The organism is Phocaeicola salanitronis DSM 18170, from assembly GCF_000190575.1.
GTDB classification, from domain to species: domain Bacteria; phylum Bacteroidota; class Bacteroidia; order Bacteroidales; family Bacteroidaceae; genus Phocaeicola; species Phocaeicola salanitronis.
In genome coordinates, this window is record NC_015164.1 from 3963447 (window position 1) to 4194132 (window position 230686).

A 230686-nucleotide genomic window follows, 5' to 3' on the forward strand; every position below is an offset into this window, starting at 1 on the left:
CCGCTGGATAAAGTGGAAGACCCTAACGGAAAAGACCTGAACGACAACGGGAACAGCGATTTCTATACCCTTTATACCCGTTTGGGCGTGGACGTGACGGGACCGATGCTGGGCAAGGCAAAGACTTCGGCAAAGGTGGAAGTGGACTTCCGCGGTTCGGGCACAACGTATTCGCTCTTCCGCATCCGCCACGTGTATTTCAATCTTGACTGGGGCAAGTCGGCGTTGCTGGTGGGGCAGACCTGGCATCCGCTCTATGGCGATGTGGCTCCCGAAATACTGAACCTCAACATGGGCGCTCCTTACCAGCCCTTCAGCCGCGCTCCGCAAATCCGGTACCGCTTCACTTCGGAAAACTTCCGCCTGACCGCCGCCGCTATCTGGCAATCGCAATACCTTTCGGTAGGTCCCAGTTCCAACGAGCCGGGCGCTACCGCTACCCGCAAGCACCAGGATTTCATCAAGTGGAGCAGCATCCCCGAGGTGTATGTGGGCGTGGATTACAAGCGGCCGGGCTTGATAGCCGGTGCCGGCGTACATGTCAGCTCCATTACGCCCCGTACCCAGTCGGAAACCGGGAGCGGCACGTATAAGGTGGACGAACGCATCACCGGCATTTCGGGCGAGGCGCATGTGAAATACACGCGTAACAATTGGCTGGTAGCCGCCAAAACCGTATTGGGCACCAACCTGACGCAAGCCAGCACCGTAGGCGGATACGGCATCCGGAGCATCGACCCCGTGACCGGCGAGCAGGAGTATGCGCCGCTCCGCACTTCTACTACGTGGGTGAACGTGGCATACGGCAAGACGTGGCGTCCGGCATTGTTCTTCGGTTACCTGAAAGGCTTGGGGGCTACGGAAGAAGTGCCCTACGGCACGTTAGGCACAGGAACCACCCTCGACCAGCTTTTCACCGGCACCGCCGAACTGACTTATAACCGCCCGCACTGGAAGTTCGGTGCCGAATATTCGGTGTGCAACGCCTGGTACGGCGATGAATTCGATGCGAAAGCCAAGGCGCTTTCTTCGCACACCGTCTTGAACCACCGCTTGGTAGTGACGGCTATTTTCCAGTTTTAAGGGGAAAAGTGTACCCGATTCCATGTCCTTGTACGTTATTGCATGGCAGGAACGGAAGGAGTGTGTTATTTTTGTAGCGGAAATTTAATGTAAAACCATTAGCTATAAAAAGACACATGAAAAAGACAATCATTGCATTAGGCATGCAGCTGCTTTTTGCTTCGGTGGCGTTGGCTTCCAATCCCTACCGGGAAGCGGCACAGCGTTTTGCCGGTTCGGAAATGGCGCGTTTCCCCGAAGCGTGGCAGCTCGACCATGGGAAACGCCTGTTCTTCGGCTATGCGCAGGGCGTAGGATGTTGCGCGATGCTGGAGATGTGGAAAGCTACCGGCGAGCGCAAGTATTACGAGTATGTGGAAGAGTGGGGCGATACCCTTATCGATGCCAACGGAACCATCTGGAAATACGAGATGGCAGATTATAACCTGGATTTCATCAATTCGGGGAAAGTGTTGTTCGACCTGTACCGCGAAACCAAGGACGGGAAGTACAAGAAAGCGATGGACGTGCTGGTACGCCAGCTGAGCCGCCATCCGCGCACGTTGGAAGGGGGCTTCTGGCACAAGCTGGTCTATCCGCATCAGATGTGGCTGGACGGGCTTTACATGGCTTCGCCTTTCTTGGCGCGCTACGGAGCGGAGTTCGGGCGTCCCGACTTGATAGACGATGCCGTGAAGCAGTTCCGCATCTGCCACGAGCACACGTACGATGCCCGGACAGGGCTGTATTATCATGCGTGGGACGAGAGCAAGTCGCAGCGGTGGGCGAATCCCGAGACCGGAACTTCTCCCAATTTCTGGGGACGGAGCATCGGATGGTGGTTCATGGCGCTGGTGGATGTGCTCGATTATATTTCCGAGGACCATTCCGGACGTGCCGAACTGGTTGGATACATTCAGGGCCTTGCCGAAGCGCTCCCCAAGTATCAGGACAAGGACGGGCTTTGGTATCAGGTGATTGACCAGCCCCAGCGTGAAGGCAACTTCCCCGAAGCCTCGGTCACTACGCAATGCATGTATGCATACGCCAAGGCGGTAAACAAAGGGTATATCGCTCCGGAATACCGTGCGGTGGCAGAAAAGGCCTTCCGTGGGCTGAACGCGAAGCTGATGAAGGAAAATGCCGACGGAACCCAGACGCTGACCCGCTGCTGTCAGGTAGGAGGCTTGGGCGGAAAGCCGTACCGCGACGGAAGCTTCGAGTATTACATCGGCGAGAAAATGCGCGATAACGATGCCAAGGCTACGGGCCCTTACATCATGGGGTGTCTGGAGCTGGGCAAGTAAATATTGAACACAGAGGCACAGAGACACGGAGAAATATAGAAAAGTCAAATGTAACGGAGCTATTACGTTATGTCGAGGGTGTATCTGATTATCTAAAAATAATGTCATCCTGAGCAAAGCGAAGGATCTCTTCAGGGCGTATGCCATACGCCCCTACATGGGATGTTTGCGGATATTCAATTTAAATAAAACTCTGTGCCTTCGTGTCTCTGTGTTCCAATCCATTTTTTAACATAAACTTAAAATAAAATCATGAAACTGACCACATTATTAGCGTGCGGCATGGCGGCGTTTCTCGCTTCCTGCCAGCCGACAGAAGAGTATAAATACGAGTCGCTTTATGCGGATTTGCCTTTCGAAATGCCGCGTGTCGAGGCTCCTTCATTTCCCGATAACGAAGTCAATCTGAGCGATTTCGGGGCGGTGGGCGACGGTACACAGCTTTGTACCGAAGCGTTTGCCCGCGCCATCGACGCGCTCTCGCAAAAGGGCGGAGGCCGGCTTACGGTGCCTGCCGGCGTATGGTTTACAGGCCCTATCGTGCTGAAAAGCAACATCAACCTGCATGTCGAAAAGGGAGCGGTCATCCTCTTCTCGCCCGATATCGACCTGTATCCCTTGGTGGAAACGGTGTTCGAAGGGCTGGATACCCGCCGGTGCCAGTCGCCCATTTCGGGACGCAACCTGACCAATGTAGCGATTACCGGACAAGGGGCTATCGACGGCAACGGGCATTTCTGGCGTCCCCTGAAGCGGCAGAAGGTGACCGAGAGCCAATGGAAGGCGGCAACCTCGCGCGGAGGGGTCTACAAGCGCGCCGATTATTGGTTCCCTTACCCCGGAACGCTGAAGGGAGACACCATCAGCAACATGAACGTGCCTCAGAACCTCAAGACGGAAGAAGAATGGCAGAGCATCCGCCCGTTCCTGCGTCCGGTCATGGTGAGCCTGATAGAATGTAAGAACGTATGGCTGGAAGGCGTGATTTTCCAGAACTCTCCGGCATGGAACCTGCATCCGCTGATGTGCGAAAATGTGCTGATAGAGAACGTAGAGGTGCGCAATCCCAGCTATGCGCAAAACGGTGACGGGCTCGACCTGGAGTCATGCCGCAATGCCCTGATAGTCAATTCCACCTTCGATGTGGGCGATGACGGCATCTGCCTCAAGAGCGGGAAGGACGAAGACGGCCGCCGGCGCGCGCGTCCGTGCGAGAACGTCATCGTAGACGGCTGTACGGTCTTCAAGGGGCATGGAGGCTTTGTCGTGGGCAGCGAGATGAGCGGCGGCGTGCGCAACGTTTCGGTCAGCAATTGCCAGTTCCTCGGCACCGATGTCGGGTTGCGCTTCAAGAGCAAGCGCGGGCGCGGCGGTGTGGTAGAGAACATCTGGGTGCGCAACGTGTCGATGATTGACATCGCTACCGAGCCGGTTACGTTCAACTTGTATTACGGAGGCAAGTCGGCGGTCGAAGTGCTCGAAAGCGGCGAGGTAGTTCCCGCAGAAGTGCCTGCCATGCCCGTCGACGAAACCACTCCGTGCTTCCGCAACATCCACATCGAACGCCTGACGTGTGCGGGCGCGCGCCGTGCCATGTATTTCAACGGCATCCCCGAAATGCCCATCGACGGCATTACGCTGAAACACGTCCGTATCCGTGCACGCGAGGACGCTGAGTTCCGCTATTGCAAGAACGTACACCAGGAGGATGTGGAAGTTCAGGTAGTGAAGTAATCGGTTGGTTTCCATAGCGTTTGTGATTTTGGTTCGAAGGCAAAGGTACGTCTTTTTTCCCGTCCGGCAATGGATTTGAAACGGGTGGGTGTGAAAATCTGTTAACGCTATGCGGCGATTGTTTGTATGATGCTGTAAATGAGTTGTATATGAATTATAAAAATGAATATCCACATAGGGTAATTTGAAATGACGTTATCTTACGGGCGGATGCAAGAGGGGTATAGGTTGAAATGACACCCTTCGACACGACATGATTTCAACTCATATCATCTTCCCGATGACCTCGTTTCAACCGAGGTTATCTCGCGGATGAGGGTGTGCCGAAATAAAAATCAATTTTCATTTTGTCATGCTGAGTGCCCATTTCCTGCGGAAAATCCATTCGATTATGACAGGTATTGTCATCCTGAGCGCCAGCGAAGGATCTCATAGACATCCACGTGGATGCATCCGAGATCCTTCGCTTTGCTCAGGATGACATTACTTTTTGATAGTCGTTTTATTTTTGATACACCCTCGTCTCAAAGATAGGGCGTTTTGAAACCACCTTATCTTACAGGCGGATGCAAGAGGGGTATAGGTTGAAACGACACCCCTCGACACGACATGATTTCAACTCATATCATCTTCCCGATGCCCTTAATTCAAGTAAGGTCATCCTGCGGGATAGGGTAGTTTGAAACTACCTCATCTCAGAGACAACCTGCTTTCAAGTCAGGTCGTTGTTGTCTTGCGCTATCATCGTAGAGACGATGTGCACATCGTCTCTACGATGATACGGGTTATTAACTATTGATTATTAATTGATTAAATCTGTGTAATCTGTGGTGATAACAGTGACACTCACCCCACGTTGCCTTGGATTTTGCATACTGTTTTGTCTAACATCTAACAATATAACAATATAACAATAACTTTTTTTCGAAAAAAGCGAATCCACCGGAGAAAGAGTGAATAACAATATATATTTATATATAATATAATATATATTATATATTATATTATATATAAATATATATTAGTTTTTTCTCTCTCTTGTGCGGATTTCTGAAAAGGTTATTGTTATATTGTTATATTGTTAGATGTTAGATTGTTAGATTTGCAGACCGATTTGTGCATATATATGCATAAGCCATTCCGGTTAAGTGCAGGACGGGTAGCATATAGCTGCGCCGCGCCCCGGAAAAGCTTGCATGATTCAAAACTTTTTCGTAACTTTGTAGCGTAACCAAAACCTGATGTTATGGCCGTTTCTACCTTTGTTTTTGCCCTCGTATTTTGCCTCTTGTGTATGTTTTTCCATGACAATGTACGTTATTCCATGTTGATTTTGAGTAAGAAGCCTTATCTTCGCAGCATCAAGATAATCAACGGAAACATTTATTTTAAAAAAGAAAAACGATACATGAAGAAACAGTTACTTTATTCGTTGGCTGCCCTTACGCTGGCAGCATGTAGCGCGGAGAAGCAGGAACCCATCGACCGCCGGGCGTTGGTGGAGCGCAACAATCCGCAAGTGGCGGCGATGGATTCGCTATCGTCGCTCTCGGTGGGGAACGGCGAGTTTGCCTATACCGTAGACGCGACCGGGCTTCAGACTTTCCCCGAAGTGTATAAGAACGGAGTGCCTCTGGGCACACAGAGCCAATGGGGCTGGCACAGCTTTGCCAATACGGGCAACTACAAGCCCGAAGACGCCCAGAAGGAATACGATTTCGGGCGCGGGCACAAGGAGGTGTATGCGTGCCAGTTCAAGGAAGAAGGCCGTCAGAAAGACGCTTCCAACTGGCTTCGCGTCAATCCGCACCGCCTGCATCTGGGCATTGTGGGACTGGAGCTGGACGAGTCGGTTACGCCCGGTCAGGTGAAGGATATCCGTCAGACGCTGGATATGTGGGACGGAGAAATCACCAGCAGCTTTTCGCTGGACGGAACGCCTTACCGGGTACAGACCGTTTGCCATCCTGAACGCGACATGATAGCCGCACGGGTGTCTTCCGCTGCTCCTGCGGGCATCAAGCTCCGTTTCCCTTACCCTACGGGCAAGCATTGCGACGATGCGTGCGACTGGGAAGCGAACGACAAGCATTCGACTACGGTGGTGGAACAAGACGGGCAGAGCGCCGTGCTGAAACGCCAGCTGGACGCCACGACCTATTATGTGACGGTGCGCTGGGAAGGCGATGCTACCCTGAAGGAGAAAGAAAAGAACTATTTCGTCCTGACTCCGGCAGACACGGCTTTTGCCTTTACCTGCCAGTTTACGCCCGAGCCGTCTGACGCGCCTGCCGTGACGTTTGCCCAATCGGAACAGGCTGCATCGGCGTATTGGAACACGTATTGGACGAAAGGCGGGGCGGTGGACTTCTCGCTTTGCACCGATCCGCGCGCCAAGGAACTGGAACGCCGCGTGGTGCTGAGCCAGTACCTGATGGCTATCCAGTGCGCAGGCTCTACGCCTCCGCAGGAAACGGGCCTGACATATAACTCGTGGTTCGGAAAGTTCCATTTGGAAATGATTTGGTGGCATCAGGCGCATTTCGCCTTGTGGGGACACCCCGAAATGATGGGACGCACCTTGGGCTGGTATGAAAAAGCGGAACCCGTAGCCCGCCAGATTGCCGAACGTCAGGGATTCGAAGGCGTGCGCTGGATGAAGATGACCGACCCGAGCGGCATCGAAGCGCCGTCGAACGTGGGAAGCTTCCTCATCTGGCAGCAGCCCCACCTGATTTACCTTGCCGAACTGCTTTACCGTGCCGAGCCGTCGGACTCGATTATTCAGAAATATAACAAGCTGGTACAGGAAACCGCCGAGTTTATGTACTCGTTCGCTACCTACGACAAGGAAAACGACCGCTATATCCTGAAGGGTGCCATTCCGGCTCAGGAAACCTTGCGTGCCGCCGATACGGTAAATCCTCCTTTCGAGCTTTCTTACTGGCATTATGCCATGGGCGTGGCTCAGGAGTGGCGCGAACGTGCCGGCATGGAGCGTGTGCCCGAATGGGACGTGCTGATAGAGAAACTCTCTCCGCTGGCATACAACGAAGACCACCTGTATCTTGCCGCCGAGACCGCTACGGATACGTATAAGGACATCCGTTTCACCTCCGACCACATGGCGGTGCTGGGTGCCGTGGGCATTCTTCCGATGAACAAGCTTATCAATGCCGACTATATGCGCAACACCCTCGACTGGGTATGGGACAACTGGAACTGGAACAAGACCTGGGGCTGGGATTACCCGATGACCGCCATGGACGCGGCACGCCTGGGCGAGCCTGAAAAGGCGGTGGGAGCCTTGCTGATGGACAAGCGCACCAACACGTATCTGGTGAACGGGCACAATTATCAGGACGGACGCCTGCGCGTGTACCTGCCGGGCAATGGCGGCTTGCTTACCGCCGTGGCGATGATGTGTGCAGGCTGGGACGGTTCGGAAGGCGTGAACCCCGGATTCCCGAAAGACGGCACGTGGAACGTGCGTTGGGAAGGCCTGAAGCCGATGCCGTGAGTGTGATTTACGATTTGGCGATTTACTATTTACTATTTTGGTAGAGACGTATAATTCACCACAGAATTCTAAAACTTGTGCAAGTCTTAGAATTCTGTGGTGAAATTAAATGCATACGACTATGAACAAACTGATACTGACAGGAATCATACTGATGGGTTGCCTTTCCGCTTCCGCCCAGAGCAAGCAGGCGAAGAAGATAGGCGACTTTATCGAATCGACCTCGTATAACGACGCGAAACGCGGGGCGGAACGGACGTTGCAATACGTGCCCGAAGGAGACGACTTCGTGAGCGTGAATGGCAAGAACCGCTTTACCCGTGCCCTGTACGGGAGCTGGTCGGCTTTCCGTCTGGAGACCAGTGACCGTCCGGTGTTCGCCGCCTACGAGAAGAAGAACAGCAAGCATATCCGTTTCCGGCTGGTGCATGGAGGCATGTCGCAGGCACTCGATTCGCTGGACTTTTGCGAAGCGCGCTATACGGCAGGGCGGCGCACGTACCGGCTTACAGACCCTGTGTGGGGGAAGGGCGAGCTGCGCATCGGGGCATTGGCTTTGCCCGATGCCGACGGGGCGGTATGGAAATTCGAGGCGGAAGGCATGCCCGCCGGTGCCCTGCTGCAATGCTTTATCTCGGAAATCCGTGCGAAGAAGCTGAACCGCAACGGGGATATGGGTGCCGACCCTCCCGGATGTTTCGAGGCTCCGGAGCATCCCCGGCAACAAAAGATGTATCCGATGAAGCTGGAAGCGGAGACGTATCTCTTGCTGGAAAACCAGGACTTGCGCGTGCTTCCGGTGTCCGAAGGGCGTGCGCTGTACGGCAAGGCAGAGTCGGCACGCAAGGCATTGGCTTCGCGCATCCGCATCTCTACGCCCGACCCTTATTTCAATACCCTGGGCGGAGCCTTGGCGGTGGCGGCGGACGGCATTTGGGACGGGCAGGTATGGCTTCACGGAGCGGTGGGCTGGCGCATGCCCCTGAGCGGGTGGCGCGCTGCTTATACGGGCGATGTGCTGGGCTGGCACGACCGTGCCCGCACGCATTTCGATGCGTATGCCGCAAGTCAGGTGACCGAGGTGCCGAACACGATTCCGCATCCGGCACAAGACTCTGCCTTGCACTTGGCACGCTCGGTGAAACACTGGGGAACGCCTCAATACAGCAACGGATACATCTGCCGCAATCCGCGCCGGAACAACCAGATGCACCATTACGACATGAACCTGTGTTACATGGACGAGCTTCTGTGGCACCTGAACTGGACCGGAGACTTGGCGTATGCCCGCCGGATGTGGCCCGTCATCACCCGTCATCTGGCATGGGAAAAACGGAACTACGACCCCGATAACGACGGATTGTATGACGCGTACGCCTGCATTTGGGCGAGCGATGCCTTGTATTACAACAGCGGTGCCGTGACCCACTCTTCGGCATACAATTACCGGGCGAACAAATGGGCGGCGGAAATCGCGCGCAAGATAGGCGAAGACCCGACACCTTACCAGGAAGAAGCCGCCCGCATCCTGAAGGGGCTGAACGAACGCCTGTGGATGGCGGAGAAAGGACATTGGGCAGAGTTCCAGGACTTTATGGGACACAAACGCCTGCACGAAAGCGCCGGTGTATGGACCATCTACCATGCCATTGACAGCGAGACCGCCGACCCCTTTCAGGCGTATCAGGCAACCCGCTACGTCGATACGCAAATCCCGCACATTCCGGTGAAAGGGAAAGGGCTGGAAGATGAGGGCTATGCTACGATAGCCACCACCAACTGGCTCCCTTATTCGTGGAGCATCAACAACGTGGCTTTTGCCGAAGTGATGCATACGGCGCTGGCTTATTTCCAGTCGGGACGGGGCGATGCGGGATATAAGCTCCTGAAGAGTTCCATCCTTGACGGTATGTACCTGGGCGACAGTCCGGGAAACTTCGGGCAGGTGAGCTTCTACGATGCGGCGCGCGGGGAATGTTACCGTGATTTCGGAGACCCCGTGGGCGTGGCTTCGCGCGTGTTGATACAAGGCTTGTACGGCGTGCTTCCCGACGCGATGAACGGAAGGCTGGTCATCCGTCCGGGCTTCCCCATGGAATGGGAGCATGCCTCGCTGGCTACGCCCGATGTGGAATACGCTTACGAGCGGAACGCGGACACCGACACCTATCGTTTCACCCAGCGTTTCGCTTCGCCGCTGAAACTGGTCTTGCAGGTCAACGCACGCCGGGAGCGGATTGCCTCGGTAAGGGTGAACGGAAAGCCTGCGGAATGGCGTCTGGCTCCTGCCGCTCATGGATATCCCTTGCTGGAGATAGAAGCTCTTCCTTCCGCAGAGGCAGAGGTGGAAATCGCATGGGCAGGAAAGGATATTTGCCGTATCGTGGAAACGGGGCTGACCGTAGCCGGAGATGCGGAAGAAATCACGCTCCCGTCTCCCGAAGGCTTGAAGACGACCGAAATCTACGACCCGCAAGGGCTGTTCGCTTCGTCCGGGCTTCGTCCGGAAGGCTTCTGGGGAAAGCCGAAAGGCTTGAAGGGCGACCATACCTTCTTTATCCGTACCCGTCAGGGAGAGATGGAGTGGTGGCAACCCGTGAATGTGTGTTTCGAGCGTCCGATGGTGAAGAAGAAAGCCGATTTTTCGGAAGTGAATACCGAAGCTTGCCGCACGGTAGACATGAGCGCGGTGCTGAACGATTCGGTTACGTCTATCTTCAAGGAGCAGTATTTCTCGCCCCGTTCGCCTTATACCACGCTTCAGATTCCCGTGCAAGGCATCGGCGAGTGGTGTCATCCCCTGCTGAGTGCCACGATAGACGATTCCGGCTTGCGGAGCCTGATTCGGAACGACCGTTTCCTGACCTCCTTGGGCGTGCCTTTCCGCTTGCCGAAGGAAGGGAAGAACATCGCTTTCACCTCGCTTTGGGACAATTATCCCGATAGCATCGCCGTGCCGTTGGAAGGCAATGCCTCGCATGCTTACCTGCTTCTTGCCGGAAGCACGAACCACATGCAATGCCGCATCGCGAACGGAACCGTCCGTGTGCGTTATGCCGACGGTACGGAAACCTGTGTCACCCTGACCAATCCCGATAACTGGTGCCCCATCGAGCAGGATTTCTATGTGGACGGCTTGGCTTTTGATGTGCCCGGACCCCGTCCGTACCGCCTGCATCTGAAGAGCGGAAAGGTGAGCCGAGACTTGGGCAAGGAGCTGGGAATCAGCGGCGTGTATGGCAGGGAGATAGAAGGAGGTGCAGGCGTCTTGCTGGATATCCCCTTGGACAAGGCGAAGGAACTGGAGTCGCTCACCCTGGAGACCGTGGCGAATGATGTCGTTATCGGCCTGATGGGCGTTACGTTGCAGGAGTGAGCGTTATTTTTATGGAACGCAGAGGCGCAAAAGCGCAGAGTTTATTTTTTTGAATATCCGCAAACATCCCATGTAGGGGCGTATCGCATACGCCCGAATGCATCAACTAACCCATGCGGATGTCTTCGGGGCGTATGCGATACGCCCCTACAAGGCAATTGGGTGGAATGCGGATTTTAAAATTATTTTTTGAGCAAGCAAAGCACAGAGAGTGGCGTTTGGCTCCGTGTCCTTTGCCTTCTCTCTAAATTATTCCTCTGTGTCTTTGCGTCTCTGCGTTCGATTTTTTATAGCTAAATGCATGCCGTTCCCGAAGTTTTTTGTACATTTGCCGCATTATATTATCCGATGCATGAGAAACATGAAAAGAATACTTTCACTTTTTATTATCACAATAGGGATATGTTTCAAGGCATTAGCCGGAGTCGAAGTGCGCTCTTCCCGCCTGACGGTAAGTGACGGGCTGGCGAATAACTCCGTGCGGTGTATCTATCAAGACCGGAAAGGGTTCATTTGGTTCGGGACCCTCGATGGGCTGAACCGGTATGACGGTTCGTCTTTCCTGACTTTTTTGCCCGAACGGGGGAAAGGCATATCGCTTTCCGACCATCGTATGTACCGGCTGAAGGAAGACAAGAACGGCTTTTTATGGATCCGGCATACACCTTCGGTATTCAGTTGTTATGATTTGAAGAAAGGGCAGGTGGTGGATTTTACCGGATGCGGAGAGAACATGTGGTATTATTCACAGATTTATGTTCCGGACAAAGCGGGCGAGGATGTATGGCTTTGGGGAAATCAGGCAGGATGCCGCAGGGTGACGTGCCGCGAGGGTGTGCTTTCTTCCGAATTTTTCCGGAAAGGGAAGGGGCTGGAATCGGATGCGGTGAACCACATCCGGCCCGACGGAAAAGGAGGCGTGTGGATTGCGACTCCCAATGGGCTTTATCACTGGGCGGAAGGAAAACTTGCCGAAACGGCTTCCGGCTTGAATATCCGTTACATTCATGTATATCAGGGAAATGCTTATTTCTTTGCTACAGACGGGACGATGTACACATCGGATGGAGAGGGGCGGGTAAAGCGCTTGGACCAAGCCTCTGTGCGGAGGAAGACGGGTTTTGACGGGTATATCTTTTATCGGGACGAATGGATGGTTTATGCCTCGACGGGGAATTATTGCTTCAATTTCACCCAAGGGCGTTTCGTGAAACCTAATCCGAAGCTGGATGTGCATCATGTGCAGATTATCGAGGATAATAAGCGGGATTTCTGGATTTACAACAATACCGGAACGGTGCGCTATGTGCAGGCGGCGGGCGGAGAAGTGCGCGAGTTCCGGCTGATGTCGGACGAAGACTTGGACTATATCGACGAGGAACGTTATTCGATTGTGCACGATTCGCGCGGCCTGTTGTGGATTGCCACGTACGGAAACGGGCTGTATGTCTATGATTTGCAGAAGGGAGACATGCAGCATTTCACGGTTGGCGAGCGTGGCGGAACGAATAGCGTGATAAGCTCGGACTATTTGTTGTGCCTTATGGAAGACCGGCTGGGGAACATGTGGGTCAGCTCGGAGTTTACCGGTATCGACAAATTGAGCATCATGGACGATGGGGCTTTTTATGTGTATCCCAACGGAGAAGAAAAGATAAACCGCTCGAATACGGTGCGTTCTCTTTCTTGCCTGGACGGGTCGGACCTTTATATCGCTACGCGTACGGGAGATGTGGTCGTGTACGATTCCCGCTTCTTGGTGAAGCATGTCCTGAAGGCGAACACCAATATGTATGCCGTAGAGAAGGATGACGAGGGAAGGGTTTGGTATGGCACGCGGGGAAAAGGTGTCATGGTAGGGGACGAACAATATGCGCATCATTCGGGCGATTCCGCTTCGCTTTCTTCCAATCAGGTTTATAACCTGTATAAGGACAGCCGCGGGCGTATGTGGGTTGCTACCTTGGGAGGCGGCTTGAACTTAGCGGTCCGTGAGGGCGGGACATACCGCTTCCGGAGCTTTTTCCTGGAAGAAGGAGCCAACCGGGTGCGTACCGTGTGCGAGGATGCCGATGGCTGGATGTGGATGGGGACGGACAAAGGCGTGTTCGTGTTTCATCCCGACACGCTCCTGAAAGACCCGGACGCTTATTATAATTATACGTTGGAAAACGGAGACTTGTACAGCAATGAGATACGGAGCATTGTGCGCGATTCGGAAGGGTGCGTTTGGATAGCCGAGACCGGTGCGGGCTTTTCGTATTGCATGCCCGGAGGGGACTATGCGCACCTGAAATTCACGCATTATGGAATGACGGACGGGCTGGTGAACAACATGGTGCAGGATTTTGTGGAGGACCTTCGGGGGGATATGTGGATTTCTACCGAATACGGCATCTCCTGCTTCGACCGTGAGACCAAACTCTTTGAGAATTATTTCTTTTCGACCAATGTATTGGGGAATATCTATACCGAGAATTGCGGAATCCGTTTGCCCGACGGGCGTTTGGCGTTCGGAACCAATTACGGATTGAACATCATCCATCCCGAGTCATTGGTGGCAGATGTGGGGAATAAGAGCGTGGTGACTTTTACCGACTTGAAGCTGGACGGCGTTTCGGTACGTCCGGGCGATGCGCATTCTCCGCTTGAATCGGCATTGCCCTACTTGTCCGAAATCAAGCTTCAATATTATCAGAACTCCTTTGTCATCGATTTTTCTACCTTGGACTATGTCCGCCAGGGTATCCAGCAATTCAGCTATCGGCTGGACGGATATGAGAAAGTATGGAGCAAACCTTCCCCGTTGAGTTTTGCGGCTTACAAGAACCTGCGTCCGGGCACCTACCGCCTGCGTGTGAAAGCCAGCAATTCGTTGGGGGTATGGAGCGAAAAAGAGTCGGTATTGAAGATTACGGTGATGCCTCCGTTTTGGGAAACCGGCTGGGCATACCTGATTTATGTGCTTGTAGCGGGGGGCTTGCTTTACCTGGCGTTCAGTATCTTCTCGAAGATGAATGCCCTGCGGAACCAAATCAAGGTGGAAGAACAGCTGACCGAATACAAGCTGGTGTTCTTCACAAACATTTCGCACGAGTTCCGCACGCCTTTGACCTTGATACAAAATGCTTTGGAGAAAATACACCGTGCCGGGAAGCTCCCGAAGGAAATCGCTTCTTCGGTATCCTTGATGGATAAGAGCACGGGGCGCATGCTGCGTTTGATAAACCAGCTTTTGGAGTTCCGCAAGATGCAGAACAACAAGCTCTCGCTTGCCTTGGAGAAGGCGGATGTGATGGAGTTCCTGCGAGACATCACCTTGTCTTTTAACGATATAATCGAGTCGAAGCAGATGCAGTTCCGCTTTGTCCCATCGGTGAAGAAGTATGAGATGTTTATCGACCGGAGCATGTTGGACAAGATTGTATATAACCTGTTGTCGAACGCCTTTAAATATACGCCTTCCGGGGGGAAGATACTTTTGGCGGCAACGGCGGACGAGGCGGGCAAGAAATTCGTTATCCGTGTGTCGGATACCGGTGTGGGCATCCCGAAAGAAAAGCGGGACGAGTTGTTCAAGCGTTTTGCCAAGAGCCGTTTCTCGGGAAGCAGCATGGGAATCGGGCTGCACCTGACCCGCGAGCTGGTTGCAGCGCTTAAAGGAACCATCGCGTACGAGGAAAATACGGGAGCGGGAGGAGGTTCGGTGTTTATCGTCACATTGCCTTTGGATGCGTCTGTGTACGAAGAAAAGGACTTCCTGATACAAGACAATGTTATCCTCCGTGAAGAAGAACATGCCGAAAAGCAACAGGCGGAATGGCTTTTGCAGGACAAAGAAGAATGGCAGGAGAAAGATGCCGGGCCGTCCGGACCTTTGAATCACCGGAAAGTGCTGGTAATTGAAGACGATACGGACGTGCGCGAGTTCTTGAAGTCGGAATTGGGCAAGTATTTCGAGGTGACGGCTGCATCCGATGGCAAATCGGGGCTGAAAGAAGCGCATGCGAATGATTTCGACTTGATAATCAGCGATGTGATGATGCCCGGACATTCGGGATTCGAAATCACCCGCCAGTTGAAGAATGATTTCGAGACCAGCCATGTGCCCATTATCTTGCTTACGGCATTGGATGCGAACGAAAGCCATTTGGAAGGTATCGATAGCGGGGCAGACGCTTACATCACGAAACCCTTCAGCATGAATCTCCTGCTGGCACGTGCCTTCCGTTTGATAGAGCAACGCGACAGGCTTCGCAAGAAGTTCTCGAATGACCCTTCGGCAAAGCTCAGTCCGGCTTTATGCACCACCGACAGGGATAAGCAATTCACCGAAAGGCTGGCTTTGATTCTCGAAAAGAACATGCAAAACGCTCAATTGTCGGTAGATGAATTAGCGGGCATGATGGGGATAGGCCGCTCCGTCTTCTATCGTAAGGTGCGCGGGATAACAGGTTATTCTCCCAATGAATATCTGCGGATTATCCGCATGAAGAAGGCGGCGGAATTATTGGCACAGTCTGATACGTTCACCATAGCCGAAGTGGCACGGGAAGTAGGTGTGAACGATCCTTTCTATTTCAGTAAATGCTTCAAAGCCCAATTCGGGGTCACTCCTTCCGCCTATCAGAAGAGCGGAGGGATGAAGGATGAAAATGAGGATGAGGAATAGAATGCGGAAGGCCTTGTTGGGGATGCGCCAAAATGGAATGACTTGAAAGAAATTAGAAAAAGCCGGAGTATGTTTCCGTGCTTGCCAATTTTTCCGTATTTTTGCAACGAAATTGGATATTTATTTACAACTAAATTAAAATAAAACAAAATGGGTGGTTTTTTCGGGACAGTCTCTAAGGCTGAATGTGTAACCGATTTATTTTATGGAACGGATTATAATTCGCACTTGGGAACCAAACGGGCAGGAATGGCTACGTATGACGAGAACTCCGGTTTCGCACGTTCCATTCACAGCATTGAAAATTCGTATTTCCGCACTAAATTCGAAGCAGAGTTATCTAAGTTTAAGGGGAAATCAGGCATTGGCGTGATAAGTGATACAGACCCTCAGCCGATTATGATTAATTCTCATTTGGGGCGGTTCGCGATTATGACCGTGGCGAAAATCAATAATCTTGCTGAACTGGAAAAGGAACTTTTGGATGCGAACATGCACTTTGCCGAAATGAGCATGGGCAAAACAAATCAGACGGAGTTGGTGGCTTTGTTGATTGTGCAGGGAAAGGATTTTGTAGAAGGAATCGAAAATGTGTACAATAAGATAAAAGGGTCGTGCTCGATGCTGATTCTGACCGAAAACGGTATCATTGCGGCTCGTGACAAGTGGGGGCGTACACCGATTATTGTCGGGAAAAAGGAAGGGGCATACGCCGTGACGAGCGAATCGAGCAGCTTGCCGAACTTGGATTTTGAAATAGACCATTATGTAGGTCCGGGCGAAATTATCCGTTTGCATGCCGATGGCTGGGAACAGCTTCGGAAGCCGAACGAAGAAATGCAAATCTGTTCTTTCTTATGGGTTTATTATGGCTTTCCCGTATCGTGCTATGAAGGGCGTAACGTAGAAGAAGTGCGTTTTATTAGTGGATATGAAATGGGGAAAACCGATGATTCGCAAGTGGATTGTGCATGCGGTATCCCCGATTCGGGTGTAGGAATGGCATTGGGGTATGCCGAAGGGAAAGGCGTTCCTTATCATCGGGGCATTACGAAGTATACCCCGACATGGCCCCGTAGCTTTACGCCCAGCAATCAGGAAATGCGTTCGTTGGTGGCTAAGATGAAACTGATTCCTAACCGGGCAATGTTGCAGGGAAAGCGTATCTTGTTCTGTGATGATTCGATTGTGCGCGGAACCCAGTTGCGTGATAATGTGAAAATCCTTTATGATTATGGAGCGAAAGAAGTGCACATGCGTATTGCTTGCCCTCCGTTGATTTACGGATGTCCGTTTATCGGCTTTACCGCTTCCAAGAGCGACATGGAATTGATAACCCGCCGTATTATCAAGGAAATAGAAGGGGATGAGAATGCCAAACTGGAAAAATACGCTACGACAGGTTCGCCCGAATACAATGCGTTGGTAGACCGGATTCGTGCGCGTTTCGGACTGACTTCCTTAAAGTTTAATCCGCTGGAAACTTTGGTGAAGGCGATAGGTTTGCCTAAATGCAAGATTTGTACGCATTGCTTTGATGGGTCAAGCCGCTTTTAATAGTTAATAATTAATAGTTAATAATTAATATTGAGTGGCGAATAACGGTATGCATTGCCATTCCCTATTAATTATTAACTATTAATTGTTAACCAGTCAAAACGCTTCGGTCATATTGAAATAGAAGAGGTTTTGCCGGTTGATAAAGTTGCGGCCGAAATCCAAACGGACATTCATGCGGGGCTGCACTTCAATGCGCAAGCCCAATCCGGCATTGGGAAGCACACCTTCTATTTTCCCCGGATTCGGACCCATAAAGCCTGCGCCTCCCCATGCAACGAACCCCAAATGGTGGACAATCCGCTTCAGCCAGTTGCTTCGGTCGGTGTTGAACATTTGCCGGTATTCTACCAAAGCCACATGCGAAGACTTGTCACGGTATTGTCCCATGTAATATCCTCGCAGGTCAAACGGGGTTCCGCTCAACACATATTTATTTAAAGGTATGTTTTTCCCGAATACATTCTTGGTCTGTACCGTCCAGGCAAGCACTTTCCGTTTTCCTACCGATTTATACTGGCGGTAATCCACTTCGAAACGATAAAAATTATCGTCTCCTCCCAACCATTTTTGATACATGATGCCGCGGAAGTCTACGTATAATCCTTTATACGGATTGGCAGGAATATCCCGTGTGTCGTAGGTAAGCAAAAAACCGAGTCCCGAACTGAAGTTCTTGTATCCGTTTTCGTCTCCTCCGGCTTTTTTATAATCTTCCTGCTCTACCAGATATTTGGCTGGACTTGAGATTTTATCGTAGTTCAAGTCGATTTGCGGACCGGCAAACCAGTTGCTCTCTCCGATGCGGAACAGAAACCAGGGGTTTATTTGAATGCCGCTATACCGGTATTGGCTGGTGCTGTCGCTCCGTTCATAATTTTTGTTGGTCGAATAGCCTACGCCGTAAAAGTTTTCTTGTGTATTCTTGTAAGAGAATTGTCCGAAGATACGGAACTTGTCATTCTTGAAAAACAGCTGGGGCTTGACCATGATGTTCAGTCCGCCTTTAAAGATAAATGCCATGGCAAAAGGAAGGACCGAGCGTCTCATGGTCGTATCTTTCGGGTTCATGCGGAAGGTCATCAGCGCGCTTCCTCCTACCAGGAATCCAAAATCAGGGCTGAAACTGGGACCTCCCAATATGTTGTAATGGAAGTTCCGTTTGGCTATTTTCTGGCGCCGAAGTTCTTTGTCTGTCAAGGTTTTCGATGACAACGTATCAGCCGTAGGGCTTACGGTATTCGGCTCTTGGGCAAATCCGGAGCATGCAATGATACACAGGATGCAACATATTATCAGTCTCTTCATATCAGAATTGTAATTGAATGCAAATGTATAAAAAGTCAAGCATATAAGTGCTTAAAAACCTAAAAAATCACTTGATATTTGGTGAAATGCCGGCAATTTCATATCTTTACTTGATTTAATTTTTAACTTAAAAACATTATGACAGTAATAGAACGCTTTTTGAAGTATGTTTCTTTTGATACACAATCTGATGAGACAACGGGGACTACTCCAAGTACTCCTAAGCAGATGGTGTTTGCCAGATATTTGCAGTCGGAATTGGAGGAATTGGGACTGGAAGACATTTCGTTAGATGAAAACGGATATCTGTTCGCTACGCTTCCTTCCAATGTAGGCAGGGAGATTCCTACCATTGGTTTCATCGCCCACATGGATACCAGTCCCGATATGTCGGGGAAAGATGTAAAGCCGCGCATCGTGGCAGATTACCAGGGACAAGATATCGTGTTGTGCGAAGAGGAAGGCATCGTGCTTTCTCCAAAACAATTTCCTGAATTGTCGGATCATATCGGTGAGGATTTGATTGTGACCGACGGGCATACGCTTCTGGGTGCGGACGATAAGGCTGGTATCGCCGAAATCGTAGGAGCGATGGCTTACCTGAAAGCGCATCCGGAAATCGAACACGGAAACATCCGCATTGGATTCAATCCGGATGAAGAAATCGGCTTGGGGGCTCATAAATTCGATGTGGAGAAATTCGGATGCAAATGGGCTTACACGATGGACGGAGGTGAGGTAGGCGAGCTGGAATTTGAGAATTTCAATGCGGCTGCGGCCAAAATTGAGGTGAAGGGGCTGAACGTGCATCCGGGATATGCCAAAGGTAAGATGGTAAATGCGCTGCTGGTGGCAAACGAATTCATAGGCATGCTTCCTGCCGATGAAACTCCGGCTACGACCGAAGGATACGAAGGCTTTTTCCATCTGATTGGGATGGAGGGAGATGTCGAACATGCTATGCTTTCGTATATTGTCCGTGACCATGACCGCGGAAAGTTCGAAGCCCGTAAGGCTTTCATGCTGGAGTGTGCCGGCAAGCTGAACGGAAAATACGGTCAAGGAAGGGTAGACGTACAGATAAAGGACCAGTATTATAACATGCGCCAGCAGGTAGAGCCGCTGATGCATATCATCGACCTTGCTTTTGCCGCCATGAAAGAAGCCGGTGTAGAACCGAAGGTAAAAGCCATTCGCGGCGGGACGGACGGAGCGCAGTTGTCTTTCAAAGGGTTGCCATGCCCGAATATCTTTGCCGGAGGATTGAATTTCCACGGACGCTATGAGTTTGTGCCCATACAGTCTATCGAGAAAGCGATGAAAGTGGTGGTGAAAATAGCCGAACTTACCGCTAAGCGATACTGATTTTTTTACCACAGATTGCACCGGTTTTCATTTTCAACGATTCATTAATCTGTGTAATCTGTGGTGAACCGAAGCATTATACAAAACCTTAAAATAAAGCACTGATGAAAACAACTCCATTTACCGGGAAGCACATCGCTCTCGGAGCGAAAATGCATGAATTTGCGGGCTATAACATGCCTATCGAATATTCCGGAATTATTGATGAACACCTTACGGTGTGTCACGGTGTGGGAGTCTTTGACGTATCCCACATGGGCGAGTTTTGGGTAAAAGGCCCTCATGCCCTTGACTTTATCCAGCAAGTCACTTCAAACAATGCGGCGGTTCTTACGCCGGGAAAGGTGCAATACACTTGTTTCCCGAACGAGACGGGAGGCATTGTAGACGATTTGCTGGTCTATGGTTACGAGCCGGAAAAATACCTGTTAGTGGTTAATGCAGCCAATATCGAGAAAGACTGGAACTGGTGTGTGTCTCACAATGCGGTGGGGGCGGAACTGGAAAACGCTTCCGACCGTATGGCGCAATTGGCGGTGCAGGGACCTAAAGCATTGCCGGCTCTTCAGAAACTGACTTCATTGGATTTGTCCGAAATACCTTATTATCATTTCTGCGTGGGAGAGTTTGCAGGTGTGCCGGAAGTCATTGTCTCCAATACCGGCTATACCGGTGCAGGAGGTTTCGAACTTTATTTCTATCCCGAAGATGCCGACCGCATTTGGAATGCCGTTTTCGAGGCAGGTGCCGAGTTCGGTATCAAGCCTATCGGTTTGGGGGCTCGTGATACGTTAAGGCTGGAAATGGGATTCTGCCTGTACGGAAATGATATTGATGATACCACTTCGCCTATCGAAGCAGGACTGGGATGGATTACGAAGTTTGTCGAAGGAAAGAACTTTACCAACCGTGCGGCACTGGAAAAGCAGAAAGCCGAAGGCGTAAGCCGCAAGCTGGTAGGGTTCGAGATGATAGACCGGGGGATTCCACGTCAAGGTTATAAACTGGTTGATGCCGAAGGAAACGAAATCGGGCATGTCACTTCCGGCACCATGTCGCCCACCCGTAAGATTGGAATTGGTTTGGGGTATGTACAGACGGCGTTTGCCAAGCCGGGTACCGAAATTTATTTGGACAATCGGGGGCGGAAGCTGAAAGCCCAAGTGGTAAAACCGCCTTTCCGTAAGTAGCAGGCAGTTTTTTGTCACGCAAGCATGCGTTTTGATGAACATAAGTGAGTGGGCCGTTTCACATAAGTGAGTCGGGCGACTTACATAAGTGAGTCAGCCTTTTCACTTATGTTCGTTTGCGGGGGCTTTTAGTCAGTTTTGCGCAAGCCGGTATTCGTTGGGAGCGAAGCCGGTTATTTTTTTGAAGATGAAATTGAATTGCTGGACGGTAGGAAATCCCAGCCACGAAGCGACGTATGCAGCCGTCTCGCCTTTTTCCAACAACATCTTTTTAGCAAGTTCCAGACGTTTGAACTGGAAGTATTCATTGAGGGTCTTCCCGGTTTCGAACCGGAGCAGGTCATCGAAATAAGCGGCAGACAGCTTCAGGCATCCGGCGCAATATTCCGAAGTGGGGAATATTCCGTTCTTCAGGTTTCCCGAATCGATGCACTTCTGAAGCAGCTTGTCCGTTTGTTGTATCAGCGCTTTGTTCTTGTTCTCGCGTGTGATGAACTGGCGTTCGTAGAAGCGCGTGCAATAATCCAATAACAATTCGATGTAGTGCGAAATAAGTGTATGGCTGTACCGGTCAATCGGATGGTGCAGTTCTTCATCCATATCGTGCAGGCAGTCGGTGATTTTATTTTTCTCGCGCAAAGACAGGTGCAGGGATTCCTCTTTGCGGTAATGGAAAAAGGTGTATTTCCGGATGCTCTGTTCCAGCGTTGTCCCATGCAGTAAGTCCGGATGAAAGGCTAAAAGCCAGCCTTGTTGGGGCAGTACCCGGTGTTTGTCGATATCAAATGCATGTTGGGGCGGCAGGAATACCATGGTAGCGTTTGAAAAGTCGTAGTATTTGCGTCCGCAACAATTGCAGTCTTCCGTTTCGTTTTCTATCAGTAGGATGGTGTAGAAATCAAAACGGATGCTGTGTTCTTCCACGTTCGTGTTATCCAGACGGATTACGCTGGCTTGGGGATGCAAGGTCTTACATCCCAGGCAACAGTTGCATTGGTGTACCGTTTTGATGTCCAGTGTTTCTTTCATTGCTAATCTGTACTTGGCTTTTATCGTGTGGCAAAGGTAAGGCTTTGCCTGTACTTCTTCAATACCCATATTACAGAGAGATGTAGACATTTTACTTTTATCCGTAATTTGGGTAATGTTGTTAATCGATTTTGGTGTATCTTTGCACCCGGAATAAATTGCATCCTATGAATTTTGGTAAGAACGATTTGCTTGTATTAATCCGTGAAGGTCGTCCGATGACGTTGCGCCAGCAATTGCTGCTGACAGTACAGTTGAGTATTCCGGCAATGGTGGCACAGTTGTCTTCCATCGTGATGCAATACATCGATGCGGCTATGGTGGGCAGTCTAGGGGCGAACGCTTCGGCTTCCATCGGCTTGGTATCCACTACCACATGGCTGTTCAGCGGTTTGTGCAGTGCGGCTTCCACGGGTTTTGCCGTTCAGGTGGCGCATTGCATCGGAGGGGGGAAGTTTGACGAGGCCCGTCAGGTTTTGCGCCAGTCCATTGTGCTGGTATTGATGTTCAGCCTGCTTTTGGCGGGCGTAGGCATCGGCATCAGCGGTGTCTTGCCTCAGTGGCTGGGAGGTGCTGAGGCTATCAACCGGGATGCTTCGGTTTATTTTATGATTTATGCTTCTTTTTTGCCGATGATGCAATTGTGTTTCTTGGCGGGAGGCATGCTTCGTTGCAGTGGGAATATGCGTGTGCCCAGTATGCTGAATGTCCTGATGTGTTTGTTGGACGTTGTTTTCAATTTCTTTCTTATTTTCCCTTCCCGTTCCTTTTCTTTATTCGGCATGGATGTGTTTGTGCCCGGCGCCGGTTGGGGAGTTGCCGGTGCGGCTGTAGGTACGGGGTTGGCAGAGCTGGTTGTAGCCGGTCTGATGCTCTGGTATTTGGCGTTCCGTTCGAAAGAGCTGGGATTCATGCATGAGAAAGGGCATTTCCGTCCTACATCGGTTGTGTTGCGGAAAGCGGTTCACATCGGCGGTCCGATGGGGATAGAACATGCCGTGATTTGCGGGGCGCAGATTCTGACCACGGTTATAGTGGCTCCGTTGGGTGTTTTTGCCATAGCTGCCAATTCATTTGCCATTACTGCAGAGAGCCTTTGCTATATGCCCGGATACGGCATTGCCGATGCGGCTACGACATTGGTGGGGCAGAGCATGGGAGCCGGAAGAAAAGATTTGACCCGCCGTTTTGCCCGTATTACGGTAGGGATGGGGATGGCGGTCATGGGCGTCATGGGAGTCATTATGTATATAGCCGCTCCTTTGATTATCGGTACGATGACTCCCGATGCCGAGGTATTGGAGTTAGGCGTTCAGGCATTGCGTATCGAGGCCTTTGCCGAACCGATGTTTGCGGCGGCGATTGTGGCTTACGGTGTGTTCGTAGGGGCGGGGAATACGGTCATTCCTTGCCTGATGAATTTCTTCAGCATTTGGGCGGTGCGCCTGACCTTGGCTGCCTGGCTGGCTCCGTCAATGGGGCTGAACGGAGTGTGGCTTGCGATGTGCATCGAATTATGTTTCCGCGGTATCATCTTCTTGATTCGTCTGGAGCGGGGCAAGTGGATGAAAATCTAAAACCTGTACCCCAATCCCAGCATCAGGTTATTCGGATCCTTGAACTTGCTTAGCTGGTATCCCGTATGCAGGAACAGGCGGGGAGTTACGAATGTCTTCAGTGCCAATATCTGGTAAAAACCTTCCGTGTCTTCTCCTTTATAGAAAAGGTTGTGTCCGATGCCGAAGTTGATACTGAAGATAGGCATGGTCAATTCGGCGCGTACCGAAACGCCTACGGCAAATTGTTCGCGGAACGGAGGGCGGTAGAATTTTTTTTCGTTTACTGTGTAATCTGTTCCGGCAAGGTGGTTTTTCAGATTGGCGCTTTCATCGTATTGGGCATCCAAAGAAAGTCCGGCGCGGAAATACTTGTTTATCCGGTAGAGCGGATTGAAGTTTAATCCCACTACGCCGAATGTGCCGGGAATCAAGTATTTTTCATCGGGCCAGATGATGCCTCTGCGCCGGGTCGCCCCGTATACGATAAGGTCGTAACTGAAAGGAGAGCCTTCTATTGCGCTTTTTCCAATGTGGGAAGACTTCTTTTTTGACTCTTCTGCGCCGAATGTCCGCACCAGTCCGATGCGTCCTCCTGCCGTGTTTACTCCTGCATTGGGATAATTGCTGTTTCCGTTCGAGTAATGCGTAGCCTCGATTCCGGCTATAAGCGTCCATTGTGAGGCGATTTGCCAGTTCAGGTAGATGTTGGCGTTCATGTAGGCATTGATTTTCGAGCCTATCACGTTATTGTAAGGATTGGTCGTTTCATTGAATTTCTTCCAGCCGAACGATGCGCCGAAGTTCCATTCGTAATTTAAAGTCAGCCGGGGAGAGAACCGGGCTATTTGCGAGCCTTGGAATACATAGACACTGATGGGGTTCCCTAATTCTGAAGCATTGAAAAACGAAGTATACGAAATGCCGACGCCCTGATAAGCGTGTGGGTAAAGCTGTCCCCAGTGCGAGTCGGGACTGAAGCGGAAAGCGTATTTCAAATGTGCGGAAAGTACGCTTCGCATGGGTTTCCCTTGTGCGTTTTCGCCTTCAAAAAAACTTTTTGTGGGAAGTATATAACCGGGACGGATATCGAAACCGATTTGATGACGTATCGGTTTATGGGTAAGTGTGTCCGGTTCGGCATGACTGGAAAGTGTCCAGTTCATGCAAAACAGGATTATGGCGGTTCGTATGATGTGCATAACGCTATTCTTTGATGGTTTCTTGTATGATTTTATAATCAGTCTGACGGGGAGCACGGCTATAAAAAGTGCCACTGAATAACCGTTCTTTTCCAGTCTTTGGGTTGATGGCATAAAGGTTGTAAAAGACGCCTACCTTGTCATACGTGATTTGTGTATAGACGTCTTGGGTGCAATGAGGAGGAATTTCAATCCATTCCATTAGATTGGAATAGCTTAATGGAAGGTTTTGATATTCTTCCGAGTAGGTCACTTTTTGTTGGCTGAGCGTTAAAGGAGGCACTTCGTTCGGATGGTAACAAGGTATTTCTACCTGCGTGTCCGGTGCTAATATTTGCGCAGGCCATAGGCTTTCGAACCAGACCTGGTTGTATCGGTTTTGGAACACATGTATTCCCCATCGGGTAGGAACATTGGAGACATTATAAAAACTGCCGTAACCGTGTTTTTTTTCAATGGTTTCGTGTGAAAAATCTGAAAGTTGGTATTCTATTCGGCTTAACTGATAGCGGGTAGCAGGTGTAATGTGTATTTTTATGAGTTGCGTGGTAAAGCTGTTGCTTATTGTCAAGGTGAGTGAAATGGAATCCTTGTATGCGTTTTCGCATGTCTTGATGTAAAGTTTGTTGTATTGGTCTCTGGTGATTTCAACACTCAGCAGGAAATCATCATATAGACATTTGCCCAATCCTTCCCAATGAGGCTGTTCGTCTACCTTTACCGGATGTCCGATTACGTCGTATATCGTCCACGTGTAGGGCTGATAGCTTGAGAAATATCCTCCGCTGACATCCCAGTCTCCTGAAGCGAATTGTATGGTAATAGAATCTCCGTCACCATTCAGTGTATATTCGGTGGCGGCAGGGGCAAATTCTTCCACGAAGATATCGCCATTACATTGGCAGAATAGGGTGCATAAAAGGAAAGATAATGTAATAAAAATGCTAAGCCTCATGTTTATTTCGTTTTCAAATGTACCTCCAAAGGTAATTTAATCTGCTTAAATAGGCAAGTATTTCTTAATTTATTCCGTTGCAATCTATTTGTGTTTCATATAAGCTCTCAAAAGGTATGATTGCTTGCCTTTCGAATGCAATATATCTTCATCGGCAGTTTCAGTGCACTGAAACTATAGTTTCACTATATCTAAACTGCTGAAACAATATATCTTCGTTTAGGAGAAAAAGAAGCCGATAGAGCATTACCTTGAAATAGTGCGCACGGCTTCATATACAATAATGAAAAATATGCCGGGTTGGGCTTGAATTTCAGAAGATAGTCAGGAATCAATTCGAGGGCTGGAAAATCAGGAGTAGCCATAGCAGCTTCGTCTCTATGGTTGAAACGGATGGAACAGTGAGGAGCCGAGTCAGAGCGAGGAGTTCTGATGACGGCTTTTCTTTTTTCTCTTTATTTTATTCATCTATACGGCGCAGTTTTTCCTGATTCTTCTTATCATAGGCTTCTCCTCTTGGCAACAGATACTCGAACATCACCACATCATTTTCAATATGGACATGGAAAGTGAAGAACGCCCGGTAACTGCCGATGCGTATGCGATAAACGAAATCATAGCCGACCAGCTTCTTGCAATCAGTTATTTCATCAATACATCGGGCTTCTATGACTCCCTGTATGGCATTCCTGACAGAATCAAGTACTTTGCCGGATAATTTTCTGACTGCCTGAACAAATGCCTTTGAATATTCTACCTTCATTTCCTTTCAATACCCAGCCAGTTTTCAAAATCCTGTTTTTCTTTTTCCCCGACCCTTACATGCCCGTCAGGTTCATTTTTTGAAAGCCACCGGTATGCATCATTGTCATCCATACCGGCTAGCATATCCTCTACGTCTTTCGCAAGAAGTCCCTCAATGTATCTTTTTAAATTGGTGCCTTGCATGGCTGCTTTTACAGACAGATACCGGAAAATATCTTCTGGTATGTCTATTATTTTTCTTCTAGTAGCTTTAACCGTAGTATCCATAATATTCGTTTCGTTTTTCGCAAAGGTATATAAAGTATATGATATATACAACTTTCTGGTGGTGAGATTGTGATTCTAAACATTTCAAAACAACGCCACAAATCCCTCTTCCCGAACAAAAAAAATAGGAACTAAGCTTTTACGCTTAATTCCTATAACTTGTTAATCTCTAAAAGATTATCAGCGGAGAAACAGGGATTCGAACCCTGGGAACAGTTACCCGTTCACCGCATTTCGAGTGCGGCCCGATCGACCACTCCGGCATCTCTCCAAGAATGACTAAAGCGCTTCTTGAAAAATCAAAAAGCGCTTTACATTGCGGAGAGAGAGGGTAATGAACCTTTACCCTAACTCTCTGTATATTACGCTTTTGCGTTACACCGTATTGGCGTTTTGTAGCAATCTTGTAGCACAGCATTGAATGCTTCCTGAAGTCCATCTGACGACCTCTATCGTCACTTCTTTCGGGTACAAAAGTAGTTATTTTCGAACTAATCTCCAAATGTTTGAAAATAAATTTTTTAGGATTATTTCTGCTACACTTTTAGTGCATGGTGCAAGCCCCTTATATAAGGAGGCTTGCACCATGCACTAAGGGTGAATAAGGGAACCATTGGATGTTGTCTATATCGCTTTAACTAGCATTAAGAATTATACAGGATCCTCGTCATCCAGTGGATTCCGACAGATTGGTTCAAAATGGTTTTGTGCGTCAAAGCAAGAAGCTGCTGTGCCTGGAAACTCTTCTATAAGGGCTTTCCGTACCTCATCATGTCCTTTAAATACAGTAAACCATATAGACCAGCAACCATGCCCCTTGACTAAATCGACAATCGTATAAACATCAATTGATCCAGCTATATATTTTTCCAGATATATGTTTGCCAAGTTCCATTTTTCCAACCTTATCCTCCATCGATAGTCTTTCGCACTTGAATCTTTCGGTCCTTTATTTAGTCCCACAAGCTCAAGCAACGCACGGGCATTGTTCGCTGATTTTCCGCTTAAAGAAGGATTAACTTCTACCACGCCTCCTGCTTTATAGCAAAGGCTCAGAAAAGTGTTGTTGAGGTGTGGCAAGTGGCAACTTCCATACACAACGTTTTTTGTGTCTTTGTTGTCTGCTCCGTTGCAAGTTGGACAGGAAAGCAAGAAATTACTCCATGCGGTTTCAAGATGGGCATAGATATAGTTGCCATCAGCATCTTTGTATTTTTTAGGTTGGATATGTTCAACCTGCAAGTCCCGTTCATCGTCATAAGCTTTTTCGCAATAAGAACATATCGTTCCCAAGTTCATGCATAAAGGGTGCTTTGCATCTTTATAATTGGGATAATTATCATTGATGCGTGGCTCATTCTCAGGATTCCATTTCTCAACAGGCCTCATAACACATTCCTTTCTGCTCTAAGAAGTGCCACATAAGCCGGGTCGTCAGAAAACAGGCTTTCTATCTCATCCAACTCTTTCTTGACCTTTAGAGCATCTGGCGTGTCTGCCTTTTCTTCCTTCACAAGCCGGTAGTATTCTTCCGCTTTTTCTACCATTTCATTGTATTTGGCACTTCTGACAGTATCCATATTCATCTCGTTTATAACGATCTCCTCAATACTCCGTTTGTTCGGGTCATCAATACCCTTTACCCCGTCCAAAGTAATTACATTCTGGCTTTTCACACTTTGCACGATAAACGGCGAGTGAGTAGTCACAATAAACTGCATCATTGGAAATGCGGTCTGCAAATCCAAGAGGATGTGCTTTTGCCAATGAGGATGTAAATACAAGTCCACCTCGTCTATCAAGACAATTCCCGGTGTCTTTTTTACCGCGTCTACACCTAAAAAACCATTGAGTTCAATACACCGATAGGCGATTTCTGCGACGATGTTTATCATCGACTTAAAACCGTCGCTCATCATGTCATACGTGAGCCAGTAGGGTTGTGGATCTTTTGCCATCTGTATTTCGGCAGTAAACTCATTGTTTTTCCGGTCAATCTCAATTACTTTTAATGCAGGTATGGCATCAGATAACGCATTCAGAAAGGCAATGTCAGACCCTGCAAATTCACGCCCTTTATCCAGTTCCTTATCAAATCTATAAATCCAGTCAAATGCACTTTTGAAGTCCACTTTTTCATCCAACACACATTTATATGCCTTTTCTTCCCTCGAAGCACGTGCTTTTGTTTTTTCTGCCCCATTATAGTTGTTCTCAAGACGGGAAGCACCGAATGATATCATTAACGGTAATACCGATGTTGTTTTTGTTATGTCAGCATCACGTCGTTTCTGTTCCATATTAGCCACCATATCTTTCAATTCCCCAGCATTTTTACGAGAATTTTTGGGACCAAGTCTAAGCCATTTGATGTCCTTTTCTTGGCAGGAGTATTCCTTTGATGTGAAATTGTAGTTTCCATCAATGAAGCAAGCATTTACTTCAAAAACTGGTTTCGCCTGCTGTTTTTGAAAACTTTTAGTCAATTCACTGTATTTCCTTACGACATCGCTATCTTTCGTGTTTCTGGCACAGCCGGTGACGAGAGTCAACTCTTGCAAAAAAGCGCCCAATGCTATTTGCACGGCATGAAGTAACGTGGTCTTACCTGTTGTATTATTTCCTAAAACAACATTCATTCTTGAATCAAAAATGAAAGATCGTTCTGTAAAACCACGAAAGTTCCTTATTGTTATGTCCTTTATCCTCATATTATGAATTTTGTATGATGATTACTTTTTCTGCCCTTGAAGGAATATTGGAGACTAATAAATCCTTAACGTCTACTTGTAGCACTTCAGCTATTCTCATGAGCATCTCCAAAGATGGTTGGGATTTATTCGTACACCATTTACTAACTGTTGTAGGGTCTTTGCCGAGCATTACGGCCAACCATTTAGCAGTACGTTTTTTTTCCGCAAGCACTACTTTTAATCTGTTTATATCTTTATCTACCATAGGATGTTGTGGATTATTATGCAAAGGTATAAAAATATATGTAACTTTGGCATAAGATATAGTAATTTTGCTGATAAATTAGCGTTTTAGTCCATTATTATGAAAGAGGAAATTAACTACAATAAAAATTATTCATCATCTGTATGAATAAGAATCCATGCAACATCCCATTCATATTCATGCAGCTGGTTCTCACTTGTATTTATTATCTTCCTACATATATATTAAACTTGCACCTGTTGAAAGGTTTGGTGCGTACTCTGCAAATGTTTGCATATTGTGCAATACAACCAATTGCAGGTGCCACTAAATTTGTAAAATATGGACAATATCGGTGCAAAACTGAAAAGGAAACGTGAAGAAAAGAACTATTCGCAAGAGTATGTGGCTGAACAACTGGATGTTTCGCCTTCGACTGTATCCAGGGTTGAGAGCGATGCAGGCAATGTAAAACTATGCATTATAGAAAAGTATTGCAAAGTGTTGGAGATGTCCATTGCTGAATTATTTGCAGGAGATGCAAGCCCCACAGCCTACACTTATTCTGTGACTATTCAGATAGGTGTACAACGCATTGAAGAGCTACAAAAATTGGAAAAAGTTCTAGTTTCCATGCAAAAGAAATAATAAAAACTTATAAATATGGAAGTTATCACAATTGACAGTGCAGCCTTTCTGAAATTGAAAGAGCAATTGGATAGAATAGAAAGCTATATTGAGCGAACAGTGGAGTTGAACAAGGATATTGACGATGCTTTGGAAATGAGCAGCAAAGATGTAATGGAGGTCTTGCGAATATCAGAATCCACCCTGTACAGGTGGCGGAAAAACGGGTTGGTAAAGTATCACTACGCTAATTCGGGTGATGTGAGATATTACTACAAATCTCTTTTCGTCGCCATAAAATGTTACCAAGTCAAGGTTCCAGCTACGCCTAAAGAAGAAGCCTTGAAAAGGCTCATGGAGTTTAAAGACAATGTGATTCTGAACGGCTATGTCACTAAAGATAAAACGAAATGATAAGCAAAGACGAGATACTTGAGAGGACTAACCGAGGGTTGGATGTATTCAAATACTATTTAGGAATGCCCTTCAAGCCCGGAAAAAACTTTAGGAATCCCCTATATGAAGATAAAAACGCTTCGTGTAACATCTATTTTGACAAGCATTCGATGATGTTTAAGATGAAAGACTTTGGCAATGAAGGCTATTCCGGAGATTGTTTTTGGTTTGTGGCTACATTGAAAGGGATGAATCTAAAGACGGACTTTGTAAGTATAATTAATCTGATAGCAAAAGACCTTCATCTGGATGTTGTTACAGATTCAAAACAATCCCTTCATCCGATAAGGCGTAATAAAGAAGCCACGATACAAATCATTGAGGTGGACGTCCCAATATATGAAATTGTAGAGAAGACCTTCACATGTTCCGAATTGGAATATTGGCAACAATACGGCATTACTAAAGTTGTTTTGGACACTTTTCATGTATCATCGGTCAATGTATTCAAAAGCGTGAACAGGAATAACGAACCTTTCAAAATCAAAAGTTCCGAAATAGACCCAGTTTTTGCATATAAGGGATTAGGGTACGTCAAGATATACCGCCCAATGAACAAGAAATACCGTTTCCTATATGGCGGAGAAATGCCAGATACCTATTGCTTTGGCTTTGAACAATTGCCCAATAAAGGTGACATCGTTTTTATTACGGGTGGTGAGAAAGATGTAATGTCTTTGTATGCGAAGGGATTCCATGCTTTGTGCTTCAATAGTGAAACAGCTACAATACCTATACAAATCATAGAAATGTTAGAGAGAAAGTTCAGGCATATCATATTCTTGTATGATTCTGACGAAACGGGTAAAAGAGAATCTTTGCGACAATGCTCAACATTATCAGGGCATAATGTCATAAGGATCGAACTGCCTTTACCCGGAACTAAAAAGGAGAAAGACATTTCAGATTTTTTCGCATCCGGCAAAACTAAATCAGACCTCCAGGCATTAATAACGGGTGCGCTTGAAAAATATTATTCAAATACACTCATGCTAATAAAATCATGTGAAATGGATTATAACAATCCCCCGCAAAATTCAAAAACTGTAGTCTCAGTCAACAATGTTCCACTTGGTACCTATGACAATCTATTATGCGTTACGGGTGGAGAAGGTACAGGCAAAAGCAATTTTATTTCAGCGATCATTGCAGGAACCCTGATAGAGGTAGACGAATATTCTGAGATTGACACATTGGGACTTGACATCACTCCGAATTTCAAGCACAAAGCAATCCTGCATTATGACACGGAACAATCAGAATACCAGCTATATAAGAATATGACAAAAACCTTGAAAAGAAGTGGTTTGTCCCATATGCCCGACAGTTATCATTCATTCTATCTTGCCTCTCTTTCCAGAAAAGAACGGTTGAATATAATAAGGGATAGTATGGATTTGTATTACCATAGGTTCGGTGGTATCCACCTTGTGGTCATTGATGGCATAGCTGATCTGATTCGTTCTGCAAACGACGAAGCTGAGAGCGTCGCCATTGTAGACGAGCTTTATCGTTTAGCAGGCATCTACCGCACCTGTATTATCTGTGTGTTGCATTTTGTACCGAACGGGATCAAATTACGAGGGCATATCGGATCGGAACTCCAACGTAAGGCGGCTGCAATTATTTCCATAGAGAAAGATGATAATCCTGTTTATTCGGTAGTGAAGGCTATAAAAGTACGTGATGGAAGCCCACTGGATGTTCCTTTGTTGCAGTTCTCGTGGGATACGGATAAAGACATGCACATTTTTGCAGGAGAAAAACCCGTTGAAGATAAGGAGCGTCGTAAACGAAACGATTTAATCAATGTTGCCAAAGAAATATTCTACACAAGAAAATCCCTGTCATACAGTGAATTATCAGAATTGTTGTGTGAGATGTTGGATGTCAAAGAGCGTACATCAAAAAATTATATTCAATACATGAAATCTAATGGAATAATCAGCCAAAATACGTACAATAATTATATTGCAGGTAAACTCTGTAATATTTAAGAATTTGAAATTATGGGACAAAGCAAAAGTCATACAAATTCACCAAATTGTTCTTCTTGTTTCTTAAGATTATGTGCCATACAGTCACAGATAGACAGGTTAGAACGGATGCTTTCTTATTCAAAGGAAACCTTAAACTTTAAGGAAGCCTGCCTTTATACAGGGCTTTCAAGCAGTCAATTATATAAACTGTTGAATGGAAAAGAAGTTCCTCATTATAAGCCCCATGGAAAGTTGATATTCTTTAACCGAAAAGAGCTCGACAGTTGGTTGTGCAGTAACAAAAGAAGCATTGAATTAGCGATGGAAATCTAAAATTAAACAGAAATGCCTATCATAAAGCGGATGAACATTAAATTGATCCGACAAATTCCAATTGTGGATTTTTTATTGGCAATAGGGATTTATCCGGTCAAGGTAACATCATGTTACGCATGGTACTACGCACCATACCGAGAGGACGAAGATCTGTCCTTCAAAGTAAACAAGAACCGCAATATATGGTATGACTTCGCAACAGCCAAGAGCGGCGACATTATCGACCTTGCGGTATTGGTGTACCGCACCCACAACATTCCTAAAATATTAAAAATGATTGAGCAGGCTGATCCTGCTGCACCTCTCAGGATACGGACATTCGTTCCGCATCCGCAACAATCAGCTCCTGATAGGACGCAACTGAAAGCAACCGTATTCCAAAACCTGCGGTTGGAATTGTTGGAATCCTTACCATTGCTTTCCTACCTTTCCAAACGAGGAATAGATATGGAAATAGCCAGTCAAGAATGTTGGGAAGCGCATTACACCTGCCATGGAAATAGTTACTATGCCATTGCATTCCCCAACGAGGCGGGTGGCTATGAGATACGCAATCCCTATTATAAGGGGTGCATTGCTCCGAAAGCGGTGTCATTCATTTCCCAAGGACAAACAGACTGCGTATGCCTGTTCGAAGGGTTCATGGACTATTTGTCCTTTCTGACCTTGCGGAAACGGGAACGGTTGTCCGTACCCTGTTATGGCGCAGACCTGTTGGTGTTGAACTTGGCAAACAACTTGCCCAAGGCATTGTCACGGCTGAAAGCCTACAAGCACATCTATTGCTATCTCGACAATGACGATGCCGGACGGCGTGTGGTGGACATGCTACGGGAAATCAAAGGCGATGCCGTGCATGACATGATGGAAACCTACCCGCTCTACAAAGACCTCAATGACATCCTTGTTGGTAAGAAAAAGATGCCGTAATAATACGGATTTGCTTATTACAGAGTCTGCAATTCCTTATTTATACGAATTTGAATGAAAATATTTCGCAAGAATCACAAAGAATTGCCTTGGAATATTTGGCAGTTCGGGATGGATGCAGTATTTTTGCATGGTAAATATCGTCAAATTCATAATAAAGGCGAATATGGCAACAAAAATACAGCAAATATTGGAATCGCATCCAAATAGTTCATTGTTTTTCGGGAATTGGCTCACGAAACAGGGACTTAACTCCAAGGAGCAACATTCGTACATGAAGAGGGGTTGGCTCACTCGTATATCCAAAGGCGTTTATGCTTTGAAAGGCAAATCGCCCACATTGCTGCAAACGGTGGCGGCTTACAATTCGCAACTTGGTAAACAGTGCATCGTGGGCGCTTATACCGCTTTGGAATTAAGGGGGTATTCACATTATCTTTCCCTCGGCAAGCCTAAAGCCTACCTGTTTACCGACAAGGAAAACAAACTGCCCTTATGGATTGTTCAAGGGAAATGGGACATGGCTGTCAAGTACATGACAACCTCTTTCCTTGGAACAGACTTGAAGGCAGTCGAACCAATGGTTGTTGAAAGTAACAGTTTGCTCGTTTCTTCCCCTGAAAGGGCATTCTTGGAATGTCTTCATCTGCCAGATGCAGCTTCCTCCTTGCTGGATATGTATTACATCATGGAGAGTCTGACCACGCTTCGCCCAAAACTGGTGCAATCGTTGCTTGAATCATGCACTTCGCAAAAGGTAAAACGACTGTTTGTCTATATGGCAGAAAAAGCGGCCCACCCTTGGTTCAAGGCTCTAAAACTTGATTCTGTAACATTTGGCACGTCACGATATATGATAGTGCCCACTGGAAAATACATCGCTAAATATAATATGACCATACCCAAAGAACTTGCTGAATATGAATAGAAACAACGCCAATACACAGATATACGCTCAGAAAGTGGAACTTCTGTTGCGACTGATGCCAATTGTAATGGAAGAGGGCGTATTTGCCGTGCATGGTGGCACTGCCATCAACCTATTTCTTAAGAACTTACCTCGCTATTCGGTTGATATAGACCTGACATATACTCCATTAGCAGACAGAAACCAAAGTTTGGAAGACATCAACCTGCACTTGAAATCCATCAAAGAGAAAGCTGAAAAGGCTTTCAAAGGGATGCATATCGTGCCTAAGTACGACATCTGCAAACTACTTTGTGAATACCGGGGCAAACAAGTCAAGGTGGAGGTGAACCAGACCAAGAGAGGTCTTGTCGGTGGTGAGGCATTAACCATGCCACTGAGCGACAAGGCACAAGAGGAGTTCGGACTCTATTGTGAGGCTGACATAGTTCCACTGACACAGCTATACGGCGGGAAGATTGCGGCGGCTCTTTCCCGGCAACATCCCCGTGACCTGTTTGATGTGAAATATATGGATTTGCCGATGGCAGATTGCAGGGAAGGACTTATCTTTAACTTGCTTGGCAGCGACCGTCCTATCCATGAATCGTTTTCCCCGCGGCTTATAGACCAACGTGAGGCAATGGTAAACCAATTTGATGGCATGACGGACATTCCTTTCACATACGAGGAATTTGAGGGAACAAGGACTAAACTGATAACCGAAGTCAACCGGTTGATTACTGATGATGACAAGAGATTTTTGGTCAGTTTCGAACTTGGCGAACCGAAATGGAATGGGTATGAGTTTGAATACTTCAAAGATTACCCGTCTGTTAAATGGAAACTTGTTAATCTTGCTAAGTTGGCAAAACAGAATCCCCAAAAATTGAAAGACGAAGCGGCAAAGCTTGAAGCCTTCTTGTTGTAGAGTAGTTTATCAGCAAGCTGCTTATAACAGGTTAGACAAATAATAAAAGGTATAAGCAAGCTTTGGCTTGCCAATTATCGCAAGGAAGGACAACCGCCCTATCACATCGGGGAACGGCTGTCCTTCCTTGTTTTCAGTCCTTATGCCGGTTTACGCCACCTGACTTTCCAGCCGTAGACATCGGCAACGTAGGGATAGAGAGAATGTGTGAGCTTGCGGAAGCCTTTCTCGTCAATCTCAAGGTTGTAGATTTTGTCGGCTATCCGTTCGGCATCCTCCCGGCTTTTCGCCACCCGGTAAAGCACATAGTTCGTGCCGTCGTGGTGCGCCATGCGGCTGCGGATATTGTAGCCGTCACCATACCATTCCACGTCAAAACAGGATGAACGCAGTATGTCGGCGACGTTGCTGCCCAAGATTTTATAGCCCTGTCTGCGTCCGCGCCACAAGCCCAAGTCGCCAAACGCAATGATAACGCCGTCCACTTCTTTATTCAAGTTGAGCCGCTCGTCACTGAGCCAGCCGTTGACCACATCCTCCCATTCCTCATCCGTAACCACATAGCTGTCATCCTCCAAGAACTCGCGTTGGCAGTCTTGGTAATACTCCCGTGCCTCGTCGTCCATAAAGCTGTCGTTTGACCAAATAATCTGTTTCATCGTTTTGATAATTTAATGTTAGACTTCTTCTTCCTTCCCTGCCGTCGGGCTTTTACCCGTCCAAAGGGACTTGTTTTTACGTGCAAGAGCCAAGGCGGAAAGGAGGGAACGAATGCAAGGAGGAAGCTGGCCGCCCTCCCGGAACTGCGCCTTGCAGCTTCCCGACCGCCTTACCTTCGCACAGGAAAAACAACATCCGTGGACGGCTAATACGCTTCGTTGCCCATAGAAAATTTACTTCGTTGGTCAGGCAAGTATAACTGAACAGGCGTAGTAAGTATAACTGTCTTTAGCAAGGTTGTCAAAGTATGATTGAAAGTATGATTTCTCCGCGCGAAGAAAAATCAAGTTAAAACAGCACAGTATTTCAGTCTGAGGTTTCGCAAGACGGCTTTTCCATTATTCTTTTGCAGGCAAAACGAGATTGTAAACCTATAAACCAGACAAAGCAATGAGTCCATTTATGATATTTGCCTTCGTGCTGACAATAGCCTACGCTATTTATTATGCGGTGGTCATTGCCAAGGACTTGCAGGGCAAAAAAGGACGCACCAACTCTACCGAGGAGGTGTTTGACTTGGAAGGCATGGAGGAAGAGGAATCCGTGCAAGTCAGCGAATCAGGTGACAGCTTCCATGTGGGCAGTTCAGGAGATACGTCGGCCGACCCGATAAAAAGTGAGGAAGAAAATGCTGCCGGGCAGCCGACCGAAGAGCCACGGAGTGCAGCCGAAGAAAAAGCGGACCGCATCCAGTCGGCCCTGTATGAAGCCGAGATAACGAGCGAGAACGGCGTGACCGCTCCCGAACTCCACGAATTGTTGGAGGGCAGGCGGGAGACCCTGTTCAAAACCCCCATGAAGATAACAAGAAATGAGTTGTAAGATGCGCAGGTGGACAGGCTTGTTGTTTGGCGTGTGCACGGCTTTGCCAGCCTCGGCCAAATGCGGTGGCGTGGATTATAGCTGGGGTGCTGACGCATTGGCTCTTATGCATGATTACGTGGTGACCATGATGCTGTATGTGCTCTACCTGCTCTACGCCATTGCCGCCATCGTCGCCATCTATGCCAGCCTGCAAATCTACATCAAAATGAATACGAGGGAGGAAGGCATCACGAGGGAGATAATGATGGTAGTCGGTGCTTGCCTGTTCATCATCGGCGCATCCATCGTGTTCCCGGCGTTCTTCGGCTACCGGGTATGACAGGAAGAAACGAGACAATTCACATAGTGTTTAATTTTTAAGGTAAAAAGAATGTTTAAAGGAAAAATCAGAAAGTGGATGAAGGGACTTTGCCCTTCCGGGAGATTGAAAATGCTCTCTCTCATGCTGCTGGCAGGCACCACAGCAGCACTCGCCCAGAACGCCGCCGGCGACTATACGGCGGGCACCACCGCCCTCGGCACGGTGACGACCGAAATCGCCAAGTACGTGCCTTACGTGGTGAAGCTGTGTTACGCCATCGCCGGTGTCGTGGCCATCGTGGGAGCCATCAGCGTGTACATCAAGATGAACAACGAGGAGCAGGACGTCAAGAAGTCCATCATGATGATCGTGGGAGCTTGTATTTTCCTTGTGGCTGCGGCACAGGCACTCCCGTTGTTCTTCGGCATCACCAGCTAAGCCATGCCCGGAATGCACGGTGACACCCGTCCTTTGGAATACCCCATGTTCAAGGGGCTGCAACGGCCTCTTGAATTCATGGGGATTCAGGGAAGGTACATCTACTGGGCGGCAGGGGCCATCGGTGGTGCCATTGTCGGCTTCATCGTGGCTTACTGCCTCTCCGGTTTCCTTGCCGGGCTGATAGTCTTGGTGGCCGCACTTGGTTGCGGAGCGGCACTCATCCTGCTCAAACAGCGCAAGGGACTTCACAGCAAGAAGAACGACAAAGGTGTGTTTGTCTATGCCCGCTCCAAAGGGCTGTAAACGCCCATGCCAAGATTAAAGCGGCCTTGATGCGGGATATGATATTACTCCATAAAAACAGCAAATACGGAAATGATTAAAGAACCATACAAAACAACGAACGGATGCAAGTCTTTCTAATGATATGTATCGGGCTGCTGCTCGCCTCCTGCGGCGGAGAGAGGCAACCCAAGCCCACGGTTGCCGCCATCGAATCGGGCGAGAAAACACGCATGGAGTGGCAAAAAGCACGCAAACCAATTAAAGTCTGCATTGAGGGTATGGAGGCAACAACCCCTGCATGGCCCCACCTTGGCGTATATATGGACGTAAGCACTGCCATACCCGAAGAAAGGCAGGCATTAGCAGGAGCGATGTTCACCCGGAAGGGAGACGTGTATGTGTCGGCAAACCGTCATGCACTCACTTCCGACACGACGGCGACCGTCAGCGTTTGCTATCCTTTCCGAAAAGGACTAGGGACAAACGATACTCTCCGCCTGATCGCCCCGTTCGATGAAAACCTTTATGGAGTGGAAACCCGCCGCATCATCGGGACTACCATCCAACCGACATTCAGGCTGCAAAGTTCCATGGCATTGCTACGCATCGTCTGTGAGGGCGATGACCTGCGTGACCGGTTGGACGGCATCAACCTCATCGGGGATGACATCTATACTGAAGGTGGCTATCAGCCTTACACAGGCAGATGGCTCGATAAAAAAGCCAACGGCAGCCTACAAGCAGGAAGTACGGACTGCCTGCTGAACAACGGCAGGAAGCATGACCTTTACCTGATTCCGACCGAAACCGCCTGCTCCGTTACTATCATCATCCGCATCAACGGCAAAGACCATGTGTTGCGTACCATGTTGCCACCCTTAACGGCAGGAAGCATGACGCACCTCTCCATCCGCAAAGGCAACGAGGGCGTAGCCATCAACAGCAGTTGGGTGGAGCCGGAGCGTAGCCTGGCATATAAATTCCGGATGATGCCGGTTGATTCCGTGCAAACGGGGCATTACCTGCAAAGGGACGGGACGATACAGGCGAAGCGTGACACTCTTTCCATGGCCGTGGTCATGGAAACGGACGGCAAGCACGGCAAGGCGGTTGCCTTATCTGATTGTCCGGGATCGTTCGTATTCTCCGGAAACGGCGTTTCAAGCGGCAGGCGATTCCCGACCATTGACGGGAAACGAAAAGAAGGCATTATCAATCCGACCACCGGCATCGGCGAGGATGACAAGGTCATCTACAAGCCAGGAATGCCCTATTCGAGCGATTGCGCCTTGGGCTATACTGATGGGGCAACCCTCACGCAAGGACTGGTGGAAGCCGATGGACAAACCAAGCGAAATTCTCCTTTGGGCAGGCGAACCATGCTGCAAGAGACGGCACGGCATCCCGGCGGTTATGTGCCCTCACTCGGTGAATTGGCCAAGCTCTATTACCTGCTGGAATGTGCCAAGCCCTCCACGCTGAAAGGCCTGATACCCCCCTTGCAAGGCGAATACCTCACTTGCTCCGAAAGCGGCAAGGAGACCTTCTATCTGATGGACTTCTCCCACGGCATCGTGACCGGAAGGTTATCTAAGCGGTATACCCAGGCGAAACTACGACTTTTCTACCTATTCTAAAATGAAGAAGCCCCCATGACACTATACGTATTATTGACATTCACGGCACTTTTGGCGGGCATGGCCATCTCCGTCCGGGCATTCGGCACGGGCTGCAAGCGCAAACGTATGTTCCGGGAAATCTATTTCTCCATTGAGGACGTAGACGGCATCGGCATTCTCTACACCAAGACCGGGGAATACTCCGCCATCCTGCGCATCGAAAATCCGGTGCAGAAGTTCTCCGCTGACATCGACAGCTACTATGAATATACCCGTTTATTCACCGCCCTTGCCCAGACACTCGGCGAGGGCTATGCCCTGCACAAGCAGGACATCTTCACGAGGCAGGGCTTCGAGGAAACAGGCAACGGCAGACACGAGTTCCTGAGCGAATCCTATTTCCGCTATTTCAAAGACAGACAGTACACCGACAACCGCACCTACCTGACCGTGACGCAGGAGAACCGTAAGGGCAACCTGTTCTCCTATGATGACAAACGGTGGAAGGACTTCCTGGTGAAGATACGCAAGGTGAAAGACCAGTTGCGCGACGCAGGCATCCGTACCCAGTTCCTGGACAAGGCAGAAGCAAGTACTTACGTTGACCACTACTTCACGATGGACTTCTCAGACAAGCCCGTGGCGATGGACAGCTTCAAGGCGGGCGAGGAATGCGTGGAGATGGGCGGCAGGAAATGCAAGGTGTTTTCCATCGTCGATGTGGACAGCGCAGGATTGCCCTCGCTGGTACGCCCGTTCACCAACATCGAGGTAAACAACACCGAGATGCCCGTGGACTTGGTGTCGATGATAGACAGCATACCCGATGCACGGACGGTGGTTTACAACCAGATGATTTTCATGCCCGGCCAGAAAAAGGAGCTTGCCGCACTGGAAAAGAAGAAGAACCGCCATGCCAGCATCTCCAATCCATCGAACCTGATGGCCGTGGATGACATCAAGCGGGTGCAAGACACCGTAGCGAGGGAAAGCAAGCAACTGGTCTATATGCATTATAACCTCATGGTGTGCTGTGACAAGGGGATCGACCTGCAGAAGCCCACCAACTACTTGGAGAACAGCTTCGGCAGGCTCGGCATCCACATCAGCAAGCGGGCGTACAACCAGCTGGAACTGTTCGTCAATTCGTTCCCCGGCAACTGCTACGGCATGAGCGTGGACTACGACCGTTTCCTGACCCTCGGCGATGCAGCCGCCTGCCTGATGTACAAGGAACACATCCAGCACAGCGAGGACACCCCGCTGAAGATATACTACACAGACCGGCAAGGCGTGCCCGTGGCCATCGACATTACTGGCAAGGAAGGGCGCAATAAGCTGACAGACAACTCCAACTTCTTTTGTCTGGGGCCAAGCGGAAGCGGCAAGTCGTTCCATATCAATAGCGTGGTGCGCCAGCTTGCCGAGCAAAACACCGACGTAGTGATGGTCGATACGGGTAACTCCTACGAGGGCTTATGCGAGTACCTGAACGGCAAGTACATCAGTTATACGGAGGAGAAGCCGATTACCATGAACCCGTTCCGCATCAACCGCCAAGAGCTGAATGTGGAGAAGACCGGCTTCCTGAAAAACCTTGTGCTGCTGATATGGAAAGGTTCCCAGGGTACGGTCAGTAAGACCGAGGACAGGCTCATCGACCAGGTGATTACCGAATACTACGACGTTTATTTCAACGGTTTTGACGGCTTTACCCCTCCCCAACGGGAAGACCTGCGCAAGAGCCTGCTGGTGGACGACCGCAACAATGCCCGTGGCGGCAGGGAAACGGAAGAGGAACGGCAGGCCCGCATCGAAAGGGAGATTGACGAGATAGAACGCCGCCGCAAGGAGCTGAAGGTGGAGGGCCTTTCGTTCAACACGTTTTACGAATACTCCGTGCAACGCATCCCCGACATCTGCCACGAGAACAACCTTGCGGGCATCGACCTCTCCACCTACCGTTACATGATGAAGGACTTTTACCGGGGCGGCAACCACGACAAAACGCTAAATGAGGAAATGGACGGCACCCTGTTCGATGAAACTTTCATCGTCTTCGAAATCGATGCGATAAAAGATGACCCGTTGCTTTTCCCCATCGTGACACTGATTATCATGGACGTGTTCCTGCAGAAGATGCGCCTGAAAAAGAACCGCAAAGTCTTGGTGATTGAGGAAGCGTGGAAAGCCATCGCCTCTCCGCTGATGGCCGAGTACATCAAGTTCATGTACAAGACCGCCCGCAAGTTCTGGGCAAGCGTTGGCGTGGTGACGCAGGAGATACAGGACATCATCGGGTCGGAAATCGTGAAGGAGGCCATCATCAACAACTCCGATGTGGTGATGCTGCTCGACCAAAGCAAGTTCCGGGAGCGGTTCGACGGCATTAAGGCGATACTCGGCCTGACCGATGTGGAGTGCAAGAAGATATTCACCATCAACCGCTTGGAAAACAAGGAGGGGCGCTCGTTCTTCCGGGAGGTGTTCATACGTCGTGGCACGGCCAGCGAGGTGTACGGCGTGGAAGAACCGAGGGAATGCTACATGACCTACACTACGGAGCGGGCTGAAAAGGAAGCCCTGAAACTTTACAAGCGGGAATTGGGATGCAGCCATCAGGAGGCCATTGAAGCCTATTGCCGTGATTGGCAACTTTCGGGCATCGACAAGTCCTTGGCGTTCGCCCAGGAGGTGAACAAGGCAGGCCGTGTGCTGCATCTGGAACGGAACCGTCGGAAAACCATTCAGTAATCACACAATAATCATCTACAAATAATCGACATTATGGAAGCAGAAAAATTCATCCACGACTTTTGGAAGGCCAACGAAATCAGCAACTTCTCGAAAGAGGCCACCGTGTTGTTCTTCTACCTCATTTATGTGTGGGAGAACGAGAAGAAACCTGACGTGTTCTATGTGCATCCTGCCAGCCTGCTGTGCAAAGTAAGGGGATTCAGCGTAAAGGGAGTGTTGACTGCCAGTGAGGAATTGCAGGAACGCGGCTACATCACCTACAAAGCCCCCGACCAGCAATGGTGTTCCGGGGAGTATTCGCTTTGCCTTGACCGGGACATGAAAACAGGGAAGAATGAAAATCCGGGCAACAACCCGAACAATACAAACATCAAGCCCTGATAATCTATGAAAAGACTTCTTGTCCTATTGGTATGCGCCTGTGCTTCCGTCCTTTTGGCGGAAGCACAGTACGTGCGTGTCAACTACGACAAGAAGACCGTGGCGGCGATGGCGGCAGCCTATGCCACGGAAACGGCCACGGAAGCCTATTATACCGAGCAGGTGAAGGACATACTCGACAAATACAACGCGGCGGAAGTGGCCGCGGCGGGTATCTTCCTGTCAAAATACCTCGACCGTAAGGCATTGACGGAACTGGGCATCTGGAGCGACGGGACAGAGAACTACTATTACCGCCGCATCTATAACCTCGTAAGTGCGAAGATTATGCCGAAAATCTGGACGGTGGCAGGCCAGATGCTCCATTCCCCGCAGACAGCCCTGTATTGGGGCAGTTACCTGATGAAAGTCTGCGCCGAGGTAAAGGCCCTCTGTATGCAATTTGAATCGGTGGTGACGAACGGCACATTGTCGTTCCGGGACGTAGTGTTCCTGGAAATCGCCCCGCAGTTTGCCCCATTGTTCAAACTGTCGGAAAGCGGCGGCATCAACTGGGATGCCTTCTTCGACGATCTGGGCAATATCCGGCACAATTTCACCAAGGAAAACCTGAAAACGGACATTGACAACCTGTATAACATGGGGGTGGGACTGGCTCAGGCCGGGGCGGACAATTTTTCGGATGCCATTCTGGGCGGGAGCAGTTTTCATGACCTGCTGAACGGGAAGATAAGCGACATTGCACGAGTGGCCGGGAATGCTTACGACCTGTACGGACAAATGGAACATTCCGTGGGCAATACGCTGCTCTCGATGGTCGGAGGACCGGAGGGAGTGGCCAACCTGTTCCAGACCGGCAACTACAACCTGACTTCGTGGATAAGCGACTACCTGAAAGAAGCGGCCGGGCAATACTACACCCAACGGTGGTACATTTACCGCAGGGATGCCGGCACGGAAACCCTGTGCGACTACACGCCGCCCACGGACGACAACAGCATAATTTACGGCGGAGAGTGGACGCGCTTCAACACTTCCGATGCCGGATTCTATCCTAACAACGCACAGACCGAGCAGATACTCAGCAATTCGGAACGGTATGCCGGCTGGTCGAGGGCGCAGGTGGAGCAGATGAACCGGGCGAATGACGGCTATACCTACGGCATCAGCTATTATCGCTCCGCTTACAACATCAACCGGGGCAGCAAACTGATACAGAAGGCATACGCTTACAGCATAAAAGTAACCAGAAGCTGGAACCACGAGGAAGTGGTGTATGAAGACGTGTTCGATTCCTACAAGATGGATTTGAATACCTTCAAGGCGCAACTTAACGCCCGATTGTCGGAGTTCAACGACAACGAGGAGGGCCATGTGTATGTTATCGGCTACGATGCCAAGCACTATTACCAGGCCACGGACGAAGCTAGGCTACAAGGTTGCGAGAGCGTGATCGTCAGCGTGACCTGCCATGACGGGGTGACATTGGGCAGCGGAAGCACCCAATACAAGTGCCGCACCTGCGGCGGTAGTCTGAACAGCCACTCCAAGAACTGCGCCATGCAGACTACCGTGTCCGGGGATGACGAACTGGATTTGTCCGGTCTGGACGAACTGGAAAACGAATACAATGCGGAAGCGGCGGCCTTGCAGTCGCAGATAGATGCCTTGGAAGCCGAGAACGCCGAGTTGGTGAAACAAATCGCATCGGCCACGGTGGAAGAAGCAGCCTCCTTGCGGCAACAGTACAACCGCAACAAAGATGAAATCACCCGGCTGGAATCCGACCTGTCCTCTATCCGGAAGAAGCAGGAGGAGCTGGCGCAAGCCAAGGAGGAAGCGGCGGCAGAGAACGACGTGCCTACGGACGACTATTACCGCATCCCGGCCATCATGCAGGAGTGCAAGAACGCTTATAGCCTGACGTGGCAGGGTGACGGCTGGTGGAGCGGCTACAGTTACCTGCGGGAAGCCACCGCCCCGAACATTAACGGAACCATCACCTTCAAGGCAACCCTTTCCATTGCCCGCAAGCCCAAGTATTTCCTCGGCATCAAGATACACCGTGCCATCATGCAGATAAACTGGGAACTGACGGCGGAGTATTCGGACACGGAAGTGGTGGACATCATCGAACTTGACCCTGCCATGAGCGAGTCAGAAAAGGCGACATTGGTCAATGGCCGCCTGTCGGAGATTGCCCGGCAATACCCTTCGTGCGAAATCACCACGGAATATGTGAAATCGGAACCGGTGGAGGAAGACACGACCACGGACACCTACCACCTGCTGTGGGCATCCGACCGGCTGGAAATCGCCCGTCAGGTGGAAGCCCGGCTGACAAACATCTACGCCGACCTCGTTGCCTTGGAGAAGATGATGAACTACAAGCTCGGCATCATTGACGTGCTGAAGGACGTCGCGCCTTTTGTCAACGAGGAGCGGGGACGCAGGCTTACTCTGGTGGAGGAATGCCGACGCAGATGGTTGCGTGGCGCGGCGAACAGCCTGCACTCGGTGGATTACAACGGGAAATACGAGGAAACGGATGAAAATAGGGAGGAAACGGAATGAAGCTGGCTATAAGAAATATCAGGCATATCATCCTTCTGATGATGGTGACGGCGTTTTCGTTGGAGATGTCGGCACAATGGAACTTTGACATCGTTTCAGTGGAAGCCTATATAAATGACCACAAACAACAGCGAAGCCTGTTACTGGCCCGTTCGACACTGGAACTGAGCAACCAACTCCTGCACGAATACAGCAGCGAAGCGGCGGTGAACTTCAAGGAACTGAACGTGGATTTGGACAAGTACACAAGGGCTTTTGATGTCATTGACATCCTCTACCAGTCGCTGCGTACCTCGCTCAACGTATATTCCACCTACAATAGCGTGAGCGACCGAGTCGGGGACTACAAGGATTTACTAAATGACTATTATACAAAAGTGGTGGAGCGGAACAGGATGGAACTGCATGACACACTGATTATCGGCATCAGCCTAAGGTGCGTGGAAAGGATTGCGGAAGACGGCAAGCAACTCTACCGCTCAATGAGCGACTTGGTATTGTATGCCACCGGTGCGGCGGCTTGCTCCACCTCGGACTTGCTGCTGGTATTGGAAAGCATCAACCAAGGACTGGACAACATCGAGCGGCATTTGAACAAAGCCTACTTTGAAACATGGCGGTATATCCAACTCCGCATGGGGTATTGGAAAGAAAGCATTTATCTGGCCAAGGACAAGTCGCAGATAGCGAACGAGGCTTTCCGGCGGTGGAGGGATTCCGGGCTGAATCCGTATAACCGATGAAAGGGAATGGAGGCATGGAAACGAAAACAAGATGCGAGAAACCAAATACGAGAAAATTGAAATGAAACGAGCGGTATATATAATAATAGGTATTGGGGCGGCTATGTTCGGCCTTGCACCCAAGGCACTTGCCCAAAGCGTAACCTACAACCACGATGCTGCCAAGATAAACCAGATAACGGTGGCTGAAATCGGGTCGGGAGGATTGACACCGACATTTTATTACCAACTGCTGCATAACTCCTATCAAAAGAGCGCGGCGGCAAAGAACAAATTGGGCTTCCGCACGGCGGCGGGTATCAACCTGTACAACCAGGTTGACGATGCCGAGGCATTGGATTCCGCCATGACCCAACGTGCCCGGATTGAGGCGTTGAACGTGGCCGACCGAAGCGGCGGTGCATTGGACATGGCCTGGTTGACCGAGGGCGAAAAGGTCAATGCTGCCTTGGAGAACTTCGAGCGGAATATACGGCGGATTACGGAAGCCGGGGGCAGCAGTCGTGAGCGGGAGCTTTGGGAGGATTGCTACCGGATGTACCAATGTGCAGTCAAGGCGATGCAGAATGCCTATATGCCCAATTCGGAGCGCAAGAAACAGTACCTCCGCATCCATGCTGACATTATCCGCAAGGATGAAACCTTGGTGCGCTACTTGGTGCGGTTGGCCAGCTCCACCAAAGTCGCCGAACTGTTGGAGGCTTCGGCAACCATAGAAGACCGCCGGACGCAAATAGCTATGGCGGCAATGAACCGATGGCGGGAGGCCGGCTGGCGGGCAAAGGGGAATTAAACCGATGGCAGGGATAAGAAGATTCAATAACCAATACATATAAGACAATGAGCAAGGATAACGCGATTCAGGTGTTTAGCCACCCACAGTTCGGGAGCATCAACACCGTAGAAACGGAGAATGGGAAAGTGTTGTTCAAAGGAAACGATGTGGCAAGGGCATTGGGGTATTCAGATGCCCCACAAGCTGTCCGAATGCATTGCAAGGGGGTTGTTGTTTTAACAACCCCCTCTGAAAACCAGTATGGTACGGTGGTTATGTTGCCCACCAAGTACATTCCGGAAGCGGATGTTTACCGCTTGGTGATGCGTAGCAAACTGCCCGAAGCGGAGAAGTTTCAGGATTGGGTATGCGAGGAAGTATTGCCGAGCATCCGCAAGCACGGGGGCTATCTGACCGATGCCGCCTTGCAACGGGTCGTGACCGAGCCGGACTTCCTGATAGGTTTGGCCAATGCCATCAAGGAGGAACGGAAGAACCGCCTGGAAGTGGAAGCCAAGTATGAGGAGCAAAAGCAGTTGATTGGCAAACAACAGGAGCAGATAGAGGAACTGGGCAAGCGGACAAGCTACGTGGAACTCGTGCTGCAATGTAAAGGACTACTTGACATTACACAAATTGCGCAAGACTATGGAATGTCGGGGAGAAAGATGAATGCCATCCTGCACGAGAAAGGCATCCAGTACAAGGACAACAAGCAATGGATTTTGTATGCCGCCTACAAGGACAAGGGCTATGTGCATAGCGCCACACTTTCCTTGGAGAGCGGCAAATCGGTGATGCGCACCCAATGGACGCAGAAAGGACGGATGTTCATTTATGAAAAACTGAAAGCGGACGGCATCCTGCCGGTGATGGAACGGGAGCAATCCCCAATAGATAACGAAATGACAGCATAGCGACATGGGCGACGATATACTTTCGGATTTCGGCATCCACCTCTTGGAAGAGGAGATTGACGATGTGATATTCCAGACCAACGAATTCCTGACAGATGCCACCTTTACGGGGGCTCAGGGACCCTTTTGGTGGATCTTGCAGATGTGCATGGCATTGGCTGCCCTGTTCGCCATCATCATGGCGGCGGGCATGGCGTACAAGATGATGGTGAAGAAAGAACCATTGGACGTGATGAAACTGTTCAAGCCGTTGGCGGTGGCGGTCATCATGTCGTGGTGGTATCCGCCCGCCGACACGGGTATTACCAACAGCGGGAGCAGTTGGTGCGTATTGGACTTCCTGTCCTATATCCCCAATGCCATCGGCTCGTACACACACGACCTCTACCAAGCGGAAGCCTTGCAGATTACGGACAAATTCGAGGAAGTGCAGCAACTCATTTATGTGCGTGATACCATGTACACCAGCCTTCAGGCACAAGCCGACATTGCCCGTTCGGGCACGATGGACCCGGCGTTGGTGGAATCAACTATGGAACAGACCGGTGTCGAAGAAGTGACGGAAATGGAGAAAGATGCCAGCCGCCTGTGGTTCACCTCCTTGGTGAGCGGGGCGACCGTCTGTCTGGATAAAATCGTGATGGTCATCGCCTTGATTGTATATAGAATCGGTTGGTGGGCGACAATCTATTGTCAGCAAATATTACTTGGAATGCTGACGATATTCGGCCCGATACAATGGGCTTTCAGCCTGCTACCCAAATGGGAAGGGGCTTGGGCGAAATGGATGACAAGGTACTTAACGGTACATTTTTATGGCGCAATGTTGTACTTTGTGGGCTTCTATGTACTGCTTCTGTTTGACATCGTGTTATGCATTCAGGTGGAGAACCTGACGGCGATAACCGCCAGCGAGACAACGATGGCGGCATACTTGCAAAACTCGTTCTTCTCGGCGGGCTACCTGATGGCGGCCAGCATCGTGGCATTGAAATGCCTGAACCTTGTACCAGACCTTGCGGCATGGATGATACCGGAGGGTGACACGGCATTCAGCACGAGAAACTTCGGTGAGGGCGTGGCGCAACAGGCGAAAATGTCGGCCACCGGGGCTATGCACTCGTTGATGAGATAAAAGAAGAATAATGAACGACGATTATAACTGTTAAGATTATGGTCATAAAAAACTTAGAGAACAAAATCAAACTGGTGGGGATTGTCTGTGTGGCGGTCATCGTGGGATGCGTGGTCATCAGTTTGTCGAGCATTTGGACGGCAAGGGGCATGGTAGCAGATGCACAGCAGAAAATCTATGTGCTGGACGGCAATGTGCCGATACTGGTGCAGCGCACCTCAATGGAAGAAACGCTCGATGTAGAAGCCCGCAGCCATGTCGAAATGTTCCACCACTACTTCTTCACCCTTGCACCGGACGACAAGTATATCCAGTACACGATGGAGAAGGCGATGTATTTAGTGGATGAAACGGGATTGGCCCAGTACAACACTTTGAAGGAAAAAGGATTCTACAACAACATCATGGGTACGAGTGCCGTGTTCAGCATTTTCTGCGACAGCATCAAATTCGATAAGGAAAAGATGGAGTTTACCTATTATGGACGGCAGCGCATTGAGCGGCGCACCAGCATCCTGATGCGTGAATTGGTGACAGCCGGACAACTGAAACGTGTGCCCCGGACGGACAACAACCCGCATGGGCTGCTGATTGTGAATTGGCGTACCTTGCTCAACAAAGACATTGAGCAACGGGCGAAGAACAACTACTAACCAATTGACAATTAACAATTGATAATTCAAATTCAAAAACATAACGATTATGGGATGGAAGAAACTGATTTTCGGGGAGAAGATGCCTGACAAGGATGACCCGAAGTATGAGAAACGGTATAAGAAGGAAGTGGAGGCAGGACGGAAAGCCGCACGTTTCCTGCGGATAGACAAGATGGCAGGGTGTGCGCAACGCTTTGCCTGCAAGCATCCGAAGTGGTTTCTCGGTATCGTGTTCGGCATCGTATTGGGATGCCTGGCACTTAATGTGTATCGCATGGTATCGGTATGCATATTACCGGACAATGGCAGGCACGTCACGGCCACCGAACGGCAGGAGATTCTTTTGAAACAAAAACAACCTATGAACCATGATGACGGACAGGATTAACTTCAGACAACCCAAGTACGTGTTGCCGGCCATCCTCTACCCTTTGTTGCTGGTGACGGGGTATTTAGTGTTTGACATATTCGACACGGAGGTAGCAGAATCGCCCACTTCCCTACAAACCACCGAGTACCTGAACCCGGAATTGCCGGAGGCGCAGATGCGTGATGACGGTATCGGAGGCAAGTATGAGAGCATGGTTAAGTCCTACGGCCGGATACAGGACTATTCCGCTGTAGAAAACATTGAACGGAACAACAATGAAACAGAGAAAGAAGATTACGATTCCCGCTATACCGATGAAGACCTTGCCCTGCTCGATTCGGAAGCAGCCGCAAGGTCGGAGGAACTGGAACGTTTGCGTGAGATGCAGGAACGCCTGCGGCAAAGCGCCGAAAGAGGCGAAGCGATGGTGGCGGACACCACCGGGGTGCAACCGTTGAGCGAAGAAGAACGCCTAGCGCGAAGCGAGCAACGGCGCAAGGAGGCCTTGGCGGAGTTGGACAAGGCACTGGCAGAAGCCAGAAAGCAAGGGCAAAAAGGATTGCAGGACGTGGACAGCACGGACACGGAGAACCTCGCCCCCACTGGCAGTGTCGCCATAGGCGGCAAGGTGGAAATCAACGAAAATGCCGTGAACGAGCTTGCCGAGAATGCCGAGAACGAGCAAGTGGTAAAAAAAGTGAAGACCTCTTCGGACTACTTCAACACCTTGGCCGAAAACGAACCGGGCCCCCGCTTGATAAAGGCCATCATCGACGAGGACATCAAGGCGGTGGAAGGCTCGCGGGTGCGCTTGCGTCTGTTGGACGATGTGGAGATAGACGGCAAGGTGGTGTCCAAAGGATCGTACCTCTATGCCACGATGAGCGGCTTCGGCAGCCAGCGCGTGAAAGGGAGCATCAAGAGCTTGCTGGTGGAGGACGAATTGGTGAAGGTGAACCTCTCGCTTTACGACACGGATGGGTTGGAGGGGCTTTATGTACCCGGTAGTTCCTTCAGGGAAACCACGCAGGATGTGGCATCCAACGCCCTCGGCAGCACGATGAGCATTAACAACGGAAATACCGGGAACACCTTTGCCCAATGGGGAATGCAGGCCATACAGAACGCCTACCAGCGCACGAGCAACGCCTTGTCAAAGGCCGTGCGCAAGAACAAGGCGAAGCTGAAATACGGCACGTTCGTCTATCTGGTGAACGGCAGGGAAAAAAGGAACTGACAATATGCAATGTAAACAACAATCATCATGACAATGAAACTGACAATAAGAGGAATTCTGGCCGTTGCAGTCCTGTTTGCCGGAAGCACGACCAAGGCACAACAGACCTACAATGAAATGGAACAACTGACGGTGAACGAACAGGTGACGACTGTCATCACCGCCACCGAACCCATCCGCTTCGTGGATATTTCCACGGACAAGATAGCGGGTGACCAACCGATAAACAACACCATACGCCTGAAACCCAAGGAAGCGGGACATGGGGACGGCGAGGTACTTGCCATCGTCACCATCGTGACGGAACGCTATCGCACGCAATACGCTCTGCTTTACACGACCCGCTTGCAGGAAGCCGTGACGGATAAGGAGGTACAACCCATCGAAATGACAGCATACCATAACCCGGCAGTTTCGCTTTCCACCGAGGATATGTACCGCTTTGCCCGTCAGGTGTGGTTGTCGCCTGCCCGTTACCGTAACGTGAGCCACAGGCAACACCGTATGACCATGCGCCTGAACAATATCTATGCCGTGGGCGACTACTTCTTTCTCGACTTCTCGATAGATAACCACACGAACATCCGTTTTGATATTGATGAAATCCGCGTAAAACTGGCCGACAAGAAGGTGTCGAAAGCCACCAACTCGCAGGTTATTGAGCTGGTGCCGGAAATGGAGTTGGAACAGCGGACATCGTTTCTGCACGGCTACCGTAATGTGCTGGTCATTAAGAAGATGACCTTTCCCAACGATAAGGTACTGACCATAGAGGTGAGCGAGAAGCAGATTTCGGGGCGTACCATCGCCTTGAACATCGACTATGAGGACGTGCTTTGCGCGGACAGTTTTAATGAGGCTTTATTACAGGAGGAGTAAGGAAATGAAGAATGTAGAATTAATAATGAAGAATTTGACTGTGCCAAAGGGGTTGGTCATACTGGCATTCATGTTGGTAGCCACTTTGCCGGGTTTTGCCGATGACCGGCAAGGACGCATCCAAATCGGTACTGGCCTGCTGTATGAGAGAGGGTTGGACTGGACGGTGGGTTATGAGTTTGAAACAAACTACCATCATGCGTGGGAGTTCTTCGGGAATGTCTATCTGAAATGGGACAAATGTGAGGATTGTGGCCATGTTTGCCCCGAATCGTTTTGGAACCACTACAACACATGGGGCGTGGGCGCGGCCTACAAACCTTGCGTGTTCCGTAGCCGTAACCACCACGGCAACTTGCGCTTGGGCGGGTCACTGGGTTCGGACAGGGACAAGGTGCTGGGCGGCATCCATGTGGGGTACGAACACAGCTATGCGTTGCGCAAGGGCTGGAAGCTGTTTTGGCAGGCCAAGTGCGATCTGATGATAAAAGGGGAAGATTTGTTTCGGACAGGCATTGTCATCGGCGTGAAGATACCGACAAAATGAAGAATTAAGAATGAAGAATCTGGCACGTGAAGCAGACAAATTTTACGGAATATATAATTAAGGTATGAAAGGAAAGATGAACAAGATAGGAAAAGCGTGGGCGGCAGTAGTGCTAATGCTGGTTGCCGTCCTTGTGGGCTGTGACGGGCATCACGACCCGTTGGACACCTCGATGAAAGTAGGACATATACTTTGCACGGACGGCAAGACACGAAGCTACGAAGATTATGCGGCTTCCGGCAAGGAAGCCATAGCCGTGGTGTTCCATGTGAACCACGATGAAGAAATAAATGGCACAGGCTATGCGGTCTATCTGCATGACCTTACCCCGGAAGCCTTTGCCGACAGTTTGGGCATTGCGCAAGGAACGTCTGCCGACTTGACGGCTTACGATGGAAACGAGAATACCTTTGCCTTGTATGACACAGACGATGTTTCTTCGCCTATGGCCATGCAGGTGTTTGATATGTGGCGGTACGGGCAGAGTGCCTACGTACCTTCGGTGGCGCAGATGCGGTTGCTCTATGCCGCCAAGGAGTTTGTAAATCCCTACATAGAGGCTTGCGGCGGCGACCCGCTGCCGAACGAAGCCGATGGATGTTGGTATTGGACGAGTACCGAAGTGGAGGGGCAGGAAACCGCCAAAGCTTGGCTGTTCTCGATGGGGAGCGGTGCCATACAGGAAACGCCCAAACTGCAAGGGCACAAGGTGAGGGCGATAGTCACTCTGTATAATGAAGAATGATGAATGAATAATTAAGAATTAAGGAAAGTACGAGATGGAAGAAAGCAAGGAACTGCAAGGCGCTTACAAGATATTCCGGACGGTGGTGTACGTGTCCGTCCTGCTGGAGTTTTTCATGTATGCGTTCAACCCGGCTGTGTTCGACTATTGGAACGGCATCGTGTGTGACGTGCACGACCGCATGAAGACGTGGCTCATCTACCATGACGGCAACCTTGTGTACAGCAAGATTGCCACCTTCCTGCTTATCTGCATCACCTGCGTGGGTACGAGGAACAAGAAACACTTGGAGTTCGATGCACGGAGGCAGGTGCTTTACCCGCTGGTGTCGGGCATTGGGCTGTTGGTGCTTGCGGTGTGGCTGTTCGGGTATGAAATGGATGTCCGCCTTTACTCCATGCGCCTAAACGTCATCCTCTACATGGCGGCATCGGTGGTCGGTACGATACTGGTTCACGTGGCATTGGACAACATCTCCAAATACCTGAAGGAAGGTTTGCTGAAAGACCGCTTCAACCTGGAGAACGAGAGCTTCGAACAATGCACGGAGTTAGTGGAGAACAAATACTCGGTCAATGTGCCCATGCGTTACTATTACAAAGGCAAGTTCCGCAAGGGATGGGTGAACATCAGCAATCCGTTTAGGGGAACTTGGGTGGTCGGCACTCCGGGTAGCGGAAAGACCTTTTCCATCATCGAGCCGTTCATCCGGCAACATTCCGCAAAAGGCTTTGCCTTAGTAGTTTACGATTATAAGTTCCCTACATTGGCGACCAAGCTGTACTACCATTACAAAAAGAACCAGAAGCTGGGCAAACTGCCCAAAGGATGCAAATTCAATATTATCAACTTTGTGAATGTGGAATACAGTCGCAGGGTGAACCCGATACAGGCGAAGTACATCCCCAACCTTGCCGCTGCCAGCGAAACGGCGGAAACATTGCTGGAGTCTTTGCAGAAAGGCAAGAAAGAAGGTGGCGGAGGTAGCGACCAGTTCTTCCAGACCTCGGCAGTGAACTTCTTGGCCGCCTGCATCTACTTCTTCGTGAACTACGAACGGGAGCCTTACGACAAGGACGGGAACAAACTGTATGCGGAGAAAGTGCAGGACAAGGAGACCAAGTTCTGGAAACCTACGGGCGTGGTGCGCGACCGCAAGGGCGGTAATATTGTGGAGCCTGCCTATTGGTTGGGTAAATACTCGGATATGCCGCACATCCTGTCGTTCCTGAACGAGAGCTACCAGACCATCTTCGAGGTATTACAGACCGACAACGAGGTGGCACCGCTGCTTGGCCCGTTCCAGACGGCATTCCAGAACAAGGCTATGGAACAGTTGGAAGGCATGATCGGTACGCTGCGTGTCTATACTTCCCGACTTGCCACCAAGGAATCGTACTGGATATTCCACAAGGACGGCGATGATTTCGATTTGAAGGTGAGTGACCCGAAGAATCCCAGCTACCTGCTGATAGCCAACGACCCGGAGATGGAGAGCATCATCGGGGCGTTGAACGCCCTGATACTGAACAGACTTGTGACACGTGTAAATACAGGGCAGGGAAAGAACATCCCCGTAAGTATCATCGTGGACGAGCTGCCCACGCTGTATTTTCACAAGATAGACCGACTTATCGGAACGGCACGAAGCAACAAAGTGAGCGTGGCATTGGGCTTTCAGGAACTGCCGCAGTTGGAAGCCGACTACGGGAAAGTAGGTATGCAGAAGATTATCACCATAGTGGGTAACGTGGTTTCAGGCTCCGCCCGCTCTAAAGAAACGCTTGAATGGCTGAGCAACGACATCTTTGGCAAGGTGGTACAGCTGAAACGTGGCGTGACCATCGACCGCGACAAGACCAGCATCAACCTGAACGAGAACATGGACAATCTCGTGCCGGCCTCGAAGATAAGCGACCTGCCTACGGGATGGATATGCGGACAGGTAGCCCGTGATTTCGTGAAGACCAAAACCGGACGGGGCGGCAGCATGAATATACAGGAAGCCGAAGAGTTCAAGACTTCGAAATTTTTCTGCAAGACAGATTTCGACATGGAAGAGATTAAGAAAGAGGAAGACGGGTATGTGCCGCTTCCCAAGTTCTATACTTTTCCATCGAAAGAAGAAAGGGAACGCATCCTGTACCGGAATTTTGTGAAAGTAGGTCAGGACGTGAAGGAAATGATAAAGGACGTGGTAAACAAGAAAGGGGCAAGATGAGATTGGTTTTATGTGTTTTATCCCTGCTGTTCCTGTTTTCACTCAACTTGACAGCGCAAGCCTCTGACAAAGGGAAGCGGCTGAGGATATACGAATTGCCACCGTTCGAGCGTGCCATATTTTGCACCAAGCATTACGAGGGTTGGCATGGAAGCCGTAAGCATCTGCCTTACATAGGATACGGGCACAAATTGTTGCCCGGTGAACGGCTGACCCATAAGATAAGCCGCGCACAGGGCGACAGCCTGCTCCGTGCCGATATGCGGAAGCTGTGCCGTATGTTCCGCCGCTTCGGTCGTGACTCGACACTGCTTGCCTGCCTTGCCTATCAGGTAGGCCCGTACCGTCTGTTGGGAAACGAGAAACTTCCCAAAAGCAGACTGATACGCAAGCTGGAACGCGGCAACAGGGACATCCATAAGGAATATGTGTCCTTTCGGAAATGGAAAGGCAGGATTATCCCAAGCATAGAAAGGCGCAGACGGGTGGAACTCGCCCTGTTGTTTGAGCCATGACAAGTAGAAAAAGACTAAACCATCTGCAAACAATACGGCACGGAATGACGGAGTTTTTCAATGGTTACACTGTGTATTTTCAGTTTAATAACAAACTAAAAATCAGAAATTATGGCAACATTCAAACTGAAATTCCGCCCTTCCACCGCTGAAGGCAAGCCTGGCACTATGTATTTCCAAGTGACTCACCGCAGAAGCACGAGAACAGTTTACACCGATTACCGAGTCATGCCCGAAGAATGGGACGGGCGGACTTCGTTCATCCGCATCACCGGCACACCGGAACGGCGGGCGGAACTGCAACTGATTGCCTCCAAACTGCGGTGGGACTGCAAGCAAATCACCTCGCTGATCACGGAAAAGGAACTGGCAATGCTGGAATACACGGCGGACGACATCGTGTCGGCATTCCGGCTCCTGCCGCCGTGCCAGACGTGGTTCGGCTTCATCCACGGCATGACGGCGAAAAAGCTCCGTGTCGGCAGGCTGGGAACCGCCAAGACCTACCGCGACGCCCTGTCGAGCTTCTCCCAGTTCCGCGACGGGGAGGACATGACCGTCGACGCACTGGACGCGGAGACCATGAACCAGTACGAGGCATGGCTGAAAGGACGGGGCGTGAAACGCAACTCCTCGTCGTGCTACCTGCGCACCTTGCGCACTCTCTACCGCAAGGCGGTCGAAACCGGACTGACAACCGACAAGCATATTTTCCGCCACGTGTTCACAGGGTTCGCCAAGACCGCCAAACGAGCCATACCGTTAAGTTCACTGCGTGCCATCAGGCAGCTTCAGTTGTCCGAAGGCTCTGCCATTGCCTTCGCACGGGACCTCTTCATGCTGATTGTCTACCTTCAGGGCATCTCGTTTGTGGACCTTGCCTATTTGAAGAAAGACGACATCCGAAACGGGCAGCTGCACTACAGCCGCAAGAAGACCGGACAGGAGCTGACCGTCTGTTGGGAATCCGTCATGCAGGACATTGTGGACAACTACATCCACCTGACGAAAGGCAGTCCGTATCTCTTACCCATTATCACTAAAACGGACGGCACGGAACGGCGGCAATACGAGCGGATGGAACATAAGGTGAACTATTACCTCAAGAAAATCGGCACGATGGTCGGGTTACAGGCATCCCTGACGACATATACGGGGAGGCATACCTGGGCCAGCATCCTGCGGGACATGGGCACCAGCCTGTCCGTCATCAGCAAAGGCTTGGGGCATGAAAGTCTGAAGACCACACAAATCTATCTTTCCTCCATCGACATGGAGGGCGTGGTGAAAGCCAACCGAAAAATGATAGGAAAAATTTTTCGTAAATAATAACCGGAAATGTTCGACAAATTTCACACCTGTATAATATGAAACGGCGGATTTTTGCAACTGACTGATTATCAATGTGTATTTTTGTGTGGAATCCCATTTTAGTCGAACAAATGCAGCTTTTGTTCGACTAAAATTCCGAATCTTTAAAATTTTCTGCCTATAAAATGGCTCTGTATTAAATCTTTTTATTACCTTTGCAACGTATCCGCCGTTTCATATTATACAGCAATAGTAAAGCGGTGGGTATAGAAGAGACTTAATTGATTGAAAACTAAATACTTGTGATATGGAAGTAAAAATGTTAAAGCGCATTGCGCTTTGTTCTTCTCGTCACATAACAACGGCAGGCCATTGTTGCTGAGTTTTTACTCCAGAATGCTGCCGCTAAACCTAAAGAATGCTGTAAACAACGCCTGAAAAACGTCTTGAAAATGTTTGAAAAGCGTGGTGATTCAAATTCGGAGAGGTATCAGTTAGCCGTCATGCGATTGCCATGGGGGTAGCGTAAAGAACGCTTTTTCGTGAATGAAGAATGAAGAGTGAAGAATTAAGAGTTCACCATGCGGCATGACAACATAACGATGCTTCATAACTTAGCTCAAAACATCTTTTGCTCGTTATAACAGCGAAACAGTCATCATTCTTCAATCTTCATTGGCTTACGCCGAACGTTGTTTCATTATTCTTCATTCATCATTCTTAATTTATCTCACAGTGCCTGACAAACTCAACAGTGTAGATTACCATTGGTTTCTTGTCTGCACCAAACCCGGACATGAACCGGAGTTGTGCTTGCTCATCGAGCGCGAAAAGGGCAAGATACGGAACATACTGGAGGTCTATTGCCCTACGCATACCAAGGTCTATGTGCGCCGTGGTGACAATGAACAGCAACAGCCCTTTTTCAACGGCTACGTGTTCGTGCTTGCCACCCAAGATGCATTGGTAGAGTTTCTCCGTGACAACAATTCCGACGCTTATATTTGGTACAACCGGAAGTGCACACCGGACGAGAAAGCCACAGTCTGCACCATCCCCGAATCGCAGATGCGTGCATTCCGTGACTACAACGAGAACTATGCCGACAAGGTGATTGTGTTGGAACGGCCTTACACCGACTATGCGGTTAACGCGAAAACGGACGAGCCGAACGAAATCGTGCGTGTGGTTGACGGTCCGCTTGCCGGATGTGAAGGCTACATTTGCCGCTTCCACAAGAAAAAAGGACTGGTATTCCGCGTTCAGGGCTTGATACCGGGCAGCTGGCTGACCGTCACTTACCCCAATGTATCCGACCTCCACGTTGTCCGACTACACAATGCCGAGGGCGACCGTTTGTCCATAGGCACGGAGAAAGGACGCGCCGTTGACCTGCTTACCGGCATCCTGCAAGGCTGCGGTTACGGAGAACGCACACAGTCCCTGTTTTATGAACTGATGGAGCGTCTTGCCGCCGACCTGTCGTTGGAGGCTCTTTGCAAGTATTTCCAGAAGCAAGGGGAAAAGGCATTGGCAGACCGTCTTGCCAAACTGACTACCAAAGAGGCAGAACTTCTGATAAACCTTGCCCGCTATGAGCATGACACGCCCGGATATGTGAAGGAAAACTGGCCAAGCCTCATTTTCCGCCCGCTCCTTACGCCGACATCGGGAATAATCATAGAAAAAGACAAGGGTGAAGTGGAGTTGCAACATAAGGATTACACGGAAATCATCCGCAGGGTGGACATCACCGAAGAGGTCTATTACCCCAGCAGGCAGGAGGACGGGAAAGTCACCACTGCCTATTATGCCCACATCGGCATGAGGAAGGAAAAGGACGACCTCGTTTTCTTCGCCAACTGGGACGATTTTCTTCGCGAATATTTCCTGACGGCAGGAAAAGCCAACGAGAAGTTGGTTTCCGGTAAGGTGCAGAAAGTCCGTAACGAGATTACACTTAAGGAAACGGAAAAGCTCATTGAGTCTTTCCGCAACTATGCGCCTACATTATATAAGGTATTGACGGATGCGGATTCTGCCGTAAAAGCCGTGCAGGACTTTAAGGTCGGTGAAGATACGTTGAATGTCTTTACCATCCGGTCTTCAGCACAGGAAAAGGATGCGGCAAAGGACAAGCTGATACAGACCTGCGTCCGCATCTGCAAGGAAATCAACACCACCAACCACCTTGCCGTATGGCGCAGGTACCTGCGGACGGTATGGCTGCACAATTGAAGTTGACAAGGTATCAGTTGACAAGGCAACAAGGTTCTGAATAGTTTCACTAATGGCATCTAAAACCTTGTTAACTAGTCAACGAGTCAACTTGTTACCTAAACCTTAAATCCGCAACTCCATTCCCGAAGTGCTACCTACATAAAGAGAAATGGACTTTTGATTCGTAAGATAACCATTAAGTCCTCGCGTCCGTTTCAATGCGCATACCATCCCCTTACCCCATAAAGCGACTTGAGGCAATACGCAATCAGTGGCCATCAAGTGATGTAAATCATCCGGAAGAAGTTTTGAAGGCTTCTGCATATGCATGGTTGTCGGTGTAGATATTCAGCACACATTGCCTTGCGGTCTTAATCCACTTGGCAGGTACTGAAATGAATTTGAAGACAAACGTCTTGATACGGCTGGTTTCCTTGAGCCCGAACTTCTTCACTTCAATCCTTTGCATGATGGCCTTGTAGAAATTGCGTATCAGTGCCGTCAGGAGCAGGAACACGGTATTTTCCGCCATGAAGGATTTAGGCAGTCTGTCCCATCCAAACCCATTGTTCATGTCATCAAAGACGCGTTCCTTGCCACCGCGCATGTTATAGAACTCCACGATGTCCCTCATGGATGATTCGTAATCGTTGGTCAGGATGCAGCGGTATGTATATTCCCCCTCCCACAGGTCCGGTCCACTGCCCATGCGTCTCTGTCTCTGGATTACCAGGCGATACGGTTTGCCCTTCCACTTCTCAACGAGAATGGAGTTCAACTCAAACACGATGCCGTTTATCTCTTCCTTCTTCCACCCTCTGAGCGCGAAGATGTCATCATAGAGCGAGCAGCAGCGGTTGGCGCGTATGTAGAATGTCCTGCAATGCTTCCTGACCTCATCCACAATGTCTTCAGAGCATGAGCCGCAGTCGGCCCTGAAGCGTTTGACTGTCAGCTTCTTCTCTTCAAGTCTCTCCAAAATCCTCTTTAGCGTGTCCTTCTGGTGAAAGCGTACATTGGTGTTGCCGTCGCTGTTCTCTATGCCGACAATCATGTCGCCGATAACGGCCACACCGGACCTGTAACCAAGAAATTTCTTGTACGTGGGCTTTGCATCGTACTTCTCCGCCTCAATGAACTGGTGGTCAAAGTCAACGTCATACTCCCCGCCCTCTTTCAACTGCCCTGTGGACAACAGGCAATTCAGGAGCAATGTGTTGAGTGTGTCTGCCGTATTGAAATCATAGGACTTTCCGGCATCAGACGTGTATGAGATGTTTTCCCGGGTCAGTTCGTTTATTGCCCTAAGGATGGTGTCGGCGCTACAGGTGCGGAGTGTGGGGTGAAGGGAAAGATGACTCATTAAGTGGGCGGTGACATCCTCAACGCAAGAACCGCCGCAGAAGTAAACGCATAGGAGGGAGCGGATGATTTCGCTGTATTGATAACCATAGAGTTTGCATCTCAACCCAAGTGTTGAGTCAATTGTAGAGGAGAGAAGGGAGGTAAATTGCTCCATGATTGGAAATATGCCTCCAAAAGGAGTGAGTCTTTCGGATTTTATTGCTACCTTTGCCATGCCTGTTGCGGTTTTCTTTGTCTTTGGATTCGCAACACTAAGGTAAGTGAAAACGCTGACATGGCAAAAACCTGGGCAACAAAATGTTGCTCAGGAACTTATAAAAATAATTATCAATTATGTTGCGGAATTAAGGCTAAAATAAAATGCTTACATTTATCCAATTCTCCTCCCGTTGGAAGCAGCTCCATCACCCCACCATGAACGTGGATGGTGACGTGGCTTTCTTTTATCAGCTGTACGTCAGACTGTATCATCTTATCGGACAGGAAGCGAAGTGTTTCGACAATCATAAAATATTTCACTTTCTGCTCTATATAGAGAATACCGTTGCCGTCGGGATTGACGGCGTTTATGAATACAGGTACCGCTGCGTAGGCGATGTGGACAGCCGCTGGTGCGACGGATTTGACATGAGTGCCAATGCAGATTCTGAAGTCCACAACCTCGTGGGCAGAGCCGTGGCGGACGCAAAATATAGCGCCCTTCGGCAATGGATGGTCGAAAGCGTGCTGTCAGGTGATTTCTCCCGTTTGAGTGAAATGCTGGCATGGTTTGTGCGCGAGGACAAAATCCTGCAGCAGGTCTTTCCCGACCTGCGTTGCCGCAAGGCGATGTTCATGCAGCTCGTTGGAAATAAACAAACTGCCAAGAATATGCTGTGGGCAGATCTTGCTTTCAACTGGCATGACAAGCGCGGCGACTCTTTGGCAAATACCATAGCCAAACAGTTCCGCTATGAAGCATCTTTTGTAGAGGGAAAGGAAAAGACTTTGCTGAAGGAAGCGGCAGAAATACTCGATGCTATCCGTTCCGAACGACTGGATACTTATACGGTCATTGAAATGAAAGACGAACGCACGTTTACCTTGCTCCACAGGGACGGACGTATGTTCAGTGACGTGATTTTTCCGCAGCCGATGCCTGAGAATGCACAAGGCTGTCATATTGCCGTCCAACTCGTCACATACAATAATATAACATACATAAGCGGTTCAGCAGTCCGGCTTGATAAAGAAGCCCTGCCTACATGGAACGGCGAAACCAACTGGAACGACATCGTGCAGAAAGAGCAGGATGCGGCGAAGCTCACATCCTTCACCACCACGTTCGGCAAGCGGATGTGCTTATATGATGACCTTTACACCGTTCCGGAAGATCCGGAGGAAGCCTATTACGCCGATATGGGCATCCATTTCGACGAGCCGAACATTTTTGATTTTCTCAGAGGTCGGCCGAACGGCAGGGTAATCTATTTTGGCAGTTGACAGACAGACAAAATATAAAAAATGGATAACAACAGACAGAAGAATGTACAGACGGTAGCTGTTCACGTTGACAGCCAAAATGTAACTGGTTTTGGTTTTGTCGCCTATACCAATTCTCGCGTTGAGAAGCTGCGGGACGAGGGGCGTTATGATGCGGCAATAAAACTGAAAAAGTATCTCAGGAAGTTCCTCAACTATTTAGGCAAGAACGAAGTGCCTTTCAAGGACATCGATGCCCTGCTGATGCGCAACTACCACACCTGGCTGAAGAACCAAGAGTTAGGACGCAACACCATTTCCCTCTATATCCGGAATTTGAAGCGTGTCTATAAACTTGCCGTAAATGACGGACTTGCTGCTGACTGCAACCCTTTCGAGGGCCTGGACGTAAGCTACCGCGTCAAGAAATACAGATACGGCCTGACGCTCGATGAAGTGAAACGTCTGCGTGACCTTGACCTGAGCGGTGAATCAGAGATGACCGTCTTCGCCCGCGACATCTTCCTGTTCACGGTTTATACCAAGGGCATGAGGAGCGACGACATCTTCCGCCTGACAAGCAAGAATATCAAGAACGGACAGCTCACTTACCGCCAGCACGTCACCGGCAAGGAAATCTCCCTTCCCTGGGAGCTGGCGATGCAGGAGATTGCCGACCGCTACAAGCGGAAAGGCTCGACCCTCCTCTTCCCCGTCATCACGGCAAAATCCCCACACGAGCAATGGATACAGTATGACGGTATTCTGCACCGTATTAATTACAACCTGAAGAAATTGGGCGAAAAGATAGGACTCGGTTATCCGCTGAACCTCACCGTCGCAAGGCATTCGTGGGAAAGTATGACCAAGAGCGTAAGCATAAGCGACCTGTTGTAACCATGCTGCACTTCCTACCCGGTTGAAATAAGAAGATTACAGTCTCTATGCTAAAGGACATTCCACAAACTCTGACATGCCCTGTATGCAGGTCGCAGATTCCTTTCACCCTCAGCGGACTGCTGCTTGGCGAACGATTCACCTGTCCCGGATGCCCGGCTATCGTATCATTGTCTACGGAAAGCCGGCAGGCGGTACAATCCGTTACGGATGAATTCGACCGCATTTTACATCATCAGACATTTATGGAAAATGATTTGCCCTCAGTAGCTCAAAAATTTACCGGTCTTCCTTGGAAAGAACTCATCGGCAGTTCCTTAAACGCAACTGAAAATGCTGAAGCAGCCTTGGCTATGTATATGACCCGCTTCTTGAAAGAGCATGGCCTTAAAGATGCTTTTGAATCCATCCTGATAGAGATGAGACTTGAGCATCCTCATGTTGAAGCCTCGGATGCGGATAGAACATCGGAAGACAAGAGTTCCGATACCTCATTCAGCCTCCCCCTGTCGGCTGTTATTCCATTCGGCTCATTAGGGATTGAAACACGACCCTTTTCAAAATGAAACAAGATTCACAAAAAGAGATGCGCAAGGAGATGTTCGACCGGATAGAAGCCGAATTGCAGAAAACCTGCAAGCCGGAAAAACGGATGTTTGCCTTGCATCCTGACGAAGACCATATCATCGTTTCTCACGCCTTGTTCCTGATGACGAGCAAGCCGTTGGCGACCAAATTGCCAAGTTTGAAAGGTCTTTACATGTTGCGCAAGTTGGAGGAAGAGATGCTGACGGCATACCTGACCGAATCAGACGAGTTTCCCGAACTTCTGCGTTATTGCAACCTCCTATACGATATGTTTCCCTACGAACTGGCAGCTGCGGAACGCAATGCGGCCATTGCATCCAAAGTCAGGAAGCTGCAGGTAATCGGAATGGTTGCCGCAGGATATGGTGGCGACATGGACGACGACACTGTGGATGACATCCTTGATGACATGGACTTTGACCGCAACAGCAAGGTGTGCAGCCACGTGATTGAACGAATGATGCCACAACTGAACCAGATGGTGGAACGGGAGAAGATATATTAGAAAGTATGATTAATGATGGCAGCTTTCACGGCTCAGCCGTTTTTAGCAACGTTTACCGGTAAAAACAGTGTCGGCTGTCATCATTTCCATATATAGGATTAGAATTGATAAAAATGATTTCAAAATCCATTCTGTTTTGTCAAAAAATGGCGCAAATCAAGACTCTTGGATAAATGGCAAAGTATTCAATAATAATTCATCAAGTATCCTTGAATATTTAGACAAGCATCCTTACTTCATGAGAATCAATAAAAACTATACAATATGCCATCTGAAAAAATGAGATGCATTCGTCAGCGCATATCGGACAAGCCACGTACCGACATCGAACCGACTCCGCTGAAAGCGGAAATCGAAGCTGTATTCAGCAAACGTAACATAGACGAAGACTGCGATACCATAGCAAGACTGCTTGCTACTTATCGGGAAGCGGTTCGTGAATCGGTTAGTCAAGGTAATTATGCTGAAGCCGTCACCATCCTGCTTGAAGTCCTTGAAAGCCTTGCATACCACTTCGTGAAAGATGAGCATTACAACTATTTCAATGATATGTATTCACCCGATTATGTCTGCCAAGGCATGATGGAGGCAATTATCAATGCTATCAAAGGCAGAAATCTTCCAGCAAAAGATTTGCAGCGGTTGAGAGATGACTTGGAGAAGTTGAAGCATACAGAGGCATACGAGGATTACGGCGTACCGTATGCTTTGAATATGTGGGAAAAGTTTGAAAGACAATCAAAATAATCATTATGGACAAGAATATCAAAATAGCCGTAGCCGGAACCGGTTACGTAGGACTTAGTATAGCAACTCTTTTGAGCCAACACCATCAGGTGACTGCTGTAGACGTAATACCCGAAAAGGTTGATTTAATCAACCAACGCAAATCACCCATCCAAGATGACTACATCGAAAAATATCTGTCGGAAAAAGACCTAAATCTCACCGCTACCTTAGACGGAGCAAAGGCATACAGCGATGCGGACTTTGTGGTTATCGCCGCACCGACCAACTACGACCCGGTAAAGAACTATTTCGATACCAGCCATGTCGAGGAAGTCATCGAACTGGTGAAGAGCGTCAACCCGCATGCCATCATGGTCATCAAGAGTACCATCCCCGTAGGTTACACCGAAAGCATTCGCAAGAAGCTGGATACGGAGAACGTAATCTTCTCCCCAGAGTTCCTGCGTGAAAGTAAGGCGTTATATGACAACCTCTATCCCAGCCGCATCATCGTAGGCAGACCCGAAGGAGATACTCGCTTGGATGAAGCCGCCCATATATTTGCAGCACTCTTGCAAGAAGGAGCTATCAAGGAAAATATTGATACTTTGTTTATGGGGCTGACCGAAGCCGAAGCGGTGAAACTCTTCGCCAATACTTATTTGGCCTTGCGTGTCTCTTATTTCAATGAACTGGATACCTATGCCGAAATGAAGGGTTTGGACACGCAAGCCATCATCAATGGTGTCTGCCTTGATACACGCATCGGTACGCATTACAACAACCCCTCGTTTGGTTACGGTGGCTATTGCTTGCCCAAAGACACGAAACAGCTTCTTGCCAATTACGCCGATGTTCCTGAGAACCTGATTCAGGCGATTGTAGAAAGTAACCGAACAAGGAAAGACTTTATTGCCGACCGTGTGCTTCACAAAGCTGGTTACTATGATTATTACAACCGTGGCGATTTCAATCCATCAGAAGAAAAGAAATGTGTCATAGGCGTTTACCGACTTACAATGAAGTCGAACAGCGATAACTTCCGCCAGTCTTCTATTCAAGGCGTAATGAAGCGGGTAAAGGCGAAAGGTGCAGAGGTGATTATCTACGAACCGACACTGGAGGATGGCAGCACTTTCTTTGGCAGCAAGGTAGTGAATGATTTAAACGCTTTCAAAGCACAAAGCCAAGCTATTATCGCGAACAGATATGACGCTTGCTTGGATGATGTGAAAAAAAAAGTGTATACACGGGATATTTTTAGAAGGGACTGAAATGCATAATAATCAGGGTAATAAACATTCCAAAGAGTGATAAATATGAGAAATAATAACTTTTTATGTGGAAATTTGTATGCAAAGTCATAGGGACTCTCTTTTCAATTCTACTATGGTACCTTCAAGAAGTACCACAAGAATCGCAATCATATTTTGACAAAATTCTAAGAAACTATAAATATGAAGTTGCATTAATAGCATTGGTAATCGTATTATCTACTATTTTTGTTAATGACTTTATTGCCTATTGTAAAAGACAAAATGCCGTACAAAAATGGTCTAATAGCTTTCTTAAGCATATCGTTAAAGAGCATCTTGGAGGAAGAAATTTCCAAACTCGTATAAGTATATTGAGACCTCGTAAAGGGTATGAAATAATAATGCCATATTTGTTTGTATATCCTATAAAAGCGTTGTTCTTAGAGCAGCATCGGATTTGCAACAAAGCATATTGTAAAAACATACCATACAAATTGTTTTGCGATTATTTAACCGTTTATGCACGTTATGGGTATTCAGATAAGATGACATCCTATACGCATTTTCTAATAACAAATAGAGATGAAAACAATGGTCTTGCTGTAAAATGTTACAAGGAAGAAAAGGATAGTGAAGTATGTACTGTTTCTATCTCAAACGAGAAACTACCTGAACATTATGTATCGGCGAACAAAAGAATAAAAAAATATATGTCTGAATCATATATAGATAAAAAATACTACAGTACGATGCTTGGAATGAATACAATAGCAAATAATCTTTATGCTGTTCCCATATTTCTTGAAGACCAAAAAATATGGGGTGTGATGATGATTGACAATGATTCGCAAGAACAGATTTCTTATAAAGAATTATTAGAACAGCATATTGCCAGCTATCAGAAAATATTCAGTTATACTTTAAAAATTTTGAAATAATATGTGCAAGATTCGGATTGTAATAGAACGAGATGCAACGATCATTCAAGACAATATTATGGATATCGAAACTACGTTAGGTGTAGTTGAACGTCCTACATACATAGAGAAGAAATCAAGTAATGGAACATATGAGATTATATTTCATTACTCTGGAAGTACTGAACGATACATACCAATCCAATACAATGATATTTTAGTTGAATATGGTAATGTATCAGGACGTATAAAAAGAGTGGAAACAAGAAGAAATGAACTGTTTGAAACAGATATATATAATTTGCAACAGATTGTGGTCACAGAAAACACTTCATCACTTCGCTTTTCATCAAACTTTAAAGAAGGCCTTATATTAGCAGATAGGATTCTAAACATAAAATAGTGGATGATGCCCTCTTCTTCAAGCATTTAGAGAGTATTACGAATCATGTTTAGGAATACTTTAACAACAGCAAGTATATTATCATAGATGAATATTTGCACTATTTGAATTTTCGCATATACTTATATAATAAAAAGATGGTTAACGATTATAAGAGTCCCAATATGTATGTTGAAAATAAAAGACTGCCATACATTGATATGTGTAAAGGGCTTCTTATTATTATGGTAATGATTGGCCACATGCAGAATGTATGTAAGGAATTGGGTGTTCAAAATGATGTCTTTATCAATATAGATCATTTGGAATGGTTTTGGGGACCGTTTTTCATGCCTGCTTTTTTTGTTATAACAGGCTTTTGTAGCAACTTCAATAAACCCTATCGTAAATTTCTTATTTCCAATATAAAAGGTATCTTAATTCCTTCATTTACTCTTGGAGTTATAGCAAGCTGGATAGGTTTGTTATATGCTTCAGACCTATCTATAGGCTCATTTTTTCACTGGGGTATAAGACGATTCTTAATAAGTGGCGGATATTGGTTCTTGGCAGCTTTGTTTCTTTCGAAATTATCATACTATTGGATAAATAAAATAAGCAATAGATATGCTATTAGTATAATTCTTATAATTATGCATATTATTGGCTATTTTCTATTTACCAACTCAATATGCTATAATATATGGTATTTTCAACATGCTATGATGCTCACATTATACTTATATGTAGGTCAATCCTTAAAGGAACTTCAGATAAGCATAAAAGATAAGACATTATTATTTAGTTGGGTAGCATTTATTGCCTTAGTTGGCGTTGTCTTGCTTTTGGGATATGAATCTCCACATATAGCGCACAATGTAACTATAAATAATGTTCTTCTAATTCCTCATCTGATATTTTCAGTTTGGGGAGCATACATGATAATACAAACAACCAAGCGTCTTAAGGAAAATCGGTTGTTAATCTATTTAGGTCAGAACAGCCTAATTTATTATTGCATTCATATTAAATTTTTGTATTTCTACATAATCATATATAGAGATATTCTGAATGAGTTTTCTTTTCTTTATTGGTTTCTTACAATAGTGTCTGTAATATTATCATGCACTATTGTATCCAAATTATTGAATACCAAATATCTGAAGATAATATTGGGAAAGTTCTAATATTATTTGGATGTGTATTTTACTTTCTACTGATTGGATAATAGACTACTATGGCCACTACAGTTAACAACAAACGCATTGCCAAGAATACCATATTATTATACTTTCGCACTCTGCTAATAATGGCAATAACACTATATACCAGCCGTGTTATTCTCAACGCACTTGGTGTGAAAGACTATGGAATTTATAATGTCGTTGGTGGCGTGGTCGCTATGTTTTCCTTACTTTCCGGGTCGTTGTCAAATGCTATCAGCCGTTATATTACATTTGAATTAGGGAGAGGAGACACAGAAAGGCTAAAAATTATATTTTCAACCAGTGTCAATATACAAGCAGGATTGTCTCTGTTGATAATGTTGCTAGGCGTTGTAGGTGGCGGGTGGTTCTTAAACACCCACATGAGCATTCCTTCTGATAGATTGGTTGCTGCCAACTGGGTGCTATACTGCTCCTTACTAATGTTTTGCATAAATTTAATAAGCATACCATATAACGCTTGTATCATAGCCCATGAACGTATGACAGCATTCGCCTATGTGAGTATACTAGAAGCATCTTTAAAGCTGTTGGTTTGCTATATTATAGTCATTTCACCCTTTGATAAATTAATCTCGTATGCAGTTTTGCTTGTTATTGTAGCGTTCGTTATCCGATTAGTGTATGGACTATATTGCAACAGACACTTTGCAGAATGCCATTACAAATTCGTTCATGATAAAGCCTTGCTTAAACAAATGGGAAGTTTTGCCGGGTGGCAGTTTTTGACTCACACTTCGTGGTTATTCAATACGCAAGGAGTGAATATTCTTATCAATCTCTATTTTGGAGTGGCCTTAAATGCAGCAAGAGGCATTGCGACACAAGTAGATGCTGCAGTTCAGCAATTTGTGAGTAACTTCATGACAGCCATCAATCCTCAAATTACCAAATGCTATGCCATAGGGGATATTGATAATATGTTCAAGCTGGTTTGTCGAGGGGCAAAATTCTCGTACTATCTCTTATTATTCTTTGCATTACCTATAATGTTAGAAACTGATTACATATTAACATTATGGTTGAAAAACGTTCCTGATCATACTGTGCTGTTTTTGCGGTTAACCATTATAGGTTCTATGCTTAATATACTAGGCAACTCATTGCTGACCGCTTGTATGGCAACAGGAAACATTAAGAAATATACAATATGGGTATCAAGTGTAGGAGTACTTGTTTTCCCACTCACGATTTTGGCTTATGAATGTGGTTCTCCTGTTGAAAGCACTTATGTCATCTTTATCTTAGTCTACATAGCTGTACTTTTAGTAAAAATACTCATGTCAAAAAAACTTTTGAATTTCCCTCCAGTGTTATTCATCCGTGAAGTTTTATTGAAGATAATAATCATCACTCCTTTTGCCGTTATTTTGCCTTACTTGGTAATTGTATTGATGCCTGAAGAATCTTTCGAGCGTTTAATCATTACGGCACTAACGTGTCTATTCTCGATAAGCTGTGTTATTTATCTTTTGGGGCTTTCAAATAGCGAGCGCACATTAATTAAAGAAAAAGCAATATTAAAGTATAGAAGATTTTTACATAAATAGCAATATGCATACAAAAGGAACTATCAAACGTATCATTTCATTCCTATTGCATGGCGAAAGGCCGCCAATATATGCCCAAATCAGTTATTTAGAACCTAATAACCGATTGAAAGGTAAAAAGATTATAGTTACTGGAGCAAATCGTGGCCTGGGCTATTCCATGGCGAAGAAGTTCACAGAGGAAGGAGCAGATGTACTAATCACAGGGCGAAATGAAGAAAGCCTTAAAAAATCGGCAGAACAGATAGGTTGTAGCTATATTGTTCTTGATGTTACCCACATTAAATTTATCAAACCATTTTTTGAAAAAGCCTATCAAATGTTAGGCGACATCACATGCTTGGTTTGCAATGCTGGCATTTCTTTACATGAAAAGGATTTCTTTCAGATAACAGAAGATTCTTTCGATTGTCAAATTGATACAAACCTGAAAGCAAACGTATTCATTGCACAAGAATTCATGCGCCTTAAATTGTCACAAGAAAAAGCGGGTAACATTCTTTTCATATCGTCAGAAGTTGGAGAACTGGCAGATAACCGTCCATACGGATGGACAAAAGGAGCTTTGAATAGCTTTGTAAAAGGAATTGCATCCAATTTCATAGAAAAAGGTATCCGTATTAATGCAATCTCACCAGGTGTTACATGTTCCAACATGACAGGTCTTAATCCTAACGAAGATTTATTCGTGCAAACTAATAAAACGAAAAGAGCTTATTTGCCTGAAGAAGTTGCTGAAATAGCAACCTTTATGCTTTCGGATTGTTCCAATTGCCTTTCGGGACAAATTATTGTTTGCAACAATGGCAAAACTATAAATACACGATTTTAACCTATTAAACGGACAAGTGAATGAAAACATTTTATACAGATGATAAAACAACACAGATTGTATTGTCTTTATTAAAAGCTCACGGAATACGTAAAATCATCGTATCACCTGGTACTACGAATGTAGCCTTGGTTGGTAGTATGCAACAAGATGAATTCTTTGATATGTATTCAGCAGTTGATGAGCGTTCCGCAGCATATATGGCTTGTGGATTAGCCTATGAATCTGGAGAACCAGTTGTTATTACCTGCACAGAGGCGACTGCATCACGCAACTATTTTCCGGGTCTTACAGAGGCTTATTATCGCAAACTTCCAATATTGGCCATAACAGGCACTCATGGAAGCAAAAATGTAGGTCATTTAAAGCCTCAGTCCATTGACAGATCGGTTGCTCCCAATGATACAATACGGATGAGTATAGATCTAGGCAAGTGTCAAGAACCCACGGATGAATGGTATGTGAATGTAAAGGTAAACGAAGCCATTTTGGAGCTCACACGTGATGGTGGTGGTCCTGTGCATATCAACTTGCCTTTTTCATGTAATACTTACAATACAAAACAATTGCCCAATGTCCGTGTTATAAAACGGTTTAAAAGGACTGATAATCTGCCGCCTTTCCCATGTGGAAGAATCGCAATTTTCATAGGTTCGCATAAAATGATGAATACGAAAGAAGTTGAATTGATAGATTCATTTTGCGACCATCACAATGCAGCTGTATTGTGTGATAAAACAAGTGGCTATTATGGGAGATATCGAATCGATTATTCATTGATTGCGGCTCAACAATCTTACAATTCCCCGACTGCCAATGTTGATTTATTGATTCATATCGGAGAAGTGTCAGGAGATACATACACCCAAGGGAAGTTAAAGGCAAAGGAAACATGGCGTGTGTCTGATGATGGTTTAATCAAAGACACCTTTCATACGCTGAAGTATGTCTTTTCTATGGAAGAAACAGAATTCTTCAATTTCTATCAAAAGAATAGTGCGACTGAATCAAAAGAGTACTTCAACGAATGTAAAGAGGAATATGAATATATCTATGGTAAGCAACCTGAAATTCCATATTCCAACATTTGGGTCGCTAAGATGTTGTGTGATAAGATACCCGAAGGTTCTTATCTTCATCTAAGCATATTCAACAGTCTACGTTCATGGAACTTTATTAAAATTACGAAACCAGTGTACACTATTTGTAATGTTGGTGGATTCGGCATAGACGGTCCGATGTCTACAGCCATAGGTGCAACACTTGCTCATCCTGATATCCTACATTTTTTAATAATAGGTGATTTGGCTTTTTTCTATGACTTGAACTCTTTAGGGAATCGACATGTCAATAGTAACTTGCGTATATTATTGATTAACAATGGTCGTGGCACTGAGTTCCGAAAAAAAGATCATGCTTGCGCTGTATTTGGAGATGATGCAGATGCATTTATGGCCGCCGCTGGACATTTTGGTTGTCAGTCGAAAACATTGGTTAGAGATTATGTACAAAATCTTGGTTTTGATTATATGCAAGCATCATCGAAAGAGGAATTTTTAAACCTTTATAAAGGGTTCACTTCTCTACAAAAGACAGATAAACCCATTGTCTTTGAAGCTTTCACAGATTATCGTGATGAGACAACTGCGGTTGATGCTTATCGGCACATTGTAAAAGATAGTATTACTGATCTTACAAACAAGGTAAAGCATAAGTTAAAATCCATTTTAAGTTAAGACATGAAAATAGGAATTCTCACATACCATCGCAGTCACAATTATGGCGCATTGCTGCAAGCAATAGCTACACGAATTTTCCTTGAGCAAATGGGACATGAAGTGTATTATGTAGACTATTGGCCCAAATACCATCGACGTATGTATGCCCTGATTAATTGGAGAAATATTTTTTCTTGGCATATAAATAGGGCTTACAAATATATAACGCAGATTTTGATGAAAACTTTTCAAAATAGGAAATTGCGGATTAATAATATGGAGAATTTCATCGCAAAGTATATACAACCTCATTGCCTTTCATGTCAAGAAGAATTTGATGTTGTGGTATACGGAAGCGATCAAATTTGGAGAAAACAACCTGGCTTGTTAACCTATAATCCTATGTATTTTGGAGCAAACAAGATCCGTTGTAAAAAGCATGTCTCATTTTCTGCCAGTATGGGCCTGTTACCACAAAATCCGAAAGAGAATGAGATTATAAGAACTTTAGTTTCCCATCTGAATAAAATCTCTGTAAGGGAGATGGATTTAAAAAATTATCTGAGTAGATTAGGCTTTACTGATGTGTCGGTGACTTTAGACCCAACGTTATTGCTTTCACATAAGCAATGGGATAAGATATTGGATATAGAGAAAAAGGATTCTGCAGATGATAATTATATCCTCTACTATAATCTAATGCCTAATTCCTTTGATATTGAAGAAGTTAGAAATTTCGCAAAATCACAACATTGCACTCTAAGAGTTTTATACGGAGTACCTATCCAACAAGAAACTTATGAAGAAATTAGCACAGTAGCACCAGATGACTTTGTAGCACTTATTCGGAATGCGCAATTTGTTTTTACTTCTTCGTTTCATGGGTTGATGTTTTCCATTATCTACAACAAACCATTTTGGGCTTCTTTTTCAAAAAATGAAGGTCGAGCTAAGTCCATTTTGGAACAACTGGGAATAAGCGAGCGTCTGCTTCCTCCCATGAGCCAAATACCTCGCACTTGTCATCTTATTGATTACCTTAATGTTATGGAACGATTAAATCTGCTTCAGCAGGAAAGTATCGCTTATTTAGGTGATGCATTAAATAATGATTGTTAACTATTATGAAGAAAGAGGTTGTTGCATATTGGTTGTTTGCACTTGGTATTTTCTTGTTAGTTCTAAAATCTATGGGGGCATATTTTCTTTGGAATGTCAGCATTGGCCCCTTGTCTTTACTTGTGACCTTGATAGGTTTGGTTTATGCCAAAACGCAGAAACAGCTGTATAATTCGAGACATTTTATATATGCGTTTTTATTCCTTATACTATATAGCATTTGGGACAGAGATATTATGTCTCAGATAAACATTGGCAATATTATGCCCTGTATCCCAATTTTATTAGTACTGATGATGCCAACAAAAGATAAAAGGACTTTGCTTTCTTTTTGTTCTTGTGGATTAGCATTCATTTCGGGCATTTCACTTATAGCTTTTATTTTATTGTTCTTTACAGAATTGCCCAATGTGGGAATTATTTCCGATGAAACTGCTGAAAATTACTCATATACGAACTACATTATTCTATTAAAAGGAGCTTTCTATGACATTCGCTTTAACGCCATATTTAGAGAGCCTGGACATTTAGCAATGATAGCAAGCTACTTTTTATTTGCCAATCGTTATGATATGAAGAAATGGTATAACATTGTGCTGTTGATTGTCATCGGTTTTACTTTGTCTTTGGCAGGCTATGTGTTGACGATAGTAGGCTATATGTTCAATTTGCTTTTAGCTGGCAGATTAACAACAGTATTCAAGAAACTGATTCCATACGTTATAGTAATGGTTATAGCCATGTTAGGTATTATGAGTTATAATCGCGGGCACAATTTTGTGAACGAATTAATCATCGCTCGCCTTGAATACGATGAAGATAAAGGTGTACAGGGGAATAACAGGGTAAATGACTATACGGATACTTATTTTAAAAATATAATAAGTGATGGTTCATTCATTATTGGAACTGGACGTGATAAACAATCCCACCTTGCTTCTATTGGCAAAGTTACAGGATCTGGATATAAAATACATATCATAGCAAGAGGGTTAATAGGAACATTTTTCATTTTCATGTTTTACTATGTATTGGCAAAGAACGCTCCTTATCGGCGATTCGCATTCTTAATGCTTTTACTGTATTGCCTATCCTTTTGGCAAAGAGCTTATCCAAGTTGGCCTGCATGGATTATTCCATTTATAACTTCCATTTATATTTACAGACCTCAAGCTATGCTGCGTCAACAAAAACATAATACGATTGAACGAGAATGTTTAGTGTAATTATTCTCTTTTGGCATAAAAATCACGTGTATAAAAATTTAGGTGCAAAAAATCTCATATGACATGAAAAAAATATTGTACATAGTACATAGTTCCAAGATGGGAGGTGCAACTATTTCTTTTCTAAATATGGTATGTGGCATGAAAATGGCAGGTTATGAACCTGTTATCGTTTATCCAGATTATAACGAGACGTTTATTAGCATACTTAAGCAGAATGATTTGGAACATATCAGAATGGATTTAACGCCTCTTATTTTAAATACAAGTTCATTAAAAAATAAGATTTTGTATTTCTATCATTTCGCCACTCTCACAATTCGATTAAAGAAAACTACAAAGTCATTTGAAAGATTGGTTCGTAAAGTAAAACCAGACCTCATACATACTAATACAGGAATCATTCACGAAGGTTTCTTTGCTGCAAAAAAATTGGGAATACCCCATGTTTGGCATTTACGTGAATATCAAGATCTGGACTTTGGATGGACAATCTACCCATCTAAAAAGAAATTTATCAATGCGTTATCAGCAAGTAATGTGATTGCCATTTCCCATGGAATATTTAACCATTTCAAGTTATCCACTGCTAAAGATAGGGTTATATACAATGGAATATTATCCAAAACTGAAATAACATATAACCCCAAAAAACAAAAATATTTCCTATGTGCAAGCAGAGTGGTTGCATCCAAAGGACATGAAGACGTTGTAAAAGCATTTGCTTCTTTCAGTAAATACCACCCTGATTATCGCTTGGTTATACTTGGTGATGGTCATAAAAAATTTATTGACCACTTGCATAAATTAGCTGAAAAATTGGGATGCAAGGAGCTTATAAAGTTTGAAGGCTATAAAACCGTACCTGAAACTGTAAAATGTATGCAGAATGCCAAAGCATTGATTGTGGCATCCAAATTTGAAGGATTTGGCCGAATGACGGCAGAGGCTGCTTTTGCTGGATGTTTTGTTTTAGGACGTGACACAGGAGGTACAAAAGAAATTATTGAACACACAAACGGTATTTTATTTCATGATACAAACGGGTTGATTCGTGCTATGAATGATGTGTGTTCTCTGAATGAGGACACATATTCTCAACGTGTCATACAAGGACAATGTTTTGCTGTAGATAATTACTCTATAGAAAAAAATATACAGAAAATTATTCAATATTATTCCTTTCTTCTTGATAGAATAGTCTAATTGTAATACAATATATTATGAGTCATGTAATATGTTATTCTCTATTTAAGTTGCTTCACCCATTTAGTCAAATAATATCTCGTGTAATAGATCATTTGTACTCTCTTATAGTTACGAGTTCGCTTAGGCATATAGGGAAGAATAGTTTTATCCGTTATAAAATGAGGCTGCTAAAAGGGGCGAGGTACATTACTGTCGGTCATAATTCACACTTTGGTGTACAAGCAGAACTAACGGCTTGGGATACGTTCGGCGATGACAGATTTACCCCAAGCATTGAAATCGGTGATAATGTCAGTATAGGAAGCTATTGTCATATTACGGCAATAAACCGGATCGTGATAGGAAATGGCGTGTTGACAGGTCGATGGGTAACAATCACAGATAACTCTCACGGGGAAACAGACAAGGAAACACTGGATGTGCTCCCGGTAAAACGTCCTTTAAAAAGCAAAGGGCCTGTAATCATTGAAGACAATGTTTGGATAGGTGATAAAGCGACAATTTTACCTGGAGTCACGATTGGCAGAGGAAGCGTCATTGGAGCTAATGCCGTTGTTTCAAAAGATGTACCGTCCTATTCGATTGCAGTAGGTAATCCGATTCGAATCATTAATAATCACACAGTATAATTATAATACATAATGAAAGCAAGAGTAATCGCATATTACTTGCCCCAGTATCACCCCATACCGGAGAATGACAAATATTGGGGCAAAGGGTTCACGGAGTGGAGAAATGTAGGAAAAGCCAAACCATTGTTCCGAGGACATAGCCAGCCTCGGGTGCCGGCAGACTTGGGATATTACGACCTTCGTTTGCCGGAAATAAGAGAAGAGCAAGCCAAATTAGCGAAGGAAGCGGGAATAGAAGGATTCTGCTACTGGCACTATTGGTTTGGCAACGGCAAGCAACTGCTGGAAATGCCTTTCAATGAAGTGTTGCGCACAGGTAAGCCTGATTTCCCCTTCTGCTTGGGGTGGGCGAACCATCACTGGACAAACAGGACCTGGACTGTCGGCGGGACTTTTCAAAAGGATTCCATGATTATGGAACAAACCTATCCGGGAATGGAAGAACACAAGATGCATTTCTATGCCTTACTCCCTGCCTTCAAAGACCGCCGCTATATCACGGTAGACGGCAAATTGTTGTTCGTTGTTTTCCGTCCCCTTGACATACCTGATAGCAAGGAATTTACAAAGCTGTGGAATGAACTGGCTGTAAAGGAGGGTTTGAACGGTTTCCATTTCGTTGGGGTGGAATCGAGTCTGGGCTTGTTTTCCAACAGCTCTAATAACGGGAAAAAGATGATGTATGACGGAAAGAACACGACAAAGGTTTTGTTCCAACGTGTGCTTGATGCCGGTTATGACGGTATCAATTCACGCGGAATGAATCTGGCACATATCCGCTACGACTCCATGCTGAAGTATTACATCAAGAAAGGTCTGAAGAAATTCTTTAAATGGCAGGGAGTTATCAAGTATGATTTTGAGAAAGTCAGCAAACTGCTCTTCGCGGAGGAAGACAAGTGGAACAATGTATATCCAACCCTTATACCAAATTGGGACCGTACTCCCCGGAATGGCAAGAACGCGATTGTCTGGTACCACAACAATCCGGAATTCTTTAAACAGGAAGTGGAGATTGCCCTTGATGTGATTAAGGATAAACCCATGGAGCATAAAATTCTATTCCTGATGTCGTGGAACGAATGGGGAGAAGGCAATTATATGGAACCAGACATTGAATTTGGAAAGGGATATATTCATGCTTTACGTGAAGCGATTGAAGAATAAACATTATGTCTGAAAACAAAACAATCAGCTATTGGCTTATTTTAGCCTTGCCTTGGATCATTGCCCCTTTCATACACGGGCAAAAAACTATATCAGACAAAACAGTAAGCATAAGCCAACTATACTCCCGTAAAATTGTAGCGGAAAGTGAGTATGTAATCCCTGGCCATATTCTTGTTACAGATGGCAAGTTATATAGCAATCCTCCTAATTACTTGTCTACTGATTTTATAAGCGTTGCCGATTGTGATATCATAAAATGTTATTTGCCTCCTAGCAAAGGCGGTGGAGTGGCATTTTATGATGAGGGTAAACGCTTTATTTCAGGTATAAACACTGAACAAGGTGGGGTAATTAAAGTGAAAATACCTGATGCTACTTCGTTTGTCAGATTAAGCAAAAGAACAGATTTGGCAGGATTAAGATATGGAGCAAGATTGTACTCCTCAATAAATAGAACAAAACATGCTTTATTGGTAGAAAGCCATGAAATCACGCAGAGATTAAATGCAAATCTATTCTCAGAATTGACACCCAATTTCTTTCCCGTATTTGTACCTAGTGATTCTGTTTGTAGCAAAATGGGAATCAAAGGAATCAATGCAACAGGCAAAAATAGGAATGAAAGTCAACCATTTTTCAGAATACCTATCCATCTCAAGACCAGACATGGAACCATATTGGTCGCTTGTAATTCTATTCTTGAACAAAATGGTGTGAGAAATTATTCAGTTGTGATTGCCCGAAGCGAGAATGGTGGTCAAACATTCAATAAACGACTGATTTGCAAAGGTACAAATCTGAGTATGATTTACGATAAACAGTACGATCGCATTTTCTTTCTTCATGGCTTGAACTATTCGGTCTCTACGGATGATTGGCAGACATGGAGTGATTTTAAGCCGATGAACATCAAAAAACCACAAGGTTGGGAGAAGTTCTACGCCTCACCCACAGTAGGTATCCAGCTTGAAAACGGCATTTTGGCGGCTCCTTATATCTTGATGAATGGTTTAGGAAAGGATATATCAAAAAATGCGAATGCGGTTGTGTACTCGGCTGACTTTGGAAAGACATGGAAAGTTACAGCAGTAACCCCAGATACAATCATTGCCAATGAAACGACTATTGCAGAGTATGCCCCCAATCAAATTATGATTAATGCACGTGGAGGCACTGAAGTTCAGTGGGGAAGTCCCAATCCAGGACGGCGCGTTTTTGTACCTGTTACCCCCTTACAAAGCGAGAGAAAAGACTGGCATATAAATGAATGGAAGTTACATGAATCAGATAAACAATTGATTGAACCGATTTGCAACGCTTCCTTCATAGCTTGTCAATATGATAAATACCGTTTCGGACTGTTTTGTAATCCGCATACCACTGGAAAAGAGCGGAAGAATTTAATGCTGCAAGTATCCTCAGATTTTACACATTGGACTAAAGTGGGCTTGCTTACTCCATTCAACAGAGTAGTATACGGTTATTGTAGTTTGAATTATCAGAACGGTCAGCTGTCGTTTGTCTATGAGGATAAGGAATGCGGTATTATATATGCAGATCTAACACCTTTCATGGATGAGATTCTTACTAAAATGATTGCAAATAAAATGCTTTACAAGCAAGATTAAAATCCATACAGAACATGATAAAAATTTTTTTAAAGAAATGTAGGACTATGTTTTTTACATTTCTTGCCAAACTGCAATTAAAACAATACGGTAGAAGCTTGACGGTCAATCATTATTGTCGATTCGCAGGGAACGTAAGTGTCGGAGATAATTGTCATTTTAATGGAATGAAAATAGGGGGAGGTAATGTGTTGATACACAACAACTTACATAGTGGTGAAGAGGTGCTGATATTAGCACAAAGCCATAATTACAACGGTAATGAACTTCCATACGATAGTACATATATAATAAAGAATGTGGTTATTGATGACAATGTGTGGATTGGAAGTCGCGTGCTTATCATTGGTAATGTACACATAGGTGAAGGTGCTATTATCGGTGCTGGAAGCATAGTGACAAAAGATGTTCCTCCCTTAGCTATCTATGCAGGAGGAAGAATCATAAAATATAGGGATAAAGAAAAATACGAAACACTTAAATCTTTAAAAAAATTTCATTGAAATGAAAGCTCCAAAAATTATTGCGGAAATCGGTTGCAATCACAAGGGTGATATGGCAATCGCTAAAGAGATGATTATGACTGCCGCCACTTATTGTAAAGTGGATGTAGTTAAGTTTCAGAAACGTTGCAATAAAGAACTGTTGACTCCTGAAGAGTACAATGCTCCGCATCCTCATCCGGAAAATTCATACGGTAAGACATATGGCGAGCACCGGGAATTCTTGGAGTTCAATCTTGACCAGCACCGCCAGTTGCAGGAATGGTGTAATGAGTTCGGCGTGGAATATTCTACATCCGTTTGGGACATCACTTCGGCCAAGGAAATCTGTACCCTGCATCCGAACCTGATAAAAATTCCTTCTGCCTGTAACTTGAACAAAGGCTTGTTGGAATACCTGTGCGATAATTTCGGCGGTGAAATCCATTTGTCTTTTGGCATGACTACCCGTGATGAAGAAGAACAGATTATCCAGTTCTTCGAATCCAAAAGTCGTAACAAGGATTTGGTTATTTATGATTGTACATCAGGTTATCCTGTGCCTTTTGAAGACATTTGTCTGCTTGAAATCACCCGTTTGCGTGAACTGTATGCAGACAGAGTGAAAGCCATCGGTTTTTCCGGACATCATTTGGGTATAGCCGTAGATAGTGCTGCTGTAGCTCTTGGTGCGGAATGGGTAGAACGGCACTATACCCTTGACCGTACTTGGAAAGGGACAGACCATGCTGCATCCTTGGAACCCGATGGTGTGCGCAAGTTGGCTCGTGACTGTCGTGCCGTGGCAAAGGCCTTGGCATACAAGAAAGAGGATATCCTCGACATCGAGAAAGTACAAAGAAACAAATTGAAGAAAAATCAAGTGAAATGGTAATCGCATTCATTCCAGTAAGGGGCGGTAGCAAGTCTATCCCCCTTAAAAATATTAAGCCGTTCTGTGGCAAGCCTTTGGTGTGCTGGAACATTGAGGCATTGGAGTACTGTCCAGAGGTGGATGAAGTTATTGTTGCCACTGATTCTGACAAAATAGAAGAGACGGTGGCGGCACAAGCATACAAGAAGACAAAGGTCTACCGACGTTCTGCAGAGAACGCTTGTGACACGGCAAGCACGGAAAGCGTAATGTTAGAGTATATCCACTACGCACAACTTCCGAGTGATGATATCTTTATGCTGGTGCAAGCTACCTCCCCATTGACTGAAACAGTTCACTTTATGGAAGCACTTACTATGTATGGCAAAGGGGAATATGATTCTATTTTGACTTGTGTACGTAATTACCGTTTCTTTTGGAATGAAGACGGTACAAGCATGAATTACGATTATATGAACCGTCCCCGCAGACAGAACTTCTCAGGAATGTTGATGGAGAACGGTGCCTTCTATATAAATAAGGTAGGGAATATCCTTGAATCGGGCAATCGTTTAAGCGGACATATCGGCATTTACGAGATGCCTGAATATACGGCAACAGAGATAGACGAGCCGGACGACTGGATTGTATTGGAGAACCTGATGCACAAGCACGTATTGGCAAAACGCAAAGAAACAAGAAAATCCATCAAGCTTTTCTTATGCGATGTAGATGGTACGCTGACAGACGGTGGCATGTATTACTCTGAAAACGGTGACGAACTAAAAAAATTCAACACCCGTGACGGCATGGGCTTTCAGTTGCTCCGTGAAGCTGGTATAAAAACCGGCATTATCACATCAGAAGATACTAAAATTGTGGAAAACCGTGCCAAGAAACTGAATGTGGATTTTCTCTATCAAGGAAAAAGAGATGGCGGCAAGTTGGCGGTCGCTAAAAAGATATGCGAACGGCTTGGCATCACGCTGGACGAGGTGGCTTATATCGGTGATGACATGAATTGCGTGGATTTGTTGAAAGCTGTTGGCATGAAGGCTTGTCCAGCTGATGCTTGTGAGGAAGTGAAAGCGATTGCTGGTATTCGAGTGATGACCTATAACGGTGGAAATGGATGTGTGAGAGAATTTATAAACTACCTGCTATGAAAATTGCTTTTACGGTATATAATTTAGCTTTTATATCCAATTGGATAAAGAAATTAATGCCTTATTGGAAGAATTGCGAGATTGTGATTTTCCATATTGCAAGCTTACAAAAACAAAAGCTACCTGCCATTGAAGGAATTAAGTGCTATGATGTCAGTTTTTGTTCTTATTCTGAAATAATAGATATTATAGAAGATGAAAAAATTGATCTATGGATAAGTCTTAATTTCAGATCCTTGTTTGAATTGTTGTTTCAAAGAATATGCGCTTTACAAGGTATCGAAAGTATATATTTGGAACATGGATTTTTTTCACAAAACACACTTCATTTTAAAACTCAAAAAGCCCAAAGACACATTTGGGAAACAATTAATCGCCAATTGAATTTTTGGCGGAAATATGTAGGATTGCTATACAACACAAACAAGAAATCACAGGAATGGCGAGTGTTGCAACATGTCTATTTTAAAAATGATTTCAATTTATCGCCGTTTGACCATTATTTCATCTATAGTCAACGTGAATATAAATTGTTATCCAATATCTTTTCCTTGGACGAAAACAATACTGCGTTGGTAGGCTATCCCATATTTTCAAGCGAAAAAGACAAAGAAGCGGCCTCAGCCGGATTAACAATGAATGGGGAAGCACTGTACGTGCATCAACCTTTTATTTTGGACGGATATGCTACGATTACCTATGAGCAAGAAAGGGAGTATTTGTTGGATTTAGAAAAACAGCTATTAAACAAATACAAACGATTAATAGTCCTTTTACATCCACGAGAGAACTTATCCGCATACAAAAAACGATTTGCAGATACTCAAATTACTATTATACAATCACCTAACAACTATTCTTGCTTTACTGATAAATCTCTTATCATAGGACATTATAGCACAGCATTGCTGTATGCACTTTATTTTGAAAAGCCTACTATCATATTGGACTATCCTACAGTAAAAAACGACCCAATTTTCCAGGAATGCTTTCCAAGAGTCGAAAGTATAGAAGATGTATGCTCAAGTGATTATGATATAGATATAAGTAAGAAAATCCCTTTTGCAGGGAAAGAGAATACATACGAGCATATAGCACAGGAGATTATTAAAATATGTGGAGAGTAATACCATGAATAGGATAATGAGTAACAAGAAGTCTAAAGTCTGCCTCGTCAGTTCCTGCGGCGGACATTTTATGGAACTGATGCAACTGCTTCCATTAGTACAAGGCAGGCGATATTACATCGTGACAGAGAAGAATGTCGCATCAACCGGAGCGTTAAAGAAGCATCCACATCATTATTTGGTACAGCAAGAACGTGGAGGAATTAGTTTCATTTTTAAGTTCGGATGGAACATTCTCCTTTCATTCATTTATTTTGTAATGGAAAGGCCGACTACAATAATCACCACGGGGGCCGGTGCGTCTTATCCTACCTGCTTGTTCGCACGGTTGTTCAAACGACGGATTATCTATGTGGAGAGCTTTGCCAAATTAGACAGCGAATCCGTTACTGGCAAAATGGTATATCCGTTTGCCGACTATTTCTTCGTGCAATGGCCGGAAATGAAGAAAGTCTATCCGAAAGCCATTTATGGCGGAAGCGTTTATTGATGGTTTATACAAGTAGCTTCCTGATAAAGCCACTTTCGTTCTTTGACTTATTTGAATTATGGACAGGATTAAGTTGTTTGTCCCATTGGGAACACAGAAGTTCCCTTTCGGGCGTATCATCACAGCCTTGAACCTGTTGGTTGACCAAGGCAAATATCAAGCTGACGAGATAGTGATGCAATCCGCACTTTACCCCGTGAAACCGAAGTTTACGCATTTCGGGCTGATTCCCCACGAGGATTTCGACTGTTACATGCAAGAAGCTGAGGTGGTGGTTACTCATAGTGGCGTAAACTCCATCATATCTTGTATGGAAATGGGCAAACCGTTGGTCGTTTGTCCTCGGCTACATGAATATAATGAGCATGTGGACAACCATCAAATGGAAATCGCCACGCTGATGCGCGACAAGTATGACGTGTTGATTTGTACGGACATGAAAGACTTGCCGGAATTGATTGAGAAGGCAAAGACACACAAGTACAAGCCTTGGGTCAGTCACAGGGAAGAGTTATTGGAAGCTATACGTGAGTTAATTGTTTGATTGCATACTTTTCGTTGATATTCGTTGTTTTTATATTTAATGATTAAGAGAATTAATTGGATACATAGACAAATGCATGGAAGACTTGATGAAGTTTGAAACCAACTCATTATATGATGTAGAAAGCTTCTGCGCCGATAATGAAAGCCGCCTCCCGTTGCATAAGCGTTTCCCGGATTTACATTGGAATGTGTATATGCCTGAAGGGAAAAAGGACAAATAAGCGGTACGAACGGTGGGGATATTGAGGAATCAATACGTATCAGAGATAAATCTTACAGCCAAAATTCAAAGTTTATGAACGGAGAACATATTAACAGGGATGCAGGCAATGACATCGTAATCGTGTTGAATGACAGCACATACGCCCATGCTTTTGGAGAGGGGAACAGAATACACCAGCATGAATATGAAAGAGCCATCCGGCTGATTGACGGCCAAATAACAATGTTCGCGGCTTACAGCGCAAAGGCATCCGTCTTACACGACAGATTCCATAATACCATTTCCGTATTCGGCGGCCGGGGAACAGGAAAGACATCGTTCCTGCATTCCATACTTGACCACTATGACCAACTGAATGTTACCGGAAAGTCAATAGAAGTATTGGGAATAATCGATCCGACAATCCTTGAGGAAAAGGGCCATATCTTCCTTTACATTGTTTCCTTAATCAATAAGCGGGTTTGCAAGGTTCTTGATGCCAAAGGATGTTCCCCGACTTCCGAGGCATTCATGGTACGCAAAGATTGGGAAACAGCATTGTCAAAATTGGCACAAGGCCTCCCCTCGTTGGATGCTGTTGGTTCGGACTACAGGAACGCCAGTTGGCAGGATGATGATTTCATCATGGAAAAAGGACTGGAACAGGTTGATGCCGCCTTGAACTTGGAATTATCATTCCACCGGCTCGTTGATAAAGCGTTGCACATCCTTGGAAAGGATTATTTCATGCTTGCTTTTGATGACATAGACGTTGACATGAAAAAAGGATGGCCAATTCTGGAATGCATCCGTAAGTACCTTACCACGCCCAGGATTATAACCTTGCTGTCAGGAAACTTGAGATTTTACAGCAATAATATAAGGATCCAGCAATGGAGGCAACTGGATTTATTGATAAAATACGAGGCAGATGGCGGTTCGGATAAATTTATGATGGGAAAATTCAATGCCCAAGTGAATGAAATAGAGGGGCAATACCTAATTAAAGTGCTAAAAGCTGAAAACCGCATCCATCTCCATTCCCTGCACGAAGCCATCCAGACTTACAACAGACGGTATTTCGTCAAGTACACAGAAGGGACGGAAAGAATTTTTGCATTGGAAGATAAATATACAGACTTACTGAACAGACGGGGTATCGAAAATGTTTCCTCTGTAGAAATCTTCTTGAAATATATGTTGGGGCTTTCCCTGCGGACACAAATAAACATATTGCGGAACGACATACACGAAAGCACCGGTGAAGCACACGGTATAGCAAGCGTGGACACATTCCTGTCGAGGATGTATGCTGCCAAGATTGACATAGACCTGATGATCAACAATCCATGGATGTGTAATATACCCATACTGGACTACTTGGTACGTTATAATATATTAAACAATTCATACTTGTTGCTTCCGACCGATGACAACGAAGGCATTAATGCCTGTGTAACGGGGCTTACATTCCTTTTCATGGAAAAACAACGTTGCGTACCCTATTTGATTTTTGACTATATGCTACGCATCGGATATGTGCGGAATGTTTTATTGGCGAGCAACAGCAATGATATCCTTTCTGGTATGTGCAGCTACGCAGGAGCATTCCAAGATGTCTCACTGAAGAATTTTGTCGGTATGTCCATGGGATACCTCGCTTCCCACAAAGAATATTATGACATGAAAGAGCATGCCTTGGTCTATGGCCTATCTGCATATGCAAGGGAGGGACACAGGGAAGACCTTGTACGCATAGATGACGCTTTTAGTGCAGACGGGGTCACAGCCGCACAAAAGACAATCGGCTTCATCCCTCTTTGCGCCCTGAAATATTCAGGAAAAAATGAAAGCAGGCTGTATTACTCCATATTCAACTTGCTGGCTGCCATCGGACAAGTTTTAAAAGTCGCCTCCGGCAGAGATACAATCCGGACAGAGCTTGACAAGATGCAGTTGCTGCGGTATTACTCCATACTTGATAGCAACGCCAAGGCTTCCGGATTGGAAGATGTATTTAATTTCTCTGAGAATAATGGGGATGATGGAGATGATAATTCCATGGATAATCTTGTTTCCTCTTTGGAAGCCTGGGCTCATAGATTTGAAGGCCAAACAATTCCACCATACGCTTTAGGTCGCATCGTAAGTCGTCTATATTCGACCACGTCCCAAATTAGGGCGAGAAACCTGGGGGCTAAAATGTATCAATACACGGTAACATTGCTTAATGCCTGCCTGATAGAAGAGGCCTTGGAGCTGCAAGGCGAACACGATGTTCCCAGGCTCAACAATTCAAATGCCACAAACAGTGACAGGATTTTCTTGAACAACCTTGGGAAAATTTCCGATGCCGGACTCGGTGACAGAATATGGTTTACCAAATGGTTGGCTGAATGCCCACTTATCCAAGCCTTCTTTGATGCTAATTTTTGGGAAAGAAACAGAACCTGCATTATAGAGCGGAATGGACATTTTGAAGAAATATCCGTATACGAAATATTGGACAGGGTAGGAACAAGGCCGCAAAGGACAATACAAACACGGTAAGCACCGCTGTAGGCTAACAGGAAAAACACGATTACCATGAATGCACAATCATTCATAAAGCATTTGATGACAGACAGCAAATCGTTGTACAAATACTTCGTGGAGGCGCAACCCGTTTCCCTTGAGGATGTGAAGATGAGCCTTATGCTTGCGGAACGCGAGTCAGATGTCCATGTCCCGGATCACCATTATAGATTAGGGGTGGAAAAAACATTTGAGAATATAAGCCATCTGGGCGAATTGTTCACGGTCGGATTGTCTGAAATGGCCGACGAATATCTGTCATGGGAAAATAATACGGTTTATGTCAATGCCGAAAGGCAAAACCAATGGCAACTGCTTCTTCCTTATATGCCACCATTGATCATGGTTTCAGCAAGAATATGGAAAGAACGCCCGCCATGCGGTATGTCCACTGTTGAATATATTTCAAACTACATTATTCCCAATTTGCGCTTCACGGCCATACCATCGCCCCATATACGGCAGTTGGAAGAGCTGAGGGAAAGGGAGCATGGCCTATGCGACCTGCACATGCACTTGAACGGAACGTTGGAAACCGATACAACATGGCAGGATTTCCTGCTGCACCCCGACAGGGTATATATGGAATTGAAAGTGGCAGCCGACACGGGAAAAGTGAAGGAACAATACCTACAGTTGTCGCCTTATATCAAGCCACTGGCCTTCCGCAGGCTGCTGCAAGTGGCACGTGTCTTGAGGTCGGTGCTATGTGAGAGCTTGGTGTCAGGTGAACATGGCATAGGCGAAGAATTGACGTTGAGTGTTCTGCTGAAACAGTTGTCCATTGCCGACAAAAAGGAGCCGGATTCACACCACCCAATGGCCTATTTAGTTGGGAAAGACTGTAATCCTATATGTATGGAAGCCATGCTATATGTGATGGTGCTTGAACACCTTTGCCGCAACAATGCCGATGACTATACGGCTTCTCTGTTCCACTATTACTTGCTTATTTTAGGGCATACCAACAAGATGCTTGTACAGCAACCTGACAGTTTCGGGTTCGAGGAATTCCAGAAGTACACCATGAACGGGTTCCGTGAACACAGCGAGAAAGAATACAGGCGGAGATTTCTACAGATAGCAGGTAACAAATTGGGAAACATACGCTTGCTTGAAGGGCGGTTCTCCCCCAAGGACTCATTGCTGAAATCTGAAGGCCTGATAGACCGGATCACTATAGGCTGGAGAGAGCTTGGCAGGCAGCGGCAGAACCAAGGTCTTGGCGACGGCATAAAACTGGAACTTAAATTGGTTGCCCACCTTATCAAGCGGCCGGACACAAAACCGGACGAATATGTACGGCACAAATGGTTGCGGAGAGAAATCATGCACAAGGCAACCATCTTGGCACAACTAAAGAAGAGGAATGACAATTACTCTAAAATGCTTGTCGGTATAGACGCTGCGGCAAGCGAGTTTGATGCCCCACCCGAAGTGTTCGCACCGGCATACAGGTATCTTCGCGAACATGGATACAAACACTTCACGTACCATGCCGGGGAGGATTTCTTTCACGTATTGAGCGGTTTGAGAGCCATTTACGAAGCCATTATATTCCTGGACCTAAAACGCGGCGACAGGATAGGCCATGCCTCCGCCACAGGCATACCCATTGAATTGTGGCGTGACAACATAGGAGAAAAGATGCTCATCAGGCAGGGTGAGTATCTTGACGATTTACTATTTGCATACCACCTGATAGAACATTCTAACAATCAACATTTAAACAACCGCCTTCCCTATCTTGAATTGACGATAAACAATTTCTCTTATGAGGTATATGGTGAACATATCCCACTGAGGTTGTTAATTGAGTCTTGGCTATATCGGTATAAAAATCCTGAAGCGGATTACAATGGTACATCCGTAAAATCCTACCGGGATATTCCGCTGAAATATTTTCTCTTCTACCATTGGAAAGAGACAAGGGATAGATATGATAAAATCATCGAAATAGAAACATTCGGGGCTTTCGCGAAAGATGAACTTGTTGAACTTCAATTAATGCTGCTGGAATATATGTTCCACCATGAAATTGTAATTGAAACATTGCCGACAAGTAATGTGGTTATCGGCGTACATAGGGATTACACGACTTACCATTTGTATAATTGGTTGGAATGGAGGAAGCAAGGGAAACTTGTTCCACCTATCGTGGTTGGTACAGACGATGCAGGAATATTCGCCACGAATATTTACAACGAATATTGCAACATTTATTGCCAATTTGTGTATGCAAAAAGAATGAGCACAAAAGAGGCCATTGCATATATAGAAGAATTGCATCATAATTCCCGCTTATATGCTTTCGTCACGGAATGATTATACTGGTATTAAAACCTGGAATACCCCGTTCTTTTCTTCTATGAAAAACTATTCCTGCATTCTCCGCGATTACCAAACGGGCACCATGCAACGTGTCCTTGACGCATGGCGTCAACACCCGTTCGTGATGGTACAGATGCCCACCGGCACTGGCAAAACACACCTGCTGGCCTCCCTCGTGAATGAAGAATTAAGAACGAAGAATGAAGAATCATGTGTTTGGATTGTCGCTCATCGTCGTGAACTTGTAGAGCAAATAGAAACGACCGTCGCACGATACAGCATATCCAAAGAGTATGGAAAGGTGAAAGTGTTGTCCATACAATGGCTGTCAAGGCATTGGGAGGACGTGGATGATGAAAGGCCGAGCCTGATTGTGATAGACGAAGCCCATCATGCATTGGCGAAAACCTACCAGGAACTGTGGCTACGCTATCCTGAAGCGAAGAAATTAGGTATGACCGCCACGCCTTGCCGACTGAACCGCAAGGGGTTCACGGACTTGTTTGACACGCTCATCACATCGGACAGCATAGCGGACTTCATCCGTCAAGGGTGGCTTTCGCCTTTTGATTATGTATCCATACGTCCAGACAGTGAAGACCAAAAGCTAATAGACGGTTTGGAAAAACGTGGGGCGGACGGAGATTTCCAAGTAAAGGAGATGGATACCGTGCTGAACAAACGGCCAAGCATCGAGAGACTGTATGAAAGCGTAAGACAATACGCCGACGGAAAGAAAGGCATAATCTATGCAATAAGTATCAGCCACGCACGGAATATCGCGGAATATTACAAGGGACACGGAATGAACGCCGTCGCCATAGACAGCAAGACACCTGCAAAAGAGCGAAAACGACTTGTAGAGGATTTCCGGCAAGGCGGAATACAGGTACTGGTCAACGTGGATGTGTTCAGCGAGGGGTTCGATTGCCCGGACGTGGAGTTCGTGCAATTGGCACGCCCTACCCTCTCGCTTTCCAAGTACCTGCAGCAGGTGGGACGCGGACTACGAAAAACGGTGGGAAAGGAAAGCTGCATGATTATCGACAACGTGGGGCTTTACCGCCTGTTCGGCCTGCCGACTGCCTATCGTGACTGGCAGGCGATGTTCGAAGGACGGCTGGCCGGAAAAGGCTATCCCGCCGCAAACGCAAGAAATGTTTCCTATATGGCTGCCGGACAAGTGAAAGACGAGACATTGAATGCGGACGGCTTGCTGGAGACGATTGTATCGCACGGACAGTTGATGGATTACCTGCAAAACGGTTCTTCCCTGTTTGATAATAACGCTTCGCAAGCGGAAACTCTGACACCATATAAAGACCGTCAAAGCGGGCTTTGGGGATTGAAAATGGGACAGACTATCACCGCCAAAGCGCAATACCGCACCGTATTTGACGTGAAAGACAATTGTGCTGCCGTGAGGTTCGAAGACAACCGGGTCGGCATCACGGATGGGAACGGGAACATACGGATGAAGCTCAACCGGTATCGGTACATGAAATTCCTGCCGGACGACATTGTTGCCGTGACGGACAATACCGGACATACATTTTACATTGATTTGAAAACAGCCAAACTGTATAACGGGAAACCGGAAGTGCTGAAATACGGGAGGATTGAGATGCTGAGGGTCGGAATGGTGTATTATAGCCGCACCAAGAATGTCTATAAGAGTCCGTTGGGAATAAACAGTTTTGACTTGGTGCCACGTGGCTTCTATTTGCGGATTTATACCAGTCTGACCGACAACTGTAAGTTCAGACACATAGACAGCGAGGATGCTTTCCTTCATCAGGATTGTGTGTGCATCCTGGCGAATGACGAAGAAGAATACTATGGATTCTGCGGCGAACTTGCAGACGGCAGCATCGTGATTACGGACGGAAAGGGAAATTACCACCATGCCATGGACGGCAAGGAGAAGCAATACATCGCCTGCGAGCACCCAAAAACACAAGACGAGGATTTTGATGTGGCGGTGTCACGACTGAAAGCGGAAGCCGAGGCGAGAGCCGCTAAGATGAAAGCGGACCATCAACGGGAAAAAGAAAAGAAACAGCAGATGCGACTGGCTAAAATACAAGATGCCGTTCCGTTCCAATCGGGATTGAAATGGGGGTTGAGAGCAGGCAGCCGCGTCATCGTGCCGCCCATTTACCGTAGCATACAGAACCCCGTGGGCAACTATTGTGTCGTGGAAACCAATCCCCGTCAATGGGGCATCATCAGGCTGGATGGCAAGGTGGTGGTAGAGGCACGGTACACGAATGTGGAGATAAGCAATGGCGGGACAGCCCGGTTGACCGTCTTCCCTGGCATAACAAAGACGGTGAATTTAAAATAGTCCTGAAGTTTGCCTGTTGTTTTTTGCGGACTTGTAGTGGATGCCATTCCCTATTCCTTATCATGAAGGAATGAGGAATGGCATTTTTTTCGAAATATCTTTAAGAAAAGTGGCAAAATACAAGCAGGATTTTTTGCATAAATGGAAAGATTGTTTAACTTAGTAGTCTAATAATCAAAGGTATGGAGTACATTGTATTACTGGCTTTTGCCTATATTCTTTTGAAATTGTGCGGGAAAATGCTAAGGCATTTCCTATCGCCGGAGACAACCGCTTTCTGGTTGGTTGTCATCGGGTTGTGCCTGTTCGGGTTGGAATGGGTCGGATTGTTGTTGATAGCGTGGCGGTACATTGTGATACCGATTGGAATATATTATGAGAGGCATCCGGGGCGCAGGTATAACAGGAAAAGCAATGTAAATTCAATTATCAACCGGGCGGTCATGTGGCTGATACCCGTGTTCTGGCCATCCCTGATAGCAAGGATGTTCTTGTCGGGAAAGACCTATAAGCCGGGGATGAATGAATATGACTACGAGCAGTTCTTAAAAGGAAATGGAAAGTAAGCTCAGCCGATTGCCAGACGTGCCAATGCTTCTTCACGGGTTTCCTTAATCAACTGAAGCAAGATGGCCGGGTCAATGTGCTTCTTGCCGTATTTGGCGGTGATGTGCAAGTGCGGACCGGTACTACGCCCCGTGTTGCCACTGATAGCCACTACTTCTCCTGGTAAGACCTGTGCGCCTTTCTTTGCCAATGTCTTTGAAAGATGGCAATAGCTGACAGTGTAGTCACCGTGACGGAGGACAATGTAATTGCCAGAACGCTTATCAGAAGATACTTTTATGACCTCGCCAGGCATCATGGCATAGACCTCCTCGCTGTTTGCCCGCAAGTCCAACCCTTTGTGGTTGCTACGTTTGCCTGTAAAAGGATCTTTGCGCCTTCCAAAAGGTGAAGTGACTATGATTTTCTTCAAAGGGTAAGACACGCTCATATAACAGCCTATCCAATGGCTCCGCATTTCATCTGGCTGTTTCCCTGCAATCGAAGTAAAGGAAACAAGTTTGTCTGCTTCTCCATCTCCGGGGAGGCATTTTGTTTCTGTAGGCTCGGCCACTCCCTGCATTTTGTACAGTGGCTTGCTATATGCAATGGTATGGAACTGTGCTTGTAAGGACAAGCAACAGAATGATAAAGTGAGTAATAGCCATGACTTTTTCATGGCACAAAAGTAATATGTAGATGCGTATAAAGGGAAGAATTGCAATGAGAATGGTCATATTATAAGATTTTATAGGGAATCAGACCTACGAATCAGATTTAGAGTGTCTATAAAGTCAAGGCTGACCGAGGAAGTGCAACCCGACTATGTGGTGTTGACGTTACCCATCGGCAAGCCCCATCAAGAAAGCCCCATCAAGAAGGACTTGATGAGAGCGTTAATATTGGATTTCTGCAAAGAGCCCAAAAACTTTTTGGAAATAATGAATTTGCTCAATTTGAAAGACAGGGTAAACTTCAAGCGAGTGTATATTTCTCCCTTGATTGCGGAAGGTTTGCTGTCAATGACAGACCCCGACAGCCCAACCAGCAGAAACCAAATGTATGTGGCAACCAAGACTGAAAAGTCCTAATTGCACCTATAAACATAACCACTTATACCCGAATGGGGCTTCCCAAGGCACGTTCATGCCGGGAAGCCCCATTCTTCGTTTTGAGTATGATTGATAGTATGATTTTTCTCTTCAGCTATAAATAACCCAAAATCTGAGCATTTTTCTTCCCGGCTTTTACTTTGCTTCATTCTACCGCCTTACATTTGTCCAAGTGTAACAACTATAATTTGGACGAATGAACAGATACAAATTCTCGGAAGAGGAAGTACCCTACGGTACTCTCGAACAATTCGGGCTGACAAGGGAGATGGTTGGTGACCTGCCGGTGGATGTACTGCAAGCCATCCTTTCAGGCCGCCGCTCACCCGTTTTGCCCATCCGTGCGGATGATTCGGAAGGCAACACCATCCATGCAAGAACTCGCTTCTCGTTGGTGCGGCGTGAGGACGGCACAGCCGACGTGCTGTTTTACCCAGTACTGGTAGAAAGCCGCCTAGAGCGGTTCAGTGATGAACAAAAACAACGCCTGTTGGAAGGAAAGGCGGTCATCGCACCGATGCATGGCGACAATGCTACCCCTGTACAGGCATTCCACCAGATAGATTCCGGCACGAAGCAAATCCTTTCCGTTCCCACACCCGTCATCGGACGCAACCTGCAAATCATAGCTGATGAATTCCATCTTTCTACAGCGGAAATCAACTGCCTGCAAGTGGGTGAACCGCTAACCGTGGCTGAGGGCGACGACCTGATGACCATCGGCATTGACCTGAACGAGCCGACCGGCATCTTGGTATGTGTGGGTGACGGCGTACAATGGAAACAGGAAGCGAAACGCGAGTGGGACAAGTATAACTTCGGCTGTTTCGGCTGCTGGGTGGCAGACGGCGAAGGCGGACTTGACTATGTGCATGAGGACGACTACACCGAAGAAATGTGGAACGAGTTGAAGCGGAGCAGCCAGCGCAGGATGCAGAACGCCAACACTCCCAAAATGTAAGGCATCATGGCAAAGGAAGAATACTATCCGGAAGAGACCCTCGTGGAAAAGGTGCAAAGCGGTGAGTACGGTTGGAAAGACTATGTATGGTACCATTCGAGGGAGTGGAGAACAGAATACGAAAAGTACTGCCGCCTGCGTGACCTGCCAATGGACGACGACACCGCCTTGCGCTTCCTCGACATGAAGCAGGAGGAGATGGAAACGGCACTCGCCTACGGCGATGCCTGATGAGCATATAACCGCATGACAACAATATGAAATGAGCATACGAAAGAACACTAACCCACGCCCTTTGGAACTGCCGCCGGAGATGCGAGACCTGCTGGCCCGCAACGGCATGAGGGGGCATATAGCAGGAAGCAGCGAGGGTTTTGTCCTGATTGTGCAGGGACATGATTCCCCGTTGCTTTCCTATCCCATCACCGAAAAACAGCTGCAAGCACTGACCGACTGGGGTACGAATTACGCAAACCGAAAGTGCTATAACACCTTCGCAAGTATTGTGGCGGCGGACTTCGACCTGCCCAGGGATTTCGTACACGCACGGAATGCCAACGGACGGGTGGCCATGGGCTTACACGGCTACCGTATCGGCGCTGGTGAATACGGACGATCAGGTTGGGCGCATCCCATGTACCGCCACCCATGGGGAGCGTGTTTTCTCGGCTGGACACCCCGGCAGCAGGACGGCTTCCACCTGCGGCGCATAGGCGGCAACCTCTATTTTCCCGGCGCACCGATAGTGCCTAACCGCCCCGACGGACGCATGAAACCCGGAGAACTGCAAAGCGGCGGTTATGGTTTCTACTACAAGGGGCAACCCACCACGACAGTAGCCGGACAGGATGTGTTGGAGGAACTGGAAACGGTCATCACACCTTTGCAACCCAGGCCACGACCCACCGAACCGGCCAAGCCTTACCACACGCTCATCACTTCCCCCGTCTATTTCACCAACGAGAAATGGCAGGAATGCTTAGCGAGCCACGGCATACTCATAGATTCCGAGCGCAAGACGCTGACCATACAGTCTTCCTCCGTCTCTGCCGATTTGCAGTATGACCTGAAAGACGAGGAATTGGCAGCTTTGACTAACAACTCTGCACAGGATGTGCCGGTGGAAAAACGGCTGGAAATCATTAATGGCATCATCAAGGAGGATTTTTCCGCACCTATCACAATGGACATGTTGAATAGTGACAAGATGATTGCCATCGAACTGCATCCGGCGGTCAAGGAAGACTTGGACCGCCAGCTTTCCCAAGTGGGGCAAATAGAGCAAGGCGGGCAAGGGCAATATGTCAATGAAGGCCTGTCCGTAGAGCCTGAAGAAAGGGTACTGCACAAGGGAACGGTGGTGATGGACGGTAACGACCTCGCCTACATCAACCCGGACAAGGGCTGGTTCCGAGAGGGCCGGCATGGACGGGAGGTGACCGTGGACGAGATACGGGTAGAACCCACCGAAACTGAGGGCAAGTACCGCATGACCGCCGTCATAGACGGCGAAGCAGTGAGCCACGAAATCACCCAAAAGCAATATGACAAGTTCATGGCCATTGATGACTACCACCGCCTAAAACTGTTTTCCAAGATATTCGGGGAAGTGGACATGAAGTCGAGGGACAACGTGCCGTTGGGAACGAAAATCGGGGCGGCTTTGTTGGCGGGCGTAGCCGTCATGGGCGAACTGGGCCGTGGACCACGCCCCGACATTTACCTGGAAAAGCATGGCCCTCCACCGCCTCACCGGTGTTACTTCAAGCCCGGAGTGGACACCCCTATGGACGTGGCGGCACGCAATTATGAAGCAGCCGTGAACACGGAACGGATGCAGCATGAAATGAGACATGGAATGTGATTCAACGAAGAGCGAAAAATTAAGAATGAAGAATTGAGAACCAATCATGGCTGAACTGACCTACGAGGATTACAAGAGGCGGCTGAGCATCCAGGAGTTGCTGGTGGACGCGGGCTATCGGCTGAACCGCCGTGACGGCCTGCGCTATCCGTCGTATGTGCGCATTGACAGCGATGGGCGGCGTGTGCGAGGAGACAAGTTCATCGTCACGGCCAACGGCTTCTGTTGTTTCCAGCCGCCCGAACGCAAGAATTACAATGTCATTTCCTTCATCAAGGAACATCCCCACTTCTTTGCCGAATACACTCCGGGGATGTCCGCCGACCGGTTGGTCAACCTCGTATGCCGCCGTCTGTTGAACGAGCCGCAAGAAATCCGTGAAACAAGGATATTCAACCCAAACAAGAATGGCAAACCGTTTGACATGGATGAATACGACCTGCAAGCCTTCCGCATGGACGATTGGGAGAGCCAGAAAAAGTTCTATCCCTATTTCAAGAACCGGGGCATTGACCTTGACACCCAACGCGCCTTTTGCAGTCATTTCTTCCTTGCCTCCAAGCACCGGACGGACGGCAAGGTATTTACCAACCTCGCTTTTCCATTGTCACTGCCCGCATGGCCGGGCAAACAGATTGTCGGCTTGGAAGAACGCAGCCGCCCCAATGCCGAGGGTAAGACCGCTTATAAAGGCATGGCGGCAGGGAGCAACGCCACCAAGGGAATGTGGATAGCCCAGCTGAACAGCCACCGCAGTGATGTCGGTTTCAACGTCCCGTTGTCAGGTGTGAAAGACGTGTACTGGTTTGAGAGTGCCTTCGATGCGATGGCGTTCTACCAAATCGAAAAGAAGGAAACTGTGGCATACGCCGACTTGGGCAATGCCGTGTTCGTTTCCACGGGAGGCACGCCGAGCATCAGGCAGTTTGCCGGGATGCTGGAACAGACCCCTGATGCCAACCACCACCTCTGCTTCGACCGCGACCAGGCGGGACAGCTCTATGCCGTGAACTTCGCCTTGCAGATGAACGGACGGGTATTCAACTCACACATGACGAAGAAAGACACCTTGGTGGTGACTGACCTAACCGGGAAATACGGGAGGACGGAACTGGACGTTCGCACATTTGACTTTGAAGCTATTTGCAAGGAACTTGGCTTGGAGAAAGGACGCATTGACTACCGCCCACCCAGCGAGGGCTACAAGGACTGGAACGACCAACTTATGGGCAAACGGATGGATGAGGATAAGGAACAAGAAAATACGGAAGAACGACAAACCCGATTCAGACGATGACACAAACTACTTCACAACCGCCATTTACGCGACCCGACACCCTGCAACTGCGGCCACGGACGTTGCAGTTTTTTATCGACAACCTGCCGTTGCTGACGCTCGACCTGTGCGGTTACGCTTGTGCCGGGATGGACAGAATGCTGTTCAAGGGATTGTTGCTTTGGTTGTCAGTGGCCATGTCGTTGGTCTTGGCTTACCGTTTTATCTACCTCAAACGCATGATTTACCGCATTACGGACGAACAACTGATATACGAGCACGGGGTGATTACCCGGAGCAGCGATTATGTGGAACTATACCGGGTGGTGGATTTCGCCGAGCGGAGCAACCTGCTGCAACAGCTTTGCGGACTGAAAACCGTGAGCGTCCATTCGGGCGACCGCACCACGCCCCGGCTTGACATCATCGGCATGGACATGAACAATGACCTGGTGTCTGTCATCCGTGGACGGGTAGAATTGAACAAACGAAGAAAAGGAATCTATGAAATCACGAACCGTTAAGATACCGACTATTGTATTTGCCTTGTGCTTCAGTATCAGTGTACAAGCGCAATACGTGCAGACCAATCCTTTGGAATGGCTGGCCCTGGCGGAAGGCAACGAGGCCATCAACGGCCAGATACAAGACCAGATAGAGGGGCAGACCAAGACGGCGGTCTTGCAAAACACCATAGCCGCCGAGTTCAACCGTATCCACGAATGGGAGCGGAAGTACAGCGATTACCTGCAGACGGTGGAAGGTTATGCCTCCTCCTTGAAAGCAGCCACCACCCTGTATGAGGACGGGGTGCGCATCTTCATCACCCTCGGTAAGCTGCGCAAGGCCGTTACCAGTAATCCGCAGGGCATTGTCGCCACGATGAGTATGAACAACCTCTACATTGAAACGGCTACGGAATTGGTTTCAGTTTATACGCTGCTCAGGAATGCCGTGGCCACAGGAGGCCTGCAGAATATGCTGACCGGGGCGGAACGGAGCGAAACCCTCTGGGCTTTGTCCGACAGGTTGGACGCTTTCAGCAAGAAACTGCACTTGTTGCATCTGAGCATACGCTACTATACGATGACCGATGTATGGAACAATGTTACCGCCGGGATGATAGACAGGAGCAACGGGGAAGTTGCCCATGCCGCCTTGGACAGATGGCGAAGGGCGGCAAGGACTATCCAATGAAGAATGAAAAATGATGAATGAAGAATTAAGAATGGCAGGGATAATGAGACACATCGTGATAATGGGCTTGCTGCTTGTTTGCTCGTTGCAATTAAAGGCACAAATCGACCCGACCCTGGCCGGGATGGTGTACCTCTATACCGAAAAGGCGGAAGACCAGTTGAAAGCACAGGAGCGGGCGATGCTGATGCAGACCACCGGGCATATCTGGACACGGGAGGAAGTGGAAGGCACGACGGACATCCAACGGAAGTTCAACGACTACCTCGATTCTTTCCGCGACATCATCAGCTATGCGGCACAGATATACGGCTTCTACCACGAGGTAGGCAAACTGGCCGAAAATATGGGGAGCCTGAACGACCAATTGCGCAGCCATGCGGGAAACGCCATTGCTGTGGCACTCACCCCGAACCGCAACCGCATCTACCAAGAGCTGATATTGGGCAGCGTGGAAATCGTGAACGACATCCGGCAAGTATGCCTGAGTGACACCAAGATGACCGAGAAGCAACGGATAGAATTGGTGTTCGGCATCCGGCCGAAGCTGAAAGCGATGAACCGGAAACTGCGCCATTTGACATTGGCGGTGAAATACACCTCGCTGGCCGATGTGTGGGCGACCATCGATGAAGGGGCAAGGCCGCAGAAAGCGGACAAGGCGGAAATAGCCCGTGCCGCCATGCGCAGATGGAGAAGAAACGGAGATTTATAAACGGATGGAAACAACTACAAAATAAGTACTAGGATATGGCAGGATGGGCAAGAATACTGGGTTTTGGCAAAAAACTGGTCAACAACTCTGCCACCCGCTCATTAGGCGGTGCGGTAGTGCATCCCCAACGCACCCTAGCCGGATTAGGCCATGCCACCAAAACGGCTGTTGTCGGAGGCGGCATGGGCTACCTTGCGTGGGAGAATATCGTGAACGACAAGCCGGTGGTGCGCACCGTGGCCGACGTGCTGGTCGGCGAGGAAAATGTGGACAAAGGAGTGGAAATGGCCGGACAAGCCGCCGACCGTGTGGAACAGGCTGTTGAACAAGCCGGTGAAGCCCTGCAAGGCGTAAAGGAGGGCGTTTCCACCATGAACCGGACATGGGGAGGCATCGGAACATTCTTAGGCAACCTGACCGGTGGGAACAGCTTGGATATGTTCGGCAATTTCTTCTCCAACTTGGGGAAAGGAAACGTGTCGGGCTTGGGAATGCTCGGCTTGGTGGCTTCCGCCTTGTTGGTGTTCGGACGTTTCGGCTGGTTAGGCAAGATCGGCGGCCTCCTGCTAGGCATGATGCTGATTGGCAACAACTCCAAGGTGGAACGGATGCAACCAGCAACACAAAACCCGGAAGAAGCGCAGGAACGGCAGGGAGGAAGGAGAAGATAAATTAAGAATTAGAAATGGAGAATTGAATTGGCAATGACAGGAAATATGAGTTATACGCAAGAGATGAACCTCGCATCGCGAAGCGGCTATTGCATGCCGTTCGAGGAACGCGACGGGGAAGTGAGGCTGGCCTTGGGTTACGGAGAACAGACCCATCCCAAGACCGGCGGGAAATTCTTCCATCACGGTGTGGATTTCGCCACGAACCGCTACCTGTTGGCAGCTGTGGCAGACGGTATCGTGAGCGGTATCGGGAGCAACTCCACGCACGGGTTGTCCTTGACGACACGCTACGGCAAGTACGAAGTGACATACGCCCACTTGGCAAGGGCGATGGCCCCATTCGGAGCCAAGGTGAAAGCCGGCAACATTCTGGCCATCAGCGGAAACCTCTTACATATGGAGGTAAGGTACGACGGTGAGGAAATCAATCCCATAGACTTCCTGACCATGCTGTACGGCAACCTGAAAATGATGCGGCAACAAGGACATACCGGGATGCCCGATTTTGAGACCATCGAAATGGACATCCCCACAGACTATGACGATGACCAGGATGAGGTGGAGGAACTGATGCTGCGCTTCTACCCGGACTACCTGTCGGAAATAGGACGCGGGTTGTACCGTGTGCCGGAGTATACCGCCCAATCGCTGCGTAACATCTTCTCACTCTCGGCCGTCCGTAACTATTTCTACGAGGTGATACCCTCATTGGCCAACCCGCTCGGCATCGGCACACGCGCCATGCCCATCGCCGCCAAGGTGCAGAACCTGCTGATAAGCGACTTCCTGAACTATTTGGCGTTCCGTCACGGGGTGTTCCTCTCCACCTTGGGTGAAAACGGTAAAAAAAAGACTTGACGAAGCGGTAGCCGCCATCGGCGTTACCGACCCGCTGGCGGATTTAGAGATTGACGTGCGCAGTTTCGACATACCCAGATTAGTGACCGTCTATCCCGACCGCGCCAGACTGAGGTGGTGGACGAAGGCCTGGTTCAACAACAAAGAGGACGGGGAAGCCTCGGTGGAAATCAACCGGCAGACGGCGGTGGGCTTCATTCGCGATGAGATAGCCAAGGACGCGATGCTGGAGAAATACTACCCTAAGCAGATGGAGGCCTGCCGCCACGCAATAGAACAGACAAGAGAACAACTGATGAAACAACTGAACATCACATGAGCAATGGAATACGACATGACGGACGGTTCGCCGAGGTGGAATACTGCCTGCAAAGCTACTTCGACACTCATATGGTGGCTGTCATGCAGGACGTAAAGGACTACATCGGAAAGAAAAAGGCGGAGGAGACAAGCGAATACGCCATGAGTCCAGCAGGACTACTGGGCAGTCTTGCAAACGGAACCACAGGAATGCCCGACAACACGCTCCGACACCTGCGGCTCACGGGAGAATGGAACAGCAAGACCGCCGAGGATTATGTGGAGATGTGCAGGGAAAGGATTGCCGGAAACGAGGACATCGCCTCCGACCTTACCCTGCTTGCCGGGGAATGGCGCAATGCGGTCGTGACCGAGATAGGCAGGGAACGGTATGACAGCCTCTCTGCCCGATTAGGGGGCGACCTGGCTTTCGCCTATGTGGACTACCGCATGGAACAGTTGATGATAGACCACATGGTGGCCGAGCGGATGCCCAAGTCGTCGGTGGAATACGTGCTGCGCAAGGGTATGGAGGGCAGCCTGTTCGGTTTCGCCGACTCCCTGATGAAATCTCCCCTACAACAGGAAATCGACGCAAGAAGCGAAGCCGCCTATAAGCCGTCCAAAGGAGAAAGGGCAGCCGGACATGGCGTTTCCCTCGTGGCGGATGCCGCAGCCACGGGCGGCATCTCCTCATGGACAGCACTGGCGGGGACTTTGGGGCTGGAAGCTGTTTCCTACGGTGTGGAACGGTATATCGACGGCGATGAAGAAGGAGGCGTAAAAGTACCGACCGTGGAAGAGTGCATCAGCCGTGGCGTGTTCGGTGCGGAAGGCAACGTGTTCACGGGCTTCCGCCAAAAAGGGAAGCAAATCGTTTCCTACGAGAATGACTATGTGCTTTCCGTCAACAGCCGGCTGGTAAAGCCCATGGGCATCCTCACGGAAAAACCGTTATGGGCGGATTATTCGGAACAATACAAACTACCCCATATGGATCTGAAATCATTTATCCCGGAAAACAAGCGCGATGACGAACGCTACAAGGACGTGCCAATGATTGTCGCGCCTGGGCATGAGGAGGAATACCTCCGGACCTTGGTCGAACAGGAAGAAGCGCAGAAGAAGAAAACGGAAGCCGTGCAATCGGAAAGCGAAGGACAACACACTGGACAACAACCGCAACAGGAACAAACACCGGAAAGCGGCCAGAACGAAAACCAGCAACAGACCAATGAGAGCGGTTGGGATTCTTTTCTGAGGACATTCGGGTTGGACGGGCTGGACGGCGTGGGCAAGAACCTCGGCTATGTGGTTTCCATGCTCCCCGATGTGCTGATAGGCTTGTTCACCGGTCATACGAAATCTTTCGGGGTAAAGGACAGTCTGTTGCCCGTCGCTTCCATATTGCTGGGCATGTTCGTCCGTAATCCCTTGCTGAAAATGGTATTGATAGGCATGGGCGGCTTGAACCTGCTCAACAAGGCCGGGCAAGAAGCTCTTGACAAGCAAGAAGAAACACCTGCCAGACAGCTATACAAGCCTTATCCCGATGAACAACTGAACGCAAGGCTCGCCAATCCCGTGCTTCAAGGCGACCACCTCTTTATGGAAATCGACGGTGTGCCGTGCAGCGTCCTGTTGCCACACAATGCCGCCGAAGCCTGCCGGGAGGGGGCATTGCCGATCAATACCCTTGCCAATGCCGTGCTGGCCAAGCATGAGCAAACCAAGCGGATAGCCCAAGGGAACTTTCGTGCCTCGGAGCAGGCATTGGAGGAAGGCAGGGAAAGGACATTTGGTATCAAGTAACAACATTATCTGAAAAAAATGAGCAAGAATAAAAGTCCTCAAGAGAAAGCCGCAGTGGAAAGGGAAAAGGAACTGCTGTCAGGCGCATTAAACGGAGCGGCAAGCAGCGGCGGCTACTGGCTGAACGCTTCGGGCAGGACGGCTCCCATGTTTTACCCGAAAGGCCCTGAAGTTAGTCCGTTCAACGCTCTCATACTCGCTATGCACACCGACCGTGGAGGTTACAAGACCGCCCGTTATTTCTCGTTCAACGAGGCCAAGAAATACGGACAAGCGGTGCTGCAAGGTGAAAAAGGTGTGCCCTTCCATTGGTACAAATGGGAGAAGTATGTTAACCGCAACGACCCGAACGACACGATGTCGAGGGAGGATTACCTCCGGATGGACAAGGAAGAGCGGAAACAATACAAAGGAGTGCGCAACCGGGAGATACGCATCCTGTTCAACGTGGACCAGACCACGCTACCCGATTCCAATCCCGAAACCTACCGTGCCCTGCTGGAGAGCTATGGCGGCATCAACGACCGGGGCAACCTCAAGGCGGAAGAGCGGCAGTTGCGGAACGCCGTCAACCATTTCGTGGCGCAGGTCAAGGAAAACCTCGTACCTATCCGCAAGGACAGCACAGGCATACCCCGTTACGACACCGCCAAGGATGCCGTCTATATGCCAGACCAAAAGCATTTTGCCTCTTACCCCGACTATGTGCAGGAATTGGTGCGCCAAGTGGCAAGTGCCACCGGGCATCAGCAACGTCTTGCCCGTGAAGGCATGGTGATGCAAGGCGGCAAGGCACCTTCGGAAGATGCCGTGAAATATGAACGACTGGTGGCTGAACTCGCCGCTGGCGTGAAGATGACGGAGTTCGGTCTGCCGGCCAAGATGTCAGCGGAGAACCTGCCTTTGGTGGAATACTGGACGAAGGAACTGCACGAGAACCCCATATTGCTGGAAGCCATCGAAACGGACATGAACAATGCCGTGGAGGTGATGCGCAAGGCGGAGCGTGGCGAGAAGATAGAATACGCGGCCTTGCGGGATCACAAACGCACCACCGAACTGCGCGAGAAACAGAAGCCGCAAGTAGATTCAAGGGAGAGCGCCATCCTGCTCGACATCATCCGTAAGGGAGGCATGGGCGTGGACAGCCGCAATTTCGCCTCTCCCGCCGAGAAACAGGGCTTCATGGAAAAGTTTAGTCTGGGCTTTTATGACAAAAAGGTGGAAGAAGCATTGTCGAGGGTACATGACGAAGACCCCGAAGTGGTGGAAATCGCCTTTACCGAAGCCGCCAATTACGGCACCAAGATGGCGGAGTCCTGCAAGGAGTACATTCCTGCCGAGTGGAATACCAAGGGCAGCTATGCGGTGTCTGACAGCTTGGAAGGGATACCCGACCGCTCCACCAAGGAGATGGTCATCGTGCGCGACAAGCAGACGGGCCTCGTGGATGTCGTGCTGCCTGGCGGGGCGTTGGAAGGTGGCCATGTGGTCTTGCCCGACGGTGACAAACGTCCGTACAGCCTGACACCGGACGAGGTGATGAGTGCCCAAGAACGGTCGGAACGCGGGGCAAAGGCGGTGACGAACAACCTGCCCGGCTTCTCCAAGCCACGCATCGAGAGTGCCTTGCGGGCGCAAGGCGCTGCATTCGTCCGTTTCTTTAACAAGGACGGCTTACTGGGTTTCCGTCCCGATGACAGCTACTTTGAGGGCAAGGAGGTAACTACGGCCAAATTAGAGGGCAAGGAACTGCGGACACTTTCGCACATCGACGTGTCCGAGGCGGTGAAAAACGCGACCACCGTGCAGTTCGACCGCATACAGATGCTGCGTGACGATGACGGGCGGTGGGCGTTGTACCTTAAACCACAGGGAGAGGCGTCATTCAGCGTCTATCCCGACAAGGAGGATGTCAACCGTTTCTTCACCACCATCAAGCAAGGGCAACAGGAAGCGTCCGCAGAAGTCCGCCGCAGCTTGGCCAATAAATACTACGCCTTGGCGCAGAATAAGCCGGAACTGAAAACGGACTTGTTCGCTGGTCACATCGAGAATGCCGACCTGTCAAGGATTAAAAGAGTGAATATTTTCCGCACCAAGGACGAGCGCATCCTCTGCGCCCCGGTCATTGACGGCGTGGAGAAGGTCCAGCCGAGGCTGGTGACGCCCCAACAGTGGCAACGGATGTGGGCGGCGGAGGATATGGCCGAATACAAAACTAATCTGGCAGGCATGCTCTTTGCCGATGTGTTGCAACAGGCAAACGCGCAAATCCAGTCACAGGAATCCAAACAAGGAGAACAAACCAACATGGCATCTGAGGCCACCGCCAAAGGACACTCTTTCACCCCGTCCATGCAGGAACAGTTCGGCCAACTTAAATCCAAACACCCCGATGCTTTGCTGCTGTTCCGGACCGGCGACAACTATGTGGCCTACAAGGAGGATGCACAGACCGCCTCACGGATATTGGAACTTGATGTGGAACAGGGAGATAAGGCGGATACCATTTCATTCCCCTTCATGGATTTGGACACCCATCTTCCCAAACTTATCCGTGCAGGACAACGGGTAGCAATTTGTGACCAATTGGAAGAATCCAAGCAAACGGTAAGCCATGAGAATGAGGCACGTGTGGGGCGTGGGAGATAACAGGGATTATTGACAATCAAAAGATTCAAATATGGGTAAAAGCAAGAACGAAATATATGCGGAGCAATACGCCAAATGTGCGATGGAGCAGATGCGCCGCTACGGAATACCGGCCTCCGTGACACTGGCGCAGGGCATATTGGAAAGCAGCAACGGCGAAAGCACTTTGGCAAAGAAAGAGAACAACCATTTCGGCATCAAGGCCACGCAAAGCTGGTTGGACGGTGGCGGCAGGTATGGCTTGTATACAGATGACAAACCCAATGAGAAGTTTTGCAGCTATGACAGCGTGGCCGATTCCTACGAACACCATTCCCGTTTCCTGGTAGAGAACAAACGGTATGCCGGATGTTTCAAGTTGCAAGCCGATGACTACAAGGGCTGGGCGAAAGGGTTGGAACAGGCGGGATATGCCACGGGAGGCAACTACGCTGCCTCTCTCATTGGCATCATCGAGCGGAACGGGCTTGACAAGTACGACCGCATGGTAATGGAAGAGATGCAAGCACAAGGCCGGACACCTGGCGAGGACATGGAAAGCCACCTTACCGAAGAGGGCAAAGGTTATGCCTTTCCATTGGAACGTTTGGAGTTTCTGTTGGTGACTGCGCCGTTCGGCGGACAACGCAGCATCACCCTGCAAACAGACCATGAAGCCGTTTTGGCCACGGAAGACAATGGCAAGGTGGTGTCGGTGGACAGCGGTAAATCACTGACGGTAGAGTATGCACGGACAGACGGCACCACCTATCAGGTCAGCTACCAAGACTTGGCAAACACGAATGCCAAAGTGGGCGATACGGTAAACGCCGGACAGCAGGTAGGCGTGTCGGGGGACAACCTTCAATTCGGTGTGGTGCAAATCTCCACGGACGGCAGCAGGCGTAATATCGATCCTGCAGCATACTTGGCCGATGTCGCCCAAAAGGGGAACATCAACCTGCAACTGATGTATGAAGGCAAGGACTTGATGGAAAAATACAAGGCTGCTGATGGTGCGGCCGTCAACACAACCCTGTCACCGGAAGAATGGATGAAAAAGTTGCTTTCCTCGGAGGACAGCGGTGCACGTCTTGGCTACGGCACTGATCCCGTAGTGGAGATGGCCATTACGATGTTCACTTCGCTCATGGCATTGGCCATGCAGATTGACAACAAGGATGAACAGATGAAAGTGGCCACCGAAGCGGCCTTGGGCAAGCGCATCGACCTTTCGGCATTGCTGGCCGCCTGCAAGGAATGCGTGTTGGAGATACAGGACGGCGGCCGCCCCATCTTGCATATGGACAATGGCAACGGAATCTTCTCGCACGAACTGACCGCATCGGAGATGAACCGCCTTTCCCTTGTCCTTTCCGATACGGGTACCACGGCAGAGCAGAAACGCATCCAAGTGGCGGCGATAGTGAACAGCATTGCCCTTTCCGGCCAAGTGGCACGGAACTATGAGCAGGGAATGGAACAACACAATGGTCAAGGCGAGAACCTGCAAATCAGATAAAAGACAGAATAGCGAAATAACGAATACATCACCAATAAAGGATAACAATTATGATCAAATGCAATGTGACAATCAACGGCACGGTCAGCCGGGCGGCGACGGTGCGGACCAACAGCGAGGGACAATCGTTTATCTGCTTTACCGTCAAGGCAACCATTCCCGCCAAGTCGGGTGCGGGCAAGCAAGTGGAAATCTCCGTATCAATGGACGGAGAAGAAACAGATACCACCTCGTATGCCGTGGGTGCAAGGGTGGAAATGCAGGGTACGCTTACTTTCCGTAAGCGTAGCGACAACCTATACTTGAATTTCCATGCCGAAGCAGTGGATTTTGCCCCTGTATCCGACAAGGACAGCATAACGGGCGACATTGAATTTCGCGGCACCATCGGCAAGCAGGTGGAGGAAAAGACCGACAAGAAAGGCGGCAAGTATCTTGTATTCTCGGCTTTCAGCACCGAGAAAGACGAAGAAGCCTTCGCTTTCACTTGGGTGCGTTTCATCCGTTTCTCTGCAGAGCGGGGGACTTTCCTTGCACCTAAGACGGGTATAACAGCCAAGGGCAAGCTAGAATTGTCAGCCTACCTTGACAAGCTCAACATCGCTTGCCGGGTGGAAGAGTTGGCTGAATGGGTAAAAAAGGATAATAACTATCAAACCCAGGTATAAACATGTCAAAGAGGAATGATTATCACAGGGATGGCCCGTCAGCCGAAGATCGGGCGTTGGAGCGTTTCACGGAACTGATGATAGAGAAGATCTCCACCCTGCAAAAGGACTGGTCGAAGCCTTGGTTTACGGCTGGCATGATGAAATGGCCGAAGAACCTTTCGGGCAGGGAGTACAACGGGATGAACGCTCTGATGTTGGCATTGGAATGTGAGAAAAGGGGGTATGAGCTTCCCGTGTTCTGCACCTTCGATGCGGCCTTGTCGCTCAATTACAGCAAGAAGAAGGACGGCTCGCGGCAGCCTTTGCTGGATGAAAACGGAGAGAAGCTGTCGTTGGTGTCCGTGCAGAAAGGCGAGAGATCCTTCCCGGTTTTTATCACCACCTTTACCGTGGTGGACAAGGAAACGAAAGAGAAAATCAAGTATGAGGACTATAAAAGGCTGTCCGATGAAGAAAAACAGCGATATTCGGTTTATCCGAAGATGAACGTATATAACGTGTTCAATGTGGACCAGACCAACCTCCGCGAGGCTCGTCCCGAACTGTACGAGAAGATTCGGTCTGCCAATGAACTGAAACCGCCCGTAAAATTGGACGGCGAGTCATTCTCCTTCGCCCCGTTGGACGAGATGGTGGACAAAGGACTGTGGGTATGTCCTATCCGCCCCATGCATCAGGACAGGGCGTATTACAGCATCAGCAAGGACGAAATTGTCATTCCTGAAAAGGCGCAGTTCGTGAACGGGGAATCCTATTACGGCACCATGCTGCATGAGATGACCCATAGTTCCGGACATGAGAGCCGGTTGAACCGCTTGAAACCCGCTGCATTCGGGTCGGAGGAATACGCAAGGGAGGAATTGGTGGCCGAGCTGGGTAGTGCGCTGTTGGCTTCACGTTATGGTATGGCAAAGCAGGTAAAAGAGGAGTCGGCGGCTTACCTGAAGTCGTGGCTGGGCAGCCTAAAAGAGTCGCCGGAGTTCCTGAGAACGACCTTGTTCGATGTAAAAAGGGCGACCTCGATGATTTCGCAGCAGATTGAGGCCGTACAGGAGCGCATCGAAGCCAAGCCGGACATCATGGATGTGGACGGCGACGGGAACACACAAGAAGTGGCTCATGAGGAACGAGAGCTTGTGGGTACGGTGGCGGAGGAATATGTGCCATACCGCCGGGGACGCTAAGATAACTACACTATTTATTATATAAATACCCGTTGGCGGAATTATAACCAATATGCACTTTATCTGTCGGTCCATTGTACGGCTTTGCGGGCGGATATCTCCTCTTTTGTCCAGAGATATCTCCGTCCTTGTCCGAAGATATCTCTGTCTTGGCCCGAAGATATCTCCGCCCGTGGGTTTCATGCCCCAATTAATTCCGCCAACAGGTTTATATAAATGGTATTATATAATGGTGAAATACAGCACCGTATTTCAAAATCTTGCCGCTGAATATCTCTTCACGGGAAGATGTTCTCTTTGTCATTCGATTTTTAACTTATAGAGAATGGCATTGCGGACTTCAATCAGACTGCTTTTCGATATAAAACCGCGTTAACTACAGAAAGATGGAGATGCATTTCATGTTTTATTGTATCTTTGCAGCTATAATGTTTATGAGTTTTTTTTAAGTAAGAATGAGTTTGGTAGTTCATAATATAATGAATAATTATATTTGCACGTTGTTTGACAATATTTTATCGATATATAAGTTTTGATTACTTCATTATGAATAACATTATTATACCTCAAAGGTTTCGCTTGATGTGCAATAATCTTTATGAAAACTATGATTGTATTGTAAAGTATGATACCGATATAGAAAATAAACATTTTATAGGAAATAAGGAAAATCGATCTTGCCGGTTCTGTAACCGAAACCAAAGAGAAACAAAATTCCGTAAAGAGGCTCATGCAATATCAAATTTAATTGGAAACAATCGTTTATTCTCTTATTACGAATGCGATGAATGTAATGGAGTTCTTTTTACTCAATTTGAAAGCCACTTTTCTAATTATATGAGATTAAGACATTGTGTATCTCAAATACATGGGAAAAATGGGATTCCTTCCTACAAAAATAGGGTTGAAGACTTTTCTCGAATTGATATAAAAGATATGATTTCTGTTGCACAAAAAGAAGATGAAGATGCAATCGTAAATTTTGATAGGGAACGTCACATTATTCATTTTTCAGGGAAACGTACTTATAAACCATCTATGGTTTATAAGTGCCTGCTCAAAATGGCTTTAACAATTATTCCAGAAGAAGAATTGCCAAATGTCCAAAATGCAATGGATTATTTAATGGGACGGAAAAAATATATGTGTAAACTGCCTGTTTTATATAGGCAATATGGGGGAATACATCCTTTTGGCAAACCCATATGCTTTTTATATAAACGAAAAGAAAAGCGAATAAAAGAGAATGTCCCGCAATATCTATTTATGATAGCATATGGAAACTTTGTTTTTCAGCTATATATACCATTTTGCGATAACGATAAATTCTTACAAGGAAAGGATTGTAACTTTATTTTTATCCCTACGCCTGAAGATATAACACAAATACCAATTAAAGAATTACTTGACTTATCCTCAGATGACAGAGTTGAAAAAGAAGAATATGGTATTGATTTTTCTTTTGGGAGTTATGAGGAAAAAGATTTAACAATTAACATAAATGACAAATGAAACTTATATCAAAACAAGAATACGATGAACTCATGAAGTTTATGCAACCTAAACTGAGGAGTTTATGGAATCACGAAAATAATGAAAGAAAAAAACAAGGTAAAGAACCTCTTAATGTATTTCAATTTGGCTTTTCAATCATGGATATTGATCATTACTACATAGATGATAACTATGATTTTTATTTGGTTTTTAACAGTACCTTTTTGAACTTGATTTATTCTAAAATTCAGAAAGCAATGGAAAAATTTCCAGAGAAATTTGGCACAGGAAACGCAAATGATGTTATTGATGCAATTTATGCTATAAGTGCATTTGACAAACTCGGAGATAAAGATGAATATGTGAGGTTCCTAATAGATCATCCTTGTTGTTATATTGTTTACCGTAAGAATAACGAATTTGAAGAGGATATTTTAAGAATAGATATACTTCGCCTAATTAAAAAGAATAAGGAAGATCCAACAAAGTCTGATTTTATAGGAGGCTTAATGCATACATTAAAACACTTTTCTATTGATGATAAAAATTTGTCAACAGGAACATATGTGCATAATGTGTTTGATATACATTATATAGTGTATTTAATAGCAATGGCGTTTAGGTTAAAAACAGGGGAACGTTGTACATATAAAGCAATACAAGAACTTTCAAATGCCATAATGCTTGCTTCATTTTATAAAGAAGAAGTGTCCGGAATATATTTTTTGAATAGTTACTACAAGAAACAATCTATTGTTAAAGAAGCGAAGTAAGTCTATACTCATTTGTTTTAAAAATAGATAATAGAGATATTTCAAGTTATTCGCACTAAAATTTCTCTATTGCTTGAAACATCAAAAGACTGTCCGTTGAAACCCAGACGTAAAAGCCAGCATAAGACCTCCGTCTTAGTCATGGTAAAGAGAAGCTTTTTAGACATTTCTTCCGGAAAGAAACTGAATACCCTTAAAGCTGTGAAACTGACTTTCTTGTTCGCCCCGTTTGATGAGATGGTGGATAAAGGGCTGTGGGTATGCCCCATCCGTCCCATGCACCAAGACCGGGCGTATTACAGCATCAGCCAAGACGAGATTGTCATTCCTGAAAAGGCGCAGTTTGTGGACGGGGAATCCTATTACGGCACCATGCTGCATGAGATGACCCACAGCTCCGGGCATGAGAGCCGGTTGAACCGTTTGAAACCCGCCGTTTTCGGGTCGGAGGAATATGCAAGGGAGGAATTGGTGGCCGAGCTGGGCAGTGCGCTGTTGGCTTCACGCTATGGCATGGCGAAGCAGGTAAAAGAGGAATCGGCGGCTTACTTGAAGTCGTGGCTGGGCAGCCTAAAAGAGTCACCGGAGTTCCTGAAAACGACCTTGTTCGATGTAAAAAGGGCGACTTCGATGATTTCGCAGCAGATTGATGCCGTACAGGAGCGCATCGAGGCCAAGCCGGACATCATGGATGTGGACGGCGACGGGAACACGCTGGAGGTGGCGCATGAGGACAGGGAACTGGTGGGTGCAGCGTCGGATGACTATGTGCCATACCGCCGGGGACGGTAGAACAGGTTAGTTGATAGGGAAACGTGCCAATGTTTGGCATGAACAATTAATGAGGAGCAGCCAGCCGTGGAAACCAAAATTCCACGGCTGACTGTTCAATGGCTATAATATGCCAAACCTCTCTACAATTACAACGGTGATAATTCCGTGGGAAATACCTCCACTTCCGAATAGTTGGAAGCGATTAAAATGATGCTGTCCTCTTCAATCTCTTCTGGAGCGGAGATAACCTTATACTCTCCATCTGATAAACCTCCATCCGGGTCATGCCAGTAAACAGCGGCACCATACTTGATAAAATCGAATTTGTCCATATTTACTCCTTCTTAATTAATTTCTGTTTAGACCACTCGGTAATGATGCAGGTAACAATATCCCTCGTTGTCGCCTGTATGCCACTGCTCATTGAGGGCTTCCACGTCTGCTTCCGACTCGATGTTGCACCCGCTTATTTCTGCTATCCATTGCAGGGCTTCTTCTATGCGGTTAAAATACTCCACTATGAATTCGCCGTCGGGAACATTCATGTCCGCGATGTAACGCTCCTTGAAATAACGCCCATCGCCATCATTTGTCAGGTATTCCGCCATCATCGGCTCTTCCGAACGGTAGTAGTAGGTCAGTGACGGAAATACCTTGCAGATGAAGTCATATGTTTCGATGCAGGGATCCCATGCGGTTTCGGTTTCTATGCGCAAGGTATTCCCATGACACTTCAAGGAATACCATGTGCCACGGCAATAGGTTTCTTTCCATTGGCCGCCCAAGGCTTCGACAAGGCAACCCAGCCAGTTTGAGCCAAAGTCATTTGCTACCAATGGAGTTTTGCGCCTTTCCAACTTTTTCATCGTTTGGTAAAGGGTCTTGATTTCTTGCTTGTCACCCTCGAATACGAGGGCTGTGTTACACCAATTAGGCATGATTGTAAATGATTTTAGTTATACATTATGTTTGGATGGGGTACAGGGCGTTAGGAACACCCTATACCTTTTGTCGTTCACTCAGGCAACATCATCGGCATCAGCAGAGCCAAGTGTTCCGACTGCACATCGCCTGAAACGGGTTCGATGATGGCGGCACGGCAGGCTTCGCTCATGCGGAAACGCACTTCGGCTGTATCCATGTTCTCCAGTATCATCTTGAGGTTCTCTGCGTGGAAAGCGATACGGACTTCATCGCCTTGGTAAGTACAGAACACGGTTTCTTCGGCCGATGTAGCATTGTCAAAATCATGCCCTGTGAGGAGCAAGGCCATGCCCGAAAAGGACAACACAAGCTGGCGGCTCGTCCTTTCCGCGAATACGCCTACGCGACGGATGGCAGACAACAGGGCTTGGCGGTCGATGGTAGCTTCCTTGTTGCTGTTGGTGGGAACAATGGCATTGTAGTTGGGGTATGTTCCCTCTATCAGCCGTGTGCTGAAACTGTCCGTGTCGGTCTTGAACACAATGTTCCGCCCGTTGTATTCCACTTCCACGCTACCCTCCTTTTTATGCAACAACAACTTGACAATCTTTGCTGCCTTAGCCGACAAGACGAAACGGCAATCGTCCGCATTTCCTGCCAAGGGATAGGTGTTGCGCACCAACTTATGCCCATCGGATGCGGCACACTCCAACTTACCATCGGAAATAGTGTAGTTTATCCCTGTCATCACGGGGCGCAAGGCATCGTAAGAAACGGCAAAGAGCGATTGGTCAATGGAATTGCACAATGTGGCTGCGTCCATATCGAAACGAATATCACACTCGTTTTGCATCATGGGATATTCATCGCTGCCAAACCCTGCCATGCCGTAATGCCCGTTCAAATAGTGGATGGTCACACTTTTGTCCTTATCGTCAATGGTAAAGGTAATCGGTTGTTCGGGCAGGTTCCTCACAGCGTCCAACAAGGTGGATGCCGTGATGCACACTTTGCCTGCTCCCTCCTGTCCTGTGATATCCAGCGAGCCGTGCCATACACATTCCAGGTCGGAGGCGGTCACTTCCAGCGGTGCGTCCTCTTTCACTTCCAGCAAGAACGTGGAAAGGATGGGCAGTGCCGGTTTGTTGTTCATTACTTTGGCCATTGTAGCCAGTTTGTTTGCCATTGCGGTTGATGATACTGTAAATTTCATAATGAGAATGTTTTTGTTTCCCCTGCTTTCGGGCTGTTTGTCCTTGCCCAGAGGAAGTTATTTTTCGGTGCAGGATGAGCCGTCCGCCTATGACGCAAACTTTTTGGCAGGAATACGCTTTGGACAAAGGAGAAAGGAAGATTCCTGTCATCGGGAACAACCGCTTAGTCCGGCCTTTGTCCCAAAAGTTTTCGGCATCAACAGCGGGCGACTGAACTTCGCACCCGAAAATACGCCCGGCGGCAAGGGTATGGCGCGAGTGGTAAAAAGTCTGTATAATCGGATGACTGTCTGTATATAAAAGGATGGCAAAGTGGAAGTGTTGATTTGACATTTTCTTGAAAACCCGTTCCACAAAATATCGGTTTTATTATTATTGCAGTCATTTATGCAGGCAAATAAGAGTATATGGAACGGTTTATCATCATAGTGTTGCTCATTCTGATACTGTCACTTACATGGTATTGGAGAAGAAAGCTGGGTGAAGCCTATTGTGCCGCCGCCCAATATGAGCCTACTTTGGAACTGCGCAGGGAGTTCGGCCGCAAGGCTGTGTTGGCGGGCAATCAGGAAGCGAGGTAGATTTTCCCCATCACCGTTGCGAGGTTTGCTGCCGACCATCAGCCACCCCAAAGTGTTCAAAAGGAAGAAAATCCCATGTGTATTCACGGACTATTACTTCCAGTCAAGGTACAACCCATACCTAAGCGAAGCACAAAAACAGTTCTGCCAATCCATTTTGGATTTCAAGGACGGCAAGCATGATGGCATCCGTTTCCTTGTGGCCGGAATAGAGAGATTGAAACCCCAACCAGGTACCATTGTCATGTTCATGCCGTGCAGTACACAGCGCAAATATTGGAGGCGGTTCAAAACGATGGTGGACTATGTACATGACGAATATCCGGAACTTGTGTGCGGCATATCGTATGTCCGTTACACGGGCGACAGGGAGAGTTTGCACCTGCAAAAGGACAGAGGAAATGCTACATTGGAGAAAAATTATTTCTTCAAAGAGGACTTGGCGGGCAAGGAGGTATTAGTGGTGGATGACATCCTTACAACAGGGAATAGCCTGCAAGATTTCAGAAAGGAAGTGGAAGCGGACGGTGGCAAGGTGGTAGGTGCCATTTTTGCCGCCGAGACATTCAAAATGCCCAATGCTTTCTGGTGTTATTTGGAAGCGTTAGGCTGGTCGGAAGATGATGCGGGGAAATATGAATCCAAGCCCGAAGATACCGTTGTGGATTATCCATACCAACGTCGTAAATGGGGTGTCTATGATGAAGAACCGGAAGACATTGATTGGATGCCCGACAGGACGATTATTCATGGGAACAGCATGATAAACTTGTGGTATGGCAAAAGAAAAGGGAAGAATGTAGTGGTAAAAAAGGAAATCTTGCCGTTGGATCCTGAGAGCGATGAACCTTGCAGCGACAACTTGTCTGAATTTGACTTGCGGATATAAGACTGGCCGGCTTTCACAAGCCAGCCAACCCCTAAGAATCCTTGGTTCAAACCAATGAAATAAGTTATTTCAAGCCATTCTTATATTATGAACAACAAGCACCTAATCTGTCGTGTCCGATGATGGTAACAGCAACCTTACACAAACATTGCGGTTGGCTTCTACGGGATTGTAATCGTTAATGCCACCGACTGAAACTGTTTCTATCTTATCGGCATCCACGCCACGTCTTCGCAACTCTCCGGCCATGTATGCGGCACGCCTTTGCGACAAGCTATTGTTGATGGAGTCATTGCCGGTGGCACTGTCTGCCGCACCGATGATTTGGATGCGCAACCCGTGCTTCTTGACAATCCGGGCGATACCGTCCAGGTTGACCAACTGCGAATTGTCGGTAAGCCTGTCGGTGTCCAGCACGAAGAAAAAATAAATGGGCGGGCCGATATATCTGCCGTCCACAAGAAAGGATGAAACAATGGAATCATTGCCTTGGAAGGAGCCGCCACTTCTATAAATGGGATCCATGTCGTATGCCATATAAACGGTGTCTTTACTGTGGATAAAAGCGGTATCGCCTTTATGCTTGTCCTTGTTCGCTTGGGCATCGCGCAGCCTTGCACGAAGCGAGTTCAACCCGCTGTAATTATTCTTAGGATAGCCGATTGACAATCCTTTGCCTTCAACTTCATCTTTCATCGAAGAAAACCTGTCCGCATACTTGTCAAGCAGCCCTTCCAACTTCAAAATCTTCTCCAATTCGGCAATGATGCGGGTGATATTACTGCTCTTCTGCCAGAGCCGGTCATTCTCATTGCGCAAGCTGCGGGCATAGCCGGTCAACCGCTCGTTACGCTCGATGTAAGGGGCGGCATCAACCACACGTTTCCAACCTTTCTTGCCGATAGTATAGGAGAATCCGGCGGTCAGGGATAGCAGACGGTCGCCCCACTTGTTACCTGCGCCCATGCCGTCAAAGTCCTTGAAGGTGGTGGCACAGCCAAGTTCAGCCGTGAGGTGCAGGCGGTCGGTCAAGCGGTATCGTCCTTGTACCCCGTAAGAAACGGCAAAGGGATGGCGGCCTAATTTGTCATTGTGCAGGATGCCCAAGCCAACGTAGGGAGCCAAGTCCCAGCGGAAATCCTCTTTGGTACGTGAGAAGCCCGACAACACGTTCCACATCAAGTCGGCATGAAGATGTTGGAAGTCTCTTGATTCAAGTTGTGCGTCCTTGAACTGCAAGCCTTGGAAGGCGATTCGTGTGCCGATGGCCGGTGTGAACCACTTGCCCACGGAGACGGACAATGCTGGCTTTGTTCGGTCAAAGATGTCACCACAACCAAGCGGTGAACCGACGAATGCCGACACGCCGCCGGACGCGTTCACGAACCAGTTGCCACGCCAAGGGGAAACTTCCACGGCATTCTCCAAATAGGCCGGCTCCAACGGTTGTAACAATTCCTCCCACTGCGGAAGGATCTCCCATCGGATGGTGTCCGTCATGGGAACATTGTACGCCCTTGCCATGAGTGGCAGGGACAATACAGATAGCAATAAAAATCTCCTTATCATATTTATCTGTGTATTTGTTTTCTGTTTGCAAAAGAAATGATTCGCTGCGTCTGCAAAGAGGCCGAAAGCCTCTTTCAACTCGTGCTTAACAAGAATTTCGGTAGCGGCAATTTATCATACTGTCAATCATACTGTAAGGCATAGGAAATAGGCTATTGAAAATCACTTGCCTTGTCATTTCCGGCGGACGCTTTTGCCACCTTTGGGCTTCATCATCCGGCTTGCCTGTATCAGGCAGCGTCTTGCCCAGGCCCGGTCGTCCTCGTCCTCTTTCCGTCCCCAAGGCAGGTCATTGTCACCACCTCCACCGCCGTGGCTTTCGGCAAATGTCGTGGCCAAGTCCACATAGTTCGCAAAGAGGTAGATGGCACATTTGAAGATGTCCTCGCCACGTTCGGCCACATCTTTCAGCAGCGTGCCGTCGAACAGGTTTTGTCCTTCGTCGTCCAATGCCGGAAGCAATGACTTGAACTCGTTCAGTATGTCGCCCAACAGCGCATCGGCCAGCCGGTAGCGCACCTGATGTTCCAAGTCGTAGGTCGCAGCTTTGAGGTCTCGCCGGTATTCAACCGCACGTTCACGTGTTTCTTCCTCTATCTGTCTAAGTTCGGAAAGTTGTCTGTTCGCTTCTTCCAATTTGCCGCGTTTGTCGGTGAGATTGTCAAGCACTTTCTGCAAGTCAAGGTCGAGTTTGCTTATCTTCTTGCGCAATTCCTCCGAATCGCCACGGCCCGCGTTCAATTTTTCCGCAAGGGCTTCAATCTCGGCAATCATCTGCTTCTTTTTCTCCTCTAAGTTGACGGTCATCGTGCCCAGTCCTTTCACCCGTTTCTCGGCAAAACGGATGTCGGCAAGCAACTCGCCGAGCAACTTCCTGTTGTTCTCAACCTGTTCCTCCAGGGTTGTACATTCCTCGCTCAATGCACGGCGGTATTCCTCAGTGGTCCGGTGTTTCGCACCGCTTAAGGCGATGCTCGTGCCTCGTTTCATACCCCACTTCTCGTTCACCTTGGCAAACTCGTCATGAAGCGCGAAGAAACGCTTCTTGGAATCATAAATCTTCCCTCCGAAAACCTTGTTGAACGAGATTTTATTTCGTTCATCCACCGGTATCACGGTGCAATGCACATGTGGGTTCAGTTCATCGAGGTGTACATAGAAGCCGATGACGTTTTCCTCGCCCCAGTGTTCACACGCAAACCTGTACACATCCATTGCCCAACGCTCTATGTCCTTGTTACGCCGGATAAGCGAGTTGTCAGCCCCGTGCGTGAAGTTCACTCTTTGGTTGCCAAAAGCTATCTCGTGCATTCTTTCCCTTGAGCCGCCAAAGATGATGTTCGCTACGGTACGGTACTGCGGTTCGCACAATTTTGCGTTCGGGTCAGTTATGCCACGTTCCCGCAGATTGTCCGCCATGCGCCCGGTGATAGTCCTCGACTTATCGACCGGCTGGATAATGCCGCCTTTCACAATCTCGAAATTGAGGTGTTCGCGGCTTCGATCATAGTTGCCATGCTTTGTTGCCCAGTCCCAACCCTTTTCCGTCCAGTTACGCTGGTGTTCGTCGCTTTGGCCTACACTCATGCCCTTTCCGGGTCTTATATCCAATACCTGTTTGATGTCATTAGCCATAATTCAGTCCTCTTTTTTCAGCTTGCTGCCGCCCTGGCGGTTCCTGCATTTTGCCCTTTCCGGGCAAAGTGCGTATTAGGCTACGCAGGCAGAGCCTGTCTTCGTGGGCAAGCCCTGTCGTCAGGGTCGGAGGTCAAGACCTCCGTTAATACCCATCCCGTCTGTCGGGATACCATGCACTTGGTTTGACGAAACTCAGCGCGGGGGAAGCAAGACGTTTAAACTTGGTTATCTGTTCCACCTGTGGACTTGGTTCCCTCGTGCGGTTTAAGTCCGTTATGGGGCTTTTCTTGCGTTATAAAAGGAAGATAATACTGCAGAATGATGTCGGCGGTTTCATCGCCGCTACAAGTGGCTTGCGCTTTCAGTGGGGTCTCAGCCTCAATGAGCCGCAGTCCGGCAAGCGTCAGCCGCTGAAGGAAACACGCAAGGTCTTTGCCGCATTCTTCCAAGAACAGCCGTTCAAGGGCTTCATTCACCCGTGTGTTGGCTGGAATGATGCCTGTGCGTTGGAGGATGGTATGGGCTATCAGCTTATGCAGACGTTCGCCTGTGGATGCTTGCCGGTCGGAGCGTTTGCCTGTCGGTTCGGTTACGAACAGCTTATCAGTTTCGGTTATGAAGTGTACAAGCATTTCCACCCATTCTTCAATGGTGAGGTATCCACACAGCCAGCGGTTCAAGAGCAGTTCCTCCTCCGACAACAAAGGGGTATTTATGTGTCCGTCTTCTGGCAATACACAAGTCATCGAGAGGATGAAATACCCACTGCGTCCTGTAACCTTGGCGACTTCCGATAATTCCAATTCGGTGAGGAATTTGCGCACCGTGTTACGATGCCAGTTCCAATGCTTGGCAAGCCCGCTGACCGTCAATGCCACCTGCCCTTGTGACAAAGGCTTGGCGATGGCAGGGAACTCTTTCTTGTCCTTGATGGAGAGGTCTATCAAGTTGCGGAACGCCGCCAGTTTCGAGTGCTTCTCGTTCGATTCGGGATTGAGGTATGCAAGCAATCCGCTGTCAATTAGGATGCGGCATCTTGCAGCTTTTTCTTCTTTCATTCTTGGGGCTGTTTTAAGCGTTATTCTGTTCAATTGAGTAAAAATGGAATGGCAGGGGAAGGACTTACATGTAAGTAATAATTCCGACAGCCTAAGTTCCTTATGACCATTTATAATAGGTGTCTACAATGCTATGAGGAAACTCCAAATAGTCATCCAACGTGTCAGGAAATGTGTTACGAGCCACCTGCGAGGGATAAAACACGGTGCCGAATACGACTGTGGCCAACGTAATGCCAAGAGGTAGCATATGCGGTACGAAGAGCAGGATTACCGTCGCCATTGCCGTCCAGAAAAGGCGATGCTTCTGTTGCAGGAAGTCAAACGCCCGTACCGCGTTTTTGTGGGAATACAGGACCAAACAGGTAATGGATGACAAGGCCAGTTCATAGACATTCCCAAAGACATTCAGATGGTAGAAGTGGAACACCATGAGTGTGGCGAGCATTCCCAGCGTATAGCATCTGCGGAAGCTGCGCCTCCAAGCCATGCGCAAATAAAACTGGAGCATGGCAGGGCGTTTGCTCTTGTATAAAAACGGCACGGCGGCATATGCAAGGATGTAAAGCATATAAAGGATTGGAATAATCATTGTCTTGTGGTTTGAGGGTTACAGTTCAAGTTCCAAGTTGATGAGTTTGTGCGAGGCGAGGCGGATGATGTCCTCTGCATCCTGCATGGATAGCGTTCCCAAGCGACACCGTTCCTTGAAGCCCGGCCGCCGTTTGAGCGAGTTCACCGCACGGTCAAGACGGTATTCTGGAATATCCCACACATGCCCTTTGGGGTATGCGCCATGTGCCGCCCGTGCCACTAGGGAAAGCACCCTGCAACGGATGGGGTGCAGTCCTCCGCCGGAGTGCAGCATGAAGTTGCACTCACGGTCTGTATCCAGCACGTCCACCCAAGTGCGGCATTCATGGATGGTGGCGGCGAGTTGACTGTACAGGACTTCCTTCATAAGCAGATGAAGTCTTTGAGCAGTTCCTCTTCCGTGACGGCGTACAGGAGTTTGCCGCCTTTCATTACCCTTGTAAGTTCCTCGCGGAGTTCGCTGCCCATCACCTCCAATGAATCGTAGAGGGTCACATAGAGCGTGTCGCACTCCATGCGGTCATCGGCTTGCGCGTTCAACTTGTGCATGTGGCCGAAGCGGGGATTGGAGTAAGCACAGCACCGCTGGCCGAACGGGGTGTCTTTGCTCGGCACATGGTGGTAAAGGAGTTCCAGCTCCATCTGGTCCTCCAGCTCGTCGATAAGTTCCTCGATGGGATAAACTTTGGGCAGGCGGAAAGTGAGCAAGGCGTAATCCTCGTACACCTCCGCCCCTTGGAAAAGGCTTTGTGAAACCAACGCCGGCATCTCCAAGGATGCAAGCGTGATGAACCGGTCGATTTGTTCTTTTTGCATATGGTCGTTTGATGATTTGATTAATTTCGGTTTATGGGTGACAGTCTTATTGGCATCCCAAAATGAATGTTTCCATCAGGAGCGTGGGCAATTCTTCCGCTTCCAAAGGAAAGTCAATGCCTTTCAGTTTGGCCAAAGCCGATGGCATCCGTTCTGCCAGTTTCTCCATTGTGTGCAACTGTTCCTCGTCCATGAGCGCATAGGCGAAGCTGTCGAATGAAATCCACGGTTGCAGGATCATCCAGAGATAAGCGGCGGCTTGCCCGTTGTCCGTGATACGCAAGCGTGACAAGCCGTCCACACAAGCCTCGGCGTTCTGTATAAGCCGCCTGTTATTGCGCATCGCCAACAGGATGACCACCTCGGTTTTTCCGAACACAGGCTGCTCTTTGCCGGCAAGGGCGATGATGCCGCGTATGACTTTCCCGGTGTTTCGGGTAATGCCGTCCAATGGCGTATTCCCGGAGCTGAGTGAAGGTAGGTGAAGCAGGAACGAGCGGAACGCCACATCTTCTTGCCGGAGGAAGTCAATGGCATCTTCCTTGGTTCGGAGGCTATTGGCAAGCGTGCTTTCCAATAGCCTCTCATACTTACGGATTACCTCTTTGCCGCTGCCTTTATAAGCAGGGATTGCGCTTGCCTTGCGGTAGAACAGATGGACGGAACCGGCCAGCCTTTGTGACAGGGAGTCCACTTCCACATCGTTCAAACCGCGTACCACGGAGAGGTAATCGGCAAAGCTCCTTTTTTGGCTGTTTATCAAGAGTGCCATTTGCACGGCGATGGAGTCGCCAAGGGCGATATGGTTGCTGTTGGCATGGGCGTGTCTGTTGTTTGCCGTGTCACTTGACAGGGCGAATGACACGGCGGCATCCAGCTTTCTCCATTCTTTGGTCAACGAAATAATTTCGTCCGTGTCGGCATTTCTTTTGCCTTTGAGCGATTGGAAGAAATCGTTATAAGCGGCCATCGCTTCCTCTGCCGTGGTGCGGGCATCTTTATGGGAAGGATGACATCCTAAGAGAAGTGCCGCCATCAAGAGCAGGCAAACGATGCTTACAGTATGATTTTTTAGGGTTGGTAAAGAATGGCAAATGCCATCTGAAATATGCGGCTGTTTCACTTGCCACTTGATCAACCGTCCTTTTGATTCTGTCTGTTCCATTGGAGTAAATTTGTTATTGACGGCGCAAAATTATAGCAAGGGATTAACAATGCGCATATGGGCATTGTGTTGTTATTTATTCTTATGAAATCATACTTGGAATATGATTTTACTAATTGTTTGTCAGTCTGTTAGTGGATAATAAATGACACAAAAAAGAATTATTTGGGTCAAAGGATATAAAAGGGTGTTTGGTCGATGAAGCAAGCCGGAAAGAACTGTCGGCAAGGGTGACAGCTTGTGCAGGGGATCTGCTGTACAAGGCGACAGTTCCGTGTATAGAAGTTAGTAGCCGCAAGTGTAAGTTTCCTATGAAATCCACCGTTTTTTCCGAAAAAAAAATCATACTTTTGCAGCCGTAACACTAATCAGATCAATTCAATGGCTATAATAGGCTATTTGCCGTATCTTCCCAAGTATGCGGAGGGAGCGGCTGACAGGAAATGGATGGAGGACTTCGGTTGTGACCGCATCGTGGAGGAAAAGCCCGAAGAAGGAACATACCGTATGGGATGGGACACACTTCTGGCGAGCATCGGCAAGGGTGACACACTGGTCGTTTCCAAACTCGCACACGCCGTCAAGGGCGCAAGGCAGTTATCATTCTTTCTGGAGTTTTGCAGGATAAAATCAGTCCGGCTGGTTGCCCTGCATGACGGCATCGATTCGGGCAATGAACTGTTCCCTGAAACCCAAACATCGGACTTGCTAAGAGTGATTGCCCAGTTGCCCGAAGAGGCTAACGCCGTACGCAAGATGACATCCCAACCGGGGCGGTGGACGAAAGGGACAAAGGTGCTTTCGCAAGCCGCTTACGGGCGTGTGGAACGGAATAAACGGGTGGTGAACATGTATAAGAGCGGCTACACCATTGATGATATTTGGAAGACCAGCGGCTTCCGTAGCCGCAGTTCCGTGTTCCGTGTATTGAAGGATGCGGGAGTGGAACTGAAACGAAAAAAGAGATAAAGACTTTAGCAAAATCATAGTAAAATCATAGTAAAACATAGTAGCATGGAAGATTTAAACATAAATAGAACTGGTATTGTAATTCTACAATGGTTACGAAATGAGGATCCTCAATTAGGAGAAGAATTGTACTTTCAAATTAGAAACAAGGAAACACAGTTTGATAATTTCTTTGTTACATTTTACAAGGCGACAAATCAGAAAGAGTTCACAGATTCTTTACAAAAGATGATTGATACTTTGGAAGAAGGGACTATTTTTACTTTGCACATAGTAGCACATGGATATGAAGATGGGTTAGGAACTGATTTATCAACCTCAATAAAGTGGAAAGAGCTTTTTTATTACACTAGACAACTCAATATAAAAATGCATAATACATTATTGATTGTTTTATCTTCGTGCGTTGGTGGTGGAATACTTTCTTATATAGATCCTACGCAACGCGCTCCTTATATGGCTTTTATAGGTAACACAAGAGATGTTTTGATTAAAGATGCGAGAAAAGGATTCCCATTATTCTATGAAGGTTATCGCTCACCTTTAGACTTTGTAAAAGGGTTAAAAGCATTAAATGAATCTATTGATTTTTCTGAAGAATTAGAACCTGGTAAAAGAAAAACTGAATTTTTCATAATGTCTGCAGCACAATCTTTTGATGAGATATTCAATCCCGATAGAGACCCTATTTTTTTTGCTAAGGTTGTATCAAAAATAATGCCTCCAAATCAAATTATACCGCAAGAACAGCGAATACAAAAGGCAAAAGAATTATTTAAGAAAGAAGGCGAAAAGTTACGTCCATATTTTACTTTTACAGATTGATTTTTCAGATAATGATATACTAAAACTAATAAATTGTATATTAAAAAAAGACAGATGGGCATGGTTTACTTGAAATCCCATGCCCAAACTACTCCTTGGTACATCAATCAAGCGCTCTGCCTTTTCCGCGCCAAGGCGTTTCGGATGGTATCATTCAGCCGCATCAGCCAAATGTGGCTACCGCATGGAAGTTGCTGTTCGTCCAGGACAAAGGGCAGGGAGTGGTCTCTCACTTGCACTTTCAGTCGTTCTCCGTCAAGGTTAAGCCCAGTTACCGTTCCGCAACGAGTGCGTCCGTCTTCGTCCGTCCAGCCCATGCGGACATCAATCCCCATTGGCACGGATTGGAGTCGGTTCTCCTGCATTGTTTGCCTGACGGCTTGCAGGGCGTTTCGCTTCATGCCGTCAAGGACAGTCCCGATGGATTGGGGCATGGATGTTCTTGTTATCATAAGCTGTCCGTTTATGAAAAACATTCCTTCAAAAGAAACCGTCGGTATTCGGCTTCGTCCTTGCCCCGCTCGACGGCTTCATCGATGACACAGCCAAGTTCGTCAAAATACACTTCCTCGCCGATGCACTCCGTGCCGGCATAGTTCTGCAAATACACTTCGTAGTAGTCAAGTGCGTTGTAGGCGATGATGACATTGCCACGGAACAGCCGTCCGTTCACAGGAAATTTGAGGGCAGCCATGCTCTTGTATTCCGTTGCCACGAAATTTCCGATGCCCCATGAACGAATGACATTCAGCGAGGTCATGCCCACCAGTTGGTCTTTGATGGTATTCGCCATCTGTAATACAAAATCTTTATCCATATTCAATTCTATTATGATTAGTCAAAATTTTCTTCTTCCTCGATGATTACGCTGACATTCCTTTTGCCATAGATGCGCTGAAATACTTGCACTATGACATCAAACAGCCTGTCGCTTTCCGTGTACCCTATGTCCAGCTCCTTCGTCCAATAGTCGAAGCTGAAATCAGCCGTTTCGCCCGAATAGCGGTCTGTCGTGTTGTAAACCGTGACGTCCACATAATCGGTCGTGCCGCTTTGCAGGCTTACCAAATGCCCATAGTAACAGAATTCCATGTTGTTGGAGGGGCTGGTGGTAATTTTCTCCACCAGCCTGTGAATGTAATTGTACCGTTTCCTATTCATAGCGGCATCATTTCGTCAATTCCTACTGTAAATCCATAGCCGTCCTCCGTGCGGAACTCATACAGCCGTTCAAGGTCGTGCAACACTTCGCCTTTGCCGAAATTCTCCATTGCTCCCTCTATCTCCACATTCATGGCGGCTTTCGCACGTTCAAGGGTGGCATACAAGGCATGGCAATCCGACACGCAGTCATTTTGCTCAATCAAGGTGTAAACCAGATACACTGCGTTCTTTTCCATAGTCCAATGTTTTAGATGTGTGGGATATAATGTCCGTTCTCTTCCAAGTAAGCCACGATGTCTTTCGCTTCCTCATGCGATGCACGGTTGCGGTCATCATACCGCCTTTTGTCATCGGCCATCACTACAAGGCACTCTTTCAACAGCTTATAGAGGTTTTGCTGCAAGGTCGGGTGCATCAGTGGGATGGAAGCGGCAAAGACCGCATAGTCAAAGCCGTAGTCATTCAAAGCATTTTCCACCTGCATGGCAAGGCGGTACTCTTTCGTTTCTCTGAGGTTGTCAATCTTCTTCATGTCCATAGATATTTAAGTGAAACTTTTCCCTTTCATTGGCTCCTTTCCCCGAAGCCTGTTTGGGATTTACGGATGCTTAGTCCGGGTATCGGCCATGCTTCACCTGACGCTTTTTCTTGCTGAATACGCTCCGCAGGAGGAAGATTCCGCAAGAAATTCACTTCAAAGCGTGGCAGGTCAAGCGTGATGCCCGACATTTGCAGCCGAAAAACCTAACGGTGAAGGGCAAAGGCGGAATGCCATGCAGACAGGTATAAAAGGAGTAATGGCTGACTATGAGAGGATAAGGGAATTAGGCAAGTATAACAGGGATAAAACCGGGTAAAGCAAGTGCTATAAGTGGTCAACGCTATAAGTGGAACCGGGCTGGGTAGTCCATGCAGGGAAGCCGTGAGCCGACTTTCCCACATGGATTTCCCTTATTAGAACCATTCGGGATTATCCCTCTTTAACTCCTCTACCAGCTCTTTGTCGGGCAAGGCAAGGGTACGCTCATCGGTGAAGAAGAAAATCTCATCGTAGATGTCCGATGCTTCCTCATTGGCAAAGCCTTCGTTTTCGTCCTCGAAACTGCCGGGCTGCAAAGCGTCAAGCAGGGCTGTGCTGCCTATAATCATATACTCGCCTTGGTTGTCTTCCACCATGCGGCATGGGTACTTCACACCGCCAAATTCAATTTTTGTTGTAATCATGCGTTTGTATTGTTAAATGGTGTTTGTATAAGTTGGTTATATCCAATTTCATGCGCTCCGCCCTGCGGCAAGTGTAGAACGTGCCGCCTTTCGGCTCGCCATTGTAGTAGGCAATGATGCGGTTGGCTCGCTCAAGCATATAGTCGTTGCGTCTGAGAAAACAGCCGTCAAAGTAAGTCTCGCTCAAGCATACCACGTTATCTGCCTTGCCGAGAATGGAGCTATACCGCTCTTTGTCCGTAGGGTTGAACTTGCAGGATTGCCCACGGAAGGGGATTACAGCTGTCAGCCGAATATCGGGATAGTTGGCTTTCATCGCCAGCAGTGTTTCAGCCGCAAGCATGTCAAAGCCTGCCGCCATGCCGCAAAGGAAGTGGCGGATGCCCGAATGATAGCAAGCCGTGATAGCCCCTTCAAGATTGGTTTTCAACCGCTGCCTGTCGCTGTAGCGGATAAAGCGGTGTCCTGTGAACGCTGCCGCCTTTGTAATGTCTGTCCGTATCATCATCTTACCTTGTAGAATGTCTTTGCCAAGAACAAACCGCCCAACACGTTTGCGCCACACGCTTCCAAGTTGTCGGCTGTGGTGGCGTAGGATATGCCTTTGGTGATGATGTCGTCAAAAAGCAACACATCTTTGCCCTTGAAGAAATCAGTGTCATAGTCTGCCATTTGTGTCGTCCGTGCCTCGGTTTCGTCTCTTCGGTGTTCGTGGACTGCCAACCGCCCTGCCGACACTTGCATATGTGGATAGCCGTTGATGGCATGGGTGAGTTCGCACACCCTTTCCGAAAAACGCTTGTAGCGCAGTTCGTTCTTTTCTGCCGTGGACGCTGGCACACACGAAAACACGATGCTTGTAATCCGACTGCCGAAAAGTTCTTGCAAGTGTCTGGCAGTCATTTGGGCTACTTGCTCGTATGCCCGTCCGTCCTTGAAATCCCAAATGGTCTGCCGGTCAGCCTTTTGCTGCTCACCCACGTTCTTGATGCGTACAGGATAGTATTTCATCAGCCACACCATTATTTTGTTCGCCTGTCCTATTATGTTTTTGTCCATCGCCATTAATTTTGAGGGTTTAACTTCTTTCCCTGTCTTCGGCTTCCTTACAAGCCTGCATCGGGGTTATTTTTCTGCCCCGTCAATGGGCAAAGGACAACCGGCAAATCCGGTGGTGGAAATACGCTTTAAGTGCAGCGGAAAGGAAGATTTCCACCAACCACCCGTGGCGGCTTGCCGTATTTGCAAGGATTGGACACGGCCTGTTAGCTTTGCAGGAAAATAACCCGAAGCAGGTGCAGGGACGGACGGAATAGAATCAGACTGGTACAAGTGGAGGAGTAACAAAGTACAAATGGTTATGCAGAAAGTCAGATTACATATAAAAGTTAAAATGACGGTTTTGAAAATAGAAAATCACTTCTTATATGTCAGTATATCGAATTTAATCCTTATTTTTGCAGTAAAATTACAAAATCAAATACAAGATGATACTTAAAATCGAATTGGAGAATTTCTTTTCCATCAAAGACAGGATAAGAATTGATTTTAGGGCGGCAAACATCAATACTGCGCTTGCCCGGAATCTGTCTTACAATGTCATGTCATGGAATGGAGTTCCTGTGCTTAAGAGCATCGGACTTTTTGGACCGAATGCATCGGGCAAGTCGAACATCCTGAAAGCCATCACGTTCTGCTGTAAAATGATTCTTGAGTCTCATTTGCATAATGAGGGTGTGACCTTCAATTTTGAGCCGTTCAAGTTTGAAGGGTTTGGAAACAAGCCTAGCCGGTTCCTTATTGACTTTGTTTGTGAGAATGTGGAATACGAATATTCCTTTGAACTCACACGAGATAGGATTGTACGTGAGAGCCTGTACCATTATCCTGTAGGCAGACGTGCGAAAGTGTTTGTGCGTGAAGCAGACGGGAAGTACAGTTTTGGCACCGGCATTATAGCCAAGCCGATGGATGTCGCACTTAACACAAGCGACAAAAACCTCTTTCTAAGCCGTGCCAGTTCCATGAACAGGGATGTGCCCCAAAAGCTCTACAGGTATTTCATGAACCAGTTTCTGCTCGGTCTTGTAAACGTGAACGATTTAATAGTGCTTGACAGCTTCAAAACGTACAAGAAGGTAATCCTCAAAGCACTTGAAATATGCGATACCGACATAACGGACATAGAAGTCCGTAAAGAACAAATACCGGCTCCCGTACTTCCTATGCCTGGTCAGACGGAATTGTCTTTCAAGTTAGTGGATGTACTTCGTTTCAAGACGGTTCATCGTAACCAAAGTGATGTAATGTTTGACTTGGATATGGAGGAGTCCAACGGCACGAGGAAATTATTCCAAATCCTTATCCGCCTACTCGATGTGGTCAAGAACAAGAAGAGCATCATGATGGACGAGTTTGACACGGGGCTTCACACCCGTTTAGCCGATTTCATACTTGACCTGATACACGCCTCTTCCAATAACCAGTTATTGTTCACTTCGCACAACACAAACTTGATAGATGTCAAAAGATTGAGGCGCGACCAGATAGTATTTGTAAACAAGTCGGAACAAGGGGCTACTTGCGTATATTCCTTGTATGATTTCAAGGATTTCCGAGAAAACATGGATGCGGAAAAAGGGTACATACAAGGCCGTTTTGATGCTGTGCCTTATGTTGATTCCTCTGTTGAGAGCATCAGGCAGATATTGGAGGGCTGATTATGGGGAGTAAAAGAGAGAAAGCCTTGTCAAGGCAAATGCGGAAAGTCATCCTTGTTATCTGCGAGGGAGAGACAGAGGAGAATTATGTGACGCTGCTCAGAAAATGGTACAAGTCGCCCATAAGAGTTATATCCCGTGTCGAGGGAAGCAAGATAACACCGTCCCTTGTCGAAAATAGAACTCGGGAACTTAAGATCTCTCCGCATGACAATGTACAGACATATCTGATGTATGACATGGATGTGGAAGCTATCAATGCAAAATTGCGAGAGTGCAAGGCTGAGTTGTTGTTAAGCAACCCATGCTTTGAGCTTTGGTTGTTGCTGCATTCGAAAGACCATAAGTCGGCGATTAATGCAGATTCTGTCATCAAGGAGTTGAAAAACAGTACATCTGTCTGGAAAAATTACAATAAGGCCTCTTTTTCTGATACGCAAAAGGCATTCTTGAAAGACAAGACCGAGATAGCTATGGAAAGGGCAATGCGCCTGAAAGAATTTGAAAATCCTTCGACAGAAGTATACAAGCTGATAATCAAATTGATAGATTCTAAAAAAGAAAGCTAAAACTGGACTATCACAGTATTCTGGCTTGGGTGGGTCAAACAATCCCTGCCAGGCAGACAAAAGAGGACGCTTGTTGGCCGGGAACAGGCACACGAGGTTGTTTCAGCAGGGCTGAAGTTCCCGTGTGCTAGCCAAGGACAACGTGCGGCCGTCTGCCCCTCCTTGCGTTGGTCTGCCAAGGGACAGACGTGCGCAAGGACAGGCCTCCGCTGATTATTCGGGTTGGGGAAGCCGGGGGAGATAGTATAAAAGGCTGATTTCGCAAGCCCGTATAAAAGGTAGGGGAAAAATACAAATGGTGGGAACCACAGGATAAGGTGGCGACTGTACACCTATTATGTAATAAGAAAGGGCAGCTTGTCTGCCCGACAGCTTGAACTGCAAACTAAGTTTTTGCTTTAGCAAACAGAAAAATCCCCTTCCGTGTTTCCCAACAAGGCAGGGGAAAGGGTGTCAAATATGAATGATGGCTATGCCGCCGGTACTGTCATAGGCTCGGTGCCGGGTGTCGGCACGGTTGGGCGTTCCGCTTCTTCAAGGGTGCGGTTGATGCGCTCCTGCAACTCCTTGCATTCCTGTTTGAGCCGTTTCAGTTCTTCTTCCTTGCTCCAACGCCGTGCCATCACTTGTTGCAAGGCGATAATTTCCCCCTCCAAATGTTTCTGCCGCTCGGCTTGTCGTTCCATCAGCTTGGGTATGTTTTCCAAAGTGGCCTGTGGAAATACCGCAGCCGCCGCAAAACTCGGTGGCAATGAGCCGGACATTCCACACTTATATTTCAAGCCGCTCTTGCCCTCCACAAAGAAAATGTTGCGGTCAAAGCTGCCGTCAAGACGGTACTCGCTGCTCACCAACAACCGTAAGCCGTTGTAGCTACCGATGGGGGTAAAGCCGCCACGGTGTTTCCTTGAAATTGAGTGCAAGGCTCGTCCTGCTTCTTCGGCTGTCAGTTGGGCATTGCCGTTTATCTCAATGTTGCGATCCTCCTTACGGGTGTTGAAATGCTCCCAATCTTCTGTCATGCGCCCGATGTTGCACTTGCAGTTGTCAATCTCTTGACGGTTGCCCTCCGCCTTACGTTCCGCACGGTAACGTTCCTTGTTGAAAGCCGCCTGCTCTTTTTCCAACTGTATAATCTTGTTGTCGAGCTTCGCTTTGTCTAAAAGGTCGGTATTGCCCGAAAGGATGGCCACGAACTCGGCGAAATTCATGCCGGTGTCCTCGTCCATGCCGTCCTCGTCTATGCGGCGCACAGCGATAGTGCCGTTGTTGATTTGGTTGATGAAAAGTTGCTTGTTGCGTAAGAGGTTGAACTTGTAGGCATCCAAGGTCTTTTCCGTGCCGTAGATGATGATGTCAACCACGTTGCCGCCCCACAGCTTCACGGTGTTGCCTTTGCGCACCGCCCGACCGTTGCGTTGTTCCAAGTCGGCAGGGCGCCAGGGAATCTCCAAATGATGCACCGCCACCGCCCGTTGCTGGGCGTTGACACCTGTTCCCAACATGGAAGTTGACCCGAACAATACACGAATAGTGCCGTTGTTCATGCCCTCAAAAATCTTCTTCCTCGCCTTTTCGGTCTTGGCGGTCTGGATGAATTGGATTTCAGAGGCAGGTACGCCCATCGCCACCAGCTTGTCCTTGATGTCTTGGCAAACATTCCACTCATTAGGCTTGTAAGTGGAAAGGTCGCTGAAAACGAACTGTGTACCACGGTGAGCGTTCGATTTCACATAATACTCATAGATGGTCTGTGCGCAGCGTGAGGCTTTGTTTGTAGGGTCATCGCTGAACTGGTCACTCAACAGACGCATATCCAACGCCATCTTCCTTGCCACGTTGGTAGCAATCAGCATCTTTGCCTTGTCCATGTGTTCGGGCGCAGGGGCTTCCAAGCCCAAATCCGACCATTCACCGCTGTTGGCAAAACGTACCAACCGTTCTATCATCACCTCCTGTTCCATGGTCGGTTTGTCCGAAAGGAAACGCACGTTCTTGTCGGGGATATCAAGATTTATCATTTCTGCCGTGCGGTAATCCGTGATTTCACGCAGGAAAGCCGCCAATTCCGGCACTTTGATGTAGGTGCGGAAACGCTCTTTGCGTTTGATAGAACCTGTCACGTTCAACTCGTAGTCAGTCGTTTTCTTAGTAAATATAGCAGCCCATGCGTCAAAGCAGCTCACACGCTGCTTGGCAAGCTCTTTCGGGCGCAGGTACTTGAAAAGCACGTACAATTCGGTCAAAGCATTTACGACCACCGTACCCGACAGGAATGTAGCCCCCAAGTCCTTGCCTGTGCGTTCCTGTATGTCACGGATGGCAATCAGCAGGTTCATAGCACGCTGTGAACCTTGGTTGTTGCCGATGCCCGCAACCCTCGTGTGGCGTGTCTGGAACATCAAGTTCTTGAAGTAGTGGCATTCATCTACAAATATGTGGTCTATGCCCATCGTATGAAAGTCTATACCTCCGTCTTTCTTATCCTCAATGCGTGTTTTCAACGACAGGAGGTTTGCCGACAGGTTCTCTTGCCGCTTCTCCAACGCTTTCTGCATACGGCGGTTGCGCCACCCCATGCCGCTTTCTTCCAGCACCTGCAAGGAGCGTTCCACATCGTCAAGTTCCTGTTGCATGATGCCGAACATTGTTTCTTCCGACTGCAGTATCTTTGCGAACTGGTCATGCGTCAGAATGATGCAGTCCCAATTATTGTTCTTGATTTTGCTGAAAAGTTCCTCACGGTTGGCAGGAGTGAAGTCCTCCTTGCCGGGATAGAGCAACTTTGCCGATGGGTAAGCCTTGCGGAAACAGTCGGCTATTTCATGCACGTTGGCTTTCAGCCCTATTATCAAAGGCTTCTGTACCAACCCCAAGCGTTTCATTTCGTATGCCGCCACGCACATCACCATTGTTTTACCTGCGCCTACCTCATGCCAGCACACACCGCCGCCATTCTGCTTAATCATCCAGATGGCGTCTTTCTGCGAGGGGTATAAGTCATCGTAAGGGAACTGTGCAAAGGAAAGGCGGGGGAATGTTTGCGCCGAACCGTCATAGGACGGACGCACATAACAGTTGAAACGCTCGTTGTAGAGCCTTACCAACTCGTCACGGACAGCGATAGGCTGGCTGTCAAGCCAAGCGTTGAACTTGCCCCTTATCTCCTGTATCTTGGTTGCCACCTCCTGCATGGCTTCTTCATCGGGTACTTTCACCCATTCACCGCCACGCATCACCTCTTTTTTTATTTCGGGTATGGTGTCATGCAGGGCATGGGCAAACAGTTTCTCGCCTGTGTAACCGTGCGAGGCATAGATGTTGTATGCGGCAGGGGAATATCCATGTAAGGAAATAACATAGGTGTCGTTCACGTCAAAGTACACCACATCGACCTTGACATCAAACAGGTATTCGGCAAAGTCGGCATAGACTTCTGTCGGAATCCACCGCTCGCCCATGTTGAAGTCAAGCTCCTCATAAGGTATCAGTTCGGGCGTGACCTCTTCCAACGCCCTTACCGTTTTTTCAGTCCAAGCCCTTGCCTGTCCTGCAAGGCTATGGATATATCCGGCGAACGCTTTGCATTTCTCTACCACGTTACCTGCAAGTATGCGCCCCTTTTCTTCCCATGCGCTGGTTTCGGGGTTGTAGAACATTTCGCCCTCCAACGCCTCTATCACCTCGCTCTCGCTGCATCCTGTCGATTGCGCAAGGTAAACCATATCCACCCTGCCGTAATAGTTCAAGCTGCTTGCCAACGCTTCCATCGGGGCAAGGCGTACCGATGTGTCTATTTTCTTGAAAGCAACAGGCTCGCGCATGATGTCGGCTTTCACCACCTCGCCATGCGCTTGCATTTCGATGGAATACACCTCAAAGCCCAAGCTGTCAAGCGTCATCATTTCTTTGTTGCCGTCCGTGTGGAAATTGCCCCACTTGGTCACAAACGCATCGTATGCCTTGTTCAGCCGTTCACGGAGCAAGGGTTGTTCTTCCCTTGTTTCCGCTTCGCTTTCCGACAACTCGAAGTAAGCCTTTCGCACGGGAAAATAGTCCTTTGCCCGTTCCATGTCCGCACCGTTGACTTTTATAGGACTGAACCATGCGGCCATTTCGGAAAAACGGTCGGTTCTTCTGCTTTGTATGGTGCCAAGCTGCCCCTCGAACAGCACCAACGCACCGTCTTTCATCCAACCGGGCATTTCGTCCGTGTAGGGTCGTTTGCCTGTGTTTGGCTTGTACTGTACCGCTGCCGTGGCTTCCCCGAAAAGGTCAAAGAGGGATAGCATCGCTTCCTGCTGCGGCTGCGCTTGCTTTTGCCCACCAAACAGGGAGGGCTTGAAATAGTGGGTGAAATTGGCTCTCAATATCTCGGCAAGCCGTTGGTGTATGGCTTCTTCTGTGCCGTTCCACTCGTACTTGCGCATCAACTTGCCGAATTGGTTTGTGCCGATGGCCGTACCTGTGGACAACGTGCTTTGCGGCAAAGAGAAGGCCTTGTTTGCGTGTTCTGTTTCCAGCCCCTGCGATGTGCGCTCCCTGCACGTTTCCAAGAACAGGCGTTCCCTTGTGGTGAGGTTTTGCTTGTGGCTGTCCTTTTGCAAGATGATAAGGTCGCTGCCTACCTCGATGCCGCCGGTCTGCATGAAAAGCGTGTCGGGCAAGCGCAGGGCGGTGATGATATGGGCGTGATGCACCAGATATTCACGCACAAAGCGATTGGATGGGCTGTCAGCCACGCCCCTTGACGTGATGAAAGCCAGCAAGCCGCCCTCATTTAACAGTTCCATTGCCTTGATGAAGAAATAGTTGTGAATGGCCTTAAGGGATTGTTTGTAAGGCGTTCCCCTGCGTTCAAAGTCCGCATCGAACACGTTTATCGTGCCGAAAGGTATGTTGGACGCTATCACATCGAACGTGTCGTATTCCAACTCCTGCGCCTTTATGGTTTCAAAGCCGCCAATGACCGCTTTTGTATCAGGTTGCAAGGCTGAAAGCACAAGCCCTGTCGCCAAGTCCTTTTCAAACGCTACCTTGTAAGTGTCGGGCATGGAAACTGGCAGAAAGCCGCCAATTCCTGCGGACGGTTCAAGAAAGGATTTCATTAACAAACCGTTGGCTTGGAACGTGGCTCGTATTTGGTCGGTCACCGCCTCTATGAGAAATTTCGGGGTATAGAAAGCGGTGAGGACGGATGCCTTTATGCTATCCACAAGCTCCCTGTATAGTGTTTCGTCGTCTTGTGCTATGGCTTGCAATACGCACACAAGATGGTCTAAAGTCTGTTTCATCTTGTCGGACATGGGGGCATTTGTTCCTAAATCCAATACTTCCTTGATGCCCCCAAATCCCGAATACAGGGAGAGGGTTTCACGTTCGGCTGCTGTCGCCGTCCTTTTCTCGTTCCGCACCCGATAGGCTGTTTCGATAGCTACTGTGTTCGCCGCCAATGCTTGCAATTTGTTGTAGTTCATATTCTTCATATTTGACAGATTTTGTTCTTTCCCCTGCTATCGGCCATATTTCGATGGCTCTTGTAGGTTATTTTTCTGCCTCCGGAATGGGGCGGAATGGCTTTTCGGCAAATCAGACGGCAGAAATACGCTTGGAGTGAAGCCCCAAGGAAGATTTCTGCCAAGGCCGGTTTGCAACGGCAAGCCACGCCACATTTATTTTGCAGCAAAATAACCTGCGGGGCATCGAATGGCAGGATGACAAAAAAATGAAAAGGTAGAAAAGGAGACATACCGCTCTAAAACAGTAGAGGCAAAGCAAAATATAAGTGGGCTATAACAGGTGGTACGGCTTGTCCGAAAGAAACGGACGGTCTGCCGGGCAAACAGATAGGGGAATTTGCCTGTTCCCAGTCAGCGGACTTGTACGCCGACTGGGATATGGGCGTGTTCCCGTTTGCCCATACCGCAAGCCGCGCCGCCGTTCACAGCGGCATGGCTAAGGCACAGACCGTTATTCCTATGATGATAAGGCAAGCCGTGGGCATCGAAGATGGATATAAGAGGAGTGAAAACTTTATAACAGGGATATAACAGGAGAACGGCGGGGAACAAGGTGGCGACAAGGCACACCGGGTATTTCCCGATATGCCTTGCCTCATGGCGATTAAGCACTTATCCGTTGCCTAATCAGGTTCATGTTGCTGTTCACAAGGTCAATGATACGGTCGTGGTATTCCGTGTTTTGGTTGCACACGCCACGGCTTTGTACCACGCATAATTTTTTCAAGTCAACCTCCACTGTCTCAATGCGCTTATTGCCGATGGTGGCAGACAATATCAGAGAGTTCTCCTTGCGGTAGTATGCGTTGGCATATACACAATGGTGCATCAGCGTACCCTCTTCCGCTATCTCGGCAACGCTCTCCAACACTCTGACGTTCAGCATCCCGTCCGTAATGACTATGCCGAAGAACTTGCCTTTCTGCAACAGGTAGTCTTTCTCGTATTGGGCGGCTTCCTTTCGGCGCAATACCAGGCGTTCACGTTCCTCCTTGCGGTTGCGTTGCTCCACCAATTTGTCGTGTTCCGCTTTCAAGTCGGCAGGGCAGACATATTTCGGGCTGTGGGTGTCCTTGCCCATTCGCCTAAGCAGGTCGATGGTATCGCACCACATTGAGCCGTCAGTAATGGTATATCCATTCCGCAGGCAGATTTTCACAGACGGCCAGTAATCATCCAGACGAGTTGATGAGTGCAGGCAATAGCGCAACAGGTCATATTGTCCGGCTTTCAGTAGAGTTTCAACTTTCGGGTCGGTCAGCAATGCCGGTATGAGTTTTGCCGGTTCAATGTCTTGCAGGTCGCTGCGGAAACCATTTCTTTTCAAGGTGTCAATGACGCTGTATCTCGGACAGGTGTCAAAAGTGGCAATATGGCGGTACACTCCGTTATCTCCCCGAATGGTCATCGGTGAAGCGAAAGAAAAGGTGTCCAAGTACCGCCCCAATATGCGCTGAATGGCTACAAGGGTCTGTTTGCCATCGGCATTCCACCAATACTGCCCGATTTCCAAAGCGTATGGGGCAGCCCTGCAACCTTTCTCCATTTCAACCACCAACAGGAACATACGCAGGGTTTGGTATTCACCGCATTTTTCAAGCAGGGTAAAATATGCCTTTTGCTGTATTTTGCGGACAAGGGTATTTTTCACCTCCAACTTTGCGTGGCACTTGGGGCAGACGCAATGGTCGGTTGCTTTCCGCATTACCCACTGATGCCCACAGTCCATACAGGTAGTCCGGCCTTTAGGCAGTCGGTGTGCAAAGTGACTGACGCATTCACGGAACGCCCACGAAAGTTGCGCCTTGGTCAAAGGGCGGAGCTTGCCGCTTTGGACAAGCACCGCTTTCTCGAATTTGTTGCGTGGTTTCATGTTCAAAAGCCGAATAAGTTAGGTTCTGTTTGTTTGGTCTCCTGCGGTTTTGCCGCCTGCTTGCTCTTGCGTTGCTGCATCTTGCGCAATTCCTCGGCTTGGTATTGGCTGATAGCCCTCTGCCGTGCCTCGGCTTTCTCTTCCTCGGTGAGTTCGATATGTCTGTTGACTATCACGCCGCAGTTGACTGGCTTGCCGATTTCGATGTCATCTTCATCAAAGTAATGGCAAGCGAGCGAATACACGTCATCGTCAGCCATGCCTACACAGCCCTCATTAGCAAGTGCCTTGATTTGGTTGAGTATGAATGTCACACAATTGTCCAAGCTCTTGTTCTCCTTAGCATAAGCCACGGCAAAGAGTTCGTCCGTTTTGGCTCTTTCGTCCAAATAGCTCTTGATGGCCTGTTTGAAATGTTCAGTTCCTTTCATAGTTGTCATTGTTTGGTGGGTTGGATATAAAAGATGTCGCAGTCCACTACCTCTGTCGGCAAGCCGAAAGCAGGGCAAGGTGAAAAATAGGGTTGCAGGTTGCATTCACTGTCCATGACGGGCGAAACTACTTGTACGCCCATGTCCTTGTACCAGCGGTCGATGGTTTGTAGTTCTTCCTCTGTCAGTCCGCTTGCATCTCCATTGACAAGGTAGCACAGGCTCCATGTCGGTATCTTTTCGATTGTCTTTTCCATATGGGTATGCTTTGGGGTTAATTAATCTCTATCTCGTCAGGATAAACCACTATCTCCGCTCCGCTACTCACTTGGACGATATAACCATTGTCGGTCTGTCCGACAATGGTTGCCGAGCGGTAGCCTTTCCATGGGGTCAACAGCCAGCAATGCTTGCCGTAGTCCTCGAAATCTTCTCTGTTGTCGTAATCGTACATATTGGTGTATGTTTTTGATGTCATACTTTCCCCTGTCATCGGTTCTTCTTGCCGTGACCGATTTTGGGTTTTATCGATGCGGCTACTCGGCTATCGGGAAAGCCTCATGCGGCGGCTTTTCTTGCCAATTACGCTCCGCAAGGAGGAAGAATTTGCAAGAAATCCACTTCAAGCCGCCGCCATCAGGCGCGATGGCCGACCTTTGCATCAGTAAAACTAAACGGTGACGGCTGGAGGGCGGGATAAGGAATAGCCGGTATAACAAAGCGGGTAATGGTAGAATAGATAGTTAATCATTTTCAAAAGGAGCAAGGCTTCACGTGCATTGAGCACGAAAAAAGCGGCCGAAGCCGCTCTTTTCGACGAGGGAATCGGTCTATGCCGCCTCCTTCTGTTTCTTGGCGCGAGTCTTAGGTTGGGGCTTCTCGGCCTTTTCCGGCTTCTCCACTGCCTCGTAGAACTTCTTGGCCACGAACTTGATGCAGTTCTGCTTCACACCGTTCTTGTCGGTCCACTCTTCGGGCTTCAAATAGCCCTCTATGGTGAGTAGCGTACCCTTTTTCAGCAACTCGAACGATGCGCTGCCGCTCTTGCGCCAGGCTTCCACGTTGATGAAGGCGGACACGCGATTGGTGGCGTTGTCCTTGGTTTCCTTGCGGCCGATTGTCATCGGGAAACGGGCTACATCGTTGTTGGTGAACGTGCGGATTTCAGCGTCCTTTGCTACAAAACCTGTGATGATGAAAGAATTTTCTACTTGCTTCATGACTGTAAGTTTTTAGAAGTTGAACAATTAATTTTTACGGATGCAAGAAGATATTGCAGGCATAGGGTAGCACCAAGGGAGGCACGCAAATACGCAACATTTTATGTGAAGCGGAAAATGTCGGAAGATTTTCGTGACACGCCATTGGTCAGAACGTCAGTGTCCCGTAACGCCATCGGCGAGCTGCATTATATCTTTGCATCATGGAAAAATATTGTGGCTTCGATAAACGACGGCCATGTAAGAAGCAACACGGAAATTCAGCCACAGGTTGTGATGAAGGATGCTAATAATCCGCCTGCCAAAAGAAAAAAGCCCGTTCCGATGGCTCTGCAACGGGTCAAGTATGAAACGGCGATTCCAACCACCTCTTTCATTATGGAAGCCGTAAGGGCGGACGCGATACCGATATTGCCAGAAAAAGGCCGCTCTACCATTGGAGAGGAGATGCCTGAAGATAAGACTGACGGATAGGGAATGTGGACAGAACAGCTGTCGGTGTGCCGGTTCCGAGGCAACGGAAGAAATTAAGGAAAGCCGGCTATCAACCTAAACCCAAGATACGATGAAAGAATGGCGCACGACTGCCATCGGGAAAGAGCATCGGTCGCCTTTGGCGAAATGTAAGCCAATAAAAGGCGTAAAAGTGTGGAAACTCATAAAATAAGGACGGACAAGCGCATAAAAATGGTATTTTTGCAAAACGAATGGTAATGCAACAAGAGAACAGGAAATGGAAGATTCACATAAAACAGTCGTCAATGAATCCGGAGTAGAAAAGGAGGACGGGGTAAGGCTCATCCTCTATTCGGCCGACCTGAGCAGCGAGCTGCTGTTGGACTTTGCCGATGGTGGCATCCGTGCAGGATTCCCATCCCCTGCACAAGACTACACGACGGAGAGCATCGACCTGAACCGCGAGTTGGTTCGCCATCCCGCCACTACGTTCTATGCCCGTGCCGTAGGTGATTCGATGAAGGACTGTGGCATCGACAACGGCGACTTGTTGGTGATAGACAAGGCCATCGATCCGCAGGAGGGTGACATCGTGGTGGCCTACATTGATGGGGAATTTACATTGAAGCGGGTAAAGTTCGATGTCAAGGGTGATTGCCTTTGGCTGATGCCCGCCAACAAGGACTATCCGCCTATCAAGGTGACGGAAGAAAATAATTTCATCGTGTGGGGAGTATTGACCTACAACATCAAACGCCAATATCGGAGGAAGTGAATCATGTTCGGTCTAGTGGATTGCAACAACTTCTATTGTTCGTGTGAACGGGTCTTCAATCCGGGATTGCGCACACAGCCAGTGGTGGTGCTGTCTAACAATGACGGTTGCATCATTGCCCGCAGCAACGAGGCAAAGGCGTTGGGCATAGAAATGGGTACGCCTTTTTACCAAGCAAAAGAATTGCTGGAGCGTGAAAAGGTTGCCGTGTTCAGTTCCAATTACACACTTTATGGTGACATGAGCCGCAGGGTGATGATGCTGCTTTCGGAATTCACGCCCGAATTGATGCAATATTCCATCGATGAAGCTTTCATCGACCTTACAGGCATGGGCGGTGGAGAAGCATTGCGTGAGTACGGCAAACGCATCGTGCGTACCATTGGCAAGGGTACAGGAATCCCGGTAACGCTTGGCATAGCTCCGACCAAGACCTTGGCAAAAGTGGCAAGCAGGTATGGAAAGAAATACAAAGGTTACGGGGGTGTCTGCCTGATTGACACCGAAGAAAAGCGCATCAAGGCATTGCAAGGTTTCGACATCGCCGATGTGTGGGGCATTGGCAGACGCTCTGCCAAGAAGTTGGAATACCATGGAGTCAAAAACGCATGGGATTTCACGCAGTGGAGTGAAAGCCGGGTAAGACGGTTGCTTACCGTCACAGGTGTGAGGACATGGAAGGAACTCCGTGGCGAAAGTTGCATAAACATCAGCGAACTGCCCGAAAAGCAGAGCATCTGTACCAGCCGCAGTTTTCCCGACAAAGGTTTGTCTGAGTTGGAAGTGGTGGAAGAAGCAGTAGCCAACTTTGCCGCTTCATGTGTCCGCAAGTTGCGTGAGCAAAAGAGTCGTTGCTGCCAACTGACCGTATTCGCTTATACCAGCCGTTTCCGCAACGATGTGCCAAACCATATTATCAACCGCACAGTTACATTGCCCATGCCCACCAACGACCAATTGGAGTTGGTAGCCGCAGCAGTCCAAGCACTCCGTACCGAATGGCGTGAGAATGGAAGATACCACTACAAGAAAGCCGGTGTCATCGTGTGGGACATTAGTCCAAACACTGCCGTCCAAACTGTCCTCTTTGACTCCATAGACCGTGCCAAACAAGCTCGCCTTTCAGCGGCTATCGATGCCATCAACCAACGGAATGGTTTTAATACCGTAAAAGTGGCAAGCCAAGGCACAGACAAACGTTGGCACTTGAAATGCGAACACAAGTCAGCCCAATACTCCACAAACCTTAACGAAGTCATCAAAGTCAAAGTCTGAACAGTATTCTATTGCCTTCAAAAAAGAAAGGCTGGTGCAACTGGCAAAGTGGTTTACTCCTTTCCTTGTTCTATATATACAAGATGTCATTAAACTTAATTTCTAAAACTATTATTATTCATTACCAAAGAGATGTTGCAAGAGGTTTACTTCGTTCCTTGTAGTATATACAAGAAAATTTAAACCTACTTTTTAAATTCCTGCTTGCGCAATCAAGTCCGGGTAGGGCTTTTAGGCAAATCAGTCAACAAGTACTCACCGACAACAGCCATAACTTTTCTTTTGGAAGGAAAAAACAAATTGAATCCACTACTTTTGTACACTTGATAGGTCAACTCTCTTCTGACGACACGCAATTGCCTTGACATACTATTTGATTCCATTATCTGGAAGGATGTCGTCATGCGTCACAATATGCAGAACACGACTGACGCAGTTCACCGTCATTTTTCCACTCCTTTGCGAGCTTTACTCTTTCGATTCATGAATTTTCCTTTCCATAATATTGATTTTTAATAATTCTCTTCACATATGTTATCAAGTTCCCTGATTATACATGATACACTTTTTCCAGTCAGACATTCAATGTCATACAGCAAATCCACCAAAAAGTGATATGCCTTACTTCCGGCTTCCGTAAATTCTCCCGTACTGTCGAATACCTCACCGACACATCCAATTCCTTGTAGCAATTCTTCCAATGTCTTCATCCGTTTTTGAATTTAAGTTTACTTTCCCTCTGTTCGACGTCCTTCAATCGGAAGCCGCTTCGGTTTTTCGGTGCAGTAAAAGGTTGCCGAAAAAGCCATTCCCGATGTTTTTTCCGGTAAATTACTCTTGCAATGCAAGGAAGAATTTGCCGGAAATGCACTTCAAAACGGAGGGAACAGGCGTGGCAACCTATATTCGCACAAGATAAAACCTCTGGCGGTGACGGTATGGAGGCTGCAACATGGAATGTTCGGACTGATATAAAGGGCAAGAGGCTTGAGAAGCAAGGTCTATAGAAAGGGTTGGTAAGCATATATATAAGGATAACGGCAGACTTCAAGCCGACATTTCTTTGTAACTTACAACCGGTAAAATAGGAACAACCCGACACAAAATATCATGCAGGACGGATTGCTCCGCCCTGCATCAGAACTGAATTAGTCATAACTTAATTTGTTTGATGTTGTAAAATTACTCTTTTTATATTAACAGTCAGATTAAATCTTGACTAATTCAGATAATTATTGTTTAGTCTGATGTTAAATGTGTAGCTGCATCATTGAAACAATCTAGTTTCTCAGATAAATTCATCATGTCATGCTCTATCTTTTTATTGGTGATGCGGGCATAAATTTGTGTTGTTTTTATATTTGCATGACCTAACATCTTTGATACTGATTCTACGGGCACCCCTTTGCTGAGCATCATTGTGGCGAACGTGTGTCTTGCGAGGTGATAGGTCAACCGTTTTTTTATTCCACATAAATCCGCGATTTCTTTCAAATACGCATTCATCTTCTGATTAGAAAGAATGGGCAGTAATTTCCCGTCTTTTGTTTTGCCTTTGTACTTGTTGATAATCATTAAAGGAATGTCCAGCAATAAAATATTGCTTTCGACATGGGTTTTCTGCCTCCTTGTCATTATCCATTTCTTCCCGTCAAGAGTTACAATGTTGTCTTGGGTCAGATTTGCCACATCTATGTATGCAAGCCCACAGAAACACGAAAATATGAATATATCACGGACGGATTCCAAACGTGGAGTGGAAAACTCTTTTTCCATGATTCTTGTAATTTCATCGTCTGTGAGGAAACCCCTGTCAACAGATTCGAGATGGAAACGATGCTGGGCGAATGGATCGTGCGTCAATACGCCGCACTTTTGTGCAAATATGACTACGGTCTTAAAAAACTTCAATGTCTTGGTTGCACTATTGGGCTTAAGACTGACCACTGTGCGCAGGTAAATATCAAAGTCATGAATGATTACATGGGTCAATTCAGACGGCATTATATCCTTGCGACCATATTTCAGTTTCAAGAAATTCTCAAAGTGTTTTCCAGCCGCAGAATATTTGTGATATGTGGCCAGCGTTTTCCCTTTACCAACTTGAGCCTTGATGTCCTCAAGATACTTGCCGTAGAAATCGAGGAAAGTTGTACATTCCTTGTTCTTGCCAAGATAAATGCTCTTTATCTTATCAAGGGTAAGATCCTTGTCAAACTGGTGCTTTAGGAAGATATTCCGCAAATCTGATGAAATGTTGTCAATTTGGGCATTGGTGTTCAAGACCTCGGAAGTACGTCCTTTAAGGCGATTTGTTTCGTTTGACCATTTTGTCTTGTCAACGTTGATTCCTGCAGACCCGACAGTAAGCATTTTCCCATTAAGATAAATCCGTATCATCAACGGTGATTTACCTTCCTTGTTCACGTAATTTGTGCGTATATAATACGACACCTTAAAAATAAGTCTCATAATAACACGTTATTTGTGTAGCACTTTGGCCACAAAGTTAAACATAAATATCTGTTATTAAGCGACTTACAAGGCGTCAATATGGGCTTCAAAAGTACGTCTCTGCTACATTTTTTTGGCGGTTGGTCTTCCTGTAGCAGGAAATGTAGCAGGAAATGACCGAAATGTGACTGCCAACCGATGCATTTATACCGTCAAGATTTGGCGTATATACATGAAAAAAGCACCGTAATCGCTTGATTTACGGTGCTTTATAAGCTTTTCGACCCCTTATTTGAATGTCTCCGTTCGGAGCCTTGGCGGAGAGACAGGGATTCGAACCCCGGGTACCTCGCGGTACAACGGTTTTCAAGACCGCCGCAATCGACCACTCTGCCACCTCTCCAAACTTCTTTGTCAAGTGCTTTTGTTTTTCAAAAGCGCTGCAAAGGTACGCATTATTTTTGAATATGCAAGCGTTCGGGCAAAAAAAGTTCGTAGAAGAGGAAAATTCGCTAATATTTGCCTATCTTTGCCGCGGTATTATTTAATAAAAAGGAGAAAATGAATAAGTCAATTATTACGGTAGTAGGAAAAGATTCGGTCGGCATTATCGCAAAGGTATGCTCGTATCTGGCAGAGAACAATATTAATATATTGGATATATCGCAGACTATTGTCCAGGAATATTTCAATATGATGATGATTGTGGACATGGCACGCATCGAAAAGCCGTTCGAACAAATATCAAAGGAGTTGGCAGAAGTAGGGAACGGAATAGGCGTTCAGGTAAAATGCCAGCGTGAAGAGATTTTCGACAAAATGCACCGGATTTAAAAAGAAGTTAGCTTATGATCAATATATCAGAGGTTCTTGAAACCAACAAGATGATCGAGAAAGAGAATCTGGATGTGCGTACCATTACGATGGGAATCAGCTTGCTGGAATGTGCTGATAGCAATCTGGAGGTGCTTTGCCGGAATATTTATGAAAAGATAACCCGCCTTGCCAAGGACTTGGTGAAGACAGGAGAGGATATTTCGCAGGAGTATGGAATTCCTATTGTAAACAAGCGCATTTCGATTACGCCGGTTTCGTTGGTAGGAGGCGCGGCTTGCCAGACCCCCGATGATTATGTTAAGATTGCTCAGGTTTTGGACCGTGCGGCGGAGGAGTTGGGCGTGAATTTTATAGGAGGCTATTCGGCTATCGTGTCGAAAGGCATGACCCGGAGCGATGAATTGCTGATTCGTTCTATTCCGAAAGCGATGGCTTGTACGGAACGGATTTGCAGTTCGGTGAATGTTGGCTCTACGAAGACGGGCATCAATATGGATGCGGTGCGCCTGTTGGGAGACATTATCAAGGATACGGCACGTATGACCGCCAGCCGGGACTCGTTAGGGTGTGCCAAGCTGGTAGTGTTGTGTAATGCGCCGGATGATAATCCGTTTATGGCAGGTGCTTTTCACGGTGTTTCAGAAGACGATGCGATTATTAATGTCGGCGTAAGCGGTCCGGGTGTCGTGAAGTATGCGCTTGAACAGATTCGGGATGCCGACTTTGAAGTTTTGTGTGAAACGATTAAGCGGACGGCGTTCAAGATTACCCGTGTGGGTCAACTGGTGGCGCAAGAGGCTTCGCGCAGATTGGGCGTGCCGTTTGGGATTATCGATTTGTCTTTGGCCCCTACACCGGCTATCGGGGATAGTGTGGCAGATATTTTGAAAGAAATCGGTTTGGAGCATCCCGGCGCACCGGGTACTACGGCTGCTTTGGCATTACTGAACGATCAGGTGAAAAAAGGTGGCGTAATGGCTTCTTCGTATGTCGGCGGGCTGAGCGGTGCTTTTATACCTGTAAGTGAAGACCAGGGAATGATTGATGCGGTAGAAGCCGGGGCTTTGACCATTGAGAAGCTGGAAGCGATGACTTGTGTATGTTCGGTCGGCCTGGATATGATAGCCATTCCGGGTGATACTTCGGCGGCTACGATTGCCGGCATCATTGCGGACGAATCGGCTATCGGAATGGTGAACCAGAAGACTACGGCGGTACGTATTATTCCGGTAGAAGGAAAGCATGTCGGAGATACGGTCGAGTTCGGAGGCTTGTTGGGATATGCGCCGATTATGCCGGTCAACCGCTTCAGTTGTGAGGCATTTGTAAACCGCGGCGGACGTATTCCGGCTCCGATACATAGCTTTAAGAATTAATTGCGGCTATGGCGGATTTCTTAGACGGACTGAATGAAAGTCAGCGTGAGGCGGTATTGTATGTCGACGGCCCTTCGCTTGTGATAGCGGGCGCAGGGTCGGGGAAGACGCGTGTGCTGACTTATAAAATCGCTTATTTGTTAGACCAGGGCTATGAGCCTTGGTCTATTCTTGCCTTGACCTTTACGAATAAGGCGGCACGGGAGATGAAGGAGCGCATAGCCGGACAGGTCGGGGCAGACCGGGCACGTTACTTATGGATGGGGACATTCCATTCCATTTTCTCACGTATCTTGCGGTTCGAAGCAGGGGCGTTGGGCTTTTCTTCTGATTTTACAATATATGATGCGGCAGATTCCAAGAGCCTGATAAAATCGATTATTAAGGAAATGCATCTGGACGATAAGGTTTATCGTCCGGGAGCGGTTCAAAGCCGTATCAGCAATGCCAAGAACCATTTGATATTGCCCGAAGCGTATGCGGCTAATGCCGAATTGTATCAAAGTGACTTAGAGGCGAAAATGCCTTCCTTGCGGGATATTTACGCTCGTTATTGGGAACGGTGCAGGCAGAGTGACGCAATGGATTTCGATGATTTGCTGGTATATACGTATCTGCTTTTCGAAAGATTCCCTGAGGTGCGCGAGAAGTACGCTTCCCGGTTCCGTTTTGTATTGGTGGACGAGTATCAGGATACGAATTTTGCCCAACACCGCATCGTGTGGCAATTGACCGAGAAGAGCCGCAGGGTGTGTGTGGTGGGGGATGACGCACAAAGCATCTACTCGTTCCGCGGAGCCAATATTGATAATATTCTCAAGTTTACGGAAGAATATAAAGAGGCGCGTCTTTTTAAACTGGAGCAGAACTACCGTTCTACACAAACCATTGTGAATGCGGCCAATAGCCTGATAGCCAAGAATAGCGAACAGATTCGGAAAGAGGTTTTCTCGGAGAAAGCCAAAGGGGAACCGATACCGGTCTTCAATGCATACAGCGATGTGGAAGAAGGCGATATTGTTGCCAATCAAATCGTGAAATTGGCTGCTGGAGGTGCATACGGATATGATGACTTCGCGATTTTGTACCGCACGAATGCCCAAAGCCGTATCTTTGAGGAAGCCTTGCGCAAGCGGGGGCTTCCGTACCGCATTTACGGAGGACTTTCGTTTTACCAGCGGAAAGAAATCAAGGATATTGTAGCTTATTTCCGGCTGGTGGTGAATCCCAATGACGAGGAAGCGTTCAAGCGGATAATCAATTTCCCTGCCCGGGGGATTGGCGATACGACTTTAAACAAAATCATTGATGCCGCCACACGGGCGAATGTAAGTCTTTGGACGGTATTGAACGAACCGCTTGCCTATGGTTTGTCGCTGGCGAAAAATACTTGTGCCAAGTTGCAGGGGTTCCGCGACCTGATAGCGGGTTTTGCGGAAGATGCTGTTCGGAAGAATGCTTACGAAGTGGGGCAGGACATTGTGCGCCGGTCGGGGATTATTGCAGAGATTTATCGGGATCGTACGCCGGAGAACTTGAGCCGTCAGGAAAACGTGGAAGAGTTGATTAACGGCATGCATGATTTCTGTGCCAGCCGTGAAGAAGAAGGAAACGAGCGGGTTTCGCTTTCCGATTATTTGTCCGAGATTTCATTGCTTACCGATTTGGATAGCGAAGAAGGGGAGGGGGCGCGGATTACGCTCATGACCATCCATTCGGCGAAAGGGCTGGAGTTCAAGAATGTGTTTGTGGTGGGGCTGGAAGAGAACCTGTTTCCCAGTCCTATGGCGTCCGGTTCTTACCGCCAGCTGGAAGAAGAGCGGCGTCTGTTTTATGTGGCGGTTACCCGTGCCGAAGAACATTGTTTCCTTTCGTTCGCCAAGTCACGGTTTAAATACGGAAAAATGGAATTCTGCAGTCCCAGCCGTTTCTTGCGGGACATTGATGCTTGCTATTTGAAATTGCCTTTGGACGGGGGCGTTCCCGCAAGCCCGAAGCGGGTGATGTCTGATGCTCCGCGTTTCGCAAAGCCCGAACCGCCTCGTGTATTGCGTAAGGTATCTCTTTCTCCAGCTCCGGAAGGAATGCCTTCTTCTAAGCCGGGAGCGGCGGTTGAAGTAGGGCAGACCATCGAGCACGAGCGTTTTGGCATCGGCGAGATTATCAAAGTGGAAGGAACGGGCGATAATTGCAAGGCAACGGTTCAGTTCCGTCATGCCGGAACCAAGCAGCTCCTGCTGAAGTTTGCGAGGTTTAAAGTTGTTTCATAAGGTGAAAGAAAATGCATAGATTATGTTGGATATAACGAAAGTTCCTTCTCCATGTTATGTTATGGAAGAAGATTTGCTCAGGAAGAACCTGAGCCTGATAAAATCGGTTGCGGAACGGGCAGGGGTGGAAATCATCCTTGCTTTCAAGGCGTTTGCCCTATGGAAGTCGTTTCCGATATTCCGCGAATACATTCGCCATACGACGGCAAGTTCGGTATACGAGGCACGGCTTGCTTTCGAAGAGTTCGGGAGCAAGGCACATACTTATTCGCCTGCTTATACCGATGGGAATTTTGCTGATTTCCTGAAATATAGCAGCCACATCACGTTTAATTCGCTATCGCAATACGGACGGTTTTATCCGAAAGTGAAGGCAAGTTCCGAACCGGTGTCTTGTGGCATACGCATCAATCCGGAATATTCGGAAGTGGAGGTGGAATTGTATAACCCTTGTGCGCCGGGCACACGTTTCGGGGTGACGGCAGATTTGTTGCCCGACCGTTTGCCCGAAGGGATTGAAGGCTTTCATTGCCATTGCCATTGCGAGTCAAGTTCGTACGAACTGGAACGTACATTAAAGCATATCGAAGAAAAATTTGCCTGTTGGTTCCCTCAATTGAAATGGCTGAACCTGGGAGGCGGGCATCTGATGACCCGTAAGGATTATGATGTGGAGCATCTGATAGGCTTATTGCAAGGGTTGAAGGTGCGTTACCCTCATTTGCAAATCATTTTAGAGCCAGGCTCAGCCTTTGCCTGGCAGACCGGCCCGCTGGTGGCTTCGGTGGTCGATGTAGTAGAAAGCCGTGGCATCCGTACCGCGGTTCTCGATGTAAGCTTTACCTGCCACATGCCCGATTGCCTGGAAATGCCTTACCAGCCTGCGGTGCGCGGGGCGGAGTCGCTTCCGGCAGAGGCGGTTAAGACGGCACGTCCCGATGAGCATGTTTACCGGTTGGGCGGAAACAGTTGCCTGAGCGGGGATTACATGGGAAGCTGGAAGTTCGGTCATGCGTTGCAGGTGGGCGAGCGGATTGTGTTCGAAGACATGATTCATTATACCATGGTAAAGACGAACATGTTCAACGGCATCCATCATCCTTCCATCGCCTTGTGTCATAGCAACGGTGAGCTGGAAGTATATCGCACTTTCCATTACGAGGATTACCGTGACCGGATGTGTTGACATCTGGAGAGGTTCCTAAATGCAACAGGCTTCGATGGCTGACGCAACAGGCTGCGTTGGGCATCGAAGCCTGTTGCGTTAGCCATCGAGACTATATGCGTTTGCACTTGTATATAGCTGGCATTGGCGCAGATAGCGTAAAAAGGCGGAATTTTTTCCAAAAAAAGTTCCGTGATTGTTTGGGGTTTTGAGAAAAAGCATTACCTTTGCAACCGCAAAATCAAAAAAAGTTTTGCCGTTCTTTGAATGCTTGTTGCGGAAATAGCTCAGTTGGTAGAGCACAACCTTGCCAAGGTTGGGGTCGCGAGTTCGAGTCTCGTTTTCCGCTCCATGATAATGCCCAGGTGGCGGAATGGTAGACGCGCACGTTTCAGGTGCGTGTGTCGAGAGGCATGCAGGTTCGAGTCCTGTTCTGGGCACGTTCTTTTTAAGTTTGTTTATCGGAGAGATGGCGGAATTGGTAGACGCGCTACTTTGAGGGGGTAGTGACATTATGTCGTGGGAGTTCGAGTCTCCTTCTCTTCACCCGTTGATGCGGAAATAGCTCAGTTGGTAGAGCACAACCTTGCCAAGGTTGGGGTCGCGAGTTCGAGTCTCGTTTTCCGCTCCATGATAATGCCCAGGTGGCGGAATGGTAGACGCGCACGTTTCAGGTGCGTGTGTCGAGAGGCATGCAGGTTCGAGTCCTGTTCTGGGCACATCATTGCGGAAATAGCTCAGTTGGTAGAGCACAACCTTGCCAAGGTTGGGGTCGCGAGTTCGAGTCTCGTTTTCCGCTCACGTTAGTTATTTTGGGTTTCATTGCGGCAATAGCTCAGTTGGTAGAGCACGACCTTGCCAAGGTCGGGGTCGCGAGTTCGAGTCTCGTTTGCCGCTCGTAAAGAGAGAGATTGGTTCTGCCAGTCTCTCTCTTTCGTTTTTCATGCTTTCTTCCAAAAAGCGTTCTGTTTTTTTGGTTGCTAACCATAGCCTGTATATATTTGCACCACCATATTAAACATCTGAACGAAATGAAAACGTATGACATTTATTTCTCGGACCAAAGTTCGAGCGACAACAAGGGATTTTCTATCAAAACCGAAGAGAAAGCCATCCACATGGCAGAAGACATACTCGCCAAAGGCGGGAGCTACATCGAAGAATATGCCGGAGGTACCATATCGGTAATCGACTCGGAAGGAGTAACCGTATGGAGCAAACCCATACCGAAAGCATAACTCAAGAACTCAAAAACTCAAGAACTCAAAAACTCAAGAACTCAAAAACTTAAGAACTCAAAAACTTAAAAACTCAAAACTCAATATCTATGTTCTCAGGAATAGTAGAAGAATGTGCCAAAGTAGTCAAGATAGTCAAAGAACAGGAAAACCTGCATCTGACCTTGACGTGTTCGTTTGTAAATGAACTGAAAATAGACCAAAGCGTGTCGCACAACGGTGTGTGCCTCACCGTGGTTCACATCGAAAACAATACGTACACCGTTACCGCCATGAAAGAAACCATCGAACGCTCGAATATCGGGCTGCTGAAAGAAGGCGATGAAGTGAACGTAGAACGGAGCATGCTGATGAACGGCAGGCTGGACGGACATATCGTGCAGGGACATGTAGACCAGATTGCTGTATGCACGGCTATTGACGATGCCGACGGAAGCTGGTATTTCACGTTCAAGTATGATTTCCAACCCGAAATGGCGAAACGCGGATACTTTACCGTAGACAAAGGCTCGGTAACCGTCAACGGGGTGAGCCTGACCGTATGTAACCCGACGCAAGACTCGTTCCAAGTAGCGATTATCCCTTATACCTTCGAACATACTAATTTCCACACGCTGCACATAGGAAGCGTGGTAAATCTGGAGTTTGACATCATCGGCAAATACCTGAGCCGCATGATGCAGCTGGTGGGATAAAACACATAGAAACACGAACATAACATTAACACTTAAAATTGAAAACATGAGAAAAACATTTGCATTGGGATTATTGGGCATCTCTCTTCTTGCCGGGAACGCCCAGACATTCAAAGAGTGGCAAGACCCGGAAATAAACGCCATCAACCGTGCGCCGATGCATACCGACTATTTCGCATACGAGTCGGCAGAAGCTATCGGAAATGGGAAAATGCAATCGCAGAACTATATGAGCCTGGATGGCACCTGGAAATTCTTTTGGGTGGCAAATGCCGACCAGCGCCCTACTGATTTCTGGAAAACCGGATACAACGACAAGGGATGGGATGACATACAAGTACCCGGCGTATGGGAACTGAACGGATACGGAGACCCCATCTATGTAAACACCGGCTTTGCCTGGCGGAACCAATACGAAAGCAATCCTCCCTACGTACCCACCGAAAAGAACCATGTAGGCTCTTACCGCCGGGAAATCACCGTTCCGGCTTCGTGGAGAGGGAAAGACATTATCGCACACTTCGGTGCCGTCAGCTCAAACATGTACCTTTGGGTGAACGGGAAATTCGTAGGATATAGCGAGGACAGCAAGCTGGAAGCCGAGTTCGACCTGACCTCTTACCTGAAACCGGGGCAGAAAAACGTAATCGCGTTCCAGGTATTCCGCTGGTGCGACGGGTCGTACCTGGAAGACCAGGACTTCTTCCGCTACACCGGAGTGGCACGCCACTGCTATCTGTATGCGCGCAACAAGAAACGCATCGAAGACATCCGCGTCACCCCCGATCTGGATGCCGAATACAAAAACGGTACACTTGCCGTTGATGTACAGCTGAAAGGAAGTGGCAACGTGCTGCTGACCCTGAAAGACGCCGAAGGAAAGGAAGTGGCTTCGGCTTCGACCAAAGGGGAAACGGTAACGATGAGCGTTGAAAACCCACACAAGTGGACCGCCGAGACTCCTTACCTTTATACGCTCTATGCACAGATGGAAGGTGCTTCGGGTGCTGAAGTGATTCCGGTAAACGTAGGTTTCCGCAAAATCGAACTGAAGAACGCACAGATACTGGTCAATGGCCAGCCGGTATTGTTTAAAGGTGCCAACCGTCACGAAATGGATCCCGATGGCGGTTACTATGTATCGCGCGAACGTATGCTTCAAGACGTATTGCGCATGAAAGAGCTTAACATCAATGCCGTACGTACCTGCCACTATCCCGATGATGCATATTGGTATGAATTGTGCGACCGCTACGGACTCTATATGGTAGCCGAAGCCAACATCGAATCGCATGGTATGGGATACGGTGACAAGACATTGGCAAAAAACGCTTCGTATGCCAAAGCGCACATGGAACGCAACCAGCGCAACGTGCAACGCTCGTTCAACCATCCCAGCATCATCTTCTGGTCGCTCGGGAACGAAGCCGGATACGGACCCAACTTCGAAGCTGCCTACGACTGGGTGAAGGCAGAAGACCCCAGCCGTGCCGTGCAGTACGAACAAGCCCGCCAAGACGGAAAGACCGACATCTTCTGCCCGATGTATTACGACTACAAGGGATGTATCGCCTATTGCGAAGACAACAGCAAGCAGAAACCGCTCATCCAGTGCGAATATGCACACGCCATGGGCAACTCGGAAGGTGGATTCAAGGAATACTGGGACCTGGTACGCAAATATCCCAAATACCAGGGCGGATTTATCTGGGACTTTGTAGACCAGTCGTGCCGCTGGACCGGAAAGAACGGACGGACTATCTATGCCTACGGAGGTGACTTCAACCGCTTTGATGCCAGCGACATCAACTTCTGCGACAATGGTCTGATAAGCCCCGACCGTGTGCCCAACCCGCATGCCTACGAAGTGCGCTACTTCTATCAGGACATTTGGACCACCCTTGCCGATGCACAAAAAGGCATTGTAAAGGTGTATAACGAATACTTCTTCCGCGACCTTTCGGCATACCGCATGGAATGGGAATTGCTTCACGACGGACGTATTGTACGCACAGGCTCAGTAGAAAGCCTCAGCATAGCTCCTCACCAGACTAAAGACGTGACACTGGATTATGGCACCATCGGTACCGAAGGCGAATGGTTGCTGAACGTGAAATACGTATTGAAAAACGCCGAAGGCATGTTGCCCGCCGGTCATACCGTAGCCTACGACCAGCTGACTCTGAAAGCCTACGAAGCACCGGCACTGGAGTTTGCCAATGTAAAAGAAAGCAACCAGGACATCATCGTGCCGGAAATCGATGCTACCAACAGCAATTACCTGGTAGTGAAAGGCGAAAACTTCGATATCGAATTCAACAAATACACCGGCTACCTCACCGTCTATGAAGTAGAAGGCGTAAGCTATCTCGAACCGGGCACCGCACTGGCACCCAACTTCTGGCGTGCACCGACCGACAACGATTTCGGAGCCGGACTGCAACAGAAATATGTGGCATGGAAGGACCCCGGCATCCGCCTCACCTCGCTGAAGAGTGAAATGGAAAACGACATGGTGAAGGTCAGTGCCGACTATGAACTGAAAGCCGTTTCGGCGACTCTCTCGCTCACTTACCTCATCAATAACAAGGGTGCGGTAAAAGTGGTACAGGCAATGAAAGCCGACCCGAACGCGAAGGTATCAGACATGTTCCGCTTCGGCATGAACCTGATGATGCCCCGCCAGTTCGAAACCATTTCGTTCTATGGCCGCGGCCCGTGGGAGAACTATTCCGACCGCAACCACTCTACGCCGCTGGGTGTATACCGCCAGCAGGTAGACGACCAGTATTATCCGTACATCCGTCCGCAGGAAAGCGGAAACAAGACCGATCTCCGCTGGTGGCAGGTCATCAACAAAGCGGGCAACGGACTGATGTTCGTATCCGAAGCTCCCTTCTCGGCATCGGCTCTGCCCTACCGCATCGAAGACCTTGATGAAGGCTGGGTGAAAATCCAACGCCACTCAGGCGAACTGGACAAAGCCGGCATGACCAGCCTGTGTATCGACAAGGCGCAGATGGGTTTGGGATGTGTCAACAGCTGGGGTGCCCTCCCGCTGGAGAAAAACCGCCTGCCCTACGGCGATTATGAATTTACCTTCATCATGTCACCCTGCTGGCATCAGGTGAAGTAAGCATTTTCTGAACGGTTTGTTCATAAACACACAAAACCGATTATAACTCATCTAAACAAAAGGGGGTTATAATCGGTTTTTTGTTTGCTTATCTCACACACGTCTTAAAAGCAAAAGACCTTTTTTCTACTAAATAGTTCATTGATAGCTAAAATTCTCTTATTCTAATTCATAAAAAATATTAATGCTAATTTATTGAAGAGAAGACGGAATTTTGTTTATCCTTTTATTTATCAGCAACAAACATAAGAACAGATGATTCAAGTAAGACCCAGAAGTGTGAATATATGTTTAATTTGACTCGCTGATTAAATTCCTTTTTCGTATTATCAATTTATAAAAGAAATTTTCAAGTATGAATACTTTCAACGACATTCAACTCAAGCAACAAATTTGGGCAAAACAGAAAGGGCTTACCAGAGAAACTCAATTTGCCGGAACAGAACACGAAACTTATCTTTTGGCAAACCCTCATCAAAATCTCTTTATGCCTTTATCTGAAACGAACGCAAATCTTTTCGGACAAAAAGAGCTAAAGGAAATGAAAGAACTTTGTTCAACGTCCGCTATCTGTCTCAATTTGTTCCAATATTGGCAAGGAAAAGATATTTATCTATTACTGAATGCTCTTCGTCTTCCCTCGAAAAAGAGTTCAAATTATTCTATGGAGGATGAAAACCCATCAACTTGTCCTATCAAATTGAAAGAGAAATTTCAATTTGATGAAAGAAAGCGGATTTACCCGCATCCCGTCACGGTGGATGTATTCATACATGCCGGATTTGATTTCATTATCGAAACTCAATTTGCCGCACCATATAAATCTCCCCATTCAAATTTGGCAAAATGGTATATCGACCAGCCATCTTTTTGGAAAGAGCTTCCTCATTTGTTCGAATTGGCAAAAGAAATATCTTCATCTAATCAACGGTTCTATTATCTGGACGTGGCACGGCTGATAACAGAAATCATTGCATTGAAGAAGACTTATGAAGAATCAGACCGTTATTCAAATGAGACGATTCGTCGCAGATTTTGCCTGATATATCTTTGGTACGATGTTTTAGGTGAAGACGGAATCAAGCACAAAAATGAAATTGAAGAATTTGCTAAAATAGCCGAAAAAGATTTCATTAACTTCAGGCAAATCTCTATCCAGAAATTGATAACCAAGCTGGCTAAAGATTTCTACAAAGGCAATGAAGCATATTGTGACTACCTGATTGAAAGATATTTATAGTAAAAAAATAACATAAAAATGGAAAACTACTTTTTAATCATTGTAACATGCCTAATCATTATTTCAAGTTGTACATTAAGCAGAATCCAATCAATAGCAGAAATAGATTTCTTTCTTGCCATTTCATCTGTTCCGTAGCGAAAATGTTTTTTTTGCCAAACTTTACTATCTTTGTTTTGGTGGTAGATACATCCTATGTAGGAACTAACAATTATATTGCCTTTGTATCAAAAATGTAACCGGAAAGTCTGAGAACAGAAATGAAGAGACATTTATATTAATATGTTTAACCTTTATAAATGATTGGATTATGGAACATAAAGAACACATTGAAGCGATTATTAAGCGTACTTTTAAAATCATCAAAGAAGTGTATGATTATCAACAAGAAAAGTTTGAGGGACCAAAAATTTCTTCTGATAAGTTGAGTCGTATAATATTCCCCCAAAAGCGTCAAGAAGATAATGATAACAAACAATCACAAGGGTCAGTGAACAAGAGTTAAAATTAATCTTTATAGAGCAGCTAAATTTAGAAATTAGCAAAATTAGCAAAGGAAATTGGAATGTATATTATTCTGTTGAAACCCCAACTGAGGATATATATCGTTTCTCTGATGTTGAAGAACCTTTATATGGAAAAGAGATAGAAGAAATAAATAGAGAAAGGGAACGTAATGGAATGCCATTACTAGCAGGACAATCTGCAAATTTCGATTTTGTCATTCATGATAACAACTTTAGACGTATTGCTTTGATTGAATTCAAAGCTAATAATGCAGATGAGTATGATCATGCAAAGGATTTTAAGAAATTAAATAATCAAGAAGAAGGAGATGATAGCGTATTAAGATACTTTATTGAGATTGTTAAAAATGCTAATGATAGAACATATTCAAGTCTCCATGGTAAGATAGAAGGGAATGAAGATATTTTCCGTTGCTGCTCTTTAAGCGATGGAAATATTACAGAAAAAGTTATTTCTGCTCCCATAAAAAAATAATATCTTTCTATGCATGCAGACTTTCCGCACATCTCTGCTATACTTTTACAACAAACTTTGTAAAGTATAGCAGGGAATGTACGAAAAGTGAAAACTACAATTCTACCACTTTATGAAAATAACTATCCACCGCGGTGCACACCAGATAGGAGGATGCATCACCGAAATCAAAAGCGGCAACGCCAAAATACTCATCGACTTGGGTGCCAATTTGCCCGATAGTGAGGAAAAAGAACTGGATGCGTCCGATGTAGCCCGACTTACGAATGATGCAGACGCCATATTTTATACCCATTATCATGGTGATCATGTGGGATTGTTCCCCCTTGTGCCCGAAAACATTCCTCAATACATTGGCAAGGGAGCGCAAGAAGTGATGTTGTGCAAATACCGTGCACTCAACAAGCATCAAGACCGTAGCAAGGAGCTTATCGCCATCGAGCGTTTCCACCTTTATACGCCCAATGTCCCCATTGACATCAAAGGACAGATTCGGGTTACTCCTTATTATGTTTCCCATTCGGCTTTCGATGCTTATATGTTCAAAATAGAAGCGGAAGGGAAAACCATTCTCCACACCGGAGACTTCCGCCGCCATGGCTATTTGGGAAAGGAGCTTTTCAAAGTATTGTGTACTTATATAAACAATGTAGATTTTCTCATAATCGAAGGAACCATGCTGGGAAGAAAAGAAGAAAAGGTGGTTCGGGAAAATGACATCAAGCTGAATACGGTTTCCTTGCTCAAGAAACATAAATATGTGTTTGCTCTTTGCTCGTCTACGGACATAGATCGTTTGGCTTCATTTCACCAGGCATGCAAAGAGACCCATAGAAATTTCTTGTGTGACCCATACCAGAAATCTGTTCTTGACATTTTTTCCCGATACATGAGACATGGGCTTTTCCATTTCGATAATGCATTCGTGATGTACAGGCAGCAGGTTGCGAATCCGAAGGTGATGGCAAAATTACGTAATGAAGGTTTTCTGATGCCTGTACGTGTAAGTCAGATGGAATTTATCAAGAATTTGCTGGCAATATACAACGATGAGCCTGCTTATCTTATTTATTCCCTATGGCAAGGATATTACAATGGTACGGAGAAACAAGTGAACCCGAAAATAGTGGAGCTTCGCAGCCTGTTCCCCGGCCATATCTTGGATGGGGTTTACGACGGATTTCATACCAGCGGACATGCCGATGTGGAGACACTGGAAGAAGCATGCCGCATCCTCCGTCCCCGTCTGGGCATTATCCCGATTCACAAAGAAGCCCTGTCCAGCTACAAGGCGTTGGACATAGCCAAAGAGTTTCCCGTTATCGAATCATCGGAACAGATTGAAGATGTAACCGTTTCCATTCTTTAAAGCGAAAGACTGATGTTTGGGTTTGAAATCAAAGGTCTTAAAGTTGTAGCCTTATCCGATACGCATGCACGGCATCGGACTCTATCCGTCCCTGCTTGTGACGTATTGGTTCATGCCGGGGATGCTTGCAATTTTGGGAATAAAGAACAGCTGAAAGACTTTTTCGACTGGTATCAAGCGCAACCTGCACGATACAAGATTTTTGTGGCAGGGAATCACGATACGCTTTTCGAAACGGCAAATCAAGAATTGGAAAATATGATACCGAAGTCAGTCATCTATTTGGAAAACAATCTGATTGAGATTGAAGGTGTGACATTTGCCTCTATCGCCGCAAGGCCGAAGCTGAAATGCTTTATCGAATACGAACCGATAGATGTGCTTGTTACGCATGGAGCACCGTTCGGCATACAGGATGAAGAAGGAAAAGGATGTAAGGATTTAGCAAAACAAATTCTATTAATTGAACCGCAATATGCCTTGTTCGGACATTGCCACAAAGGGAATAAATCTCCTTTACGGATTGGGAAAACGATTTATGTAAACGTAACTTTATAACACAATATCATCGGATTAAATGAATGTATTTATACTGGAACAAATTACATTGGAAGATTTGAATTATCCTGTACGTGAAACAAGGACTTCCACTTGGGGTATCTATTCTTCTCTTGACAAGGCATACGAAGCATTACAAACTTTGGTGGCAGAAGAAAACAAGAAGTATACATTGGGATATATCGTCACAGAAACAAGATTGGATAATTGGGCGATGCTGGAAGTATCGATTCACACATATACAAGAACGGGCGAGTTGAACGATGAGCAAATTATATCAGATGAAGAACACCCGGACTGTGATAAGCCTTTTTATGGCCGTCCCAAAGAGAAGATACGCTTCAAACCAGGAGATATTGTAGAAGTCTGGCAATGTGGTACAAGCGAATTACATATTGTTTGTGCGCTGCCTTGGACTCCTCAAGAAGTAGAAAAAAGGAATAAGCGATTGGTGGAGGAATATGGGGAAGGACATGAACTGAGATTGGATTCTATCGATGACTGCTATTTAGTTTATTCTTTGGGAATAGGTGACACGCACGGTCATTCGCAAGCGGCGTATCTATTTGCTCCTACCCAAAAAGTTCCGGCGAAAATAAGACTTAAATTACAAGCCAAACTGATAGAAGAGAATTTTACAGCCGGACACAATCTTCAAATGTCTGAACTGCCATTTGCCAAAGACCCGAAAGTGCTTAACGAGGTATTGAACATTTGGGAAAAAGTCGCTAAAACAAAAGATTATGATGAAATAAATTGTCTGCTCATCAGAGACAAAGCCGATTGGATAAAATCACAATTGGATTTTTCTCCCAAACAGGCTCAGCGGTTTGACCGTTTTTATACAAAGTGTAAAAAGCTGTTGAAAGAGAAAAGGAAAGAGGAAGTATATTAACAACAAAATCTACTAATACAATGGGAGTATTTGAACTGAATAGAATCTGTTTGGAAACGTTGCGCTATCCTTCACGTAAAGTACGGGTGACTGAATTGGGGTTGTATTCCACATTCGAGAATGCTTATGAGAAATTGCAAGAACTTGTTGTCGAATCGAAAAAGGAGAAAGAAGAATGTGAAAAGGAAGGTGATAAGGATTATGCCTATGCATTTACTTTTGGATATAGCATCCATGAAAAACAATTGGACATCCTATATGGAGATACCATTTCTGTCCGCACTTACACACGCGACGGGACATTGAATGATGAATGCATTTGGAAGGATGAAAAGGGTACAGACCTGCTTCCTTTTTATGGTCGCCCAAAAGAAAAGATTCGGTTCAAGGCAGGAGATATTGTGGAAGTGTTTATGTATGGAAATGTCGAATTGAGCATTATTTCCTCACTCCCTTGGACTCCTCAAGAGATAGAAAAACGGAATAAAAAGTTGGAAGAGAAGCATGGAAAAGGATATACACTCACTTTGGATTCCACAGACGATTGCTATCTGGCTCATTCATTAGGCTTGGGCAATACGCATTTCCATCCCTCGTGTACGGATATATTTGCTCCACTCAAAAAAATTCCAGCTACGATAAGGCGTAAGTTACAAGCTAAATTATTAGAAGAAAGTTTTACGTTCGGATATAGTCTTCAGATTTCCGAACTGCCTTTTTCTAAAGATGCGAAGGTGCTTGACGAATTATTAAACGGCTGGGACAAATTTATCGAAGCAAAATATTATACAGGAATGGAATGCTTGGTTGACTATGGAAACCCGGACAACATCAAAGCACAGTTGGATTTCTCAAAAGAACAATCCCAACGCTTTGAACACTTTTTTGACGTGTGCGTACGTTTGGTAAATGAGAAACGAAAAAATGTATAACTGCATCAACCTGTTGATAGTATGCAGGAACTTTGTTGAATAAAAAATATTGATAATTTTAGAAGCTGTTTTGAATTTATCGTGCGATGATTTGGGATGAGTTTTTGAGGCATTTTCGCTTCTGTGATGAGGAAGATAGCGGGCTATCTGACGAAGAACAGGAGCGAAAAGGACCAAAAAATCGCCCAAAGCACACACGAAAACGGATACATCAAGCCAAGAAAAACTTTTTGGAGAAATTCAAAACAGCTTCTAAAAAGCTTCGACTTATGGATAATGTAACATTGGCAAAAATATACGATAAAATAGAAAAGGAACACCTTTCTTTCAAGGAATTATCACAAAGTCTCAATATGGATTTGGAAGACATATTCGAGGGAATGGCAGACATCGTGAATAAAGAAATTGTTTTGCATGTCGATTATTTGATGGACGATGAAATGTGCTTGTCTGAAGACTACAAGGATGCACTGCAATTTATAAAAGAAAGATCGAACGACAACATAGAAATCCAAAGCAATTATTTTTCCGACAGAATAGAAGATTCGAACGACGAATTTGGGGATATGATAGAGGGCTTTAACACGTATTGTGAGGAAAACATACATGGACTTATAGCTGCCAGTTTCCGCGATTCACATGTTTCATTGGAAGACATGGTGAAATGTTATGAAGGACGATTTACAAGAGAGGAAATCATAGCGCTTGTAAAAAAAGCGGTAGTGGAGAATCATATCAAAACAGATGTAACGCATCTCATCCCTAATGCTGAAAATGAAGAGGAAAGGGAAGAGCTTCTATTCATTCAAAACCTGTCCGACCAAATTGAAAAGCCGGTCGTAGATAAGGTGGAATATGTTCCGATTGGACAAAAATTGGCATCCGGGAGGCTTCAAGGTATCTGTGGCAGCTATGCTGAATATATTGACCCTATGTATATGGATGAGGTTATTAAGTGCATGCGTTTCCAGAAAATAGAAAACATCTGCGAAGCATACGACATAAAATATGAGCCAGGTATCAGCGGAGAAGAAATATGTGCGGGCATTTATCTATATCTGCTTAGCCAAGACTACAGGCAGATACAAAATATCAAGTTCTTTGCTTCACCTTATGTTGCGCTTGAATTTTACATGAAAAGCATACAACCTAATAATGATATAACTGTTTTCTACGACATTGGGATTTTTGATGATTAAAAAAAGAATGCCGTACTCCGGCTACAAATCCTTCACCAGAATGCGCCCGCTTTGGTACAGGTACGCCTGCTTTGCCTCAATCAGGGCATGCCACGAAGCCGAATAGTCCTCCTTGTCTATCTTGAAGTTTTCGGCGCCGGCACTGTCCAGCCGCTCTATCAGCACACCTACGGTCAGGCGGTTGATGTCCATTCCGGGCAAATAACGGATGTTTCCTTCTTTATCGTCATCAGAAGTTTCGTAAACCAGACGGACATCGGTCAGCTCGTAGAGGATATTTTTTGTCAGCCGGATGGGAATCTTATGCTCTTTGCTCAGCTCTTCTGCCGTATAGGGCTGCTGCTCGTGCTCGAACCGCTTGCAGATAGCGGAGAGCACGATGGCACAGAAGAAATCGTGGTAGCGCCGGCTGATATGCGCCGTTTCTTTCCCGAAGCTGAACGAAGAAAGGTTCTGGCTGACGTAGCTCATCTCGGCACCGAACAGGCAGATGGTCCACGACACCTGTGTCCATAACAGGAACATCGGGATGGCGGCAAAGCTTCCGTAGATGGCATTGTAGTTCGAAATCCATATCTGGCTGTTGACGTAGAAATACTGGAAAGCCTGAAAGGCACTACCTGCCAGTATCCCCGGAAACCAGGCATGGCTTAGCTTCACTTTCGTGTTGGGCATGAACACGTATAGCGCGATGAACATCCCCCACGTTAAGGCATACGGGACGAGACGCACCAGGAACTTCAGCATCGGTCCCAGCAGAAGGAAGGTTTCCAAATCCTTCACGTACGTGGTCATCACGATGGTCAGACCGCTGGAGATAACAATGAGCAACGGAAGCAGTAGCAGCATCGAAAAATAATCGGTTATCTGGCGGAACACCGTGCGGGGACGCTTTACCTGCCAGATGGCGTTGAAACTGCGCTCGATGTTGTCTATCAGCATCAGGATGGTAAACAGCAACATAATCAAGCCCACGCCGATGAAGATGCCGCTCTGCGCGTGTTGCAGGTAAGAATTGACCCACGAAAACACCAGCTCGCTCTGCTGGCTCATCACACCGCTTTTGATTTGCTGTTCCATCAATGCATCGAAACCGAAGCCGCGGGCAATGGCGAACAGCAGGGCAAGGATGGGGATGATAGACAGCAATGTGCTATACGTCAGTGCCGAAGCACGCACCGGAATGCGGTCGTTCAAGAACTGCTCTATCGAAAGGTAAATGATTTTCACACACGAATACAGGCGCTTCCTCACTGGAGTTACCTCATCTTCGGTGATTCTCCAGATGCCGTCTGTCAAGAATTGAAGCCAATATTGCAGTCTCATAGTCATTAAATTAAGAATGAAGAACTTTTTAAATGAAGAATGAAGAAACAGCATTCGGCGTAAGCCAATGCCATGCGGACGAAGTCAAATTCTTCATTCTTAATTTAAAAAAAGCAGCCGGCCTGTAAGCCGGGTTCTGTTCCTTATATAATATAAGGTGTCTGTCATTTATCTACGCCCTTTGTCACCAAAAGGCTCTAGCGGTCTACCCTCCGACGTGGGGCGAGCAACCCTCGTTAATGCCGGTTTACACGACCTTACAACTCCTAAGATGCACAGCCCGCGTGTCACCACGCGGCTGGTAGGCTCTTACCCTACCTTCTCACCCTTACCTCTCCGGGTAGGAGCGGCGGTTATTTTCTTCTGCATTACTCTACCCTCGCGGATAGCTTTCTGTTAGGAAGTAGGATGCTCTGCGTTGCCCGGACTTTCCTCTTGTGCCGAAACACCAGCGACAGACCGTCCGACTGCTTTCTGACTGCAAAGGTACGCAATAAATGCATACCTCCTGCCATTTTTACGAGAAATATCTTTTGCGACTGCAAAAGTGACTGATAATGAATGCAAATTTGTCAGTTATCCCCGTTAAGCGCGGTTAAGGAGCTGTCTTGCTTTGTTAAAAGAGAGAAAAAAGAACACACAAGGAGTACAACCGCATAATATTTGTTCTACTTTAGCAGATGAAATGTTAAAGCAATAACGAAATTAACAATTTAAACCAGTTATAGATATGAAAAAGACAACTAAGTTCGCATTAGGAGCAGTCGCACTGATTGCTGTAAGCGCAGGAGTGGCAGGAGTGACTTCGTATGCCATCCTCCAGTCTAAAGATACAAAGAACGCTTCTTTCTACGAAGAGTTCCAAACGGCTACTCCAGCCAAATATGCTGCATTCGATACATCGAAAATGCAGCCCGTCGACCTGACACAAGCAGCCGAAAGTTCACTGAACTCTGTAGTACACATCATGGCTATCCAGCGGAGTAAGACGAAGGTAATACAGACCCAACCGGATATTTTCGATTTCTTCTTCGGTGACGGCCGCGGACGCCAGCAGCAGGTCCAGACTCCCGAACAAAAGGGTTTCGGTTCGGGCGTTATTATCTCGAAAGACGGATACATCGTGACGAACAATCACGTGATTGATGATGCCGACGAGATTTCGGTCAAGCTGCACGACGGACGGGAAATGAAAGGACGGGTTATCGGTACCGATGCTACTACCGACCTGGCTTTGGTGAAGATAGAAGGCGATGATTTTCCTGCCATTCCGGTAGGCGACTCGGATGCCTTGAAGGTAGGCGAATGGGTGCTTGCCGTAGGTAATCCCTTCAATTTGGGCTCTACCGTAACGGCGGGTGTCGTAAGTGCCAAGGCACGTGGATTAGGTGCCAATCAGGTAGAATCATTCATTCAGACCGATGCCGCCATCAACCAAGGAAACAGTGGTGGTGCACTGGTGAATGCAAAAGGCGAGTTAGTGGGTATCAACGCCATGCTGGTTTCTCCCACCGGAGCTTATTCGGGCTACGGCTTCGCCATACCTACCAGCATCATGACCAAGGTGGTGACCGACCTGAAGCAATACGGAACCGTACAGCGTGCTTTGTTGGGCATCGGAGGACGCGATATGGGTAGAGAAGAATTTCCGGAAGAAATCCGTAAGGAGCAGAAAGAACTGGGCATCGGATATGGTGTACAAGTTGTAGAAGTACAAGAAGAAGGCTCGGCTGCCGGCATCTTGAAAGTAAACGATGTCATCATTGCCATAGATGGTGAGAAGGTAGAAACCATGGCTTCTTTGCAAGGCATCCTTGCCAAGAAACGTCCGGGAGACAAGGTGAAAGTGAAAGTATTCCGCGACAAGAAAGACCAGGAATTCACCATCACTCTGAAGAATGCTCAAGGTAATACGAAAGTAGTGAAGAAAGCCGACATGGAACTGCTGGGAGCAGCCTTCCGCGAAGTGCCTGCCGAACTGAAACGCCAGCTCAACTTAGGATATGGTGTACAGGTAACAGGTGTAAGCGACGGACGTATGGCAGACAGCGGTATCCGCAAAGGATTCATCATTCTGAAAGCCAACGGCAAACAACTTCGTACCGTACAGGATTTGGAAGACGTGATGAAAGCGGCTTCCCAGTCGCCCGACCAGGTATTGTTCATGACCGGTGTCTATCCGTCGGGCAAGCGCGCCAACTATGCCGTAGACTTGGCACAAAATTAACAATATAAATAGTAGTTTTCATAGGATAAAAAGGTAAAAGTAGATTGCATTTACACATTAGTTAAGAGGCGGTTTCGTTTAAAAGCGGAATCGCCTTTTTTCTTTATATACGTCCTGATGGCGGAAACCCTATAGCCTGAAATAAGGAAACTTATCGGAGAGGACAGGTGAGAGGTAGCCGGAAGCGGTCTGGAAATCCGCATGAAGTTGTTTGTTTCGCTTGTTGCATATAGCTGCATGCCGTGTAAGATTAATAATCTTACAGCCGGAAGATTATTAATCTTACAGCGTGAAGGTTATTAATCTTACAAGCGATGCAGCTATATGCGTTGACGCACAGAGATAGGTCATGCCGGTTATGCAGCTTGCTGCAATCGGTTTTACAGGTAGGTTTTAGACTCTGCTCGGATTTTATACTTTTCGCGGCATTAATTTGCGCATTTTGTGGATGTTATCATAGTAGTAGAGATGATGTGCGCATCGTCTCTACAGAAACGGTGCGAGATGTACAGGAAATGCACAAATCCATACTGTGCATGGGGTATGATAATCTTGTTTTATTGTGCTGCTTGTAACTTGTCCATATTGGTCCGTGCGATGGAGATAAACTCCTTTATCATCGGATTTTCCTTGAATGAGGCGGGAGCGTTGTCGATGATTTCTTCCATTACGGGAGTAAGGACTGGATAGGGCATGCCGTAGCACATGATAATGAAGATTTCCGGTCCTAACACGTTTTCGTAATTGGTTTGGATAAAGCTTTTGGCAAGGCTGTCCAGTTGAACCGCCACGTCCTGGCGTTGCTTCTCGATTTCTTTTTGCACCTCATCAGGGTTTTTCCCATCCAAAATCATACGTGCTTCCAGATGTTCCACCTCATCGGCACGGTCGCTTAACGAATTGCGTTGGATAATAAACTGGTTGAAACTATCGTTCAGCGGCGTTCCTTTGATGGTAAACCCTGCATTGTTGATGTTGATGTCAATTTTGCCTTCCTCGATTACTAAAGGCATGATGCAATTATCGTCCATAAAAAGGGAAGCTACAACGGTCGAGTCGACTTTCCCTTCCATTTTGAACAATCCGTGTATGACTTCTGCCGAATCGATGTTGACCAGTTTGTCGCCCGAAGGAACTTTGATGAAAAGCATTTTCCCGTCGAGGCTTGACACCGAGGATACGCCTTCTATCTTATATTTCTTTCCGCAGGAGGTACAGAAAATCGCACAGAAGAATAAGAATAAATACAACTTATACATGCACAAAAGCCTTTTAGAATTCACGGGGCAAAGGTATAATGTTTCGGTTTTTCGTGGAAATAAATTATCAAAAATTAAACTTAATAGGGGATTATTACAAGACCTTTGTGGACTGGCCGGGAGTGCATCCTTTCGTGCAAGCAGTGTTTCGGTTATAGTAGAACAGAATTGGTTTGCGAAAAAATCGAACGCGGAGACGCAAAGACGCGGAGCCAAACGCTACTCTCTGTGCTCTTTGCTCTCTCAAAAAAATAATTTGAATATCCGCAAACATCCCATGTAGGGGCGTATCGCATACGCCCGAATGCATCAACTAACCCATGCGGATGTCTTCGGGGCGTATGCGATACGCCCCTACAAGGCAATTGGGTGGAATGCGGATATTAAAAAAATAAACATTGCGCTTCCGCGTCTCTGCGTTCCATTCTATTTCCCGCAATTCAAAACAGTTTCTGAATAAAGCGAATTTTCCATATTTTTGCTTATCTTTGTCGCTCGCTAATGAATTGAGTCGAATATTAATGGAATACTAAAAATGAAAAAACTGAAACTTTGGGCGCTTGCGCTGGTTTGCGCACTGTTTGCGCCCGTGAAAGCAGATGAAGGAATGTGGCTCCTCCAGCTGATGCAGGAGCAGAACCTTGCCGACCGTATGAAGGCGCAAGGTTTGAAGATAGGCGTGGATGATATTTATAGTCCGAATCATGTGGCTTTGAAAGATGCCGTAGGTATTTTCGGGCGCGGATGTACGGGTGAAATCATTTCGCCCGACGGGCTGATTTTGACCAATCACCATTGCGGATACGATGCCATTCAGCAACACAGTTCGGTAGAACATGATTACCTGACAGATGGCTTTTGGGCAAAGAGCCGTTCGGAAGAGCTTCCCACTCCGGGGTTGACTTTCAAGTTTGTGGAACGTATTGTAGACGTAACCGAGCAGGTAAATGAAGACATTAAGGAAGGAAAGGTGACGGAACTTAATTCATTCGGCTCTGAATACTTGAAGAAGCTGGCGGATGAGGCGTTGAAGAAGAGCGACCTGAAAGGAAAACCGGGCATCTCAACTCTGGCATTGCCTTTCTATCAGGGGAATAAGTTCTATCTGTTCTTCATCAAGACTTATAGCGATGTGCGTATGGTGGCAGCTCCTCCTTCGTCTATCGGTAAGTTCGGAGGTGAAACGGATAACTGGATGTGGCCCCGCCATACGGGCGACTTCTCGATGTTCCGTATCTATGCCGACAAGAACGGGGACCCTGCGCCTTATAGTGCCGAAAATGTGCCTTTAAAGGTAAAGAAGCATCTTGCCATCTCGTTGAGAGGATTGCAGGAAGGCGACTATGCCATGATTATGGGATTTCCCGGAAGCACCAGCCGCTATCTGACCCAAAGCGAGGTGAAGCTCCGCATGGACGGAACCAATACACCGCGCATTCAGGTGCGCGAGGCACGTCAGGAAGTGTTGCGCAAGGAAATGGCAGCAAGTGATAAGGTACGTATCCAGTATGCCAGCAAGTTTGCTTCTTCCAGCAACTATTGGAAAAATTCGATTGGAATGAATAAGGCTATCGTCGACAACCGTGTGTTGGAAACCAAGGCAGAGCAGGAAGCCAACTTCGCTAAGTTTGCCAAGGAAAAGAACAATGCCGATTATGCTTCGGTAGTAGGAAAAATCGATGAGTATGTGACTCGGGTGACTCCGCTTGCCAAACAGCTGACTTATTTCACCGAGACTTTCCGTTCTGGTATCGAGTTTGGCGCTACTTACCTGATTTTCGATAACCTGAAAACTGCACTCGAAAAGAATAAGAAGAAAGACATTGAAAAAGCGCTCGAACAACTGAAAGAAGGATATGCCAACGTGCACAATAAGGATTATGACCACGAGGTAGACCGCAAGGTAGCTAAGGTCCTGATTCCGCTTTATGCAAAGAGCGTTCCGGCAGATGCGCTTCCCGCTTTCTATGAAACGATTAAGACGAAATTCAACGGTGATTACAATGCTTATATTGACGCGTTGTATGATACCAGCATTTTCTCGAATCAGAAGAACTTTGATGCGTTCGTGGCTAATCCGACACTGGAAGCCATCAATACGGACTTGGCTGTCCAGTATTCGACCGCCAAGAACGAGATGATGAAAAAATTGTATGAAGCATACGACAAGGCGTGTGGTGATATCGACTTGTTGCACAAAACTTATGTGCGCGGCTTGTGCGAGATGTACGCTCCTACGCCGAAAGCTCCGGATGCCAACTTCACCATTCGTCTGACTTACGGTAATGTGAAATCGTATGACCCGAAGGATGGCGTACATTATAAATATTATACTACGTTGAAGGGTGTAATGGAGAAAGAAGACCCCAATAATCCGGAATTTGTTGTACCGGCGAAGCTGAAAGAACTTTACGCTACGAAAAATTACGGACGCTATGCTTTGCCCAACGGGGAGATGCCGACTTGTTTCCTGACTACAAACGACATTACGGGCGGTAACTCCGGTTCACCGGTAATGAACGGTAACGGTGAGTTGATTGGCGCTGCATTCGACGGCAACTGGGAGTCGCTTTCGGGTGACATCAATTTCGATAACAACCTTCAGCGTTGCATTGCTGTAGATATCCGCTATGTGTTGTTTATCGTGGAGAAATTGGGCGGATGCAAGAACCTGATTGATGAAATGACGATTGTAGAATAAGTGATATATTTTAGATGAAACGCAGATTAACGCAGATTTCCGCGGATTGATAAAGAATTAAAATAATCTGCGTAAATCTGCGTTAATCTGCGTTTTTCAATGAATAAGCATTATGAGAAAATCCCTATTGATAACATTCTTTTCCGCTTGCTTCCTGGCTTCTCATGCCGATGAAGGCATGTGGATGCTGACCGACCTGAAGAAACAGAATGCGGCGGTGATGCAAGATTTGGGACTGGACATCAGCATTGATAAGGTGTATTGTCCTGAGGGCATCAGCCTGAAAGATGCGGTGGTTCACTTTGGCGGAGGCTGTACGGGCGAAGTAGTATCGGCGGAAGGGCTGGTGCTTACCAATCACCATTGCGGGTACAGTTATATCCAGCAACACAGTTCTGTAGAACACGATTACCTGACCGATGGCTTTTGGGCGAAGACATACGCCGAAGAGCTTCCTTGCGAAGGGCTGACCGTGACTTTTATCGACCGCATCCTTGATGTGACCGATTATGTATTGGAACAATTAAAGAAAGACGAAGACCCCGAAGGACTGAATTATCTTTCGCCTTCCTATCTGGAGAAAGTGGCGGTTCGGTTTGCCAAGAAAGAAAAGATAAAGACCGATGACTTTACGGTACTCGAACTGAAACCGTTTTATGGTGCCAATAAGTATTATCTGTTCGTCAAGACCGTTTATAAGGACATCCGTATGGTGGGTGCTCCTCCTTCGTCTATCGGAAAGTTTGGTGCTGATACCGATAATTGGATGTGGCCACGCCATTGCGGAGACTTTTCTATTTTCCGTATTTATGCCTCGAAAGATGGGAAGCCGGCTTTGTATTCTTCCGAGAATGTGCCTCTGAAGGTGAAGAAGCATCTGACTATCAATGCCGGCGGCATCAAGGAAGGTGACTTCACGTTTGTGATGGGATTTCCCGGACGCAATTGGCGTTACATGATTAGCGATGAGGTGGAAGAGCGTATGAGTACCACGAACTTTATGCGCGATACCGTGCGGGGCGTGCGGCTTCGGGTATTGGGCGAAGAAATGGCAAAGGATGCCAAGACCCGCATCCAGTATGCGGCTAAGTATGCTTCGTCTGCCAACTATTGGAAGAACGCCATTGGCATGAACGAAGGGCTGGTGCGCCTCAAAGTGCTCGACCGCAAGAAAGCAGAGCAAGAGCGTTTGCTGGCATACGGGCGTGAGACGGGAAACGATGCCTATCAGCAAGCCTACGGTGCCATTAAGCAGATTGTAGCCAAACGTCATGATGCCGTTTATCACCAGCAAGCCATTTATGAGGCGTTGATGTTGGGAACGGAATTTTCGAAAGTGCCTGATACAGACGGTTTGTTGAATGCTTTGGAGAATGGAAAGAAGAAAGAGATAGACGAAGCGGTATCTGCCTTGCGGGCAGAGGGAGCGAAGTTCTTCAATAAGGATTACAGTCCCGAAGTGGACCGGAAAGTATCGAAGCAATTGATTGCCCTTTATGCGCGGTTGGTTCCTGCGGCACAACATATCGGTATCTTTGAGGTGGTAAACGAACGGTTCGGAGGGAATACCGATGCCTTTGTAGATGCTTGTTTCGATAGTTCAATCTTCAGCACTCCCGAAGCATTGGAAGCATTCCTGGCGCATCCCGGTGCGGATAAGTTGAAGAATGACCTGATGGTGCAATATGCCCGTTCGGTAAAGGAAGGTTATCGGAAGGCAGGCGAGGAGATGAAAGCCGAAACCAATGCCTATAACCGTGCGCACAAGACGTGGGTGGCAGGTATGCTGGCGTTGAAGCAAAAGGAAGGGAAAGCTATCTATCCGGATGCCAACTCTACGTTGCGCCTGACGTACGGCAAGATAGGCTCGTATGAACCTGCGGATGGAGAAGAGTATCTGTATTACACCACGCTGAAAGGGGTGATGGAAAAAGAAGATCCGGACAATCCTGAATTTATTGTGCCCGATAAGCTGAAGGAATTATATCGCACGAAAGATTTCGGTCCGTATGCAATGTCCGACGGACGTATGCCGGTTTGCTTTGTGACGGCTACCGATAATACCGGAGGCAATTCAGGTTCACCGGTGTTCAATGCTCAAGGCGAACTGATAGGTATCGGTTTCGACCGGAACTATGAAGGGCTGACGGGGGATATCGCTTATAACCCGCAGCTTCAGCGCGCCGCTTGTGTGGACATCCGCTACGTGTTGTTCATCATCGACAAGTATGCGGGCATCCAAAGGCTGATAGATGAAATGACAATCAAATAATGAGTGTTTATGTGCACAGGAGGCAGACACAGAGGGGATAGGACATGGGCTGCTGTATGGATTCTTGCCTCTCTGTGTCTTCTTTTCTGCGACGTATTTTAAAGGTTCTTTGAAAAAAAGTCCTGATTTCTTTTGTATATTCGAAGAAAGCCGTATCTTTGCATCGCTTTTCAGAAAATGAGGCACGCCGAAATAACTCAGTTGGTAGAGTAACTCATTCGTAATGAGTAAGTCGCGGGTTCGAGTCCCGCTTTCGGCTCACGGATTCACAAATCGTGGGTCTTTTTTTATATCCGAACAAAAGAAGAATCATGTGTAGTTTATACTTCGACATAAAGACATTAATTCATAAAAAAAATACCTGAACTTACCGATTCGGTAATTCAGGTATTTTTTTTATCTTAACGGCGACTAAACGAAAACGAGCAATATGGAACCACTTAAACACGAATGCGGAGTAGCGATGATACGGTTGCTTAAACCGTTGGAATATTATCAAGAGAAATACGGAACATGGATGTATGGGCTCAACAAGTTGTATCTGTTGATGGAAAAGCAGCACAACCGCGGGCAGGAAGGTGCCGGACTGGCGTGTGTAAAGCTTCAGGCAAATCCGGGAGAGGAATACATGTTCCGTGAAAGAGGGTTAGGGTCGGGAGCGATTACCGAAATATTCGGAACGGTGCACGGTTATTTCAAAGAGCTTACTCCCGAACAGATGGCAGATGCGGAATATGCCAAGCAATGCCTGCCTTTTGCCGGCGAGCTTTATATGGGGCATCTGCGTTACTCTACCACAGGCAAAAGTGGCATTTCGTATGTGCATCCCTTTTTGCGGCGCAATAATTGGCGGGCAAAGAACCTTGCCTTGTGCGGCAATTTCAACTTGACGAATGTCGATGAGATATTTGCCGACATTACAGCCGCGGGTCAGCATCCGCGCAAGTATGCCGATACGTATATCATGCTGGAACAGGTGGGGCACCGGCTCGACCGCGAAGTGGAACGCCTTTATAATGAATGTAAGGCGGAAGGGCTGGAAGGAATGGACATTACGCATACGATTGAAGACCGTATTGACATTACCAATGTGTTGAAGACTTCTACTCCGAAGTGGGATGGAGGATATGTGATATGCGGGCTGACGGGAAGCGGTGAAGCGTTTGCCGTGCGTGACCCGTGGGGCATCCGTCCGGGATTCTGGTATATGGACGATGAGATTATGGTACTTGCATCCGAGCGGCCGGTCATTCAGACGGTACTGAATGTGCCTGCAGACAGCATCAACGAACTTTTGCCCGGGCAGGCTATCTGGGTGAACAAGAAGGGGCAGATGCGTCTGGAGCAAATCAATGAGCCGAAGAAGAAGAAGGCTTGTTCGTTCGAACGCATTTACTTCAGCCGGGGAAGCGATATGGATATCTACCGCGAACGGAAACTCTTGGGGCAGAAACTGGTGGATCCGATTCTGAAAGTAATCGATTACGATGTGGTGCATACCGTATTTTCTTTTATTCCGAATACGGCGGAGGTGGCATTCTATGGCATGTTGGAAGGCTTCGACAATTACCTGAACCAGCTCAAGGTGCAGCGCATCGAGGCATTGGGGCATAAGCCCAGCCATACGGAACTGGAACAAATCCTGTCGCAACGCATCCGGAGCGAAAAGGTAGCTATCAAGGATATCAAGTTGCGTACATTTATCGCCGAAGGCAATACGCGGAACGACCTTGCCGCCCATGTATATGATGTAACGTATGGAAGTCTGGTCCCCTATGCCGATAACCTGGTGATAATCGATGATAGCATCGTGCGGGGAACTACGCTGAAGCAGAGCATTATTAGTATTCTCGACCGTTTGCATCCGAAAAAGATTGTCATTGTGTCATCTTCGCCCCAAGTGCGTTATCCCGACTATTACGGCATTGATATGGCAAGTATGGAGCAGTTCATTGCTTTCCGTGCCGCTATTGCCTTGTTGGAGGACAGGGGGATGCGTCGCGTCATCGAAGATGCATACCGTAAGTCGAAAGAGCAAGTGGGCTTGCCTAAAGAAGAGATGGTGAATTATGTGAAAGAAATCTATGCACCATTTACCGATGAGGAAATCTCACGCAAGATGGTGGAACTTCTTACCCCTGTGGGCACACAGGCAAAAGTGGAAATCGTTTACCAGACGCTCGATGGCTTGCACGAGGCTTGTCCCGACCATGAAGGAGACTGGTACTTCAGCGGTGACTATCCTACTCCAGGGGGCGTGAAACTGGTCAACAAGGCATTTATTGATTACATTGAACAAATATACCAATTTTAACTCCTATATATAATAAGGTATGAGAAGATTTTTCTTGGCTTCGGTTGCAGCTTTGGCTCTTGCCGGAGGACATGCGCAAAATGTGCAGAAAGGCGATTACGGGTATCTGTATTGCCACATGAGCGGACGCGGGGAATGGACGGCATACGCCTTGAGCCGCGACGGACTGAACTATCACGACCTGTTGGACGGAGGTCCCGTGTATGATGTGCAGAAGCTTTCGCCTATTGAGGGAGGCGCGCGCGATGCTTTTATCTGCCGCACTTCGGACGGGAAAGGTTATCTGATGGTTACTACTGACATGTGTGTCGGAAAGAGCAAGCAATGGTTTAACTATGGCATCAACCTGCTCCGTAGCGATGATTTGATTCATTGGACTTCTACTACCTTCGACTTCCGCAAGGGACCGGATATTTTCTGCGATCCCGATTCACCGGATGTGTATAAGGATTATGCCGGCATCAAGCGGGTATGGGCACCTCAAATCTTTTGGGACCCTGCTTATGTATGGCCCGACGGAACCAAAGGAGGATACATGATTTATTATTCCTTGCTCAATCCTGCCGAGGACCAATACGACCGGGTATTTTATTCGTACGCCGATGCTTCGTTCACCCGATTGACCAAGCCTCGTGTGCTGGTCGACTGGGGTTATGCTACCATTGATGCTGACATCAACTATGTGCCTGCCGACGGGCTTTACCACATGCTTATCAAGAAAGAGGGAGGCACGCCGGGCATCTTTGCCGCTACTTCTGACAAACTGACCGGACCTTATAAGATAAAGGATGAAAACGATTATGTGAAGTTCGAGGGCAACAAGAAGTGCGAAGGCTGCTCGGCATTCCAGCTGGTGGGCGATTCTACGTGGCGCGTTGCTTATATCGAATATTCATCCAATCCCAAGCGGTACCGCATTTGCCAGGCAGATGAATACCTTCAGAATTTCCATTCGCCCGTTACCCTTGAAGGTGTAGCCCATCCTCAGCACGGTTCGTTTATGCGGCTTACGAAAGAGGAATACGAACGCCTTCAGAAATGGTCGGATGAACAAATGAAAAAGTGATATGGAAGAGAAAAACAAATCGAAATTTGATGCCGGATATGGTTTGGCAGTAGGGCTGATGCTGGGAGTGACAATCGGTGTTTGCCTTGATAACATAGCCTTATGGATGCCCTTAGGCTTACTCGTTGGCATCACTATTGATTTCGGTTTGAAAGGAAAGAAAGATAATAAAAAGCAATGAGTGAACAAAAGGACAAAAATTATCTTTGGCTTGTATTTATAGCTTTAGGTATGGGTATTGCGATAATAGCGGATAATTTGCTGATAGGCCTTTGTTTAGTTGCTATAGGAATTTATCTTTATACTAAGAAACTGTTTTGAATTTATCGTGCGCTGATTTGGGATGAGTTTTTGAGGCATTTCCGCTTGTGTGATGAGGAAGATAGCGGGCTATCTGACGAAGAACAGAAGCGGAAAGGACCAAAAAATCGCCCAAAGCACACACGAAAAACGGATACATCAAGACGAGAAAAACTTTTTGGAGAAATTCAAAACAGTTTCTAAGAATAAGAAAAAAACACAAAACAATAAAGACGAATTAGATTAGAATGAGAAACGTGACGTTAATCCTTGACGACGGGAGCCGGTTTCACGGCAAGTCGTTCGGTTATGAGAAGCCGGTAGCGGGTGAAGTGGTGTTTAATACGGCGATGACCGGATATCCGGAAAGCCTGACAGACCCTTCGTATGCAGGTCAGTTGATGACGTTGACTTATCCGCTGGTAGGAAACTACGGGGTGCCTCCGTTCACATTCGAGGCGAACGGTTTGCCTACTTTTATGGAGAGTGAAAAAATACATGCTGAGGCGATTATCGTGAGTGATTATAGCGAGCGGTATAGCCACTGGAATGCTGTGGAGAGCTTGGCAGACTGGTTGAAGCGTGAGCAGATTCCCGGTATCACAGGCATTGACACACGCGAACTTACGAAGGTGTTGCGTGAGCACGGTGTGATGATGGGAAAGATTGTGTTCGATGATGAACCGGACAACGTTCCCGAAGCGCAATACGCCGGAGTGAACTATGTGGATAAAGTATCGTGTAAGGAAGTGATTCGCTATAACGAGGGTAACGGGCGCAAGAAGGTAGTGTTGGTGGATTGTGGGGTGAAGTCCAATATCGTCCGTTGTCTGCTCAAGCGCGGTGTGGAGGTTATCCGTGTGCCTTGGGATTACGACTTTAACGGACTGGACTTTGACGGGCTTTTTATTTCCAACGGACCGGGCGACCCTGATACGTGCGATGCGGCTGTGCAGAACATCCGCAAAGCGATGCAGAACGAAAAACTTCCCATTTTCGGTATCTGTATGGGGAATCAGTTGCTTTCGAAGGCAGGAGGTGCAAAAATATATAAGTTAAAGTACGGTCATCGGAGCCATAACCAGCCGGTACGTATGGTAGGGACGGAGCGTTGTTTCATCACTTCGCAGAATCACGGATATGCGGTGGACAATAATACCTTGGGAGCCGATTGGGAACCGCTTTTCATCAACATGAACGATGGCTCGAACGAAGGAATCCGCCACAAATGCAATCCTTGGTTCTCGGCTCAGTTTCATCCGGAAGCAGCCAGCGGGCCTACAGATACGGAATTCCTTTTCGATGAGTTCGTGAAACTGCTCTGAGATTTAGGATAAAACGCGGATTAACGCAGATTTCCGCGGATTATTTTAATAAAAAATTTAATCTGCGTGAATCTGCGCTAATCTGCGTTTCAAAAAAGGAATAAGAACTAACTACTAATTATAGAAATATCAATGAAAGATAACATAAAGAAAGTATTGTTGCTGGGTTCCGGCGCATTGAAGATCGGTGAAGCTGGCGAATTTGATTATTCCGGTTCGCAGGCACTGAAGGCTCTTAAGGAAGAAGGTATCGAAACGGTGCTTATCAATCCCAATATCGCTACGGTGCAGACTTCGGAAGGTGTGGCTGATAAGATTTATTTCCTTCCTGTCACTCCTTATTTTGTGGAGAAAGTCATCGATAAGGAACGTCCGGATGGGGTGTTGCTCTCGTTTGGCGGACAAACGGCATTGAATTGCGGTGTCGCTCTCTATCAGGGAGGGGTGTTCGAGAAATACGGCGTGCAGGTATTGGGTACTCCCGTACAGGCCATTATGGATACGGAAGACCGCGAACTCTTTGTGAAGAAGCTGGATGAAATCAACGTGAAGACTATCAAGAGCGAGGCTTGCGAGAATATTGAGCAGGCACGCCAGGCGGCACGCGACTTGGGCTATCCGGTTATTATCCGTGCAGCATACGCCTTGGGAGGTCTTGGTTCAGGCTTTTGCGATAACGAAGAAGAACTGAATGTGCTGGCGGAAAAAGCATTTTCCTTCTCTCCGCAGGTTTTGGTGGAAAAGAGCCTGAAAGGATGGAAAGAAGTGGAATACGAGGTAGTGCGTGACCGGTTCGACAATTGCATCACGGTCTGCAATATGGAAAACTTCGACCCGCTGGGCATTCATACGGGTGAAAGTATCGTCATTGCTCCGAGCCAGACGCTGACCAACAGTGAATACCATAAGCTGCGCGAGCTTGCCATCCGTATCATCCGTCACATCGGTATCGTGGGCGAATGTAATGTGCAATATGCTTTCGACCCTGAATCGGAAGACTATCGTGTGATTGAGGTAAATGCCCGTCTGAGCCGTTCCTCTGCACTGGCATCGAAGGCAACAGGGTATCCGCTGGCATTTGTAGCTGCCAAGTTGGGATTGGGCTATGGACTGTTCGACCTGAAGAACTCAGTGACCAAGACCACATCGGCATTTTTCGAACCTGCACTCGACTATGTGGTATGTAAGATTCCGCGCTGGGACTTGGGCAAGTTCCACGGTGTAGACCGCGAGTTAGGCTCTTCGATGAAGTCGGTAGGCGAGGTTATGGCTATCGGACGTACGTTTGAGGAAGCGATTCAGAAAGGCCTTCGTATGATAGGGCAGGGCATGCACGGTTTTGTAGAAAACAAAGAACTGGTCATTGCCGATATCGACAAGGCATTGCGCGAACCTACCGACAAGCGTATCTTTGTTATTTCGAAGGCGATGCGTGCCGGTTATACCGTTGACCAAATCCACGACCTGACCAAGATAGACAAATGGTTCCTTTACAAACTGGAGAACATTATGCAGACTTCCAAAGAACTGCACGAATGGGGGAACAATCATATACAGCTTTCCGAACTTCCGAAAGAATTGCTTTATAAAGCCAAACGTCAGGGATTTTCCGATTTTCAGGTGGCACGTGCCATCGGTTATCAAGGTGAGATGGAAGACGGCATTCTTGCCGTGCGTGCGTACCGTAAAGCCATCGGTGTACTTCCGGTCGTAAAACAGATTGATACCCTTGCCGCTGAATATCCTGCACAGACCAACTATCTGTATCTGACGTATAGCGGTGTGGCAAACGATGTGCATTACTTGGGCGACCACAAGAGTATTGTGGTGCTTGGTTCGGGAGCTTACCGTATCGGTTCATCGGTGGAATTTGACTGGTGCGGCGTGCAGGCATTGAATACCATCCGCAAGGAAGGGTATCGTTCGGTAATGATTAACTATAATCCCGAAACGGTTTCTACCGACTATGATATGTGCGATCGTCTCTATTTCGACGAACTGACATTTGAACGCGTAATGGATATCCTCGACTTGGAAAATCCGCATGGAGTCATTGTTTCGACTGGCGGTCAGATTCCAAACAATCTTGCCATGCGCCTCGATGCACAAAAGGTGAACATTCTGGGAACATCCGCCAAGAGTATCGACAATGCTGAAGACCGCGATAAGTTCTCGGCTATGCTCGACCGCATCGGTGTAGACCAGCCCGAATGGAGCGCATTGACTTCGATGGATGATATCAACGCCTTTATTCAGAAAGTCGGTTTCCCGGTATTGGTACGTCCGTCGTATGTACTTTCAGGAGCAGCTATGAATGTTTGTTCCAACCAGGATGAGCTGGAACGTTTCTTGCAGCTTGCCGCCAATGTATCGAAAAAACATCCGGTAGTAGTGAGCCAGTTCATCGAACATGCCAAAGAAGTGGAAATGGACGCCGTGGCTCAGAACGGTGAGATTATCGTTTATGCCATCTCCGAGCATATCGAGTTTGCCGGTGTACATTCGGGAGATGCTACTATTCAGTTCCCTCCCCAAAAACTGTATGTGGAGACAGTGCGCCGTATCAAGCGCATTTCCCGTCAGATAGCCAAGGAACTGAACATTTCCGGACCGTTCAATATCCAGTTCCTTGCCCGCGACAATGACATTAAGGTGATTGAGTGTAACCTCCGTGCTTCCCGTTCGTTCCCGTTCGTGAGCAAGGTGCTCAAGATAAACTTCATTGAACTTGCCACTAAGGTGATGCTCGGGCTTCCGGTAGAGAAACCCGAAAAGAACCTCTTCGAACTGGATTATGTAGGCATTAAGGCGAGCCAGTTCTCGTTTAACCGCTTGCAGAAAGCCGACCCTGTATTGGGCGTGGATATGGCATCTACGGGCGAAGTCGGTTGTTTGGGTGATGATACTTCATGCGCCATCCTGAAAGCGATGCTTTCGGTGGGATATCGTATCCCCGAAAAGAATATTCTGCTTTCTACGGGTAGCACCAAGCAGAAGGTGGATATGCTTCAGGCATCGCGTGCATTGAAGGCGAAAGGCTATAATCTCTATGCTACTGGCGGTACTTCGAAGTTCCTCACCGAGAACGGCATTGAGAATACCCGTGTGTACTGGCCCAGCGAAGAAGGACATCTGCAGGCACTTGAGATGCTTCACAAGAAAGAAATCGATATGGTGGTGAACATTCCGCGTGACTTGTCGGTAGGCGAACTTACCAATGGTTACAAGATTCGTCGTGCGGCTATTGACTTGAATATCCCGTTGATAACAAATGCCCGTCTGGCAAGTGCGTTTATCAATGCATTTTGCTCGATGAGCATTGATGACATTGCCATCAAGAGTTGGGACGAATATAAATAAATGAAGAATGAAGAGTGAAGAATGAAGAATTAGCAGACATCCGCTAAATTCTTCATTCTTCATTCTTTATTTTACAAAGTTACTCCCGTTTTGAAAATAGCGATTTCGCGATAGTTTTTCTTTTCATTGTTGACCCATTCGCCGCTGGCTACCCGGATTACATAATCGGTAAAGCGTTTACAGGTTACTTCCATGGGTTCGTTTTCTACAATCACTCCCGCATTGAAATCAATCCATCCCGGTTTATGAGCTGCCAGATTTGAATTTGTTGAAATCTTCATGGTAGGTACATACGTGCCGAAAGGCGTTCCGCGTCCTGTTGTGAACAATACGATATGGCATCCGCAAGATGCAAGAGCCGTAGCTGCCACCAGGTCATTTCCCGGAGCGGAAAGCAGGTTTAAGCCTTTGGTTTGCAGGCGTTCGCCATAGGGCATAACTCCTGATACGTAGCTTTTTCCGCATTTCTGAGTACATCCCAATGCCTTTTCTTCCAGTGTAGAAATACCTCCGGCTTTGTTTCCCGGTGAAGGATTTTCGCCTACCGGTTCGCCGTGCGAGAGGAAATAATCCTTAAAGTCGTTGATTAAATGTACGGTTTGGTTGAATAATTCCGGCGTTTTGCAACGGTTCATCAAGATGGTTTCCGCTCCGAACATTTCGGGTACTTCGGTCAGTACAGAAGTGCCGCCTTGTGCTATCAGGTAATCAGAGAACATACCCAGCAGCGGGTTGGCGGTAATTCCGGAGAATCCGTCCGAACCTCCGCATTTCAGACCTACGCGCAATTCCGACAAAGGAATGTCTTCGCGTACGTCTTGCTTGCATTTGGCATACAGGTCGCGCAGGATTTTCATGCCTTCTTCGAATTCATCGTCTACTTTTTGTGCGACCATGAATTTGATGCGCTCTTCATCGTAGGCACCTATGAATTCACGGAAGATGTCGGGCTGGTTGTTTTCGCATCCCAATCCTACGACCAATACTGCTCCTGCATTGGGATGGAGCACCATGTCGCGCAGGATTTTCTTTGTATTCTCATGGTCTTCGCCCAGCTGCGAACATCCGTAGTTGTGGGGGAAGGCTACGATGGCATCAATGCCCTCTTCTTTTGTTTCCTTACGCAAAGCTTCGGCAAGCTGGTTGACAATGCCGTTTACGCAACCCACGGTCGGGATAATCCATATTTCGTTACGGATTCCTACATCGCCGTTTTTGCGGCGGTATCCTTTAAAGGTCCGGTTTTCGTGCGGAATGTCCAGCGATACTTCTATCGGGCTGTAGGTGTAATCCAGTAATCCGGCAAGGTTGGTTTTGATTTCTTTTTCGCAAATCCAGCTTCCTTGCGGTACGGGCTTGATGGCATGTCCGATAGGATAACCGTATTTAATGATGTTCTCCCCTTCGTTAAAGTCTTTCAATGTAACTTTGTGTCCGGCAGGGATATCTGTTTTCAAGGTAATGTTCTGACCGTCCACTTGGATGGTCTCTCCCGCTTTCAGTGGGGTAATTGCAACGGCAACATTGTCTGCCGGGTTGATTTTCAGGTAAGTTGTTTCCATACGTTATGTGTTAGTTATTATTAAAAAATATTTTTGCGTTTAATGATTGTCTTTCCGGTGTGCGCTCAGGTAGAAGTCAATGTTTTCTATGCTTAGCAAATTGATGGGCATGTAGTTGCATGCTTTTATCTCTTTTTTCAGTATCAGGTGATTGCAGAGGCTTTCGATGCTGCTATACCCTTGCAGGGTTGGCTGTTGGGCAATGATGAAGTCGATGCTTCCTTTCCGCAGGCAGTCGACATTGCGTTGCAGCAAGTCGTATCCCATTAAGTGGAAATCTTTTTTCCCGTGTCTTTCCATGTATTCGCCGATGGCATAGGCTTTTGAGTTAAAGGTGATTCCGTACTGGATGCCCGGATATTTCTTGAAAAAATTGTCCAATATCGTTTCATCCTCATCGGGGAGTTTGGCATACAGGTTTACGGTGAACATGTTCAGGTTCGGGCGATGCTCTTTCATATACGTGTAAAAACCTTCTTCGCGGTGCAATTGTTGGTTTGAGCCTAATCTGCCTTCGCTGATTTGCCGGAAGATGACCAGTTCTGTTGCGCCTTGCATCAACATGCTCATCATCCGTGCGGCGAAATACCCGCTTTGTTCGGCATGTTGTCCGTAAAAACATAGAGGATTTAGTTTCGGAATATTCGAGTCTATAAATATATAAGGTATGCCATGCGTCCGGAGTTCGGATATGAAGCTTTCTGTTTCCGATTCGATGGTGGGGGAAATAATCAGTCCGTCCGGCGATTGTTCCAGTAGCTTTTTGCCTGATTTCAGAAAATCTCCTAAAGTGTATTGGTCGTAATAGGCGAGGGCAAGCGATATGTTGAAGTCTGAAAAATCTTTGATGGCTTGTTTCATGCCGTTTTCTACGTAAGACCAATATTCACCTTCCGAATGTTGTGGCAAAAGGCAGGCAAAGACGTATTTCTTGTTCGAAGCTAACGCGCTTGCATACATGTTGGGCTGGTAATCAAGCTTCTTCAGGATTTTTTCTACTTTCTCCCTGCTTTTTTCAGATACTCCGCTGCGCCCGTGCAATACACGGTCAACGGTTCCTACCGATACTCCCGCTAATTGGGCTATATCTTTAATTCGGATTCGTTCTTCTGGTTTATCCATGTCTTTATACCTAAAAATATGTTGAAAAAGAGGATTCGCTGCGTGCAACGAAAAAATATCGATACAAATATATCACTTTTTTTGGTATTTAAAAAATAAATCGTACCTTTGTGTGCGTACACAATGAGGATATTTTTTAGTTGTGTGCTTGGCAAAGGATAAGAACTTGATTTTAATCAAACTTAGTATAAATAGTATAAAAATTATTAGCAATGGGAAAAATTGTTACGTTAGGCGAGATTATGTTGAGACTGTCTACTCCGGGAAACACCCGTTTCGTACAGTCTGATAATTTTGATGTTGTCTACGGCGGTGGCGAAGCGAATGTAGCTGTCAGCTGTGCCAACTATGGTCATGATGCATATTTTGTGACTAAATTGCCTAAGCATGAAATCGGACAATGTGCCCTCAACGCTTTGCGCAAATATGGCGTAAAGACCGACTACATTGCTCGTGGCGGTGACCGTCTGGGTATTTATTATCTTGAAACAGGTGCTTCTATGCGCCCGAGTAAAGTGATTTACGACCGTGCACACTCAGCTATCGCTGAAGCTGAGCCTTCTGACTTCGACTTTGATGCTATCATGGAAGGTGCTGACTGGTTCCACTGGTCGGGCATCACGCCGGCTATTTCCGATAAAGCTGCAGAACTGACCAAATTGGCTTGCGAGGCTGCCAAGCGTCACGGAGTAACGGTATCTGTAGACTTGAACTTCCGTAAGAAATTGTGGACCAAGGAAAAAGCCCAGTCTATCATGCGCCCGTTGATGCAATACGTGGATGTTTGCATCGGAAACGAAGAAGATGCGGAACTCTGCCTGGGATTCAAGCCCGATGCTGATGTAGAAGGCGGAAAGACCGATGCAGAAGGTTACAAAGGCATTTTCACTGCCATGGCGAAAGAATTCGGATTCAAGTATGTTATCTCTACCTTGCGTGAATCGTTCTCGGCTACTCACAATGGCTGGAAAGCTATGATTTATAACGGTGAAGAGTTCTATACATCGAAGCGTTACGATATCAACCCCATTATCGACCGTGTAGGTGGCGGCGACTCGTTCTCAGGCGGTATCATCCACGGTCTGCTGACGAAGCCGAACCAAGGCGAAGCATTGGAATTTGCCGTAGCTGCTTCTGCATTGAAACATACCATCAACGGTGACTTCAACCTTGTTTCGGTAGAAGAGGTAGAAGCACTGGCTGGCGGTGATGCAAGCGGTCGTGTACAACGATAAAATCCTTTTATTCACCACAGATTACACAGATTATTTTATTTTGAACCAATAAATCTGTGTAATCTGTGGTGAGAATATCATAAACTTAAAACTTTAAATTGTGGCAAAATTTGATAAGATAGCTGTGTTGAACAAAATCGGTTCAACCGGCATGGTGCCTGTGTTCTACCATAAAGACGCAGAAGTGGCAAAGAAAGTGGTTAAGGCTTGCTATGATGGCGGCGTGCGTGCTTTCGAGTTTACAAACCGTGGTGACTTCGCTCACGAGGTATTTGCCGAAGTAGTGAAGTTCGCCGCTAAGGAATGTCCTGAAATGGCGTTGGGCGTAGGCTCTGTAGTAGACCCTGCTACGGCTGCACTCTATATCCAGTTGGGAGCCAACTTCGTGGTAGGTCCGTTGTTCAATCCCGAAATCGCTAAGGTATGCAACCGCCGTTTGGTAGCTTATACGCCGGGATGCGGAAGCGTATCCGAAGTAGGCTTCGCGCAAGAAGTGGGATGCGACTTGTGCAAGATATTCCCGGGCGATGTATTAGGTCCGAAATTGGTAAAAGGCATGTTGGCTCCGATGCCTTGGTCGAAACTGATGGTGACCGGCGGTGTAGAGCCTACTCAAGAAAACCTGACCGCTTGGATTAAGGCAGGCGTATTCTGCGTAGGTATGGGCTCGAAGCTGTTCCCGAAAGACAAGGTAGCGGCTGAGGACTGGGCATACATTACCGACAAGTGTAAAGAAGCATTAGGCTATATTGCCGAAGCTCGTAAATAAAGAAAGATTCGGAACGAAAGTTCATTTTGTTTAAAGGTGTATAAAGTGAGAGGCATCGCAGGCATGCAAAAGCATGTTTTGCGATGCTTTCTTTTTATGTTTGCAATAGTAGAGGGAATATACAAATCTATACCATGCATGGTATAGCTAAATGCGGACATCATTATTGGTTTTATTTAATTTGTCCAAATCCCATTTCGCAACATTGTTTTCAATGTATTCGGCAATATGGTTCATCTCATCGGTGTTTCTGATGATGCGCTCATGAAAACGGGATTGCCATGCAAAAGGGATGTTGTTTTGGCGGGAATAACAGGTCATAGCACGTTTAAATCCTCCGATAACAACAGATAATGCCCCACGCTTATGTGAGAAACTGTTTTGAATTTCTCCAAAAAGTTTTTCTCGTCTTGATGTATCCGTTTTCGTGTGTGCTTTGGGCGATTTTTTGGTCCTTTCCGCTTCTGTTCTTCGTCAGATAGCCCGCTATCTTCCTCATCACACAAGCGGAAATGCCTCAAAAACTCATCCCAAATCATCGCACGATAAATTCAAAACAGTTTCTGATATTTCTCGCATTCTATTGTCAACAGTTTCTGTTTTCCAACGTGCTTGTTGTGATGGTCGTGGTTGTAGAGACGATGTGCACATCGTCTCTACTGTTTCCTCACCATTTCTATACCGTTTCGCATTCAATTCACATATAGTATGCGTATTCACAAAGGTAATGATAAATCTTAAGAAGCGGTAGAACATGAGTCGTAAAATCATATCTTTTATGCCTCTTCATAGAGGTTATTCATTGCTCTATGTTCCTGCAGCTTGTTGCTAATGCAATGAATCAAGGCTGATAATCTGTTCGCGGTAGCCTGAGTTTTATATTCCACGGGCTGGAATGTACATTCCATTGGCTGGAATATACGTTCTACGGCATGGAATATACGTTCCAGCCCGTGGAACATAAAACCTAATAGGCTGGAATGATAATGTATACTATGTGCGGTATGGATTTGTGTATTCTTCCGAACATTTTGCATACGGGCATTTCGCACCGTTTCTGTAGAGACGATGTGCACATCGTCTTTACTATGTAGTATACACAAAATGTACAAATGTAAATGCCGCACACAGTATAAACAGGCTGTAAAGATAATGCAAGGGCGGTTTTATCGGAAAGGCTGGCGGTTGCCACTCCGGCATGTGTGCAGAAGCAGCTTATATCTGCATGGTAATATATTCATAAAGTGACATTTGTGCGGGCAGGTCGATGTTCAGTCGTGTGCGCAGGCGCAGGGTTTTGGTGCGTACCGAAGAGGGGTTGATGCCCAGCAGCGATGCCTCGTCGTTGGTGTCGAATCCGAACATGTAGAGGCAGCAGTATGCCCACTCCGATTCGCTCAGGTCGGGGCAGCAGTCGATGACGTACCTCCGCAGGTCGGGATATATTTTTTGCGCTTGTTGCTTGATTTGTTCCCATAGCTCTTCGCTAATGAGCGTCCGGGTGTTTTGCGGCTTCCTCTGCTTTGCCAGCTGGTGCAGTTTCTTATATGCAGGCGAGCTTTCCAGCATGTTTTCCCGCAGGGTGCGGTAGCGTGCGGTCAGCGTTTCCATTTCTTCGCGCATCCGTTCCAGTTCCTTTTCCTCTTCTTCCGAATGTTTCAGCAAGGCGTTTTTCCGTTCCATCTCGATGGAAAGCTCCAGCAGGCGGTTGCGTGTATCGCGTATGTCCGCTTGTTGCAGCAGGAGTTTCTTTTCCGTCCGCTTGCGGTAGCCGAAGTATGCCCACAGCATGGCTAACACCACTATCAGGCATACGGCGCAAGCCAGCAGATAGCCCGTTTGCCTGAGCCGAAGCTCGGCATTCTCGGTCATCAGCTTTTGGTGCTTGTAGCGGTTTTCTATTTCGAGTATTTTCGATTCGTTGGAGGAGATGAAAAAAGAATCTTTCAGAAGTGAATATTCTTCTAGGTGCTTTAAGGCATCAGCATAGTTCTCTTGTTGTTTGCAGAGTAGATACTTTGTTTTATTAATTAGAAGTAAACTTTGGGCAGAATGTTGTGGAATCTTGTTCAAAAGTGCCTCTGCCTTATTGTAAGATTGCATTTGGAAATATAAGTCTATCAATGCCCAATAATCCGATATCGAATCTTGGCTTATAGCCAATGCTTGATGAAAATAGGATTCTGCTTTTTCATATTTGTGTTTCATAGCGTAAATGTTTCCATATGCGTTTAATAAAGAGGCATATACATTTTTATCATTTAATGTTTTCCCTATTGAGTCTGCTTTTTGGAGGTATGTTAAAGCTTTTGATAATGAATCCATGTAAGCATAGTTTCTGCAAATGTCTCTTAGTGCACAGACATAACTTCTTTGGTTTTGGGCTTTTTTAAACAAGAGCGCAGCTTCCTTTCTTTTTTTTAGTGACTCTGAAGCAAATTCGTTAATTGAATACAAGTCTGCTGTATACGAACACACATATCCCATTAGTTGATAATCATTGTTTTCTTCTGCTTTCTGATATACGTGAGTATACGTATCCATTGCTTTGTTTGTTTCTCCTTCAGCTGCATATGCCATGCCTAAATAGAATTCGGACTTCAATGCTTTTTCTTTCTTTTTATATTTTCGATACAAATTGAATGTCATTTCCATGTCTGTGGATGATGGTAAGGGAACATTTGCAGCTCGGTGTGATAATTCAGCTTTTAGCAAATACCAATGTGCTAAACTTTCGGCATTCAGTGTATCTGTGTTTATTGTAGATAATAAGGAATAGGCACTGTCTGGTTGTGATTGCATTAGGCCTTCTATTTTATTTAATATAGTAGGGCTTGTCGGATGGTTATTGCATCCACCTAAAATGGTTGCAATAATCAAGACAAAAAATGTAGCTTGTTTCTTCATAACTCTGTCTTTATAGTTGCTTGCAAATTTAGAAATTATTCCTTTTTCGATGGAAGATGAAATGTTGAATAATTGCTCGTGTATACGTCAAAGTCTATAAGTTGTTGAAAATCAAGTGTGGCTTGAGTACGCTGAATCTATGTGATTTGATCAAAACTACAAAAGATAAGCGTAATTTTGCAATACTATCCGAAGTGGATAAATGAAAGTTGGATAGCTTAAATGAGTACGCCTATGGTTAATATTCGTAAAAATAGTATGAACTTTAAGTTGATTCTGTTCATACTGTTGTATATCCTTTCAATTAAAGATATGTTAGAACGTGGTTCTATCTTTTCTGAAAGGATTGTTCCTACAATTGTAGATTTCATTACATTTCTTGCCGGTGGATTCATTGTGTATTATAACAAGTTTTGGAAACAAGTTGTTAAAAGTAAACGCGGAAATCTTGTATTGGCTCTTTGTCTCCTTTTGTGTTGCATTGTGTATGTGGCTATTTATGTGAAAACATTGCTATTCAACAATATTTTTCAATCCGTTATGGGATAAATGAACGTTTATTTGATTGTTAAATTCTAAACATTTTAAATTATGAAAACTTTTATGTCTAAGACTTGTATTTGCTTGTTCGTTTTTCTTTCCGCTTTCCTGTCCGGTTGTGATGATCATGACGATGTGAAGCTTGCTTCGTTGGCAGATGTCTTATATCAAGCGGTATGGAATGCCACAGAAACAGTATATAATGAAGATGGAAGTATAGCTTTGCAGGATACTTATATTTTTCAGTTCCTTTCTGAATCTCGAGGTGAAATAGTCGAAAGAGATGATTCAGGAAATCTCGCTTGGACATCAGAATTTGATTATGAAATTCATGACAATATAGTAACCTTTAAAGGGGGGTGGGTCGGACAATGGTTAGTGGTGGAATACACTCAAGACAAGGTTGTCTTGCAATCGTACCAGCCTAAAAGATATGTATTGATTGTACAAAAGTACGAATAAAAAGTGATAAACAGAAAAATGTAGCAAAGTTATTGGCAGATAGGCGTTTTAGGAAGATGGCTTGAAAAAATGAAAGACAGAAAAAGCAATGAAAAAGCCAAGTTAGGACATCGCAGCGTTACCAATTCGTGACCATGCTCAAAACAGGTTATGATGAGGTTGGAAGAATATAGAAAATACTAACTTCCAGTGAGTTACTAACAACTCACGCAAGAAAATGAGGCGTGAACGAGAATTGCAGTATTCCTCAATGATTTGCGTAGCGACGAAGGATTCTTCACGAACTAAATTTGAAACCAAAAAAATTTTAGAACGATGAAGAGTGCTTTGTCAGCAGGCGACATCAGGTCATTTGCGTCGGAGAAAGGAGATTCCGACAGCATCCTTGCCGTCCTTTTCCCGGACGGCAAGGCCATCGGTCAGCCCTATACACGCAACCGCACGGACATCAGGATGGTTCGTGTGTTCAGCGAGGACGAAGCCTACGGCATTTTCAGGCGTCTGTGCGGGAAAGAGTATATTTTTCCGGTGAGTGACGGAAAGTATCATTACCATGCGTGCCTGCTTGCCAAACCATATACCGGTTATCTGCTTTACAGTTTTCATGTGAAGCCCGACACTTATGAGGTCGGTGTCATTTATGTGCATTCACCCGAACTTCGTAAACTCGGTATAAAGGAGCTTCATTTAGTAAAAGCCATAAAAATAAAGAAATAATCCATTGTTCTTTGACATACATATGAAAAATAAGGGGGTTAGATGATAAAAAGCTCTGATTAGAGGCCTAATACGAACGGATTTTTGTAAATTCGCAAAATTTTTAGAAATCCGAAATGATAATACAAGGTCCTGAAATATATTATGCGGCATCCTGCCTGATACTGGTCGTTACGTCACTGTTTTGTGCGTTGGTGCGTTATTTCCACATGTGCCGTCCGTTTGACGAGGAAGAAACCTATTTTTATCCGGCCCGCAAGCTCGTCACAATTATCTATGCCTGTTTTGCCTTGCCTGTGGTATGGCTTTTCCGCATGGACAGCCCGGACGCATACTTCTTTATGCGTGTTTTTCTTATGCTGCTGTTGCCCGGTGCGGGCGTGTTGTCGTTCCGCCGGTTTTTCTTCAGCAAGACAAGACACCGCAGACTGATATTTGTATTGTCCGGTATCATTCCTCTTGTCATTATACTGGTCTGTTGGATATACGGCTGGATTGGCGGAGATACCCTCTACCGCCATCGTGATATGCTTCTTCTCCTTATCGGAGGATATTCCCTGCTGCTTACAGCCATGCTGTTGCATACCACAAGCTGGCTGTTGCGCCAGATTCGCCTACACATGCAGGAAGAATATTCCAACAGTGAAGATTTTCCGGTACGTTTTGCCGGTTTTGTCGTATTCATGCCGGTGCTGTATCAGGGAGCTGCATGGTGGCTGTTTATCACCGGCGACCATGATTACAACATGTGGTTCCAACTGGCCATTTCAGTCATGCACGTCGTTCTTTTGATACGGATATTGCATCCGCAACGAAAAGAATATCGGGAGGTGATGGAAGAAGCGGAAGAACTCATAGCGGAAAAAATAGAAACGGTACTGTCCGACCGGGAAAGCGGCAGCAGCCTGCTGTCTGTTGATGCCATGAATGAACTGGAAGCCAAAATACGTGTGGCATTGACCGAGGACAGGCTTTACCTGAATCCGAACCTGAAAATCGGCGAACTGGCAGATGCGGTAAAGAGCAACCGGAAATATGTATCCATTGTCATGAAAGAACGTTTCGGTTCCTTTTATAAGGAACTGAACCGGCTCAGGATTGAGGCCGCTGTCCGATACCGGGAAGAACACCCTTCGGCAAGCCGTGAAGAAATTGCTACACATTGCGGTTTTTCCAATGTAAGGACTTACAGCCGAAACCTGAAATCCGGGATGCAGGACAAGAACACAGAAGGACAATTTAAGGAAATTCCCTGAATTGTCCCTCATTATGAGCATTTTTCCTTGAATTGTCCTTCAAATTTTCTAAGATTGTCCTCTCACTTTCCGTTAAAATCCGCTAACTTTGCAAACGGAATTTAATAATTGAATGACAATGTATTTTGATTTACAGCACATTTCAGGAAATATGGCAATCTGTTCAGGCAACATTCCGTTGTCCGCTGCATCGTGCATATACCTATATTCAAAAAAGTGTGTTGCAAATTTGGAAATGTGTGAGATTTGTGTAAACACACACACACACACACACACACATTGCGACCGGCGTATCTTCGCGCGTTAATATACTTATTATCATCAATACATGCAAGGGTGGAAACTCCTTTTTACGGGAGCTTTCCGCCCTTTTTCGTATCCGTATGTCACGTTTACCCCATTAAAAATTCCCTAAATAACATAATTACTATACAATGAAAAAAAGGAACTACTTAAAGACAATCAGACATTACCTCTATGCATTCCTGCTCATACTGTTGCCGCTATGGACTGCCTGCGGGAACGATGACCCGGTCACTCCCGAGGAGACTGTACCCGAGCCGGAACCGGAACCGGAGCCCGAGCCTGAGCCGGAACCGGAGCCAGAACCGGAGCCAGAACCTGAGCCGCAACCCGCACCCACGGCCGGCTGTCTGGTCTTCACTCCTCTCTGGGAACAGACGGCAGGCACCGCAGACCTGCCTGCGGACTTTGTACTGAACCTGGCCGGAAAGGCGCTCACCGTTCCTGCCGGAACTCCCTGTCTCTACCCGGACACTCTGACCGCGGGTGAATACCACATAACGGCATGGAACATCCCCGAAGCCGTCACCGTGACGTCCGACGGACTCGCCACCCTGGAACTGGATGAGGCGGGACAGCTGCTGTCAATGCCGGAACGGCTGTGGACGGCAGACACCCTCTACTGTGTGACGGCAGGCGACACTACGGACGTGACACTGCGCATGCACGAACGGACCCGCACCTTGCGCATCAGCCTGACGCTGGATGAAGCGGTGGAAATCAAGGAACAAGGCGACATCACCCTGACGGGTATGACGGGGGCTGTCCTCCTGCCAGAAGGCACACCGACGGGCGAAGCGGTGACCGCCGTCTTCCAGGTGAAACAGCTCACCCGCTCACGGGCAGAGAAGATTCAGGGGCTGGAACTGTTCCTGTGTTCGCTGGGAGCCTTTCCGAAAGCCGGGAATACCCTGTCCTTCCGCCTGGAACTGACAGACGGAAGGACTGTGACGTTCAGTCTGGACGTGACGGACAAACTGGCCGACCTGAGTGCAGGAAGCACCCTGCAAATGGAAGGAACCATAGAGATTCCTGACCCTGAACCTACTCCTCCGCCATACTGGCCGGAACCCGACCCCGACCCGGAACTGACGGTGGGTGACATCACCATCACCGACTGGGCTCCGCTCGAAGGCGACTATGGCGGTAACATATTTTTTCCGGATGTGTAAACCGCTGTGCTGACTATATATTTATAACTGATTAAAAAAGCAAACGTATGAATATAAAGAATCTATTATTGGCAACAACCGCTATCCTGTTGGCTGCGTGCAGCACCGACAGCGATGTACTGCCACCGCAAGACCTTGGACAGATAAGGGTAACGGCATCCGTGGGAGCCATGACCCGTGTGGCCCATAGCGGCAACTCGACCACCTTCGAGACGAATGACCGCATCAGTGTCTATGCCTGGTTAGGAGCCGACAACGACATGCAGCGGCTTGTGGTGGACAACTCCATCAATACATTAGGCGGCGACGGCACATGGACCGCCGAGCCGCAGATGCTTTGGGCCGACAATACGTCCGACCACTATTTCCTCGGCATCTATCCCGAGCGCAACAGAACTACCGATTACAAGGCCGACCCCTATACGCTGGACTTCAATAACCAGACCGCGAGCGACCTGCTGGTGGCGAGGACCACGGCCAAGCCCACCGGTTCTGCCGTGAAACTGGAATTTGAGCATGTAATGGCCAAGCTCGTGGTAAACCTTTCGTTCCGCAACGAGTGGACAATCGCTCCCGAAGTGGTTTCGGTAACGGCAACCGCATGCACCGAAGCCACCGTGAATTATTTAGAGAATCCTGTCGAGGTAACCCCGGCCACCGGTCAAAACCTTGTGGTGATTCCCTTCACGGGCACATCCGCCAGCTTTGCCGGCATCATGATTCCCGGGCAGAGCGGGTTCCGCACCATCAACGTCACGCTGGAGAACGGCAAGGTATATACCTATACCCACCCTTCAGGCATAGACCTGCAACCGGGCAGATATACTACGGTGAACCTTGTGCTGGGACGCGACAACATCAAACTGGACGATGCGGGCATCAGCGTGTCCGACTGGGAAAACGGTACTGCCATTGATGGCGGTGAAGCGACCGAAGCCTACTCATACGATTCCAATACCAAAACCATCACCATTTACAGCGGTGAAGGACTGAAGGTAGCGGCAGATGTGGTGAACAGCGGTGATACCGACCTCAACATCACCCTCGACAACGACATCGACCTGACGGGCATCGAATGGACGCCGATAGGAACTGAAAGCCGACCATACACCGGCACCTTCGATGGCAACAACTATACCATCACGGCTTGCTACTGGGAAAACAATCAGGGACAAGGCATCGGCGACAATCAGGGCAGCACCACCATCGAAACCACCAAGGTGAACGGCACTGACGTTACCTGGCAGACGGCAGTTGCCGCCATGAACACCGCCTTGCAGAGCGCAGGCTCAGGTTGGCACTACGAACTCAACGGAGCGCTGCCGACATTGGAGTAATAATAAACCGCCGGAGCGGGATTCCGGTTCCATCCGAAAAAGGAATCTTTGAAAGATAAATAATTAACAACTTAACAGAAAATAGTTCAAATGAAAAAAGCAAACATTTTGGCAACAGCAGCGCTGGCCACCCTTTTGGCAGCCTGCTCCAACGACAGCGACGTGCTCAACACGCCCGATTATGCCGACACGCCTATCGGACTGAATGTGAACGTAGGCCCGATGGCCACCCGTGCCGGTTATGACAACGATAACCTGACCGGAAGCAGTTTCGGACTTTACCTGACAACGGAAGGCACGAACGACGACAGCCGCTACAACTGCACGAACTTGGAAGTGATATATAACAATGGCTGGACGTTTAAGTACGGAGAACAACTCCTGTGGAAAAGCAATGATGCAAAAGTAACCTATAACGCTTATATGCCCAGAACACATGTGTACAATGAGGATTCTTATACCTTTACGGTGCAGACCGACCAGCGCAATGAGAACAACGTCAAGGCTTCCGACCTGCTTTGGACCGGAGGACGACAGGACGCCACAGCCGGAAAGGCACTCGACATCAACTTCAAACATGCGCTGTCCAAGCTGAACGTGACACTGACAAAAGGCTCTGAACTTGAAGACGGAGTGACCTTCACATCGGTAAAGCTCTCCAACTGCGCCACGAAAATTGTCGTTAACCTGCTCGAAGGAACAATCGTTAAGACTACCAACAGCGGACAGACCATCACCCTGTATGCTACAACCGAAAACAAGCAATACGAGTGCATCCTCGTACCGCAGACCTTCGCTCAGAGCCTGAAGGTGGAAATTACCGACAACAACGGAAAGATATATACATTCACATCCAACAAAGACCTTACGTTTGCCAGTGGTGAAGAATACACGCTGAATCTTACCGTAGGCCGCGACAAAGTGACGACGGGCACCATTTCTGCCGACCCATGGGGTAGCGAACAGCAAGGCGGCGATTTAGTAACAGAATAAAAGTAAACAACGTTCATAAACATGACAAGAATGAAAATAGCAAAATATATTCCGGCTGCCGCCCTCGCACTGGTGTTGGCAGGCTGCCAAAGTGAAGATGATTTCATCTCTTCCGACTATGCCAACGACCCGATGGCTGTACACATCCGTGCAGGCATCGAGGCTCTGCAGACCCGTGTGAACACGACAGGAACAGGCAACGCATGGGAAACAGGCGACCTGATTTCGGTAGCCAATACCTCGACAGGTGCGGTAACAGGCAAGGACAAGGCGGTTTACAAATACAACGGCGGCACATGGGTGCCTGAAGGAACAGACTACATAGTCTGGTCTGACGATGTCGAAAACACCTTTGAAGCCTATTATCCCGTCGTGGAAGGGAAAACAGACTCCTACGAACAGTTTGAGCTTCCGACCTACCAGAACAGCAGCGATCCTGACGATGACAACTACATAGGCCGTGCGGACTATATGACGGCGGCAGCGTCACAAAGTAAGAGCGACGCGCTGAACCTGACATTCAAGCACCACCTGACCAAGGTTACCGTGAAGATAAGCGGTTACGGCAACCAGTACGCCACACAGAAACCTGTATTCCAGGCTCCTACATTCACGGTACCTACCACAAAGACTCCAGTTTCTGGAAAGACACTGACCGTTGCCAATAGTGGAACGACAGTAACCGGACTATTCAGCGAGGACGCTTCAACAGAAGCCAAACACAGCTTCACCGCCGTCCTGCTGCCGGGCAAGTATACTACTAATGATACGTTTGTCAAGCTGAACATGGAAGGCGGCACTTCGCTTACCGTCAAGGCCAATGTACAACAACTGACTACCGGTTTGGAATCGGGCAAAGCCTATACCTTCAACGTGACCGTAGGTAAGAATGGTGCCACCATCTACAGCGTTACGGTTGGCGACTGGGGTACCGGCGGCTGGACGGAAAGCGGCACGGCAGACACAGCCCTTTCATTCAGCATCCAGACTTCGACGGACGGACTGGCAACTGAGAGCGATGGATATATCCTCGCCGATTGACATACAATAAAATTCAGATCATAAAATAATAAACGGAATAACAAAATGAAGACGAGAAACAAACTATATGATAAGAGCCGGCTGCGCCTCCTTTGTCTGCTGACAGCGTTGCTCGGCTTATTCGGTGCCGGACAGACATGGGCAGGCAATCCCACCACCCTCACCGTGGGCGGCACCAATGCACTTAACGGCGGCTACTGGCTGACCAACGCCGACGGCACCCTGACCCCCGACGGGGCAAGCGCAGACAACTACAATGTCTACTACGACGGCAACGGCACCCTGACCCTGAAGGACGCCACCATCAACGGCACGGCTACCACCGATCATGTCGGCGCGGGCATCTACGCCGAGGGCGACCTGACCATCGTGCTGGAGGGCAGCAGCACCGTCAAGGGCGTTGTGGATCCATACGGCGAATCCCAGAGCATCCGTGTGTCTGGGAATCTGACCATCCAAGGCGGCGGCAGCCTGACCGCGCAGGGGGCTGAGACAAGCTCAGGCTCCAATTATGGCATCTCTGTCGTTGGATCATTCACCCAGCAAAGTGGCAGCGTCACCGCCATCAGCGGCACGAGCAAAAACTATTATTCGGAAGGTCTCTATGTATTCGATGGCACGGTTACGGTGGAGGGCGGGACGCTGACCGCCACCGGCGGTAACGCCGGTAGTAGTTACGGTAGTTCCGGCATCTCTACGAATGGGACTGTCACCGTGAACGATGCCATCGTGACCGCCACCGGCGGTAACGCCGGTAGTAGTTACGGCATCTCTACGAATGGGACTGTCACCGTGAGCGACGCCACCGTGACCGCCACCAGCGGGTCTGCTGGGTATGCAAGTTATGGCCTTTATATTGAGTCCTCTTCCCCTTCTGTGACCCTATCCGGCAGCAGTTCCCTCACCGCCCGGAGCGGAACAGCGACGAACACGGCGGGCGGCATCTACTTCGAGAACCTCTTTGGCAGCACGAGGTCCGTAACCGTCGGGGAGAATTCCACCCTGCTGACCAACAGTGTGATATTTAGGGATTCGTCTTTCAATGAAAATCCGCTGGCCCCCACCGGCGACGGCAGCTGGCTGATCTACGGGCAGAGCGACCAGACCAGCGCCGTGGGCGGCAACTATACCCTGGAAGAGAACCTCACCATTGAAAACGGGAACACCTTCACCATCCCGGCGGGCAGCACCCTGACGATTCCGGAAGATAAGACTTTGACTGCCGATGCCAACCAGTTGGTTGTAAACGGAGAACTGGTATTGGAAGGTACGTTCGAAAATGCAAATGAATTGACAGGAACAGGAAATCTTGTTTTGGGCGAAATAACGCTGACTGACGATGAGGGTATTGGCGCGTATGAAGATTACCACCTCAAGTTGAAAAGCAAAAAGGTTACTTATACCCGTGCCCTGCCAGTTAACTCCCAATATGGAACCATCTGTCTGCCGTTCGTTCCTACTTCTGTAACTGCCGATCAGGTTACTTACTATCAGGTTTTGGAGTTGGGAAGCAACGAGATTACCCTCGTAGAAACCGATTTTGAAGCCGGCAAGCCGCTGTTCTATCAAACATCCGGTACAGGCAGCATCACCTTCAGCGCCGAAAGTGCCGCAGGCGTGGAACTGGTAACCACCCCTGCGACAGACAGCTTCATGGTAGGTACGATGAGTGTGTATAAACCCACCGCGGGCTACTTCCTGAAGAACGGCAACTTCTATCCGATAACCGATGGAGTCCAAGTAAAGGTGAAGTCTTTCCGTGCGTATGTGAAGGGGCAGAATGATGCTTCGCAAGCAAGCGTCATGTCTGTCAATGTGGCAAGACCGTAACAAAGTATTAAGAACTCCCATTCCGGGCGGGAGCATTTGTGCCCGGTAACATCATACAGACACCGCAGCCCGCTACCGTAAGGTAAGCGGGCTGCATTTTCATAGGAGAAACTATAAACAAAATGAGGTAACCCGCATGAAACAGAAAACAATAGCAACCAGGTATGTGACACAATCGTCTATGTTCTTGGCTGGGTTGCGGTAGCTTTTGGCGAATAGTTCATCTTCCGCTGCTCTCTGCTCCAAAAACATCTGTATGGTTCGTTTGAAATGGTCTGTTCCTTTCATAATCTCAAATTTTAGTCGGGTTGTCGTTCAAATAAAGTATCTCGCAATCTTCCACTTCTGTGGGAAGTCCGAAAAGGGGGTAATGGGTGAAATAAGGCTGTGCGTTCCCTTCTTCATCTGTGAGGGGTGAAACATCTTGTACTTGCCATTGCTTCATCCATCTGTCTATTGTCTGAACTTCATCGTCTGTGAGTGCGGTTGCATCGCCATTGATGATGTAGGCTAAACTCCATGTGGGTATCTTTTCCGTTGTCCTGTTCATATCCGTTCCTTTATGTGGTCAGACAATCTCTTGTAAAATCTCCGTGTGGTATTGTGGGGGGCATTCCACCAAAAGAAAACCGATAAAATCCTTTCTCGCTTCCTTGTTGAGTTCGTGGTATAGCCTTCTTAGGGTTGAATGGTTGCCGTTGATGTAGGTTTCCACCATATACTCAAAGATGTTGTCCACCTCGTAAAATCTGCATTGCTGCGCTGCTGTCTTGCTGTATCGTTTCATAATGTTATGCTTTTGGGAGTTAATTCAAAGTGTCAGTAGCCATAGGAAAAAGCCGAAAATGGCAATGAGGAATATGATGAATACCATTACATTGATAACCATTCGGAATACTCCACAGACTATTTCTCTGATGATGTACCAAAGGATATTGACTATCCAAAGGAAACAGCGCAACAGAAATGCGAATACTGCAAGTCCAACGGATTGCGCTGTCTGTCTTATGTTCATTGCTGCTGTCATTTTGGGTGTCGTTTGTCAAGTTCTACAATTCTGTCAATTCTTCCGTACAATATCTTGCGGAGTGCCGTCTTGTCCATAGCCTTGTATTCTCTCCATTGTCCGTACTGGCTTACAAGGAATGTCCTCAGTATGTCGGAGAAGTCAAACCGCCATCCTTGCAATGGTATCGCACTTTTGAAATAGGTATTGCCGTTTACCTTTTCGGTTATCCAATTCTTTTCCTCTCTGTTCAGCACCTCGCCATTATTCACTTTCATACGAAGTCTGTAAACCTTGCACTCATGTAGGCTTTCCAATGTCGGAACTTCCCACTTCACGAATTTTGTTGCTACTGCTGCTTCCATATCCATTTGTTTTTATTTTTAATGCGGATTCAAGAGCTGAGGGAGTTGAGTTTCCAACCTTATATGCCTCCCGTTTATCCGACATTTTTTTTAATGCGTCTTTCTGTCGCTTCGGTCGTTTTCGTTTCGGGTGCTTCAAAAAAGGTAGGGAGTGGGTAGAGCAAGGGTTTTCAAAGAAAAAATACTACCCGCAGGGCTGGAGATTTTTTCTAAAAACCATTGAGCATCCCAATCCCGGATTTACCTTTGCACCCAGAACGGGAACGATCCACCTGATGCGACTGCCTGAAAGACCATCAAAATGGAGGTAAACGGATGTGAAGGCATATTGGATATGAAATGTTCCGGGAAAAGAAAGAAAGGAAATGTCAAAAAAAAGGATGCGGCGAAAACGTGAAATCGGCAAACATTCCAAGAAAGTATGTTGCAACCGTGTGGCTAAACCTGTTTAGTTATGCGGTTGCAATTTTCTTTCCGGTTTGCCGTCATGGGTAATGGCACTTTTCATTTATGGAAGGTGTGGTTACCCATGACTTCCGTTTTCGATTAGAGGAACCGACAAAAAAAGAAAATCAACAGGTGACAGCCGTAAAAGCACCGCTTGTGGCATCAGCAAAAAAAAGAAAGGGGCCTTGCATCATCAGTCTGAACATGGTTCAGGCGTGACGCAAAGCCCTTTTCTATGCTTATGCAATAGTAGGAACATGGTCGTCAATTTATTGATGATGATGTTCCTACGAATAAATTCGCTTTTACGGAAAAACTTGTCTGTGGAGCTTAAAAAGCTGGATTTTTATTTCAATATATGCCATTAAAGTGCTACTTTTGCATACGAAGAGTTCTTTGAAGGTTACGCAACGCGCAGAAGAATAAAACAGCAGATAACTAACAAATTCGTAACCTATTACTACTATGAGTTGGTAACTGCAACTCATTTTCAATCACTTAGACCTTTTTCGTAATTTCAAAATACAAAGGTTTATGAAAAGAATGTTTTTTATGCTGTTATTGATATTAGAAACAATGACATCAGTTTTTGCGCAAGAAAATGCCCGTCAATGGAATGCGGGTGTAACTTTGGGATATGGAACAGATGTTTCAAAAGGGTTTGTAGGAGTGCGTGCGATGTATCACATTAAGCCTGCCTTTTCGCTGGCGGCCGGATTTAATTATTATTTTAAACGGACGCTCGACACAAAGCCGTTTGAGGTGGAAGGAAAATATTGGGACATTAATCTGGATTTTCATTGGAATGCTTTTCGGGGAAATGCTTATAAGCTTTATCCGTTAATCGGGCTTACTTACTTGCATACGAAAGCCTCGGTGGCTGGTTTTAGCATCTCCGATGGAGAAGCAGGCTTGAATTTGGGCTTAGGTGGGCAATGGGACTTTGCCGAGCGGTGGGGAGCAGCAGCCGAAGCTAAATATCAAGCATACACTGGAGGCGGGCAATTTGTGCCGTCGGTCTCATTGATGTATCGTTTTTAACGATGAACTTAAAGAAATGCAGAGCTGTAGAAGCACAAAGTTCTTATTTTTTGAATATCCGTAAACATCCCATGTGGGGGCGTATCGCATACGCTTGAAAAACATATGCGTGAATAAGTTGATGCATTTGGGCGTATGCGATACGCCCCTACAGTTCATTGGGTGAAATGTGGAATTCAATAAATATTTTTCTCTTTTCGTGCAGTATTCGGGGGCGTCTTGCGTTTATAGGTTGATGATAAAAACAAGAATGCGTATTAGTTTCGGAATGTGTGTTTCGTTTTGAATCAATCTCTCCACGTTCTGAATGAATAAAAATAGGTATGATTCTTTGGGGGAGGAACCGAATCGTTAAAATGAAATGTGTATGAAAAAGTTTGTATTGACCGTATTGTTCGGTATGATTGCTTTAGCGGGTTTTTCACAACTGCGTTGGGATATCCGGGGCGGCATGAACTTGAGCAGCCTGACTCACGATGATAATGCGGATGCATTGGTCGGCTTCAATGCAGGAGTAGGGCTGGACTATGCCTTTACCGACCGGTGGTCTTTGAAGTCGGGCGTGATGTTCTCTTCTAAAGGTTATAAACATGGGGAGTTTAAGGCTCGCCCTATTTACCTGGAGTTTCCGGTGATGGGTGCAATTAAGATGCCGGTTACGGAGCGTGTGAAATTTGTAGTCAATGCGGGACTTTATTTTGCCGCCGGGCTTGTTGGGCAGTATGATGTGAGCTGGGTCACCGGTCTTGAAGATTCGAAACCGGATATACCAACCGATAAAGAACTCATTTTTGATAATGGCATTTTTCGCCGTTTTGATGTAGGCGTACAATATGGGGTAGGAGTGGAACTGGCGGATCATTACTTGATTCACCTGACCGGGCAGAACGGATTTATCACTCCGTATGATGAAGGTTATGATAGAGGCAGGTCAAAGAATATGAATTTCATGATCGGCGTAGGCTATATTTTCTGATGCAATAGTTCTATTGCTGTTTCCAGACTGGTAGGAAATAAACGTGAAGCCCCATAGTGCGTTCGAACGTACTGTGGGGCTTCGGTGCCAAATAAAGATTAATAAATCAAGCAATGGAAAACGAGCTGATGCGTTTGGCTATGTCTTGCAGGGCACGGTTGAACGTTGCTTTCTGTTCCTCGTTGAGCGTGTACTGACGTCCGCCTACCTTGTTTCCGTTAATGCGCTGGTAAAGCCATGATGCAGACTTGCCGAAATAATGTTTGGCAATGTAACTCATGGGGATGAGTTGGTAGGTATCTTCATTGATTTGTTGGCGAAGGATGGTGATGTCTTGCTCGATTTCATCCATTCCGCTGTTCCACCATGCCTGAGCAAAGTTTTTTTCTTCTTCGGTTAGTTCACGGTTGTTGAGTTCTGCCGTCAATGCGTCCAGCTTTTCACGTTCTGCTGGGTTGTCGGTACCCATTAAGGGCTTCATTTCTTTCAGAATGTCTTTTATTGTTCTCATATCTTGTCTGTTTTTAGGGCAGTTCTCTGTCGGAAATGCCTGTGTTGTTTCATTTCTTTTGCTTCAATAGCTTGACGAGGTCGTCCAGCATCAGGTTTACTTGCCGCTCTTGTTCTTCTGGACTGATACCCAATGCCGGGGCTATCCGCACATAATCGGCAATCAATCGTTTCTTCTTTTCAATTTCTTTTTTTAGTTCCTCTTGATTCATTGCATATTTCTTTTGATATCACAAAGGTATATAATAAATGTATTATACGCAAGGCTTGCTATAACTTTTTCCTTATCTTTGGTTCTTGATAAAAATATTTTCACTTCTCGTGCAGTATTTGGGGAAATCTTGCATTTATAGATTGAAAAACAAAAAGAACAATCCGTTTATGGAACTACCTTAGCGAATAAGAAATTTCACTAAGTTCTAACTTTTGTTGCGTATCGAAGGAGCTGTCTCACGAAAAGCGGGGACGGCTCCTTTTTTTGCATGTATGTTCATAAGAACATTGTCAGGAGCGGGATGGTTATAACCGAAAGCAAGGTGGTGATGAAGGTTCCTTCCGCCATGATGACTTCCCCTTTCCCATACTGGATGCAGAACAGAGTGCCGTAGGAAGCTACGGGCATTGCTGCCAATACCACGTTGATGTTGGCGATGGTTTCCTCTATCCGGCACAGGCGCGAGAGGTATAATATCAGGAGGGGAACCAGCATCAGGCGGAGGGCAGACATGAGGTAGATAGCCGTATTGCTGAACATGCGCCAGATAGGGACCTGGGCAATGGAAGAGCCTACGATGAGCAGGGCGGCGGGCACGGTGATGTTTCCCAAGAGGACGAAAGGCGTGCTGAGCACTTTGGGAGGTATCCAGCCGGTCACTACAATCAGGATGGAAAGGTAAGACGCAATCATCGCCGGACAATAGAGTGTGCGCCAATCGAAGCGTACCTTGCCTTCTCCTCCCGAAACGAAGAGGGTGCCGAACACGAATATCAGCAAGGTGCTGGGGAAATTGAGGATGCAGGCATAAAACACTGCATTGGCTCCGAAGATAGAAGCTACGATAGGGTAGCCGATAAAGCCTACATTGCCGAAAGCCAGCATGAAACTATAGATACCCCGGTCGGCAGCCTTTACGGGCAGGAGCCGTGGAAGCAGGAAAGCTCCGCCGATAAGAACGATATAGGTAGCGAATCCCACGATGAGCAAGGGCAGGATAAAGCCTTTGTCGGGAAGCGTGTCGCCCATTACGGAAGACAGAATCAGGCTGGGGCACGTTACGTTAATCACCAGAACAGATAGCTTGCGGTCGAAATCCGCGTCCATCATTTTCTTTTTGCTCAGGAAGTAGCCGATGATTACGATGATGAACAGAATAACCATCTGCGTCACAATTGCGTTCATAGATTTGTGTTGTTTTAAAAAAACTGTGCAAAGATAGCAATAATCGGGCTTAGGTGTTACGTGAACGGATGATATTTTAGGATAAGTAATTGCTTGATGATTCCTTATGGATAAGATAAAGGTTTATCACAGGGGCGTTGCAAATATTGGTTTTATTGTCTGCAATCAAAAAGAATTTCAAAGAAATCTTTTTTCGTAAGACCTAAATTCCTTAATGTGTTCTTGACGATGAATTCAGGAACAGGGCTGATGTGGGTTTGTAAGATGATCGGTCGGGTTAAGTCTTTTCGCACCCACTTTTCATGCCCTCCCTCTGTTGAGATTTTCTTGCATCCGGATTTCTTAAGAAATTCGCGGAACTCGTTTAACGGGATATTGCTTAATTTTTGTGTATTCATGCAAAAGAAGGGATGGACAGATTTTCCATATATTTTGAATATTCTTTATTCTCTATCAGATTTTTGAAGTCCGGATTCTTTTTCATCATTGCAACTGTATCAGGAGATTTGAATTTGTGTTGTTTTATGTTTTCTACTTTCCATCCGTGCTTTTGTAAATCTTCCGTTAATGTGTGTTCGTGGATGCAATAATCTAAGTATTGGCGCACTACTTCCCCGAAAGATTGTTTGGCTTCCTGCTCGTTTTCGCCATAACCGGAAATGTCGAGTGCAGGGCAATAAGCAATATAGATTCCCTCTTCAGTGAAAATATATACACCTAAAACCAAATTAATACATGATTCTCCCGTATTGTAGGCTGCTTTGAATGAATGAGTGGGCATAAACATCTGTTTTAAATTTGTAGCAAAGATAGTGATTTGCATTGAAAACGCCATTGCTTTCCGAAACAAATTAACGCTTGTTTATGTGAATATTAGCTGAAAAGTTTTTTGCTTATTCTTTTTTCTTATAAATTTGCAGCCTAAATTCGGGGAGGGTATTCCCGATAGGAAAAGACGAAAAAGCTAAATGCATTCTATATATGAGTAAGAAATTTACCGAATATTCACAACTGAACCTTTCTGACATCAATAAGGAAGTGCTGAAGAAATGGGACGAGAACGACGTGTTCTCCCGCAGTATGACAGAACGTGAAGGGCATCCTTCTTTTGTATTCTATGAAGGGCCTCCTTCGGCAAACGGTATGCCGGGCATCCACCACGTAATGGCACGTACGATTAAGGATACTTTCTGCCGTTATAAGACGATGAAAGGTTTTCAGGTAAAGCGCAAGGCTGGCTGGGATACGCACGGGCTTCCGGTGGAACTGGGTGTAGAGAAAGCGTTGGGCATTACGAAGGAAGACATCGGCAAGACCATTTCGGTGGCTGAATACAATCAGCATTGCCGCACGGACGTGATGAAGTTCACCAAGGAATGGACCGACCTGACCCACAAGATGGGCTATTGGGTAGACTTGGATAATCCGTATATTACGTATGACAACCGCTACATCGAAACCTTGTGGTGGCTTTTGCAACAACTTTATAAGAAAGGCTTGCTCTACAAAGGATATACCATCCAGCCTTATTCTCCCGCGGCAGGCACGGGACTTAGCTCGCACGAACTGAACCAGCCGGGATGTTATCGGGACGTGAAAGACTTGACCGTAGTAGGGCAGTTCAAGATAAAGAACCCGAAACCCGAAATGGCTGAGTGGGGAACTCCTTATTTCTTGGCTTGGACCACGACTCCGTGGACGTTGCCTTCGAATACTGCGCTCTGCGTAGGCCCGAAGATAGATTATGTAGCCGTACAGACTTACAATCCTTATACTTCTGAAAAGATAACGGTAGTGTTGGCAAAGGCTTTGCTTTACACGCACTTCAACAAGAAGGCGGAAGGCATGGCATTGGAAGACTATAAGCCAGGCGATAAGTTAGTGCCGTTCAAAGTGGTAGGCGAATATAAAGGGCCGGACTTGGTAGGCATGGAATACGAACAACTCTTCCCGTGGGTGAAACCTGTAGAATTGGACGAAGACGGAAACTGGCGCGACGCTTCTGCCAAAGCCTTCCGTGTCATTCCGGGTGATTATGTGACCGTAGAAGACGGTACGGGTATCGTACACATCGCTCCTACCTTCGGTGCAGACGATGCTTTCGTGGCAAAAGCCGCCGGCATCCCTTCGCTCTTCATGATTAACAAGAAAGGCGAGACACGCCCGATGGTTGACCTGACCGGAAAATTCTACCTGCTGGATGAACTGGACGAAAAGTTTGTTGCCGAATGTGTGAATACCGATATATATAAGGAGTATCAAGGCAGATGGGTGAAGAACGCATACGACCCTGCCTTCACCGTCGATGGCAAATATGATGAGAAGGCTGCGCAAGCGGCTGAGTCACTCGATGTATATATCTGCATGAAGATGAAGCAAGCGAATCAGGCATTCAAGATGGAAAAGCACGTGCACAACTATCCGCACTGCTGGCGTACCGACAAGCCGGTGCTCTATTATCCGCTCGATAGCTGGTTTATCCGCTCTACGGCATGCAAGGAACGGATGATAGAACTGAACAAGACCATCAACTGGAAACCTGAATCGACCGGAACAGGACGTTTCGGCAAATGGCTGGAGAACCTGAACGACTGGAACTTGAGCCGTTCGCGTTATTGGGGAACTCCGCTTCCTATCTGGCGCGATGAAGACGGTGCGGAAATCTGCATCGGTTCGGTGGAAGAATTGTATAATGAAATTGAGAAATCGGTTGAGGCTGGCTTTATGACGGAAAATCCGTATAAGAAGTTGGGCTTCGTGCCGGGCAAATATACGAAAGAGAATTACAATAAGATAGACCTGCACCGTCCTTACGTAGACGACATCATCCTGGTTTCGCCCGCAGGTAAACCGATGAAGCGTGAAGCGGACTTGATTGATGTTTGGTTCGATTCGGGTTCGATGCCCTACGCGCAATTGCATTATCCGTTTGAGAATAAAGAACTGATAGATAGCGGTTCGTATTATCCGGCTGATTTCATTGCCGAAGGTGTAGACCAGACTCGTGGTTGGTTCTTTACGTTGCACGCCATTGCCACAATGGTATTCGATAGCGTAGCATATAAGAATGTGATTTCGAACGGCTTGGTATTGGATAAGAACGGAAACAAGATGTCGAAGCGTTTGGGCAATGCGGTAGACCCGTTCAGCACCATCGAGAAGTTCGGTTCCGACCCCTTGCGCTGGTACATGATTACGAACTCGGCTCCGTGGGATAACCTGAAGTTTGATACGGACGGAGTGGACGAAGTGCGCCGCAAGTTCTTCGGCACCTTATATAATACTTATTCGTTCTTTGCTCTTTATGCCAATGTAGACGGCTTTACCTATGCCGAGAAAGAAGTGCCGGTATCAGAACGTCCGGAAATCGACCGCTGGATTCTGTCTTTGCTCAATTCGTTGATAAAAGATGTAGATGCTTGCTTCAATGATTACGAACCTACAAAGGCAGGACGCTTGATAACGGATTTCGTAAACGATAACCTGAGCAACTGGTATGTGCGCCTGAACCGGAAACGTTTCTGGGGAAGCGCGATGTCGCAAGACAAATTGTCGGCTTACCAGACCTTATACACTTGTCTGGAAACGGTGGCGAAACTGATGGCTCCGATTGCACCGTTCTATGCCGACCGCCTGTATATGGACCTGATAAAGGTGACGGAGCGTGACCATGTGGTATCGGTACACTTGGCAAACTTCCCCGTAGCGGATGAAAGCCTGATAGACAAGGAACTGGAAGCGCGTATGCAGATGGCGCAGGATGTGACTTCGATGGTACTGGCTTTGCGCCGCAAGGTGAATATCAAGGTGCGCCAACCGCTTCAATGCATCATGGTTCCCGTAGTGGATGAGGAACAGAAACGTCACATCGAGGCAGTGAAGGATTTGATTTTAAGTGAGGTGAATGTGAAAGAGCTTCAGTTTGTAGAAGAAGCCGGTGTGCTGGTGAAGAAGGTGAAATGTGACTTCAAGAAGCTGGGACCGAAGTTCGGTAAGCAGATGAAAGCCGTATCGGCAGCTGTGGCAGAATTGTCGCAGGAAGCCATTGCCGAACTGGAACGGAACGGCAAATACAATCTTCAGCTGGCAGACGGCGAGGCACTCATCGAAGCCACTGATGTGGAAATCTACAGCGAAGATATCCCCGGCTGGCTGGTTGCAAACGAAGGCAAGCTGACCGTAGCGCTTGAGGTGACCATCACTGAATCCTTGCGCCGGGAAGGTATAGCACGTGAACTGGTGAACCGTATTCAGAACATCCGTAAAAACAGTGGTTTTGAGATAACCGACAAGATTCATTTGGTATTGTCAAAAAATCCGAATACAGATGATGCGGTAAAAGAATATAATACGTATATTTGCAACCAAGTGTTGGCAAACTCATTGGAACTGTCTGATGAGGTGCCGGGTGGTGTTGAACTGAACTTTGATGATTTCACGTTGTATGTGAAAGTGTCGAAACTCTAATTATTAACTTTAAAATACTTAACATTATGGCTGAAAAGACAAGATACTCTGACGCAGAACTCGAGGAATTCCGCGCTATTATCATGGAGAAACTTCAGCTCGCCGAGCGCGACTATGAAAAATTGAAAAGCAGTATCATGAATACGGACGGCAACGATACGGACGATACTTCGCCCACCTATAAGGTGCTGGAGGAAGGTGCCAACACGTTGTCGAAAGAAGAGACAACCCGCCTGGCAGCCCGTCAGCTGAAGTTCATCCAGAACTTGCGTGCCGCATTGGTACGTATCGAAAACAAGACGTACGGCATTTGTCGCGAGACGGGGAAGCTGATTCCGAAAGAAAGGTTGCGTGCCGTGCCTCATGCCACGCTGAGCATTGAGGCAAAGCAGCACGGAGTAAAATAAATGGTTGAGTCGGCAAGGTATCGGTTGACAAGGTGACAAGGTTTTAAGATAGAAAGATAAAATGTCTGAAAGAACCTTGTCAGCTTGTCAACTCGTTACTTGTCACCTATAATATAGTGGATAGATGAAGAAGATTCTGACGCAAGGGCGTCTGGCGGCTTTAATTGTTGTATTGGTATTAGTCATCGATCAGGTAATCAAGATTTGTGTAAAGACAGGCATGTACTTGCACGAGCATATCCGTATCACCGATTGGTTTTACATCTTTTTTACGGAGAATAACGGGATGGCTTTCGGTATGGAATTCCTTCCCAAGATTTTCCTGACTTTATTCCGGATTGTGGCGGTATGCTTTATCACGTGGTATCTGTATAAGCTGACCCATAGGGAGGAGAAACTGAAGACAGGCTATGTCGTATGCCTGGCATTCATCCTTGCGGGAGCGTTGGGAAACATTATTGATTGTGTTTTCTACGGTGAAGTGTTCAGTGCAAGCACTTCCTATTCGGTTGCCCAATGGGTTCCGATGGGTGAGGGGTATGCCGATTGGCTGCATGGGAAAGTGGTCGATATGTTTTATTTCCCGATTATTGATACCTATTGGCCCGAGTGGATGCCCTTTTGTGGAGGCGAACATTTCATATTCTTTAGTCCTATATTCAATTTTGCCGATGCCTCCATCAGTTGTGGCATGATTGCCCTGTTGATTTTCTATAGCCATACCTTGGGGCTGGAGTTTCAGAAAAAAGAAGAAGTAAAGCAAAAGTAAGTCATGAAGAGGAAAGCGTTGTATACAGTGATTGCCTTAGGGCTTTTGTCCGCGTGCGGAAAGAAGATTCCCGATGATATCATCCAGCCGGATGCAATGGAAAGCTTGTTGTATGATTATCATTTGGCTTCTACCATGAGTGCTTCGCTTCCTTATAACGAGACGTACAAGAAAGACGCTTATTTGGATTATGTTTTCCAAAAGCATCAGGTGACCGAGGCCGAGTTTGACTCGTCGATGGTATGGTATACCCGCCATACCGAGGAATTGGCTACGATTTACAAGAATCTGAAAGAACGCTTGGGGCGTGAGGAGAAACAGATGAAGGAACAGGTGGCAAGGCGGGATAATCAGATTGATGTATCTATGTCGGGCGATACGGTTGATGTATGGCAGGACCGTACGCTGTATTGGCTTTCCGCTTCTTCATTGACCAACAAGCTTGTATTCGACTTAAAAACCGATACGACGTTTAAGCCTCAGGATGCGATGGAACTTCAGGCTGATTTCCATTTTATACCTTCGAAAGCGGCATCAGGGCAAGCGGTTATGGCACTCAATTTTTATTTTGATAATGACAGCGTACAAGGTTTGACCCGCATTGTAACCCGTTCGGGTAAGCAACGTTTGTATCTGCGTCCGGATTCGTCGTTTACCATTCAAAGCATTAGCGGATTTATTTATTATTCGAACGAAAAGCATCCGGATGTATCTTTGTTGATTGATGATATTCATCTCACCCGTTATCATAATCAGGGGAAACCGGAAGAGTCTTCCGGTACGGAAAAAGCGGTAAAGGATACCGTGGATTCGGATGGGCAGGTTCAAAAGCCGATAGAGAAAGAAAATGTAAGGACTATCGACAGCAAGCAAATGCAGCCCATGCGGAAAATGGAGAACCGGAAATGAGACGGATAGCGGCGCATCGTATTTATCTTTTGCCTCAGGCGGAATGGGTATCCGCATCGGTAATCGAGTTGGACGAAACCGGAGAAGTTATCCGTGTATTGCCTTTAGCTGAAGAAACGGCGCATACCGAATGGCTGTCGGGGGTGCTTATCGTATCTCCTTTCCCGCTTATACGGGAGTGTCGGGAAGATTTTCAGGCTTTCTTGCACCGCATTACGCGGCAAGCCGGGGCGTATGAAGCCGGCGCTTCATGCCGTGCTTACCGCGTTTTATCCTCTTCTTCTGAATTCAGCGCATACGATTGCGGTAGCTATCGCTACATTCAATGATTCACTGGTGGATCTTCCTTGCGGGTAATTGGGAATGAACAGGCGATGTGTGATGCATTGGGCTATCGGGGTGCTGATGCCATTCCCTTCGTTTCCCATGATGATAATGCCATGATTTTCTAAGTTTTCTCCGTATATATCTTTCCCGTTTAGGAATGTTCCGAACAACGGTATATCCTGAGCAGAGGCGGACCGGATAAATTCCGGCAGGTTGCAATAATGGAATTGTACCCGTGCGATGGCGCCCATGGTGGCTTGCACTGTTTTGGGGTTATAGATGTCGGCAGTACCTTGGGAACAAAATACGTGTTCAATGCCAAACCAATCGGCTATTCGGGCAATGGTGCCCACATTTCCGGGGTCTTGTACATCGTCCAACGCCAGGCATAGCGAGTGTGCAGCGGTGTTTATATTCCACTCATATACGGGTTGCTCGAAGACAGCCAGTACTTCTTGCGGGTTTTTCTGGAGGCTGATGCGTGTAAGCTCTTCTTCGCTTACTTCGAAAATTTCTTCGGCATGCAAATGCGGATGCCGGTCAAGCCAGGCTTTTGTTCCCGCGACGATCCGGCAAGGAAAATGTCCCAACAGTTCTTCTACCAGTTTGTAGCCTTCCGCAAGAAAAGCTTGTTCTTCTTTCCGGTTCTTTTTCAACTCCAGTGAATGGATGTATTTTATCTTGTTTTTACTGAGCATGTCGGTTTTCTTCTAAAAATACCAAATATTCTGAGCAAAGCTAAGAAGATATTTTCAATAATTGCCTATCTTTGTCGAATAAATTTGCATTGTCTTCCTTTAATATGAACAAACCGCTTGCGATATTAATTCTGTTGGCTTTTCTCGTCTTGATGTTGGCTGGATGTTCGGTCAGCAAATTCATTCCGGAGGGAAGTTATTTGTTGGACAATGTGAAGATAGAATCGGATAATAAGGAAATCAAGCCTTCTCAAATGAATCTGTATGTACGTCAGAAATCCAATGCCAAATGGTTTAGTCTGGTAAAGCTTCCCATGTATATTTATGGTGCATCGGGGCTGGACTCAACCAAGTGGATTAACCGTTTTTGGCGTAAGATTGGTGAGGCTCCGGTGATTTACGACCCTGTTTTAGCCGAGGAAACCCGGAGCGAAATGGAGAAGGCGGTGCAGAATATGGGATATATGGGGGCATCAGTCGGCTTGCAGGAGGTGTCGGACGGAAACCGCATGAAGGTGTATTATACGGTCCGTTCAGGCGAACCGTATGTGGTAGAACGCTTGGCGTATGATATCTCGGATGCGAAAATAGCTGATTATTTGGCTAAAGATCCGGTACGTGCTGGTTTGTACGAAGGCATGCGGTTTGATGTGAATGTGCTTGATGCCGAACGTCAGCGTATTACCCAGTACCTGCAGAATCAGGGATATTACCGTTTCAATAAAGATTTCATCACTTATCAGGCAGATACGATGCTGAATACGCATAAGGTAGATTTGACCTTGAAGCTCCTTCCATACCGGCGCACAAAGGAAGACTTGCCCCAACCGCACCGCCAATATACGCTTCGGAATGTAAATTATGTATTGGATGCTGATTTCTCTGAGTTGTCCGAAGATGCCTTGCGCGGGCTGGATTCGATAAGTTCCGGCGGTACAGGCGTGTTTTATAAAGGAAAGCCTTTTTTACGTCCCAAAGTGTTGACTGATTGTAATTATTTGATTCCCGGAAATTTATATCGTAATCGGAATGTGCAGAACACTTATTCTGCATTGGGGCGTTTGTCTATCTTAAAATATTCGAATATCCGGTTTAATGAGGTGGCATTGCCGGGCGATTCCACCCGGCTGGATGCTTACATTTTTCTTTCGAAGAACAAGAATAAGGCTTTATCGTTCGAGATAGAGGGTACCAATTCTGCCGGAGACCTGGGGGCGGCGGCATCCGTCTCTTTTACCCATCGCAATCTGTTCAAAGGCTCGGAGGCTTTTACTCTTGAGCTTCGAGGGGCATACGAGGCGGTAAGCGGACTGGAAGGGTATGCCAACAGCCATTACATGGAATACGGTATAGAGAGCAGCTTGAACTTTCCGGAGTTCATGTTCCCGTTTTTGTCTTCTGATTTCAAGCGGCGTATTCGGGCTACTTCTGAGGTAAGTGTGAAATATAATTGGCAGATTCGTCCTGAATTTGAACGTACACTGGCTGCTGCTGCCTGGAGTTACCGCTGGACTCGGAGAGGGAAAGCTACGCATCGGTTTGATTTGCTCGATATTAACTATATCTATATGCCCTATACGTCGGAGGCGTTCAATGCCTATTTGGACCGTATGGATCAGATAAATCCTTTGCTGCGGCATAGTTATGAGGATTTGTTTATCATCCGTTTGGGATATACTTATACTTACAATAGCGTCGGGGGGAATGCGATAAATGCAGCCAAGCACAATTCATATTCCATCCGTTTTAATATTGAAGAGTCGGGTAATTTGCTTTATGGCCTTTCCAAGCTGGTACATAAGAAACCCCGATACGGTGATGCTTATCAATTGGCGAATATTGATTTTGCACAGTATGTAAAGATGGACATTGATTTTGCCAAGAATTTTGTGATTGATGAACGTAACTCATTGGTGTTTCATGCAGGATTGGGTATTGCCTGTCCGTATGGGAATTCGAAAAGCTTGCCTTTCGAGAAACTTTATTTTTCAGGTGGAGCCAATAGTGTGCGTGGTTGGCGGGTCCGTTCTTTAGGTCCCGGTTCGTATCGGGGCGACGGGAATACGATTGATTATGTTAATCATACAGGAGATATAAAGCTTGATTTGAATGTGGAGTACCGCACATACCTGTTCTGGAAACTGAATGGAGCAGTTTTTATTGATGCCGGAAATGTGTGGAACATCCGTTCTCAAGGAACGCAAACTGAGGGTGTGTTTAAGTTTAACCGTTTTTATAAACAGTTGGCTGTATCTTATGGATTGGGAATCCGGTTCGATTTGGATTTCTTGATTTTACGTTTCGATGGAGGAATGAAAGCTATAAATCCGATGTACACGGGGAGAGACCGCTATCCGATTGTTTCGCCTGATTTTGGGCGGGATTTTGCTTTTCATTTTGCTGTCGGTTATCCGTTCTGATTATATAAAAATGAAGATAAAATGAAAGAATACAAAAGGCATTTATACACAGAAGAAGATTTAAAAGCACTATTCCAATGGTTTGATAATCAGGATTTGCCTGCTAACATGCAATTGGATAAGAGTACTTATATTCCTGATTTGCAGACTACATTAAAATATTTGAAATTGCAAGCGGAGAATTACCGTGAAACCCAAAGAATGCAAGGATGCATAACTTTGTTGGAGCGTATTAAAGCGAAGCTGGAGGGAAATGAGAGGAATGAGGAATGAAGAAGTGTAGCCATTCGCTCATTCTTCATTCATCATTTATCATTTTCAATGTTTTTCACTTGCCCTTCTTCCGCATTGTCCGGGTCAATGTTGTAGACCGGTCTTGACTGAGGTATCGTAAAGTCTTTATCCGCGAAAAGCTCGGCAAGCCCGGATATTTGTTTCAGGCGCAAAAGTTCATCGCGGTCCATACCGATGTTTTTCATAATCCATTGGTCGCTCATGCCTGCTTTGTCTAATTCTGAAACAATATGCGACATGAGGTCTACGTTATGCGTTCCTCGTGCACGATTGTGGCGAATGGTCGATCCCATCCGGTTGGATAAATCCTTGTCAATGACTACCACGGGCAACATGCCTTTTTCACGTTCATAAATGCGTTTGGATTTTTTAAGAACGGTATAGCGGTGAAACCCGTCTACAATGATGTATTTGTCATTATTGTGGTCGTAATAGCATACACACGGCATGGTGAATCCGTCTTCCCAGATAGAAAGTTCCAGCAGTTTCATTTCAGGAGGAGCTACCACATTCGGGTTATAATCGTTTGCGCATACTTTTTCTATCGGTACGGCTATTACGTTATATACGGGGCTTTTATATTCTTGTTTTTGTTCTTGCTCTTGTTCGGGAAACAATTCCAGTGTTTCTTCTTTTTTCTTCATCTCCAAATGTGTTTATAGTTTTCCATTATTTTGTTCTTTTTACTGATTTCTTCCTTTGTCGGCGAAAAGCCCATATATTTGCATGCATGGTCGTTGCGCAGGATGCAGATACACATTCGCTTGTAAGTTGGTATTTCTTTGAATTCAGCGATGTCAATGTCTTCTAAATAATCCATTCGTACAGGATGCTTGGTGGTTTTATAGTTGCTTTTATCGACAATTTCAATAGGAATTTTAGCGTCAATCAGTTTCTGAATGACTTCGTTGCTCAGACAGCCTCCTTTGGTCCGCCAAAATTTGATACTTACGTCCAGGCGGCGTAAATATCCGTTCCGTGTTTCTTCAGGAAGGGTGGAAAGAAGGAAGAACATGAAGGATTTCCACGTATATCCTTTCGGAAGTTTGATGCGATGGCGGGCTGTTGCATGGCTGCTTCCATAGATAGCGGCAAAGTTCACTCCATTTACACGCCCTATCATACGTCCCCATGTATTGGGATCGATGGCTTTATAAAGAGCCAGACTTTCGATGGCTTCGCTGATAAACGGACTTGCTACACGCATGCGTTCGATGCTTACGCCTGCTTTGTAATAAAGGTCGTATAAATGATTATAATCCCATTTGAATTTGCCGTTGGCAACCCATACATCGGTCGTACGCCAGTCGTATATCGGGTATGCATTATAAATGTCATTATTGATTTTGCATGTCCAGATATAACGGTGATATAAAAGTACTTTGGGAGTTTGGTAAATGCACCGCCAGCGGTTGAAACTTTCTTGTGTGCGGATGCCTACCAAGCAACAGGTACGTGACGCTTTTTTCTTTCGATGGAGCCAGTCGGCAAAATAAATCTGGAAATCATAGTCCCACATATCCTGCTTGAATCCGGGAAAATTGTCTGCGGTCATGGCATACTTCGGCAGTTCGCGTACCCACATGTCTTTTTTATCTTCTTCCCATGGACGCCAATAGGATTGATACATTGAAGTGCTGGTAGCCACACGGAACGGTACGCATATCCGGTATATTTCCAGTATGTCTTTGTTTGCTTCAAAGATGCGGTCTACATAGTCGATAGTCATCTTGTATTGCACTTCGTAGTCCATGTGGTAGACGCCTATTTTTCGGTTTAGCTTGTGCTTCCGTATGTAATCGATGCACATATTCAGCAATATTCCGCTGTCTTTTCCTCCTGAGAAAGAGACGTAGATATTGTCAAATTCCTTGAAGATGATGTCAAGCCGTTCTTGTGCCAGTTCGTACACGTTTTTAGTTATGGGTTGTTCTTTCTTCATTTAGTTTTCTGCATTTTGAGGTAAAGTTTCCATTCTTTGGTTGTGGTGAACCCTTGTTCTTTGAATAAGGCAGCGTGTCGTGTTTGTACCAATGCGGTCAGTTGCGGCATGTCTTTGGTCATATTTTGCCATACGGCTTCTATTAACCGGTTGAGGATTTCATTGTGTCCTTCTTGTTGTACATAGTAGTTATTGATGGACGTTTCGTGGCTTTTGTATTCAAGAGGAATAAAGCCTACGGTTTCATCATTCGCTTCATTTACGGCTATGTACCATTCAAAGTTTTTCCCTGTCTTGAAGGGATATCGGTTGTTGTATTTCAATACCTCCGGGTTCATTACCAGCGGACCGACCAGTGGATACAATTCTTTAGCGGTGCCGTTTATTTTAAGAATCTGTATTTGCATGGTTTTGTTCTTTTATGTGAGGCAAATATACGCAAAATTATTGATTTTGCATTAAAATAGGTTTGCGGAAAATGGAATGGAACACAGAGACACAAAGGCACAGAGTGTTATTTTTTTTGAGAGAACGGAGTTCACGGAGCAAAAGTTTGGCTCTATGGCCTTTGCTTACTCTATCTATTTAGAAGCTGTTTTGAATTTATCGTGCGCTGATTTGGGATGAGTTTTTGAGGCATTTTCGCTTCTGTGATGAGGAAGATAGCGGGCTATCTGACGAAGAACAGGAGCGAAAAGGACCAAAAAATCGCCCAAAGCACACACGAAAACGAATACATCAAGCCAAGAAAAACTTTTTGGAGAAATTCAAAACAGCTTCTTATTTCTCCGTGTCTCTGTGTTCAATACAAAGGACTACACAGATTTTTTGCAATTCATTTCTGATTGACTATAATTGCATCTGTTGATTAGCTTGCATGCGGTTGAGCGCTTCGTTGTAGTCTTCGATGAGTTCTTTCATTACCTCGTTTACCGATTGCAGGCGGTGAATGAGGGAGGCTGCTTGACCGATTTCTATTTCTCCTTCGAAGATTTCACCCTCGAATATACCCAACTTGGCTCGTCCACGTCCTAAGATCTCACGAAGTTCATCTACTGATGCACCGCGCAGTTCTGCTTCTTCAACCCGTTTGTAGAATTCATTTTTCACCAATCGGGTAGGCGAAAGTTGTTTCAGTGTCAGTATCGTGTCGCCTTCGTTCAGGCGCAGGCACCGGTCTTTGAACGAGAAGTGTGCCGAGCTTTCTTCGGTTAATGCGAATCGGGTTCCTATCTGTACGCCGTCGGCTCCCAAGGCTTGTGCGGCAAGGATGCTTTCGCCAGTCGCTATGCCTCCTGCAGCCAATAGGGGCAGAGTACATGTACGGCGAATGGCAGGGATGAGACACATGGTAGTGGTCTCTTCTCGTCCGTTATGCCCTCCGGCTTCGAATCCTTCGGCTACGATAGCGTCTACGCCCGCTTCCTCACATTTGGCTGCAAATTTGGACGAAGCCACTACGTGTGTCACGAGGATATCCCGTTCGTGAAGCCAGTCAGTCCATTTCTTTGGACTGCCTGCCGACGTGAAAACGATTTTTACGCCTTCTTCGGCGATGATTGGCATGATAGTATCTATTTCGGGATACATGAGCGGTACATTTACTCCAAAAGGCTTGTCGGTAGCTGCTTTACACTTACGGATGTGCTCGCGTAAGGTTTCGGGGTGCATTGAGCCTGCTCCCAGCAAGCCAAGCCCTCCAGCGTTGCTTACGGCAGAAGCTAATCTCCAGCCGCTGCACCATACCATTCCACCTTGGATGATGGGGTATTTAATGTTGAATAGTCGGCAAATTCGGTTCATGGTATTTTTTTAGTTAACAGTTAACAGTTAATAATGAATGATTTATAAAGTCCTTGCTTTGAATACCGGTTTGGTTTGTTGCGATTCAGGTTCGAAGCCAAACCAATACGTAATGTCTTCGTTTTCGGCAGGCGGAAGCAGGCAGAGACGCAATTCTTCGTGATAAGTACCATTGAGCACCTCCCAATGTTCGGGAGGTAATACGTGTTTGGTACGGACGCGGTAGGCTGGTTCTTTCTTGAGCGACATGCCCGCTTCTATCCATGCAAGTGTCACGGCGGTTTCGTAAGCCGGATAGTTCTCTTGACAGAACTTATAGAGTAGGATGCCACGCCGTTCCAGGCTCATGGGCTGGTCAATGACGCCGATACGAGTCAGATGCTCCAAGAACCGGTGCAAGAATTCAGACTCTTCCACAATCAACCGGCGAGTGATTTCTTGCCAAGGTTTGGCATTGTAGAATCCGTCTATGAGGCGTGATAACATGCGTGTCGTTTGAAGTTCGTCGGGAGTGATTTCGTTGGTTTTCAACACTTCGTATGGAGGAAAAGGAGAGTAGCTGATGCTTAATTCCGGGCTGCGCCGGCGCATTTCCGTTCCGGGAAGAAGCTTTAGAGATTCCAATTGAATTTCGCCGGCACGATAAGAAGCCAACGTACGGACATCATCGAATATCTCTTTTAAATGATATAAAGGTAATCCTGCTATCAGGTCGGCATGGGTTTCCAAATTGGGCAAAGCACATAAGAATTCCAGACCGGACAGGGCATCTGCCAAGTCTCCTGCTCTCCGGCTGACGGTCAGCACTTCCTGATGGAGGCTTTGAATGCCTGCCTCTAAGTGTAATTGTCCCTTTGGCATGGCGGCAAGTATTTCTTTCAGCTCTTCGGATAAAAGGGCGGGATGCACTTCTAAGTGAAAACGGATGTCTGGAAATTCACGGAATAAATCGAGTAAGGCGCGGGCATGACGGGTATTGTAATTGAAAGTCCGGTCGAGCACCCGGATATTCCGGATGTAGTGCTCCTGAATCAAGGAGATTCGCCTTCGGATGGTTTCAATGGGAAGGGTGCGTACGGGTTTCTCGCCTCCGCTTACACAAAAGGCGCATGTATTGAAGCATCCGCGTGTAGTTTCCAGTTGCACGAAAGGTTTGCTCCAATTGAAGAACGGGCTTTCTTCGGGCGGGACAAGCCGGTCGAAATGCATCACTTGTGCACGTCCGTTATCGTGGTAGGTGGAAACTGTATCCAAATAACATAAGCCGGTTATGGTGTGCCATGCTTCCGGCTTATTCCATATTTCCAGCCAGCGTGCGAAAACCTCTTCTCCTTCGCCTCGGAATACACAATTCACGAAAGGATAATTACGTAGGAACCTTTCATTATCTCCTAAAAATTCGGGACCTCCCAGTGTGATGCAACAATCGGGGAGCAAAGCCTTGATACGTCCCAAAGTGTGAAGTAACATTTCATGATTGAAAAGCCAGCAGGTAGCGGCTACGATATCTGGTTTCCGACGGAATACTTCAGCGCTCGCCATGCCCGGATTTTCATTGATAGTTGCAGAAACAATGTCCCACTCTATATCGGCACGCCCGATGAGTTGGGCTTGCAAGGCGGGCAAAGCCAACGAGGAATGTGCATACGAACTGTTCAGGTCAAGCCAAAGGATTTTCATGAGGAATTTTTATTAAAAACGCAGATTAGCTCAGATTGACGCGGATATTATATTATTTAATTATGAATCAGCGAGAATCTGGGTTAATCTGCGTTTCATAAGAAATCAAAGCAAATATTGCGAGCTGATAGATTCGTGGCTCAATACACGGCGAATCGTCTCAGCAAACATGTCGGCTATAGAAAGCTGTTTCACTTTGGCACAACGGTTTGAGTACGGGATGCTGTCGGTGAATACCAGTTCTTCCAGTTGCGAGTTTTGTACGCGTTCGGAAGCCGGGCCCGACATAACACAATGTGTTGCAATGGCACGTACCGAGTTGGCTCCCGCTTCTTTCATGATGTCAGCTGCTTTGGTGATGGTACCTGCTGTATCTACCATGTCGTCAATCAATACCACATCTTTCCCTTTTACGTCACCGATGATTTGCATCGATGCTACCACATTGGCTTTTTCACGTGTCTTGTGGCACAATACCAAAGGTACATCCAGGTATTTGGCATACGTGCTGGCACGTTTCGAACCGCCTACGTCTGGAGTAGCGATAACCAGATTGGGCAAGTGCAGCGATTGGATATACGGAGCAAAAATTGTAGAGCCATACAGGTGGTCTACCGGAATATCAAAGAATCCTTGAATCTGGTCGGCATGCAAATCCATGGTAATCAGGCGGTCAATGCCCGCTACGCTTAATAAGTCTGCCACCAATTTGGCACCGATGGATACACGGGGCTTGTCCTTGCGGTCTTGTCGTGCCCAGCCGAAGTAAGGGATAACGGCGATGATACGTTTGGCTGATGCGCGTTTGGCTGCATCAATCATCAATAAAAGTTCCATCAGGTTATCAGAGTTCGGGAAGGTAGACTGTACGAGGAATACGTGTTGCCCACGGATAGATTCTTCGTAAGATACAGCAAATTCGCCATCGGCGAAATGTGTAATGTTCATGTTACCCAGCGGGCAACCTAAGCTTTTACAAATTTTTTCTGCAAGGTATCTCGAGTTTGTTCCCGAGAATACTTTAAAGGTAGATGTTTCGCTCATTGTATTTTTGATAATATTGGCTAATATTTAAATGCAAAGTTACGCCATTTCTTCAAGCCGGACAAACGAATATTCCAAAAACGTTAGTCGGCGAGCCGTTTCAGCTTTCGGAAATGTTCGAGCAGCTGGCTGTAATTGTAATCGTGTCCGGCGTCAAACTGGTTCCACAGTCCTCCCAGGATAGCCGCTCCGCCGAATCCGTAGTCCTTCACTTGTAAGATGTTGCTTTCATCAATGCCTCCTAATGCGATGACTTTTTTATCGATAATGTTGCTCTTTGCCGCCGTACGTATTTGCTCAGGGGTAAAAGCGGCTTGGTATCCCTCTTTGGAGATGCTATCGAATATCGGGCTGAGAAAGACATACTCGCAATGGGGCTTCTTCTCTTTCACTTCTTCCAGTGTGTGGCAGGATGTAGTGACAGACCCCGAATAGTTATCGGGGATAAACGGATTCCGGCTATTCAGGTGGATTCCTTTTAGTTTGTATTCTTCTTTCAGGTAGAAATTGTCATGCACAACGATACGTTTCCGGTATTTTTCCGGTATCAACGTCAATAATCTTTCGGCATATACCGGAATAGAGTCAACTTTACGTAGATGAAGGATGTCCAGCCCTTCATCGAAAAGGGCTGTGATGATTTTGTCTTCTTCTACGAAGTATGTAGGTCTGGTTATAACGATTAGTTTCATTATATAAACACAATAGAATGCGCAAAGGTAGTAATAAGTTTGTAATATTTGCGCATATTAGAGTAAAATCGTATAGGTTTCCATCGTTTTCAGGTCGATTTGCCATAATTTCCCAGCCAGAATGTTTCCATATTCGCAGATAATCTTGATGACTTCATTGGCTTCGGCACATCCAATGATGCCCGGAGTAACCCCCATGACTCCTTTGGGGGGATGAGGAAGGGAGCGCATTTCTTCTTCATCGGGGTAGAGGTCGCGGTATCGTTTCCCTCCTTTATCATATCGGAATACGGACACTTGACCTTCGAACATGCGGATAGCTCCGTATACATATATCTTATTCAATAAGGCGCATGTGTCATCTATCACATACCGGGTAGCGAAATTATCGCATCCGTCTACGATGATGTCGTAATGCGTAAAGATTTCTTTGGCATTTTCAGCGGTCAGCCGGAATGGATAGGCTTCTATCCGGATGGTGCTGTTCAGCGCTTCCAGCCGTTTTTGGGCTTGCAGGGCTTTGGGCAGGTTTACTTCGGCTTCAGAATAGAGCACCTGGCGCTGCAGGTTGCTTTCGCTTACGGTGTCATCATCAATCAGCCCGATTGTTCCTACTCCGGCACCTGCCAGATAGAGTGCGATGGGAGAGCCGAGCCCTCCTACACCTACAATGAGTACACGTGCCGCTTTCAGGCGTGCTTGTCCTTCTTCGCCAATTTCGGGAAGAAGGAGCTGGCGGTTGTATCTTTCCATTTTTTTGAATGAAGAATTAAGAATGAAGAAAGATGAATGAAGAATCTGGTGTAGCTATATGCATAGGTCTGCGGATATAGCTTCATCGGCTTGCGGATATAGGTTCATCAGAACCCGATTCTTCATTCATCATTCTTCATTCTTCATTTTACAAAGTCGAATGAAGCATCCCAGTCTTTCCATACCGGTTCGCGTCCGGCTGCCTTTAGTGCGCACTCTACCTCCATGGCGGTACGGTCGTCGCTGATATGGAATTGTTCTAAGGCCTGAGGATAAGTGTAATATCCTCCCGGTTCGGTTTTGCTTTCGGCACTCATGGTGGTTACGCCCAGCGATGCCATGTGGTCGCGGATATAAGCCGGTTCACGGGTAGAATACGAAATATCCACATCGTGGTCGAAGATACGCATGGCAAAGGTCACCTGTGCCAGTTCCTTGTCGCTCATGATAACGTTGGGCTGGAATCCTTCGTTCTCTGCAGGGCGCATGCGGGGGAAGTTGACACTGTATTTGGTCTTCCAATAATGCTTTTGCAGATAACGCAGGTGGTATGCCATCATCGTGACATCGGTACGCCAGTCTTCCAATCCTATCAATACGCCCATGCCGATAGAATGCACGCCTGCTTGTCCCATGCGGTCGAAGCCGTTTACGCGCCATTCGAATTTCGATTTCATGCCACGCGGATGATAGATGTTATAACGTGCTTTGTTGTATGTTTCCTGGAAACAGATGACCCCGTTCATGCCGTGTCTGGTCAGTTCTGCATATTCTTCGGTTTTCAGCGGCATTACTTCTATTTTCAGGTTCGAGAAATAGGGCTTTGCCAGATCAAGTGCTTTGGCAAGATACGGTACGCCTGCCTTTGCCGGATTTTCTCCGGTTACTATCAGCAGGTTTTCAAACGGAGCCAGTTTCTTGATGGCTTTGTACTCGTTCTCCATTTCTTCGGGTGTCAGGATAGTCCTTGCCATAGGATTGCTGATATGGAATCCGCAATACACGCACGAATTGGTACACGAGTTGGTCAGATAAAGCGGAATAAACATCGATACTGTTTTCCCGAACCGTTCTTCGGTATATTTGCGGCTCAGGCGTGCCATCGGTTCCAGGTATTTTTCGGCAGCCGGCGAAACCAGTGCCATAAAGTCGTTCACATCACAGTGTGACTTGCCGAGTGCCCGCAGCACATCGGATTCTGTTTTGGAGTAGATGGCTTCGGTCGTCTCCTCCCAGCTTATTTTTTCTAATTCTTCGCTAAACATGCTATTCAATTAATAATGAATAATTAATAATTAATAATGGTGGATGCGTTTGGATTGCATTTGCTGGACTTGATTATGCTGGTTAATAGTTTTATCAGTTCAGTACAATCCGCTTGAATGGATTGGAAAGCTATATCGTTTATGTAATCCGATTCGTGTAGCAATGTCAGCCAATAGTCTGTTTCGTTAGCTTCTTTTAATGAAATATGCAGTTTATGGATAAAATCTTTTTTGCTTTCGGCAAATTCAGCTTCACGTATTAATGCTCCTATTGCTGTACCGCTTCGGAGCAATTGTTTTGACATAACATATTCTCCTTTTTGTTCTTTTAAAAAGCGGAAGGCTTTAATGATACGCAAGGCAAAAGCCACAGATTTTTGTTTGATAATGCTTTTCGACCGCATCCTTGTTGTTATTAATTATCAATTTTCTCTCATTGTTGATTATTATTAGATTAAAACGTAATTAGCTAAAAAAGTAGACGCTCTCTCGTTATTAATTATTAATTATTAACTATTAATTATTAATTGAAGAGAGATCTCTCGAAAGCTTCATGGCGCAGAAGTTCGGACCGCACATGGTGCAATACTCCCCGTCGGTATGGCGTCCTTCGTTGAAGTATTCCAGCGCACGGTCGGGGTCAAGGCTCAGATGGAACTGGTCGCGCCAGCGGAACTCATAACGGGCTTTGCTGAGGGCGTTGTCTCGGATTTGTGCTCCGGGATGTCCTTTGGCAAGGTCGGCGGCATGGGCAGCTATCTTATAGGTAATGACTCCCGTACGCACATCTTCGCGGTTGGGCAATCCGAGGTGTTCTTTCGGAGTGACATAGCACAACATTGCCGTACCCAGCCAGCCGATTTGGGTGGCTCCGATGGCTGATGTGATGTGGTCATATCCCGGAGCGATGTCTGTTACCAACGGACCGAGGGTATAGAACGGAGCGTTGTGACAATGCTCGATCTGGCGTTGCATGTTCTCTTGAATCTTGTGCAAAGGCACATGGCCCGGACCTTCGATGAATGCCTGTACGTTCTTTTCCCATGCACGGACAACAAGTTCACCCATGGTGTCGAGTTCGGCAAACTGGGCTTCGTCGTTAGCGTCGGCAATACATCCGGGACGCAGGCCGTCGCCCAATGAGATAGCTACATCGTATTGGGCAAGGATGTCGCAGATGTCATCGAAATGCTCGTAGAGGAATGACTCCTGGTCGTGTATCAGGCACCATTTGCTCATAATGCTTCCTCCGCGGCTCACGATGCCACATAAACGCTTGTCCGCCAGGTGTACATTGTGCCGGCGGATACCTGCATGGATGGTGAAATAATCCACTCCTTGTTCGCATTGTTCTATCAAGGTGTCCTTATAGATTTCCCATGTCAGGTCTTCTACTTTTCCGTTCACCTTTTCCAGTGCCTGATAAATAGGTACGGTGCCTACGGGTACAGGGCAGTTTCGGATAATCCATTCGCGGGTTTCGTGGATGTTGTCTCCCGTAGAGAGGTCCATCAGCGTATCGCCTCCCCATTTGCAGCTCCATACGGCTTTGTCCACTTCCTCTTCGATGCTCGAAGTTGTGGCAGAGTTTCCGATGTTGGTATTGATTTTCACCAGGAAGTTGCGCCCGATAATCATCGGCTCACTTTCCGGATGATTGATATTGGCTGGCAATACGGCACGTCCTGCGGCTATCTCGTCACGCACAAATTCGGGAGTGATGTGTGTCTCGATGCCTAATTCTTTGCAATTCATGTTTTCGCGGATTGCCACATATTCCATTTCCGGAGTTACGATGCCTTGTTTGGCATAGTACATCTGGGTGCAGCATTTTCCGGCTTTGGCACGATAGGGTAGGGCGATGTGTTCGAAACGCAGGTGATCGAGCGAAGTGTCATCCCGGCGCATCTTGCCATATTCGGAAGTAATGGAAGGCAATTGCTCCACATCCCCTCGTCCGGTAATCCACGGTTCACGCATACGGGCAATGCCTTTCTTCAAGTCTATCTTTACCGAAGGGTCGCTGAACGGGCCGCTGGTATCGTAGATATAAACAGGCGCATTCGGAGTCATCACTTTCTTTCCGTCTTGGATGGTGACGGTAGGGGTCAGGTTTACTTTCTGCATTCCCACTTTGATGAAGGGGAAGAGTGTGCCTTGCATGTAGGCTTTCTCGCGGTGTGCGTAAGGTTTGTTCTCTTGTTCCATGGTGGTATGTTTTGTAGGTGATTAGGTCTCAGTTGACAAGTTGACAAGGTTCAGAATCGTTTGGCTGATGTGCCTAAAGCCTTGTCACTTTGTCAACTGAAACCTTGTTTCCTATACATTAATTATTCAGAAAAGCGGTTAAGGGTGACGAGGCAGAAGCTTCGAAGTTCTCACTTTGCACGCCAAGTCCTGCTTCGTAAGCACGGCGTCCGGCTATCACGGCTTCCTTGAAGGCAATAGCCATTTCTTCCGGATTTCCGGCTACAGCGATTGCGGTGTTTACCAGACAGGCGTCTGCTCCCATTTCCATGGCTTCGGCTGCATGGCTCGGTGCACCGATACCAGCATCTACTACTACCGGCACGTTACTTTGTTCGATGATAATGCGCAAGAAGTCGCGTGTCTGCAATCCTTTGTTTGTACCGATAGGGGCGGCGAGTGGCATCACTGTAGCGGCTCCGGCTTCTTCCAGGCGTTTGCAAAGAGTAGGGTCTGCCTGGCAATAAGGTAATACCACGAATCCCAGCTTCACCAATTCTTCTGTCGCTTTCAACGTCTCGGCAGAGTCGGGCAGAAGATAGCGCGGGTCTGGATGAATCTCCAGCTTCAACCAGTTGGTGCCGAATGCTTCGCGTGCCATTTGTGCGGCGAATACAGCTTCTTCTGCCGTACGCACACCCGAAGTGTTGGGCAAAAGTTGGATATGCGGATGAACGATGTGATGCAACATATCGTCTTCCTTATCATTCAGTTCAATGCGTTTCATGGCTACGGTCACCATTTCCGTGCCCGAAGCCAGGATAGCTTTCTCCATAATCTCATTCGAGTTGAATTTGCCTGTACCTAAAAACAAGCGTGAGTCGAATTCTTTATCGGCGATAATCAGTTTTTTCATATATTCAATATCAACTATTAATTATTAATTATTAACTGTTAACTATTAATTATCCTCCTTGTTTCTGCTATCGGGTCATCCGCACGCAGGATGCTTCCGCTAAGAGCAATGCCCGATACTCCAGTCTGCATAATAGCCGGAATATCTTCGAAGGCGATGCCTCCAATGGCTACGATAGGCAAGTTGATGCCTGTCTCTTTCATACGTGATACGATATTCCGGTAGCCTTCCAGTCCCAGTACAGGACTTAGGTTTTTCTTGGTTGTTGTGAAGCGGAACGGTCCACAGCCAATGTAGTCGGCACCTGCGGCATAATGCATCTGCACGTCTTCGAATGTGTTTGCCGTACCTCCGATAATAAAGTCTTTTCCCAGCAGTTTGCGGGCTTCGGCTATCGGCATGTCCTTTTTACCCAGATGCACACCGTCGGCATGTAGCTTTTTTGCCAAAGCCACGTGATCGTCTATGATGAACGTGGCTCCGTACTGGCGGCATAAGTCCTGTACACGTATCGCTTCCTTTTCTACCTCTTCTTCGGTTGCCTCCTTCATGCGCAACTGAATCCACCGGCATCCGCCTTCCAGTGCCATCCGGGCAGAGTCGAAGTAGGTATATCGGTCGGTGTAATGGGTAATGAATTGCAGTTCCATAGCTGTATTATCCTCCACAAGCCGCTTTGATGATAACTAAACTATCGTTTGGTTGTAAGGTTTGGTCTGCCCATTTTTCACGGGGAATCATACGGTTGTGCAAAGCTATGGCTACTCCTTTTTCAGGAAGCTCCAGTTGTTTTGCCAAATCGGCAATGGTATTCCCTTGGGTCAAATCGGTCTCTTTGTTGTTTACAATAATCGTCATAATTGCTTTATATAGTTATAAGGTATAAATATAATAAGGAGTAATCCAAAGAGACACCTTTCAGGAGAGGGAGGTATGTAAAGAGTGTTGTCCGAAGAAACAATCCCTTCGCCGGTACTAACCGTATCAGGTTCGTAGGGTATAATCTCAGCCCGACATGGGCACCCCTTTGTTTTACTTTCCGGCAAAGGTACTGGATTTTTTCGAAAAAACAAAAATAGTCTTTGTTTTATATTTCTTGCGGCATTTATTTGTGTCATTTTGCGGATGTAGAAACGGAGCGAAATATTCGAGGGAATGCACACATTCATGCCGTAATAGTATAATGGAAAGATACCACAGAAATAAAAAAAGCCGGCGCGCATCCCTGCGAACCGGCTCCGAGATTACTAATTTAAGTAAAATGTGCGGGGACGCTTCCCCATTATCTATTGATAGAGATATTTTTTCTTTTAGTTGACGATGGTTTCAGTCGATTACTTTAGGTTTAGCGTAAACGTATAATAATTGTTGGCATACAATGTATAAATACGGTCTGACTCATCGGGTGCGCTTGTTCCTAAGGTGACACTCCAAGTCTTACCGCCGGAAGTTACGGTCACTTTTGTCGCATGGCCTTCTCCCGAACAGATGTTGGGAGCGATGTAATAGTAAAATTCTTGCGAAGCTTCTGAGGCTATGCTTGCAAAACTGTCGTTAAAACTTTCACTGGTATAAGCGTCATCGGGCAATGCTTCCTGATTGATACGCGGATAAACGTATGCCCTTGTAGGCACATTTTTCAATGCGACGGTTCCGCCTGCCAATGCATCACCGGTCTGATTGTTTACCACTAAATTGATACGAGTCATCATGCGGCACAGCAATGCCGAAAGCACCTGACCGTCTCCGGTAACATTGCCTTGCCAATATCCGCACATGGGCATACGGTCGCGCCGGGAAAGGTCGTTGCTTGCCTGTACATCCAGCAGCATCCGTTGGAATGCGGGAAAGTTGTTCGGCCAGGAAATCGTGGGGTCATTGGTGTTGACTACCAAGCAGACCGTACTGTTTTGTGCCGCTATCAGAGTGGCTTTAAAGTTTTCTACAAACAAACCCGATTCACCTTCCCGTGGATAATATTTTGTTTTCGTATCGAGCAAGATGCCGTTCTCGTTGAACTGCAACACCCAAATATCGTATATCAAATTTTCCACTTCGGGCACATGAGGAGCTGACGCACGGGTGCCTGTTCCTTCTGCCGGAAGCATGCCGAGCGAGAACCGGACTTTGACCTCTTTTCCTATTTCGGCATTGCTTAGCGTATCCGTTTGCTCGCATCCTGTTCCTATACACGCCAGCAGGCACAACAGGATGTATTTCGTTAGTTTATCTTTCATATCTGTATGCTTTGTGCTTTTTCAATTTCCTTCTATATCGGTAGTCCACGACTGGTTTTGCCAAGTGACCACACTGATTTGTCCGCCTTCTACTTTTACCGTCCAACGAAAATTATAAGAATGAGCATGTAGCAAGTGCGTTTCGTTCACCAACGTCATGTATTGGGTAGGCACGCCGTTGACTGCCATGTTTATCAATACAGCGACTGGGGTAGACATCGTAAGCGTAGGCAATACGCCTATGTCGCCGGTCAGGGTTCCATTCGCATCCGTTTCTATTTCCGAGCCGGGCAATGTCACCCACGAACGTTTGTCTCCCATCCGCATCTCCAGTGTATCGGCGATGTTTTCCGAACTCCAGTTGTATTGCAATTGCCCCTCTGCTTCGTGATTGAATGGATTCTGCAATCCGCTTATCTCAATGCCGGCTTCCAGCGGTTCCAAGGTGTAGACCCCTTTACCTTTATGGATAGTAAAGGTGAAGCGTGCCACCTGGCTGATGATGGGGTTCAGTTTAACATATTGTACCCCCGATGTATTTACTTCGATGGGAATAGGTTGGGAATATGTTTCCTTGTACCTACCGTCAGTAGAATAGAGATACATGCCATTATCAATGGTCATCTTCAGGTCTGTAGAAACCGGATATGCCGGCGAAATCATCTTGAACTTGTATGTACCTGCTTCCAAGTAGAGAGGCGCGCCTATTTCTTCCGCATTGATTTCGAGCTTGCCATTCACTTCTTGGGTCGTACAAGGATAAAGCGTATTATACCCTCCGGTGGTTGTCCTCACCACATAACCTTGTAAATTGGGTGTACCGTAAGTGGTTCCGTCCTCATTCTGTTTGGCATAACTAAGCCATAAGGTGCTGCCTATGGGCAATAATTCTTCCTGAGTCGGTTGAGGCAAATCATGCCAGTCATTTGGCCCAAGGTTATCTACCGCTCTCGATTGTGCATCAGAAATGCTAATGCCATAAGTTCCGGGCAATTGGAACTCTACCTGCACCTTGCCATCGGGTACAGATACGGGGGCATCTTCATTGGTGTTGCAAGCTACCAGCATTCCCGCCAAGATTCCTATGATGATTATTCTCTTCATACGTATTCTTTATTTTTCTGCTGTTACATCGCGCACACAACGGATTTGGTCGCCAAGGGCCTTGCGGCTGTCAAAAACAAGACCGCAAACAAAAGGATCTTTATCATCCCGTAAATAAAACACCCAGTTGGCATACAGTCTATTCGTTGTATTTGGATCACTACTACGTAATATCGCATTAATTCCATCCCCACTCAATATGTGCAAGTTACTTGGATAGATAAATCCACATGCCGGAACTTCCATAATGGCACTTGGCGTACTCCAATCAAAAGTACCGTCCTTCATTGATGCTAAAAATTTTTCTTCGGTTGTGAGATTCATAAATGACATCTTTTCATTCCCTGAAAAATAAGCAATCTCAAAATACCATTTCCCTGTTATTGTAGATTCTTTCATTAATATCCGGATGCGGTAACAATCCGTACGTCCTTGGCGCTTTATTATATAAAAGACTTTTTGGCCTCCTACATTGCCATAAACCAATTCTTCCATATAATTTAAAGTTGAACCACGATAGCTTTGTGGGGCATGAAATACTTTAGACCAAGGAGTACTAAATTGTTTTTCCGGAAGAAATGAAGCAAAATCTTCTTTGGTTGGCAACCGCCACCCTTTGGGACAAGGATGATTTTCTACGCTGCTTGTCCAAAATTCATTAATAAATGATTCTTCTTGTCCATTTTCATCTAACATCCAATATCCTCCTTGATTTACATCAGAAATAAACCGATATTCCC

Annotated in this window: 204 protein-coding genes, 10 tRNA genes, 1 other RNA gene, 5 pseudogenes and 1 riboswitch (2 of these 221 only partly in view); of the genes and pseudogenes, 147 read left to right on the forward strand and 73 right to left on the reverse strand. The window is 47.0% G+C overall.

The window, feature by feature from the left end; translation table 11 throughout:
* The 7 genes from BACSA_RS17115 to BACSA_RS17145 all read left to right on the forward strand — a co-directional run.
* On the forward strand, positions 1–1083 hold the 3' portion of the coding sequence (locus tag BACSA_RS17115; RefSeq protein ID WP_013619278.1) for a DcaP family trimeric outer membrane transporter. It extends 165 nt beyond the left edge of the window; 1083 of the gene's 1248 nt are visible here — the last part of the coding sequence; its start codon lies beyond the left edge, outside the window; it ends in the stop codon at positions 1081–1083.
* A gap of 143 nt (positions 1084–1226) precedes the next feature.
* Positions 1227–2369 (forward strand): glycoside hydrolase family 88/105 protein, encoded by a 1143-nt coding sequence (locus BACSA_RS17120; protein ID WP_394358872.1) that lies wholly within the window; start codon positions 1227–1229, stop codon positions 2367–2369.
* A 282-nt stretch (positions 2370–2651) separates the two neighbouring features.
* Positions 2652–4103 (forward strand): glycoside hydrolase family 28 protein, encoded by a 1452-nt coding sequence (locus BACSA_RS17125; RefSeq protein WP_085929114.1) that lies wholly within the window; start codon positions 2652–2654, stop codon positions 4101–4103.
* A gap of 1408 nt (positions 4104–5511) precedes the next feature.
* Complete coding sequence (locus BACSA_RS17130; protein ID WP_041584494.1) at positions 5512–7623, forward strand: glycoside hydrolase N-terminal domain-containing protein; 2112 nt, start codon at positions 5512–5514, stop codon at positions 7621–7623.
* Between the two features lie 109 nt (positions 7624–7732).
* Positions 7733–10999, forward strand: a complete 3267-nt coding sequence (locus tag BACSA_RS17135; protein ID WP_041584102.1) for a DUF4450 domain-containing protein — start codon at positions 7733–7735, stop codon at positions 10997–10999.
* A 352-nt stretch (positions 11000–11351) separates the two neighbouring features.
* Positions 11352–15671 (forward strand): hybrid sensor histidine kinase/response regulator transcription factor, encoded by a 4320-nt coding sequence (locus BACSA_RS17140; protein ID WP_144005238.1) that lies wholly within the window; start codon positions 11352–11354, stop codon positions 15669–15671.
* Between the two features lie 150 nt (positions 15672–15821).
* Positions 15822–17228 carry an amidophosphoribosyltransferase gene (locus tag BACSA_RS17145; RefSeq protein WP_013619284.1) on the forward strand — a complete coding sequence of 469 codons (1407 nt, stop codon included), beginning with the start codon at positions 15822–15824 and terminating at the stop codon, positions 17226–17228.
* A 96-nt stretch (positions 17229–17324) separates the two neighbouring features.
* Here the strand turns inward: BACSA_RS17145 and BACSA_RS17150 are convergent, their stop codons facing one another.
* Complete coding sequence (locus BACSA_RS17150; protein ID WP_041584496.1) at positions 17325–18536, reverse strand: BamA/TamA family outer membrane protein; 1212 nt, start codon at positions 18534–18536, stop codon at positions 17325–17327.
* 138 nt (positions 18537–18674) lie between these two features.
* Between BACSA_RS17150 and pepT the strand changes: the two genes are divergently transcribed.
* Positions 18675–19901, forward strand: a complete 1227-nt coding sequence (pepT, locus tag BACSA_RS17155; protein WP_013619286.1) for a peptidase T — start codon at positions 18675–18677, stop codon at positions 19899–19901.
* 104 nt (positions 19902–20005) lie between these two features.
* Complete coding sequence (gene gcvT, locus BACSA_RS17160; RefSeq protein WP_013619287.1) at positions 20006–21091, forward strand: glycine cleavage system aminomethyltransferase GcvT; 1086 nt, start codon at positions 20006–20008, stop codon at positions 21089–21091.
* A gap of 132 nt (positions 21092–21223) precedes the next feature.
* Here the strand turns inward: gcvT and BACSA_RS17165 are convergent, their stop codons facing one another.
* The gene (locus tag BACSA_RS17165) at positions 21224–22120 is read right to left on the reverse strand and encodes a helix-turn-helix domain-containing protein (RefSeq protein ID WP_013619288.1); all 897 of its coding nucleotides are present in this window, start codon (positions 22118–22120) and stop codon (positions 21224–21226) included.
* A 167-nt stretch (positions 22121–22287) separates the two neighbouring features.
* Here BACSA_RS17165 and BACSA_RS17170 point away from each other — a divergent pair, with 167 nt between their 5' ends.
* Positions 22288–23697, forward strand: a complete 1410-nt coding sequence (locus BACSA_RS17170; protein ID WP_013619289.1) for an MATE family efflux transporter — start codon at positions 22288–22290, stop codon at positions 23695–23697.
* On the opposite strand, the gene BACSA_RS17175 is transcribed toward BACSA_RS17170, so the two are convergent.
* The 8 genes from BACSA_RS17175 to BACSA_RS17210 all read right to left on the reverse strand — a co-directional run bounded on the left by BACSA_RS17175 (position 23694) and on the right by BACSA_RS17210 (position 29823).
* Positions 23694–24842: an acyloxyacyl hydrolase gene (locus BACSA_RS17175; protein ID WP_245546607.1), complete on the reverse strand. Its 1149-nt coding sequence runs from the start codon at positions 24840–24842 to the stop codon at positions 23694–23696. The genes BACSA_RS17170 and BACSA_RS17175 overlap by 4 nt on opposite strands.
* 40 nt (positions 24843–24882) lie before the next feature.
* Positions 24883–25833: a hypothetical protein gene (locus BACSA_RS17180; protein ID WP_013619291.1), complete on the reverse strand. Its 951-nt coding sequence runs from the start codon at positions 25831–25833 to the stop codon at positions 24883–24885.
* Between the two features lie 460 nt (positions 25834–26293).
* Positions 26294–26596 (reverse strand): type II toxin-antitoxin system RelE family toxin, encoded by a 303-nt coding sequence (locus BACSA_RS17185; protein ID WP_013619292.1) that lies wholly within the window; start codon positions 26594–26596, stop codon positions 26294–26296.
* Positions 26593–26865, reverse strand: coding sequence for a hypothetical protein (locus tag BACSA_RS17190; protein ID WP_013619293.1), 273 nt, complete (start codon positions 26863–26865; stop codon positions 26593–26595). The genes BACSA_RS17185 and BACSA_RS17190 overlap by 4 nt, the downstream gene beginning before the upstream one ends.
* Before the next feature lie 184 nt (positions 26866–27049).
* A tRNA-Ser gene (locus BACSA_RS17195) sits at positions 27050–27136 on the reverse strand.
* A 380-nt stretch (positions 27137–27516) separates the two neighbouring features.
* Positions 27517–28254: an HNH endonuclease gene (locus tag BACSA_RS17200; RefSeq protein WP_013619294.1), complete on the reverse strand. Its 738-nt coding sequence runs from the start codon at positions 28252–28254 to the stop codon at positions 27517–27519.
* A complete protein-coding gene (locus BACSA_RS17205) occupies positions 28251–29576 on the reverse strand; it encodes an AAA family ATPase (protein ID WP_013619295.1) in 1326 nt (441 codons plus the stop codon). Before BACSA_RS17205 ends, BACSA_RS17200 begins: the two co-directional genes overlap by 4 nt.
* A 1-nt stretch (position 29577) precedes the next feature.
* On the reverse strand, positions 29578–29823 hold the full coding sequence (locus tag BACSA_RS17210; RefSeq protein ID WP_013619296.1) for a helix-turn-helix transcriptional regulator: 246 nt from the start codon (positions 29821–29823) through the stop codon (positions 29578–29580).
* Between the two features lie 321 nt (positions 29824–30144).
* On the opposite strand from BACSA_RS17210, the gene BACSA_RS17215 reads away from it, so the two are divergent.
* The 7 genes from BACSA_RS17215 (at position 30145) to BACSA_RS17240 (ending at position 35968) form a co-directional block, all read left to right on the forward strand.
* Complete coding sequence (locus BACSA_RS17215; RefSeq protein ID WP_013619298.1) at positions 30145–30450, forward strand: helix-turn-helix domain-containing protein; 306 nt, start codon at positions 30145–30147, stop codon at positions 30448–30450.
* Between the two features lie 15 nt (positions 30451–30465).
* On the forward strand, positions 30466–30843 hold the full coding sequence (locus BACSA_RS17220) for a helix-turn-helix domain-containing protein (protein ID WP_013619299.1): 378 nt from the start codon (positions 30466–30468) through the stop codon (positions 30841–30843).
* On the forward strand, positions 30840–32882 hold the full coding sequence (locus BACSA_RS17225; protein WP_013619300.1) for a toprim domain-containing protein: 2043 nt from the start codon (positions 30840–30842) through the stop codon (positions 32880–32882). Before BACSA_RS17220 ends, BACSA_RS17225 begins: the two co-directional genes overlap by 4 nt.
* 108 nt (positions 32883–32990) lie before the next feature.
* Positions 32991–33197: a helix-turn-helix domain-containing protein gene (locus BACSA_RS19585; protein ID WP_239480707.1), complete on the forward strand. Its 207-nt coding sequence runs from the start codon at positions 32991–32993 to the stop codon at positions 33195–33197.
* A gap of 12 nt (positions 33198–33209) precedes the next feature.
* Positions 33210–34130: a toprim domain-containing protein gene (locus tag BACSA_RS17230; protein ID WP_013619302.1), complete on the forward strand. Its 921-nt coding sequence runs from the start codon at positions 33210–33212 to the stop codon at positions 34128–34130.
* Positions 34131–34296: 166 nt separating this feature from the next.
* Positions 34297–35058 carry a type IV toxin-antitoxin system AbiEi family antitoxin gene (locus BACSA_RS17235; protein ID WP_013619303.1) on the forward strand — a complete coding sequence of 254 codons (762 nt, stop codon included), beginning with the start codon at positions 34297–34299 and terminating at the stop codon, positions 35056–35058.
* Entirely contained in the window at positions 35051–35968 is a 918-nt protein-coding gene (locus tag BACSA_RS17240; RefSeq protein WP_013619304.1) for a nucleotidyl transferase AbiEii/AbiGii toxin family protein, read from the forward strand. Before BACSA_RS17235 ends, BACSA_RS17240 begins: the two co-directional genes overlap by 8 nt.
* 140 nt (positions 35969–36108) lie before the next feature.
* Here the strand turns inward: BACSA_RS17240 and BACSA_RS17245 are convergent, their stop codons facing one another.
* Positions 36109–36627: a hypothetical protein gene (locus tag BACSA_RS17245; protein ID WP_013619305.1), complete on the reverse strand. Its 519-nt coding sequence runs from the start codon at positions 36625–36627 to the stop codon at positions 36109–36111.
* A 451-nt stretch (positions 36628–37078) separates the two neighbouring features.
* Here BACSA_RS17245 and BACSA_RS17250 point away from each other — a divergent pair, with 451 nt between their 5' ends.
* The 22 genes from BACSA_RS17250 to BACSA_RS17355 all read left to right on the forward strand — a co-directional run bounded on the left by BACSA_RS17250 (position 37079) and on the right by BACSA_RS17355 (position 60160).
* Complete coding sequence (locus tag BACSA_RS17250) at positions 37079–37510, forward strand: hypothetical protein (RefSeq protein WP_013619306.1); 432 nt, start codon at positions 37079–37081, stop codon at positions 37508–37510.
* A 1-nt stretch (position 37511) separates the two neighbouring features.
* Positions 37512–37832 carry a DUF4134 family protein gene (locus tag BACSA_RS17255; protein WP_301638875.1) on the forward strand — a complete coding sequence of 107 codons (321 nt, stop codon included), beginning with the start codon at positions 37512–37514 and terminating at the stop codon, positions 37830–37832.
* A 51-nt stretch (positions 37833–37883) separates the two neighbouring features.
* Entirely contained in the window at positions 37884–38252 is a 369-nt protein-coding gene (locus BACSA_RS17260) for a DUF4134 domain-containing protein (protein WP_041584103.1), read from the forward strand.
* A 3-nt stretch (positions 38253–38255) separates the two neighbouring features.
* Positions 38256–38558, forward strand: coding sequence for a DUF4133 domain-containing protein (locus BACSA_RS17265; protein WP_041584104.1), 303 nt, complete (start codon positions 38256–38258; stop codon positions 38556–38558).
* A gap of 104 nt (positions 38559–38662) precedes the next feature.
* Positions 38663–40177 (forward strand): hypothetical protein, encoded by a 1515-nt coding sequence (locus tag BACSA_RS17270; protein WP_013619310.1) that lies wholly within the window; start codon positions 38663–38665, stop codon positions 40175–40177.
* A gap of 15 nt (positions 40178–40192) precedes the next feature.
* Positions 40193–42913 carry a TraG/VirB4 family ATPase gene (locus tag BACSA_RS17275; protein WP_013619311.1) on the forward strand — a complete coding sequence of 907 codons (2721 nt, stop codon included), beginning with the start codon at positions 40193–40195 and terminating at the stop codon, positions 42911–42913.
* A gap of 33 nt (positions 42914–42946) precedes the next feature.
* The gene (locus BACSA_RS17280) at positions 42947–43297 is read left to right on the forward strand and encodes a hypothetical protein (protein WP_013619312.1); all 351 of its coding nucleotides are present in this window, start codon (positions 42947–42949) and stop codon (positions 43295–43297) included.
* A gap of 6 nt (positions 43298–43303) precedes the next feature.
* Positions 43304–45871, forward strand: a complete 2568-nt coding sequence (locus BACSA_RS17285) for a hypothetical protein (protein WP_013619313.1) — start codon at positions 43304–43306, stop codon at positions 45869–45871.
* Positions 45868–46614 carry a hypothetical protein gene (locus BACSA_RS17290; RefSeq protein WP_013619314.1) on the forward strand — a complete coding sequence of 249 codons (747 nt, stop codon included), beginning with the start codon at positions 45868–45870 and terminating at the stop codon, positions 46612–46614. Before BACSA_RS17285 ends, BACSA_RS17290 begins: the two co-directional genes overlap by 4 nt.
* A gap of 61 nt (positions 46615–46675) precedes the next feature.
* Positions 46676–47407 carry a DUF5045 domain-containing protein gene (locus BACSA_RS17295; RefSeq protein WP_013619315.1) on the forward strand — a complete coding sequence of 244 codons (732 nt, stop codon included), beginning with the start codon at positions 46676–46678 and terminating at the stop codon, positions 47405–47407.
* A gap of 47 nt (positions 47408–47454) precedes the next feature.
* Positions 47455–48306, forward strand: a complete 852-nt coding sequence (locus tag BACSA_RS17300) for a phage antirepressor Ant (protein WP_013619316.1) — start codon at positions 47455–47457, stop codon at positions 48304–48306.
* A gap of 4 nt (positions 48307–48310) precedes the next feature.
* Positions 48311–49441 (forward strand): membrane protein, encoded by a 1131-nt coding sequence (locus tag BACSA_RS17305; RefSeq protein WP_013619317.1) that lies wholly within the window; start codon positions 48311–48313, stop codon positions 49439–49441.
* A gap of 38 nt (positions 49442–49479) precedes the next feature.
* Positions 49480–50094 carry a conjugative transposon protein TraK gene (traK, locus tag BACSA_RS17310; RefSeq protein ID WP_013619318.1) on the forward strand — a complete coding sequence of 205 codons (615 nt, stop codon included), beginning with the start codon at positions 49480–49482 and terminating at the stop codon, positions 50092–50094.
* Between the two features lie 49 nt (positions 50095–50143).
* A complete protein-coding gene (locus BACSA_RS17315; RefSeq protein ID WP_013619319.1) occupies positions 50144–50485 on the forward strand; it encodes a hypothetical protein in 342 nt (113 codons plus the stop codon).
* Positions 50466–51704, forward strand: a complete 1239-nt coding sequence (gene traM / locus BACSA_RS17320; protein ID WP_013619320.1) for a conjugative transposon protein TraM — start codon at positions 50466–50468, stop codon at positions 51702–51704. Before BACSA_RS17315 ends, traM begins: the two co-directional genes overlap by 20 nt.
* Positions 51705–51737: 33 nt before the next feature.
* A complete protein-coding gene (gene traN / locus BACSA_RS17325) occupies positions 51738–52583 on the forward strand; it encodes a conjugative transposon protein TraN (RefSeq protein ID WP_041584501.1) in 846 nt (281 codons plus the stop codon).
* Positions 52584–52587: 4 nt separating this feature from the next.
* Positions 52588–53130 (forward strand): hypothetical protein, encoded by a 543-nt coding sequence (locus BACSA_RS17330; protein ID WP_013619322.1) that lies wholly within the window; start codon positions 52588–52590, stop codon positions 53128–53130.
* Positions 53131–53206: 76 nt separating this feature from the next.
* Positions 53207–53875, forward strand: a complete 669-nt coding sequence (locus tag BACSA_RS17335) for a DUF1566 domain-containing protein (RefSeq protein ID WP_013619323.1) — start codon at positions 53207–53209, stop codon at positions 53873–53875.
* Positions 53876–53909: 34 nt separating this feature from the next.
* On the forward strand, positions 53910–56096 hold the full coding sequence (locus tag BACSA_RS17340) for a type IV secretory system conjugative DNA transfer family protein (protein WP_013619324.1): 2187 nt from the start codon (positions 53910–53912) through the stop codon (positions 56094–56096).
* Positions 56093–56611 (forward strand): glycoside hydrolase family protein, encoded by a 519-nt coding sequence (locus tag BACSA_RS17345; protein ID WP_013619325.1) that lies wholly within the window; start codon positions 56093–56095, stop codon positions 56609–56611. Before BACSA_RS17340 ends, BACSA_RS17345 begins: the two co-directional genes overlap by 4 nt.
* A gap of 111 nt (positions 56612–56722) precedes the next feature.
* The gene (locus tag BACSA_RS17350) at positions 56723–57940 is read left to right on the forward strand and encodes a site-specific integrase (protein ID WP_013619326.1); all 1218 of its coding nucleotides are present in this window, start codon (positions 56723–56725) and stop codon (positions 57938–57940) included.
* Positions 57941–58657: 717 nt separating this feature from the next.
* Positions 58658–60160: a transcription termination/antitermination NusG family protein gene (locus BACSA_RS17355; protein WP_013619327.1), complete on the forward strand. Its 1503-nt coding sequence runs from the start codon at positions 58658–58660 to the stop codon at positions 60158–60160.
* A 274-nt stretch (positions 60161–60434) separates the two neighbouring features.
* Here the strand turns inward: BACSA_RS17355 and BACSA_RS17360 are convergent, their stop codons facing one another.
* Entirely contained in the window at positions 60435–61721 is a 1287-nt protein-coding gene (locus tag BACSA_RS17360) for an IS1380-like element IS615 family transposase (protein ID WP_007567149.1), read from the reverse strand.
* Positions 61722–61867: 146 nt separating this feature from the next.
* On the opposite strand from BACSA_RS17360, the gene BACSA_RS17365 reads away from it, so the two are divergent.
* The 29 genes from BACSA_RS17365 to BACSA_RS17500 all read left to right on the forward strand — a co-directional run bounded on the left by BACSA_RS17365 (position 61868) and on the right by BACSA_RS17500 (position 93257).
* Positions 61868–62989, forward strand: coding sequence for a hypothetical protein (locus BACSA_RS17365; protein ID WP_013619328.1), 1122 nt, complete (start codon positions 61868–61870; stop codon positions 62987–62989).
* A 21-nt stretch (positions 62990–63010) separates the two neighbouring features.
* Positions 63011–63865, forward strand: coding sequence for a tyrosine-type recombinase/integrase (locus BACSA_RS17370; RefSeq protein WP_013619329.1), 855 nt, complete (start codon positions 63011–63013; stop codon positions 63863–63865).
* A 47-nt stretch (positions 63866–63912) separates the two neighbouring features.
* Positions 63913–64431, forward strand: a complete 519-nt coding sequence (locus BACSA_RS18985) for a DUF2589 domain-containing protein (protein ID WP_013619330.1) — start codon at positions 63913–63915, stop codon at positions 64429–64431.
* Positions 64428–64958: a hypothetical protein gene (locus tag BACSA_RS17380; protein WP_013619331.1), complete on the forward strand. Its 531-nt coding sequence runs from the start codon at positions 64428–64430 to the stop codon at positions 64956–64958. The genes BACSA_RS18985 and BACSA_RS17380 overlap by 4 nt, the downstream gene beginning before the upstream one ends.
* Positions 64959–65222: 264 nt before the next feature.
* Positions 65223–65705: a hypothetical protein gene (locus BACSA_RS17385; protein WP_013619332.1), complete on the forward strand. Its 483-nt coding sequence runs from the start codon at positions 65223–65225 to the stop codon at positions 65703–65705.
* A 5-nt stretch (positions 65706–65710) separates the two neighbouring features.
* A complete protein-coding gene (locus tag BACSA_RS17390) occupies positions 65711–66961 on the forward strand; it encodes a nucleotide sugar dehydrogenase (protein ID WP_013619333.1) in 1251 nt (416 codons plus the stop codon).
* Between the two features lie 65 nt (positions 66962–67026).
* The gene (locus BACSA_RS17395; protein ID WP_013619334.1) at positions 67027–67881 is read left to right on the forward strand and encodes a hypothetical protein; all 855 of its coding nucleotides are present in this window, start codon (positions 67027–67029) and stop codon (positions 67879–67881) included.
* 1 nt (position 67882) lies between these two features.
* On the forward strand, positions 67883–68263 hold the full coding sequence (locus tag BACSA_RS17400) for a hypothetical protein (RefSeq protein WP_013619335.1): 381 nt from the start codon (positions 67883–67885) through the stop codon (positions 68261–68263).
* A 200-nt stretch (positions 68264–68463) separates the two neighbouring features.
* Positions 68464–69429: an acyltransferase family protein gene (locus tag BACSA_RS20890; RefSeq protein WP_394358873.1), complete on the forward strand. Its 966-nt coding sequence runs from the start codon at positions 68464–68466 to the stop codon at positions 69427–69429.
* 170 nt (positions 69430–69599) lie between these two features.
* Positions 69600–71018, forward strand: coding sequence for an MATE family efflux transporter (locus BACSA_RS17410; RefSeq protein ID WP_394358865.1), 1419 nt, complete (start codon positions 69600–69602; stop codon positions 71016–71018).
* Positions 71019–71022: 4 nt separating this feature from the next.
* Positions 71023–71850, forward strand: a complete 828-nt coding sequence (locus tag BACSA_RS17415; protein WP_013619338.1) for an SDR family NAD(P)-dependent oxidoreductase — start codon at positions 71023–71025, stop codon at positions 71848–71850.
* A gap of 20 nt (positions 71851–71870) precedes the next feature.
* On the forward strand, positions 71871–73586 hold the full coding sequence (locus tag BACSA_RS17420; RefSeq protein WP_013619339.1) for a thiamine pyrophosphate-binding protein: 1716 nt from the start codon (positions 71871–71873) through the stop codon (positions 73584–73586).
* A gap of 3 nt (positions 73587–73589) precedes the next feature.
* On the forward strand, positions 73590–74687 hold the full coding sequence (locus BACSA_RS17425; protein WP_013619340.1) for a polysaccharide pyruvyl transferase family protein: 1098 nt from the start codon (positions 73590–73592) through the stop codon (positions 74685–74687).
* Positions 74688–74692: 5 nt separating this feature from the next.
* On the forward strand, positions 74693–75913 hold the full coding sequence (locus tag BACSA_RS17430; RefSeq protein ID WP_013619341.1) for a hypothetical protein: 1221 nt from the start codon (positions 74693–74695) through the stop codon (positions 75911–75913).
* Positions 75914–75976: 63 nt separating this feature from the next.
* On the forward strand, positions 75977–77119 hold the full coding sequence (locus tag BACSA_RS17435; protein WP_013619342.1) for a glycosyltransferase: 1143 nt from the start codon (positions 75977–75979) through the stop codon (positions 77117–77119).
* 161 nt (positions 77120–77280) lie between these two features.
* On the forward strand, positions 77281–77751 hold the full coding sequence (locus BACSA_RS17440) for an acyltransferase (RefSeq protein WP_245546559.1): 471 nt from the start codon (positions 77281–77283) through the stop codon (positions 77749–77751).
* Positions 77752–77763: 12 nt separating this feature from the next.
* Positions 77764–78921, forward strand: a complete 1158-nt coding sequence (locus BACSA_RS17445; protein ID WP_013619344.1) for a glycosyltransferase WbsX family protein — start codon at positions 77764–77766, stop codon at positions 78919–78921.
* A 5-nt stretch (positions 78922–78926) separates the two neighbouring features.
* The gene (locus tag BACSA_RS17450; RefSeq protein ID WP_013619345.1) at positions 78927–80552 is read left to right on the forward strand and encodes an exo-alpha-sialidase; all 1626 of its coding nucleotides are present in this window, start codon (positions 78927–78929) and stop codon (positions 80550–80552) included.
* A 14-nt stretch (positions 80553–80566) separates the two neighbouring features.
* Positions 80567–81055: an acyltransferase gene (locus BACSA_RS20815; protein ID WP_013619346.1), complete on the forward strand. Its 489-nt coding sequence runs from the start codon at positions 80567–80569 to the stop codon at positions 81053–81055.
* Position 81056: 1 nt separating this feature from the next.
* Entirely contained in the window at positions 81057–81929 is an 873-nt protein-coding gene (locus BACSA_RS17460) for an N-acetylneuraminate synthase family protein (RefSeq protein WP_013619347.1), read from the forward strand.
* The gene (locus BACSA_RS17465; RefSeq protein ID WP_013619348.1) at positions 81923–83074 is read left to right on the forward strand and encodes an N-acylneuraminate cytidylyltransferase; all 1152 of its coding nucleotides are present in this window, start codon (positions 81923–81925) and stop codon (positions 83072–83074) included. The genes BACSA_RS17460 and BACSA_RS17465 overlap by 7 nt, the downstream gene beginning before the upstream one ends.
* Positions 83071–84201, forward strand: coding sequence for a hypothetical protein (locus tag BACSA_RS17470; protein WP_013619349.1), 1131 nt, complete (start codon positions 83071–83073; stop codon positions 84199–84201). Before BACSA_RS17465 ends, BACSA_RS17470 begins: the two co-directional genes overlap by 4 nt.
* Before the next feature lie 16 nt (positions 84202–84217).
* A complete protein-coding gene (gene pssD / locus BACSA_RS17475; RefSeq protein ID WP_169311467.1) occupies positions 84218–84691 on the forward strand; it encodes a PssD/Cps14F family polysaccharide biosynthesis glycosyltransferase in 474 nt (157 codons plus the stop codon).
* Between the two features lie 58 nt (positions 84692–84749).
* Positions 84750–85235 carry a glycosyltransferase gene (locus BACSA_RS17480; RefSeq protein ID WP_013619351.1) on the forward strand — a complete coding sequence of 162 codons (486 nt, stop codon included), beginning with the start codon at positions 84750–84752 and terminating at the stop codon, positions 85233–85235.
* A 76-nt stretch (positions 85236–85311) separates the two neighbouring features.
* Positions 85312–85458 (forward strand): hypothetical protein, encoded by a 147-nt coding sequence (locus BACSA_RS20335; protein WP_169311468.1) that lies wholly within the window; start codon positions 85312–85314, stop codon positions 85456–85458.
* 74 nt (positions 85459–85532) lie between these two features.
* Positions 85533–87989 carry a hypothetical protein gene (locus tag BACSA_RS17485; protein WP_013619353.1) on the forward strand — a complete coding sequence of 819 codons (2457 nt, stop codon included), beginning with the start codon at positions 85533–85535 and terminating at the stop codon, positions 87987–87989.
* A gap of 36 nt (positions 87990–88025) precedes the next feature.
* Positions 88026–90338: an amidohydrolase family protein gene (locus BACSA_RS17490; RefSeq protein ID WP_013619354.1), complete on the forward strand. Its 2313-nt coding sequence runs from the start codon at positions 88026–88028 to the stop codon at positions 90336–90338.
* Between the two features lie 43 nt (positions 90339–90381).
* Positions 90382–92691, forward strand: a complete 2310-nt coding sequence (locus tag BACSA_RS17495) for a DEAD/DEAH box helicase (RefSeq protein ID WP_041584108.1) — start codon at positions 90382–90384, stop codon at positions 92689–92691.
* Positions 92692–92873: 182 nt separating this feature from the next.
* On the forward strand, positions 92874–93257 hold the full coding sequence (locus tag BACSA_RS17500) for a hypothetical protein (RefSeq protein ID WP_013619356.1): 384 nt from the start codon (positions 92874–92876) through the stop codon (positions 93255–93257).
* A 2-nt stretch (positions 93258–93259) separates the two neighbouring features.
* On the opposite strand, the gene BACSA_RS17505 is transcribed toward BACSA_RS17500, so the two are convergent.
* Positions 93260–93916, reverse strand: a complete 657-nt coding sequence (locus BACSA_RS17505; protein WP_041584503.1) for a M23 family metallopeptidase — start codon at positions 93914–93916, stop codon at positions 93260–93262.
* A 103-nt stretch (positions 93917–94019) separates the two neighbouring features.
* Here BACSA_RS17505 and BACSA_RS17510 point away from each other — a divergent pair, with 103 nt between their 5' ends.
* The 16 genes and pseudogenes from BACSA_RS17510 to BACSA_RS17585 form a co-directional block, all read left to right on the forward strand.
* Positions 94020–94328, forward strand: coding sequence for a Fic family protein (locus tag BACSA_RS17510; RefSeq protein ID WP_245546560.1), 309 nt, complete (start codon positions 94020–94022; stop codon positions 94326–94328).
* A gap of 217 nt (positions 94329–94545) precedes the next feature.
* Entirely contained in the window at positions 94546–95310 is a 765-nt protein-coding gene (locus BACSA_RS17515) for a DUF4099 domain-containing protein (RefSeq protein ID WP_013619359.1), read from the forward strand.
* 6 nt (positions 95311–95316) lie between these two features.
* The gene (locus tag BACSA_RS17520; RefSeq protein WP_013619360.1) at positions 95317–95541 is read left to right on the forward strand and encodes a hypothetical protein; all 225 of its coding nucleotides are present in this window, start codon (positions 95317–95319) and stop codon (positions 95539–95541) included.
* Positions 95542–95572: 31 nt separating this feature from the next.
* On the forward strand, positions 95573–97174 hold the full coding sequence (locus BACSA_RS17525; protein ID WP_013619361.1) for a hypothetical protein: 1602 nt from the start codon (positions 95573–95575) through the stop codon (positions 97172–97174).
* A gap of 46 nt (positions 97175–97220) precedes the next feature.
* The gene (locus BACSA_RS17530) at positions 97221–98471 is read left to right on the forward strand and encodes a toprim domain-containing protein (protein ID WP_013619362.1); all 1251 of its coding nucleotides are present in this window, start codon (positions 97221–97223) and stop codon (positions 98469–98471) included.
* Positions 98468–98974 (forward strand): PH domain-containing protein, encoded by a 507-nt coding sequence (locus BACSA_RS17535; protein ID WP_013619363.1) that lies wholly within the window; start codon positions 98468–98470, stop codon positions 98972–98974. Before BACSA_RS17530 ends, BACSA_RS17535 begins: the two co-directional genes overlap by 4 nt.
* The gene (locus tag BACSA_RS17540) at positions 98955–99647 is read left to right on the forward strand and encodes a hypothetical protein (protein ID WP_013619364.1); all 693 of its coding nucleotides are present in this window, start codon (positions 98955–98957) and stop codon (positions 99645–99647) included. Before BACSA_RS17535 ends, BACSA_RS17540 begins: the two co-directional genes overlap by 20 nt.
* 43 nt (positions 99648–99690) lie before the next feature.
* On the forward strand, positions 99691–100362 hold the full coding sequence (locus BACSA_RS17545) for a hypothetical protein (RefSeq protein ID WP_013619365.1): 672 nt from the start codon (positions 99691–99693) through the stop codon (positions 100360–100362).
* Positions 100363–100397: 35 nt separating this feature from the next.
* Positions 100398–101033 carry an antitoxin gene (locus BACSA_RS17550; protein ID WP_013619366.1) on the forward strand — a complete coding sequence of 212 codons (636 nt, stop codon included), beginning with the start codon at positions 100398–100400 and terminating at the stop codon, positions 101031–101033.
* A 45-nt stretch (positions 101034–101078) separates the two neighbouring features.
* Positions 101079–101894, forward strand: coding sequence for a M23 family metallopeptidase (locus BACSA_RS17555; RefSeq protein ID WP_041584506.1), 816 nt, complete (start codon positions 101079–101081; stop codon positions 101892–101894).
* A 34-nt stretch (positions 101895–101928) separates the two neighbouring features.
* Entirely contained in the window at positions 101929–102213 is a 285-nt protein-coding gene (locus tag BACSA_RS17560; RefSeq protein ID WP_041584507.1) for a hypothetical protein, read from the forward strand.
* A complete protein-coding gene (locus tag BACSA_RS17565) occupies positions 102210–104006 on the forward strand; it encodes a hypothetical protein (protein ID WP_013619369.1) in 1797 nt (598 codons plus the stop codon). Before BACSA_RS17560 ends, BACSA_RS17565 begins: the two co-directional genes overlap by 4 nt.
* A gap of 18 nt (positions 104007–104024) precedes the next feature.
* Positions 104025–106661 carry a MutS N-terminal domain-containing protein gene (locus BACSA_RS17570; protein ID WP_013619370.1) on the forward strand — a complete coding sequence of 879 codons (2637 nt, stop codon included), beginning with the start codon at positions 104025–104027 and terminating at the stop codon, positions 106659–106661.
* A gap of 31 nt (positions 106662–106692) precedes the next feature.
* Complete coding sequence (locus tag BACSA_RS17575; protein ID WP_013619371.1) at positions 106693–108162, forward strand: glucosaminidase domain-containing protein; 1470 nt, start codon at positions 106693–106695, stop codon at positions 108160–108162.
* A 50-nt stretch (positions 108163–108212) separates the two neighbouring features.
* The gene (locus BACSA_RS17580; RefSeq protein ID WP_013619372.1) at positions 108213–108830 is read left to right on the forward strand and encodes a hypothetical protein; all 618 of its coding nucleotides are present in this window, start codon (positions 108213–108215) and stop codon (positions 108828–108830) included.
* 2 nt (positions 108831–108832) lie between these two features.
* Positions 108833–109903, forward strand: a pseudogene (locus BACSA_RS17585) (ArdC family protein); the annotation flags it as partial.
* 340 nt (positions 109904–110243) lie between these two features.
* Here BACSA_RS17585 and BACSA_RS20895 read toward each other — a convergent pair.
* Positions 110244–110490 (reverse strand): annotated as a pseudogene (locus BACSA_RS20895) (hypothetical protein); the annotation flags it as partial.
* Positions 110491–110563: 73 nt separating this feature from the next.
* Between BACSA_RS20895 and BACSA_RS17590 the strand changes: the two are divergent.
* The 3 genes and pseudogenes from BACSA_RS17590 to BACSA_RS17600 all read left to right on the forward strand — a co-directional run.
* Complete coding sequence (locus tag BACSA_RS17590; RefSeq protein WP_144005240.1) at positions 110564–111529, forward strand: hypothetical protein; 966 nt, start codon at positions 110564–110566, stop codon at positions 111527–111529.
* Positions 111526–112284: a hypothetical protein gene (locus BACSA_RS17595; RefSeq protein ID WP_013619375.1), complete on the forward strand. Its 759-nt coding sequence runs from the start codon at positions 111526–111528 to the stop codon at positions 112282–112284. Before BACSA_RS17590 ends, BACSA_RS17595 begins: the two co-directional genes overlap by 4 nt.
* Before the next feature lie 213 nt (positions 112285–112497).
* Positions 112498–112956: pseudogene (locus tag BACSA_RS17600) on the forward strand (zincin-like metallopeptidase domain-containing protein); the annotation flags it as partial.
* Between the two features lie 251 nt (positions 112957–113207).
* Here BACSA_RS17600 and BACSA_RS17605 read toward each other — a convergent pair.
* From BACSA_RS17605 to dnaN, 3 genes and pseudogenes are all read right to left on the reverse strand, one after another.
* Positions 113208–113390 (reverse strand): annotated as a pseudogene (locus tag BACSA_RS17605) (hypothetical protein); the annotation flags it as partial.
* A 27-nt stretch (positions 113391–113417) separates the two neighbouring features.
* Entirely contained in the window at positions 113418–113996 is a 579-nt protein-coding gene (locus tag BACSA_RS17610) for a hypothetical protein (RefSeq protein ID WP_013619378.1), read from the reverse strand.
* Positions 113997–114073: 77 nt separating this feature from the next.
* Positions 114074–115195 carry a DNA polymerase III subunit beta gene (gene dnaN / locus BACSA_RS17615; RefSeq protein ID WP_013619379.1) on the reverse strand — a complete coding sequence of 374 codons (1122 nt, stop codon included), beginning with the start codon at positions 115193–115195 and terminating at the stop codon, positions 114074–114076.
* 408 nt (positions 115196–115603) lie between these two features.
* Here dnaN and BACSA_RS20340 point away from each other — a divergent pair, with 408 nt between their 5' ends.
* Together BACSA_RS20340 and BACSA_RS18990 are read left to right on the forward strand one after the other, a co-directional pair.
* Positions 115604–115777: a hypothetical protein gene (locus BACSA_RS20340; RefSeq protein ID WP_013619380.1), complete on the forward strand. Its 174-nt coding sequence runs from the start codon at positions 115604–115606 to the stop codon at positions 115775–115777.
* A gap of 25 nt (positions 115778–115802) precedes the next feature.
* The gene (locus BACSA_RS18990) at positions 115803–116666 is read left to right on the forward strand and encodes a phosphoribosyltransferase family protein (protein WP_013619381.1); all 864 of its coding nucleotides are present in this window, start codon (positions 115803–115805) and stop codon (positions 116664–116666) included.
* Positions 116667–116768: 102 nt separating this feature from the next.
* On the opposite strand, the gene BACSA_RS17625 is transcribed toward BACSA_RS18990, so the two are convergent.
* The 7 genes from BACSA_RS17625 to BACSA_RS17655 form a co-directional block, all read right to left on the reverse strand.
* Positions 116769–118235 (reverse strand): OmpA family protein, encoded by a 1467-nt coding sequence (locus BACSA_RS17625; RefSeq protein WP_013619382.1) that lies wholly within the window; start codon positions 118233–118235, stop codon positions 116769–116771.
* Positions 118236–118409: 174 nt separating this feature from the next.
* A complete protein-coding gene (gene mobV, locus BACSA_RS17630; protein ID WP_013619383.1) occupies positions 118410–119870 on the reverse strand; it encodes a MobV family relaxase in 1461 nt (486 codons plus the stop codon).
* 218 nt (positions 119871–120088) lie between these two features.
* A complete protein-coding gene (locus BACSA_RS17635; RefSeq protein WP_013619384.1) occupies positions 120089–120931 on the reverse strand; it encodes a hypothetical protein in 843 nt (280 codons plus the stop codon).
* 100 nt (positions 120932–121031) lie between these two features.
* Positions 121032–121523, reverse strand: a complete 492-nt coding sequence (locus BACSA_RS17640; RefSeq protein ID WP_013619385.1) for a hypothetical protein — start codon at positions 121521–121523, stop codon at positions 121032–121034.
* Between the two features lie 18 nt (positions 121524–121541).
* Positions 121542–121892, reverse strand: coding sequence for a hypothetical protein (locus tag BACSA_RS17645; protein ID WP_013619386.1), 351 nt, complete (start codon positions 121890–121892; stop codon positions 121542–121544).
* Positions 121889–122341: a hypothetical protein gene (locus BACSA_RS17650; protein ID WP_013619387.1), complete on the reverse strand. Its 453-nt coding sequence runs from the start codon at positions 122339–122341 to the stop codon at positions 121889–121891. Before BACSA_RS17650 ends, BACSA_RS17645 begins: the two co-directional genes overlap by 4 nt.
* Positions 122342–122387: 46 nt before the next feature.
* Positions 122388–123506, reverse strand: a complete 1119-nt coding sequence (locus BACSA_RS17655; protein WP_013619388.1) for a hypothetical protein — start codon at positions 123504–123506, stop codon at positions 122388–122390.
* A 381-nt stretch (positions 123507–123887) separates the two neighbouring features.
* On the opposite strand from BACSA_RS17655, the gene BACSA_RS17660 reads away from it, so the two are divergent.
* Complete coding sequence (locus BACSA_RS17660) at positions 123888–124475, forward strand: recombinase family protein (protein ID WP_013619389.1); 588 nt, start codon at positions 123888–123890, stop codon at positions 124473–124475.
* Positions 124476–124520: 45 nt separating this feature from the next.
* Positions 124521–125300: a hypothetical protein gene (locus BACSA_RS17665; RefSeq protein WP_013619390.1), complete on the forward strand. Its 780-nt coding sequence runs from the start codon at positions 124521–124523 to the stop codon at positions 125298–125300.
* Between the two features lie 107 nt (positions 125301–125407).
* Here the strand turns inward: BACSA_RS17665 and BACSA_RS17670 are convergent, their stop codons facing one another.
* From BACSA_RS17670 to BACSA_RS17705, 8 genes are all read right to left on the reverse strand, one after another.
* Positions 125408–125752 carry a hypothetical protein gene (locus BACSA_RS17670; RefSeq protein WP_144005242.1) on the reverse strand — a complete coding sequence of 115 codons (345 nt, stop codon included), beginning with the start codon at positions 125750–125752 and terminating at the stop codon, positions 125408–125410.
* Positions 125753–125763: 11 nt separating this feature from the next.
* Positions 125764–126117 carry a hypothetical protein gene (locus tag BACSA_RS17675; protein WP_013619392.1) on the reverse strand — a complete coding sequence of 118 codons (354 nt, stop codon included), beginning with the start codon at positions 126115–126117 and terminating at the stop codon, positions 125764–125766.
* Positions 126118–126134: 17 nt separating this feature from the next.
* Positions 126135–126461 (reverse strand): hypothetical protein, encoded by a 327-nt coding sequence (locus BACSA_RS17680; protein WP_013619393.1) that lies wholly within the window; start codon positions 126459–126461, stop codon positions 126135–126137.
* Positions 126458–126700, reverse strand: coding sequence for a hypothetical protein (locus BACSA_RS17685; protein WP_013619394.1), 243 nt, complete (start codon positions 126698–126700; stop codon positions 126458–126460). The genes BACSA_RS17680 and BACSA_RS17685 overlap by 4 nt, the downstream gene beginning before the upstream one ends.
* Positions 126701–126711: 11 nt before the next feature.
* Positions 126712–126996: a hypothetical protein gene (locus BACSA_RS17690; protein ID WP_013619395.1), complete on the reverse strand. Its 285-nt coding sequence runs from the start codon at positions 126994–126996 to the stop codon at positions 126712–126714.
* A 422-nt stretch (positions 126997–127418) separates the two neighbouring features.
* Entirely contained in the window at positions 127419–127688 is a 270-nt protein-coding gene (locus BACSA_RS17695; protein ID WP_013619396.1) for a hypothetical protein, read from the reverse strand.
* Positions 127669–128196 (reverse strand): SLOG family protein, encoded by a 528-nt coding sequence (locus BACSA_RS17700; protein ID WP_174490721.1) that lies wholly within the window; start codon positions 128194–128196, stop codon positions 127669–127671. The genes BACSA_RS17695 and BACSA_RS17700 overlap by 20 nt, the downstream gene beginning before the upstream one ends.
* Positions 128193–128753: a phosphoribosyltransferase gene (locus BACSA_RS17705; protein ID WP_013619398.1), complete on the reverse strand. Its 561-nt coding sequence runs from the start codon at positions 128751–128753 to the stop codon at positions 128193–128195. The genes BACSA_RS17700 and BACSA_RS17705 overlap by 4 nt, the downstream gene beginning before the upstream one ends.
* Before the next feature lie 422 nt (positions 128754–129175).
* On the opposite strand from BACSA_RS17705, the gene BACSA_RS17710 reads away from it, so the two are divergent.
* Together BACSA_RS17710 and BACSA_RS17715 are read left to right on the forward strand one after the other, a co-directional pair.
* The gene (locus tag BACSA_RS17710) at positions 129176–130408 is read left to right on the forward strand and encodes an AAA family ATPase (RefSeq protein WP_013619399.1); all 1233 of its coding nucleotides are present in this window, start codon (positions 129176–129178) and stop codon (positions 130406–130408) included.
* A 2-nt stretch (positions 130409–130410) separates the two neighbouring features.
* Positions 130411–130977 (forward strand): RloB family protein, encoded by a 567-nt coding sequence (locus BACSA_RS17715; RefSeq protein ID WP_013619400.1) that lies wholly within the window; start codon positions 130411–130413, stop codon positions 130975–130977.
* A 470-nt stretch (positions 130978–131447) separates the two neighbouring features.
* Here BACSA_RS17715 and BACSA_RS17720 read toward each other — a convergent pair whose 3' ends face one another.
* From BACSA_RS17720 to BACSA_RS17745, 6 genes are all read right to left on the reverse strand, one after another.
* The gene (locus BACSA_RS17720; RefSeq protein ID WP_041584511.1) at positions 131448–136454 is read right to left on the reverse strand and encodes a helicase-related protein; all 5007 of its coding nucleotides are present in this window, start codon (positions 136452–136454) and stop codon (positions 131448–131450) included.
* 646 nt (positions 136455–137100) lie between these two features.
* Positions 137101–138369 carry a PcfJ domain-containing protein gene (locus BACSA_RS17725; RefSeq protein ID WP_013619402.1) on the reverse strand — a complete coding sequence of 423 codons (1269 nt, stop codon included), beginning with the start codon at positions 138367–138369 and terminating at the stop codon, positions 137101–137103.
* 2 nt (positions 138370–138371) lie between these two features.
* Entirely contained in the window at positions 138372–138800 is a 429-nt protein-coding gene (locus BACSA_RS17730; protein WP_013619403.1) for a PcfK-like family protein, read from the reverse strand.
* A 5-nt stretch (positions 138801–138805) separates the two neighbouring features.
* Positions 138806–139057, reverse strand: coding sequence for a DUF6926 domain-containing protein (locus tag BACSA_RS17735; protein WP_013619404.1), 252 nt, complete (start codon positions 139055–139057; stop codon positions 138806–138808).
* Between the two features lie 17 nt (positions 139058–139074).
* Entirely contained in the window at positions 139075–139254 is a 180-nt protein-coding gene (locus BACSA_RS17740; protein ID WP_013619405.1) for a glyoxalase, read from the reverse strand.
* Positions 139255–139630: 376 nt separating this feature from the next.
* Positions 139631–140020, reverse strand: coding sequence for a single-stranded DNA-binding protein (locus BACSA_RS17745; protein WP_013619406.1), 390 nt, complete (start codon positions 140018–140020; stop codon positions 139631–139633).
* 117 nt (positions 140021–140137) lie between these two features.
* Here BACSA_RS17745 and BACSA_RS17750 point away from each other — a divergent pair, with 117 nt between their 5' ends.
* From BACSA_RS17750 to BACSA_RS17760, 3 genes are all read left to right on the forward strand, one after another.
* On the forward strand, positions 140138–140494 hold the full coding sequence (locus BACSA_RS17750) for a hypothetical protein (protein ID WP_013619407.1): 357 nt from the start codon (positions 140138–140140) through the stop codon (positions 140492–140494).
* Between the two features lie 259 nt (positions 140495–140753).
* Complete coding sequence (locus BACSA_RS17755; RefSeq protein WP_013619408.1) at positions 140754–141251, forward strand: LexA family protein; 498 nt, start codon at positions 140754–140756, stop codon at positions 141249–141251.
* Between the two features lie 3 nt (positions 141252–141254).
* A complete protein-coding gene (locus tag BACSA_RS17760; protein WP_013619409.1) occupies positions 141255–142526 on the forward strand; it encodes a Y-family DNA polymerase in 1272 nt (423 codons plus the stop codon).
* 1239 nt (positions 142527–143765) lie between these two features.
* Here the strand turns inward: BACSA_RS17760 and BACSA_RS17770 are convergent.
* Positions 143766–144998 (reverse strand): site-specific integrase, encoded by a 1233-nt coding sequence (locus BACSA_RS17770; RefSeq protein WP_013619411.1) that lies wholly within the window; start codon positions 144996–144998, stop codon positions 143766–143768.
* A 297-nt stretch (positions 144999–145295) separates the two neighbouring features.
* Positions 145296–145383 (reverse strand) — tRNA-Ser (locus tag BACSA_RS17775).
* Positions 145384–145541: 158 nt separating this feature from the next.
* On the opposite strand from BACSA_RS17775, the gene BACSA_RS17780 reads away from it, so the two are divergent.
* The 22 genes from BACSA_RS17780 to BACSA_RS17880 all read left to right on the forward strand — a co-directional run bounded on the left by BACSA_RS17780 (position 145542) and on the right by BACSA_RS17880 (position 162892).
* Positions 145542–145814 carry an ACT domain-containing protein gene (locus BACSA_RS17780; RefSeq protein ID WP_013619412.1) on the forward strand — a complete coding sequence of 91 codons (273 nt, stop codon included), beginning with the start codon at positions 145542–145544 and terminating at the stop codon, positions 145812–145814.
* A gap of 14 nt (positions 145815–145828) precedes the next feature.
* Positions 145829–147193 carry a PFL family protein gene (locus BACSA_RS17785; RefSeq protein ID WP_013619413.1) on the forward strand — a complete coding sequence of 455 codons (1365 nt, stop codon included), beginning with the start codon at positions 145829–145831 and terminating at the stop codon, positions 147191–147193.
* Positions 147194–147201: 8 nt separating this feature from the next.
* Positions 147202–149463, forward strand: coding sequence for an ATP-dependent helicase (locus BACSA_RS17790; RefSeq protein ID WP_013619414.1), 2262 nt, complete (start codon positions 147202–147204; stop codon positions 149461–149463).
* Positions 149464–149485: 22 nt separating this feature from the next.
* On the forward strand, positions 149486–150649 hold the full coding sequence (gene nspC, locus BACSA_RS17795; RefSeq protein WP_013619415.1) for a carboxynorspermidine decarboxylase: 1164 nt from the start codon (positions 149486–149488) through the stop codon (positions 150647–150649).
* Positions 150650–150904: 255 nt separating this feature from the next.
* Positions 150905–150980 (forward strand) — tRNA-Gly (locus BACSA_RS17800).
* A gap of 7 nt (positions 150981–150987) precedes the next feature.
* Positions 150988–151068, forward strand: a tRNA-Leu gene (locus tag BACSA_RS17805).
* 23 nt (positions 151069–151091) lie between these two features.
* A tRNA-Leu gene (locus tag BACSA_RS17810) sits at positions 151092–151174 on the forward strand.
* A 9-nt stretch (positions 151175–151183) separates the two neighbouring features.
* Positions 151184–151259: transfer RNA gene (locus tag BACSA_RS17815), tRNA-Gly, on the forward strand.
* A 7-nt stretch (positions 151260–151266) separates the two neighbouring features.
* Positions 151267–151347, forward strand: a tRNA-Leu gene (locus BACSA_RS17820).
* A gap of 7 nt (positions 151348–151354) precedes the next feature.
* Positions 151355–151427 (forward strand) — tRNA-Gly (locus BACSA_RS17825).
* Positions 151428–151452: 25 nt separating this feature from the next.
* Positions 151453–151525, forward strand: a tRNA-Gly gene (locus BACSA_RS17830).
* A 134-nt stretch (positions 151526–151659) separates the two neighbouring features.
* Positions 151660–151866, forward strand: coding sequence for a hypothetical protein (locus tag BACSA_RS17835; protein ID WP_013619416.1), 207 nt, complete (start codon positions 151660–151662; stop codon positions 151864–151866).
* Positions 151867–151955: 89 nt separating this feature from the next.
* Positions 151956–152561 (forward strand): riboflavin synthase, encoded by a 606-nt coding sequence (locus tag BACSA_RS17840; protein ID WP_013619417.1) that lies wholly within the window; start codon positions 151956–151958, stop codon positions 152559–152561.
* Between the two features lie 46 nt (positions 152562–152607).
* Positions 152608–155697, forward strand: coding sequence for a glycoside hydrolase family 2 TIM barrel-domain containing protein (locus BACSA_RS17845; RefSeq protein ID WP_013619418.1), 3090 nt, complete (start codon positions 152608–152610; stop codon positions 155695–155697).
* Positions 155698–156052: 355 nt separating this feature from the next.
* Positions 156053–156937 (forward strand): hypothetical protein, encoded by an 885-nt coding sequence (locus BACSA_RS17850; protein WP_013619419.1) that lies wholly within the window; start codon positions 156053–156055, stop codon positions 156935–156937.
* Between the two features lie 310 nt (positions 156938–157247).
* Positions 157248–157442 carry a hypothetical protein gene (locus BACSA_RS18995; protein WP_052306008.1) on the forward strand — a complete coding sequence of 65 codons (195 nt, stop codon included), beginning with the start codon at positions 157248–157250 and terminating at the stop codon, positions 157440–157442.
* 176 nt (positions 157443–157618) lie between these two features.
* Positions 157619–157939: a hypothetical protein gene (locus BACSA_RS19000; RefSeq protein ID WP_052306009.1), complete on the forward strand. Its 321-nt coding sequence runs from the start codon at positions 157619–157621 to the stop codon at positions 157937–157939.
* A 112-nt stretch (positions 157940–158051) separates the two neighbouring features.
* Positions 158052–159308, forward strand: a complete 1257-nt coding sequence (locus BACSA_RS17860; protein WP_013619421.1) for an MBL fold metallo-hydrolase — start codon at positions 158052–158054, stop codon at positions 159306–159308.
* Positions 159309–159320: 12 nt separating this feature from the next.
* A complete protein-coding gene (locus tag BACSA_RS17865) occupies positions 159321–159866 on the forward strand; it encodes a metallophosphatase domain-containing protein (RefSeq protein ID WP_013619422.1) in 546 nt (181 codons plus the stop codon).
* A gap of 19 nt (positions 159867–159885) precedes the next feature.
* Positions 159886–160761: a hypothetical protein gene (locus BACSA_RS17870; protein WP_013619423.1), complete on the forward strand. Its 876-nt coding sequence runs from the start codon at positions 159886–159888 to the stop codon at positions 160759–160761.
* 20 nt (positions 160762–160781) lie between these two features.
* Positions 160782–161693 carry a hypothetical protein gene (locus BACSA_RS17875; protein ID WP_013619424.1) on the forward strand — a complete coding sequence of 304 codons (912 nt, stop codon included), beginning with the start codon at positions 160782–160784 and terminating at the stop codon, positions 161691–161693.
* An 86-nt stretch (positions 161694–161779) separates the two neighbouring features.
* Entirely contained in the window at positions 161780–162892 is a 1113-nt protein-coding gene (locus tag BACSA_RS17880) for a hypothetical protein (protein ID WP_041584110.1), read from the forward strand.
* Between the two features lie 21 nt (positions 162893–162913).
* On the opposite strand, the gene BACSA_RS17885 is transcribed toward BACSA_RS17880, so the two are convergent.
* Both BACSA_RS17885 and rnpB read right to left on the reverse strand, forming a co-directional pair.
* Complete coding sequence (locus BACSA_RS17885; RefSeq protein WP_041584111.1) at positions 162914–164224, reverse strand: YihY/virulence factor BrkB family protein; 1311 nt, start codon at positions 164222–164224, stop codon at positions 162914–162916.
* A 103-nt stretch (positions 164225–164327) separates the two neighbouring features.
* An RNA gene (gene rnpB, locus BACSA_RS19005) (RNase P RNA component class A) lies at positions 164328–164689 on the reverse strand.
* 259 nt (positions 164690–164948) lie between these two features.
* Here rnpB and BACSA_RS17890 point away from each other — a divergent pair.
* Positions 164949–166445 (forward strand): trypsin-like peptidase domain-containing protein, encoded by a 1497-nt coding sequence (locus tag BACSA_RS17890; RefSeq protein ID WP_013619427.1) that lies wholly within the window; start codon positions 164949–164951, stop codon positions 166443–166445.
* A gap of 557 nt (positions 166446–167002) precedes the next feature.
* Here BACSA_RS17890 and BACSA_RS17895 read toward each other — a convergent pair.
* On the reverse strand, positions 167003–167704 hold the full coding sequence (locus BACSA_RS17895; RefSeq protein WP_013619430.1) for a DUF4369 domain-containing protein: 702 nt from the start codon (positions 167702–167704) through the stop codon (positions 167003–167005).
* A gap of 535 nt (positions 167705–168239) precedes the next feature.
* On the opposite strand from BACSA_RS17895, the gene BACSA_RS17905 reads away from it, so the two are divergent.
* From BACSA_RS17905 to carB, 9 genes are all read left to right on the forward strand, one after another.
* Positions 168240–170405, forward strand: a complete 2166-nt coding sequence (locus tag BACSA_RS17905) for a S46 family peptidase (protein ID WP_013619431.1) — start codon at positions 168240–168242, stop codon at positions 170403–170405.
* Positions 170406–170517: 112 nt separating this feature from the next.
* On the forward strand, positions 170518–172677 hold the full coding sequence (locus BACSA_RS17910) for a S46 family peptidase (protein ID WP_013619432.1): 2160 nt from the start codon (positions 170518–170520) through the stop codon (positions 172675–172677).
* A gap of 186 nt (positions 172678–172863) precedes the next feature.
* Positions 172864–172936 (forward strand) — tRNA-Thr (locus BACSA_RS17915).
* A 171-nt stretch (positions 172937–173107) separates the two neighbouring features.
* The gene (locus tag BACSA_RS17920) at positions 173108–174991 is read left to right on the forward strand and encodes an amidophosphoribosyltransferase (protein ID WP_013619433.1); all 1884 of its coding nucleotides are present in this window, start codon (positions 173108–173110) and stop codon (positions 174989–174991) included.
* 19 nt (positions 174992–175010) lie between these two features.
* A complete protein-coding gene (locus BACSA_RS17925) occupies positions 175011–176057 on the forward strand; it encodes a glycoside hydrolase family 43 protein (protein ID WP_013619434.1) in 1047 nt (348 codons plus the stop codon).
* A 1-nt stretch (position 176058) separates the two neighbouring features.
* On the forward strand, positions 176059–176238 hold the full coding sequence (locus BACSA_RS17930) for a hypothetical protein (RefSeq protein WP_013619435.1): 180 nt from the start codon (positions 176059–176061) through the stop codon (positions 176236–176238).
* On the forward strand, positions 176235–176378 hold the full coding sequence (locus tag BACSA_RS20345; protein WP_013619436.1) for a hypothetical protein: 144 nt from the start codon (positions 176235–176237) through the stop codon (positions 176376–176378). The genes BACSA_RS17930 and BACSA_RS20345 overlap by 4 nt, the downstream gene beginning before the upstream one ends.
* 227 nt (positions 176379–176605) lie before the next feature.
* Positions 176606–177682: a glutamine-hydrolyzing carbamoyl-phosphate synthase small subunit gene (gene carA, locus BACSA_RS17935; RefSeq protein ID WP_013619437.1), complete on the forward strand. Its 1077-nt coding sequence runs from the start codon at positions 176606–176608 to the stop codon at positions 177680–177682.
* A gap of 132 nt (positions 177683–177814) precedes the next feature.
* On the forward strand, positions 177815–181042 hold the full coding sequence (gene carB / locus BACSA_RS17940) for a carbamoyl-phosphate synthase (glutamine-hydrolyzing) large subunit (RefSeq protein WP_013619438.1): 3228 nt from the start codon (positions 177815–177817) through the stop codon (positions 181040–181042).
* Positions 181043–181113: 71 nt separating this feature from the next.
* On the opposite strand, the gene BACSA_RS17945 is transcribed toward carB, so the two are convergent.
* Both BACSA_RS17945 and BACSA_RS17950 read right to left on the reverse strand, forming a co-directional pair.
* A complete protein-coding gene (locus BACSA_RS17945; protein ID WP_013619439.1) occupies positions 181114–182604 on the reverse strand; it encodes a UxaA family hydrolase in 1491 nt (496 codons plus the stop codon).
* Positions 182605–182643: 39 nt separating this feature from the next.
* Positions 182644–183726, reverse strand: a complete 1083-nt coding sequence (locus BACSA_RS17950; RefSeq protein WP_013619440.1) for a LacI family DNA-binding transcriptional regulator — start codon at positions 183724–183726, stop codon at positions 182644–182646.
* 212 nt (positions 183727–183938) lie between these two features.
* Here BACSA_RS17950 and BACSA_RS17955 point away from each other — a divergent pair, with 212 nt between their 5' ends.
* Both BACSA_RS17955 and BACSA_RS17960 read left to right on the forward strand, forming a co-directional pair.
* Positions 183939–184961, forward strand: coding sequence for a sugar kinase (locus BACSA_RS17955; RefSeq protein ID WP_013619441.1), 1023 nt, complete (start codon positions 183939–183941; stop codon positions 184959–184961).
* Between the two features lie 100 nt (positions 184962–185061).
* The gene (locus BACSA_RS17960) at positions 185062–185730 is read left to right on the forward strand and encodes a bifunctional 4-hydroxy-2-oxoglutarate aldolase/2-dehydro-3-deoxy-phosphogluconate aldolase (RefSeq protein ID WP_013619442.1); all 669 of its coding nucleotides are present in this window, start codon (positions 185062–185064) and stop codon (positions 185728–185730) included.
* 317 nt (positions 185731–186047) lie between these two features.
* On the opposite strand, the gene BACSA_RS20350 is transcribed toward BACSA_RS17960, so the two are convergent.
* Together BACSA_RS20350 and BACSA_RS17980 are read right to left on the reverse strand one after the other, a co-directional pair.
* Positions 186048–186269 carry a hypothetical protein gene (locus BACSA_RS20350; protein WP_041584113.1) on the reverse strand — a complete coding sequence of 74 codons (222 nt, stop codon included), beginning with the start codon at positions 186267–186269 and terminating at the stop codon, positions 186048–186050.
* A 676-nt stretch (positions 186270–186945) separates the two neighbouring features.
* Positions 186946–187938 carry a tetratricopeptide repeat protein gene (locus tag BACSA_RS17980; protein ID WP_144005244.1) on the reverse strand — a complete coding sequence of 331 codons (993 nt, stop codon included), beginning with the start codon at positions 187936–187938 and terminating at the stop codon, positions 186946–186948.
* Positions 187939–189228: 1290 nt separating this feature from the next.
* On the opposite strand from BACSA_RS17980, the gene BACSA_RS17990 reads away from it, so the two are divergent.
* The 8 genes from BACSA_RS17990 to BACSA_RS18025 all read left to right on the forward strand — a co-directional run bounded on the left by BACSA_RS17990 (position 189229) and on the right by BACSA_RS18025 (position 198288).
* On the forward strand, positions 189229–189639 hold the full coding sequence (locus tag BACSA_RS17990; protein WP_013619446.1) for a hypothetical protein: 411 nt from the start codon (positions 189229–189231) through the stop codon (positions 189637–189639).
* 315 nt (positions 189640–189954) lie between these two features.
* Entirely contained in the window at positions 189955–190356 is a 402-nt protein-coding gene (locus tag BACSA_RS17995) for a hypothetical protein (protein WP_013619447.1), read from the forward strand.
* A gap of 116 nt (positions 190357–190472) precedes the next feature.
* On the forward strand, positions 190473–191612 hold the full coding sequence (locus tag BACSA_RS18000; RefSeq protein WP_013619448.1) for a helix-turn-helix domain-containing protein: 1140 nt from the start codon (positions 190473–190475) through the stop codon (positions 191610–191612).
* A 434-nt stretch (positions 191613–192046) separates the two neighbouring features.
* A complete protein-coding gene (locus BACSA_RS18005) occupies positions 192047–193087 on the forward strand; it encodes a FimB/Mfa2 family fimbrial subunit (RefSeq protein WP_013619450.1) in 1041 nt (346 codons plus the stop codon).
* 47 nt (positions 193088–193134) lie between these two features.
* Positions 193135–194424, forward strand: coding sequence for a fimbrillin family protein (locus BACSA_RS18010; RefSeq protein ID WP_013619451.1), 1290 nt, complete (start codon positions 193135–193137; stop codon positions 194422–194424).
* Positions 194425–194514: 90 nt separating this feature from the next.
* Positions 194515–195417: a fimbrillin family protein gene (locus BACSA_RS18015; RefSeq protein WP_013619452.1), complete on the forward strand. Its 903-nt coding sequence runs from the start codon at positions 194515–194517 to the stop codon at positions 195415–195417.
* A gap of 30 nt (positions 195418–195447) precedes the next feature.
* Positions 195448–196458, forward strand: a complete 1011-nt coding sequence (locus BACSA_RS18020) for a fimbrillin family protein (protein WP_013619453.1) — start codon at positions 195448–195450, stop codon at positions 196456–196458.
* 45 nt (positions 196459–196503) lie between these two features.
* A complete protein-coding gene (locus tag BACSA_RS18025) occupies positions 196504–198288 on the forward strand; it encodes an autotransporter outer membrane beta-barrel domain-containing protein (protein ID WP_013619454.1) in 1785 nt (594 codons plus the stop codon).
* 147 nt (positions 198289–198435) lie between these two features.
* On the opposite strand, the pseudogene BACSA_RS18030 reads toward BACSA_RS18025, so the two are convergent.
* The 4 genes and pseudogenes from BACSA_RS18030 to BACSA_RS18050 form a co-directional block, all read right to left on the reverse strand.
* Positions 198436–198576 (reverse strand): annotated as a pseudogene (locus BACSA_RS18030) (Cas9 inhibitor AcrIIA9 family protein); the annotation flags it as partial.
* A 4-nt stretch (positions 198577–198580) separates the two neighbouring features.
* Positions 198581–198838 (reverse strand): DUF6926 domain-containing protein, encoded by a 258-nt coding sequence (locus BACSA_RS18035; protein ID WP_005650248.1) that lies wholly within the window; start codon positions 198836–198838, stop codon positions 198581–198583.
* A gap of 18 nt (positions 198839–198856) precedes the next feature.
* On the reverse strand, positions 198857–199075 hold the full coding sequence (locus BACSA_RS18040; RefSeq protein WP_013619456.1) for a hypothetical protein: 219 nt from the start codon (positions 199073–199075) through the stop codon (positions 198857–198859).
* Between the two features lie 236 nt (positions 199076–199311).
* Positions 199312–199659, reverse strand: a complete 348-nt coding sequence (locus tag BACSA_RS18050; RefSeq protein WP_013619458.1) for a hypothetical protein — start codon at positions 199657–199659, stop codon at positions 199312–199314.
* A 981-nt stretch (positions 199660–200640) separates the two neighbouring features.
* Here BACSA_RS18050 and BACSA_RS18055 point away from each other — a divergent pair.
* Together BACSA_RS18055 and BACSA_RS18060 are read left to right on the forward strand one after the other, a co-directional pair.
* Positions 200641–201147 (forward strand): porin family protein, encoded by a 507-nt coding sequence (locus BACSA_RS18055; RefSeq protein WP_013619461.1) that lies wholly within the window; start codon positions 200641–200643, stop codon positions 201145–201147.
* A 367-nt stretch (positions 201148–201514) separates the two neighbouring features.
* Positions 201515–202123, forward strand: a complete 609-nt coding sequence (locus BACSA_RS18060) for a porin family protein (protein WP_013619462.1) — start codon at positions 201515–201517, stop codon at positions 202121–202123.
* A gap of 106 nt (positions 202124–202229) precedes the next feature.
* Here BACSA_RS18060 and BACSA_RS18065 read toward each other — a convergent pair whose 3' ends face one another.
* The 4 genes from BACSA_RS18065 to BACSA_RS18080 form a co-directional block, all read right to left on the reverse strand.
* Positions 202230–202634, reverse strand: coding sequence for a DUF5053 domain-containing protein (locus tag BACSA_RS18065; protein ID WP_013619463.1), 405 nt, complete (start codon positions 202632–202634; stop codon positions 202230–202232).
* 49 nt (positions 202635–202683) lie between these two features.
* Entirely contained in the window at positions 202684–202845 is a 162-nt protein-coding gene (locus BACSA_RS20355) for a hypothetical protein (RefSeq protein ID WP_013619464.1), read from the reverse strand.
* Between the two features lie 278 nt (positions 202846–203123).
* Positions 203124–204032 carry an AEC family transporter gene (locus BACSA_RS18070; RefSeq protein WP_013619465.1) on the reverse strand — a complete coding sequence of 303 codons (909 nt, stop codon included), beginning with the start codon at positions 204030–204032 and terminating at the stop codon, positions 203124–203126.
* A gap of 394 nt (positions 204033–204426) precedes the next feature.
* Positions 204427–204882 (reverse strand): hypothetical protein, encoded by a 456-nt coding sequence (locus BACSA_RS18080; RefSeq protein WP_013619467.1) that lies wholly within the window; start codon positions 204880–204882, stop codon positions 204427–204429.
* A 131-nt stretch (positions 204883–205013) separates the two neighbouring features.
* Here BACSA_RS18080 and ileS point away from each other — a divergent pair, with 131 nt between their 5' ends.
* The 5 genes from ileS to BACSA_RS18105 all read left to right on the forward strand — a co-directional run bounded on the left by ileS (position 205014) and on the right by BACSA_RS18105 (position 210913).
* The gene (ileS, locus tag BACSA_RS18085; protein ID WP_013619468.1) at positions 205014–208499 is read left to right on the forward strand and encodes an isoleucine--tRNA ligase; all 3486 of its coding nucleotides are present in this window, start codon (positions 205014–205016) and stop codon (positions 208497–208499) included.
* Positions 208500–208525: 26 nt separating this feature from the next.
* The gene (locus tag BACSA_RS18090; protein ID WP_013619469.1) at positions 208526–208906 is read left to right on the forward strand and encodes a TraR/DksA family transcriptional regulator; all 381 of its coding nucleotides are present in this window, start codon (positions 208526–208528) and stop codon (positions 208904–208906) included.
* Positions 208907–209030: 124 nt separating this feature from the next.
* Positions 209031–209675 (forward strand): lipoprotein signal peptidase, encoded by a 645-nt coding sequence (locus tag BACSA_RS18095; RefSeq protein ID WP_013619470.1) that lies wholly within the window; start codon positions 209031–209033, stop codon positions 209673–209675.
* Between the two features lie 3 nt (positions 209676–209678).
* Positions 209679–210584, forward strand: a complete 906-nt coding sequence (locus BACSA_RS18100; RefSeq protein WP_013619471.1) for a DUF4296 domain-containing protein — start codon at positions 209679–209681, stop codon at positions 210582–210584.
* Positions 210581–210913, forward strand: a complete 333-nt coding sequence (locus BACSA_RS18105; protein WP_013619472.1) for a hypothetical protein — start codon at positions 210581–210583, stop codon at positions 210911–210913. The genes BACSA_RS18100 and BACSA_RS18105 overlap by 4 nt, the downstream gene beginning before the upstream one ends.
* Here BACSA_RS18105 and BACSA_RS18110 read toward each other — a convergent pair.
* On the reverse strand, positions 210854–211609 hold the full coding sequence (locus tag BACSA_RS18110; protein WP_013619473.1) for a TrmH family RNA methyltransferase: 756 nt from the start codon (positions 211607–211609) through the stop codon (positions 210854–210856). The genes BACSA_RS18105 and BACSA_RS18110 overlap by 60 nt on opposite strands.
* A 104-nt stretch (positions 211610–211713) precedes the next feature.
* On the opposite strand from BACSA_RS18110, the gene tamL reads away from it, so the two are divergent.
* Both tamL and BACSA_RS18120 read left to right on the forward strand, forming a co-directional pair.
* Entirely contained in the window at positions 211714–214029 is a 2316-nt protein-coding gene (tamL, locus tag BACSA_RS18115) for a translocation and assembly module lipoprotein TamL (protein ID WP_041584119.1), read from the forward strand.
* A gap of 21 nt (positions 214030–214050) precedes the next feature.
* Positions 214051–214302, forward strand: a complete 252-nt coding sequence (locus BACSA_RS18120) for a DUF6965 family protein (RefSeq protein WP_013619475.1) — start codon at positions 214051–214053, stop codon at positions 214300–214302.
* Positions 214303–214334: 32 nt separating this feature from the next.
* Here BACSA_RS18120 and BACSA_RS18125 read toward each other — a convergent pair whose 3' ends face one another.
* The 17 genes from BACSA_RS18125 to BACSA_RS18205 form a co-directional block, all read right to left on the reverse strand.
* Positions 214335–214967, reverse strand: a complete 633-nt coding sequence (locus BACSA_RS18125; protein WP_013619476.1) for an IbrB-like domain-containing protein — start codon at positions 214965–214967, stop codon at positions 214335–214337.
* A complete protein-coding gene (locus tag BACSA_RS18130; RefSeq protein WP_013619477.1) occupies positions 214964–216265 on the reverse strand; it encodes a DUF3440 domain-containing protein in 1302 nt (433 codons plus the stop codon). Before BACSA_RS18130 ends, BACSA_RS18125 begins: the two co-directional genes overlap by 4 nt.
* Positions 216262–216672 carry a hypothetical protein gene (locus BACSA_RS18135; RefSeq protein ID WP_013619478.1) on the reverse strand — a complete coding sequence of 137 codons (411 nt, stop codon included), beginning with the start codon at positions 216670–216672 and terminating at the stop codon, positions 216262–216264. The genes BACSA_RS18130 and BACSA_RS18135 overlap by 4 nt, the downstream gene beginning before the upstream one ends.
* 442 nt (positions 216673–217114) lie before the next feature.
* On the reverse strand, positions 217115–218068 hold the full coding sequence (locus BACSA_RS18140) for an NAD(P)H-dependent flavin oxidoreductase (RefSeq protein WP_013619479.1): 954 nt from the start codon (positions 218066–218068) through the stop codon (positions 217115–217117).
* Positions 218069–218110: 42 nt separating this feature from the next.
* Positions 218111–219748: a B12-binding domain-containing radical SAM protein gene (locus tag BACSA_RS18145; protein ID WP_013619480.1), complete on the reverse strand. Its 1638-nt coding sequence runs from the start codon at positions 219746–219748 to the stop codon at positions 218111–218113.
* Between the two features lie 105 nt (positions 219749–219853).
* Positions 219854–220792 carry a ribose-phosphate pyrophosphokinase gene (locus tag BACSA_RS18150; protein WP_013619481.1) on the reverse strand — a complete coding sequence of 313 codons (939 nt, stop codon included), beginning with the start codon at positions 220790–220792 and terminating at the stop codon, positions 219854–219856.
* 83 nt (positions 220793–220875) lie between these two features.
* On the reverse strand, positions 220876–221484 hold the full coding sequence (locus tag BACSA_RS18155; protein WP_013619482.1) for a thiamine phosphate synthase: 609 nt from the start codon (positions 221482–221484) through the stop codon (positions 220876–220878).
* A 57-nt stretch (positions 221485–221541) separates the two neighbouring features.
* Entirely contained in the window at positions 221542–222237 is a 696-nt protein-coding gene (locus BACSA_RS18160) for a HesA/MoeB/ThiF family protein (RefSeq protein ID WP_013619483.1), read from the reverse strand.
* A gap of 143 nt (positions 222238–222380) precedes the next feature.
* Positions 222381–223502 (reverse strand): 2-iminoacetate synthase ThiH, encoded by a 1122-nt coding sequence (gene thiH / locus BACSA_RS18165; protein WP_013619484.1) that lies wholly within the window; start codon positions 223500–223502, stop codon positions 222381–222383.
* A gap of 23 nt (positions 223503–223525) precedes the next feature.
* Complete coding sequence (locus BACSA_RS18170; RefSeq protein WP_013619485.1) at positions 223526–223906, reverse strand: four helix bundle protein; 381 nt, start codon at positions 223904–223906, stop codon at positions 223526–223528.
* A gap of 112 nt (positions 223907–224018) precedes the next feature.
* Positions 224019–225710 (reverse strand): phosphomethylpyrimidine synthase ThiC, encoded by a 1692-nt coding sequence (thiC, locus tag BACSA_RS18175; RefSeq protein ID WP_013619486.1) that lies wholly within the window; start codon positions 225708–225710, stop codon positions 224019–224021.
* 118 nt (positions 225711–225828) lie between these two features.
* Positions 225829–226605 carry a thiazole synthase gene (locus BACSA_RS18180; RefSeq protein ID WP_013619487.1) on the reverse strand — a complete coding sequence of 259 codons (777 nt, stop codon included), beginning with the start codon at positions 226603–226605 and terminating at the stop codon, positions 225829–225831.
* 38 nt (positions 226606–226643) lie between these two features.
* A complete protein-coding gene (locus BACSA_RS18185) occupies positions 226644–227273 on the reverse strand; it encodes a thiamine phosphate synthase (RefSeq protein WP_041584120.1) in 630 nt (209 codons plus the stop codon).
* Entirely contained in the window at positions 227263–227463 is a 201-nt protein-coding gene (gene thiS, locus BACSA_RS18190; protein ID WP_013619489.1) for a sulfur carrier protein ThiS, read from the reverse strand. The genes BACSA_RS18185 and thiS overlap by 11 nt, the downstream gene beginning before the upstream one ends.
* Positions 227464–227549: 86 nt before the next feature.
* Positions 227550–227642, reverse strand: a riboswitch (TPP riboswitch).
* 297 nt (positions 227643–227939) lie between these two features.
* Entirely contained in the window at positions 227940–228842 is a 903-nt protein-coding gene (locus BACSA_RS18195) for a DUF4906 domain-containing protein (protein ID WP_013619490.1), read from the reverse strand.
* A 21-nt stretch (positions 228843–228863) separates the two neighbouring features.
* On the reverse strand, positions 228864–229946 hold the full coding sequence (locus BACSA_RS18200) for a BF2992 family fimbrillin-A clan protein (RefSeq protein ID WP_013619491.1): 1083 nt from the start codon (positions 229944–229946) through the stop codon (positions 228864–228866).
* Positions 229947–229955: 9 nt separating this feature from the next.
* Positions 229956–230686 carry the final stretch of a fimbrillin family protein gene (locus BACSA_RS18205; protein ID WP_013619492.1) on the reverse strand. 1309 nt of this gene lie beyond the right edge of the window, so the window shows 731 of its 2040 coding nt (coding positions 1310–2040); the start codon falls outside the window, past its right edge; its stop codon occupies positions 229956–229958.

What these genes read in the sequence shown, in the direction of transcription:
- BACSA_RS17120 (WP_394358872.1), top strand. Translation starts at nt 1,227, where the DNA reads ATGCAGCTGCTTTTTGCTTCGGTGGCGTTGGCTTCCAATCCCTACCGG.
- BACSA_RS17125 (WP_085929114.1), top strand. Translation starts at nt 2,652, where the DNA reads ATGGCGGCGTTTCTCGCTTCCTGCCAGCCGACAGAAGAGTATAAATAC.
- BACSA_RS17130 (WP_041584494.1), top strand. Translation starts at nt 5,512, where the DNA reads ATGAAGAAACAGTTACTTTATTCGTTGGCTGCCCTTACGCTGGCAGCA.
- BACSA_RS17135 (WP_041584102.1), top strand. Translation starts at nt 7,733, where the DNA reads ATGCATACGACTATGAACAAACTGATACTGACAGGAATCATACTGATG.
- BACSA_RS17140 (WP_144005238.1), top strand. Translation starts at nt 11,352, where the DNA reads ATGAGAAACATGAAAAGAATACTTTCACTTTTTATTATCACAATAGGG.
- BACSA_RS17145 (WP_013619284.1), top strand. Translation starts at nt 15,822, where the DNA reads ATGGGTGGTTTTTTCGGGACAGTCTCTAAGGCTGAATGTGTAACCGAT.
- BACSA_RS17150 (WP_041584496.1), bottom strand. Translation starts at nt 18,536, where the DNA reads ATGAAGAGACTGATAATATGTTGCATCCTGTGTATCATTGCATGCTCC.
- pepT (WP_013619286.1), top strand. Translation starts at nt 18,675, where the DNA reads ATGACAGTAATAGAACGCTTTTTGAAGTATGTTTCTTTTGATACACAA.
- gcvT (WP_013619287.1), top strand. Translation starts at nt 20,006, where the DNA reads ATGAAAACAACTCCATTTACCGGGAAGCACATCGCTCTCGGAGCGAAA.
- BACSA_RS17165 (WP_013619288.1), bottom strand. Translation starts at nt 22,120, where the DNA reads ATGAAAGAAACACTGGACATCAAAACGGTACACCAATGCAACTGTTGC.
- BACSA_RS17170 (WP_013619289.1), top strand. Translation starts at nt 22,288, where the DNA reads ATGAATTTTGGTAAGAACGATTTGCTTGTATTAATCCGTGAAGGTCGT.
- BACSA_RS17175 (WP_245546607.1), bottom strand. Translation starts at nt 24,842, where the DNA reads ATGAACTGGACACTTTCCAGTCATGCCGAACCGGACACACTTACCCAT.
- BACSA_RS17180 (WP_013619291.1), bottom strand. Translation starts at nt 25,833, where the DNA reads ATGAGGCTTAGCATTTTTATTACATTATCTTTCCTTTTATGCACCCTA.
- BACSA_RS17185 (WP_013619292.1), bottom strand. Translation starts at nt 26,596, where the DNA reads ATGAAGGTAGAATATTCAAAGGCATTTGTTCAGGCAGTCAGAAAATTA.
- BACSA_RS17190 (WP_013619293.1), bottom strand. Translation starts at nt 26,865, where the DNA reads ATGGATACTACGGTTAAAGCTACTAGAAGAAAAATAATAGACATACCA.
- BACSA_RS17200 (WP_013619294.1), bottom strand. Translation starts at nt 28,254, where the DNA reads ATGAGGCCTGTTGAGAAATGGAATCCTGAGAATGAGCCACGCATCAAT.
- BACSA_RS17205 (WP_013619295.1), bottom strand. Translation starts at nt 29,576, where the DNA reads ATGAGGATAAAGGACATAACAATAAGGAACTTTCGTGGTTTTACAGAA.
- BACSA_RS17210 (WP_013619296.1), bottom strand. Translation starts at nt 29,823, where the DNA reads ATGGTAGATAAAGATATAAACAGATTAAAAGTAGTGCTTGCGGAAAAA.
- BACSA_RS17215 (WP_013619298.1), top strand. Translation starts at nt 30,145, where the DNA reads ATGGACAATATCGGTGCAAAACTGAAAAGGAAACGTGAAGAAAAGAAC.
- BACSA_RS17220 (WP_013619299.1), top strand. Translation starts at nt 30,466, where the DNA reads ATGGAAGTTATCACAATTGACAGTGCAGCCTTTCTGAAATTGAAAGAG.
- BACSA_RS17225 (WP_013619300.1), top strand. Translation starts at nt 30,840, where the DNA reads ATGATAAGCAAAGACGAGATACTTGAGAGGACTAACCGAGGGTTGGAT.
- BACSA_RS19585 (WP_239480707.1), top strand. Translation starts at nt 32,991, where the DNA reads ATGCTTTCTTATTCAAAGGAAACCTTAAACTTTAAGGAAGCCTGCCTT.
- BACSA_RS17230 (WP_013619302.1), top strand. Translation starts at nt 33,210, where the DNA reads ATGCCTATCATAAAGCGGATGAACATTAAATTGATCCGACAAATTCCA.
- BACSA_RS17235 (WP_013619303.1), top strand. Translation starts at nt 34,297, where the DNA reads ATGGCAACAAAAATACAGCAAATATTGGAATCGCATCCAAATAGTTCA.
- BACSA_RS17240 (WP_013619304.1), top strand. Translation starts at nt 35,051, where the DNA reads ATGAATAGAAACAACGCCAATACACAGATATACGCTCAGAAAGTGGAA.
- BACSA_RS17245 (WP_013619305.1), bottom strand. Translation starts at nt 36,627, where the DNA reads ATGAAACAGATTATTTGGTCAAACGACAGCTTTATGGACGACGAGGCA.
- BACSA_RS17250 (WP_013619306.1), top strand. Translation starts at nt 37,079, where the DNA reads ATGAGTCCATTTATGATATTTGCCTTCGTGCTGACAATAGCCTACGCT.
- BACSA_RS17255 (WP_301638875.1), top strand. Translation starts at nt 37,512, where the DNA reads ATGCGCAGGTGGACAGGCTTGTTGTTTGGCGTGTGCACGGCTTTGCCA.
- BACSA_RS17260 (WP_041584103.1), top strand. Translation starts at nt 37,884, where the DNA reads ATGTTTAAAGGAAAAATCAGAAAGTGGATGAAGGGACTTTGCCCTTCC.
- BACSA_RS17265 (WP_041584104.1), top strand. Translation starts at nt 38,256, where the DNA reads ATGCCCGGAATGCACGGTGACACCCGTCCTTTGGAATACCCCATGTTC.
- BACSA_RS17270 (WP_013619310.1), top strand. Translation starts at nt 38,663, where the DNA reads ATGCAAGTCTTTCTAATGATATGTATCGGGCTGCTGCTCGCCTCCTGC.
- BACSA_RS17275 (WP_013619311.1), top strand. Translation starts at nt 40,193, where the DNA reads ATGACACTATACGTATTATTGACATTCACGGCACTTTTGGCGGGCATG.
- BACSA_RS17280 (WP_013619312.1), top strand. Translation starts at nt 42,947, where the DNA reads ATGGAAGCAGAAAAATTCATCCACGACTTTTGGAAGGCCAACGAAATC.
- BACSA_RS17285 (WP_013619313.1), top strand. Translation starts at nt 43,304, where the DNA reads ATGAAAAGACTTCTTGTCCTATTGGTATGCGCCTGTGCTTCCGTCCTT.
- BACSA_RS17290 (WP_013619314.1), top strand. Translation starts at nt 45,868, where the DNA reads ATGAAGCTGGCTATAAGAAATATCAGGCATATCATCCTTCTGATGATG.
- BACSA_RS17295 (WP_013619315.1), top strand. Translation starts at nt 46,676, where the DNA reads ATGAAACGAGCGGTATATATAATAATAGGTATTGGGGCGGCTATGTTC.
- BACSA_RS17300 (WP_013619316.1), top strand. Translation starts at nt 47,455, where the DNA reads ATGAGCAAGGATAACGCGATTCAGGTGTTTAGCCACCCACAGTTCGGG.
- BACSA_RS17305 (WP_013619317.1), top strand. Translation starts at nt 48,311, where the DNA reads ATGGGCGACGATATACTTTCGGATTTCGGCATCCACCTCTTGGAAGAG.
- traK (WP_013619318.1), top strand. Translation starts at nt 49,480, where the DNA reads ATGGTCATAAAAAACTTAGAGAACAAAATCAAACTGGTGGGGATTGTC.
- BACSA_RS17315 (WP_013619319.1), top strand. Translation starts at nt 50,144, where the DNA reads ATGGGATGGAAGAAACTGATTTTCGGGGAGAAGATGCCTGACAAGGAT.
- traM (WP_013619320.1), top strand. Translation starts at nt 50,466, where the DNA reads ATGATGACGGACAGGATTAACTTCAGACAACCCAAGTACGTGTTGCCG.
- traN (WP_041584501.1), top strand. Translation starts at nt 51,738, where the DNA reads ATGAAACTGACAATAAGAGGAATTCTGGCCGTTGCAGTCCTGTTTGCC.
- BACSA_RS17330 (WP_013619322.1), top strand. Translation starts at nt 52,588, where the DNA reads ATGAAGAATGTAGAATTAATAATGAAGAATTTGACTGTGCCAAAGGGG.
- BACSA_RS17335 (WP_013619323.1), top strand. Translation starts at nt 53,207, where the DNA reads ATGAACAAGATAGGAAAAGCGTGGGCGGCAGTAGTGCTAATGCTGGTT.
- BACSA_RS17340 (WP_013619324.1), top strand. Translation starts at nt 53,910, where the DNA reads ATGGAAGAAAGCAAGGAACTGCAAGGCGCTTACAAGATATTCCGGACG.
- BACSA_RS17345 (WP_013619325.1), top strand. Translation starts at nt 56,093, where the DNA reads ATGAGATTGGTTTTATGTGTTTTATCCCTGCTGTTCCTGTTTTCACTC.
- BACSA_RS17350 (WP_013619326.1), top strand. Translation starts at nt 56,723, where the DNA reads ATGGCAACATTCAAACTGAAATTCCGCCCTTCCACCGCTGAAGGCAAG.
- BACSA_RS17360 (WP_007567149.1), bottom strand. Translation starts at nt 61,721, where the DNA reads ATGGCAAAGGTAGCAATAAAATCCGAAAGACTCACTCCTTTTGGAGGC.
- BACSA_RS17365 (WP_013619328.1), top strand. Translation starts at nt 61,868, where the DNA reads ATGCTTACATTTATCCAATTCTCCTCCCGTTGGAAGCAGCTCCATCAC.
- BACSA_RS17370 (WP_013619329.1), top strand. Translation starts at nt 63,011, where the DNA reads ATGGATAACAACAGACAGAAGAATGTACAGACGGTAGCTGTTCACGTT.
- BACSA_RS18985 (WP_013619330.1), top strand. Translation starts at nt 63,913, where the DNA reads ATGCTAAAGGACATTCCACAAACTCTGACATGCCCTGTATGCAGGTCG.
- BACSA_RS17380 (WP_013619331.1), top strand. Translation starts at nt 64,428, where the DNA reads ATGAAACAAGATTCACAAAAAGAGATGCGCAAGGAGATGTTCGACCGG.
- BACSA_RS17385 (WP_013619332.1), top strand. Translation starts at nt 65,223, where the DNA reads ATGCCATCTGAAAAAATGAGATGCATTCGTCAGCGCATATCGGACAAG.
- BACSA_RS17390 (WP_013619333.1), top strand. Translation starts at nt 65,711, where the DNA reads ATGGACAAGAATATCAAAATAGCCGTAGCCGGAACCGGTTACGTAGGA.
- BACSA_RS17395 (WP_013619334.1), top strand. Translation starts at nt 67,027, where the DNA reads ATGTGGAAATTTGTATGCAAAGTCATAGGGACTCTCTTTTCAATTCTA.
- BACSA_RS17400 (WP_013619335.1), top strand. Translation starts at nt 67,883, where the DNA reads ATGTGCAAGATTCGGATTGTAATAGAACGAGATGCAACGATCATTCAA.
- BACSA_RS20890 (WP_394358873.1), top strand. Translation starts at nt 68,464, where the DNA reads ATGTGTAAAGGGCTTCTTATTATTATGGTAATGATTGGCCACATGCAG.
- BACSA_RS17415 (WP_013619338.1), top strand. Translation starts at nt 71,023, where the DNA reads ATGCATACAAAAGGAACTATCAAACGTATCATTTCATTCCTATTGCAT.
- BACSA_RS17420 (WP_013619339.1), top strand. Translation starts at nt 71,871, where the DNA reads ATGAAAACATTTTATACAGATGATAAAACAACACAGATTGTATTGTCT.
- BACSA_RS17425 (WP_013619340.1), top strand. Translation starts at nt 73,590, where the DNA reads ATGAAAATAGGAATTCTCACATACCATCGCAGTCACAATTATGGCGCA.
- BACSA_RS17430 (WP_013619341.1), top strand. Translation starts at nt 74,693, where the DNA reads ATGAAGAAAGAGGTTGTTGCATATTGGTTGTTTGCACTTGGTATTTTC.
- BACSA_RS17435 (WP_013619342.1), top strand. Translation starts at nt 75,977, where the DNA reads ATGAAAAAAATATTGTACATAGTACATAGTTCCAAGATGGGAGGTGCA.
- BACSA_RS17440 (WP_245546559.1), top strand. Translation starts at nt 77,281, where the DNA reads ATGAGGCTGCTAAAAGGGGCGAGGTACATTACTGTCGGTCATAATTCA.
- BACSA_RS17445 (WP_013619344.1), top strand. Translation starts at nt 77,764, where the DNA reads ATGAAAGCAAGAGTAATCGCATATTACTTGCCCCAGTATCACCCCATA.
- BACSA_RS17450 (WP_013619345.1), top strand. Translation starts at nt 78,927, where the DNA reads ATGTCTGAAAACAAAACAATCAGCTATTGGCTTATTTTAGCCTTGCCT.
- BACSA_RS20815 (WP_013619346.1), top strand. Translation starts at nt 80,567, where the DNA reads ATGATAAAAATTTTTTTAAAGAAATGTAGGACTATGTTTTTTACATTT.
- BACSA_RS17460 (WP_013619347.1), top strand. Translation starts at nt 81,057, where the DNA reads ATGAAAGCTCCAAAAATTATTGCGGAAATCGGTTGCAATCACAAGGGT.
- BACSA_RS17465 (WP_013619348.1), top strand. Translation starts at nt 81,923, where the DNA reads ATGGTAATCGCATTCATTCCAGTAAGGGGCGGTAGCAAGTCTATCCCC.
- BACSA_RS17470 (WP_013619349.1), top strand. Translation starts at nt 83,071, where the DNA reads ATGAAAATTGCTTTTACGGTATATAATTTAGCTTTTATATCCAATTGG.
- pssD (WP_169311467.1), top strand. Translation starts at nt 84,218, where the DNA reads ATGAGTAACAAGAAGTCTAAAGTCTGCCTCGTCAGTTCCTGCGGCGGA.
- BACSA_RS17480 (WP_013619351.1), top strand. Translation starts at nt 84,750, where the DNA reads ATGGACAGGATTAAGTTGTTTGTCCCATTGGGAACACAGAAGTTCCCT.
- BACSA_RS20335 (WP_169311468.1), top strand. Translation starts at nt 85,312, where the DNA reads ATGGAAGACTTGATGAAGTTTGAAACCAACTCATTATATGATGTAGAA.
- BACSA_RS17485 (WP_013619353.1), top strand. Translation starts at nt 85,533, where the DNA reads ATGAACGGAGAACATATTAACAGGGATGCAGGCAATGACATCGTAATC.
- BACSA_RS17490 (WP_013619354.1), top strand. Translation starts at nt 88,026, where the DNA reads ATGAATGCACAATCATTCATAAAGCATTTGATGACAGACAGCAAATCG.
- BACSA_RS17495 (WP_041584108.1), top strand. Translation starts at nt 90,382, where the DNA reads ATGAAAAACTATTCCTGCATTCTCCGCGATTACCAAACGGGCACCATG.
- BACSA_RS17500 (WP_013619356.1), top strand. Translation starts at nt 92,874, where the DNA reads ATGGAGTACATTGTATTACTGGCTTTTGCCTATATTCTTTTGAAATTG.
- BACSA_RS17505 (WP_041584503.1), bottom strand. Translation starts at nt 93,916, where the DNA reads ATGAAAAAGTCATGGCTATTACTCACTTTATCATTCTGTTGCTTGTCC.
- BACSA_RS17515 (WP_013619359.1), top strand. Translation starts at nt 94,546, where the DNA reads ATGAACAGATACAAATTCTCGGAAGAGGAAGTACCCTACGGTACTCTC.
- BACSA_RS17520 (WP_013619360.1), top strand. Translation starts at nt 95,317, where the DNA reads ATGGCAAAGGAAGAATACTATCCGGAAGAGACCCTCGTGGAAAAGGTG.
- BACSA_RS17525 (WP_013619361.1), top strand. Translation starts at nt 95,573, where the DNA reads ATGAGCATACGAAAGAACACTAACCCACGCCCTTTGGAACTGCCGCCG.
- BACSA_RS17530 (WP_013619362.1), top strand. Translation starts at nt 97,221, where the DNA reads ATGGCTGAACTGACCTACGAGGATTACAAGAGGCGGCTGAGCATCCAG.
- BACSA_RS17535 (WP_013619363.1), top strand. Translation starts at nt 98,468, where the DNA reads ATGACACAAACTACTTCACAACCGCCATTTACGCGACCCGACACCCTG.
- BACSA_RS17540 (WP_013619364.1), top strand. Translation starts at nt 98,955, where the DNA reads ATGAAATCACGAACCGTTAAGATACCGACTATTGTATTTGCCTTGTGC.
- BACSA_RS17545 (WP_013619365.1), top strand. Translation starts at nt 99,691, where the DNA reads ATGAGACACATCGTGATAATGGGCTTGCTGCTTGTTTGCTCGTTGCAA.
- BACSA_RS17550 (WP_013619366.1), top strand. Translation starts at nt 100,398, where the DNA reads ATGGCAGGATGGGCAAGAATACTGGGTTTTGGCAAAAAACTGGTCAAC.
- BACSA_RS17555 (WP_041584506.1), top strand. Translation starts at nt 101,079, where the DNA reads ATGAGTTATACGCAAGAGATGAACCTCGCATCGCGAAGCGGCTATTGC.
- BACSA_RS17565 (WP_013619369.1), top strand. Translation starts at nt 102,210, where the DNA reads ATGAGCAATGGAATACGACATGACGGACGGTTCGCCGAGGTGGAATAC.
- BACSA_RS17570 (WP_013619370.1), top strand. Translation starts at nt 104,025, where the DNA reads ATGAGCAAGAATAAAAGTCCTCAAGAGAAAGCCGCAGTGGAAAGGGAA.
- BACSA_RS17575 (WP_013619371.1), top strand. Translation starts at nt 106,693, where the DNA reads ATGGGTAAAAGCAAGAACGAAATATATGCGGAGCAATACGCCAAATGT.
- BACSA_RS17580 (WP_013619372.1), top strand. Translation starts at nt 108,213, where the DNA reads ATGATCAAATGCAATGTGACAATCAACGGCACGGTCAGCCGGGCGGCG.
- BACSA_RS17590 (WP_144005240.1), top strand. Translation starts at nt 110,564, where the DNA reads ATGAATAACATTATTATACCTCAAAGGTTTCGCTTGATGTGCAATAAT.
- BACSA_RS17595 (WP_013619375.1), top strand. Translation starts at nt 111,526, where the DNA reads ATGAAACTTATATCAAAACAAGAATACGATGAACTCATGAAGTTTATG.
- BACSA_RS17610 (WP_013619378.1), bottom strand. Translation starts at nt 113,996, where the DNA reads ATGCCTAATTGGTGTAACACAGCCCTCGTATTCGAGGGTGACAAGCAA.
- dnaN (WP_013619379.1), bottom strand. Translation starts at nt 115,195, where the DNA reads ATGAAATTTACAGTATCATCAACCGCAATGGCAAACAAACTGGCTACA.
- BACSA_RS20340 (WP_013619380.1), top strand. Translation starts at nt 115,604, where the DNA reads ATGGAACGGTTTATCATCATAGTGTTGCTCATTCTGATACTGTCACTT.
- BACSA_RS17625 (WP_013619382.1), bottom strand. Translation starts at nt 118,235, where the DNA reads ATGATAAGGAGATTTTTATTGCTATCTGTATTGTCCCTGCCACTCATG.
- mobV (WP_013619383.1), bottom strand. Translation starts at nt 119,870, where the DNA reads ATGGCTAATGACATCAAACAGGTATTGGATATAAGACCCGGAAAGGGC.
- BACSA_RS17635 (WP_013619384.1), bottom strand. Translation starts at nt 120,931, where the DNA reads ATGAAAGAAGAAAAAGCTGCAAGATGCCGCATCCTAATTGACAGCGGA.
- BACSA_RS17640 (WP_013619385.1), bottom strand. Translation starts at nt 121,523, where the DNA reads ATGATTATTCCAATCCTTTATATGCTTTACATCCTTGCATATGCCGCC.
- BACSA_RS17645 (WP_013619386.1), bottom strand. Translation starts at nt 121,892, where the DNA reads ATGAAGGAAGTCCTGTACAGTCAACTCGCCGCCACCATCCATGAATGC.
- BACSA_RS17650 (WP_013619387.1), bottom strand. Translation starts at nt 122,341, where the DNA reads ATGCAAAAAGAACAAATCGACCGGTTCATCACGCTTGCATCCTTGGAG.
- BACSA_RS17655 (WP_013619388.1), bottom strand. Translation starts at nt 123,506, where the DNA reads ATGGAACAGACAGAATCAAAAGGACGGTTGATCAAGTGGCAAGTGAAA.
- BACSA_RS17660 (WP_013619389.1), top strand. Translation starts at nt 123,888, where the DNA reads ATGGCTATAATAGGCTATTTGCCGTATCTTCCCAAGTATGCGGAGGGA.
- BACSA_RS17665 (WP_013619390.1), top strand. Translation starts at nt 124,521, where the DNA reads ATGGAAGATTTAAACATAAATAGAACTGGTATTGTAATTCTACAATGG.
- BACSA_RS17670 (WP_144005242.1), bottom strand. Translation starts at nt 125,752, where the DNA reads ATGATAACAAGAACATCCATGCCCCAATCCATCGGGACTGTCCTTGAC.
- BACSA_RS17675 (WP_013619392.1), bottom strand. Translation starts at nt 126,117, where the DNA reads ATGGATAAAGATTTTGTATTACAGATGGCGAATACCATCAAAGACCAA.
- BACSA_RS17680 (WP_013619393.1), bottom strand. Translation starts at nt 126,461, where the DNA reads ATGAATAGGAAACGGTACAATTACATTCACAGGCTGGTGGAGAAAATT.
- BACSA_RS17685 (WP_013619394.1), bottom strand. Translation starts at nt 126,700, where the DNA reads ATGGAAAAGAACGCAGTGTATCTGGTTTACACCTTGATTGAGCAAAAT.
- BACSA_RS17690 (WP_013619395.1), bottom strand. Translation starts at nt 126,996, where the DNA reads ATGAAGAAGATTGACAACCTCAGAGAAACGAAAGAGTACCGCCTTGCC.
- BACSA_RS17695 (WP_013619396.1), bottom strand. Translation starts at nt 127,688, where the DNA reads ATGATTACAACAAAAATTGAATTTGGCGGTGTGAAGTACCCATGCCGC.
- BACSA_RS17700 (WP_174490721.1), bottom strand. Translation starts at nt 128,196, where the DNA reads ATGATGATACGGACAGACATTACAAAGGCGGCAGCGTTCACAGGACAC.
- BACSA_RS17705 (WP_013619398.1), bottom strand. Translation starts at nt 128,753, where the DNA reads ATGGCGATGGACAAAAACATAATAGGACAGGCGAACAAAATAATGGTG.
- BACSA_RS17710 (WP_013619399.1), top strand. Translation starts at nt 129,176, where the DNA reads ATGATACTTAAAATCGAATTGGAGAATTTCTTTTCCATCAAAGACAGG.
- BACSA_RS17715 (WP_013619400.1), top strand. Translation starts at nt 130,411, where the DNA reads ATGGGGAGTAAAAGAGAGAAAGCCTTGTCAAGGCAAATGCGGAAAGTC.
- BACSA_RS17720 (WP_041584511.1), bottom strand. Translation starts at nt 136,454, where the DNA reads ATGAACTACAACAAATTGCAAGCATTGGCGGCGAACACAGTAGCTATC.
- BACSA_RS17725 (WP_013619402.1), bottom strand. Translation starts at nt 138,369, where the DNA reads ATGAAACCACGCAACAAATTCGAGAAAGCGGTGCTTGTCCAAAGCGGC.
- BACSA_RS17730 (WP_013619403.1), bottom strand. Translation starts at nt 138,800, where the DNA reads ATGAAAGGAACTGAACATTTCAAACAGGCCATCAAGAGCTATTTGGAC.
- BACSA_RS17735 (WP_013619404.1), bottom strand. Translation starts at nt 139,057, where the DNA reads ATGGAAAAGACAATCGAAAAGATACCGACATGGAGCCTGTGCTACCTT.
- BACSA_RS17740 (WP_013619405.1), bottom strand. Translation starts at nt 139,254, where the DNA reads ATGTACGATTACGACAACAGAGAAGATTTCGAGGACTACGGCAAGCAT.
- BACSA_RS17745 (WP_013619406.1), bottom strand. Translation starts at nt 140,020, where the DNA reads ATGAAGCAAGTAGAAAATTCTTTCATCATCACAGGTTTTGTAGCAAAG.
- BACSA_RS17750 (WP_013619407.1), top strand. Translation starts at nt 140,138, where the DNA reads ATGTCGGAAGATTTTCGTGACACGCCATTGGTCAGAACGTCAGTGTCC.
- BACSA_RS17755 (WP_013619408.1), top strand. Translation starts at nt 140,754, where the DNA reads ATGGAAGATTCACATAAAACAGTCGTCAATGAATCCGGAGTAGAAAAG.
- BACSA_RS17760 (WP_013619409.1), top strand. Translation starts at nt 141,255, where the DNA reads ATGTTCGGTCTAGTGGATTGCAACAACTTCTATTGTTCGTGTGAACGG.
- BACSA_RS17770 (WP_013619411.1), bottom strand. Translation starts at nt 144,998, where the DNA reads ATGAGACTTATTTTTAAGGTGTCGTATTATATACGCACAAATTACGTG.
- BACSA_RS17780 (WP_013619412.1), top strand. Translation starts at nt 145,542, where the DNA reads ATGAATAAGTCAATTATTACGGTAGTAGGAAAAGATTCGGTCGGCATT.
- BACSA_RS17785 (WP_013619413.1), top strand. Translation starts at nt 145,829, where the DNA reads ATGATCAATATATCAGAGGTTCTTGAAACCAACAAGATGATCGAGAAA.
- BACSA_RS17790 (WP_013619414.1), top strand. Translation starts at nt 147,202, where the DNA reads ATGGCGGATTTCTTAGACGGACTGAATGAAAGTCAGCGTGAGGCGGTA.
- nspC (WP_013619415.1), top strand. Translation starts at nt 149,486, where the DNA reads ATGTTGGATATAACGAAAGTTCCTTCTCCATGTTATGTTATGGAAGAA.
- BACSA_RS17835 (WP_013619416.1), top strand. Translation starts at nt 151,660, where the DNA reads ATGAAAACGTATGACATTTATTTCTCGGACCAAAGTTCGAGCGACAAC.
- BACSA_RS17840 (WP_013619417.1), top strand. Translation starts at nt 151,956, where the DNA reads ATGTTCTCAGGAATAGTAGAAGAATGTGCCAAAGTAGTCAAGATAGTC.
- BACSA_RS17845 (WP_013619418.1), top strand. Translation starts at nt 152,608, where the DNA reads ATGAGAAAAACATTTGCATTGGGATTATTGGGCATCTCTCTTCTTGCC.
- BACSA_RS17850 (WP_013619419.1), top strand. Translation starts at nt 156,053, where the DNA reads ATGAATACTTTCAACGACATTCAACTCAAGCAACAAATTTGGGCAAAA.
- BACSA_RS18995 (WP_052306008.1), top strand. Translation starts at nt 157,248, where the DNA reads ATGGAACATAAAGAACACATTGAAGCGATTATTAAGCGTACTTTTAAA.
- BACSA_RS19000 (WP_052306009.1), top strand. Translation starts at nt 157,619, where the DNA reads ATGCCATTACTAGCAGGACAATCTGCAAATTTCGATTTTGTCATTCAT.
- BACSA_RS17860 (WP_013619421.1), top strand. Translation starts at nt 158,052, where the DNA reads ATGAAAATAACTATCCACCGCGGTGCACACCAGATAGGAGGATGCATC.
- BACSA_RS17865 (WP_013619422.1), top strand. Translation starts at nt 159,321, where the DNA reads ATGTTTGGGTTTGAAATCAAAGGTCTTAAAGTTGTAGCCTTATCCGAT.
- BACSA_RS17870 (WP_013619423.1), top strand. Translation starts at nt 159,886, where the DNA reads ATGAATGTATTTATACTGGAACAAATTACATTGGAAGATTTGAATTAT.
- BACSA_RS17875 (WP_013619424.1), top strand. Translation starts at nt 160,782, where the DNA reads ATGGGAGTATTTGAACTGAATAGAATCTGTTTGGAAACGTTGCGCTAT.
- BACSA_RS17880 (WP_041584110.1), top strand. Translation starts at nt 161,780, where the DNA reads ATGATTTGGGATGAGTTTTTGAGGCATTTTCGCTTCTGTGATGAGGAA.
- BACSA_RS17885 (WP_041584111.1), bottom strand. Translation starts at nt 164,224, where the DNA reads ATGACTATGAGACTGCAATATTGGCTTCAATTCTTGACAGACGGCATC.
- BACSA_RS17890 (WP_013619427.1), top strand. Translation starts at nt 164,949, where the DNA reads ATGAAAAAGACAACTAAGTTCGCATTAGGAGCAGTCGCACTGATTGCT.
- BACSA_RS17895 (WP_013619430.1), bottom strand. Translation starts at nt 167,704, where the DNA reads ATGTATAAGTTGTATTTATTCTTATTCTTCTGTGCGATTTTCTGTACC.
- BACSA_RS17905 (WP_013619431.1), top strand. Translation starts at nt 168,240, where the DNA reads ATGAAAAAACTGAAACTTTGGGCGCTTGCGCTGGTTTGCGCACTGTTT.
- BACSA_RS17910 (WP_013619432.1), top strand. Translation starts at nt 170,518, where the DNA reads ATGAGAAAATCCCTATTGATAACATTCTTTTCCGCTTGCTTCCTGGCT.
- BACSA_RS17920 (WP_013619433.1), top strand. Translation starts at nt 173,108, where the DNA reads ATGGAACCACTTAAACACGAATGCGGAGTAGCGATGATACGGTTGCTT.
- BACSA_RS17925 (WP_013619434.1), top strand. Translation starts at nt 175,011, where the DNA reads ATGAGAAGATTTTTCTTGGCTTCGGTTGCAGCTTTGGCTCTTGCCGGA.
- BACSA_RS17930 (WP_013619435.1), top strand. Translation starts at nt 176,059, where the DNA reads ATGGAAGAGAAAAACAAATCGAAATTTGATGCCGGATATGGTTTGGCA.
- BACSA_RS20345 (WP_013619436.1), top strand. Translation starts at nt 176,235, where the DNA reads ATGAGTGAACAAAAGGACAAAAATTATCTTTGGCTTGTATTTATAGCT.
- carA (WP_013619437.1), top strand. Translation starts at nt 176,606, where the DNA reads ATGAGAAACGTGACGTTAATCCTTGACGACGGGAGCCGGTTTCACGGC.
- carB (WP_013619438.1), top strand. Translation starts at nt 177,815, where the DNA reads ATGAAAGATAACATAAAGAAAGTATTGTTGCTGGGTTCCGGCGCATTG.
- BACSA_RS17945 (WP_013619439.1), bottom strand. Translation starts at nt 182,604, where the DNA reads ATGGAAACAACTTACCTGAAAATCAACCCGGCAGACAATGTTGCCGTT.
- BACSA_RS17950 (WP_013619440.1), bottom strand. Translation starts at nt 183,726, where the DNA reads ATGGATAAACCAGAAGAACGAATCCGAATTAAAGATATAGCCCAATTA.
- BACSA_RS17955 (WP_013619441.1), top strand. Translation starts at nt 183,939, where the DNA reads ATGGGAAAAATTGTTACGTTAGGCGAGATTATGTTGAGACTGTCTACT.
- BACSA_RS20350 (WP_041584113.1), bottom strand. Translation starts at nt 186,269, where the DNA reads ATGATTTGGGATGAGTTTTTGAGGCATTTCCGCTTGTGTGATGAGGAA.
- BACSA_RS17980 (WP_144005244.1), bottom strand. Translation starts at nt 187,938, where the DNA reads ATGAAACACAAATATGAAAAAGCAGAATCCTATTTTCATCAAGCATTG.
- BACSA_RS17990 (WP_013619446.1), top strand. Translation starts at nt 189,229, where the DNA reads ATGAAAACTTTTATGTCTAAGACTTGTATTTGCTTGTTCGTTTTTCTT.
- BACSA_RS17995 (WP_013619447.1), top strand. Translation starts at nt 189,955, where the DNA reads ATGAAGAGTGCTTTGTCAGCAGGCGACATCAGGTCATTTGCGTCGGAG.
- BACSA_RS18000 (WP_013619448.1), top strand. Translation starts at nt 190,473, where the DNA reads ATGATAATACAAGGTCCTGAAATATATTATGCGGCATCCTGCCTGATA.
- BACSA_RS18005 (WP_013619450.1), top strand. Translation starts at nt 192,047, where the DNA reads ATGAAAAAAAGGAACTACTTAAAGACAATCAGACATTACCTCTATGCA.
- BACSA_RS18010 (WP_013619451.1), top strand. Translation starts at nt 193,135, where the DNA reads ATGAATATAAAGAATCTATTATTGGCAACAACCGCTATCCTGTTGGCT.
- BACSA_RS18015 (WP_013619452.1), top strand. Translation starts at nt 194,515, where the DNA reads ATGAAAAAAGCAAACATTTTGGCAACAGCAGCGCTGGCCACCCTTTTG.
- BACSA_RS18020 (WP_013619453.1), top strand. Translation starts at nt 195,448, where the DNA reads ATGAAAATAGCAAAATATATTCCGGCTGCCGCCCTCGCACTGGTGTTG.
- BACSA_RS18025 (WP_013619454.1), top strand. Translation starts at nt 196,504, where the DNA reads ATGAAGACGAGAAACAAACTATATGATAAGAGCCGGCTGCGCCTCCTT.
- BACSA_RS18035 (WP_005650248.1), bottom strand. Translation starts at nt 198,838, where the DNA reads ATGAACAGGACAACGGAAAAGATACCCACATGGAGTTTAGCCTACATC.
- BACSA_RS18040 (WP_013619456.1), bottom strand. Translation starts at nt 199,075, where the DNA reads ATGAAACGATACAGCAAGACAGCAGCGCAGCAATGCAGATTTTACGAG.
- BACSA_RS18050 (WP_013619458.1), bottom strand. Translation starts at nt 199,659, where the DNA reads ATGGAAGCAGCAGTAGCAACAAAATTCGTGAAGTGGGAAGTTCCGACA.
- BACSA_RS18055 (WP_013619461.1), top strand. Translation starts at nt 200,641, where the DNA reads ATGAAAAGAATGTTTTTTATGCTGTTATTGATATTAGAAACAATGACA.
- BACSA_RS18060 (WP_013619462.1), top strand. Translation starts at nt 201,515, where the DNA reads ATGAAAAAGTTTGTATTGACCGTATTGTTCGGTATGATTGCTTTAGCG.
- BACSA_RS18065 (WP_013619463.1), bottom strand. Translation starts at nt 202,634, where the DNA reads ATGAGAACAATAAAAGACATTCTGAAAGAAATGAAGCCCTTAATGGGT.
- BACSA_RS20355 (WP_013619464.1), bottom strand. Translation starts at nt 202,845, where the DNA reads ATGAATCAAGAGGAACTAAAAAAAGAAATTGAAAAGAAGAAACGATTG.
- BACSA_RS18070 (WP_013619465.1), bottom strand. Translation starts at nt 204,032, where the DNA reads ATGAACGCAATTGTGACGCAGATGGTTATTCTGTTCATCATCGTAATC.
- ileS (WP_013619468.1), top strand. Translation starts at nt 205,014, where the DNA reads ATGAGTAAGAAATTTACCGAATATTCACAACTGAACCTTTCTGACATC.
- BACSA_RS18090 (WP_013619469.1), top strand. Translation starts at nt 208,526, where the DNA reads ATGGCTGAAAAGACAAGATACTCTGACGCAGAACTCGAGGAATTCCGC.
- BACSA_RS18095 (WP_013619470.1), top strand. Translation starts at nt 209,031, where the DNA reads ATGAAGAAGATTCTGACGCAAGGGCGTCTGGCGGCTTTAATTGTTGTA.
- BACSA_RS18100 (WP_013619471.1), top strand. Translation starts at nt 209,679, where the DNA reads ATGAAGAGGAAAGCGTTGTATACAGTGATTGCCTTAGGGCTTTTGTCC.
- BACSA_RS18105 (WP_013619472.1), top strand. Translation starts at nt 210,581, where the DNA reads ATGAGACGGATAGCGGCGCATCGTATTTATCTTTTGCCTCAGGCGGAA.
- BACSA_RS18110 (WP_013619473.1), bottom strand. Translation starts at nt 211,609, where the DNA reads ATGCTCAGTAAAAACAAGATAAAATACATCCATTCACTGGAGTTGAAA.
- tamL (WP_041584119.1), top strand. Translation starts at nt 211,714, where the DNA reads ATGAACAAACCGCTTGCGATATTAATTCTGTTGGCTTTTCTCGTCTTG.
- BACSA_RS18120 (WP_013619475.1), top strand. Translation starts at nt 214,051, where the DNA reads ATGAAAGAATACAAAAGGCATTTATACACAGAAGAAGATTTAAAAGCA.
- BACSA_RS18125 (WP_013619476.1), bottom strand. Translation starts at nt 214,967, where the DNA reads ATGAAGAAAAAAGAAGAAACACTGGAATTGTTTCCCGAACAAGAGCAA.
- BACSA_RS18130 (WP_013619477.1), bottom strand. Translation starts at nt 216,265, where the DNA reads ATGAAGAAAGAACAACCCATAACTAAAAACGTGTACGAACTGGCACAA.
- BACSA_RS18135 (WP_013619478.1), bottom strand. Translation starts at nt 216,672, where the DNA reads ATGCAAATACAGATTCTTAAAATAAACGGCACCGCTAAAGAATTGTAT.
- BACSA_RS18140 (WP_013619479.1), bottom strand. Translation starts at nt 218,068, where the DNA reads ATGAACCGAATTTGCCGACTATTCAACATTAAATACCCCATCATCCAA.
- BACSA_RS18145 (WP_013619480.1), bottom strand. Translation starts at nt 219,748, where the DNA reads ATGAAAATCCTTTGGCTTGACCTGAACAGTTCGTATGCACATTCCTCG.
- BACSA_RS18150 (WP_013619481.1), bottom strand. Translation starts at nt 220,792, where the DNA reads ATGAGCGAAACATCTACCTTTAAAGTATTCTCGGGAACAAACTCGAGA.
- BACSA_RS18155 (WP_013619482.1), bottom strand. Translation starts at nt 221,484, where the DNA reads ATGAAACTAATCGTTATAACCAGACCTACATACTTCGTAGAAGAAGAC.
- BACSA_RS18160 (WP_013619483.1), bottom strand. Translation starts at nt 222,237, where the DNA reads ATGGAAAGATACAACCGCCAGCTCCTTCTTCCCGAAATTGGCGAAGAA.
- thiH (WP_013619484.1), bottom strand. Translation starts at nt 223,502, where the DNA reads ATGTTTAGCGAAGAATTAGAAAAAATAAGCTGGGAGGAGACGACCGAA.
- BACSA_RS18170 (WP_013619485.1), bottom strand. Translation starts at nt 223,906, where the DNA reads ATGCGGTCGAAAAGCATTATCAAACAAAAATCTGTGGCTTTTGCCTTG.
- thiC (WP_013619486.1), bottom strand. Translation starts at nt 225,710, where the DNA reads ATGGAACAAGAGAACAAACCTTACGCACACCGCGAGAAAGCCTACATG.
- BACSA_RS18180 (WP_013619487.1), bottom strand. Translation starts at nt 226,605, where the DNA reads ATGAAAAAACTGATTATCGCCGATAAAGAATTCGACTCACGCTTGTTT.
- thiS (WP_013619489.1), bottom strand. Translation starts at nt 227,463, where the DNA reads ATGACGATTATTGTAAACAACAAAGAGACCGATTTGACCCAAGGGAAT.
- BACSA_RS18195 (WP_013619490.1), bottom strand. Translation starts at nt 228,842, where the DNA reads ATGAAAGATAAACTAACGAAATACATCCTGTTGTGCCTGCTGGCGTGT.
- BACSA_RS18200 (WP_013619491.1), bottom strand. Translation starts at nt 229,946, where the DNA reads ATGAAGAGAATAATCATCATAGGAATCTTGGCGGGAATGCTGGTAGCT.